This window comes from Caldanaerobius polysaccharolyticus DSM 13641, from assembly GCF_000427425.1.
GTDB classification, from domain to species: domain Bacteria; phylum Bacillota; class Thermoanaerobacteria; order Thermoanaerobacterales; family Caldanaerobiaceae; genus Caldanaerobius; species Caldanaerobius polysaccharolyticus.
This window is the reverse complement of sequence record NZ_KE386495.1, coordinates 326,554-557,239: the sequence shown is the minus strand read 5'-3', so window position 1 is coordinate 557,239 and position 230,686 is coordinate 326,554. Positions and strand designations below refer to the sequence as shown.

Below are 230,686 nucleotides of genomic sequence, written 5' to 3'. Positions count from 1 at the left end.
ACCCCTTCTGGCAGAGACATAAATGGGAAGGGCATAAGCCCCAACATACAGGTAGCTGATCCTGTGGTAAAAGAGCCATTAGACACTTCGTGGCTGGCTCCTTTTGATTACGCCCCTTTAAAGGTGGGTGATAGAAAGCTGGCTGTTTACGCTCTGGAGCAAAGGCTTAAGGTGCTGGGCTATTATAGCGGAAACATGAGCGATGAATTTACTTTAAACACCCTAAAAGCTTTAAACAGCTATCAAAAAGCAAAGGGAATAAAGGCTACCAATGTGTTGGATAAAAACACCTATGACGCTATAAATAAGGATATTGAAGCTTTGAAAAATCCGGTGTTGGTGGATAACCAGCTTCAGTATGCTGTAAAATATCTAAAATCTTTACTGAGGATTTCTAAGTAAACAGCGAAGGCAGGAGGATAGAAATGAACGGAGCAAAGTATATATTTGTGACAGGTGGAGTTGTTTCATCACTGGGTAAAGGGATAACGGCGGCATCGCTGGGGAGGCTTTTGAAGAACAGAGGGCTGAGCGTTGCCATACAGAAATTCGATCCTTATATAAATGTGGACCCGGGTACCATGAGCCCGTATCAGCACGGTGAGGTATTTGTGACTGACGATGGCGCTGAGACCGATTTGGACCTGGGACATTATGAGAGGTTTATAGATGTGAACCTGACCAAAAATAGTAATGTCACCACAGGTAAAGTCTACTGGTCTGTGATCACCAAGGAGCGAAAAGGGGATTATCTTGGTGCTACTGTTCAGGTCATACCCCATATAACAAACGAAATCATAGAGAGGATTCACAGGGTGGCTAAAGAACGCCAGGTAGATGTGGTGATAACAGAAATAGGGGGCACGGTAGGGGATATAGAGAGCCAGCCTTTTCTTGAGGCCATAAGGCAGGTGGGGCTGGAAGAAGGCGAAGACAACGTGCTCTACATCCACGTGACGCTGGTTCCCCATCTGGGTAAGGTAGGAGAGCTCAAGACCAAGCCCACGCAGCACAGTGTAAAAGAGCTCAGAGGTATAGGGATACAGCCTGACATCATCGTTTGCAGGACAGAATACCCTATGTCCGAGGATATAAAGCGCAAGATAGCCTTGTTCTGCAATGTGTCGCCAAAAGCCGTCATTCAAAACCTGGATGCTGATAACCTCTACGAGATACCCCTTATGCTGGAGAAAGAGGGGCTTGACGACATTGTGTGCAGCAAGCTACACCTCCAGTGCGGAGAGGCTGATATGACCGAGTGGCAGCAGATGGTAGAGAAAATAAAGAACCTGAAAAAAAGAGTCAGGATCGCACTGGTAGGCAAATACGTGGGCCTTCACGATGCGTATATATCGGTGGTGGAGGCGCTAAACCACGGCGGATATGCCAATGACGCCTATGTGGACATAAAGTGGATCAACTCCGAAGAGGTATCTGACAGCAACGCCGCACAGCTTTTAAGCGACGTATCAGGCATCCTCGTTCCGGGAGGTTTTGGCGATAGAGGCGTGGAAGGTAAAATCGCGGCTATAAGGTATGCCAGGGAGAACAAGGTGCCTTATCTGGGCCTTTGCCTGGGTATGCAGTGTGCCGTTATAGAAGTAGCCAGAAACGCCGCAGGGCTTAAAGGGGCTAACAGCACTGAGTTTGATCCTAATACGCCGTACCCTGTTATAGATATCATGCCTGAGCAAAAGGATATAGACGAGCTGGGAGGTACCATGAGGCTGGGATTGTACCCGTGCAAGGTAAAGGAAGGCACAAAAGCCTACCAGGCATATCAGGATGAGATCATATACGAAAGGCACAGGCACAGGTATGAGTTCAACAACCAGTTTAGAGAAAGGCTCGCCAGGGCGGGGCTGATCATATCCGGTCTATCTCCTGACGAGAGGCTTGTGGAGATGATAGAGCTGGAGGACCATCCTTGGTTTGTGGCCGTTCAGTTCCACCCTGAGTTTAAATCCCGGCCCAACAGACCCCATCCCCTGTTCAGGGAATTTATAGCTGCAGCGCTAAATAGATAACATAGTTTACAATAATATTACAGATATGTAACAATTATTGACTATGGAAAAAGTGGGTGATATAATCGTAAGCGTATGAGGGGACTCATCCCCTTCGGTACATAAAATCACACAAAAAAGGAGGAATTTTGGCATGAGGAGTTTTAAGAAAGCTCTTGCTTTCGTGTTGACCGTGGCCTTGGTGTTAAGCTCCATGATGGTATTTGCCTTTGCTGACACCAATACGTCCACATATCCAGACGTAAATGGCACGGATTATGCCACGGCAGTCAACACACTGACATCCCTGGGCATAGTCAACGGTTATCCTGGTGGCACCTTTGGCGTGGATAAAAATATAACCAGAGCTGAAGTTGCCAAGATGATCGTTGGAGCGCTAAACCTGAACAATGCAGCTAATCTTTCTAAATCCGTAAAGAAGTTTAGTGACGTTAAACCAAGCGATTGGTTTGCTGGTTATGTAAACGTGGCTGCATCAAAGGGAATCGTAAAGGGCTATGGCAATGGCAAATTTGGCCCCAACGACAATGTCACGTATGATCAAGTATTGATCATGCTGGTTAGGGCGCTGGGCTACAACGACAATGATATTGCATCAGCGAAAACTTATGCTGATCTGGTTGTTGCTTATACAGCAAAAGCTGATGAAGAAGGAATTATTGGTGACGTAGAGATAGTTAACGGTGTTCCTGCTACACGCGGTGATGTAGCTAAATTATTGTACAATGCGTTAAACAATGCAAAGATAGCGAAAACAGATAGCAATGGGAATAAAGTAGACAGTGACAATGTGTTATTAAGCAAACTGGCTTCAACTGCTACGTACACGATTTTAGCGACACCGGATGTTGATTCATCTGTATCAGCAGGAAATGTAAATACGGATAAAGGTAGTGTTGCAACAGCAATAGATTTGAATAATTATTTAGGTAAAAAAGTAGAGGTTTATGTAAGCAATAATTCGAAAAAGATAGTTGGAGTTAAAAGTGTTGATACATCTGACAGTGATGTATTGACATTTACAGAGAGTGACAACTCTGTCGGCAATACAGTATATTACAAAGATGGTGATACACTCAAGACTGTCACGGTGGGTGATAGTACTCCTGTTGTATATAATGGTGTAAAAACCACATTTAAAGATGTGAGAACAAACCAGAAAGTATATGCAGGTGCTAATGTTACACTTATAAATAATGATGGTACAACGGGTTATGATTATATGATTGTGGACAATTCGTTTAGTTCACAAGCTGTTCGTGTGGCAAAAGATGTGACAAGTAGTGATAAGTACATTAACAATACAACTTCATTGTCTATTGATCCTTCTAAGACGATAATTGTCAAAGGAGCTGTATCAAAAGTAACAGATATCAAAGCCAATGATATTATATACTATGGCACAAGCATTGATGGTAATAAGATAACAATCCTTGTGGTAAGGAATACAGTCAGCGGTAAAGTAACAGAGGCAGGTCCTGATTTCATTGTAGTAAATGGTACGAAATATACAGTAAAAGGTATTAGTGTACCTGCTGTTAATACAGAGGGAACTTGGGTTCTAGATAAGGATAACAATATCGTATATCAGGCATCTGGTACTACTACTACAACCTATTATGCTGTGGCGTTGTTATCGGATTTAAATAATGCGTGGGATTCTAAGATTAAATTGTTTAAATCAGATGGTACCACAGTAGTAATGAGTGCAGTATACGATAATGTATACAATGTAAGTGTAGGCTCTGGTGTTTTGGTAGACTATACTGTAAATAGCGATGGTAAGATTAATAGTATAGAAGCACCATCAGGAGTTTCATCAGTAAGTGCAACTGTATACTCGGCAAATAATAGAATAGTTATTGATGGCACTACTTATTATGTAGATAGCAACACAGTGTTATTCAACAAAAAAACTAGTGACAACTCATATAGTGTGATTAAATTATCCGACATAAAAGATGGATCGACAAATACGGTTCAGTTGGTAGCAGATGAGTACCATGTAGTAAAAGCTGCTTTGTTTACAAATGCTGATACATCGACAACTGCTGAAACTACCAAGACAGTTCTTGTAAAGACTTATGCAGCAATTGATGGTGGTGTAAGAATTTATGTCGATGAAAACGGCGTAGAAAAGACATATGATTCAACGAGATATACAACATCTGATTTCAGCAAGAATACATTCTATAAGCTGACATTTGATGCTAACAATAAAGTAATTGGTAAAGCAGTAGCAACAGCAGTATCGGGTGTAACAGTAAGTGACATAGATACGACAAATTATAAAGTGGCATTCTCAAATGGTCAGAAGCTCCTTATGGACAACAATGTAATGATTTATCAGAAGAACAGCGATGGTACTTATAGCGTTAAAGGACTAGGAGATGTGACTAAAGACGCAACAGTAGATTACTATCTGAATGATAATGGTAAGGTATGTGTAATAGTATTACATTAAAATAATTTGTAAAAAGAGCCCTCGTTAAAGAGGGCTCTTTTTAGGTGTACGCGGCATGCGCACGACCTAGACGGTGAAATTCCGTTACGGGGGTTGATTAGCACTAATCATTGCAACAAACGGAGCCGGAAGCAAGCCTGACTCCGCTTTTTAATTACTAAGCTGAGGTGTGATAAATTACTTTTTATGTTAGCGGAATAGAATCGGCGATTAATTGCCAAATATGTTCTGAAACTTAAACAAGGAGGAAAAACAATGCGATGTCATCAAAGATAATGAAGATAATATTATACATATTGTCCATTACATCCTTTTTATTTACCGCCTTACATTTCCTACCAGCGTATTCAGCGGATTCCAGGCCCAGCAATTGGGCATTAGCGGAAGTGGAGTGGTTTAAAGATAATGGTTATGCTGATAGCAGTTTTTTCAGCGATTATCAAAAGCCATTGACCCGGCAGGAGGCCGCCATGCTCTTTGTAAAAGCCTACGATTTTTTTGCACCAGGCTCATCTGCTGTTCAAACCGGTGAGGACGCTTATCCTTTTACTGATAGGTATGCGCCTGAGTATCGAGATTACATAGAAAAAGCCTATGAGCTTGGGATAATAAAAGGATATGGCGATAACACATTTGGCGCATTAAACCCTGTGACCAGGGAACAGATGTCTGTTATGATTGTGAGATTCTTAGATAAACTTGCGCCAGGGGAATTTGATTATGACAAATACTCATCTTATGTTTCTGATTTTGCTGATGATAAGGACATATCCGTCTGGGCTAAAGGACCGCTTCTCTATTTGAATCATATGGGCATAATACGGGGCGTTTCTGGTAACAGAATTGATCCTAAAGGCTATGTGACTAGAGAGCAGGCCATGGTCATTGTAAACAGGTTGATGACAAATGGTGGCATTCTGTTGGTTTTGCAATCAAATGTGGATTCAAAAGATGTCTATGTTATAAACTCGTATGATGATTTAAAAAAGGTCATTGTATCAGCTCTAATGAACGGTGTTGATAAAATATATTTAAACAGCGCTGATGGTTATAAAATAAAAAATGAGAATGTAGTAAATCTGTTCCTTCAACACGATATGTACGCGTCAAGTATCGAATACGGTTCTGTGGGGGATGTTTACTATATAAAGTTTGATTATGGCATAGGAGAAAAAGAGATAAAAGAGACAATCAGCAAGGCTCATGACATAATAAGTCAGATTGTAAAGCCCGGTATGACGGATTACGAAAAGGAACTGGCAATACACGATTACATAGTTACGCATACGCAATACGACTATGATAACTTTTTAAATAATACCGTTCCAGAAGAATCCTACACGGCGTATGGCGTTTTGGTAAAGGGCACAGGAGTGTGCCAGGGTTACGCTGCCGCCATGCATATGCTCCTCAACATGGCGGGCATCAACACGATAATCGTCACAGGTACAGCTAAAGACGGTTCCTCTACACAAAACCACGCTTGGAACATAGTAGAGGTGGGTGGTAGATACTATCACGTTGATGCCACGTGGGATGATCCTGTTACACAGGATGGGCAGGAGATATTGAGCCATCAGTATTTTAACCTGAACGACAACGAGATGTCTAAAGACCACTACTGGGACAGGAGTGTCTATCCTCAGTGCAAATAGGTGGGAAGTTTCTTATTGTATTTTCTTAGATGCTCGTTTATAATAATCTTGTATGCGAAAACGTTATAATCAACTGAGGCATAAGTGCGATTTTTGGAGATTCCAAGGGGGATTTTATGGATATAGCGAAGAGGTACTACAGACGTAACGCTTTCTTGATATTCATCGATCCTGCTCTGTTTATGAACGGCATGACTTTTTTATCTATAACCGCGGTGATACCGTACTTTTTGATAAAGCTTGGGGCGTCCAATACGCAGATAAGCATTGCCAACGTGCTGGTCAGTCTGGGCACCCTTATACCCCAGCTGTTTATCGCTAAAGTAGTGCAGGGTATGCGGTATAAGAGCGTAAATTTTACATGGGTGCTTCTAGCTCAGAGATTTATATTTGCAGCATATGTCTTTACTATTCCCTTTTTTGCCGTTAAAAATCCACGGCTGAGCATTGTAATGTTTCTGATATTTTGGGGTGTATTTAGCTTTTTTGTAGGCACCTATTCTCCTTTTTACTTCAGCATAATGACAAAGGTTATACCATATGACAAAAGGGGAAGTCTTTTGGGCAACTCTTACGCTTTTGGCAGCATAACGGCCCTTATGTCGTCGTATCTGTTAAACGTGCTCCTCAACAAGCTGAGGTTTCCTTTAAACTATACAGCGGTATTTGGATTGGGCGTGTTCATATTGATCGTGGATGCCTTACTGTTTGCCATCATAAAAGAACCTCCTGATGAACAGGTGACAAAAGGCGGCAGTATAAAAGATTTTTTCAAAGAAATACCTGTCATCTTAAAAGAGAATGGGCATTTTAGGAATTCCGTTATTGCCTACGTCTTTATAGTTATCGCCAACGTATCCCTATCCTATTACGCCGTGTACGCTACAAGGGCGTTTCATGCCAGCCCTTCGGATATAGCTGCTTTCACCGCCATCTCCCTGGGCGCCAATGTAGTGAGCAATATATTGCTGGGCCAGCTTTCTTCCAAAAAAGGCCATAGGGCAGTCCTTATGGTGTCTACGGTTCTTGGCATATGTGCATCCATAAGTGTATTGCTTATAAGGAGTTTGATCGGCATATTTGTAGCTTTTACGCTGAGCACGGTGCTCTCCAGCGGATACGCTTTATCCAGCGGTATTTTGATATCAAAATACGTTGAACAGGGCAGTATATCCACGTATGTGGCTATAAATAACACCATAACCATGTTTTTCTCTACCCTTATGTTTATGCTAAGCGGCAGGCTTATAGATGCTTTTGGTTTCACTTCGGTATTTTTGGTAAGCCTGGTAGCTGCTGTAGCTGCATTTTTACAGCTAAGGTATAAGGTGGTTGATGATTAAATTCAAGGACAGCGATATGATATTGTAGCACATAATTTGCTTTACGGGAAATACCAAACGCATGTTTGAGTATTTTATAAAATCGCTGCGGGAAGATCCATCTTCTTTAGGGGATGGGATGAAAGCAGCGTTTTTTAATTTCTGCTACAATTAAGCTATGAATATAGGGGTAAGATAAGATACTCACACTAGCTGGCCTTTGTGCTTGATTTCTTAAAAAAATTTATAGGAAATCGATAACAGATGTGAAAATTTCAAAAAAATTCAGTTGACATTTCCCAATATTGCTGTTAGAATAACTAGTAATTATTAAACACCTCGATGCATATCAATACATAAAAGCTGTGAAGGAGACGGGTATACACCTAAAAACCATAGAGAGCCGGGGGCGGTGGAAACCGGTGTTGCGGTGTATATCTTACTCACTCTGGAGCTGCATGGCTGAAATGGGAGTAGGCTATGCCGTGTGCCTGCGTTAAAAGGCAAGGTTGTAAAACCTGATGAGGCTCATGTCGCGAGGCATGGGCGGATTAGGGTGGTACCGCGAGTTAACCCTCGCCCCTATACGAGTGTATAGGGACGAGGGTTTTTTGATACACAAGGGGGTGATCTTATCAAGCATGTTTTAGCTGTTTTAGTTAACAACCATCCGGGTGTTTTGTCGCGGGTGGCTGGCCTTTTCAGCAGGAGGGGTTTTAACATTGAGAGCCTGGCGGTGGGCACCACCGAGGACCCCGATATATCTAGGATAACCATCGTTGTAGATGGCGATGACTATGTGGTCAACCAGATATCTATGCAGCTGTATAAGTTGATCGATGTTATCAAAGTTCAGGATCTGAGCCGTACGGACAATGTGGGAAGGGAACTGGTCTTATTTAAAGTCTCTTTTGATTCATCCAACAGGGATGATATCATGCATATCATTGAGATTTTCAGGGCCAAGGTTATCGATGTTTCCAGAAATTCTATGATCATAGAAGCCACAGGAGATTTAGAGAAGGTAAATGCACTGGAGGAGCTTCTGAGGCAATTTGAAATACTGGAGATTGTGAGAACAGGTCTGGTGTCATTGGAACGGGGAGATAAGGTGTTAAAAAATTACGAGGAGGAGATTAACGATGACGAAGATGTATTATGATGAGGACGCCAATCTGGATTTGCTTAAAGGCAAGAAGATAGCGGTTATAGGCTATGGCAGCCAAGGCAGGGCTCACGCATTGAATCTAAAAGACAGCAGCCTTGACGTGGTGGTTGGCCTGTACAAAGGCAGCAAATCGTGGGGAAAAGCTGAAAGCGACGGCCTTACAGTTTTGGAAACAGGGGAAGCGGCAAAGGCTGCCGATGTTATAATGATACTGATACCTGATGAGAAACAGGCTCAGATGTACAAAGAGAGCATAGAGCCTAACTTAAAGGAGGGGGATATACTGGCTTTTGCCCATGGTTTTAATATCCATTTCCATCAGATAGTTCCCCCTGAGTACGTGGACGTCATCATGGTAGCTCCAAAGGGGCCAGGGCATCTGGTGAGAAGGGTTTATGAAGAAGGCATGGGTGTGCCCGACCTCATAGCGGTGTACCAGGATTATTCGGGTAAAGCCAAGGATTACGCGCTGGCTTATGCCAAGGGCATCGGTGGAACCAGGGCAGGGGTTATAGAGACCACATTTAAAGAGGAGACCGAAACAGACCTCTTTGGCGAACAGGCGGTGCTGTGCGGCGGTATAACAGAGCTTATAAAGGCGGGCTTTGAGACTCTGGTGGAAGCCGGTTATCAGCCTGAGATCGCTTATTTTGAGTGCTTACACGAGATGAAGCTGATCGTTGACCTCATATACGAAGGCGGATTCAGCAAGATGAGGTATTCTATAAGCGACACCGCCGAGTTCGGCGATTATATGACAGGCAAGAGGATAATAACCGAAGAGACCAGAAAAGAGATGAAAGAGGTGTTGAAAGAGATCCAGAACGGCGAGTTTGCGAAGAAATGGCTTTTAGAAAACAAGGTAGGCAGACCTGTGTTTAACGCCATAAGGGAGAGGGAGAGAAATCAGCTTATAGAGAAAGTAGGCAGTGAGCTGAGGAGCATGATGTCCTGGCTGAAAAAAGATTGATATGGGGGGATTTTAGTGGGGGTCAACGACGTTATAGTATACGATACCACATTAAGGGATGGAGAGCAGACCCCAGGCGTCAGCTTAAATGCCGCTGAGAAGCTGGAGATCGCAAAACAGCTCAAAAACCTGAACGTAGACGTCATAGAGGCGGGGTTTCCTATTGCATCCCGAGGAGATTTTGAGGCGGTAAAGTTGATTGCCGCTGAGGTCAGGGGCGTGGGGGTATCAGCCCTGGCCCGGGCCTCAAAGGCAGATATCGACAGGGCCTACGAGGCGTTGAAAGGAGCTGAACATCCTAGAATACACGTGTTCATCGCTACCTCGGATATACACCTAAAGCACAAGCTTAAAATGAGCAGGGAAGAGGCGTTGAATAGAGCTGTGGATATGGTGGCGTATGCCAGGTCCAAGATCGGCGAAGTTCAGTTCTCTGCGGAAGATGCCACCAGAAGCGATTGGGATTATCTCGCAAAAGTTTATGAGAGCGTCATTGAGGCAGGGGCTACCATAATCAACATACCGGATACCGTAGGGTATACGACTCCCGGGGAATTTGCCCAGCTTATAAATTACCTAAAAACCCACGTAAGAAACATCGATAAGGCGATTATGAGCGTCCACTGCCACAATGACCTGGGCATGGCTGTGGCCAATTCCCTCACCGCTGCGTATCATGGGGTAAAGCAGATTGAAGTCACTGTAAACGGCCTGGGGGAAAGGGCCGGAAACGCGTCGCTGGAAGAGGTAGTTATGGCCTTAAATACCAGAAAGGACTACTACAAGAGAGATGTGCGCGTAAACACCCAGCAGATTTACAGGACCAGCAAGCTCGTAAGCACATTGACAGGTATAAGCGTGCAGCCCAATAAGGCGATCGTGGGTGCCAACGCCTTTGCCCATGAGGCAGGTATACACCAGCACGGCGTTTTGAGCGAGAGAAGCACCTACGAGATAATGACTCCTGAATCCATCGGCTTGAGCCACAACAACATCGTACTAGGTAAGCACTCGGGTAGACACGCCTTTGAGGCCAAGCTAAAAGAGCTGGGATATGATCTGGACGCTGACGCTATAAACAGGGCATTTGAGCGCTTTAAGGATCTCGCTGATAAGAAAAAGACCATATTGGACCAGGATATCGAAGCCATTGTGGAAAACAAGGCCATAAGTGTACCGGAGATCTATCAGCTGGAATTCGTCCAGATATCGTCGGGTACCAACGTGACGCCTACGGCTACGGTGGGCATAAGGCGAGAGGGAAATGTGATGCAGGCTGCTGATTGCGGCGATGGCCCTGTAGACGCTGTTTTTAAAGCCATAGAAAAGGCCGTGGGTCAACAGGTGGAATTGCAGGACTATTTCTTGAAATCTGTGACAGGCGGTAAAGATGCGCTGGGCGAGGTAACTGTCAAGATAGGGAAAAACGGCAAGACGTTTTTAGGCCATGGCCTGAGCATAGACGTGATAGAGGCCAGCGCCAGGGCTTTTATAAGCGCCATAAACAGGATGATGGTCGAGCTGTCTTATAGCAACGATAGTGAGGAAGGTGTGAAGTAAGCCATGGGAATGACGATGACTCAAAAAATCCTGGCAAGACATGCGGGATTGGATAAAGTGGTAGCGGGCCAGCTTGTGAAGGCTAAATTGGATATGGTGTTGGGCAATGACGTGACATCCCCTGTGGCCATCAGGGAATTTGAAAAATTAGGCATTGACAGGGTTTTTGACAGGGAGAGAATAGCGTTGGTCCCTGACCATTTTACGCCCAACAAAGATATAAAGTCAGCGGAGCAGGCCAATGTGATAAGAAAATTTGCAAAAAAATACGGCATCGTAAATTATTTTGAGGTAGGTCGCATGGGCATTGAACACGCGCTTCTGCCCGAGCAAGGTCTTGTGGGACCTGGCGATGTGGTCATAGGAGCTGATTCCCATACGTGTACCTATGGAGCCTTAGGGGCTTTTTCCACAGGAGTAGGTAGCACGGATATGGCAGCAGCTATGGCTACAGGAGAGGCGTGGTTTAAAGTGCCTCAGGCCATCAAGTTGGATTTAAAGGGCAAGCTAAACAGGTGGGTAAGCGGTAAGGACGTGATACTCTATATTATAGGCATGATAGGGGTAGATGGAGCCCTGTACATGTCCATGGAGTATACCGGTGAGGGCTTAAAGTCGTTGGCCATGGACGACAGGTTTACCATAGCCAATATGGCCATTGAAGCGGGGGCCAAAAACGGCATATTTGAGGTAGATGAGCAGACCCTGGACTACGTAAAGGGAAGGGCAAAGAGGCCCTATGAAGTGTTCAAGGCTGATGAGGATGCGGAGTACGAGAGGGTCTATGAGATAGATTTAAGCAGCATAAGGCCCCAGGTAGCTTTTCCCCATCTCCCTGAAAACGCCAAACCCATTGACCAAGCCAGAGGGATAAAGGTAGACCAGGTGGTCATAGGTTCGTGTACCAATGGCCGCATGAAGGATATGGAGGAGGCCTATCAGATACTTAAAGGCAGGAAAGTGCACCCTGATGTAAGGCTTATCATATTCCCGGCCACCCAGGAGATATACCTGGAGTGCCTGAGGCGGGGTTACATCGAGGAATTTGTGAAAGCAGGGGCTGCGGTGAGCACGCCTACCTGCGGGCCCTGTCTGGGAGGCCATATGGGTATACTGGCAAAAGGGGAAAGGGCCATTGCTACTACCAACCGAAATTTCGTTGGCAGGATGGGGCATCCAGAGAGCGAAGTCTACCTGGCCAGTCCTGCTGTGGCCGCGGCATCAGCTGTAGCCGGGCATATAGAGGATCCGGAGGTGATCTTAAATGATTAAGGGAAACGCCATAAAATACGGCGATAATGTGGATACAGACGTCATCATACCGGCCAGGTATTTAAATACATCAGATCCCTCAGAATTAGCCCAGCACTGTATGGAGGATCTGGATCCAGGTTTTAAAAATAGGGTAAAGCCTGGCGATGTGATCATAGCGGGCAAGAACTTTGGTTGCGGTTCATCCCGGGAGCATGCGCCTATAGCTATAAAAGCAGCCGGCATTTCCTGCGTCATAGCTCGCACCTTCGCCAGGATATTTTACAGAAACGCTATAAACATAGGGCTTCCTATACTGGAGTGTCCTGAGGCTGTGGACGCTATAGATGACGGCGATGTGGTAAAAGTGGACTTTAACACAGGCGTTATTTACGACGAGACCAAGGGCTTGAAGTTCCAGGCTATGCCCTTTCCGGAATTTATTCAGGAGATCATAAAGCACGACGGCCTTATAAACTACGTGAAGGCGCAGGTGAGCAAAAATGCCTAGAATAGCGGTGCTGCCGGGGGATGGGATAGGGCCTGAGGTTATAAATGAGGGGTTGAAAGTTTTAAACGCCATTGAGAGCAAGTACGGTGTGGATTTTCAAGAGGATATGTACCCCTTTGGAGGGGTTGCCATAGACAAGACAGGGGATCCTTATCCTGCTGAGACCCAGGCAGCTTGCTTAAAGAGCGATGCGGTGCTGTTAGGTGCGGTAGGAGGTCCAAAGTGGGATTCGCTGCCTGGCAGCAAAAGGCCAGAGGCCGGGCTTTTGGACTTGAGGAAGAGCATGGGGGTTTACGCCAATTTAAGGCCGGCAGTCCTGTACGGCCCTTTAAAGGATTCATCGCCACTAAAGCCCGAGATAATAGGGGATGGCCTGGATGTATTGGTGATTAGAGAGCTCACAGGGGGTATATATTTCGGGCAAAGGGGCAGGGAAATGGTTGAAGATGGCTATAGGGCTTACGATACAGAGGTTTACTCAACCCATGAGATAAAGCGCATAGCAAAAGTGGCTTTTGAGGCCGCTATGAAAAGGCGCAAAAAGGTTACCTCAGTGGATAAGGCCAATGTGCTGGAGAGCTCAAGGCTGTGGAGGGAGACGGTAGAAGAGGTGGCCAAGGATTATCCTGAAGTAACGCTGGAGCACCTCTATGTGGATAATGCCTCCATGCAGCTTATAAAAAATCCCCATCAGTTTGACGTCATCGTGACAGGCAATATGTTTGGCGATATTTTAAGCGATGAGGTCTCTATGCTCACGGGTTCTATTGGAATGCTTCCTTCAGCTAGCCTGCGTGACGACAAAGTTGGCATATATGAACCTGTCCACGGCTCTGCCCCTGACATCGCTGGTACTAGAAAGGCCAATCCCCTTGCTACCATACTGTCGGTGGCTATGATGCTCAGGTATTCTTTTGATATGGAAGATGCCGCCAGGGATATAGAAAAGGCGGTGGTATCGGTGCTGGAGAAAGGGTACAGGACATCGGATATAATGCAAGAGGGTATGACCCTCGTGAGTACGGTAGAGATGGGAGATCTGGTGGTCAAGGAAATAAGGGGGTAAATACATGAGAAGATTGAGCGACAGTGTGAAGAGGGGCGTGGAAAAGGCCCCTCACAGATCCCTTTTGTACGCCTTGGGGCTTACAGATGAGGAAATACAACGGCCGTTTATAGGGGTTATAAGCTCTAAGAGCGAGATAATACCAGGCCACCTACACCTGGATAAAATAGCCGAAGCGGTAAAGGCAGGTGTCAGGATGGCAGGGGGCGTTCCTTTTGAGATAAACACCATAGGGGTATGCGATGGGATAGCGATGAACCATCAGGGCATGAAGTATTCCCTGGCCAGCAGGGAGCTCATAGCAGATAGCGTGGAAGTGGTGGCGAGAGCCCATGCCTTTGACGGCATCGTGTTAATACCCAATTGCGATAAAATCGTGCCGGGTATGCTCATGGCTGCTGCCAGGTTGAATATACCGGCTATTTTGGTCAGCGGCGGTCCCATGTTGGCGGGGAGATTCCGAGGGCAAGACTCAGATCTCAGCAAAGTGTTTGAGGCCGTAGGTGCCGTTTCAGCAGGAAAGATGGGAGAAGATGAGTTGCGGGAGTTGGAACAAAGCGCCTGCCCTGGTTGTGGTTCCTGCTCGGGGATGTATACGGCGAACACCATGAACTGCCTTACCGAGGCTTTAGGCATGGGCTTGCCCGGCAATGGCACAATTCCCGCGGTGTATGCTGAGAGGATAAGGCTGGCTAAAGCCGCAGGGGTGCGCATAATAGACCTGGTAGAAAAAGATATAAGGCCCAGGGACATCATGACGCGCAATGCTTTTATAAACGCATTTGCTGTGGATATGGCCCTGGGAGGGTCTACCAATACGGTATTGCACCTTACCGCCATAGCCCGCGAAGCCGGCGTGGATATAAGCCTTAAAGATATTGATAAAATAAGCAATACGGTGCCCAACCTGTGCAAATTGAGCCCAGCAGGTCCCTATCACATTCAAGACCTCCACGAAGCCGGTGGCATACAGGCCGTGATGGCAGAACTTAACAAAAAAGGCTATATAGATACATCCGGTTTTACTGTTACGGGAAAGACAGTAGGTGAAAACATAGAAAATGCATCCGTCAAAAATTACGATGTCATAAGGCCGGTGGATGAACCTTATAGCAGTACAGGAGGGCTTGCCGTGCTCACGGGGAATCTGGCACCCGATGGGGCTGTAGTTAAGGCTTCGGCGGTTTCACCTGAAATGATGGTGCACGAAGGACCTGCGAGGGTGTTTGATTCGGAGGAGGAAGCTATTAAAGCCATATTGGGGGGCAAGATCAATAAAGGTGACGTGGTGATTATAAGGTATGAAGGACCCAAGGGAGGGCCTGGCATGAGGGAGATGCTGAGTCCTACATCAGCGCTGGCGGGAATGGGCCTTGACAAAGATGTGGCGCTTATTACCGATGGGCGATTTTCGGGAGCGACGAGAGGGGCATCCATAGGCCATGTTTCGCCAGAAGCAGCAGAGGGAGGGCCTATCGCCGTGGTCAGAGATGGGGACATCATCTCCATAGATATACCTAAGCGCAAGCTGGAAGTAAAGGTATCTGAATCGGAAATCTATGAAAGGTTCAGGAACTGGATAAGAAAAGAAGCGGAAATAAAGAGCGGGTATTTAAGCCGATACGCGGAAATGGTGACATCTGCCAGTACAGGAGCTGTGTTTAGACAAGGGGGAATGTGAATGAAGTTGCAAGGGGCAGAGATTGTCATAAAATGCCTGAAGGATTTAGGCGTTGACGTGATATTCGGCTATCCTGGAGGAGCGATTTTGCCTATATACGATGCCCTTTATGATTCAGATATAAAGCACGTGCTCGTCGCCCATGAGCAGATGGCGGCTCATATGGCTGATGGTTACGCCAGAGTGACGGGGAAACCCGGTGTGTGTTTTGCCACATCAGGCCCCGGCGCTACCAACCTGGTGACAGGTATAGCCAACGCCTACATGGACTCTGTGCCTATTATAGCCATAACGGGGCAGGTGGGGAGAAACCTCATAGGCAAGGACTCCTTTCAGGAAGTGGATATAGCCGGTATTACAATGCCTGTCACAAAGCACAGCTACATTGTAAAAGACCCGGAAAAGCTGGCGTACATCATCTATGAGGCCTTTGAGATCGCCACAACAGGTAGGCCTGGACCTGTGCTCATAGACATACCAAAGGATGTCCAGTCCATGATGATAGAGTACGAGCCTGTGGATAAAAATGCGATAAATTATGACCATAAAGTAAAAAAAGGCGTAGATTATGCTATCGTGGATAGGGCTGTGCAGTTGATAAATAAAAGCGAAAGACCTGTCATATACGCTGGCGGAGGCGTCATATCCTCTGATGCGTGCGCTGAGCTTGTGGAATTTGCTGAAAAAGCTGATATCCCTGTTACCACCTCCCTTATGGGCCTTGGGGCCTTTCCGGAAGACCATCCCCTTTCCCTGGGCTTTTTAGGGATGCACGGCAGTAAATACGCCAATATGGCGGTATACTGCTCGGACCTGGTGATAGCCATTGGTGCCAGGTTTAGCGATAGGGTCGCGGGGAAGGCCACCGGATTTGCTCCTGATGCCAGGATAATTCATATAGATATCGACCCCGCTGAGATCGGAAAAAATATAAAGACAAATATAGGCATCGTCGGCGATGCCAAAGCTGTGCTAAAAGAGCTCATCAACAGGGTTAATGTCCCTTACCATAAAGAGTGGCATGAACAGCTGGCGGGCATGAAAGAAAAGTATAAATTCAAGTATAAGCGAGACGGCAGTCTGAAGCCCCAGTACGTCGTGGAGAGGATCAGCGAGCTCACCGGGGGTGATGCTATTATAGCCACAGAGGTGGGGCAGAACCAGATGTGGGCCGCCCAGTATTACAATTTCACAAAGCCCCGCACCTTTGTGACCTCGGGAGGTTTGGGCACTATGGGCTTTGGCTTGCCAGCGGCTATTGGCGCGAAAATCGGAAGGCCTGACAAAAAGGTCATCAATATCGCAGGCGACGGCAGCATACGCATGAATATCAAGTCACTGGAGACGGCGGCTTTATACCACGTGCCCGTCATAACCGTCATATTGAACAACAATGTTTTGGGCATGGTGAGGCAATGGCAGACAATACTTTACAAAAAGAGGTATTCCCAGACCGATTTAAATCCCAGCCTGGATTTTGTGAAACTGTCTCAGGCTTACGGCGTAGACGCTTTGAGGGTCACTACTCCGGAGGAGTTTGACGAGGCTATGAAAAAAGCCCTTGCGGAAGATAAACCTTTGGTTATAGAGTGTATGATAGATAAAGATGAAAAGGTCTTGCCGTTTATACCTGCAGGTGGCTCGGTAGAGGATACCATTGAAGAGTAAAAAGACCGGCTTTGAAAGCCGGCTTTTTTATCGCTTAAAAGTGCTTGCATTTTTTTTATCATGTAGTAAAATAATAGTAATGAATGAGCACAAAATGTGCACATAGAGGTGGTCTTATGAAACTGGCGAACATCGGCGACAAAGTGATCAACATAGATAAGGTTCACAGGATAGTAGACCAGATATTTGAAATGAGGTCGAGGGGGTATTCGCAGCAAGAGATTGCGTCAAAGTTTAACACCGATAGGACGTTTATATCAAGACTGGAAAGTTTAGGCGAGATCAGGCGAGGAGGCAACATAGCGGTTATTGGTTTTCCTATAGGCAATAAGCAAGAGCTGGAAGAGCTGCTGGATAAGCACGGAGTGGGTTTTAAATTGCTTTTGTCTGAAAAAGAACGATGGGATTTCGCACTGGGTATGTCAGGTCCTGAGCTGGTAAACAGGGTTATGGATTTAATAGCTGAGGTAAGGTCATACGATGTAGTTATATTTTTGGGCTCGGACAAGAGGAGTGAGATAATAGAAGGAATACTGGATAACGACGTGATCACCGTAAACATAGGGCCATCTCCTCTGACCCACGATGTCTACGTGGATCCAGCGGTAGTGGAAAAACTGTTAGATTCGATAAAGTGAGGTTGTGGTTATGAAGAGGATTGTGAGCATAAGCGTAGGTTCATCAAAGAGAAATCACAGGGCTGAGGCTGAGATACTGGGAGAAAGATTTATCATCGAGAGGATAGGTACAGATGGAGATTTTAAAAAGGCCCTTCAGATGATAAAAGACCTGGACGGTAAGGTGGATGCCTTTGGCATGGGGGGGATAGACCTTTACGTTTACGGAGGCAACAGGCGGTATATAATAAGAGACGCTGTTCCTTTTAAAAAAGCTGCTCAAAAGACGCCTATTGTGGACGGATCGGGGCTTAAAAACACGCTGGAGCGAAGGGTTATAAAGTATCTGGCACAAAAGGGGATAATAGATTTTAAGGGCAAGAAAGTTCTCATGACTTGTGCCATGGATCGCTTTGGCATGGCGCAGGCTTTTGAACAGGAAGGGGCTGACCTTACAATAGGCGATTTTATATTTTTGCTGGGTTTGCCCATACCCCTTAAATCCCTGAGGTTATTGTATGCCCTTGCAGCTGTATTAGCTCCTATAGTTGTAAAGTTGCCCTTTTCCATATTGTACCCTGTAGGCAAGGAGCAGGAAGTAGTAAAGAATAAGCACAGCAGGTATTACAAAGATGCAGAAATAATAGCCGGGGATTATCTATTTATAAAGCGGTTTATGCCTGAGGACATGAAAGGCAAGGTCATCATAACCAACACCGTGACAGCACAGGACGTGGATATGATGAGGAATAGGGGTGTTGAGCTTTTGGTCACCACCACCCCAGAGCTAAACGGCCGATCCTTTGGCACCAACGTCATGGAAGCCGTACTGGTGTGCCTGGCAGGCAAAAGACCTGAGGATATGAGACCTGAGGATTACAACGATCTGTTGGATAAGATAGGCTTCCAGCCTAGAATCGAATACCTTCAACGGCGATCTTAAAATATTTAAAAACAAAAAAGGAGGGGTTTGTTGTGCATAGGTTTGCTTTTTTGATACACCCTATCGAGTACGACGATATCTTCAGAAAGCTTAAATTCCTGCAAAAGGTGCCTAAGGGAGTAGTTAAGAGCCTCATGACAGTATTGCCTCCTGTGAAGGTGTCAAAAATAGAGGGGGTGAAAAGCCCTTATGGCAGCACTGAGGGCTATTTTGTGGCTGTACCGCTGGTATCAGACCAGATGCTGAGCTTACCTGAAGATACGGTTATGAAAAAGATAATTAAAGCGGGTAAACTGGCGGAGAAGCTGGGGGCAGAGATCGTAGGACTTGGCGCCATGACGTCTGTGGTAGGGGATGCGGGGATAACCGTGGCAAAGAACCTGAATATCGCTGTAACTACCGGTAACAGCTATACGGTAGCTACTGCTATTGAGGGGACTATAAAAGCAGCTGAGATTATGGGAAAGGATATAAAGGACTGCAACGCAGTGGTTATCGGCGCGACGGGTTCCATCGGAAAGGTGTGCGCGGAGATACTGGCAAGGCAGGTGAAAGAGCTTGCCCTTGTGGCCAGAAACAGAGAAAAGCTCAGGGATTTTGCTGAAACCCTCATGTACAAAACAGGCATATCGCCGACCATAACCTCAGATGTGGGGGAAGCGCTGCGAAATGCCGATGTGGTCATAACAGTGACCAGCGCGGTGGACACGGTAATACAACCGGAGCACTTAAAGCCAGGAGCGGTGGTCTGCGATGTGGCTAGGCCGCGGGATGTGTCTAAGGAAGTGGTGGAAAAGAGGGATGACGTGCTGGTCATAGAGGGTGGCGTGGTAGAGGTGCCAGGAGATGTGGATTTCCATTTTAATTTTGGTTTTCCGCCCAAGACCAGTTACGCCTGTATGGCTGAGACGATGATACTGGCCATGGAAGGGCGCATCGAGAACTTCTCTCTGGGAAGGGATATGACCGTAGAGCAGGTGGAAGAGATTGCGGCTTTGGCTAAAAAGCATGGGTTTAAGCTAGCAGGCTTCAGGAGCTTTGAGAGGGAAGTCCCTGTAGAGAAAATAAAGGAGATCAAGATGAACGCCAGGAGGAAAAAGCTCAATATATCCACGTATAACATGGGCAATGCGTAATTGCAAAACGGGTTATTTAAAATTTCATTTTTCATTCTTTAACTTGTACTTTTTTCGGTTAAATGGCTGGTATCTAATATTTGCATAGGGCAAATTTGCAAGACATACTGTATACATATTCAGAAAAGTTTCTTTTGTCGGAGATATTTGATATAATATAGCTAAAGTAGATAAAAGGGAAAGGGGAAAGATATGGTTACAAGGAACAGGTACGTGCTAGAGTGGGTAGAAGAGATGATGAAGCTTACAAAGCCAGATGACGTGGTGTGGATAGATGGGTCTGAAGAAGAGAGGCAAAGGCTTATAGCGCAGGCTCTGAAGACAGGCGAGTTGCACGAGCTGAATCAGGAGAAAATGCCTGGATGTTATCTGCACCGCACCGACGTCAGCGACGTAGCGAGGGTGGAGCACAGGACGTTTATATGCACCAGAAGCAAGGACGATGCCGGCCCGACCAATAACTGGATGGATCCTCAGGAGGCCTATACGAAACTAGGCAAGCTGTTTGACGGGTCTATGAGGGGAAGGACGATGTACGTCATCCCTTATGTAATGGGACCGCTAGGATCGCCTTTTAGCAAGGTGGGTGTGGAATTAACCGACAGCATATACGTGGTCCTGAACATGGGGATTATGACGAGGATGGGAGATGTGGCGTGGGAACAGCTGGGCGATTCTCCCGAATTCGTCAAAGGATTGCATTCAAAAGGGCAGTTGGACCCGGAAGAGAGGTACATATGCCATTTTCCTGAGGACAATACCATATGGAGCATAAACTCAGGATATGGTGGAAATGTGCTTTTAGGCAAAAAATGCTTTGCTTTAAGGATTGCCAGTTACATGGGCAGAAAACAGGGGTGGATGGCGGAGCACATGCTCATACTGGGGGTGGAGGACCCCAAAGGCAACGTGACCTATGTGGCTGCGGCATTCCCCAGCGCCTGCGGTAAGACCAATCTCGCTATGCTCATCCCACCGGAGTATTACGCAAGACAGGGCTATAAGGTGTGGACGGTAGGAGATGATATAGCATGGCTGAGGATCGGAGAAGACGGAAGGCTGTGGGCGGTCAACCCTGAGGCAGGATTTTTTGGCGTGGCTCCGGGGACCAGCTATAAGACCAATCCCAATGCCATGGAGACTATTAAGGCCAACACCATATTTACCAACGTGCTTTTGACCCCCGACAACACGGTTTGGTGGGAAGGCATGGGTGAACCTCCGGCTAGTGGAATAGACTGGAAAGGCAATCCTTGGACCCCTGACAGTGGAGAAAAAGGAGCCCATCCCAATGCGAGGTTTACAGCTCCTGCCAGGCAATGTCCCTCTATTTCGCCGGAGTGGGAAAATCCTAAAGGTGTGCCTATATCTGCTATTATCTTTGGAGGAAGAAGGGCGAAAGTAGCACCTCTTGTCTACCAGGCTTACGATTGGAATCACGGGGTGTACATTGGCGCTACTATGGCTTCTGAGACCACAGCGGCTGCTATTGGCAAGGTGGGAGTGGTAAGGCGCGATCCCATGGCGATGTTGCCTTTCTGTGGCTACAACATGGCGGATTACTTTGCATACTGGCTGGAAATGGGCAAGAGAGTACCCAATCCGCCCAAGATATTCAATGTCAACTGGTTCAGAACCGATGACGACGGTAATTTCCTGTGGCCAGGTTTTGGCGAAAACATGAGGGTTCTGAAATGGATAGTTGATAGGTGCAACGGCAATGGCGAAGCGGTAGAGACGCCTATTGGATATGTGCCTTCAAAGGGAGCTATAGACACTACGGAACTGGATATTTCTCAGGAAGTCATGGACGCCCTTTTGAGCATCGATAAAGAGGCTTGGGCAGAGGAAATCAAAGACCAGGAGGAATTTTTGAAGAAGTTTGATAGGCTTCCTCAGGAGATAATCGAACAAAAAGAAGCGCTTAAAAAGAGATTTGGTTTTTAAAAGGGTAACGTCACGTTACCCTTTTAATAATATAGTTGTATATCACAGGGGATAGTGCTATTATATTATTAATTATTTACATAGGATTTTTTCGCGAGGTGTGTATATGAATATTGAGACTGATTATGCGCCCATTGTGGAGGAAATAAAGAGGCTTAAAAGAGAGAGAAATGCTGTCATCCTTGCTCATAATTATCAGATCCCGGAGGTCCAGGACATAGCGGATTTGGTAGGAGACTCTTTTGCGTTAAGCCGGGCTGCCGCCAAAGCCGATTGTGATGTAATCGTATTTTGTGGTGTCCACTTTATGGCCGAAAGCGCAAAAATATTGTCACCGGATAAAACCGTATTGTTGCCGGCGAGGGACGCTGGATGTCCCCTAGCTGACTTCGTATGGCCAGAAGCCCTGGAAGAAAAGAAAAAAGAACATCCAGATGCCGCGGTGGTTTGCTATATCAACTCACCGGCGTCGGTTAAAGCGATGAGCGATATATGTTGCACCTCGTCTAACGCGGTAAAAGTAGTAGAGTCATTGGATTGCGATGAAGTGATTTTTGTGCCCGACCGGAATTTAGGAACTTATGTGGCTGACAAGGTTAAAGATAAGAAGATCATCCTATGGGATGGCTATTGTGTGACCCATCACAGGATTGCCGTTGACGACGTGGTGGAAGTCAAAAAGGCACACCCCGACGCAGAGATACTGGTGCACCCTGAAGTATCTCCTGAAATATGGCGATACGCCGATTTCATAGGCAGTACAGCTCAAATAATCGATTACGCTAAAAGATCTGACAGCAGGAAATTTATCATAGGGACGGAGATGGGAGTTTTGCACAAATTGAAAAAAGATAACCCGGACAAGACCTTTTACCTCCTCTCAAAGGGGTTGGTTTGCCCCAATATGAAAAAGACCAGGCTTGAGGATGTGCTGAATTCGCTAAAGGATATGAAATACGAGGTCACGGTAGCTGATGACATAAGGTTAAAAGCCCTAAGGGCCTTGGAAAGGATGCTGGAAGTGGGGTAAAAGGGGTGAAATCATGCGCAGATACCTTATGGATTTTAAAGCGAGTACAAGCAATGGCGCCAGGTGCGATGTTTTAATTATCGGCAGCGGAATAGCTGGCCTTTATACCGCCCTTTGTCTCCCTGAGCATTTAAAGATTGTGATTATGTGTAAAGGCTCCATTGCAGACAGCAATTCGTATCTTGCCCAGGGCGGCATTGCTGCCAGCATCGGGGATGACGATAGAGATCTTCATGTGCGGGATACCATGGTAGCAGGGGCTTTTGCCAATGACGAAAATGTGGTAAGGAGTCTTGTGGAGGAATCGGAAGGCGCTATTGAGAGCCTGATGCGCCTGGGTGTCATGTTTGATAGGGATCAGCAGGGCAATTTGTATAGGTCGCTGGAGGGAGGGCACTCGGTGCCCAGGGTTTTGCACGTGAACGGAGATGCTACGGGTAAAGGTATAATGGACGCTCTCATAGGGCAGGTGCGCGTTCGCGCCAATATACGCGTTATTGAGAACGCCTTTGTGGTGGACATCATAACCCATGAGGGCATATGCCGGGGCGTTATAGCGGTGGATAGTAAGGGTGTAAATGTCCTGTGGGCGCAGAATGTGGTCATGGCTACAGGTGGGATAGGTCAGCTGTACGCTAAAACCACTAATTGTAAGGTCCTTACAGGGGACGGCATAGCCATGGCTATAAGAGCGGGTGCGAAAACCAGGGACATGGAGTATATCCAGTTTCACCCTACGGCGTTTTATTCCGGGGAATACGGCGAAAAGCTTTTTTTAATATCCGAGGCGGTTAGAGGCGAAGGTGGTATACTTAGGAATATCCACGGGGAGAGGTTTATGGAAAAGTACGATGAGAGAATGGAGCTGGCTCCGAGGGATATAGTGTCCAGGGCTATATTTGACCAGATGAAAAGGACGGGGAGCGATTTTGTGTACCTGGATGTGACTCATCTCGGCGAAGACTTTTTAAAAAGGCGTTTTCCCTTGATCTACAACACGTGTAAGAGCATGGGTATAGATATGGCGAAGGACTACATTCCTATAACCCCTGTAGCCCATTATTTTATGGGTGGAATTGAAACGGATATGTGGGGAAGGACCGGAATAAAAAGGCTTTATGCGGTAGGAGAATGTGCGTGCACAGGGGTACACGGAGCCAACAGGCTTGCCAGCAACTCCCTTCTGGAAGGGGTGGTGTTTGGCAGAAGAGTTGCACAAGACATAAAAAACCGCAGCGATGCCTGTGCAGGCGAAAATGTGGCAGATGTGGAATTTAAAAGCTATAAGGAGTACAGGCCTTTTGATCCCTCTGCTATGAAGGGCGATCTTAGAGAGCTTATGCTGTCAAAAGTTGGTATAGTGCGAAACGAGAAGGACCTTAAAGAGGCGCTGGATTGCGTAAATGAACGTCTGGAATTTCTGGACAGGGCTGCTTTAGACACGGTGGACAAAATGGAGGTGGCCAATATGTACCTGGTAGCCAGGTTTATAATTGAAGGGGCTCTTAAAAATAAGCGGAGTGTTGGCAGCCATTATGTACAGCGATAGAGTATGAAAGTATAAAAAAAGGCGAGGTGATTTTATGCTCAATTGGCTGGTTATTGACGATTTGATACAAAATGCCCTCATCGAGGACATAGGTTTTGGCGATGTGACTACAGATTGCCTTATACCCAAAGACCAAATCTCTAAAGGCAGGTTTATAGCCAAAGAAGGAGGAGTTTTGGCAGGTATCGACGTGGCCAAGAGGGTTTTTGAGATTCTGGATCAGGATATTCATTTTAGCAAAAGCCATTATGACGGCGATCTTCTGGATAAGGGAGACGTAATAGCTGAGGTTCAAGGGCATACTGCGGCAATCTTAAAAGGGGAAAGGGTAGCCCTTAATATCCTCCAGAGGATGAGCGGGATTGCCACGAAGACTTACAGGATATGCCGCTTGGTGAGGGATTACGATGTGAAGATTGTGGATACCAGAAAGACCCTGCCTGGTTTCAGGATGCTGGATAAATACGCTGTGATGGTAGGCGGCGGACACAACCACAGGATAAACCTCTCGGATCTGGTGCTTATAAAGGATAACCATATAAAAGCGGTAGGTGGTATAAAGAAAGCTGTTATGCTGGCCAAAGAGAAGGCGCCTTTTACTGTTAAAATAGAGGTGGAGGTTGAGACGCTGGAACAGCTTGAAGAGGCCATTGAGGCTGGAGCTGATATCGTCATGCTGGACAACATGGATGTAGAGACTATGAGAAAGGCCGTTGTAATTGCGGATAAAAGGGTATTGTTGGAAGCTTCGGGCAACGTATCTGAGGACAATGTAAGAGAAGTAGCATCCACAGGCGTCGATATAATATCTATAGGCAGCTTGACCCATTCCGTAAATGCCCTGGATATAAGTTTAAAGCTTTTATAAGTTGGGATTACAAATCATCTTGACTTTTAATATCAGGTGCAGTATAATTTGCATTATAAATAAAAATATAATAAGCACTGCATAAAGCGGTGCTTATTTGTATAAAGACATAAATTTTGTAACTGTCGCATAGAGAATAAAAAAGTATTTTATGAAGAGGGGAAATGTATGGCAAAGCAGACTATTTTGACATATGAAGGCTTAAAAAAGTTAGAGGAGGAGTTAGAATACCTTAAAACAGTAAAAAGACAGGAAGTTGCTGAGAGGATAAAACAGGCGAGGGCTTTTGGAGATCTCAGCGAGAACTCAGAATACGACGAGGCAAAAAATGAACAAGCCTTTGTGGAGGGCAGGATCGCTACCTTGGAAGCCATGTTGAGAAATGCCAAAGTGATTGATGAAGACGACATAACATTGGACAAAGTGAGCATCGGATCTACGGTGAAGGTTTACGATGAAGACCTAGGTGAAGAGGTGGAGTACACCATTGTGGGTTCAGCAGAGGCTGATCCTTCTCAGATGAAGATTTCCGATGAGTCACCAGTGGGCAAAGCGCTATTAGGGCATAGCGTGGGTGAAGTGGTAAATGTAGAAGTGCCCGATGGAATAATCAAAATGAAGATTTTGGAGATCAGAAGATAACTTCGCGCACAAGAGGTTGGAGGGAAAACGTTGATGGAGCAGGATATGAACTTAAATGAATTGCAGCAGGTAAGAAGGCAAAAATTACAGCAGTTGTGTGAAACTGCTTATAACCCTTATGAGGTGTTGCGCTTCGAGAGGACCCATTACTCAACAGAAATTATAAAAAACTTCGAAGCTATGGAAGGCAAAGAAGTAGCCGTAGCGGGTAGAGTTATGTCTATCAGAGGACACGGTAAAGCCAGTTTTGCAGATTTAAAAGACCAGGAGGGTAAAATACAGATCTATTTTAGGTTAAATGATGTAGGAGAAGAGAAGTACGCTATATTTAAACTGGTAGATATAGGCGATATAATAGGCGTAAAGGGCGAAGTTTTCAAGACCCACAAAGGAGAAATCTCAGTGAAAGCCCACGACCTGGTAGTAATGGCTAAGTCTTTACAGGTTTTACCGGAAAAATGGCATGGGCTTAAAGACGTAGAGCTCAGGTACAGGCAGCGATATGTGGATTTGATAGTAAACGATGACTCCAGAAAGAACTTTATCATAAGGAGCAAGCTTATCAGCAAGATGAGGCAATATCTGGACTCAAGAGGTTTTATGGAAGTGGAAACCCCCATATTGCAGACGATACCCGGGGGTGCTGCAGCGAGGCCTTTTATAACCCATCACAATGCGCTGGATATTGATATGTACCTGAGAATTGCTACTGAGCTTTATTTAAAGAGGCTTATTATAGGTGGATTTGACAGGGTGTACGAGATAGGCAAGCAGTTCAGGAATGAAGGCATCGATATAAAGCATAATCCTGAATTTACCACCATTGAGCTTTACCAGGCCTACACCGACCTCAGAGGTATGATGGAATTGACGGAAGACATGATCAAATACCTTGCCAAGGAGGTATTGGGGACGGAACTGCTTTTGTACCAGGGCGTGGAAATAGATCTAAGTAAGCCGTGGACAAGGATGACAATGAAGGAAGCTGTCTTTAAGTATGCAGGCGTGGATTTTGATCAGGTAAAAACAGATGAAGAAGCCAGAAAAATTGCTGCGCAAAAAGGCCTTGAATTTGATGACAATGCGACCAAGGGCCAGATATTGAACTTGCTGTTTGAGGAGTTTGCAGAGGAAAATTTGATTCAGCCCACGTTTATAACTGAATACCCCATTGAAGTATCGCCTTTGGCTAAGAAGATACCTGGCAATCCTGAGTTTACAGACAGATTCGAGCTTTTTATATACAAGATGGAAATAGCTAATGCTTTTTCTGAATTAAACGACCCCTTTGATCAAAGGGAAAGGTTTGAAAAACAGGTCAAGGCTAGGGAAGCCGGAGACGAAGAAGCACACCGCATGGATGAGGATTTTCTGACGGCTATGGAGTATGGGATGCCTCCTACAGGTGGATTAGGCATTGGTATTGACAGGCTGGCAATGGTGTTCTCTGGTTCGTATTCCATAAGAGATGTGATACTATTTCCCACCATGAAGCCAAGAAATGCTGCTCAGACCAATGAAGGAAGGGAAAGTGTAGTTGACTTTCGAGAAAATGAGGAAGAAAGCTAACCCTTGACACAAAACCTAAGCCGTGATATATTATAAAAGCAACGATAAATGGATAAATCCCTTGACAAGAGGGGAAAAATTGTGGTATATTAAAAAAGCCGTCAGGGGAGAGAAAAAGCCCTTGACAGGTAAGGAGAAAAGTGATAGAATAAGAAGCTGTCAGCCGAGAGGCTAACGGACCTTGCCAATTAAACAGTGAGCGGGATACAAATGTGTTAAGTGATAGAAAAGAGTTTACAAGAGAGTTTGATCCTGGCTCAGGACGAACGCTGGCGGCGTGCCTAACACATGCAAGTCGAGCGGAGGTAGTGGAGCTTGCTCTGCTACCTTAGCGGCGGACGGGTGAGTAACACGTGAGCAACCTGCCTTTAAGACCGGGATAACACCTCGAAAGGGGTGCTAATACCGGATAACATTTACCCATCGCATGGTGGGTAAAGAAAGGGGGTAACCCGCTTAAAGAGGGGCTCGCGGCCCATCAGCTAGTTGGTGAGGTAACGGCTCACCAAGGCGACGACGGGTAGCCGGCCTGAGAGGGTGTACGGCCACACTGGGACTGAGACACGGCCCAGACTCCTACGGGAGGCAGCAGTGGGGAATCTTGCGCAATGGGGGGAACCCTGACGCAGCGACGCCGCGTGAGCGAAGAAGGCCTTCGGGTTGTAAAGCTCTGTTATGTGGGAAGGAGACGGTACCACATGAGGAAGCCCCGGCCAACTACGTGCCAGCAGCCGCGGTAATACGTAGGGGGCAAGCGTTGTCCGGAGTGACTGGGCGTAAAGGGCGCGTAGGCGGTTATACAAGTCAGGTGTAAAAGATACCGGCTCAACCGGTAGGTAGCATCTGATACTGTATAACTAGAGTACAGGAGAGGGGAGCGGAATTCCTGGTGTAGCGGTGAAATGCGTAGAGATCAGGAAGAACACCGGTGGCGAAGGCGGCTCTCTGGCCTGGGACTGACGCTGAGGCGCGAAAGCGTGGGGAGCGAACAGGATTAGATACCCTGGTAGTCCACGCTGTAAACGATGGATACTAGGTGTGGGTGAGTAAAATCATCCGTGCCGGAGCAAACGCAATAAGTATCCCGCCTGGGGAGTACGGCCGCAAGGTTGAAACTCAAAGGAATTGACGGGGGCCCGCACAAGCAGCGGAGCATGTTGTTTAATTCGAAGCAACGCGAAGAACCTTACCAGGGCTTGACATCCACAGAATCCGGTGGAAACACTGGAGTGCCCCTTATGGGGGAGCTGTGAGACAGGTGGTGCATGGTTGTCGTCAGCTCGTGTCGTGAGATGTTGGGTTAAGTCCCGCAACGAGCGCAACCCCTGCAGCTAGTTAGAGATCTAGCTGGACTGCCGTGGATGACACGGAGGAAGGTGGGGATGACGTCAAATCATCATGCCCCTTATGCCCTGGGCTACAAACGTGCTACAATGGCGAGTACAGAGGGAAGCGAGGGAGCGATCCTGAGCGAATCCGATAAAGCTCGTCACAGTTCGGATTGCAGGCTGCAACTCGCCTGCATGAAGTCGGAGTTGCTAGTAATCGCGGATCAGCATGCCGCGGTGAATGCGTTCCCGGGCCTTGTACACACCGCCCGTCACACCACGAGAGTCTACAATACCCGAAGACAGGGAAGACCTGTTGAAGGTAGGGTAGATGATTGGGGTGAAGTCGTAACAAGGTAGCCGTATCGGAAGGTGCGGCTGGATCACCTCCTTTCTAAGGAGAAATACCCGCTCACTGGTTTAATTAAATATATGGTGGCGATAGCGAAGGGGAAACACCTGTAACCATACCGAACACAGCCCGAAAGGGGTCCCCGAAAAGCGAAAGCTTTTTGGGGTACTAGTTAAGCCCTTCAGCGCCGATGGTACTGGGAGACCGGGAGAGTAGGACGCTGCCATAACTAGGACCTTGAAAATAGGATAAAGGGAGAAGGTAATGAGGTCAAGGTAATAAGGGCATGCGGGGGATGCCTAAGCACCAGGGGCCGAAGAAGGACGCGGCAAGCGGCGAAACGCTCCGGGGAGCCGCAAGCAGGCATTGATCCGGAGGTATCCGAATGGGGGAACCCGCTGAGGCAATACCTCAGCATCATATGCTGAACACATAGGCATATGAGGGGAACCGGGGGAACTGAAACATCTAAGTACCCCGAGGAGAAGAAAGAAAAAGGGGCCCCCAGCGAAGGAGACTTCGCTGGGGTGTCATATCGATTCTCTGAGTAGCGGCGAGCGAAAGGGGAAGAGCCCAAACCAGGCCGAAAGGTCTGGGGTTGAGGACCGACGTAAAGGTCAGGTAGTAAGAAGCCGAACGGGCATGGAAAGGCCGACCGAAGAGAGTGAGAGTCTCGTAGGCGCAATGAGGCCTGGCGAGTCGGGATCCAGAGTACCACAGGGCAAGAGAGGCCGGTGGGAAGCAGGGAGGACCACCTCCCAAGGCTAAATACTCCCTGGTGACTGATAGAGCAGAGTACCGTGAGGGAAAGGTGAAAAGAACCCCGGGAGGGGAGTGAAAGAGAACCTGAAACCGCATGCTTACAAGCAGCAGGAGCTAAACCACCCAACGCGAGTATCTCGCGTTGGGGACCCGGATAGTGACTGCGTACTTTTTGTAGAACGGACCGGCGAGAGACGCATTGTTGCGAGGTTAAGGAGTGAAGCTCCGGAGCCGAAGGGAAACCGAGTCTTAAGAGGGCGGAAGTAACAATGCGTAGACCCGAAACCGTGCGAGCTACCCATGGCCAGGGTGAAGCGGGAGTAAGACCCCGTGGAGGCCCGAACCACGTTGCCAATGAAAAGGCATGGGATGAGCTGTGGGTAGGGGAGAAATTCCAAGCGAGCACGGAGATAGCTGGTTCTCCCCGAAATAGCTTTAGGGCTAGCCTCAACCGGTAAGTTATGGAGGTAGAGCACTGAATGGGCTAGGGGCGTAAAAGCTACCGAACCCTATCAAACTGCGAATGCCATAACGGTAAGGTTGGGAGTGAGACTACGGGTGCTAAGATCCGTGGTCGAGAGGGAAAGAGCCCAGACCACCAGCTAAGGTCCCGAAGAGATAGCTAAGTGTAAAAGGAGGTAGTGTTACGAAGACAACCAGGATGTTGGCTTAGAAGCAGCCATACATTTAAAGAGTGCGTAATAGCTCACTGGTCGAGTGACACTGCGCCGAAAATGAACCGGGGCTAAAGCTATCCACCGAAGCTGTGGAAGGAGGACTTGGTAGGGGAGCGTACTTAACGGGTAGAAGCCGAGCTGAAAGGCGAGGTGGACTGTTAAGTAGAGAGAATGCCGGTATGAGTAGCGAGAGTAAGGAGAGAAACCTTACCGTCGGAAGCCTAAGGTATCCTGGGGAAGGCTAAACCGCCCAGGGGAAGTCGGGACCTAAGCCGAGGCGAAAGCGTAGGCGATGGGCAATCGGTGAAGAGTCCGATACCACCGAGTCTGGGAATGAAGCGGGGACGCGGCGACGGAATCTGAGCGCGCGGTTGGTAGAGCGCGTCCAAGTGGAGGCGTAGCGAAGGGAGTGAAGTACCCCTGAGCGAAGCGCTGAAGCGAAGGGGAGCCGCAAGGCGAAGCAGAGGAAGGAGCCGCCGAGAAAAGCCGCTAAATAGGACGAGGTGCCCGTACCGGAAACCGACACAGGTAGGCGAGGAGAGAATCCACAGACGAGCGGGAGAACCCTTGTTAAGGAACTCGGCAAAAAGACTCCGTAACTTAGGGAGAAGGAGTGCCGAAAGGCCGCAGAGAAGAGTCCCAAGCGACTGTTTACCAAAAACACAGGTATCTGCGAAGTCGGAAGACGAAGTATAGGTGCTGACGCCTGCCCGGTGCTGGAAGGTTAAGGGGAGGGGTGAGAGCCCCGAACTTAAGCCCCAGTAAACGGCGGCCGTAACTATAACGGTCCTAAGGTAGCGAAATTCCTTGTCGGGTAAGTTCCGACCTGCACGAAAGGCGTAACGACTTGGGAGCTGTCTCAACAAGGGGCCCGGTGAAATTGTAGTATGAGTGAAGATGCTCATTACCCGCGACAGGACAGAAAGACCCCGTGGAGCTTTACTGCAGGCTGTCACTGGACTTCGATATATACTGTACAGGATAGGTGGGAGACGGAGAGAGTAGTGCGCCAGCATTACTGGAGTCGGCGGTGGGATACCACTCTGTATATATTGAGGTTCTAACCTTAAGCCGTAGAGCCGGTTAAGGGACACTGACAGTTGGGCAGTTTGACTGGGGCGGTCGCCTCCTAAAAGGTAACGGAGGCGTCCAAAGGTTACCTCAGCGCGGATAGGAATCGCGCGTGGAGTGCAAAGGCATAAGGTAGCTTAACTGCGAGTCAGACAAGACGAGCAGGTACGAAAGTAGGGCTTAGTGATCCGGTGGTGTAGAGTGGGATAGCCATCGCGCAACGGATAAAAGCTACCCCGGGGATAACAGGCTGATCTCCCCCGAGAGTCCACATCGACGGGGAGGTTTGGCACCTCGATGTCGGCTCATCGCATCCTGGGGCTGAAGTAGGTTCCAAGGGTTGGGCTGTTCGCCCATTAAAGCGGTACGCGAGCTGGGTTCAGAACGTCGTGAGACAGTTCGGTCCCTATCCGTCGCGGGCGTAGGAAATTTGAGAGGAGCCTTTCCTAGTACGAGAGGACCGGAAAGGACGGACCGATGGTGCACCAGTTGCGGTGCCAACCGCACAGCTGGGAAGCCAAGTCCGGGAGTGATAAACGCTGAAAGCATCTAAGCGTGAAGCACGCCTCAAGATAAGATTTCCCATACCGGAAAGGTAGTAAGACCCCTCGAAGAAGACGAGGTAGATAGGCTTAAGGTGTAAGAGCAGAAATGCTTTAAGCTGGTAAGTACTAATAGGTCGAGGCCTTGACCTTATACCCACCCCCCTTTATCCTGGCAAGGTCTTGAAAATAAAAGTTAATATTCCTCAGTAGCTCAATGGTGGAGCAACCGGCTGTTAACCGGTAGGTTGTAGGTTCGAGCCCTACCTGAGGAGCTAAATATTTGGTAGTATTAAAAAGCATCTCCTTAAAATCAGGAGATGCTTTTTTTTTAGTAAAAGTCAATGTTACCCTTTTTTCTTTAATACGTCTATATATGTGGAAGGAGGTTAAAGAGTGAAAGATGATTTCTTAGATTTGTATGAAAGTTGTTTTGACGATGTATACAGGTATATATATTTTAAAGTCGGCAATAGGTGGGATGCTGATGACATCGTCAGTGACACTTTTAAAAGGGCTTATGAAAAATACAAAACTGTAAAAGTGAACTCTAAATCATGGCTTTTTACAATTGCTCGCAATGCAGTTACGGACTTTTATAGAAAAAAGAAAGATTTATTGGTAGGTGATGATATTTCCCAGTACTCTTACCCTGATATTTTTGAAAGTAAGCTCTTTAGAGAGATAGAGCTCAATTGCCTGAAGAAATCAATTTATAGGCTGTCTAAAGAAGAGATTGAGATTATAAATCTCAAATACTTTTCGGGTATGACGCACAAAGAAATATCACAGGTATTGAATAAAACTGAAGATGCTGTCAAAATGAAATCTAGCAGAATTATTCAAAAATTAAAGAATTTTGTTATTAACTGTTTGGAGGGATGAAAGTGGACGAGAAGAGAATAGAAGATGGGCTTAATAAAATAAAAGAGCAAATACCTGTAAACTATGAGTTAAAGAAGAGGCTTCGCAAAAGTTTCAAAAAGAATGGCTGGAGAAATAAGTTATTGGCTATGGTTGCAGCGGCTGCTTTGTTATTGATGATATTGTATTCTTTTGGCAATAAAAATTTTACTGATAATTTTATACAAAAAGTCAATGCGGCTGATTTGAAAATTTTGAACCAGATGTCGTTTATAAACATGGGCAAGATAAACGCCGGCAAAATCGCTGAGTACAATGGCACAATATATATTCCTTTATATGATAAAGGAATTTTTGAGTACAACAGTAAAGGCTTTAAAAAAATATCTGATAGACCTGCGGATTATGTTAGTATTTCCGCCGATGGCACAAAGCTGGTTTTTTCGTCAAACGGCAGTATTTATCTTAGAGATTTAAAAATGGGCAAGGAAAGCCAGGTGTTAAAAGGGGATGGGACGTTTACCTTTTATGAAAATCCTTCCTTGTCTCCCGACGGAAACAAAATAATTTATACGAAAAAAGTTTATGCGCCAAGAAAAACCCATGGCTTTGAGGTAAAAGAGTCTTCAATATATGCAGTGGACTTAAAAACACTAAAAGCCGTTAAATATGCCGATGGCTCTTATGGTTCCTTTATAAAGGGGAGAGATGCTATCGTATTTGAAAAGGACAACAAAATAATATACAAAGATTTAAAGGAAAACAAAGAAAAGGTTGTGGATAGTGGAAGATTTCCCGCTGTGTCCCCCGACGGCTATTATATAGCCTATGAGAAAACACAGTCAAATGCGGAAGAAATAGATGGGGTAAAAGTAGTGGAAGATGTAAGCAACATTTGGGTGACAGATGTAGAGAGTTTTGCGACTAAAAAGCAGGTTACTATGAATGTGGAAAACAAGTATATCAATAAAGAGAATATGGTAAAAGATAAAAAGGTGCAATCTATTGCTATTGAAGCGTTATATTCTTATTATGACCCCGTATGGAGCAGCAGTTCTAATAGTATATTTGTATTAAAAAACACAAATGCGGATTTTAAGGGTAATATAATGCAGCTTATGAAAATAGATTTAAGTAAAGAAAAACTCCGTGCTGAAGATGTGGTGAGAAGATATTTACAAGCGTTGATAGTAAGGGATGATGATTTTGCAAAAATACTTATGAAAAATCCCCCCTCAATGCTTACGATTTCAAATCCTCATCCGGTGGCGTACGCAATTTTAAAGTCAGGTAGCGAAGGCGAAAAAATGTATGTGGATGCAGAACTCAGTTATGCTTATACAATGGATAGCTACTACTCCGTACAGAAATCTAGATATTATTTGGAACCTGCTAACAACGGCTATATAATAAATAGTGCAAAAAGTTTAAGTACAGTAGAGTATGTAGGCAAAGACGGCGTCATGTACAAAATAGAGGATAAAAAGGATATAAAGCTATTTGATAAAAATAGCGTGCCAAAAGAATATATTCCCAACGGCAATTACAGATTTGGGCCTATAGCATTTAGCAGAACAGGTGTACTGATTTTTACAATGCAGGGAGTGAATAAACCGGAAGTAAAGCTCCTAGCTTATAATTTAAATGATAAAGAATTTAAAATGATCGACAGCGTGGATAATGGATTCTTTTATGAACTTAAAGTTGACGAAAGAGGTAAATATTTAGCGGCGAACTTTTTTGACGAGCGAACGAAAAAAAACGGAGTATATTTATACGACCTATCTACAGGTAAAAAGACCCAGATATCTTCAATGTTTAAAGGGGTAGAAATTAGTAACATCGCCGCTGTGTTCTGGAATGGAGATAAACTCATAATTGATATCACATCTAACGAAGGTCAAACGGTAAGCTATGAGTACAATCCTCTCACTGGTAAAATAAACATCCCGTAAAAAAAGATAAGCTGGCCTCATCACAGGCCAGCTTATCTTTTTTGGTTATCCGAGCTTTTTCTTTTAACTTGCTATTATGCGCTAGTAAATGATATAATTAAATGCATAAAGTGAACAAATGGAGGGAATATTGTGGCGATTAAATTTGTACCTTTAGAAGAGTTTGATAGGGTACATGCTATTGCGACGTATTGCTTTCCGTGGATGCATGATGCAAAAGATAAAATAAAGAATTATTTACAGCAGTATGTAAAGTCTGAATACATATTAGGATATTATGATGAGAGCGGTACTTTAATGGCTCAGGTCGTTGTTTTCCCTTTTGAGATCTATATCGGGGGAAAACCTTTGAAAATGGGGGGCGTAGCGTTGGTTTCCTCCATGCCTGAAGGCAGGCACGGGGGACGGGTGGGACAGCTGCTGACGGAGTGGCTAAAAGTGATGAGGGATAGAGGTCAGTATGTTTCTATGCTAGGTCCTTTTTCTTTTGAATTTTATAGAAAGTATGGTTGGGAATTGGGCTTTGAACGGGTAGTTTATACCGTCCCTATAGAGCATATAAAGGGTTTTAAGAAAATGGGAAGAGTCAGAGCTGTTACCCCAGGTGATATAGGCATATTGGATAGAATATATACAAAATATGCTTTAAATCATAATGGCTGTGCCAAAAGGGATGAGATGCTTTGGAATGAGTTCACTCTTAGCCATCCATGGAGCGATAATTATGGAAGGTACGCATATATATATCTGGATGAAAAAGGGGATGGAAAAGGCTACATCATATTTACTGTAAAAAATGGGCGAATGGATATATATGAGATGATTTATGAGGACATCGAGGCGTTAAAAGGACTTTTGGCGTTTATATACGCGCATCAGTCACAGATAGGTGAATTTTCATGGTCTACTGCAACTGATGAAAAACTGCACGTATTGCTTCCTAATCCCAGAGTAAAGAGAGAGATCCAGGCAGGAATGATGTTCAGGGTGGTGGACGTTAAGGAAGCTGTAAAGAAAAGGGGATATGCAAAAAATGCGTCAGGGAGGTTTAAAATAGAAATCGAAGACAAAAATGCACCCTGGAATCAGAAGCCTTTGGACATATGTTTGGAAAATGGATCTGTTGAAGTAGGAGAGTGCAGCGATCCACAGTTATTCTGTGACATACAGACGTTTAGCCAGATTTTTGTAGGTTTTATTACGCCTATGGAGGCATATGCTCTCGGAAAGCTGACAGGCAAAATTGAGGCCGTGGAGCAAATGGAAAAAGTATATACAAAATCTCATACCTACAATAATAATAGTTTTTAAAAACAGGTGATTGGTCATGGACATTGAGTCAATAAATGGAGTCAGGTATTTAGATAGTCTGATCAACAGGCAGAGCATTGCAAGTACCCCGATAATTGAAAACAATACAGTCATAGACTTTAGTTTTTTAATTCAGAAGTTTTTAAGCGATTTAAGCGCTATAACGGATACGCCGGAATTAAAAGCTGAGTTAAATACAGATCAAAGCCTGTGGAGCGCTATCCAGCAAATATCGAGTAGATATGGTATAGATTCCAGTCTGGTAAAAGCCGTTATAAAGCAGGAGTCAGGTTTTAATCCCAGGGCTGTTTCTAACGCTGGAGCTTTAGGTCTAATGCAGCTTATGCCTGCTACTGCTAGAGAGTTGGGCGTGAAAGATCCTATGAATCCTGTTGAGAACATAGAAGGCGGCGTAAAGTACTTGAAGATGCTTTTAGATCGCTTTAAGGATGTAAAAAAAGCGCTGGCGGCATATAATGCAGGGCCGAGTTTTGTTGAGAGAAACGGGGTGGAGAATTATCCTTCCGAAACAAAAGACTATATAAATAAAGTTCTCATGTATAAATCTCAGTTTGATAAAAAGGCGTAATGTTAAAGTCATGTTAAAAGCGATAGAAGGCATGTGCCTTTCTATCGCTTTTATTTTTATTCGTCTATTTCCTCAAATTGATCCTTGCCTACGCCGCACTCAGGGCATACCCAATCTTCAGGCAGGTCCTCAAAAGCTGTTCCGGGAGCGATACCGTTGTCGGGATCACCCACTGCCGGGTCGTATATGTAGCCGCACACTATGCATTGCCATTTTTTCATTGTCAACACTCCTTTTCTCTTAATACTGATTATATTGTAACAGAAATTATACGTTAATGCAATTGTATAAATCGCTGTGCACGCTTTTTATTATAGGACTTTCTTCGCCGACGCAACACATGTACAGGCGGTGTAAAGTGCGGGTGGCTATGGTGTATAAAAGTTTTCGATCTAAGGGACTGTCTTTGTATTTGCGTTCGCTTACGTCAGGCACGATTACCACGTCAAATTCCAGGCCTTTGGAGAGGTATGAAGGCATTATCGCGGTTTGACCTGTGTAATCGTCTTTTTCGTCGCCGATAAGCGTTAAGGTGATTTTTTCTTTCAGCAACTCGTAAAGCTCTCTGCATTCTCCTGAGGTCTTGCATATAATAGCTATGTTTTTATATCCTTTGTCTGTCGAGTCTTTGATAATCTGGCAGATAGACGATGTTATTCCCTCGATGCTAGGGGATTTGATCAGTGTGGGTTTGTCCCCTGATCGCACCATAGGAGCCAGGTCGTTGGGCAATATGCGCTTTGCAAATTCCATGATCTCTATGGTGGATCTGTAGCTCCTGTTGAGGGCGTAAAATTCGGTTGTATCAGGCCCTAAAATCTCTTTTACCTCATTCCAGTTCTGGATGCTCCTGTACGAGTATATGGCTTGGGAGAGATCTCCCAACACCGTCAACGTTCTGTCTCCTATAAGTTCTTTTATGACGTAAAACTGGAAAGGAGTAAAATCCTGGGCTTCATCGATTACCACGTGCTTTATTTCATCGCCTAGTTTTACCTGTTCTATTTTGAAGGCGATGTGGAGCAATGGCGCTAAATCATCGTAATCCAGCACGCCGTTTTCTATTAAATCCCTGGAGTTGTTTATTAGCAGATCTGCGGTTGCTTCATCGCCACAGAGCTTTAACAGTATGTCTTTGCGAAACATTCGGCGGTAAATTGATAATATATCGTGACGCCACCATCGAGTTATTTCTTCAATGTATTTCAGCAGCTGCCTTTTAATTTCCTTTATGATTTCTGTGTACCTGTCCTTTAACTCTATCTTGTTGTACTCGTAGTAGACGTCGTCTTTGTCCAGCGAGAGAAGTTTTCTTCGGTATTCAGCTTTTAAGCTGTCTATAATGAACGCGGCACTGGTTTTAAGGCGTTCTATGGCTACTATCCTCATTCTCTCTATTCGCTTTCCTATAGGCATGTGCTTAAAAGTACTTTGAAACATTTGATATAATTCGCTTTTGTCTATTACTGTGGCTGTGTAGAATTTGATGTCTTGAAATTCAAAGATATAATCCCTGAGGTAATCGATGTACTTATCAACCATGTCTTTAAACTTAAGCGAGCCTTTTATTCGGGAAGCTTGCTTGATTTCATTGCCTTTATCTTTAGAGTTGTCAGCGACGATTTTTTCAAACTGATTTTTTAACCCTATAACGGTTATATTAGCGTTTAAAAACCACCGGCAAAAGCGCACGAAAGTCATTTGCTTTATGTTTTCTTCGCCCAACGAAGGCAGTACGTCTGAGATGTATTCCAGAAAAATTTCGTTAGGCCCCAAGACCAGGATGTCGTCGCCCCGTAGTTTGTCCCTATAAGTGTAGACCAGGTAAGCGACCCTATGAAGGGCTATGCTGGTTTTTCCGCTACCTGCGACGCCCTGGATGATTAAATTTTTTTCTAGCTGCCGGCGTATAACTGTGTTTTGCTCCTTCTGTATAGTCATAACTATGTCTTTTAACCGAGCGTCGGCGTTTTTACCCAGCACCAGTTGCAGCATCTCGTCTTCTACGTTGAGCTCTGTGTCAAACATGTTTATAAGGGTTCCATTTTTTATGAGGTATTGTCTTTTCAAGGTGACATCTACAGGTATCCGCCCGCCCGGCGCTTTATAAGAAATCCTTCCTATCTTGTCCTCGTAAAACAGTGAAGCTACAGGAGAACGCCAGTCGACGATTAAAGGTTCTTGATCTTGCTCCCTGAAAAAGCTAAACTTACCTATATATATGGACTCCGCGGAGTTAAAAAGCAGGTCTTTATAATCGACCCTACCAAAATAAGGCGAGTCCTTTAGTATGTTGAGTTCTTTCAGTTTTTTTGTAATAATGGCATATAGGTCTTGGTTCAACAGGTATTCATGATTAAAGGGATTTATATTCAATGGATCTTCAGGGTTGACCCGAAATTCTTCCATTTCATTACTGGTAAGCTCTCTCAGCCTCTTTGACACGTTGATGCGCTTGTTTTTAAGTCTTTCAATTTCTTGTTGAATTAGCTGGATCACTGTTTTTAATCTGAGCTCTTCGTCCATAACGAGGCCTCCTTTACAACGTGTTATATATTATATTACTATACTTACCGCTTTTAATACAGTCTATTTTTTAAAGCCATAATATGGTATAATTATTATCAAAGGTCAGCTATTTAGTCCTTTAACAAATTCGAGAAAAGTAGTATAATATTATTAGAAAATAATTATTTTCCGTTAAACAAAGGAGGCGTCTTTATGAGGGCATTTGAGGTAAAAAAAGGCATATACTGGGTAGGGGTTATGGACAAGGACCTCTTGGTTTTCGATATAGTTTTTCCTTTGAATAGCGGTACGACTTATAATTCGTACCTTGTCAAGGGAGAGAAGATTGCTTTAATAGATACCGTAAAGGAACCTTTTTTTGACGAATTCTATGAGAAGATCACTTCTTTAGTAGATCCTGGTAAAATCGATTACATAATACTGAATCATACAGAACCCGATCATTCCGGCGCATTCCCCAGGTTGCTGGAAAGAGTTCCTGAAGCCACGGTTGTGGGCACTCGGGCTGCTATTAAATTTGCCTCAGGTATTGCTAACAGGGAATTTAAGTCCATGGTGGTAAATCAGGGCGATACCATTGACCTAGGAGGCAAGACTTTGGAGTTTATCATGGCGCCTTTTTTGCATTGGCCTGATACCATGTTTACGTATTTAAAGGAGGATAAGGTCCTGTTTACGTGTGATGCCTTTGGCGCCCATTACTGCCCGGAAGACAAAGAAGGCAGCATGTTCAACGATACCGCAGGGGAATATTTCAATGAGTTTAAATACTATTATAACAGCATAATGGCGCCGTTTAAGCCCAAAGTTCTGGAGGCGGTGGACAGGATAAAAGGGCTGGATGTGGAAATTATAGCGCCAAGCCATGGGCCTGTTTTAAGAAAAGATCCGTGGATGTATGTGGACAAGTACCGGGAGTGGAGCAGCGATTTTAGCGATCTAAAAGATGTGGTGGTGGTGTACGCTTCGGCGTATAACTATACTTCTAAAATCGCCGACGCCATCGTAGAGGGGATGCAGAGCGAAGGTGGGGTGGACATAAAGGCGTACAACATATTGTATAGCGATAAAGAAGAAGTGCTCTCTCAAATACTCAAGGCGAAAGGAGTGCTGTTTGGGTCGCCTACGATAAATGGCGATGCGGTCAAGCCGATATGGGACGTGCTGACATCTTTGAATCCCATCGTATGCAAAGGCAAATATGCAGCCGCCTTCGGGTCTTTTGGTTGGAGCGGTGAGGCCGTTCCTATGATGGAGGAGAGGTTAAAGCAGCTCAAGTTCCATGTGGTACAGCCCGGGATCAGGGTTAATTTTAAGCCATCCTCTGAGGACTTGAACAGGTGCGTGGAATTTGGAAGGCAGTTTGTCAAAGAGATCGTTAAATGAGGGGGATAATATGATCGTACACGATGTGTCTGTGCCCATTTTTATGGGAATGCACGTTTTTGCTGGCGATCCTGCGCCAGAGATTAAAAGGGTGAAATCTATAGAAGAAAATGGAGCTAACGTCTCTGTTATAAGCATGGGTACCCATACGGGCACCCATGTAGATCCGCCTTTTCACTTTGTCCAGAGTGGAAACACGGTAGATGAGCTAGACCTGTCTTTGCTGATGGGAGAAGCAAAGGTATTTGAAGTATACGGTACTCTTAAAATTCAGCCTGAGCACCTCAAAAATCTGGACATACAAAAAGGGGATATGGTGCTATTTAAAACCGATAACGCAAAGCGGTGGAAGCAGCCGCAATTTCAAAAGGAGTTTACGTCTTTAGGGCTGGAAGGGGCTCAGTACCTAGTGGAAAAAGGCGTAAAGGCAGTGGGTATCGATTACCTGTCCATTGAAGAGTACCATGGCGGAGGTCGCGTTCACAGGCTGTTGTTGGGAAATGGAGTGGTAGTGGTAGAGGGCCTTTACTTAAATGATGTAAATCCTGGAAAATATAAGTTTATATGCTTGCCTTTAAAGATAAAGGGTGGGGACGGTTCGCCTGCCAGGGCTATATTAATAGAGGAGTAGTCTATGACTACTCCTCAGGTTGTTTTTTTGCGGATGGGTACTTTGACGCCTCTATTCATACCGTGCCTGTGGGTACTTTCCAGTTGAGCTTTCTGCGACTTTGCTTCCCTGGCGAAGTGCCTGCTGTCGTAGGTGATGTTATCTGCTGCAAACTCTACTTGCTTGCCTTTGATATTGGTAAACTTGCTCAACCTTATGGCCATATCAGCACCCCTTATTTATTTTTGCTTTAAAAAAGGCGGTGTATGCGCTTGTTGTATTATGCTGCTTGAAATTGTATAATGGAATAAATCTTTTTTATAGGGGCGTGATAATCGTGAATTACATTGAACTGGATCAGGCATTGGCTTTAAGTAGGAACTCTATCAAAGAAAATTACAGTGAATACATAAATTCCAGCTTTGTGAGTATGCTGTCATTGCTAAATTTTGATAAGTACTTTGTAAAAGCTCAGGGGATGTCGGTATGGGATAGCGACGGCAACGAGTATTACGATTTTTTAGGTGGGTATGGCGCGTTAAACCTGGGACACAATCCCCCTGAGGTCATTGAGGCTATAGATAAGGTCAAGGGCATGCCCAATATCCTTCAGGCAGCTATAGCAAATCTACCCGGCGTACTGGCTTATAATTTAGCTCAGATTACGCCAGGTAATTTAAAGAGGTCGTTTTTTTGCAATAGCGGTGCTGAGGCGGTGGAAGGGGCATTGAAATTAGCTAAAATAGCCAGCGGCAAGAGCAAAATCGTATACTGTGAAGGCTCTTTCCACGGCAAATCAGCGGGGGCTTTATCTGTTACAGGCCGGGAGAAGTACCAGAAACCCTTTTTGCCTCTTGTGCCCAACTGCGAGAGCGTACCTTATGGCGATCTGAATGTACTGGAGGACAAGCTCAAAGCTAGGGATGTAGCTGCATTTATAGTAGAGCCTATACAGGGTGAGGGAGGTATAATCGTCCCACCGGAAGGGTATTTAAAAGGCGTAAGAGAACTTTGTACCAGGTACGATGCGTATATGATAGCCGATGAGGTTCAGACGGGTTTTGGCAGGACGGGTACCATGTTTGCCTGCGAAAGAGAGGAAGTGGTTCCCGATATAATGTGCGTGGCCAAATCCCTTGGTGGTGGTGTAATGCCCGTAGGAGCTTATATAACCACCGATGAGATATGGAAAAAGGCATATGGGACCATGGATAGAGCATTGCTGCACACATCTACATTTGGAGGGAATACATGGGCTATGGCTGCTGGCATCGCAGCGATAAAGTCTATAGTAGACAGGGATTTACCTACCCGGGCACAGAAGATGGGAAATTACCTGTTGGAGCGTCTGAATGCTATTAAAGAAAAGCATTCTCTGATCAAGGATGTAAGGGGCAGGGGATTGATGGTAGGTATAGAGTTTAATCAACCTGAGGGATTTATAAATAAGCTGTCAGGAGGGCTTTTAGGCAAGCTTTCTTATGAGTACCTGGGGTCTTTAGTGGCGGCGCAGCTTCAAAATGATTACCACATAATAACAGCTTATACGCTTAATAACCCCAATGTAATAAGGCTTGAGCCTCCGCTAATCGTGGAGGAAAAGCACATCGATGCGGTAGTGGATGCTATTGACGGTATACTGGAAAAAAATGGGTCATTTTTAGGTATTACGTTGAAGAGCACAAAGACCGTAATAGGCTCGTTGTTCAGGAAATAGGAGGTAAATGGTATGAAGCTTACGGAAAATGCGATTAAGGTACTTAAAACTCGTTATCTGGCCAAAGACGAGAACGGAAACATAATCGAAACCCCTGAGGAGCTATTCAGAAGGGTAGCTTCTGCTGTCGCGGGAGCTGAAAGGCTGTACGATGAGAATGCTGATGTGAAAGCGATGGAAGAAGAGTTTTACAGGTTGATGACGGATTTGGATTTTCTCCCTAATTCCCCTACGCTCATGAATGCGGGGAGACCTTTAGGGCAGTTGTCAGCTTGTTTTGTGCTCCCGGTGGGAGATTCCATGGAGGAGATATTTGATGCCGTAAAAAACGCCGCCGTCATCCACAAAAGCGGCGGAGGGACGGGCTTTAGCTTTTCCCGCATACGGCCTAAAGGTTCTGCGGTAAAGACGACGGGCGGCATAGCGTCAGGACCGGTAAGCTTTATGAGGGTATTTAACGCTGCTACTGAGGCAGTAAAACAAGGAGGCACCAGGAGAGGGGCCAATATGGGCATCTTGAGGGTAGACCATCCGGATATACTGGAGTTTATACAATGTAAAAAGGACAACAGCGAGATAACCAACTTTAATATAAGCGTGGGGATAACGGAGAAGTTTATGCAGGCGGTGATAAGAGATCAGGAGTATGAGCTGGTAGATCCCCATACCAAGAAAGTCACAAATAAATTGAGGGCAAGAGAGGTATTTGATCTCATCGTGGACATGGCCTGGAATAACGGCGAGCCTGGCATCATCTTCCTTGATAGAATCAACAGGGACAATGTGGTCCCGGAGCTGGGAGAGATAGAATCCACCAACCCATGTGGTGAACAGCCGCTTTTGCCCTATGAGAGCTGTAACCTGGGGTCTATAAACCTCGCCAATATGCTAAAGCCTTGGGAAGGCGGCTATACAGTGGATTATGATAAGCTGGAGAGAACGGTTAAGCTGGCTGTAAGATTTCTGGACAATGTGATAGATGTAAATAAATACCCCTTGCCCATCATTGAAAGCACCACCAAGGGAACTCGTAAAATCGGCCTGGGAGTCATGGGATTTGCTGATATGCTCTTGAAATTGGGCATACCCTATAATTCCCAAGAGGGAGTAGAGCTAGCTGACAATGTGATGAAATTCATCGACGAGAAATCCAAAGAGGCATCAGCGGAGCTGGCTGAACAAAGAGGGGTATTCCCTTATTACGATAAGAGCGTATACAGGGATAGAGGTATAAAGCTGAGAAATGCCACTACAACTACCATAGCTCCTACAGGCACTATAAGCATAATAGCAGGTGTGTCCAGTGGCATAGAGCCTTTGTTTGCACTGGCTTTTGTGAGAAATGTGCTGGATAACCAGCGCCTGGTGGAAGTCAATCCTACATTTAAAGAGGTGCTTTTAAAAAGGGGATTTTATTCTGAGGAGCTCATGGAGGAGGTAGTTAAAAGAGGCACATTAAAGGGCATCCAAGAGATACCTGACGATATAAAGAGGGTATTTGTGACAGCTCATGACATCGACCCTTTCTGGCATGTAAAAATGCAGGCGACGTTTCAGGAACATACTGATAATGCCGTGTCAAAAACCGTAAATTTCAGACATGATGCTACAAAAGACGATGTAAGGGAAGTTTACATGCTGGCGTATGAGCTGGGGTGTAAAGGCGTTACCATATACAGGGATGGCAGCAGGGAAAGCCAGGTTATAAACGTAGGTGCTAACAAGTCGACAAAAAAAGAAAATAGCGATAAAAAAGCGAAAATTGTGCCCAGACCACGACCTGAGATAACCATGGGCTATACGGAGAAGGTCAGGATAGGCTGCGGTAATCTTTATGTCACGGTAAATTACGACGATAAGGGAATTTGCGAGGTGTTTACCAATCTGGGACGAGCGGGGGGTTGTCCATCTCAATCCGAAGCCACCAGCAGGCTGGTGTCCATTGCGCTGCGGTCGGGTATGGATGTCAAAGAGATAGTGGGCCAGTTGAAGGGAATAAGGTGCCACTCCACTATAAGGCAGAAGGAGAGGGATAAGAACATAAAGGTGCTTTCATGTCCTGACGCCATCGCCAAGGTCATTGAAAAAGTGATGATGCTAAGAGATCATAAGCCTTTGGAAGAGGCAGATTTGGCAGATGAGATAGCCCTTGACGTGGAAGTTAGGGATGATAATAGGGATGATATAATGAGGTGCCCTGAATGCGGGGCAGCGATTGAACACGAGGAAGGCTGTGTTATATGCAGAAACTGTGGTTTTTCTAAGTGTCACTAATTTGTTTCCTTTGCTGGAGCCGGTGGGTATACCGGCTCTTTTGCATTGGGATTTTGTTGACATCTGATTTTGTGAGTGCTATACTTTTGATAAAAGTAACACGGAAGGGAATGATGGCTATAGAAGAGATCACCCGCTTTGGCGTTTCCATGGATACAAGGTTGCTGGCGCAATTTGATGAACTGATAAAGAGCAAAAACTATAGCAATAGATCAGAAGCTATAAGGGACCTTATAAGGGATTACATAGTGGAAAACCAGTGGCAGGATGAAGACGTGGAAACAGTAGGCACCATAACGCTGGTGTATAACCATGAGGTCAGGGAGCTAAGCGATAAGCTGGTGGACATCCAGCACAGCTTTCACAGAAACATCATATCCACCATGCATGTTCACCTGGATGCCCACAATTGCCTGGAGGTCATGGTTGTAAAGGGCACTGCGGCGAAAATAAGGGCGGTAGCTGACAGGCTCATAAGCACTAAAGGCGTAAAACACGGCAAGCTGACCATGACTACCACAGGACAAAATTTATAAGGGGGGCTTTTATGCACATACCTGATGGATATTTAAGCCCGCAGACCTGCGCGGCTTTAGGGGCGGCTATGATACCCGTGTGGGCAAAGGCCGGCAAAAAGGTGCGTGAAGCGTTTGAACAGAGGGATATACCTGTTATGGCCATTGGCTCTGCCTTTGCCTTTACCATCATGATGTTCAATATACCTGTTCCTGGCGGTACCACGGCCCATGCCATAGGTGCTACGTTGTTAGCTGTGGCCATGGGGCCATGGGCAGCCAGCATATCCCTCACTATCGCCCTTTTGATTCAGTCTTTGGTTTTCGGAGATGGAGGTATATTGGCCATTGGGGCCAACAGCTTTAATGTAGCTTTTTTAGCGCCTTTTGTAGGGTACGGCGTATATAGGTTGGCGCTTAAATTGAGGTGCAATAACGTGGTGGCGTCGGCTATAGGATCTTATGCAGGCATAAATGTTTCTGCGCTGGCTACGGCTGTGGAGCTGGGCATTCAGCCGCTTTTATTTCACAATGCCAATGGCGCTCCTTTGTATTTCCCCTACGGTTTGAAGCTGGCTGTGCCTGCTATTATGTTACCTCATCTCACCATAGCAGGTTTTGCGGAAGCTGTTATGACGGCGCTGGTAGTATTTTACCTGCAGAAGGTGGGAGAAGAGAGCATTTTGTACGGCGTATCTAAGAGGTTGAGAGGTGCTTAAAAATGAAAAAGCTTATTATTCCATCAATTGTGGTTTTACTTTTAACTCCTCTGGGATTGCTGGCTTCAGGCACCGCATGGGGGGAATGGGGAGTTGATGAAGTAAAAAGCAGGATTGGCTTTGTACCAGCAGGCATGAAGCGGTTTTCAGAGGTTGTAAAGGCGATTTTGCCTGGTTACAGCATACCGGGGTTTGACAGGAATTTCTTTCAGCTATCTGTGGGGTATATCTTTTCAGCAGTTGTGGGTATTGGCCTGATATTTGCAGTTTATAAAGTTCTGGAAAGGGTTATTGTAAGAAATGGGAAATTTTCTGGAGAAGACCATCGTTGATATCAAAAGTGCTTTTGAGGATATTTATTATGCGGATCTCAATGCCGCAAAAAATGGCATTATGCAGGTGATAGATCCCAGAGTAAAGCTCATTTCAATATTGGCGCTGATGGTTATTGCCAATCTGTGTAAAAACTTCTACGGCATTGGTTTGCTCTTTTTATACGTTTTACTACTGGCGGCTTTGTCCAGGATTGACTATAAAACATATCTTTTGAGGGTGTGCGTTGTTTCTTTTTTGTTTAGCGGTGTTGTGTTGATACCCTCTGTCTTCAATGTGGTATCAGGCGGCAGGCCCTTTTTATATTTAAGTAAAGAATTATATATAACACGTGAAGGCTTGATCAGCGCTCTCTTTCTTATGGTGAGGTCCTTTGTATCTCTTTCGTTAATATACCTGGTGGCGGTCACTACCAAGTGGTATGATCTTATGAAGTCGCTGCGCTTTATCGGAGTGCCGTCTGCATTTGTTGCGCCATTGGAGATGACTTACAGGTACATTTTCTTACTTCTGGAGCTGGCTTCAAACATGTTTTTGGCGAGGAAAAGTAGGACGGTAAGAAAAATAAGCGGTGCCGAAGGTAGAAAGTTTATAGCCAGCTCCACGGGATACCTCCTGTTGAGGTCATGGGAACTCAGCGGCGATGTATACGATGCCATGGTGTCAAGAGGTTATCGTGGTGAGATAAAGGCCTTAAAGGTGTTTAAAGTCAAGCCGTTGGATTATATGTGGATAGGATTAAACATTGCTTTTGCGTTTATAGTCGCTGTAAAGGGTGGTATATTTTGAAGGATGTAATTTTTAAGCTAATAGGTATTTATTATTCTTATGCAGATTCGGTTCCGGCGCTGGTTGACATTAACCTTGAGGTAGAAAGGGGCGAAAAGTTAGTCATTGTGGGAGCTAATGGCAGCGGAAAATCCACGCTTTTGAAGATAATGGACGCCTTGATCTTTCCTCAGAGGGGTGAGTTTACGGCTTTTGGTAAAGTCGTAGATGAGAGGGAGATGAGATCAAATCCTTATGAATTTCGGAAGAGAGTGGGTTTGGTGTTTCAGGATTCTGATGTGCAGCTATTTTCGCCCAGCGTATTTGACGAGGTGGCCTTTGGGCCATTGCAGTTAAGTGAAGAGCCTGAAAAGGTTAGAGATCTGGTGGAGAGCATTTTAGACGATTTTGGAATAGGGGATCTTAGAGACAGGCCTCCTCACAGGTTGAGCGGTGGCGAAAAGAAGAAAGTGGCGCTGGCGTCGGTGATGGCGCTAAATCCAGAAGTATTGCTGTTGGATGAGCCCACCAACGGCCTTGATCCCAGGTCAAGAAAGTGGCTGGTAAGGAAATTGCTGGAGTTAAACCGTAAAGGGACTACTGTAGTTACGGCGACCCACGACCTGGAGATAGCAAAGCAGCTGGCAGATAGGATGGTGGTAATGGGAGAAGGGCATCGCATAGAACGCACAGGTGCTTCAGAAGAGGTATTCGCGGATGAAAAACTCCTGCTGGAGGCAAATCTTATATAATTTTTTTACAGTAAACGCCAAAAGGCGTTTTTTTATATTGGACATATTATGTCTATTATGTATAATATAATAGAAGTATATCGCGATTCTTGAACTTTTAAAGGATTGATTTAAATGGTTAACAAATTAATGGGCAATGGGATGACCTATGTTGGCTATATATTTTTGATTTACCTTTTATTTGTAAATGGTATCAACGGGATAGACTACTGGGTCTTTGCGATTTTTATAGCATCTTTTCTTATTGTAGAGTATCTTGGCATCAGAGGCGAGAGGAACCAGGTTAGTTTAGGTTCCGCTTTCGTTATGGTTGTCTTTCTAGTGTACGGAGTTGCCCCTGCGCTGCTCATGGCTTCCTTGGGTATGTTCATATATCATTCTGTAAGCAGCAAAAATGTATTTTCCGGTTTGAGCTATGGTTCTAGAGCGGTCATAGCCTATGGATTGGCTGCCTGGGCTTTTTATCTGACAGGTGCCCAAATAGGTCCGTTTTACAGTGATCAGGTGAGAGGCATTGCGGTCTTTGTTGTTGTAAGTTATCTTGTAAGCGATGTTTTACGCTTTGCAGCCTACAGAGTATCGGGTCAATACGTCCAGTTATCTCACGTTTTTGAGAATGCATTGCTTAAAGCCTTATTTGCGGTTGTGTCGGCGGTTTGCGCTGTAATGCTAGCGTATATCTACAGAGAAATGAATTTCTTTTATAAAGCGCTGGCATTGCTGGCTGTTCTGCTTCTCGCCTATAATTTTCACATACTGTCCAGCCTTATGTACGCCAATAAAAAGTTAAAGGCGCTGTACGACATGCTGTCCATAATAAATTCCAGGCTTGATGTGAATCAGGTAGGTGAGGCCATTATCGATGCCATAAGCAACGTGGTCAATTTCAGCGGTGTTGCTATTTTTCTAGGTAAAGGTGAATCTGAACTGGAGATAGTAGCGTGGGATATGGGAGAGGTCGAGCATTGCGACACAAAAGTAGCCACAGATAAGGAGTTTGTACAGACATTGCTTCGCATCGATGAACCTGCTATCATTGACTGTTGTAACGATAAAGATTCTTTGCTATGCTCTTATTTTAATTTTAAGTCTTGTATGATAGTTCCTCTTGTTCAGAATATAAAGACAATAGGTGCTATACTTTTGTTTCACGATTACCAGAATGCCTTTTCAAAGGAAAATTTAGACATAGTAACGATGATTTCCAGGCAAGGTGCCATAGCCCTTTACAACGCCAAGCTTTACAGGGAGATGACTCAGAAGTCTATAACCGATCCCATAACTAAGCTGTACAATAGAAGGTATTTTACAGATATCATAAAAGATATCGTGGAGATATGCCAGAGAGAAGATTTGAATGTGAGCTTGATCATGATTGACATAGACTACTTTAAGCGCGTAAATGACACTTACGGGCATTTGATAGGAGATGAAGTAATAAAAGAACTGGCCAGCCGCATAAAAATGTGTACCAGGGGAGATGACATAGTGGCCAGGTATGGCGGTGAGGAGTTTGTGGTGGTATTGCCTTCTTTGGATGAGCAACAGGCTTATACCATTGCTGAGAGGATCAGGAAGGAAATAGCAGCCAGACCTTTTACCACCAGTGCTGGTGAACTGCACGTGACGGTTAGCGCTGGCATATGCGAGTACCCTGCAAAAGCTGATTCCCTTGAAAGGTTGATTGCCAATGCCGACAGGGCTCTTTATATGGCTAAGGCGAGGGGAAGAAATAAGGTGATTATATACGAAGAGATTTGATGGGCGATAAGATATACAGAAAGGAGGAAATCATAAAAAAATATAGAATATTTATAATAGCAAAACATTAAAGGGGGATTTTTATGAAGGCGTATCAATGCAGCGCCATAAGGAATGTGGCGCTGGTAGCCCACAGCGGTGCAGGTAAAACTACATTGGTGGAAGCGGCTTTATACAGTTCCAAGGCCATAGACAGGATGGGCAATGTGGAGGATGGCAATACGGTTTCTGATTGGGATCCTGAAGAGATTGTAAGAGGTATTTCCATATCTGCTTCTATCGTTCCGGTGGAGTGGAACTCTACAAAGATAAATTTAGTTGACACACCTGGGTACTTTGATTTTGTAGGGGAGATGCTGGCGCCGCTGCGGGTGGTAGAAGGGGCCGTGGTGGTGGTTTCACCTTCTGGGCCTGAAGTAGGTACTGAGATTGCCTGGAAGCACTTAAATGATGCAGGGTTGCCGGCTATGTTTTTTGTCAACAAGATGGATAAAGAAAATGCTAGTTTTTTTAAGGCTGTGGAAGGGTTAAGAGAGGTCTTTGGCAAAAAAGTCGTACCAGTGCAACTTCCTGTGGGTCAGGAAGACGATTTCAGGGGATATGTGGATTTACTGGAAGGAGCAGCGTATATCTACGATAAGGGCCAAATCAAAAGGTCAAATATACCTGAGCCTATGGCTGGTGATGTGGCTAGGTTTAGAGAAGAGCTGATAGAGGATATAGCGGAGTTAGACGAAAATCTGCTGGAGAAATTTTTCAACAATGAAGAACTCTCTTTAGGAGAATTAAAGAAAACGTTGAAAAAAGGGATGGCATCAAGAGACATATTTCCTGTGTTTTGTGGCTGTGCCTTAAAGAACATGGGCGTTTGCGCTGTTATGGATGCCATTGTGGAGTACATGCCGGCACCTGTGGACAACAGCGATGGGGCTTTTTCGGCTTTTGTCTTTAAAACCATAGCTGATCCCTACGTAGGCAAGATGTCGCTTTTTAAAGTTATGAGCGGTTTTGCGGCATCTGATTCCGGTGTATTTAATTCCACTAAAGAATCAGGTGAAAAGTTAGGGCAGATTTTTGTTTTAAGGGGCAAAAAGCAGATTCCTGTAGATAAGCTTTGCTGTGGCGATATCGGAGGTGTAGCTAAGCTGGCTGTTACGTCTACGGGAGATACCCTTTGCGATGAAAAGAAGGTCGTGGTGTATGATAGGTTGCAGTATCCTGAACCCAATATGGCCATGGCCATAGAGCCTCAGTCTGAGGGGGATGAAGAGAAGATAAGCAATGGGTTGCTGAAGTTAAATGAAGAAGACCCTACGTTTAAAGTCATCAAGAACAATGAGACAGGGCAGTTTCTCCTGTATGGGTATGGGGATGTGCACCTGGAGGTCATTGTAAAGAGGTTATTGAGCAAATTCGGCATAGGTTGCCAATTGACTGTGCCCAAGGTGGCGTATAGAGAGACCATAAAAGGGAAAGCTAAAGTAGAAGGAAAATACAAAAAGCAGACAGGGGGTCATGGGCAGTACGGTCACGTCTGGATAGAATTTGAGCCCTTGCGGGATAAAGAGTTTGAATTCCAGGAAAAGATTTTTGGAGGCGCTGTTCCCAGGCAGTATATACCGGCGGTAGAAAAAGGCTTAAGGGAGTGCATGAAAGAAGGGATACTGGCGGGTTACCCCGTGGTAAATATAAAAGCCACTTTGCTGGATGGGTCGTATCATCCTGTGGATTCATCGGAAATGGCATTTAAAGTCGCCGCGTCGTTGGCTTTTAAGAAAGGGATGCAGCAGGCCAGTCCCGTCCTGCTTGAGCCTATACTTCACGTGGAGATCTCAGTTCCCGAAGAGTATATGGGAGAAGTGATAGGCGACTTAAATAAGCGGAGGGGAAGGATACTTGGTATGCAACCCGATGGGCATTTACAGGTGGTAATGGCGGAAGTGCCCGAAGCGGAGATGTTCAGGTACGCTACTGATTTGAGGTCATTAACCCACGCAAGGGGTAGCTTTACCATGAGATTTGAAAGATACGAGGAGATGCCGCCGCAACTGGCTCAGAAGATAATAGAACAAACAAAATTGGCTAAGGAAGCGTAAAATATAGGGGGAGTATTCCCCCTAATCTTTATAGAACGATGATGACAGGGCATATCCTGCTAACAATGCCACAAGATATTGCACCTGTCCTGATAGTATGCCGTAAAACTCCAAAAATATAATAAATCAGAAAAACAGCTACTATAGAATTTATCTTTTTTATTACCACGTTGCTGATTAATAAATAAAGGTATATTAAAATAATGTAAATATATTTTGCCAACCTGTATCATCCCCCCTTTGGCTATTGTTATATAACGATTATATAACAAATTAGGACAAAAATTTAAAAAGACCCCTTGACAAAATAAATATGGTAATATATACTATAGTCGAAGGTCAAAGAAAGTCAAAGATAAAGAGGTGAGTACATGGCCAGGATAAGCGACGTCATAGAGATGTTTATAAAGAAGTTGATAGATGAGGCGCAAAACGGTATTGTAGAGATAAGAAGAAATGAGCTGGCAAGTAAATTTCAGTGTACTCCATCTCAGATAAACTATGTACTGGAGACGCGGTTTACGCCGGAGCTGGGTTATTACATCGAAAGCCGCAGAGGTGGCGGCGGTTGTATAAGAATTATTAAAATGAACATAGACGAGAAAGAATATATAAAAGACATAATAACTGAAGGTATAGGCAGCAGCATCTCTCAAGGGGATGCGTACGCTTACATCAATGCCTTGTATCGGGATGGTATTATAACGGACAGGGAACTGTTGATGATGAAGTCCGCCCTGTCGGATAGGGTTATAGGGTTGGATCGGGAATTGCGAAATGTGGTACGCGCCAGTTTGTTTAAGGCCATGCTGCTGGCGGTACTAAATAGTTAAAATTTAAGGAGGTCTTAGCCATGTTGTGCGAAAGGTGCCAGAAAAGACCTGCGACGGTTCATTTCACCCAGGTTATAAATGGGTATAAAACCGAGATGAATTTATGCGAGGAGTGCGCCAGGGAAACAGGCCAGTTGAATTTTGAGCCTTTCACTTTTCCCTTTGGTTCATTGTTTTCCTTTGATAACTTGCTTTCGGGACTTATGGATTATACGCCAGGTACTTATGTGGAACAGAATATAAAGTGCACTATTTGCGGCAATACCTATGAGGATTTTAAAAAGACCGGGCGATTGGGATGTGCCGGTTGCTATAATACCTTCAGAGACAGGCTTTTGCCTCTGGTGAGAAAAATTCACGGTTACAATCTCCACAAGGGGAAAGTACCTAAAAAGGCTGGAGTAAATTTGAGGATAGAAAGGCAGATCGAGAGGTTAAGAGAGCAATTAAATGAGGCGGTAAAAAGGGAAGCTTATGAAGAGGCGGCCAGGTTAAGAGACCAGATAAAGGAATTAGAAAAGAAGATGGGGAGGTGAAACTGTGGATAACTGGATAAATGTAGAAGGCCCTGATGGCGATGTGGTGCTGAGCAGCAGGGTAAGGTTGGCCAGAAATTTAAGCGATTATCCTTTTCCTATCGCTATGGATGACGAAGTAGCGAGCAAAATAAAGGCCCAAGTGAGGGATAGCATTTTAAAGAGCAACACCGTGTTGTGCAGGGACTTTGAGTATACAGATCTGGAAAAAACCACTCCTTTGGATAGATTGGCTCTGGTAGAACGGCATCTTATAAGCCCTGATCTGGCTAAGAATTATAAGCGGGGAGCGGTTCTTTTAAGCCGGGATGAAAAGGTCAGTATTATGGTCAACGAGGAGGATCACATACGCATTCAGGCTATATTTCCGGGGCTTCAGCTAAAGGAAGCGCTGGATCTGGCAGATAAAATTGACGACGTCATGGAAGAGAGCTTAAAGTATTCCTACGATGAGGAGCTGGGTTATCTGACATCGTGTCCCACCAATTTGGGAACAGGGCTTAGAGCATCGGTTATGCTTCACCTTCCGGCACTGGTTATGACAGACCAGATAAAAAACGTCCTAGCAAATCTCAACAAGATAGGTCTGGCAGTGCGGGGTATTTACGGCGAGGGCACTGAAGCTTTGGGCAATATATTCCAGATATCCAATCAGATTACCCTGGGACAGGATGAGTCAGAGATCGTGGAGAATATAAGCGGGGTAACCAAGAATATCATATCCAGCGAGAGATACGCAGCTGCGGAGCTGTACAGAAACAATAAAATGCGCATAGAGGATATGGTGTACAGGTCATACGGCGTATTAAAAAATGCCAGGATTTTAAGCTCTGAAGAGTGTATGAAACATCTTTCCAACGTGAGATTAGGCAAAAATCTAGGAATAATAAAAGCGGAAATACCTATTAACGAGTTTCTGGTGTACATCCAGCCAGGTAACATACAGAAGATCGAGGGAAAAGAACTCTCGCCTTTTGAAAGGGATGTGGCCAGGGCCGCTTATGTTAGAGAGAGAATGAATTAAATGATGGAGGTGTTTGATTATGGCGATGTTCGGCAGATTTACTGAGAGGGCTCAGAAGGTGCTGTATCTGGCACAGGAGGAAGCCAGGGCGTTAAATCACAACTACGTGGGAACCGAGCACCTGCTGCTGGGGCTTATAAAAGAAGGAGAGGGGATCGCTGCCCAGGCATTAAGAAACCAGGGCATAAGGCTTGAGGATATAAGGCAGAAAATAGAGAGCCTTATAGGAAGAGGAGCTATGCCTACGGAGGTTGTAGGCTACACTCCCAGGGCTAAGAGGGTCTTGGAGCTGAGCTTTGCGGAAGCTAGGAGATTAGGTGTAAATTATATCGGCACAGAGCATATACTTTTGGGCCTTATAAGAGAAGGCGACGGAGTTGCGGCCAGGGTACTGGCCGAGTCGGGAGTTGATCTCAACAAGACACGGGATGAGGTTATGAAGCTCTTAAATCAGGAGCCGACAGGCATTAAACACGCGGCCAGAAACACCAATACCCCGACCCTTAACCAGTATGGAAGGGACCTTACAGACATGGCAAGGGAAGGCAAATTGGATCCTGTAATAGGCAGGGAAAAGGAGATTGAGCGGGTTATACAGATATTGAGCAGGCGCACCAAAAACAATCCGTGCCTTATAGGGGACCCCGGGGTAGGTAAAACGGCTATCGTAGAGGGACTGGCGCAAGAGATCGTCGAGGGCAGGGTTCCTGAGATAATAAAGGACAAGCGGGTTGTCACCCTGGATCTGGCGTCGATGGTGGCAGGCTCTAAGTACAGGGGAGAGTTTGAGGATAGGATTAAGAATGTACTGGCGGAAATAACCAAGGCGGGAAATGTAATACTTTTTATAGACGAGCTGCACACGCTGATCGGGGCAGGGGCTGCGGAAGGAGCTATAGACGCATCCAATATACTAAAGCCTGCTCTGGCCAGAGGTGAAATACAGGTCATCGGCGCTACTACCCTGGACGAGTACCGAAAGTACATCGAGAGGGATTCGGCTTTAGAGAGAAGATTCCAGCCTGTGCAGGTAGCTGAGCCTACGGTGGAAGACACCATACAGATACTTAAAGGGTTAAGGGATAAGTACGAGGCGCACCATCGGGTTAAGATAACCGATGAGGCTTTGGAGGCTGCCGCAAGGCTTTCCGATAGGTATATCACAGACAGATTTTTGCCCGATAAAGCTATAGACCTCATAGACGAAGCCGCGTCAAGGGCCAGATTGCAGACATTTACTGCCCCTCCTGAGATAAAGGAGTTGGAGGAGAAGATACAGAAATTGCAGAAAGAAAAGGAAGAAGCTATAAGCACCCAGGAATTTGAAAAGGCAGCTAAGCTGAGGGATGAAGAGCAAAAGTGCAGGGAAGAACTGGATAAGATAAAAGAGCAATGGGAGCATAAAAATCTCTCCAAGGACAAGAGCGTTACAGAAGAGGATATAGCTAATATCGTCTCGCTGTGGACAGGTATTCCGGTAAAGAAACTGGCCGAAGAGGAATCTGAGAAACTGCTTCACCTGGAGGAAATCCTGCACAGAAGAGTAATTGGCCAGAATGAAGCTATTGAGGCTATATCAAGAGCTGTGAGAAGAGCGAGAGTGGGGCTTAAAGATCCCAAAAGGCCTATAGGATCTTTTATATTCCTGGGTCCTACGGGTGTAGGCAAGACAGAGCTGGCTAAAGCCCTCGCTGAGGCCATGTTTGGCGATGAAAATGCCATGATAAGGCTGGATATGTCTGAGTATATGGAAAGGCATACGGTGTCAAGGCTAATGGGTTCGCCTCCGGGGTACGTAGGGTATGAGGAAGGCGGTCAGCTCACGGAGAAGGTGAGAAGAAAGCCGTATTCAGTGGTATTGTTTGACGAGATTGAAAAAGCCCATCCCGATGTGTTTAACGTGTTGCTACAGATACTGGACGACGGCAGGCTTACCGATGCTAAAGGCAGGACGGTGGATTTCAAGAATACCATAATCATCATGACGTCCAACGTGGGAGCTGATCTTATCAAGAAACAGGCCACATTAGGGTTTACCGCATCCAGCGATGAGGCTAAAGATGCTTACGAGAAGATGAAAGACAACGTCATGGATCAACTCAAGCGCACTTTCAGGCCTGAGTTTCTCAACAGGATTGATGAGATAATAGTGTTCCATCAGCTGACTATGGACGACATAAAGAGCATAGTGGATATAATGTTGAAGGATATAAACGAGAGGCTCAAGGCCAACGACATTCAGCTGGTGTTGAGCGAAAAAGCCAAGGAGTATCTGGCTAAGGAGGGTTATGATCCTGCCTTTGGCGCCAGACCTTTGAGGAGGGCTATAGAGAGGACGATTGAAAACACCCTCTCCGAAAAGATGTTAAAAGGAGAGATAAAGCAAGGGGATAGGGTGTACGTGGACGTCAAAGACGGCAAATTGGAGATGACAAAAGAAGAGGGCGCTTTGGTTTAGGCCCTCTCTTTTGTTATAATTTATTTCGGGAAGGGGGCCTTTGACGTGGCGGATAGAACCCATTATGTATGCCAGAGTTGTGGCTATGAGGCGTTAAAGTGGATGGGCAGGTGCCCTTCTTGCGGGCAGTGGAATACCCTGCAAGAGGAAGTCATAGAAAAGAAAGCCCCTGAAAGGGTAAAAAAAAGCATTAAAGAGCCTCAACTCATAGGCGTTGTAGGCAAAGCGAAAGAGGGAGAGAGGTTCAGCACGGGTTTTGGCGAGCTGGACAGAGTGACAGGTGGAGGGATTGTGCAGGGATCTCTCATACTTATAGGAGGAGACCCTGGCATAGGCAAATCCACCCTTATGTTGCAGGTGTGTAAGAATATATCGGGGGATAAAAAGGTTTTGTACATATCTGGTGAAGAGTCGGTGCAACAGGTCAGGATGAGGGGAGAGAGGTTGGGCATAAGCGATGAGAAAATATACCTGGCGGCAGAAACCGATATATACGCGATATTGGAAATTGTGAAGGCGCTAAGGCCAGACGTCCTTATAATCGATTCCATACAGACGGTATACGACCCGGATTTATCGTCGTCGCCGGGAAGCGTAAGCCAGGTGAGGCAGATAACTTCTCATCTCATGCGCTTGGCTAAAGGGATGAACGTCACTACCATTATCGTAGGCCATGTGACGAAGGATGGCTCTATAGCCGGTCCCAGGGTCCTGGAGCACATGGTGGATACCGTCCTTTATTTTGAAGGGGAAAACAGGCTTATGTATCGCATGATAAGAGCGGTGAAAAACCGCTTTGGTTCTACCAATGAAGTGGGTATATTTGAGATGACGGGAAGCGGTATTGTAGAGGTTAAAAATCCCTCAGAAATGCTTTTGCGCGGAAGGCCTTTAGGGGTTTCAGGCTCCTGCATAACGTGTTCGGTAGAGGGGACGAGGCCTATTTTGGCAGAACTGCAAGCCCTTGTGGCTCAGACCACCTTTGGCATACCCAGGCGTATGTGCACAGGTATTGATTTTAACAGGATGCTGATGATAATAGCGGTGCTGGAGAAAAGATTTGGCATGATGCTGGGAAATCAGGATATTTACTTTAACGTGGCAGGTGGCATTAAGCTTACTGAACCTGCCTGTGACCTGGCGGTGGCGCTGGCTATTGCCTCTGGGTATAGAGATGTGTGTTTAAGCGAAGGGCTGGTGGCGGTAGGAGAAATAGGGCTTGCAGGGGAGATAAGGCCTGTGACCCAACCTGCTAAAAGGGTTATAGAGGCTAGCAGGATGGGTTTTGATGCCGTCATTATGCCCCATGAAAACTTAAGAGGGCTTGAACAGCCGGAGGGAATAAAGATATACCCCGTAAAGGACTTACAGCAGGCCTTAAGCATTGCGATCAGGTCAATGTAAAAGCACCTAGAAAGTTCAGTTTTCTGTATTCATTGAGGATAAGGTCGAACATGTTTATTTTTAAGAGATTGCATAAAGCAGCTATATAAAATATATGGTTGGTAATCTCTTTCTCTATTACTTCTCTGCAGTCGTCGCACAATTCTCCTTTAAGATGAGAGCTTACGCAATAAGGCAAATCCTCAAAATCTATGTCCTCGGGTATTTCTTGCTTATGTGCTTCTATTTTCAAGCAGCCACAAATTGTAACAGACTTAGCTAAGGCTCTGTTTATGCGTGCGTCGGTCTCTTGCAGCTTTGACATTACGTCGAGAATGCTCTTATGCCTTATAAGCACATCTCTTACGGTATTTTGAAAGTCATCGCAGATTATATCCTTCATGGTAATCACCTCAAGTTTATTATTTGATAAGCGGTTTGCTTTATTCATGGGATAATTTTGTGGGCTTGCCAATACAAGAGGTTGTGATAAAATTAAAATAAATAAAAAAATTCAAGGAGTGTTGGTGGCGATGAAAATTGACAGAGAGAAGATCCTTGATCATTTTTATTATGAATGGTGGAAATATTTGATTGCTATCTTTGCTATTTTTTTTATATGGAGTATAACTTCTAATTACCTATATCAGAGAAGCATAGCTGGTAAGAAGTTAGAAATATACTTGGTAGGGCCTTATTTAAGCGATCAGAGCGTAGACAGTATAAAGAGCCGTATGCTTAAAGATTTCCCTGAGCTGAAGGAGATAGTGCTGTCAGATATTCCTATGCAAGGACCTCAGGATGTAGCATCATGGCAGAAAGTAATGACGTATATAGGGGCGCAAACAGGGGACATTTATGTATTTGATAAGGATATATTTGAACAGTTTGCTAGCAGGGGAGCGTTTTTACCTCTTGACGATTATGTGAAAAGTGGACAGTTAAACATACCTGGCGTTGACGCCTCTAAGGGTGCCGTTATGTCGGAAATAGACAAAAAAACCCATATTTTTGGCCTCCCTATTGACAGCCTGGGAAAGCTAAAGGATATGGGATTTGATACCAAAGACAAGTATATATCCATCACGGCATTTTCAAAGAAAAAGGCTACATCAATTAAAATGGTAAAATGGATATTTCAGAACTTGCGCTGAAAGGTAAATTATAAAATGTTGGAAAACTGTTAATAATAAGAGGGAGGTGATGATATTGAAAAAGGTTGTTAGAATAGCGGTTGCCCTTTTGGGCATTTTGGGAGGTTATGAGCTTACTGCGTGGATTCTGGTAGTTACAGCGCTTAGAGACAGCATTGTAAAGGCCAATTCGCTCTGGTATCTCGGCTTTTTGTCTATAGGCGCACTTATCGGTGGGTTTGTTTTTTATTTAATAACGCCTGGCATTATTCAAGGGTGTAAACGGTTGTCAACAGGTTTTGAGAAAGTTCTTCAGAGGGCGGCCATAAACGATATAATTTTAGGAGTTGCAGGACTGATATTGGGCCTTACTATAGCAAATCTCATCAGCAGTCCTTTTGTTAGAATACCTTATGTAGGTTATATAGTGCCCGTGGTAATGAACCTCTTGTTTGCGTATATCGGCGTAGAAGTGGCGGTGAAAAAGAAAGAGGAGATATTAAATTTTGTCAGCACGTTTAGAAAGAACAGAGAAAAATCCGTAAAGGAAGATGGTCTGGCGCCAAAGTTGCTTGACACCAGTGTTATAATTGACGGGAGGATTTTTGATATATGCAAGACGGGATTTATAGAAGGGCCTATTGTAATACCCAGCTTTGTCCTAGAAGAGCTCAGACATATAGCGGATTCATCGGACACTTTAAAGAGGAACAGGGGCAGAAGGGGCCTTGACATATTGAATCGCATGCAAAAAGAGTTGAACGTAAGGGTGGACATATTTGAAAAGGACTTTGACGATGTGGTGGAAGTGGACAATAAGCTTTTAAAACTGGCTCAGATGTTAAAAGGGAAGGTTATTACCAACGATTACAATCTGAATAAAGTAGCTCAGTTTCAAGGGGTACCTGTTTTGAATATAAATGAGCTTTCCAATGCGGTAAAACCATTGGTGTTGCCGGGCGAAGACATGAGGGCATTGATCATAAGAGAGGGCAAGGAGAGCGGGCAGGGGGTTGCGTACCTTGACGACGGGACCATGATCGTCGTAGAAGGAGGTAGAAACCATATAGGCGAGAATGTCGCTATAACTGTGACCAGTGTACTGCAGACAGCGGCGGGCAGAATGATTTTTGCCCGTTTGAAATCAGACGCTCAGGAAAAAGTGATTTAATTTAAGAGACCATTGGAGGAGAGAAGAAGTTGAAGGTATGTGCGCTTATAATGGCTGCGGGCAAAAGCCGTAGGATGAATTCGGGACTAAACAAGGTATTTATGTCCGTCCAGGGTAAACCTGTTATCGTGTATTCGCTGGAAGTTATAAAAAATGCGGGCATTGACGACGTGCTTGTGGTTGTATCTGAGGAGGATCTGGAATTTTGCAGGGATAATATCCTCAAAGGATATGATGTAAGGTATGCCATAGGCGGTTCGGAGAGGCAGTATTCGGTTTACAACGGGCTTATGGCATTGAAGGGAACAGGCTGCGATATAGTGCTAATACACGACGGCGCTAGGCCTTTTATAACCGAATCTCTTGTAAAGAAGTCCATAGAGGCGGCAGTGGATTGTGGTGCGGCCGCTGTAGGGGTAAAAGTAAAGGATACCATAAAGGTAGTCAAGAATGGCTATATAGAGTGTACTCCGCCGAGAGAATGCCTTTGGGCGGTGCAGACTCCTCAGGTTTTTAAATACGAGCTGATTTTAAAGGCCCATCAGAAAGCTCAACAGGAGGGTTTTATATCTACCGACGATGCCGTTCTGGTTGAAAGGGTTGGCGCAAAGGTCAGGATGATAGAGGGGTCCTACAGCAACATAAAGATTACCACTCCTGAGGATATACATATTGCTGAGGCCCTGGCTTTAAAAAGCCTATACGACAAGAGATAACGGGCGCATGTAAATAGACAGGCGCATATAATGTATCTGAGGTGGTAGTATATATGCTGCCTGTTGTTTTTTTGCCGGGTATTTTTGGATCAGTTCCCCTTTTAGGCGGTCGTTGGAGCTTTGGACCATCTGCATTGTACTATAAGCCCGTTATACAGGCTATGAAAAAAGCGGGCGTACACGTGGAAGTAGCTTTTTACAGCTGGTGGAAGAACAATTTATACTCTGCTCAAAAGTACCTGGTACCTGCTATTAATAGGGCTCTTAAGTTCGGCGAAAGCGATAAGGTGGTCCTGCTATGCCACAGCATGGGGGGCATAGTTGCCAGGAGTTACGTCCAATCGGACTTTTATAGAAACGATGTAAAGAGGATAATAATGCTCTCTACCCCTAATGAAGGATCGGCCAACGCTTATTACCCATGGGAGGGAGGTCAGGTACCGCCTTCGCCTTACGAGGACTTTGGCAATATGCTCTATACCGGTTTTGTATGGATTATAAGCAGGATAGCGGGTAAACCTGTGACGTATGAGCTGATAAGAGAGTATGTTCCGTCGATAAAAGAGTTGCTTCCTGCATCCGCTTATGGCAGTTATCTTTTTGAATGCGGCCGATGGGGGAATATCCCTTTGTTTATACCTCAATCCGGGATGAAGGAAAGAAATGAGCACTTAAATTTTTTAAATGACAGCGTTGGAATCATAAGAAAACGAGGGATTGATGTATTCTGCTTTAATGGGAAAGGGTATTACACAAACAAGTTCATCCAGGTGGATACCGGGTTTAATGGCAAAGATGGATTGTGGGCTGATGGTAAGCCTATGGCTGAAATCAGGTCCAGCATGGGAGATGGTACAGTTCTCGTATCAAGCTCTAAATACGAATTTGACAGCATGACTCTCAGCACGTCCCATATGGGAATCCTCAAAGACGGCATACCTTACGTTTTAAAACAACTGGATGTAAGTAAATTGCCTGAAATACCATGGGATAAAGTTATGCTAAAGGATCCAGTAGCGTATATAGTCGATAAGATGTCATCCAGGAGAAAGCTACTTAAAGATTGCCACGATGTGCTAGGTAGGTTTGAATGGGGCGTCGTGGATGGCCGCGAAGAGTTTACGGTGGATATACCTGTGTCAGGACAAGACATGTGCCTTTACGCTTATAATAGCATAGGAGGGACTCAGACTGATTTAAAGCTTAGAGATTCCAAATGCAGTTTACACAAGGTCTTGATAAAGAGGCAAAAAGGGCTAAAGCCTATAATTGAAATGCTATGAGAAAAATGGTACAATAAAGGAACAGAAATGGAGGTTATTATGCGGGTTGGTATAGGTTTTGATGCCCACAGGTTTGAAAAAGGCAGGAAGCTGATACTGTGCGGTGTAGATATTCCCTATGACATGGGACTTTTGGGCCATTCCGATGCGGATTGCCCCTTGCATGCCCTCATAGACGCTATGTTCGGCGCCGCGGCTATGGGGGATATAGGTACCCATTTCCCCGATAGAGATGAGGCGTACAGGGGCATATCCAGCATGTTGCTTCTCAAAATGGCCAGCGACAGATTGAGGGAAAAGAACTTTTGCGTCAACAATTGCGATATTACGATTATAGCTCAAAAGCCAAGGCTGGCGCCTTATATCGACAGGATGAGGGCAAATATAGCTGAGGTATTAGGCATACCTTTGCTGCATGTGAGCGTAAAGGCTACTACTACAGAAGGCCTTGGCTTTACAGGTCGCCAGGAAGGTATAGCCTGTCTGGCAACAGTGAGTATAAGAGAGATGGATGAGGAGGTTAAAGGATGAGACTGACACAGCTGTTTATGCCCACATTGAGAGAGATACCTGCGGAAGCCGAGATTACCAGCCACAGGCTTATGTTGCGGGCAGGTTTAATGAGAAAACTGGCTGCAGGTGTGTACATATACCTTCCGCTGGGTTATCGAGTCCTGAAAAAAATAGAGAATATCGTGCGAGAGGAGATGGACAGGGCTGGCGCGCAGGAGGTGTTGATGCCTGCTATAATACCTTCAGAGCTTTTAAGGCAATCGGGCAGATGGGACGTGTTTGGACCTGATATGTTCAGGTTTAAAGATAGGCATGAGAGGGATTTCTGCCTGGGACCCACCCATGAAGAAGTCTTTACGTATTTGATGAAGGAGCTCACATCTTACCGCGACTTGCCCAAAATACTCTACCAGATCCAGACGAAGTACAGGGATGAGAAAAGACCTCGCTTTGGCGTTATTCGTAGCCGCGAGTTTATCATGAAAGACGCTTATAGCTTTGATGTGGATTGGGAAGGGCTTGATGCGTCTTTTAATAAAATGCATGACGCGTACTGCAGGATATTTGATAGGTGCGGCCTTAAATACAGGGCTGTACAGGCTGACTCGGGCGCTATGGGTGGCAAAGAGTCTAGCGAGTTTATGGTGATGTCGGAGATCGGGGAAGATGAGATAGCGCTGTGTGAAAAATGCGATTACGCAGCCAACGTAGAGAGGGCTCAATCCAAACCTGATGTAAAAGAGAGACAACCCGAAAAACCACTGCAGATGGTTGCCACTCCTGGTGTCAGGACGATAGAAGAATTGATAAGATTTTTTGGCACGACGCCGGACAATTTTGCTAAAACCCTTATTTACACCGTAAAAGGCGAGGTCATTGCCGTAATGGTGAGGGGGGACAGAGAGGTTAACGAAGTAAAACTGATTAACATCCTCCAGTGTACGGAAAATGACCTTAATATGGCTCAGGAGGATTTGGTGAGGAATGTGACGGGGGCTGAAGTAGGATTTGCGGGCCCCATAGGACTTAAAGCGGATAGGATCATCGTCGATGAGGAAGTAACGTATATGTCCAATTTCATAATAGGTGCCAATAGAACTGGTTATCATTACGTAAACGCCAATTACGGAAGGGATTTCAAAGGGGATTTGGTTGCAGATGTGAGAAAGGTGAGCCAGGGCGACGTATGCGTTAAATGCGGTGGCAGGCTTTCTGTTTCCAGCGGTATTGAAGTAGGGCATATTTTTAAGCTGGGTACCAAGTACAGCGAAGCTCTAGGCGCAAAATACCTCGATGAAAACGGCCAGGAACACGTTATGGTTATGGGAAGTTATGGGATAGGGATTAACAGAATAATGGCGGCGATTATAGAGCAAAATAGTGATGAAAACGGCATCATATGGCCTATGGCTGTAGCACCCTATCACGTGATAGTGGTTCCTGTAAATTCCGCTGATCCTGTCCAGGCTTCTGCTGCTGAAGATATATATAATACCCTTTGCCAGAACGGCGTGGAGGTATTGCTGGATGACAGGGACGAGAGAGCAGGGGTTAAATTTAAAGACGCAGATCTCATAGGGATTCCCATAAGGGTTACTGTAGGTAAAAAGGCCAAGGATGGGCTGGTGGAGGTAAAGATGAGAAAGACCGGTGAATCGGTAGATGTGGCTATAGGTGAGGTTTTAGGATACATAAAGGGCCAGGTTCAAAGGGAAATGTAGATAAAAGGCTTCTATTGATATGCTTTAAGAGGATGTGGTATAATTTAATCGGCGGTAAACCCGTCTCGGGGTGAGACGGGCTTTAATTTTAGCTATAAAAGGGCTATAAAAGGGGGGAATTAAGGCATGAAGTTTATAGATGAGCTTAAAGAGGACATAAAGGCCGTTTTTGAAAGAGACCCTGCGGCTAAGAGCATACTGGAAGTGATATTGTGCTATCCAGGGCTTCACGCTATAATACTTCACAGGCTGGCTCACTTTTTGTACAATAAAGGGCTGGTTATATTGCCAAGGCTTATTTCTGAATTTAGCCGGTTTATAACAGGTATTGAAATACACCCTGGAGCTAAAATAGGAAGGGGTTTGTTTATAGATCACGGTATGGGCGTGGTTATAGGGGAAACCACGGAGATAGGCGACAATTGCACCATATATCAAGGGGTGACATTAGGAGGGACAGGTAAAGACAAAGGCAAGCGGCATCCCACCATAGGGAATAACGTGGTAATAGGCGCTGGTGCTAAGGTACTGGGACCTTTTAAAGTGGGAGATAACTCCAAAATAGGGGCGGGTGCGGTGGTCTTAAAAGAGGTTCCCCCTAACTCAACGGTAGTAGGCGTGCCTGGAAAGGCCGTGAGGAAATGCGGTGTGCAGGTCAAAAAAAATGAGGTGGATCTGGAGCACAATAAATTGCCTGATCCTGTGGAGCATGAAATCGAATACTTGAGGCACAGGATTGAATTGCTGGAAAAGCGAATAAGTGAACTGGAAGGAGGAAAGCGCAGCGATGAAGCTATATAATACCATGACGGGACAAAAAGAAGAGTTTGTGCCATTAAGGCCTGGGGAGGTGACTATGTACGTCTGCGGCCCTACTGTGTATAACTATTTTCACGTGGGCAATGCCAGGGTATTTGTGGTTTTTGATGTGGTCAGAAGGTATTTGGAGTACCGCGGCTACAAGGTTACTTACGTTCAGAATTTTACAGATATAGACGATAAGATGATCAAAAGGGCCAATGAAGAGGGGACTACAGTAAAGGAGCTGGGGGATAGGTTTATTAAGGAATACTTTGACGATGCGGAGGCGCTGGGCATAAAAAGGGCCACATACCATCCCAGGGCGACGGAGAATATAGACAATATTATAGAATTTATAAAGAAGCTCATTGACAGGGGGTATGCTTACGTCGCTGGAGGCGATGTGTATTTTGACGTGAGCAAATTCGGTGATTACGGTAAATTGTCCCATAAAAACATCGACGAGCTGATATCAGGGGCGAGGATTGATGTAAACGAGTTGAAGGACGATCCGCTGGATTTTGCGCTGTGGAAAGCTCAAAAGGAAGGAGAACCTGGTTGGGAAAGCCCATGGGGAGTGGGCAGGCCAGGATGGCATATCGAGTGCTCGGTTATGGCCAATACTTTCTTGGGACAGACTATAGATATACACGCAGGAGGGCCTGATCTGGTTTTTCCCCATCACGAGAACGAAATAGCCCAGAGCGAAGCGGCCAACGGCCGACCTTTTGCCAGGTACTGGATGCATGTGGGGTTTTTAAATGTAAACAATGAAAAGATGTCCAAATCAAAAAACAACTTCTTTACGGTAAGGGAATTAAGGGAGAAGTACGATCCTGAGATCATCAGGTTTTTTATACTCACATCCCATTACAGGAGTCCTTTAAATTTCAGCCTGGAATTATTGGATCAGGCAAAAAATGGCCTTGACAGGCTGTATAACGGGCTTGAGAACATCAAGTTTTTTATGAACAGAGGGGCTGAAGGACGAGAATATACTGCTGAGGAAAGGGGCTTTACAGACAGGGTCGACGGATATAGGGACAGGTTTGTCCAGGTAATGGATGACGATTTTAATACAGCGGACGCTATAGCGGTGATATTTGAGCTAATAAGGGAATGCAATAGCTTTTTAAAAGAAGGCATCCATAAGCAAGTAGCAAAGAAGGCTTATGATGTGTTGATGGAGCTTTGCGGTGTTTTAAACATCCTCGAGGATAAAGAACAAGTGGTGGACGAAGACATCAGGAGGCTTATAGAGGAGAGGCAGAAGGCGCGAGCTGAGAGGAATTGGGCCTTGGCTGATAAAATAAGGGATCAGCTCAGGGATATGGGGATAATTTTGGAAGACACGCCTTCAGGTGTAAGATGGAAGCGCGTATGATGCCGCCTTTAGCCCTGGCCTACATAGGGGACTGCGTGTACGAGCTTTACGTAAGGGAAAAGCTCTTGTCTAGCGGGATAACAAGCGTACGTCAGCTTCACGACAAGGCTATAAGTTACGTGAACGCCAAAGGCCAGGCTGAAAGGCTTAAAAAGATAATGGACCTTCTGACAGAAGAAGAGCGTGATATTATAAAGAGGGGACGCAATGCCAAATCTGCTACAGTTCCCAAAAACGCCAATGTGCTGGATTACAGGTATGCCACAGGGCTGGAAGCCCTTATAGGGTATTTGTATTTGAGCGGAAATGTGAACAGGTTGATGTTTTTGCTGGATCGCTTGATCGGCGATGTAGATTGATGGGATGGGAGATGGATGAAGGTGGACGTAAAGCTATTGGCAATAACGCCGAATTTTTTAAAGATGATATGGGTTGCGGCGCGTACGTGTAAAAGCCATAAAACCCCTTATGAGCTTTGGTGCGAACAGCCTGATGAGGGCGATATGCTAAGGCTGGCGCGAAACATTATAAACTCAGGCCATCTCAGTGTGTTAGAGCACTGTGCCATGACCTTTGGGGTATCAGGGGTTTCTAGAGCTCTGCTGGCCCAGTATACCAGGCACAGGATAGGCGTTAGCATATCCGTGCAATCTCAAAGGGCGGTATCCGAGGCTTCTTCAAAAAATCAAGGGATATTTGAGCACGTGATACCTGATAGCATAAGAGACAGGGAAGATGCCAGAAAGGCCTTTGAAGAGGAGATAAAGCGCATACAGCAGTGCTATGATTACCTTAAAGCCATAGGCATAAAAAATGAGGACGCTAGGTTTATATTGCCCAATGCCTCTACTACAAATTTTGTCACTACATTGAACTTAAGGTCTTTGCTGGACGTGTATCAAAAGCGGGTAGTAGTGCCAGGAGCTCAGTGGGAGATTAAAGCCATGCTCAAAAAGATGGCAGCGCTGGTGGTGGAAAAAGAGCCGTGGTTAAAGGAATTTTTTAGCGATGAGGGGTAATCCATGAGTGAAGAGTTTTATATTGCGGGAAAAAACGCGGTTATGGAAGCTTTAAAGGCCGATGAGAATATTGATAAATTGTACGTGGCCAATGGGATTGGAGGCCATTTCATAGAGGAAATTTTGGCACTGGCCAGGGATAAGGGGATACCTGTGCAAAGGGTAAATAAGAAAAAGCTAGATGATATTTGCCCTGGTAAACATCAGGGGATTGTAGCAAAGGCTCCTCCCTATAAGTACAAAAGCGTAGAGGATATACTGAAAGAGGCAAGGGATAAGGGGGAAGAACCCTTTGTAATTGTGCTAGACAGCATACAGGACCCTCAGAATTTAGGATCTGTACTCAGGACTGCTGACGCCTGTGGCGTCCACGGCGTCATTATACCCAAAAACAGGGCAGTGGGTATTACCCCTGCTGTGGTCAAAGCATCGGCAGGGGCCATAGAATACGTGCCGGTGGCTAAAGTGACAAATATCGCCAGGACGCTGAATGAGTTAAAGCAGGCCGGCCTGTGGATAATAGGTGCGGATATGAATGGCCCAGTAGACTATTGCGATGCTGATCTTAAAGGGCCCATAGGTCTTGTGGTAGGCAGTGAAGGCATGGGCATGAGGCGGCTTGTGAAGGAGAGTTGCGATGTGCTGGTTAAAATACCTATGGTAGGCAGCATAAACTCACTTAACGCTTCTGTGGCGGCTGCGATATTGATGTACGAGGTCTTCAGGCAAAGAAAACATTAAAGGGTGTTACAATGGAGGAAGTTCTTTTTGTAGATGGATACAACATAATAAATGCCTGGCCTGAGCTAAAAAAATTAAGTAAGATAAGTCTGGAACTGGCGCGGCAGGAACTTATCAACAGTATGGTAGAGTACAGCGCGTATAAGGGTATAGAAGTTTTTGTCGTGTTTGATGCTTTTCACGTAAAAGACTGCGCCAGTCGCATTGAGGAAGTCAAAGGGGTTAAAGTGGTGTTTTCAAAGTATGGCGAGACAGCTGACCATTACATAGAGAAGAGCGTGGCAAAGTACGTAAAAAGCGGACGCGCGGTGAAGGTTGCCACATCGGATTGGGTGGAACAGCAGGTTATCATGGCTCAAGGGGCAATAAGGGTGTCTGCTTCTGAGCTTGTAGAAGAACTAAAGAGGTTTAAAGAGAGCGTATCTGAAAAAATTCGCAGCCGTCAGGATGACAGCAATACCCTATGGGATAATATTTCCCCCGAGGTACTGGAAAAGTTAAAAAAGATGCGAAATAGAAACTGATGTTCACTTGACTATTTTTTTATAACAAATATAATATAAAATGTGAACGTGTATTGCCTTGTCTACAATTCTAGTGGGGGCGATATTATTGAAGTCTGAAGCTCAAAATAACGACACTAACTTCTATGATAATGAGCCTGATGAAGATATAGTACTCAGGGCGCAAAAGGGCGATAAGAAGGCATTTGATAAGCTATTTAACAAATACAGCGGTATAGTAAAGGCCAAGGCAAGAGCGTATTTCCTTATTGGCGCTGAAAAAGAAGATATAATACAAGAGGGCATGATAGGTCTTTTTAAAGCGATACGCGATTACAAGTTGGACAAGCTCACCTCGTTTAGAGCTTTTGCTGAGATGTGTATAACGAGGCAGATAATAACGGCTATAAAAACGGCGACCAGGCAAAAACATTTGCCTTTAAACTCTTACGTTTCTCTTAATAAGCCGGTATACGAAGAAGAATCTGAGAGAACACTTCTTGATTTGATAGCTGGGGAAAGGGTTTGCGACCCTGAAGAATTGCTGATAAGCAGAGAGGAGTATAACGGGATAGAGAGCAAGCTCAATGAAATGTTGAGCGATCTGGAAAGCGAAGTCTTAGCGTATTATTTACAAGGCAAATCGTATCAGGAAATCGCTGTGGGAATGGATCGACACGTTAAATCCATTGACAATGCCCTACAGAGGGTAAAGAGAAAACTAGAAAAATATCTAGAAGAAAGGGCTAAGTAGAGTAATTTTAAGTATTGACATAGATGTAAAAAAGTTATATACTAATACCTGTGATGCCCATGTAGCTCAGTCGGTAGAGCGTCGCCTTGGTAAGGCGGAGGTCACCGGTTCAAGTCCGGCCGTGGGCTCCATATGTGTATTTTTGTTTTTACATAACAAGAAACGCCCGGAAGGGTTTATTTTGTTAGGTGATAGGAGGAAAGGATATGGCAAAAGCGCATTATGAGAGGACGAAACCCCATATAAACGTGGGTACGATAGGGCACGTAGACCATGGGAAGACGACGTTGACAGCGGCGATAACAGCGGTGTTAGCGACACAGGGCAAAGCGGTAAAGACAGCGTACGACGAGATAGATAAAGCGCCAGAGGAGAAGGCAAGGGGTATAACGATAAACACGGCGCACGTAGAGTACGAGACAGAGAAGAGGCATTACGCGCACGTGGACTGCCCTGGTCACGCTGACTACGTAAAGAACATGATAACAGGTGCGGCACAGATGGACGGAGCGATACTGGTAGTATCAGCGGCAGACGGTGTTATGCCGCAGACGAGGGAGCACATACTGCTGGCGAGACAGGTAGGAGTGCCGTATATAGTAGTATTCATGAACAAGTCAGACATGGTAGACGACGCGGAGTTATTAGAGATAGTGGAGATGGAAGTAAGAGACCTGTTGAACGAGTACGAGTTTCCAGGAGACGACACGCCGATAGTGACAGGATCAGCGTTAAAGGCGTTAGAGTGCGGTTGTGGGAAGAGAGAGTGCCAGTGGTGCGGGAAGATATGGGAGTTAATGGATGCAGTTGACTCGTACATTCCGACGCCGCAGAGGGAGACAGACAAACCGTTCCTGATGCCGATAGAGGACGTATTTACGATAACAGGAAGAGGTACGGTAGTAACAGGAAGGGTAGAGAGAGGTACGTTAAAAGTAGGAGAAGAGGTAGAGATAGTAGGGTTATCGCCTGAGAGGAAGAAGACGGTAGTAACAGGAGTAGAGATGTTCAGGAAGATATTAGACGAAGCGCAAGCAGGAGACAACATAGGAGTATTGTTAAGAGGCGTACAGAGGGAAGAGGTAGAGAGAGGACAGGTATTGGCGAAGCCAGGGACGATACATCCGCACACGAAGTTTACGGCGCAGGTATACGTGCTAACGAAAGAAGAGGGAGGAAGGCACACGCCATTTTTCAACGGGTACAGGCCGCAGTTTTACTTTAGGACGACGGACGTAACGGGGACGATACAGTTACCCGAGGGAGTAGAGATGGTAATGCCAGGAGACAACGTGACGATGACGGTAGAGCTGATAACGCCGATAGCGATAGAGGAAGGTTTGAGGTTTGCTATAAGGGAAGGCGGAAGAACAGTAGGAGCAGGTACGGTGTCTTCAATAATTGAGTAAAGCAACAGGGCCAGTAAGTGGCCCTGTGATTTTATATTGACAATAATTCGGTTTTGTGTTAGATTAAATAAGTAAATGTATAATAGCGGATATGACTCTGCATTGAGTATATAGCAGGCGATGCAGTAGGAGGTGTTTAAGGGTGAGAGTAAGAGTTGTATTGGAGTGTACAGAATGCCACCAGAGGAATTACAATACGACTAAAAATAAAAAGAATGATCCTGATCGATTGGAGTTAAAAAAATATTGCAGGTTTTGCAGACATCATACGGTCCACAGGGAGACCAGGTAATTTGGGATGATTTAGTATAATAATATGATTATTGGTAAAAATATTAAGGATGTGTTCGTATGGCAGGTATGACAAAGGGGATATCGAAATTTTACAGAGAAGTAAGGGCTGAGATGAAAAAGGTTACATGGCCCACCAGGGATCAGATATTTCAATATACGGTGCTTATACTGGCGTTGATTGCTGCATTGACATTGGTATTCTGGTTAGCAGATTCGGTTTTTGTCTTTTTACTGAGTAAAATATTAGGTGTATAAGGAGGTAGGACCTTTTTAAAAGGCCCTTTAAGTTATGAATGAGGAAAATAAAGCCAGGTGGTATGTTATTCATACGTATTCCGGTTACGAAAATAAAGTGAAGACTAACCTTGAAAAGACTGTTGAAAACAGGAAATTACACGATAAAATATTTGATATCGTCGTTCCTGTAGAAGAGAGTGTTGAGGTCAAAGACGGCAAGAAAAAAGTTACTCAAAAGAAGACTTTTCCGGGATATGTTTTAATAAAAATGGTGATGAACGACGATACCTGGTACGTGGTGAGGAATACCAGGGGTGTAACGGGTTTTGTAGGCCCAGGATCAAAGCCTGTGCCGCTTTCTGACGCTGAGGTAAAAGCCCTGGGAATTAAAGATAGACCCCCTGTTATAGATTTAAAGGTGAACGATAGCATAAAAGTCGTCTCGGGGCCGCTGGAGAACTTCATAGGTATTGTGCAGGAAATAGATCCAGAAAAGCGTAAAATAAAAGTTCTGGTGTCTATGTTTGGAAGAGAGACTCCGGTAGAGGTGAATTTTGATCAAGTGGAAAAAGTGTGAGAGCATAGAGAGAATAAGCTAATTAGGAGGTGTTAACATGGCCAAAAAGGTAGCTGCAATAGTTAAACTACAGATTCCAGCTGGAAAAGCTACACCAGCTCCCCCGGTCGGACCGGCTTTGGGTCAGCATGGTGTGAATATAGTGGGCTTCTGCAAAGAGTTTAATGAAAGAACCGCATCTCAAGCGGGTCTTATAATACCTGTGGTCATCACCGTATATGCTGATAGGTCTTTTAGTTTCATAACCAAGACACCGCCTGCATCGGTTTTGATTAAAAAAGCGTGTGGTATAGAATCAGGATCACCACAACCTAATAAACAGAAGGTGGCAAAGTTATCTAAGGATAAGCTAAGAGAGATTGCTGAGCTTAAAATGCAGGATTTAAATGCCAGCAGCATTGAAGCTGCTATGAAGATGATCGCGGGAACTGCGAGAAGTATGGGTGTGGAAATAGTAGATTGAGGACTTTAGTGGGAGGAAATATCCGCTATAACCACAAGGAGGGAATGGTATAATGCCTAAGAGAGGTAAGGCTTATTTGGAGAGCGCAAAGCTCATCGACAGGAGCAAGTTATACGATCCTAAGGAAGCGCTGGACCTGGTGCTAAAGACAGCAAAAGCCAAATTTGACGAGACTATAGACCTGGCAGTGCGCCTGGGTGTTGACCCGAGGCATGCTGATCAGCAGGTAAGGGGTACTGTGGTATTGCCCCATGGCACTGGAAAGACGAAAAGAGTTCTGGTGTTTGCTAAAGGCGATAAGGCAAAAGAGGCTGAAGAAGCGGGAGCTGACTACGTAGGAGCAGAAGATTTGATCGAAAAGATACAAAATGAGAATTGGTTAGATTTTGACGTGGTAGTTGCTACACCTGATATGATGGGAGCAGTAGGTAGGTTAGGTAGAATACTGGGGCCTAAGGGTTTGATGCCCAACCCTAAAGCTGGTACAGTTACTTTTGAAGTGGGTAAAGCAGTAAAAGAGATAAAAGCAGGTAAGATTGAATACAGGGTTGATAAGACCTCCATTATCCATGTCCCCATTGGAAAAAAGTCTTTTGGCGTAGAGAAGCTGGCAGATAACTTTGTCGCTATTATAGATGCTATAGAGAAAGCAAGGCCTGCTGCGGTAAAAGGGCAGTATATAAAGAGCATTGTCCTTTCGTCTACAATGGGCCCTGGGGTAAAGGTCAATCCCGCAAGGGCTAAGGCGATATGATGTTGACAGGGTATATGTATTGTGTTAAAATACCTTTGTTTGGGACAACTCAATAAAGGCGACCGTAGACTGCAGGTGACTGAGTTCATAATGAGATTTTTAAAATCTCGCCTGCTGAGGTTTGAGAGGATGATTGATAAAGGCCTCACCATGTCTACGGGAGGCCTTTAATTATTGAGAGCCGTACGGGAGGAGGTGTTTTATTGCTAAGCAGAGAGGAAAAAGCTCGTATGGTAGAGGAGCTTAAAGAGAGATTGTCCAGTGCCCAGGCAGCTATATTGGTGGATTATAAAGGGATAAACGTAGAAGATGATACTAAGCTGAGAAGGGAATTAAGGCAGGCGGGGGTAGAGTATAAAGTTGTTAAAAATACCTTGCTGAGCAGAGCTGCAAAAGAGGCGGGATATGACGCACTATTACAGTATCTGGAAGGTCCTACGGCTGTTGCTTGGGGAATTGAAGATCCTGTAGCGCCTGCTAGGGTTTTGTACAATTACGCCAAGGATCATGAGAATTTTAAATTTAAAGTAGGGATATTGCAGGGCACCATTATTGGCGTGGATGATATAGTAAACCTGGCAAAATTGCCGTCCAAACAAGAATTGATAGCAAAAGCTTTAGGCTCTATGAATGCACCAATAACCAATTTTGTTGGGGTTCTTAGCGCCACTTTGCGAAATTTTGTTTATGTGCTAAATGCCATTAAAGAAAAGAAATCCGCGTAAAAATCAATAGGAGGTAGAGTTTATGAGCAAAGAAGAAATCTTAGAGGCAATAAAAGGTATGACAGTTCTGGAGTTGTCAGAACTGGTTAAAGCATTGGAAGAGGAGTTTGGCGTTAGCGCTGCGGCTCCTGTGGCTGTTGCTGCAGCTCCTGCAGCTGGAGCTGGTGCAGCTCCCGCGGCTGAGGAGAAGACAGAATTTGATGTAATATTGAAGGATGTAGGAAGCGAGAAAATAAAAGTTATAAAAGTCGTAAGGGAAATCACAGGCTTAGGATTAAAAGAAGCCAAGGACTTGGTAGACTCAGCTCCCAAGCCGATAAAAGAAGGCGCCAGCAAAGAGGAAGCCGAGCAGATAAAAGCGAAACTCGCCGAAGTTGGCGCAACAGTAGAGTTGAAGTAAGATTTGAGCTGAACATAGGTATAAAGAGGTATATCCTTAAGGGTATGCCTCTTTAATTATTTTGAACACATTAAAGTTGACGCTGTTGACATATGTACATAGTTATGATAAAATATTTAAATGCATTCGTATAAGATAATTTAAAAAGTATAATTTTTGTGAATATTTGTTAGCTGTTTCGGAAAAAATACATAATATAGATTTACGTCCTATCTGCGTAACATAAATTTCCTTTTAAGTTATAAGAGGTGATATTTTCATGGTAAAGGTGCATCCTGTAAAGATGGGCAGCAAGGAGCGTATGAGTTTTTCAAAAATCGACGAAGTTATAGACATGCCTAACCTCATCGAAGTGCAGAAAAATTCTTATAAGTGGTTTTTAGAAGAGGGGCTTAGAGAGGTTTTAAGGGATATATCCCCTATTGAGAGCTTTTCGGGCAATCTGATTTTGGAATTTGTCGATTATTCTCTTGACGAAACCCCTAAGTACACGGTGGAAGAGGCAAAGGAAAGGGATACTACTTATTCCACGGCCATGAGGGTGAAAGTGCGCCTTACTAACAAGGAGACAGGTGAAATAAATGAACAGGAGATTTTCATGGGCGATTTTCCTCTCATGACCGAAAACGGTACATTCATTATAAACGGCGCAGAAAGGGTTATAGTGACGCAGCTGGTGAGATCCCCTGGAGCGTACTACGATGTGACCATTGATAAGACAGGGAAAAAATTGTATTCTGCTACATTGATTCCTAATAGAGGCGCATGGCTGGAGTATGAGACAGACTCTAACGACGTGATTTCTGTCAGGATAGATAGGACGAGAAAAATGCCCATTACTGTGTTAATAAGGGCTTTAGGCTTTGGGACAGACCAGCAGATACTGGATTTGTTTGGCGAAGACGAGAGATTAAAGTCTACCATGGACAAGGATGGCACAAAGAATCAGGAAGAAGCGCTTTTGGAGATATACAAGAGGCTGAGACCTGGAGAGCCGCCCACGGTAGACAGTGCCAGGTCCCTTTTAAACTCCCTTTATTTTGACCCTAGAAGATATGATCTGGCCAAAGTGGGAAGGTATAAGTTTAATAAAAAACTATCCCTGGCGAGCCGCATTGCAGGTTATAGGTCAGCGAGGAAAATCGTTGATCCTCTAGACGGACAGGTAATTGTGGACGAAAATGAGGTCATTTCTAGAGAGAAAGCTAACTTTATCCAGGACATAGGCATTAACGAAGTGGAGATAAAGGTAGAAGATAAGGTAGTTAAGGTTATAGGCAACAACACCGTGGACATCAACACGTACAGGATACCTATAGACAAGAGCAAATTGAATTTAAAGGAAAGGGTATATCTGCCTGTGCTGCTGGATATCCTGGCGACTAACGACACTGAGGAAGAGATTATAGCCGAGATAAACAACAGGATATCAGAGCTTATACCCAAGTATATAACCGTTGATGATATAATCGCGTCCATAAGCTACCACTTGGGGCTGTTTGAGGGCATAGGCAATGTGGACGATATCGACCATTTAGGCAATAGAAGGCTTAGGGCTGTAGGTGAGTTGTTGCAAAACCAATTCAGGATAGGTATGGCCAGGATGGAAAGGGTTATAAGGGAGAGGATGACCATACAGGATATGGATGTGGTCACACCCAGTACCCTGATCAACACAAGGCCGGTAGTGGCTGCCATAAAAGAATTCTTTGGAAGCAGCCAGCTTTCACAGTTTATGGATCAGACCAACCCCCTTTCAGAGTTGACTCATAAGAGGAGGTTGAGCGCTTTAGGGCCTGGCGGGTTGAGCCGCGATAGAGCTGGCTTTGAAGTAAGAGATGTTCATCATTCCCACTACAGCAGGATGTGCCCTATAGAGACGCCCGAAGGACCTAACATAGGATTAATCGGCGCATTGGCTACATACGCCAGAATAAATGAGTACGGTTTCATAGAGGCTCCTTATAGGAAGGTGGACAAGGAAAAAGGCATTGTCACCAACGAAATAGTGTATATGACAGCGGATGTGGAGGATGAGTGTATAATAGCGCAGGCCAATGAGCCCCTGGACGAAGAAGGGCATTTTATCAACGAGAGGGTAACGGCGAGGTCCAAAGAGGACGTTATAGTTGTGCCCAGCTCTAAAGTAGACTACATGGACGTATCTCCTAAACAAATCGTGTCTGTAGCTACTGCTATGATTCCATTTTTGGAAAACGACGATGCTAACAGGGCTCTGATGGGAGCAAATATGCAGAGGCAGGCCGTACCTCTGTTGGTGACGGAAGCACCTATAGTGGGAACAGGCATGGAGTATAAGGCTGCAGTGGACTCAGGCGCTGTGGTTATCGCTAAAAACAGCGGTGTTGTAACTAGGGTTACTGCTGATGAGATAGTTATTAAGCGCGATGACGGTGGTACAGATAGGTATAAGCTGCAAAAGTTTAAACGGTCTAATCAGGGCACGTGCATAAATCAGAGGCCGATAGTGAGAAAACATCAAAGAGTGGTAAAGGGCGACGTTATAGCCGATGGTCCCTCTACCGATCACGGCGAGATATCCCTGGGCAGAAATATACTGGTGGGATTTATGCCGTGGGAAGGCTATAATTACGAGGACGCCATACTGATAAGCGAGAAGTTGGTAAAAGAGGACATACTTACTTCCATCCATATAGAGGAATACGAGATTGAGGCAAGGGACACCAAGTTAGGCCCTGAAGAGATCACCAGAGATATACCTAATGTGAGTGAGGATGCACTGAAAAACCTCGACGAAAGGGGCATTGTGAGGATAGGAGCTGAGGTTAACGCCGGCGATATATTAGTAGGCAAGGTTACGCCCAAAGGGGAGACGGAGCTCACAGCGGAAGAAAGGCTTTTGAGGGCGATTTTTGGCGAGAAGGCCAGAGAGGTTAGGGACAATTCCCTGCACGTACCCCACGGTGAATCAGGTATAGTGGTTGACGTTAAGATATTCACCCGTGCTAACAACGATGAGTTACCACCTGGTGTAAACGAGCTGGTAAGGGTGTACGTAGCTCAGAAGAGGAAGATATCCGTAGGAGATAAGATGGCCGGTAGGCATGGTAATAAAGGTGTTATATCCAGGATATTGCCTGAAGAAGACATGCCCTTTTTGCCCGATGGTACGCCTCTTGAGATCGTCTTGAATCCTCTGGGAGTACCTTCCCGTATGAATATCGGTCAGGTGCTGGAAGTGCATCTGGGCCTCGCAGCAAAGGCCAAGGGCTGGTATGTGGCGACACCTGTTTTTGACGGTGCTTCAGAGGAAGAGATACAGGAGCTGTTGAGCGAGACGGGATATACCCCTGACGGCAAGATACAGCTGCGCGATGGCAGAACCGGAGAGTACTTTGACAACAAAGTGACTGTGGGCTATATGTACATGTTAAAATTGCATCATCTCGTCGACGATAAAATGCACGCAAGGTCTACAGGTCCTTATTCCCTGGTCACTCAACAGCCGTTGGGAGGTAAGGCTCAGTTTGGAGGGCAGCGGTTTGGCGAGATGGAGGTATGGGCTCTGGAGGCCTATGGCGCTGCTCATACGCTGCAGGAGATTTTAACGGTAAAGTCGGATGACACCATAGGTAGGGTAAAAACCTATGAGGCCATTGTAAAAGGCGAGAATATACCAGAACCTGGCATACCGGAATCTTTCAAGGTGCTGATAAAAGAGTTCCAGAGCCTGGCTTTGGATGTGAAGGTGTTAACAGAGAACAACCAGGAGATATCCCTTAAAGAGTTTGAAGAGGATGATGAAGACGTCGAGGATATCAACATCAATATAGAAGAGCTAGGCGATATGTCCAAGCAGGAATACGAAGAAGGCGGGGAGGAAGAGGAAGAAAGCGAAAGCAGCGAAGGTGATGATTTTGACTTTGACGCCATGGATATCGACGAATTGGAAATCCCCGATGGCGACCTGGGCGATAGCTATTTAGACGACGATTTTCATGGAACTATTTAGTGCAATAAAGAGGTTTAAGAAGGGAGAGAAACTCCTTGATGGATATTTTACAAAATTTTGATGCAATAAGGATAGGGCTTGCTTCACCTGAAAAGATAAGGGAATGGTCAAGAGGTGAAGTCAAAAAGCCTGAGACCATAAATTACAGGACGCTAAAGCCCGAAAAAGACGGATTGTTTTGCGAGAGAATATTTGGGCCCACCAAGGACTGGGAATGCCATTGTGGCAAGTATAAGAGAATAAGGTACAAGGGAGTAGTATGCGATCGGTGTGGAGTAGAAGTTACCAGGTCCAAGGTGCGAAGAGAGCGCATGGGGCACATTGAACTGGCTGCCCCTGTGTCGCACATCTGGTATTTTAAAGGAATACCCAGTAGAATGGGACTGATACTGGATATGTCGCCTAGGGCTCTGGAAAAAGTACTGTATTTTGCGGCATACGTAGTAATCGACCCAGGAGATACTCCTCTTATGAAGAAACAGGTTCTCACCGAAAAAGAGTACAGGGAGAACCTGGATAAATACGGTCATAGGTTTAGAGCGGGTATGGGCGCTGAAGCTATAAAAGAACTGCTTCAGGAGATAGACCTTGACGCCCTTTCAAAGGAGCTGAGAAATGAGCTTAAAAACAGCACAGGGCAAAAGCGCATAAGGATTTTGCGCAGGTTGGAGGTCGTAGAGGCTTTTAGAAAGTCAGGCAACAGACCTGAATGGATGATACTGGACGTAATCCCTGTTATACCGCCGGATTTAAGGCCTATGGTTCAATTGGACGGCGGCCGATTTGCCACGTCGGATTTAAACGACCTGTACCGCAGGGTGATAAACAGAAACAACAGGTTAAAGAGGCTTTTGGACCTGGGTGCACCTGAGATCATCGTGAGAAATGAGAAGCGGATGCTGCAGGAGGCCGTGGACGCCCTTATAGATAATGGAAGACGGGGCAGGCCAGTAACAGGGCCTGGAAACAGGCCGTTAAAGTCCCTATCAGATATGCTCAAGGGTAAACAGGGACGGTTCAGGCAGAATCTGTTGGGCAAACGCGTGGATTATTCAGGGCGTTCGGTTATTGTGGTAGGGCCTGAGCTTAAGCTGTATCAGTGTGGATTGCCTAAAGAGATGGCTTTGGAGCTCTTTAAGCCCTTTGTGATGAAGAAAATAGTGGATAAAGGCCTTGCCCACAATATAAAAAGCGCCAAGAGGATGGTTGAGAAAGTAAGGCCAGAGGTGTGGGATATACTGGAGGAGGTCATAAAGGATCACCCTGTCTTGCTCAACAGAGCTCCTACCCTTCACAGATTGGGAATACAGGCATTTCAGCCAGTCCTGGTAGAAGGAAGGGCTATAAAGCTACATCCTTTGGTTTGTACTGCTTATAACGCTGACTTTGACGGAGACCAGATGGCAGTACACGTGCCCCTTTCAGTAGAAGCCCAGGCTGAGTCCAGATTTTTGATGCTGGCAGCAACCAATATACTCAAGCCTCAAGACGGCAAGCCCGTGATGGTTCCTACCCAGGATATGGTGTTAGGGTGTTATTACCTCACAGGAGATAGGGACGGCGAAAAAGGCGAAGGAAAGGTGTTCTCATCGGTTGATGAGGTTTTAATGGCGTATCAGTTGGGCGAAATAGGTATACATGCTAAGATCAAAGTAAGAGTAAAAAAAGAGATAGATGGCCAGATCAGGTACGGTATAATCGATGCAACGCCGGGAAAGCTGATTTTTAACGAAGCCATCCCCCAGGACTTAGGGTTTGTGGATAGGAGCAAACCTGGAAACGAGTTTAAGCTTGAGATAGACTTTTTGGTAGATAAGAAAATGCTGGGGGTTATCCTTGATCGGTGCTATAGAAAATATGGTCCTACCAAGACCGCTGAAGTACTTGACAAGATAAAGGCATTGGGTTATAAATACTCTACAAAAGGGGCGATAACCGTCAGCGTTTCAGATATAGAGATACCTGAGGAAAAACCCAAGATTTTGGAACAAGCGGAAAAGGAGATAGAGAGGATAGAAAAGCTCTTCAGGAGAGGTTTGATATCTGATGAAGAGCGATACGAAAGGGTCATCGATACGTGGAATAGAGCGACAGAAGAGGTAACGGAAGCGCTGATGAACCACCTGGATAGGTTTAATCCTATATTTATGATGGCTCATTCAGGTGCGAGAGGAAGCAAGAACCAGATAAGGCAGTTAGCTGGCATGAGGGGCCTCATGGGTAATCCCTCGGGTAGGATTATAGAGTTGCCCATCAGGTCTAATTTCAGAGAAGGGCTTACATCACTGGAGTTCTTTATCTCAACCCATGGAGCTAGAAAAGGATTAGCGGATACGGCGTTGAGAACAGCTGACTCCGGTTACCTCACCAGGAGGTTGGTAGATGTAAGCCAGGATGTGATAGTGAGGGAAGAGGACTGCGGTACCGATGAAGGCATTTACGTTTCAGCGTTTAAAGACGGCAACGAGGTAATTGAGAAGCTCGAGGATAGAATAATAGGAAGAACGGCAGCAGAAGATGTAGTACATCCTGCTACAGGCGAGATCATCGTGGCTAAAAACCAGGAGATAAAGGAAGATGCGGCAAAGAAGATAATCGATGCTGGCATCCAACGGGTGAAGATAAGATCGGTTCTCACATGCAAATCCCGATTAGGAATATGCGCTAAATGCTATGGAAGGGATCTGGCTACAGGCAATCCCGTCAACATAGGGGAAGCTGTAGGCATAATAGCAGCCCAGGCTATAGGAGAGCCTGGTACACAGCTCACCATGAGGACGTTCCATACAGGTGGCGTTGCCGGTGCCGATATCACCCAGGGTCTTCCCAGGGTTGAAGAGCTTTTTGAAGCCCGAAAGCCAAAGGGATTGGCGATTATATCTGAGATCCCTGGAGTAGTGAAGGTCAATGAGACCAAGAAAAAGCGGGAAGTAGTGGTAACCAACAATGAGATACCTGATTCCAGAACCTATTTGATCCCCTATGGAGCTAAGCTGAAGGTGACCGATGGACAGATAGTAGAAGCCGGTGACGAATTAACCGAGGGTTCTGTAAATCCCCACGACATCCTGCGCATAAAAGGAGTAGAAGCGGTTCAAACCTATTTGCTGCAAGAAGTTCAGAGGGTTTACAGGTTACAGGGCGTGGAGATAAACGATAAGCACATAGAGATAATAATAAGGCAGATGCTCAAAAAGGTAAAAATAGAAGATGAAGGCGACACAGATTTCCTGCCTGGCAGCCTTGTGGACATAAACGAGTTTAATGACGAAAACAAGAGAGTTGAGGAAAAAGGCGGTCGAAAGGCAGTGGCAAAGCCTACAATACTGGGTATCACTAAAGCGGCGTTGGCTACAGATTCTTTCCTGTCGTCTGCTTCGTTCCAGGAGACGACCAGGGTGCTCACCGATGCGGCTATAAAGGCTAAATTAGATCCTCTCATCGGTCTTAAAGAAAATGTGATTATAGGAAAGCTGATACCGGCAGGTACCGGCTTATCCAGGTACAGAAACATCAATATCAAGACCAACAATGATGTTGACATGTGATAATGTAGATGATAGAATATAAAAGTGTGTAAATTATGAGGGAGGATATATGAAAATGCCTGATCGGCCACTTCGGTTGTTAAAGAGTGAAAAAAAGGCAATAGGTGCAAAGCAGACGAGAAAGGCAATTGAAGCAGGCCTTGCTAAAGAGGTGTATATTGCTAAAGACGCTGAACACCATGTGGTGGAAAGGATAATTGAGCTGTGCAGGGAAAAGGCGATAAATATCGTGTATATAGATACCATGGATGAATTAGGTGAACTATGCGGTATAGATGTAGGGGCAGCATCTATTGCTGTATTGGAGTAACAAAAATTACCCCACATTGGGGTAATTTTTGTTGACATTTGGAAGGAGGTGTAAGGATGCCAACACTCAATCAGCTTGTGAGAAAGGCGAGAAAAAAAGTCGCTGAAAAATCTGCATCACCGGCACTTCAGGGCAATCCTCAGAAGAGAGGCGTGTGTACAGTGGTAAAGACTGTAACGCCCAAAAAGCCTAACTCTGCGCTCAGGAAGGTGGCAAGGGTAAGGCTTACCCATGGAGTAGAGGTTACGGCTTATATTCCAGGTATCGGCCATAACCTACAGGAGCACTCGGTTGTATTGGTCAGAGGTGGTAGGGTTAAAGATCTGCCTGGTATAAGGTATAAGATTATAAGAGGGGCACTGGATGCTGCAGGTGTTGCTAACAGGTTCCAGGGAAGATCAAAGTACGGTGCGAAAAAACCTAAAAAGTAAAGGAGGGAGATGAATGCCGCGAAAAGGTTATAAAAGGCGCTATACCACGATGCCCGACCCCGTCTACGGCAGCTATAAAGTGGCGAAGCTCATAAACAAAACCATGTACGATGGCAAGAAGAGCCTGGCTCAGAAAATCGTATATGGAGCATTCGATATAATAAGGGAAAAAACAGGAAGAGATCCTGTGGAGGTTTTTGAAGAGGCGCTGAACAATGTAATGCCTGTTCTTGAAGTGAGGCCCAGAAGGGTGGGCGGTGCCACATACCAGGTGCCGATGGAGGTAAGGCCAGAGAGAAGGCAGTCCTTGGGCATAAGATGGCTGGTGGAATACGCGCGGGAGAGAAAAGGCAGAAACATGAAGGAGAAATTGGCTGCAGAGATTTTAGATGCGCTGAACAATACAGGGGGCAGCGTCAAGAAAAAAGAGGACACCCACAAAATGGCGGAAGCGAATAAGGCATTTGCACACTACAGGTGGTAGCATATTGTGCGGAAAGGAGGATTACTGTGCCTAGAGAATTTCCATTGGAGAAAGTCCGCAACATCGGTATAATGGCTCATATTGATGCCGGCAAGACCACTACTACTGAGAGGATACTGTTTTACACAGGAAAGGTGCACAAAATAGGTGAAGTCCATGAAGGCAATGCCACCATGGACTGGATGGAGCAGGAGCAGGAGAGAGGTATAACCATTACGTCGGCTGCTACTACATGCCAGTGGAGAGGGCACAAGATCAACATCATAGATACGCCCGGCCACGTGGACTTTACTGTGGAAGTAGAAAGGTCCTTGAGGGTATTGGATGGCGCTGTTGCCGTTTTTTGCGCTAAAGGCGGTGTAGAACCCCAGTCTGAGACCGTATGGAGACAGGCGGATAAATATCATGTACCCAGGATAGCTTTTGTCAATAAAATGGATATAATGGGTGCTAATTTCTACAGCGTGGTGGATCAGATCAAGAAGAAATTAAATGCTACGCCTGTGGTCATGCAATTGCCCATAGGCAAGGAAGACACCTTTAAGGGAATAGTGGATCTGGTAAAGATGGAAGCGCTGATCTACGAAGATGACCTGGGAACTGTTATAGAGGAGCAGCCTATTCCCGATGACATGAAAGAGCTGGCCGAAGAATACAGGGTAAAGCTGGTGGAAGCCGCTGCTGAACAGGATGAAGAGCTGATGATGAAGTACCTGGAAGGGGAAGAGCTTACCAGGGAAGAGATCATAGCAGCTATAAGAAAAGGCACTATAAATGTGGAGATCGTCCCTGTTTTGTGCGGTTCTGCTTACAGGAATAAGGGCGTTCAGCCCCTGCTGGACGCGGTAGTGGATTTCCTGCCTTCGCCTGTGGATATTCCACCTGTTAAAGGGATGTCGCCTGATAGCGATGAAGAGATTGAGCGCAAGGCTAGCGATGATGAGGCATTTTCTGCTTTGGCCTTTAAGGTAATGGCCGATCCTTTTGTAGGTAAGTTGGTATTTATAAGGATTTACTCTGGCGTGTTGAGATCGGGGACATACGTGTACAATTCGACAAAAGGGAAGAGAGAGCGTATCGGCAGAATACTGCAGATGCACGCCAATCATAGAACAGAGATGCCTGAGATGTACACAGGAGATATAGGAGCTGCAGTGGGACTCAAAGACACTACCACAGGTGATACGCTGTGCGATGAAGCGCATCCCATTGTACTTGAATCCATGGAATTCCCTGAGCCCGTCATACATGTTGCCATTGAACCAAAGACGAAAGATGCGCAGGAGAAGATGGCGATTGCTTTACAGAAATTATCAGAAGAAGATCCTACATTTAAGACGTATACCGATCAGGAGACAGGCCAAACCATCATTGCGGGCATGGGCGAATTGCATTTGGAGATAATTGTAGACAGGTTGCAGAGGGAATTCAAAGTGGAGTGCAATGTAGGAAAGCCGCAGGTGGCTTATAAGGAGACCATAAGAAAACCTGTCAAGGTAGAAGGCAAGTTCATAAGGCAGTCCGGTGGGCATGGTCAGTACGGACACGTCTGGCTGGAATTGACGCCTAGAGAGCGAGGACAGGGATACGAATTTGTCAACAAGATCGTTGGCGGCGTTATTCCAAAAGAGTACATCCCCGCAGTAGACGCAGGTGTCCAGGAGGCTATGCAGAGCGGTATACTGGGCGGATACGAAGTAGTGGACGTGGGCGTGACGCTATACGATGGTTCATACCACGAAGTAGACTCATCGGATATGGCTTTCAAGATAGCCGCTTCTATGGCATTTAAAGACGGAATGAAAAAAGCCGATCCAGTGCTTCTGGAGCCTGTCATGAAAGTGGAAGTTGTAGTGCCTGAAGAGTATATGGGCGATATAATGGGAGATATTAATTCCAGGAGAGGAAGAATTGAGGGCATGGAACCTAGGGGTGGTGCCCAGGTTATAAGAGCTTATGTGCCGTTAGCCGAGATGTTTGGGTACGCTACGGATTTGAGGTCCAAGACCCAAGGGCGCGGTACGTATACCATGCAATTTGATCACTATGAAGAAGTTCCCAAGAATATTGCGGATCAAATATTAAAAGACAGATAAGGAGGAAAGGATATGGCAAAAGCGCATTATGAGAGGACGAAACCCCATATAAACGTGGGTACGATAGGGCACGTAGACCATGGGAAGACGACGTTGACAGCGGCGATAACAGCGGTGTTAGCGACACAGGGCAAAGCGGTAAAGACAGCGTACGACGAGATAGATAAAGCGCCAGAGGAGAAGGCAAGGGGTATAACGATAAACACGGCGCACGTAGAGTACGAGACAGAGAAGAGGCATTACGCGCACGTGGACTGCCCTGGTCACGCTGACTACGTAAAGAACATGATAACAGGTGCGGCACAGATGGACGGAGCGATACTGGTAGTATCAGCGGCAGACGGTGTTATGCCGCAGACGAGGGAGCACATACTGCTGGCGAGACAGGTAGGAGTGCCGTATATAGTAGTATTCATGAACAAGTCAGACATGGTAGACGACGCGGAGTTATTAGAGATAGTGGAGATGGAAGTAAGAGACCTGTTGAACGAGTACGAGTTTCCAGGAGACGACACGCCGATAGTGACAGGATCAGCGTTAAAGGCGTTAGAGTGCGGTTGTGGGAAGAGAGAGTGCCAGTGGTGCGGGAGATATGGGGAGTTAATGGATGCAGTTGACTCGTACATTCCGACGCCGCAGAGGGAGACAGACAAACCGTTCCTGATGCCGATAGAGGACGTATTTACGATAACAGGAAGAGGTACGGTAGTAACAGGAAGGGTAGAGAGAGGTACGTTAAAAGTAGGAGAAGAGGTAGAGATAGTAGGGTTATCGCCTGAGAGGAAGAAGACGGTAGTAACAGGAGTAGAGATGTTCAGGAAGATATTAGACGAAGCGCAAGCAGGAGACAACATAGGAGTATTGTTAAGAGGCGTACAGAGGGAAGAGGTAGAGAGAGGACAGGTATTGGCGAAGCCAGGGACGATACATCCGCACACGAAGTTTACGGCGCAGGTATACGTGCTAACGAAAGAAGAGGGAGGAAGGCACACGCCATTTTTCAACGGGTACAGGCCGCAGTTTTACTTTAGGACGACGGACGTAACGGGGACGATACAGTTACCCGAGGGAGTAGAGATGGTAATGCCAGGAGACAACGTGACGATGACGGTAGAGCTGATAACGCCGATAGCGATAGAGGAAGGTTTGAGGTTTGCTATAAGGGAAGGCGGAAGAACAGTAGGAGCAGGTACGGTGTCTTCAATAATTGAGTAACTCAATGTGTACAAATTTAGACCTACCCCATTGGGTAGGTTTAAATTTGAAACACCCGGTAATGTGTATATAGGAGGAGGGAAATTATGGCCAAGCAAAATATAAGGATAAAGTTAAAGGCTTTTGATCACGCCATTTTGGATCAGTCGGCTAAGAGGATTATAGAAACAGCCAAGCGGACTGGAGCAGATGTATCGGGTCCCATACCTCTGCCAACTGAGAGAGAGGTAATCACCATATTGAGAGCACCGCATAAGTACAAAGATTCAAGGGAGCAGTTTGAGATAAGAACTCATAAGAGGCTTATAGATATATTAAATCCCACTCCCAAGACGGTGGATTCCCTTATGAGATTGGATCTCCCGGCAGGTGTTGATATAGAAATAAAGCTGTAATAGGAGGTGTTAGGATTGAAAAAGGCGATTCTCGGTCGAAAAATAGGTATGACCCAAGTATTTAGAGAGGATGGCACTGTAGTCCCCGTTACAGTAGTGGAGGCGGGTCCTTGCGTTGTTGTGCAAAAAAAGACAGTGGATAAAGATGGCTATGAGGCAATTCAGGTAGGATTTATGGATGTAAAAGAGAGCAAGTTAAATAAGCCTTTGATAGGCCATTTCAAAAAGGCAAATGTACCTTATAAAAGGTATTTGAGGGAGTTTAGAATAGAAAATGCACCGTACAACGTAGGCGATGAGATAAAAGTAGATACATTTTCGGAAGGTGAGAGGGTAGACGTCACTGGCATTTCTAAAGGTAAAGGATTTGCAGGTACAATAAAAAGGTGGAATGCCAGAAGGGGTCCTATGTCCCATGGTTCCAAGCACCATAGGAAAGTAGGATCGCTGGGCGCATCTACATTTCCTGCGAGGGTATTGAAAGGCCATCATCTGCCAGGCCGTATGGGCAACGAGAGGGTAACAGTTCAAAACCTGGAAGTGGTTAAAGTTGACCCGGAGAAAAATCTCATGTTGATAAAAGGTTCGGTACCTGGCAATAAAGGATCTCTTTTGATAATAAAAGACACTGTAAAAGTTAACAAATAGCGAAAGGAGGCTTATAAATGCCGAGGGTTCCGGTTTATAACGTAAATGCTGAGCAGGTAGGTGAAATAGATTTAAGCGACGACATATTTGGTGTAGAGATAAATGTCCCTGTTATGCATCAGGCTGTGGTCAATTATCTAGCGAATCAAAGGCAGGGCACCCATTCTACCAAGACCAGAGGCGAAGTAAGAGGTGGCGGGAAGAAGCCCTGGAGGCAGAAAGGCACAGGACGGGCCCGACAGGGTAGCATAAGAGCTCCTCAATGGATCAAGGGTGGTGTTGTTTTTGGCCCTAAACCCAGGGATTACAGCTATAGGTTGCCGAAAAAAGTAAAAAGGTTGGCATTAAAATCAGCGCTGTCGTCAAAGGTAAAGGACAATGAAATTATAGTGCTGGACGAATTAAAGCTGCAGCAGCCAAAGACCAAAGAGATCGTCAAACTTTTGAAAAACTTTAACGTGGACAAAAAGGCTTTGATAGTTTTGCCTGATAAAGACGAGATCGTAGAGAGGTCAGCAAGGAATATACCTGGTGTAGAGACGATGGTAGCCAACAACCTCAACACTTATCAGGTATTAAGACACAATAAATTCATCGTGACAAAAGATGCGGTGCGCAAGATCGAGGAGGTGTTTGCGTGATGGCAACCCCTTATGATATCATAATAAGGCCGATTATTACAGAAAAGTCCATGAAGCTCATGGAAGAAAAGAAGTATACCTTTGAGGTAGCGAAAGATGCCAATAAAATAGAGATTAAGAAGGCTGTGGAGCAGCTGTTTGGCGTAAAAGTGGATAAAGTATATACGATGAACATAAAAGGGAAGAAAAAAAGGGTAGGAAGATTTGAAGGCAAAACGCCAGACTGGAAAAAAGCGATCGTAAAGCTAAAACCCGATAGCAAGACCATAGAGTTCTTTGAAAATGTGTAATGGACGGGGCAGACGATAATTTAAGGAGGGATATTAGATGGGAATAAAAAAGTATAAACCTACGTCCCCTGGCAGGCGTTTCATGACTGTTTCTACGTTTGAAGAGGTTACCAAAACAGAGCCAGAGAAGTCTCTCACCGTCAGCCTTAAGAAAAAGGCCGGGAGAAACGTATATGGCAGGATTACAGTAAGGCATAGGGGCGGTGGTCACAAGAGGCTATACAGGATAATAGACTTTAAAAGGGATAAAGACGGAATTCCTGCAAAAGTCGCCTCTATAGAATACGATCCCAATAGAACGGCGTATATAGCGCTTTTAAATTATGCGGACGGAGAAAAGAGGTATATAATAGCCCCTTACGGACTTCAGGTAGGCGATACGGTTATGTCAGGAGAAAATGCAGAAATAAAGATAGGCAATGCCCTTCCGCTCAGGAATATACCCGTAGGTACCATAGTCCACAACGTAGAATTAGTTCCAGGTAAGGGCGGTCAGATGGTAAGGGCTGCAGGAGCGGCGGCTCAAGTAATCGCAAAAGAGGGAGATTATGCTCAGCTGAGGTTGCCTTCTTCTGAGGTTCGCATGGTGAGGCTGGACTGCAAGGCGACTATAGGTCAGGTATCCAATCTGGACCATGAGAATATCTCGTTGGGAAAAGCAGGGCGCAGCAGGTGGTTAGGTATAAGGCCTACTGTTAGAGGATCGGCCATGAATCCAGTGGATCATCCCCATGGCGGTGGAGAAGGCAAGGCGCCTATTGGAAGGCCGTCACCTGTTACTCCTTGGGGCAAGCCTACATTGGGTTACAAGACCAGGAAGAAAAACAAGCAATCAGATAAGTACATCGTGCGCAGAAGAAAGAAATAGCAAAAGGAGGGAATTAAATGAGCAGGTCGCTGAAAAAAGGGCCTTACGTAGACCAGAAGTTGCTTAAAAAGATTATAGCTATGAACGAAAAGCGCGAAAAGTCTATAATAAAAACATGGTCCAGGAGCTCGACGATCGTCCCCGAAATGGTAGGCCATACTATTGCGGTACATGACGGCAGAAAGCATGTTCCTGTTTATATAACAGAGGAAATGGTGGGGCATAAGTTAGGAGAGTTTGCGCCTACCAGAAAATTTGGAGGCCATGCTGGAACCGAGAAGACTACGTCGGTAAAATGAGTTCAAAGAAATTTATACAGGGGAGGTATATGCAGTGGAAGCCAGAGCAACAGCCAAATATCTGAGGTTGTCGCCGTTAAAAGCTCGCCTTGTGGTCGACATGATACGAGGCAAAGGCGTTAGAGAAGCTATGGCTATATTGAATTACACGCCTAATAAGGCCGCGTATTATCTGCGAAAGGTCTTGAAATCCGCAGTAGCAAATGCTGAAAACAACTTTAATATGAACGCGGATAATCTATATATATCCGAAGTTTACGCCAACCCAGGTCCTATAATAAAAAGGTATAAGCCGAGGGCAAGGGGAAGGGCTGATGTTATGAGAAGAAGGACTAGTCACATTACCGTTGTAGTTAAAGAGAGGTAAAAGGAGGGATAAAATGGGACAAAAGGTAAATCCAAATGGCTTGAGGCTGGGAATAATAAGGGATTGGGAATCAAGGTGGTTTTCCAACGACAAAGACTTTGCTGATAATCTGCTAGAGGACGCAAGATTGCGAAAGCATATAAAGACAAAGTTGTACGATTCAGGCATAGCGCGTATTGAAATAGAGAGAGCTGCCAATAGGACGAGGATAAATATACACACGGCAAAGCCTGGAATGGTTATAGGTAAAGGCGGAGCGGGTATAGAAGAGCTCAAAAATGAGCTGGAGAAGATGACAGGGAAAAATATAGTCATCAACATTATAGAAGTAAAAAAACCTGAGCTCAGCGCTCAATTGGTGGCAGAAAACATAGCGTCACAATTGGAAAGGCGTATAAGCTTTAGAAGGGCAATGAAACAGGCCATGATGAGGACTATGAGGGCAGGAGCTAAAGGAATAAGGACGGCATGTTCCGGCAGGCTGGGTGGAGCTGAAATCGCCAGAACAGAGCATTACCATGAAGGCGTGGTACCTCTTCAGACGTTAAGGGCTGATATAGATTACGGGTTTGCTGAGGCTCATACCACCTACGGTAAGATAGGTGTGAAAGTGTGGATAAACAGAGGCGAGATTCTTCCCAATAAAGGCGATAAAAGAGAGGAAGGAGTGAACTCCAATGTTGATGCCGAAAAGGACAAAGTTCAGAAAGATGCAAAAAGGCAGGATTAAGGGCAATGCAACAAGGGGCAATACCATCACCTATGGGGATTATGGCATTCAAGCGCTGGAACCAGGGTGGATAACAGCGAACCAGATTGAAGCGTGCAGGGTGGCCATAACCAGGTTTGTAAAAAGGGGAGGCAAGGTTTGGATAAAGATCTTTCCCGACAAGCCCATAACTAAAAAGCCTGCTGAGACGCGAATGGGTTCAGGTAAGGGCAATCCGGAATTCTGGGTAGCAGTAGTAAAGCCAGGTAGGGTGCTTTTCGAAATAGGCGGCGTACCTGAAGAGACAGCCAAAGAGGCGTTGCGTCTTGCTATGTATAAGCTTCCTATAAAGACGAAGTTCATAAAGCGAGAAGAAGTGGGTGGTGAGGCCAATGAAAGCTAGGGAATTAAGGGAATTAACCGATGAAGAATTGGAGAGAAAGATGGCTGAACTCAAGGAAGAGCTGTTTAACCTGAGATTTCAGATGGTGACAGGACAACTGGATAACCCTATGAGGATAAAGTTGATAAGAAAAGACATTGCTCGGATTAAGACCATATTGCGAGAAAGGGAATTAAAGTTAAAGGCTATGTAGAAAGGAGGAAAGTGGTATGGAGCGCAATGCTAGAAAAGTCAGGATTGGAACGGTAGTCAGCAATAAGATGGATAAGACTATAGTGGTTGCAGTAGAAGATCTGGTGAAACACCCCCTTTACGGCAAGAGAATAAAGCGCACGAAAAAGTTCAAAGCTCATGATGAGCATAATCAGTGCGCCATAGGGGACAAAGTGAAGATCATGGAAACGAGGCCGTTGAGCAAAGAAAAGAGATGGAGGCTTGTGGAAATTATAGAACGGGCAAAATAATTTGAAAGGAGGATTACGATGATTCAACCACAGACAAGGCTAAACGTGGCGGATAATACCGGAGCGAAAGAATTGATGTGTATCCACGTGATGGGTGGCTTCCATAAAAAATACGCCAATATTGGGGATATAATAGTTTGTTCTGTTAAAGATGCAACACCAGGAGGCGTTGTAAAAAAGGGCGATGTGGTTAAAGCTGTAGTGGTCAGGACCAAAAGAGGTATAAGGAGAAAGGACGGCTCTTATATAAGGTTTGACGACAATGCCGCTGTAATAATAAGAGACGATAAACAGCCAAGGGGTACTCGAATTTTTGGACCTGTGGCTAGGGAGCTCAGAGAGAAGGATTTTGGAAGAATTATATCGTTAGCACCGGAAGTTCTTTAATGGAGGTGATGATTGTGCACGTCAAAAAGGGAGATATGGTGGTAGTTATATCCGGCGATGACAAAGGCAAAAAAGGCAAGATACTCAAGGCTTTCCCCAAAACAGGTAAAGTGCTGGTAGAAGGGGTAAATATTGTAACAAAACACCAGAAACCCAGGCCGGGCGTTCAACAAGCTGGAATTATCCACGAAGAAGCGCCAATAGACAGTTCCAACGTAATGCTTTATTGCCCTAACTGCAATAGAGGCGTAAGATATAAAAGAGAGATATTATCAAACGGTGAAAAAGTCAGGGTATGTAAAATATGCAATGAAGCGTTGGACAAATGAAAGCGAAAGGAGGCATTGAAAATTGTCGAGGTTGTACGAGCACTATAAAAACGTGGTTGTACCGGCAATGATGAAAAAGTTTAATTACAAAAACGTGATGCAGGTACCTAAATTAGAGAAAATTGTAGTCAATACAGGCGTAAGCGATGCCAAGGAAAATCCCAAGTCATTAGAGGCAGCTGTTAACGATTTGACCGCAATTACAGGTCAAAAGCCGTTGATCACCAGGGCGAGAAAATCTATCGCTTCATTTAAGATAAGGGCAGGCATGCCCATAGGCGCAAAGGTCACGCTAAGAGGCGAGAGGATGTACGAATTTGCAGATAAGTTGTTCAACATAAACCTCCCAAGGGTTCGCGATTTTAGAGGCGTTTCACCCAATTCTTTTGACGGAAGAGGGAATTATACCTTGGGTATAAGAGAGCAGCTCATCTTTCCTGAAGTGGATTACGATAAAATCGACAAAATAAGAGGTATGGATATCGTGTTTGTGACTACCGCTAAGACCGATGAAGAAGCCAGGGCCTTATTGGAATTATTGGGAATGCCATTTGCGAAGTAAAGGAGGTAAAGAGTTTGGCGCGTAAAGCATTGATTGTAAAGCAAAAGAGAAAGCCAAAGTTTTCTACAAGGGCGTATAATAGGTGCAAGATATGTGGAAGACCCCATGCTTACCTTAGAAAGTTTGGCGTTTGCAGGATTTGCTTTAGAGAAATGGCTTATAGAGGCGAAATACCAGGCGTTAAAAAAGCCAGCTGGTAAAGGTAGAAAGGAGGCATATTATGGTAGTTACTGATCCGATTGCAGATATGCTTACACGTATAAGAAATGCCAATATCGCAAGGCATGAAACGGTCGACATCCCATATTCAAATTTAAAGATGAAATTGGCTAGCATAATGTTAGAAGAGGGATACATCAAAAATTTAGAAATAATAGAAGAAGACGGTCATAAAAATATAAGGATATGGTTAAAGTACGGGCCAAATAAAGAGAGAGTGATTTCCGGTCTTAAGAGGATTAGCAAGCCTGGTCTGCGGGTGTACGCCAGACACGATCAGCTTCCAAGGGTCCTGGGTGGCCTGGGTACAGCGATTATATCTACATCCAAAGGCATATTGACTGACAAGCAGGCGAGAAAAGAAGGAGTTGGAGGAGAGGTAATCTGTTATATCTGGTGAGGGAGGTGTGCTTATGTCTAGAATCGGAAGATTGCCTGTGGAAATACCTCAAGGCACTGATGTGAAAGTAGATGGAAACGTGGTAATAGTAAAAGGGCCAAAAGGAGAATTAAAAAGGGAATTCCATAAAGATATGAAGATAGTGGTAGAAGACGGAAAAATTTTTGTAAAAAGGCCCAGCGATGAGAAGGAGCATAAGGCTCTGCATGGACTTACCAGAGCTTTGATCAAAAATATGGTGGAAGGCGTCAATAAAGGCTTTGAAAAGACCTTGGAGATCCAAGGCGTAGGCTATAGGGTGCAAAAACAGGGCAAAAAGTTGGTGCTGTTCTTGGGTTTTTCCCATCCTGTTGAAGTAGAGGAAGTGCCCGGTATAGAATATGTCGTGGATGGGAATAAGATAACCGTTAAAGGTGCGGATAAAGAGCTGGTAGGACAGGTTGCGGCCAAGATAAGGTCACTCAAAAAACCTGATCCTTATTTGGGGAAGGGAATTAAGTACGCTGATGAAGTTCTAAAGCTTAAGGAAGGTAAAGCAGGTAAGAAGTGATGAAAGGAGTGAGATTATGATAATAAAAGTGGATAGAAATGAGGCCAGAAAGAAGCGCCATTTGCGGATTAGGAAAAAAATCAGCGGAACTCCTGACAGACCCCGCCTGTGCGTTTATAAAAGTTTGAAACACATTTATGCCCAGCTCATCGATGATACCCAGGGGAAAACGCTGGTGTACGTGTCCACGTTGGCTCCTGAATTGAGAGGCAAGGTCAAGGGGTGTAATATAAATTCGGCTAAAGCCGTGGGCGAGCTTTTAGCCAAAAAGGCATTGGAAAAAGGCATAAAAAAGGTCGTATTTGATAGAAGTGGTTATGTGTACCACGGTAAAGTAAAGGAACTGGCTGATGCGGCTAGAAGCGCAGGTCTTGAATTTTAAAGTAAGGAGGGGATTTTGTGCGAGTAGATGCCAGCAAGATAGATAACCTTGAAGAAAGAGTTGTATCCATAAATAGGGTATCAAAGGTGGTACAGGGCGGTAAAAACTTTAGGTTCAGCGTTGTGGTGGTAGTAGGCGATAAAAAAGGCCACGTAGGTATCGGAAAAGGCAAGGCAGCTGAGATACCAGACGCTATACGCAAAGCCATAGAATCTGCCAAAAAAAATTTAATACAGGTTCCCATTGTCAATGATACAATACCTCATGAAACAATAGGCCATTTTGGAGCAGGAGAGGTTATAATGAAGCCTGCCAGAGAGGGTACTGGCGTTATAGCAGGGGGACCCTTGAGGCCGTTATTTGAGGTCGCGGGTATAAAGAACATAAGGACGAAGTCTGTGGGTTCCAACAACGTAAGAAATATGTTAAATGCTGCTTTTGAAGGGCTTAAGTCCCTTAAGACGGCTGAGCAAGTAGCGAGGTTAAGGGGTAAGTCAGTAGAAGAAATACTGGGTTGAGGTGATGATTATGGCCAAGTTAAAGATAACTTTGGTTAGAAGCACGATAGGTAGACCTGATGATCAGATAGACACCGTAAAGGCGTTGGGATTGCGCAAATTGCACAGCACGGTTATCAAAGAAGATACCCCTGTAATCAGAGGCATGGTAAATAAGGTTAAACACCTGGTTGAGGTGGAAGAAATAGCGTAGGAGGTGTTGAAGAGTGCAATTACACGAGTTGAGGCCAGCGGAGGGTTCTAAGAAGAGACCTAAAAGGGTGGGCAGAGGTATCGGCTCAGGACATGGCAAGACATCGACCAGGGGACATAAAGGGCAGAATGCCAGGAGCGGTGGCGGCGTAAGACCCGGCTTTGAAGGAGGTCAGATGCCTCTTCATAGGAGGTTGCCCAAGAGAGGATTTGTCAATATCTTTGCAAAAGAGTACGCTGTTGTAAACGTCAACACCCTAAACGATAAATTCAACGACGGAGATCTGGTTACGCCTGACGTTTTGTTGGAAAAAAGGATAATAAAAGACATTAAAGACGGGGTTAAAATACTGGGCGACGGTGAATTGACAAAAAACTTGACAGTAAAGGCTCATAAGTTTTCACAAAATGCCATCAGAAAAATCCAGGAAGCTGGGGGAAAGGTAGAGGTGATTTAGTTGCTGTCCACCTTAATTAACTCCTGGAAATTACCTGACTTGAGAAAGCGCATGTTGTACACGCTGTTGATGCTATTGATATTTAGGGCAGGGTCTCATATCCCCATCCCTAATATCGATACGAGTATCATAAAAAATTACCTGAGAAGTGGACAATTGTTAGGCTTTTTTGATATAATATCAGGTGGTGCATTCAGGGATTTTACAATATTTGCCATGAGCATTATCCCTTACGTCAACTCTTCGATCATACTTCAGCTCTTGACGATAGCGATTCCAAGGCTTGAGCAGTTAGCCAAGGAAGGAGAAGAGGGGCGTAGAAAGATTGCACAGTACACCAGATACGGGACAGTGTTGCTGGCGCTGATACAGGCAATAGGTTTGACGTTTAGTTTGAGAGGTGCTGTCATAAATCCCAGTTTTATCAATATGGCGATTATAGTTTTGACGCTTACATCCGGCACAGCATTTCTCATGTGGCTAGGAGAGCAGATTACTGATAAGGGGATTGGCAACGGTATTTCTCTTATAATTTTTGCTGGGATAATCGCGAGAATACCCAGCATGCTTGCGACCACTTTTAAATATGTGGGCGGAGGCACCACCAGTTTAATGGGTGGAATTGGTTTCTGGATCGCTATACTGCTGTTAATCATATCTGTGGTGGGTATGCAAGAGGCGCAGAGGCGTATACCTGTACAGTACGCTAAGAGAACTGTAGGTCGAAGAGTCTACGGAGGTCAGTCCACGCATATACCTATGAGATTGCTTCAAGCAGGCGTTATACCTATAATATTTGGAATGTCTATAGTAGGATTTCCTTTACAGATCGCTGCGTTTTTACCCAACACGGCATTTGCTGCCTTTGTAAACAAGTACTTCAACTGGAATACGGTAGCGTATAACTTGATCGATTTTATATTGATTATATTGTTCACGTATTTCTATACAGCGATAATTTTTAACCCTGTGGAAATCGCCGACAACATGAAGCAGTACGGTGGTTTTATACCCGGCATAAGACCTGGTAAGCCGACATCAGATTATTTAACCAAGATATTGAATAGAATAACATTTGTGGGCGGGGTTTTCCTGGCCTTGATTACAGTTATCCCCATATTGATAATGAGCGCTACAGGTTTAAACATCGCCTTTGGTGGCACAGCGATTCTCATAGCTGTAGGCGTGGCCATCGATACTATCAAGCAGCTGGAGGGTCAGCTATTAATGCGCCATTACCAGGGATTTTTGAAGTGAGGTGAAAATATGAATGTCATATTGATGGGCCCACCGGGTGCTGGCAAAGGTACTCATGCGGCGAAAATAGTTGAAAAATACCATATACCTCATATTTCAACAGGCGATATATTTCGCGAAAACCTCAAAAACGGAACAGAGCTGGGTAATAAGGCAAAAGAGTACATGGACAAAGGGCAGTTGGTACCCGATGAAATAGTGGTGGAGATCGTAAAGGATCGTCTGGGAAAGCCTGACTGTGAGAAAGGTTTTTTGCTGGATGGTTTTCCTAGAACCGTCAAGCAAGCGGATGCGTTAGAGGACTTTCTTAAAAACGCTGGCAAAAAAATCGACGCTGTGATTAACATGGTCGCAGATAGGGAAACATTAATAAATAGGGTTATTTATAGGAGGGTTTGCCCTGAGTGCGGTGCTGTTTATCATTTGATAAATATCCCGCCAAAAGAAGAGGGCAAATGCGACGTATGCGGAGCCAATCTGGTACAGAGAAAAGATGATACCAGGGAAACTATTGAAAAGAGGTTAGATGTATATCAGGAGCAGACCCGACCATTAATAGATTATTACAGCAAAAAAGGGCTGTTGCACGAGGTAGACGGTAGTAAACCTATAGACGAAGCTTTTGCAGATATCTGCCGCATACTGGGGAGCATTGACGGTAAATGATTATAATTAAATCAAACCGGGAGATTCAAGCGATGAGAGCCGCTGGGAGGATTGTAGCTGAGTGCCTTCAGTTGATTGAAGAAAAAATCAGGCCCGGGATGAAGACGGCAGAACTAGATGAAATAGCCGAAAACTATATCAAGCGAAGAGGAGCACTTCCTTCTTTTAAAGGCTACAATGGCTTTCCTGCTAACATATGCGTGTCTATTAATGATGAGGTAGTGCACGGAATTCCTGGTGAGAGAAAGTTGCAGGAAGGCGATATTGTAAGTGTGGACATCGGGGTATTTTATAACGGCTACCATGGGGACGCAGCTCGTACATTTCCTGTAGGTGATGTTTCTGAATCCGCGATGAGGTTGATTGAGGTGACAAAAGACAGCTTTTTTAAAGGCATTGAGTACGCCAATACCAATTACAGGTTGTACGATATATCTCACGCTATACAAGAATACGTAGAATCTCACGGTTATTCGGTGGTTAGGGAGTATGTGGGACACGGTATAGGGCGGAATATGCATGAAGACCCTCAGGTGCCTAACTTTGGGATGCCAGGCAGAGGAGTAAAGCTCAGAGAGGGGATGACGCTGGCTATTGAGCCCATGGTCAACGAAGGGACTTATGAAGTGCGCACTCTTGATAACCAATGGACTGTGGTGACAGTAGATGGAAGGTTATCTGCTCATTATGAGAATACGATAGCTATAACGGCTGATGGACCTGTTATATTGACTGTTTTGGCAGGTGAATTGGATGGATAGCAGCGGTGATTTAAGTCCTGGCCAGATAGTTATATCTAAAATGGGCAGGGATAGCGGCAGATATTTTGTGGTGATCGCCGTAGAGGGCGGTTATGCGTATATCGCCGATGGAGAATTGCGGAAAATAGACAAACCCAAGAAAAAAAATATAAAACACCTTTTGCGCACAAACGAGTACGATGACGCTATTAGAGATAAGATATTGGGCGGTAAAAAGATATCCAATGCTGATTTAAGAAAGGCTTTGGAAAAATTCAAAAAGGCGTGAGTAATGGGGAGGTAGTTTCCTTGCCTAAAGAAGATGTCATTGAGGTTGAGGGCACGGTTGTAGAGGCATTGCCTAATGCGATGTTTCAGGTAGAGCTGGAAAATGGCTATAGGGTTTTAGCCCATATATCGGGAAAGTTGAGGATGAACTTTATAAAAATTCTTCCGGGTGACAGGGTAACGGTAGAATTGACCCCATACGATCTTACAAGAGGAAGGATCGTGTGGAGAGGAAAAAAAGAAAAGGAGTGATTTCATGAAGGTAAGGCCGTCTGTAAAGCCAATTTGCGAGAAATGCAAGGTCATAAGGAGAAAGGGACGCGTCATGGTGATTTGCCAGAATCCCAAGCATAAACAGAGACAGGGTTGAAAGGAGGTACGTATATGGCGAGGATTGCAGGTATAGATTTGCCCAGGGACAAGAGGATCGAGATAGGGTTGACTTATATATACGGTATAGGCAGACCCACGTCTAAAAAAATCCTGGAAAAAGCCGGGATTAATCCTGATACCCGCGTTCGGGACTTGACAGACGATGAGGAAAGGAAATTAAGGGAAATAATCGAAAATGAGTACAAAGTCGAAGGCGACCTAAGAAGAGAAGTGGCCACAAATATAAAACGGCTTATAGATATCGGATGTTATAGAGGTATCCGCCACCGCAAAGGGCTGCCTGTTCGAGGGCAGAGGACCAGGACTAATGCCAGGACGAGAAAGGGTCCCAAGAGAACTGTGGCTAAGAAAAAGAAGTAAGATAAGAGGAGGGAAGTAAATGGCTAAAAATGTGAAAAGGGCTAGGAGAAGGCGCGACAGAAAAAATGTAGAAAAGGGTATCGCTCATATTCACTCTACGTTTAACAACACCATCGTGACCCTGACGGACATGGCGGGAAATGCTGTTTCATGGGCTAGCGCTGGAACGGTGGGATTTAAGGGTTCAAGGAAGTCCACGCCTTTTGCTGCTCAGATGGCTGCTGAGGCTGCAGCAAAAGCCGCCATGGATCTGGGGATGAGGAACGTGGAAGTTTACGTAAAGGGTCCTGGAGCTGGCAGAGAGGCTGCTATAAGAGCGTTGCAGGCCGCAGGGCTTGAAGTAAATGCCATAAAAGATGTCACACCTATTCCCCATAATGGTTGCAGGCCGCCTAAAAGAAGAAGATTGTAAGGAGGTGCTGAAATGGCGAGATATATTCAGCCTGTATGCAGAAGGTGCAGAAGAGAAGGAATGAAGTTGTTCTTAAAAGGCGATAAGTGCTATACCGATAAGTGCCCAGTATCAAGGCGCACGTATGCTCCGGGACAGCATGGCCAGAACAGAAAGAAGCTTTCAAACTATGGCCTTCAGTTGAGAGAAAAGCAAAAGGTCAAGAGCATATACGGTGTCTTAGAGGCACAGTTTAGAAGGTACTTTGAAGAAGCAGAAAGGCGCAAAGGCATAACAGGTGAAAACCTGCTCCAAATGCTAGAGAGGCGCTTAGATAACGTGGTATATAGACTGGGGTTTGCGGCATCGAGGGCACAGGCCAGGCAGATAGTCAAGCATGGCCATATATTGGTAAACGGTAAAAAAGTGGACATACCATCTTATGAAGTAAAAGTGGGAGATGTGGTGTCTGTAAAAGAAAAGAGCCGTCAGATGCAAGTAATAAAGGACAACTTGGAGGCCAATAGAAATGTGCCTGATTGGCTGCAATTGAACAAAGATAACTTTGAAGGCACTGTAGTAGCACTGCCCAAGAGAGAACACATTGACATTCCTATTGAAGAGCATTATATTGTAGAGCTTTACTCTAAATGATGTGAAATAGCAGTTACCCTCGGTTTTAGACATGGGAGAACATGGATTAGGAGGGTTTCATAAATGATAGAAATAGAAAAACCAAAAATCGAATGCGTTAACAGGAACCCGGAAGGCACCTATGGCATGTTTAGCATTGAACCGCTGGAGAGGGGATATGGTATAACACTGGGCAATTCTCTCAGGAGAGTGCTACTTTCCTCACTTCCCGGTACGGCCGTAACCTCAATTAAAATCGATGGCGTTTTACACGAGTTTTCTACGATTCCAGGTGTTGTAGAAGACGTGACAGAGATAATACTCAACATAAAGCAGCTGGCTTTAAGATTGCATTCGTCAGACGACAAGCCAATAGTCGCGTATATAGACAAGGAAGGAGAAGGAGAAGTTGTCGCGGATGATATAAAAACCGATGCTGATTTAGAGATAATTTATCCGGATATGCACATAGCTACGTTGGAGAAAGACGCTAAACTTCATATGGAATTGACAATAGCCAATGGAAGGGGTTATGTCACAGCTGAAAGGAACAAACAACCTGATCAACCTATAGGGATCATCCCGGTAGATTCCATATTTACCCCTGTGAAAAAAGTCAACTATAACGTTGAAAATGCGCGAGTAGGTCAGATAACAGATTATGATAAATTGATTTTAGAAGTTTGGACCAATGGGAGCATTAAGCCAGATGAGGCTATAAGCCTCGCTTCCAAAATACTCATAGAACACCTAAATCTCTTTGTCACCATGTCCGAGCATATAAATAACATGGAAATAATGGTTGAAAAAGAAGACCGCGACGACAATCACCTTATTGACATGCCCATCGAAGAGCTGGATCTGTCCGTAAGGTCTTATAACTGCCTCAAGCGAGCGGGTATAAACACCGTGGGCGAGCTGACGCAAAAGACCGAAGAAGAGATGATGAAAGTTCGAAACCTGGGAAAGAAGTCATTAGAGGAAGTGCAGAAAAAATTGGAAGCATTGGGCCTCAGATTAAAACCTAGCGAGGAGGGATGACAGGATGTATCACAGAAAACTGAGACGTCCTACCGATCAGCGTATGGCGATGTTAAGAAATCTCACCACGAGCCTTTTAAAAAATGGAAGAATAGTGACTACAGAGGCCAGGGCGAAAGAGACCAGGAAGTTTGCTGAAAAGATGATAACATTAGGGAAAAGAGGAGATCTCCATGCCAGAAGGCAGGCCCTTGCTTTTATATACGATGAGACTGTTGTCAAAAACCTCTTTGATGAGATAGCTCCGAAGTACGCTGACAGGCAAGGGGGATATACTAGGATAATAAAGTTAGGGCCCAGGCGCGGTGACGGAGCGCCTATGGCGATAATCGAGTTGGTATGAGCAAATAGGGATTAAGTATCGCTTAATCCCTATTTACATTTTAAGCAGATATATACTATAATAAATTATAAATTTGGTTTTATATAAGCTGATAATATTGAGCGTAAGAGGTGTAATGGTTGAATATAATATCTGCCAGAAATGTGGTATACAGCTATAAAACAAGAGGAGATAGCGGCAATGACGGGCAGCCTGAAAACGATGCGGCTTTGTGCGGCGTAAATATAGATATAAAACAGGGAGAACACGTTGCCATAATAGGGCATAATGGCTCGGGTAAATCCACGTTGGCAAAGCATTTCAATGCGCTTTTGATACCCTCTTCCGGTACTGTATTGGTGGATGGCATAGACACCAGAGATGGCCGTATGCTCTGGAATGTCAGGCAGATAGCGGGAATGGTATTTCAAAACCCTGATAACCAGCTGGTGGCTTCAGTGGTAGAGGAGGACGTGGCATTTGGGCCGGAAAACCTGGGCGTACCGCCGGAGGAGATCAGGAAACGGGTAGATGAAGCGCTGAAAGCCGTGGGGATGTGGGAACACGCAAAAAAGGCTCCACACCTCCTTTCAGGGGGACAAAAGCAAAGGGTTGCCATAGCTGGAATAATAGCCATGAGGCCTAAATGCATCATATTAGACGAGCCCACGGCCATGCTGGATCCGGTGGGGAGACAAGAGGTCATGAAGACCGTGAAAAAGCTTAACAAAGAAGAGGGTATAACCGTCATAAATATAACTCATTTTATGGATGAGGCTGTGGCTTCTGATAGGGTGTTTGTAATGGACCATGGAAAAATAGTCATGCATGGTACCCCAAGGGAAGTCTTTAAAAACGTAGAAGAGCTAAAGAAGCTGGGATTGGATGTGCCTCAGGTAACCGAGTTGGCTTATTTGCTAAAAAAAGAAGGCTACGAAATACCTGTAGATGTATTATCTGTGGAAGAAATGGTGGAGTTGATATGCCGATTGAGATAAAAAATTTAACCTATGTTTATAACAAGGGAACGCCTTTTGAATCTGTGGCCCTTGATGGCGTAAGCATTACTATCCAAGACGGTGAATTTATCGCTATTATAGGGCATACCGGTTCGGGCAAATCCACCCTTATACAACAGATGAATGGACTTTTAAAGCCCACTTCTGGCCAGATACTGGTAGATGGGGTGGATATAACATCTAAAAACGTAGATGTAAAAAAGATCAGGCAGCAGGTAGGATTGGTTTTTCAATACCCTGAACACCAGCTATTTGAAGAGACGGTGTACAAGGATATAGCTTTTGGTCCTGTTAATATGGGCCTTGATGAAAAAGAAGTGGAAAAAAGGGTAAAGTATGCCATGTCGCTAGTAGAGCTAGACTATGATGCCTTAAAGGATAAGTCGCCCTTTGAGCTATCAGGAGGTCAGAAGCGCAGAGTAGCCATTGCGGGCGTGCTGGCGATGAAGCCCAAGGTATTGATTTTAGATGAACCCACGGCGGGGTTGGATCCCAAAGGCAGAGAAGAGATATTAGGCAATATAAGGCGATTGCACCATAAAGAAAAGATGACGATTGTGTTGGTTTCTCACAGCATGGAAGACGTTGCTGAATACGCTGACAGAATAATAGTCATGAATAGGGGAAAAGTAGCTATGATAGGGAAACCCTCTGAGGTTTTTGCTAGGTCAGAAGAGCTCAAGGGAATGGGCCTTGGCGTTCCCCAGGTTACGCAGCTTATGAAAGAGCTGAAGTCAAGGGGCTTTAATGTAAATGAGCACGTGTATACGGTAAGCGATGCGAAAGCAGAACTTATAAAAATCATAAGGAGTAGGGGCTATGGCCATTAAGGATATAACTATAGGTCAGTTTATTCCGGGAGAGACCCCTGTTCACAGGATGGATCCCAGGGTTAAGATATTGTTGTCCTTGGTCTTTATTGTGGTTTTGTTTATGGTTAAAAATTACACGGGTTATATATACGTAGTGCTTTACATAGCCTTGGCTGTTTATATATCTAAGGTGAAATTGAGTTATATATTCAAGGGATTAAAACCCATTATGGCTATATTGCTTATAACCATGGCCATAAATATGTTTTTGACACCAGGTCGCGTCATATGGTCTTACGGTTCTTTAAAGCTGACAGCAGAGGGATTGCACCTGGCTGTATTTATGAGCATAAGGTTGCTGTTCCTCATAGTGGGTACATCGCTGCTGACATTAACCACGTCTCCTATTATGTTGACTGATGGTATTGAGCTTCTGATGTCGCCTTTTAAGCGGATAGGTGTGCCTGCTCATGAGCTGGCCATGATGATGACCATTGCTTTGAGGTTCATTCCTACGCTGTTGGATGAAACCGACAAGATTATGAAAGCTCAGATGGCCAGAGGCGCTGACTTTGAGAGCGGGAACATCGTAAAACGGGCAAAGGCCATGGTACCCTTATTGGTACCTTTGTTTATAAATGCCTTCAGGAGAGCCGATGAGCTAGCTATGGCGATGGAGGCCAGGTGCTACAGAGGCGGGGAGAACAGGACCAGGATGAGGCAACTGCGCGTAGGCAAAGTAGATTGGGGAGCGGTTGCCGTTACGTGCATCATGATAATTTTAGTGGTGCTAGACAGGTATGGGGTCGGAGTATGAGTAACATAAAGCTCATCGTTGAGTATGATGGGACACACTATCACGGCTGGCAGTACCAGCTAAACGCTAAAACCGTGCAAGGGGAAATGCTTAAAGCTATAAAAAAGATAACAGGTGAAGATGTGAACTTAATCGGTGCTGGCAGGACAGATGCTGGTGTCCATGCCATAGGGCAGGTAGCTAATTTTAAGTCAAATTCGTCAGTGCCTATTAGTCGCCTGCCTTATGCTTTAAACAGCGTGTTGCCTGATGACATCGTTGTAAAAGCGGCGGAAAAAGTAGACGACAGTTTTCACGCCAGAAAAAGCGCGATAGGCAAGGAGTATAGGTACTATATACTCAACAGTGAGCTGCCCTCAGCGCTGTTGAAAAACCGCGTATACCATTATAAATACCGGTTGGACCTGGATGCGATGAAGAGGGGCGCAGAGCTTTTTATAGGTACCCATGATTTTTCAGCTTTTAAAGCGGCGGGCAGCAATGTGGAGTCGTCTGTGAGGACGATCAAGCGCTTGGATTTAAATCGGATTGATGAGTTAATTGAGCTGGTTATCCAAGCAGATGGCTTTTTGTACAATATGGTGAGGATAATAACGGGAACATTGATATGGGTGGGCAATGGCAAGTTGATGTGGAGCGACGTTAGAGATGTGATAAATTCAAGGGACAGAAGCAAAGCAGGCCCTACAGTTCCACCCTATGGCCTGTATCTTTATAAGGTTTTTTATTGACATGGATGCTATAATATATTATACTAAAACTTAGTGTAAAATTAGCCCCGGTTTATTTTACGTTTTCTGTGAGGAGGTAAAAGAGTTGAAGACATATCTGGCGAAACCCGGTGAGATAGAAAAGAAATGGTATGTAGTAGACGCCAAGGATAAAGTATTGGGAAGACTAGCCAGTAGGATTGCTATTATTCTCATGGGCAAACATAAGCCTGTATATACTCCTAATGTGGATACAGGGGATTACGTAATAGTGGTTAACGCTGATAAAATAGTTTTAACAGGCAATAAGTTAAAAGACAAGGTGTACGCACGCCATACAGGATACCCTGGTGGTTTTAAGACTACCAGCTATGAGGTGTTGATGAAGAAAAATCCTGAAAAGGCGTTGTACTTGGCGGTTAAGAGGATGCTTCCTAAAAACAGATTGGCAAACAAGATGATAAAGAAGCTGAAGATTTACAGAGGACCAGAACATACCCATCAGGCGCAGAGGCCTGAACCGCTTGATCTCTAATGGAAGGAGGAAAAATATTGGCTCTTACTTATTACGGTGTAGGCAGGAGAAAAACATCTGTGGCGAGGGTAAGGATGTACCCTGGCACAGGTAATATAATAGTTAATGGTAGACCTCTGGAAGAGTATTTTACTATTCCTACTCAAAGGTATATTGTAAAACAACCTTTAACGGTCACAAATTTAGCTGATAAGTTTGACGTCAGTGCAAAAGTCATCGGCGGTGGACTTACCGGCCAGGCCGATGCCATAAGATTGGGTATTGCTAGGTCTTTGCTTATGGCAGATGAGACATTAAAGCCTTTGCTCAAAAAGTACAAGCTTTTGACAAGGGATCCGAGAATGAAGGAGAGGAAAAAGTACGGCCTCAAAAAGGCGAGGAAGGCACCACAATTTTCAAAGAGGTAAATGTATTTTGCGTATTTACAGGAGGGTGTTTGTATGCACTCTCTTTTTTATTTTTGTGGACAAGTCATGCAGATAATGTTATAATGCTATAGATAACTTTAAATTAGCCCTGTGAGGCTAAAAAGGAGGAAAAAGATGTGGGTAAAAAAATTTACGACATCAAAGATGTACCACCGGTAAAAGAAATCGTGCCATTGTCGTTGCAGCACGTTTTCGCTATGTTCGGTGCGACGGTGCTGGTTCCTTTGCTGACTGGTCTGGATCCTTCTGTAACTCTCTTTACATCAGGTATTGGCACCATAATATTTCTCCTTATTACAAGGGGATACGTGCCAGCGTATCTGGGGTCTTCTTTCGCGTTTATCACACCTATTATTGCAGCTACAAAAGAGTTTGGAATAAGGGGCGCCTATTCAGGCATGATAGCTGCAGGGATCATGTACGTATTGGTCTATATAATTATAAGCATTACAGGCGTTGATTGGATAGATAGGCTGTTGCCCCCTGTAGTGGTAGGGCCTGTGGTTATGATAATAGGTTTGAGCCTGGCACCTGTGGCTGTTCAAGAGGCTCAGGAGAACTTGCTGGTAGCTGCTGTTACCGCTGTATTCATAATCCTGTTCGCTATGTTTGGCAGGGGATTTATAAAGATAATACCAATTCTTTTGGGGACGATTGGCGGGTATATATTTGCCATTATTATAGGCGCAGTAAACTTTAAGCCAGTAAAAGAAGCAGCATGGATAGCAATTCCAAAGTTCAACTTTTTAGTAGGCCATAGCCCTGAGCTGATGTGGGGAGCGGTTTCGCTGATTGCGCCGCTAGCTATCGTATCTATGGTAGAGGACTTGGGTCATGTGCTGGTAATAGGCAATATTGTGGAAAGAGACCTCATCAAAAAGCCTGGTTTACACAACGTATTTTTAGGCAATGGTCTGGCTACGGCCATAGCGGCTTTCTTTGGGGGACCTCCCAGTACCACTTACGGAGAAAATATAGGAGTGCTGGCTATTACGCGGGTGTACAGTTCTGTGGTTATAGGTGGCGCTGCTGTAATCGCTGTTTTGCTCAGCTTTGTGCAAAAAATAGGAGCGGCAATAGAGGTCATTCCCAAACCGGTGATGGGCGGCATTACCATAATACTGTTTGGCATGATTGCTGCTGCCGGTTTGAGAACCCTTATTGACAATAAAGTTGATTTTTCCGACACCAGGAATTTGCTCATAGCATCTATTATATTCACTTTGGGTGTAGGCGGAATCAAGATTCAAATAGGCAATCTGCTTTTTAGTGGCGTAGGGCCTGCTACTATAGTGGGTATTTTGTTAAATCTGCTGTTGCCAAAAGGCAAAAAAGAAGTTGAAAGAGGTGGAAAGGCGTATCCTTCCCTGGAGATATCTTATCCGGAAGAAAAAGAGGAATAAAAAAATGCCGATGCGCATCGGCATTTTTTTATTCCTCTTTTATAGCTTCCACTGGGCAATCACTCAAGGCCTGACGTGCCAGTTCCTCTAAATCTTCAGGAACTTCGTCTACGATCACGTGGGCCATCCCATCTTCGTTCCAGTCGTAGACCTCAGGGCATGTATCGATGCATGCGCCACACCCTATGCATAGATCTTGATCTACTGTTACTTTCATTATAACCCTCCTCAGTTATTGTAGCTAAAAAGCTATTTAAAACTTTTGAAAGTATTATATGTTATATACACTCTTTTGTCAAGATATGGTGTTTACAAAAAAAACAAGTGGGGTTAACAGGACTCGAACCTGTGACCTCTACGATGTGAGCGTAGCGCTCTAACCAGCTGAGCTATAACCCCGATCCTCACAAAAATTATTATAACACATTAATGGAATATGTCAATACAAATTTAGCTATACTAAACATCAGAAATGGAGGGGAAGTTCAATGTATAGGAAAAGAGTTAAAGAGATATACGCAGACGACGAGGATCTAGATGGCCTATACAAAGGTGATCGCCAGATTGAACAGGATACGGTGTACGATGAATGCGACGTGCAAAGCGATCAAAACGATAGCGACGATAAAAAGATAGTCGCGGTTAGAAAGATGTGGCAGCTCAATAGAATAGAGAGAAAACAAAAGAGAGCGTAACTGCTCTCTTTTAATTTGTGATAAAATTATGTGGGTGGTTATATGGATAAAGAGAAAATAAGCCGAGATGTGAGAGAGTATGCTTTGGAATTAGGCTTTGATGCGGTGGGCTTTACCACTGCAGAGGATTTTGACCCAAAGATTTTATTGGAGCGGAAGGATAAAGGTTACCTTTCGGGTTTTGAAGAAAAGGATGTAGAAAAAAGGGTTTCGCCTCGATTGATTCTTAGTTCGGCTAAAAGTATCATTGCCCTGGGTTTAAGCTATAATACACCATACATCTCTGAAAACAAAAAGGGGTATGCTTTTATTTCAAGGTGTGCTTACGGCATCGACTACCATCAGGTCATGGAACACATGATGTTACAGCTTGTTGAATATATTCAAAAGCGATATAATGTAAGAAGCGTATATATGGTTGATACAGGCCCCCTTGTAGACAGGATGGTCGCCCACAGGGCGGGGATAGGATGGTACGGCAAAAATTGCAGTATCATAAACGGCCAATACGGCTCCTGGATGTTTTTGGGAGAAATTATAACCGAATTAGAATTAATCCCTGATGTACCGCTAAAGAGCAAGTGCGGTAGTTGTGAGCTGTGTATAAAAGCATGTCCTACAAAGGCGTTGGTCCAGCCGTATGTCCTCAATGCATCAAAATGCCTTTCGTATAATACAATGAAAAAAGGTATATTGCCTGATGAAATAAAGGAAAAAATGGGGATGAGAGTGTACGGCTGTGATACCTGTCAGGAGGTTTGTCCGTTGAACAAAGGAGCCAAGTATTCCAGGGGTGATTGGTTTATCCCAAGGCCTCCTATGCCATTGATACCGTTAGAGGACATCGTTAAAATGGATAATAAAAGGTTTAAAGAGATATTTAAGCCCACAGCCGCATCGTGGAGGGGGAAGGCTGTCCTGCAGCGCAATGGGTTGATAGCCATGGGTAACACGGGTGATGCCAGGTATATAAAGGAGCTGGAGCCTTTTCTCGACGATCCTAGACCGGCTATAAAAGATGCTGCTAGGTGGGCGTTACAAAAGTTAAGGAGTAGATGCTATGGATAAGAAGACCGCTGAATCGATTATAGGGATTTTAGAAAAAGCATATCCTGATGCAAGACCTGGGCTTAATTTTAACAGCCCGTTTCAGCTTTTAATTGCGACCATATTGTCGGCCCAGTGCACGGATAAGCGCGTAAATATGGTAACATCAAGGCTTTTTAAGAAGTACGTGTCTCCTGAGGACTTTGCTAATGCTGATATAAAGGAACTACAGGAAGAGATAAAAGAGTGTGGATTGTACAGGTCTAAAAGCAAGAATATTATCGAGGCGTGCAAAAAGATCGTGCAAGAATACGGAGGAAATGTGCCTCAGAGCAGGGAAGAATTGGTGAAATTGCCGGGCGTGGGCCGTAAGACAGCCAACGTGGTTTTGAGCAATGCCTTTGGTGTAAGCGCCATAGGGGTGGACACCCATGTGTTTAGGGTAGCCAACCGGTTGGGGCTGGCCTCTTCAAAGGATGTGTACGGAACGGAAAGAGACCTTATGGATATACTTCCTGAGAGGGTATGGGGTAAAGCTCATCATTTGTTGATATACCATGGCAGAAAGGTATGCAAAGCGAGAAAACCCCTGTGTGACAGCTGTCTTTTAAACGGTTACTGTGAATACCATAACAAAGCGAAGGGATGATATGAGCGATGGTGTCGGAGGTTAAGACCACCGGGAAGAAAATATTTATGGGCTTTATAATGGCATTATTGATTTTATTCCTCATGGGAGCAGCTTTTGGAGGAACTTATGCCTATCTGCTTTTAAGCCAGAAGACCATAGCGAAAAACGTCTACGTAGACAATATCAACTTAGGTGGATTGACAAAAGAAGCTGCTCTGGCAAAGCTAAAAGAGCAGTACGATGGGGTGCTGAAAAAGAGCTTGACGCTGCTATGGGACAGGGGTGAGAAAATTGTAAGCTATTCCGATTTGGGAGTTTCATACAATTACGGAGAAGTGATTGATAGGGCCTACGCTGTGGGTAAGGATAAGAATATTATGAAAGCGCTCAAAGAGATATACGATGCCAGCAAGTACGGCGTTAGGCTACAACTACAGATGAATATAGATACAAAAAAAATCGACGATATTCTCACCGCTATTGCTAAGGAAGTAAACGTACCCGCTGAAGACGCGAAGTTGATATTCAATAAAGGAACTTTTACGGTTATACCAGATAAGAAAGGCAAAAAGCTGGATGTAGCGGCATCCAAGGAGGAGATTTTAAAAAGTATAAAGGCTGGAGGTCAATTGGTGAGGTTAAAGGTCGATGAAATTATGCCAAAATATACGGCGGAATTTTTCAGCAGAGTAAACACCAAGATAGCGTCGTTTTCTACCAAATTTAACCCTGCGGATGCCAATAGAACGGATAACATAAAAGTGGCAGCAAAGGCTTTAAATGGCACGTTGTTGATGCCTGATGAAGAATTTTCTCTCAATAAGACCCTTGGTCCCAGAATCATTTCCAACGGCTATAAAAGCGCGCCGGTTATAGTAAATGGCAAACTGGTAGATGACGTGGGAGGCGGCGTATGCCAGATTGCCACCACCCTCTATAACGCGGTGTTGAGGGCAAACCTCGCTGTTACCAGCAGAATTCACCATCAGTTTCCCGTTTCTTATGTACCGCCAGGGCTTGATGCTACTATTGCGGGAGATTGGTTTGACTTCAGGTTTAAGAATACATCAAAATACCCTGTGTATATTTCTTCCTATGTCTCAGGTAACAGATTTAACGTGGACATTTACGGTGATAATTATTTAAACGGCATGACCTTTGAATTTAAATCTGATGTAATAAAGGTCAATAAGGCGAAGACTATATACGTGGACGACAACAAATTGCCTTACGGTAAGGAGGAAATAGAGAGGCCCGCTCATGATGGCGTGGTGGTAGATGTATACAAGTACACTTACAGGTATGGAAAGCTTATAAGTAAAGAGAAATTATACAGGGATACCTATGAAACGGTGGATGCCATTGTGAGAAGAGGAATAAATAAAAAAGCGCAAGATGAAAACAACGCCACTACTGCGCCCACTTCCCAACATTGACAAATGTCATCGGGTTATGTTAATATTAAAAAAAATTTAATAAAAAACCTCATGGTTTTCTACAAGAAATTAAAAGGGAAAACGGTGAAAATCCGTTACAGCCCCCGCTACTGTGAGCGATGATGAAATCGGCAATTGACCACTGGGCAAACCGGGAAGGTGCCGAGAGTAAGATGATTCGCAAGTCAGGAGACCTGCCATGAGGTTCACGCATAGCCTTCGGAGGGAAGGAGTGATGCGCATTTAAAGGCGTACGCGTTTTAAAGTTTTACGCTCAAAGTGCGTCTTATAGTAGATTTTTGCGTATAACCCATCCGTCCTGGATGGGTTTAATTTTTTTTGGAGGTGTGTTAGATGTTTAAAAAAGGGCTTTTATGGTTGCTGGTGCTGGTACTGGTTATAATGGGGTCTATTTCATGCGCAGGGAATTCCACAAAGACGGCGGTTATTAAGGCTCGCCCAAAGGCGTCTGGGCAGCGGGTGCAGCATACGGTCTACCCTTTAAAGGTCACCGACTTTACGGGCAGAGAAGTGGAAATAGCTAAAAAGCCTGAAAAAGTAGTATCTTTGGCCCCTAGTAATACCGAAATACTCTTTGCAATAGATGCAGGCGATGAGATAGTGGGAGTTACTGATTTTGACGATTATCCCCCTGAGGCCAAAAATATAGATAAAGTCGGTGGATTTAAGGGAGCCAATGTGGAAGCAATAGCCAGCAAAAAGCCTGATGTGGTGTTGGCGGGGACAACTGTCACAAAAGACGAGGTTCAAAAAATTCAATCATTGGGTATACCTGTGGTCATAACCGAAGCCCAGAGTTTTAACCAGATTTACGATTCCATCAGCCTTATAGGTAAGATTGTGGATAAAAATGAGCAAGCGAGTAAATTGGTCGCCCAGATGAAGAGCAAAGTTTCGGAGATATCGGATAAGGTTAAAAATAGCGATAAAGTCAGGGCGTATTATGCGGTTCAATTTGGCCAGCAAAACTGGACAGCGGGCAAAGGCACATTTATCGATGAGATAATCGCTATGGCTGGAGGCATTAATGTGGTTTCGGATGTCAAGGGATGGGCTCAGTACAGCATGGAAAAATTGGTTAAGGATAATCCCCAGGTGTTGCTCACTTCATCTCATGCCGGCAATGTAAAAGACCTTAGCAATATGCAAGGGTATAAAGACCTGGATGCAGTTAAAAATGGCAAAATAATTGTCATCGACGACAACATCATATTGCGGCCGGGTCCCAGGATAGTTCAAGGGCTTGAAACGGTGGCGAAGGCTTTGCACCCCGATGCGTTTAAACAATAGTATGAAAAGGGCGTTAATATACTTTTTGCTCGTGTTGGTGCTATTGCTATCAGTAGCTGCTTCCACCTGCATAGGTACTGTCAGGATCCCTTTGCCGCGCTTGTTTAAAATATTTATGACAATAAGTGAACCTGGTCTTTACAGGACAGACCGGCTGATAATTTTGTCGCTAAGGTTTCCCAGGGCTGTAGAAGCGGCTATGGTAGGGATGGCGCTGGCGACAGTGGGAGCTTGTTTTCAGGGCCTGCTTAAAAATCCTATGGCAGATCCTTATGTCCTTGGCATATCTTCGGGGGCTGCTGTGGGGGCCACCGTAGCCATTGTAGCAGGGTTAGGGCTTATTGCAACTAATATCCTGGCGTTTTTAATGGCCATACTGACGGTTTTTGCGGTGTACATTATGGCGAAAAAGGGGTCCAGGATTGATATGACGGCGATGTTGCTGGCTGGAATTGCAATAAGTGCCTTTCTCTCCTCTGTGATTTCGTTTTTGATGCTTTTAAACCACCAGGAGATGTCCAGGATTGTCTTCTGGACCATGGGCGGCTTTAGCTACGTGACGTGGCAGCAAATTGTTGTATCCGCTGCGGTTATATTACCTTCCAGCATTGTGATGTACTTTTATTCGTGGGACTTAAACGCCTTGCTTACAGGGGAAGAATCGGCTTATCACCTGGGGGTAAATGTGGAAAAGACCAAAAGGGTTTTGCTGATGTTGGGGTCCATCATAACGGCGGCGGCTGTGTCGGTAAGCGGTATAATAGGATTTGTAGGTCTTATCGTTCCCCACACGGTAAGGCTTATTACAGGTCCTGACCACAGGTTTTTGATACCCTGTAGCGCCATTTCAGGGGGGATTTTTTTGATATGGGCGGATACGCTGTCGCGGCTGGTTTTGTCGCCTGCTGAAGTGCCCGTAGGTATTATAACCTCGGCGGTAGGAGGGCCGTTTTTTCTCTATCTCCTCGTTAAAAACAGGAGGACGCAGTGATGTTGAAATTGGTTGATGTCCATTTTTCTTATGATAAAAGAGAGGTTTTAAAAGGCATCCACTTGGATGTAGGAGAAGGCAGCTTTATCGGTTTGATAGGTCCCAATGGTTCGGGCAAGAGTACCCTTTTGAAGTCTATATCAGGTTATCTAAAGCCCTCAAAGGGCAAGGTCTTGCTAAACGGCATAGACATAAGCGCCATGGATATAAAGGCCAGGGCCAGGCACATAGGGTATGTGCCGCAAGACACATCAATAGACTTTGATTTTACCTGTGAAGACATAGTGAGGATGGGGCGTATGCCATATCATAAGTGGTTTGGAAAGGAGACAGAAGAGGACAGGAAAGCTGTAGAGCACGCCATGCGTGTGACCAACACGTGGCATATGAAGGACGTGCCTATAACTCATTTGAGCGGCGGAGAAAGGCAGAGGGTGCTGATAGCCAGAGCGATCTGTCAACAGCCGGAGGTTTTGCTTCTAGACGAACCTGTATCCCATTTGGATATAAAATATCAGTATGATATAATGGATATGGTATCGCGATTGAGCCGTTGTGGTATGACCGTGATAGCGGTGCTTCACGATCTTAGTTTAGCGTCCCAATATTGTCGCGATATAGCGTTGATTTGCGATGGGATGGTGATAGCGTCGGGTAGCCCGCAGGAGGTCATAACCGCTGAGAATATAAAAAAGGCCTATCGGGCAGATGTGCTTATTATGCCAAACCCTGTTAACGGTATGCCCGTGGTAGTGCCTTCACAGAGTAAAGAAGGGAGCTTAAGTGATACAGGTAGTCATCGCATACGTTATGAATCTGATTTTAGGCGATCCCCCGGGATGGCCCCATCCTGTAAAGGTTATAAGCGATTTCGTATCCCGCATGGAATGTAGTTTAAAAGCGAGGTACAAAGATCCCAGGGGTGAAAAGAAAGCGGGTATAATCCTTTGTACGGCGGTAGTGTTTTTGACGTTTGCCGTCGCATATGCTCTGATGTTTGTGGCATCGGTCTTGGGGCGATACGCTGTAATGGCAGTGAACATTATTCTTATGTATACGGCGTTTGATGCCAGAGGACTTGACGTAAAGATGAGCAAAGTGCATAGATCGTTGAAAATAGGGGATGTGGCTTGCGCCAGAAAAGCTTTATCGCCGATGGTGAGCAATGCAGAACACCTGGACCAGGATGACATTTCCAAGGTTGCAGTAAAGGTGATAATAGAGAACATAAACGACAGGATAGTTGCGCCTCTTATGTACGCTGTTATAGGAGGTGCGCCTCTGGCTTTAGTCTATAGAGCTGTCAGCGTGTTGAACGCTATGTTGGATGTTAAAGAGGACGGACATGCCCATCTGGGTTGGGCTTCTGCAAAGTTAAACGGCATTTTAAACTTTATTCCAGCCAGGATAACAAAGCTGGCGACGCTGGCGGCAGCTGAGATATTGCGGTACGATAATGAGACAAAGGCCGTTGAAGCGGATGGTATAATAGGCGCCATAAAGGTAATGTATGCCTCGTCGGTGATATCCTTGCTTTTTTTCTTGCTCGTGAAATTTTTGCTGACGGCATGAGGCAGATAATGGAGGTATAAAATGGGACGGCTTATAATGATTACAGGCGGTGCCAGATCTGGCAAAAGCACTTTTGCAGAAAAGCTGGCGGCAAAGGCCAGCAGCGTGCTATACGTCGCTACATCCATCCCTTTTGACGATGAGATGAAGGATAGGGTCAAAAAACACAGGGAAAGAAGACCTGCTCACTGGAACACCTATGAGGGCTATAAAGGTTTAAAGAAGGTAATTGCAGAGGCTGATAAAGAAGTGGTGCTGCTGGACTGTATGACAGTTATGATCGCCAATTTGCTTATGGACGAAGGCGGTGACTGGGATAAGATACCTTTAAGCTCCGTAGATGAAATAGAGAGGGGTATAGAGCAGGAGGTTGTGGGTATTGTGGAGGGCGCCAGAGACTCAAAAGCGATGGTCATTGTGGTCTCCAACGAGGTAGGTATGGGTTTGGTGCCTGAATACAGGTTGGGACGGGTTTTTAGGGACATAGCAGGAAGGATGAACCAGCTGGTAGCCGCAGATGCGGACGAAGTTTATTTGATGGTGTCCGGTATACCTGTTAAAATAAAATAGAGGTGTAGTGGATGATATTAATAGATGAAGTAAAGCGCTTTGTACTTATGGTGCAATTTATGACCAGGATTCCTGTACCTGTTAATATCCACGCAGGAGAGGGGGATTTTGGTAAAGGCAGCAGGTATTTTCCGGTAATAGGCCTTATCCTGGGGTTGCTAGTGTATGCGGTCTATTACGGTAGTTTGCGGGAGTTGCCCGAGGAAATATCGGTGTTGATAGCCATAGCGGCCTCTTACGCCTTGACAGGCTGTATGCACATAGATGGGCTGGCTGATACATTTGATGGCTTGTTTAGCGCCAGGAGCAGGGATAAGGTGTTGGATATAATGAAAGACAGCCGCATTGGCACTAATGGGGTTTTGGCTGTGTTATTTGTGGTGCTATTTAAGGCGCTTTTTTTAATGGAAATGGATCCTCTGTTCGTGCCCACAGCCCTTATAATAGCGCATGTTATGGGGAGGTGGGCGATGGTTCCCGCCATGGCTTTTTCCAGGTCGGCAAGGGATGGCAAGGGGCTGGGCGGTTTGTTTATAGGCAGGGTGAAAGCTCTGGATGTGGCAGTTGCTGCGGCCTTTACATTGGTTTTTGGCTATTTTTTCAGCGGTTTTTCTTATGCGCACGTAATATGGATAGCTGTTATTTCGGCTTTAAGCGGGCTTTCCATAACAGGTTATATTCACTGGAGGATCGGTGGTATGACGGGAGATACCGTTGGAAGCATCGGTGAAATAACAGAGTTGATATCCTATGCATATGTATTTATGGCGACGAGGTAAGCGGTATGCGGGTATATCTTATAAGGCATGGAGAAACAGACGCTAACCAAAAGGGTATATACGCTGGCTGGAGCGAGGCTGAGTTGACACCAAAAGGCATGGAGCAGACAGATAGGATCGTGGATTTTTTAAAAGAAGTCGGCATTGATGGCGTGTACGCCAGCCCTAGCAAGAGGTGTATGCATGTTGCCATGGCCTTTATGGGTACGGTGCCTGTTAAGGCTCTGGAGGAGTTACGAGAACAAAACTTTGGGGTATTTGAAGGCTTGATGTGGCACCAAGCAAAAAGACAATATCCCATGGAGTGGGAAAGGTGGTGCCGTGATCCTGAGTACCGGATACCTGGTGGAGAGAGCTTTTCGGAGTTTTACAGTAGGGTCATAAAAGGGTTTGAGGGGATTGTAGCAGGTGGTGCTCAAAGCGTCGCTGTAATAACCCATGGCGGCCCTATAAAGGCTATATTGTCTTATATAGTTTGCGGCGATCAAGGGGCTTTTTGGAGGTTTAAGGTAGATAATGGCAGCGTTTCTATGATAAACATTGCAGGAGATGGTTATGCAGTGATTGAAAAAGTGAATTGTACTTTTGCGGTGGGGAAATGGCTATGAGTTTAGAGGATTTAAAGGTGATAGGCGTGGATCAAAACACGCCTATAAGCATAAGGGAAAAACTGGCGCTTAAAAAGGATGAGCTGATAGGCGCCCTCAAGCAGGTTGTGGAACTGGAGGGCGTGGAGGAAGCTGTTATACTTTCCACGTGCAACAGGACTGAGGTATATACTTATTCCAGAGGGGCCGATGGAGATACACTGGGTTTTTTGTGCCGGTATTCTGGGTTAGCCCTTGATCAGATAAAAGAGTATGGGTACTGCTACCGAGGACGAGATGGTGTAAAACACCTCTTTGAAGTGGCATGTGGTTTAAGATCCATGGTGGTAGGTGAAGAACAGATTCTAGGACAGGTTAAAGAGGCGTATGAAAAATCTATGGAAGCAGGTACTGCCCACAAAGTGTTGAGCAGGATGTTTTTGGATGCAATTTCTCTAGGGAAAAAAGTCAGAGCGACCACAGGTATAGCAGATATTCCTTTATCTGTAAGTTATATAGCGGTTAAGTTCATTGAACAAGCCTTTAACGGCAGAATCTCTGATAAAAAGGTATTTGTCATAGGCACAGGAGAGATGGGGAGGATCGTCATAAAAAACCTGATTGCAAAAGGCGTTGAGAGGATTTACGTTACAAATAGGACCCATAAGAGGACGGTGGATCTTAAAAAAGAGTTTCCACAGCTTACGACGGTGAATTATGAGTTTAAGTACAGCGCTATGGCCGACTGCGATGTAATCATAAGCGCTACTGATGCCCCCCATTATACGGTCAATTACGATAAGTTCAAAGGTGTATACAGAGGTCATAAAGTCTGCATGGTAGATATAGCTCTTCCCCGGGATATAGACCCCAGGGTTGCGGAGCTGCCAGGGGTGAGCCTGTATACCCTTGATGATCTTAAAAGGGTTTCTTATGAGAACGGTTTGAAAAGGCGCGATTTAATAGACGATATAGAAAAGATGGTGGAGGAGGCAGCAGGAGAATACGTAAAGTGGTTAGCCCAGCAAAAGCTGGTTCCCATGATAAAAGAGGTAAATGAATACGCAGGAGAGGTCTGCCTCTTGGAATTCCAAAGGTTGAAAAACAAAGTCGTATTAACGGAGAGAGAAATGGAGCAGGTCAGGATTGCCCTGCACAGGGTTGCCTCTAAAATGGTAAATAGGTTTATACAGTATATCAAGGAGCACGGTGATGGGGGATGAGGATAAGGATTGGGAGCAGGGCCAGCAAGTTGGCGTTGCTCCAGGCTCAAATAGTTGTAGAGAGTTTGAAATCTATAGATAAAAACATTGATTTTGAAGTCGTAAAGATTTCAACCAGTGGTGATAGGTGGACAAATAGGCCGTTAAGCGAAGCGGGGGGAAAGGGCTTATTTGTCAAAGAGATAGAAAAGGCGCTATTGGAGAGGGATATAGATATAGCGGTGCACAGCATGAAAGACGTACCCGGTGTGCTGCCAGAAGGCCTCTTTATAGCTGCTGTATTAGAGCGAGAAGACCCCAGGGATGTACTGGTGTGCAACAGGCGTTTTTTTCCGGTGCCTCTATTTGCACAGGAGGGATTGAAAGGGCTTGGTAGAGGGGCTAAAATCGGCACGAGCAGTTTGAGAAGAGCAGTTCAGCTAAAAGATATGGACGATAGCGTTGAGGTAGTGCCTTTACGGGGAAATGTGGATAGCCGTTTAAGAAAAATGGAAGAGTTGGGCCTTGATGGTATTATCGTGGCAGCAGCGGGATTAAAGAGGCTAGGTATGGGGGACAGGATAGACTGGTATATACCTGTAGATGTGATGGTGCCGGCTGTGGGGCAAGGCGCTTTGGCGGTTGAGATGAGGGAAAAAGACCCGTTATATGAAGTGGTAAAACACCTAAATCACAGGGAAACGGAAATGTGCGTAAGGGCTGAAAGGGCTTTTATGATGGAGTTAGGCGGCAATTGCAGTGTTGCAATAGGGGCCTATGCCACGGTATCCAGTGGCAAAATGGTGCTTTTAGGCATGTCTCAGCAAAGCGGCAAGGTAAAAAAGGAAGAAATGCGAGGGGAAATATTTGAGCCGGAATCCCTTGGTAAAAAATTAGCCAAGCGCTTGACAGGTCAAACGTGAGCTTTATGAGAAAAGAGGGATAGGATGGGCAAGGTGTTTTTAGTGGGCGCAGGGCCTGGTGATCCTGAACTCATAACTAAGAAAGCTGAGAGGGTTTTAAAGAAGGCTGACGCGGTGGTGTATGACAGGCTTGTAAACCGCGAGATTCTGTCGCTGGCAAAGGTCGGGGCAGAGATGATCGACGTGGGCAAGATACCAGGTTGCCATAGTGTGCCGCAGGAGGAAATAAACAGGCTTCTGGTACAAAAGGCTAGGCAATATGAGGTAGTCGTGAGGTTGAAAGGAGGAGATCCTTTTGTCTTTGGAAGGGGAGGCGAGGAAGCGCTTTTTTTGCGCCAGCATGGAGTGCCTTTTGAGATAGTACCTGGTATAACCTCTGCGGTGGCAGTGCCGGCTTATGCGGGAATACCCGTCACGCACAGGGATTTGAGCTCATCGGTGCACATCGTAACAGGTCATGAAAGATGCGATAGGGATAAAAGCGTGCTGGATTTTAAAGCATTGGCGGGTCTAGAAGGGACATTGGTATTTCTCATGGGGATAAAGAACATAGAGCACATAGTGAAGGAGTTGGCGAAGAACGGCAAAAAGGAAGAAACACCTGTCGCGGTTATATCCCGTGGCACAACTCCTCATCAGACCACAGTTGTGGGCACATTGAAAGACATATGCCGTAAGGTAAAAGAAAGCGGCATTGGCAATCCCGCTGTCATCGTCATAGGTGACGTGGTATATATGAGGGATCAAATTGGCTGGCATGAAACAGATGGCAAAAAGAGAATACTTCTGACCAGAGCGCCTGAACAATCGGCTGAATTGATAGAAAGCCTGAGAGATTGTGGCTATCAGGTGATTTCGTGTCCTACTGTAAAGATTGAACCGGTTTACGGCGCTTTTGAAGCATTTTCCCGGCGCATTGAAGAATACGACTATCTGGTTTTCTCCAGCGTCAATTCGGTTAAGGTCTTGGATGAAGCCATGTTTCTCTGGAGATTTGATGTGAGGAAGTTAAAAGGCAAGAAAATTGCTGCTGTAGGTGCAGCTACCGCTAAGGCTTTAGAGAAAATCCATATTTGCGCCGACATTGTGCCAGGGGATTTTACCTCTGATGCCTTGGCGGAAATGATGGCAGCGGAGGTAAAGGGTAAGCGCGTCGCGGTGCTTACGTCGGACATAGGGGGAGAAAAGCTTATAGAGAAACTGAGGCAGCACGGAGGTTATGTGGATAAGGTGCCTTTGTACCACAACGTGCCTAATTACGAGATTAAGGATTACCTGATAGAGCAATTGATTAGAGGGCTTGATTTAGCTATATTTACCAGCCCATCTACCTTTAATTACTTAATAGAAATCGCCGGCGATAGCGCAAACCTGTTGAGGGATGTTAGGATAATGGCTATAGGGCCGGTGACAAGTCAGGCTATACTGGAAAAGGGATATAAGGTGGATTTGATGCCCCAAAGGCACGATACTGAGGGCATTATAGCTTTAATAAAAAGGGATGGTTAAATGTTGAGGATTTAGAGCAACCTGGGAAGATGTATAAACGGCCTGTTTTGAGATGGTCTGAAAGTGGTTGTCAGGCGGTCATGCCGCCTACCACGTTCAGATCCTGTGCTGCTCTTTCAAAAGTGTCCATGTCAAATTTGTCGTGAAAGCTCATTGGTTATCTCTCTTCTTTAAAATTTAATTTGTTAAGTACACATTATGCAACTTTTACTAATTTAATAATGGTATTTATATATTAAATTGGTTTTATTAATATAATTTATTAATGTGATTAATTTATATAGGCAAAATGTTTTCACATACGTCAAAATCGCTTATAGTCACCATCCTAGATGTGCTTAAGTGATCACCATAGAAAAATAGAGATAACGTAAGAAAACACGAGAAATATTTAAAAAAGATAAAAAAAGCAGCGAATATTCGTCAAATTTGATGAAATTTGAGTTTTGAAAATGTTTTCGCACTAAGCTAGAATAATAGTAGATGATTTATTAAAAATTTGAATAAAGTTGTAAAACGTTTGTCGCAAAAATAAAGGGGGTGTTGCTTATCTGAAAATAGCTTTTCTGTATAGTGTTCCTAATGGTTTTTAAAATTAATTTTAGGGGAGGAAAATTCAGGTATGCGCAAGAAAGTGTGGGGAATTGCGCTGTCGCTTTTGTTAGCGATAAGCCTTTTGGCAGGATGCTCAGGCGGTAATAAACAGGCTTCATCTTCTGGTAAGTCTCAAAAGGGCGAACGTGTCACATTGACTATGTGGTACTGGAACAGGTCTGTGGAAGACAAATTGATAAAAGATGTGAGCAAGGTATACCCCAATATTACGATAAACGCTACCAAAATCGGTGGCGATTACAACGCGAAGCTGAAGACTACGATGGCAGCGGGCTCGGGCATGCCTGATATCGTCTGTATAAACACCAACGTAGCTGATTATTATCAGTACAAAGACAAGTTTGTAAACTTGCTTGCCCCACCTTATAACGCCGGTGATCTCAAGGATCAGTATTTCGAATGGAAGTGGCAGATGGGAGTCACTCCAGATCAAAAGACAATGATAGCTTTTCCTATGGATACAGGTCCTACTGCGCTATTCTACAGAGAAGATCTATTCCAGAAGGCGGGTTTACCTACCGATCCTCAACAGGTAGCCAATACTATAAAGACGTGGAAGGATTACTTTGATGCAGCTCAAAAACTTAAAAATATAGGCGTATATGCCTTTGACAATATAGGCGACAATGTATTTATAAATGCAACTCAGCAGAAGACCACGCTGTTTTTAGATACCAACAACAACTTTGTAGGAGATAGGCAGGAGATAAAAGACATATTTGACATGGCAGTACAAGCCCGTAAATTGGGTTACAGCGCTAATGTAGCTCGTTATACTACAGACTGGAATGCCGCTATGAATACGGGTAAGGTAGCTTCCTTTGTAGGAGCTGTGTGGATGAAACAGATTCTGGAGGATGCTGCACCTGATACATCGGGTAAATGGCGTATAGCTCCGGCTCCAGGTGGCCCTGGCAATAGCGGTGGATCTTTTATAGCCATTTCTGCGTCTAGCAAGCACCCCCAGGAAGCATGGCAGGCGATTAAGTGGATGATGTCTGCTGAAAACCAGAAGAGGCAGCTTAAGACCATGAACCTCTTCCCCTCAGCAAAAGCTGTTTTTGACGATGAGAGCGTATTCGTAAAGGAGCCGTTTTTTGGAGGGCAGGAGACCAACAGGGTCTTTGCAGATGCTGCGAAGAACATCCCTGTATTCTATTACGGGCCTAATACAGAGGGTATAAGAGGGCTCTACACAGAGCAGTTGAAATTGGTAGAATCGCAGAATAAAGCTGCGGATAAGGCATGGCAGGATGCGCTGAAAAATATAAAGAAACAGTATTTCTCGGGTAGATAACGGCATAGGCTGGATTTGTTCGGCAGGTAAAACTTTTGTCAATTAAGGAATAAGGTTTTATCTGCCGAAATAAATAAGATGTAGGGGGTTGAGGAAAGGTGGATAGCTTAACGGCAATAGAGCGATCTAAGAAGAAGTTTCCTTTAAAGTCGAGAGGTACGTGGCACGAAATCTGGAAAAACAGGTTTATATATCTTTATATATCTCCTTTTTATATATTATTCCTGGTTTTTGGGGCGTTCCCGATTATTTATTCATTTATCCTCTCTTTCAATAAGTGGGACGGAATTGGGCAGATGCAATATGTAGGCCTGAGCCAGTACAGAGCTTTGCTGCAAGACCATGATTTTTGGCAGTCCATAGCCAATACCTTTATAATCTGGGTGGAATCTACCATACCTATGCTCTTTTTCGCGTTGGTTATTGCGTTTCTCCTCAATGCCAAAGACCTCGCTGGAAGGGAAGCGTATAAGACTTTTTATTTTCTTCCCAATGTGACATCTATTGTGGCGGTGGCGATAATATTTGGGCAGATTTTCGGAAATTACGGAATAATTAATTTCATATTGACGAAGTTGGGTTTACAACCCATACAGTGGAGGGACGTTCCCCATTGGGTTCAGGTGGCCATATCTTCCATGGTTTTCTGGAGATGGGTAGGCTATAACGCTATAATATATCTAGCTGGATTACAGCGCATTCCCACAGACCTATACGAGGCAGCAACTGTAGATGGTGCTACAAAGATACAGATATTCTTTAAGATTGTAATTCCCTTGCTCAACCCTATAATATTGTTTACGGTTATAACATCTACTATAGGTGGATTGCAGCTGTTTACTGAGCCTCAGGTTTTTGTGGGAAACAGTGGAGGGCCCAATGGAGGTGGCATGACCATAGTGCTTTACCTTTATAACGAAGCCTTTGTGAGAAATCTGTACGGGTACGCTTCAGCGGTAGCATGGGCATTGGCTATTATAATATTTGCTTTTTCAGCTGTAAACTGGTTTGCCACAAAGCAACTACAATAACGGCGCAAGGGGAGGGTATCAATGAATAAGTATAAAGGTCTGGCAATGATAAAAAAAGCCATTTTGCACTTTTGCTTGATAATAGGGGCTTTAGCCTCTCTGTTCCCTTTCTACTGGTTAGTCGTAATGTCCACCCGCACTACTTCTGATGTATACAGATTTCCACCGGTGCTAATACCCGGCAATAAATTTATCGAAAATTTCCAGAGGGTATTGGAAAATATAAATTTCTGGGGCTCTTTTTTAAACAGTGTGTACGTTTCGGTAGTCACTACGTTGGGAGTGGTTTTCTTCTGTTCCCTGGCGGGTTTCTTCTTTGCTAAATTTGATTTTCCCGGTAAAACGGGATTGTTTATGGGACTGTTAGCTACCATGATGATCCCAGGGCAATTAGGAGTCATTCCCAGGTTTATAATGATGCAGAAGTTTGGATGGGTTAATTCCTTTAACGCACTTATAGTACCCAGTTTGGCCAGCGCTTTTGGGATATTCTGGATGAAACAGTATGGTGAAGAGACTATACCCGATGAACTTATCTCCGCGGCTACCATAGATGGATGCGGGGAGTTTGGGTTGTACTGGCATGTGGGTCTTCCACTGTTAAGGCCTGCTCTGGCATTTTTGGGCATATTTACTTTTATGGGTGCGTGGAACGATTACATGTGGCCTTTAATAGTCATAAGCGATCCCAATAAGAGCGTTATACAGGTGGCGCTGTCTCAGTTAAATGGTATTTACAATACAGATATGGCTATGGTAATGGCTGCGACGGTCATGGCTGTATTGCCATTGGTGGTGTTGTTTATAGTTTTCAGCAGGCAGTTTATATCTGATATAGCTGCCGGTGCTATTAAAGGTTAAATTTAAATTGAGGGAGGTTCTGCCATCATGTCTGAAGGACAAAGAACACCACATCTGTGGGAGGATTTAGATACCCTGGCGATAAATAGGGAGCCTGCCCACTCAACGCTAATACCCTATGCTGATGTGGAATCAGCGCTGAGGTCTGAAAGAGGTCTTTCGCCGTATTTTAAGTTGCTCAGCGGCAACTGGAAATTTCACTACGCTCCATCGCCTGCAGAGGCTCCAGAGGGCTTCGAGCAGGAGTCGTATAGCGTGGAACAATGGGATACCATACCGGTTCCTAGCAACTGGCAAATACTAGGATACGGCAGACCCAATTACACCAATGTAGCTTATCCTTTTCCTGTAGATCCGCCCTTTGTGCCTGATGACAACCCTGTGGGCTCGTATAAAAGGAGTTTCGTCATCCCTGAGAGCTGGAAAGGCAGACAGGTGTTCTTGGTGTTTGAAGGGGTGGATTCTGCGTTTGTGGTGTGGATAAACGGCAAAATGGTGGGTTATAGCAAGGGAAGCCATCTTCCTTCGGAATTTAACATCACGCCTTTTATCCAGCTTGGAGAAAATACCATTGCTGTTCGCGTATACCAGTGGTCTGATGGCAGTTATCTGGAGGACCAGGATAAATGGCGTTTGAGCGGCATATTCAGGGACGTATACCTGTTTGCAACGCCTTGTGTGCACGTCAGAGATGTACACGTGAGGACTGATCTGGATCAGCAGTATGTCAATGCTACGTTGAGCGCAAAGATTAATATTAAAAATTATGGTGAGGAAAACCAGGACGGTTACCGCGTAGAAATATCGCTGTTGGACGATAGCGGCGAGGTGGTTGCAGAAAAATCCTGCGATGAGACGTTGTCTTTGAGCCCTGGGCAAGAAAAAGAGCTTAATGTGGCTCTTGAGGTATTAAACCCCAGGAAGTGGACCGCGGAAACTCCTAATGTTTACACGCTTTTGGTGATTTTAAAGGGCGATAATGGGACAGTTCAGGAAGTGGAGAGCTTCAATGTGGGATTCCGCAAAATAGAGATTAAAGAAGGCAGGTTGCTTTTAAACGGCGTTCCTATAAAACTCAAAGGAGTTAATAGGCATGATATCCACCCTGATCTCGGGTATTCGGTTACCATAGAGTCTATGATTCAAGACATAACCCTTATGAAGCAATACAATATAAACGCCGTCAGGACCTCTCATTACCCCAATGATCCTCGCTGGCTGGATCTATGTGACAGATACGGGCTTTATGTGATCGATGAAACGGATCTGGAAACCCATGGTTTTGCATTTACGGGGAATGTAAGCCAGTTGGCGTGTGATCCAGCGTGGAAAGAAGCTTTTATAGACCGCGCCCGCCGAATGGTGTACAGGGATAAAAACCATCCTTCTGTCATCATGTGGTCGCTGGGCAATGAATCAGGGTATGGTCCCAATCACGATGCCATGGCTGAATGGATAAGGACAGTGGATGACACGAGGCCAATCCATTATGAAGGTGCTTTTGATTCTCCGGTTATGGACGTCGTAAGCGTCATGTATCCTAAGCTGGATTACCTCATAGAACAGGGAGAAAAGACCGACGATCCTCGCCCGTTCTTTATGTGCGAATACGCCCATGCCATGGGAAACGGACCGGGTAACCTCAAGGAATACTGGGATGCTATATACAAATACCCGCGGTTGTTGGGCGGATGCGTATGGGAGTGGGTTGACCATGGGATCCGGCAGAGAACGGAATCTGGAGAAGAATGGTTTGCCTATGGAGGGGATTTTGGAGATAAGCCTAATGATGGCAATTTCTGCATAGACGGTCTTATGTTCCCGGATCGAAAGCCGTATCCTGGCGTTATAGAGCTGAAGAAAGCCATTGAACCGGTACAGGTTTTACCTGTAGACCTCATGAAGGGTCAGGTGAAGATTGTAAACCGTTACGACTTCTTGTCCCTTGAGCATATAGAGGGAAGCTGGGCGCTCATGGGGGACGATGAACTGATACAACAGGGGACGCTGCCTGTGCTGGATGTACCGCCGGCTCAGGAAAGGGTTATAACCATTCCCTATGCTCTTCCTAAACCCAAACCTAGCGTTGAATACTGGCTCAATATAAGCTTTAATTTAAAAGAAGCTACCATGTGGGCGCCAAAAGGGCATCAGGTGGGATGGAGCCAATTTAAGATTCCATTGGCAGTGCCAGAGGTTCCGGCTGTTAAGATATCATCCATGCCACCGCTTAAATTACGCGAAACGGATAAAGAACTGGAAGTGACAGGAGAAGAATTTGAGCTGGTATTTGATAAGCACAGAGGCACGATATCGTCTCTGAAGTACCACGGTATACCTATGGTGAGCAAAGGGCCAAAGGTAAATGTGTGGAGGGCACCCACGGATAACGACGTGCATCAGGCTAAAAAATGGGTGGAGGCGGGACTTGACAAGCTGGTGCCCAGGATAGAGGAGATTCAGCTGACATCTCAATCCCGCGTTGTGCAGGTACGCGTGCAATCTGTATTGGGTTCGTATATTGTGGCGCCGGCTTTTCGAGCTGTGGTTACGTACACCATATATGGCAGCGGAGACGTAATAATATCCACAGACCTTAAACCGCTGAAAGAGCTGCCGTATTTGCCTCGTATAGGCCTTCAGATGAGAATGCCTGGTCAATTTGACAGGTTTGCATGGTATGGCCGTGGGCCTCATGAGAATTATATCGACCGTAAAGAAAGTGCTATTGTGGGCGTTTACGAGGGAACAGTAGAGGACCAGTATGTGCCTTATGTAAGGCCTCAGGAATTCGGGAACAAATGCGATGTCAGATGGGCTGCAGTAACGGACATAAGGGGATATGGGTTGCTGGTAGTGGGTATGCCCACATTGAACGTCAGTGTACAGCAATTTTCCACAGAAGATCTGACCGAGGCGAAGCACACCTATGAGCTCAAGCGCCTTGGTGAAACCGTGTTGAACATGGATTACCAGCAGGGAGGTCTGGGCAGCAACAGCTGTGGGCCTGAACCGTTGCCTCAATACCAACTGAAAGCTGCAGACACCAGCTTTAGTGTGCGCGTAAAGCCTTTTACCAGGTCTATCTGGACCCCCATGTCTTTGAGCAAGCAGATACCTGAGATATTGTGATGCGGTATAACGCGTATCAAAACCCCTGTTTTTCTAGCAGGGGTTTTGATATTTTTATGTGTGAGAATGATAAAGGAAGGAAAAACGAGGAAGAATGAGAAAGATTCAGAAAAAAAAAAAAACGGAGAATTTTCGGCGAATTTAGCTGAATTTAGTCAAATTTGGACTTTGAAAATGTTTCTACAGTGAGGTAATATAAAGTAAAAGACTTAATAAAGTTTTTTTATAAAGATGCTGTTAGTAGAAGGCGGAGAGGAGGGATGGATTTGGAGAGGACAGCTGTACAAGGCAATGAGATAGTTAACGCAGTTAAGAGAAAAAGAGTGAATCTAAAAGTTTTAAAAGAACAGAAGTATTTATTATTTATGTCGTTACCGTTTGTGGTATGGGTAATCATTTTTAGGTACATACCTCTGTGGGGCTGGACGATGGCGTTTCAAGATTATAGACCGGGAAAGCCTTTCTTTGAGCAAAATTGGGTTGGATTCAAGCAGTTTATAACATTGTTTACAGAGTCGACTTTTTATCAGGTACTGCGGAATACTCTTGCCATGAGCCTTTTGGGTTTAATCTTTGGCTTTGTTGTTCCTATAATGTTTGCTTTATTGCTTAATGAATTGAGGAATATAAAATTCAAGAGAACAGTTCAGACAATTTCTTACCTGCCGCATTTCGTATCCTGGGTTATAGTGGCCAGTATTGTCACTACAATGCTTTCACCATCAGGAACAATAAATACTCTTCTTACAAAATGGGGAATTGTTAAAGCGCCTGTGGGCTTTCTTACAGAGCCGTCGTTGTTCTGGGTTATAGTTACAGTAGCAGATATATGGAAGGAAACCGGTTGGAACGCTATTATTTATTTGGCGGCTATTACCGGCATTGACCCTGAATTATATGAAGCCGCTAGAGTGGATGGCGCTAATAGGTTGCAACAGATGTGGCATGTCACTTTACCTGGTATACGCCCCACGATCATGGTGCTTCTGATTATGAGCATAGGTTCCCTTATAAATATAGGTTTTGAGAAACAGTTTTTGCTGGGCAATTCCCTGGTAAAAGATTATGCATACGTACTGGATTGGTATGCACTGGATTATGGTATAGGATTGTTCAGGTATTCTTATGGTACTGCTATCGGCATGTTTAAATCTGTAGTGAGTATAATACTGTTATTTATAGCCAATTCGGTAGCAAAAAGAATAGATGAAAACAGTATCATATAACAATGTTCATATAACAATGCGTTATATAGAATAGGAGGAAGATTAATTATGAAAGCTAAAAAAGGAGCTGATGTGATTTTTGATATTGTGTTATACAGTATTATGATATTGGTGGTAATTGTTACATTGTATCCGTTTTTAAACGTGCTTGCAATCTCTTTTAATGATTCTTTGGATACAGTTAAAGGCAATGCATTTATCATTCCCAGGAAATTTACATTGAATAACTACAGGGAAATTTTTAGATATTCTAATTTGGGCCATGCATTTTTTGTGTCTGTAGCCAGGACTGTCGTCGGGACTTTAACTGGAGTTATATCCAGTTGCATGCTGGCTTATACGTTGAGCAGAGAAGATTTTGTATTTCGCAAATCTATTACCGCGTTGTTTATAATCACCATGTATGTTTCAGGAGGGTTGATCCCTGATTACCTGTTGATAAGAAATTTACATCTTATCGACAGTTTTTGGGTGTACATCATTCCAGGGCTTATCAGTCCGTTTAACGTTATTGTTATCAGGTCTTTTATTGACGGTATTCCGAAATCGTTACAGGAATCCGCTCGTCTGGATGGGGCAAACGATTTTGTGATTTTTTATAAAATCGTTATGCCATTGTGTGTTCCGGTCATCGCTACAATCGCTTTGTTCATTGCTGTAGGGCAATGGAATTCGTGGTTTGATACCTATCTATATGCCAGTAATGATCCCAACCTGAGCACCCTGCAATATGAATTGGTTAAGATACTCGATAATACCAATGCGACCACTGCGCAAACAGCCAGCATTCTCAATCGAAATAGCAGCAGTGCACTGGTTAATGCTGTATCACCTGAGTCCATTCGTATGGCTATAACGATAATTGCCACTGTGCCAATACTGCTGGTATACCCCTTTGTGCAAAAATATTTTATTACAGGTTTGACGCTTGGAGCTGTTAAAAGTTGAATTGTTTATAAAGGCGCCTCATATACGGGAGGTACCTTAAAAATAAAAATTTGAGGAGGTATTGTAATGAAAAAATTTAAGGCCCTTAGCGTTTTGCTGGTGTTGGCATTGCTCATGACTTTTTTAACAGCGGGATGTAAAAAAAGTGAGATTAAATCTACCTCGACCACGTCAAAGCAGACCTCTGACAAGAGCCCAATAACCTTTACATTTTTTAATGCTGATGGGAGCTTTAGCGATGATTTCAAAAACCCTGTAGCTAAGGAGATCACCAAGCGTACTGGAGTAACGCTGAAAATTGATTATCCTGTTGGGCAAACTGGCGAACAGAGAATTTCTCTTATGATTGCCAGCGGCAAATATCCGGATCTCATTTATGCAAAAGGCGATACGCCTAAACTTATTGAAGCTGGCGCGTTGATTCCATTAGATGACTTAATAGAAAAATACGGTCCTAACATAAAGAAGCTTTACGGTCCATATCTAAACAGATTGAAATACAGCAAGGATGACCCTCATATCTATACCCTTGGCGCTTATGGCGTAGGTTCGGCGATATGGCAGCCCAGCCCTACATTTTACATTCAGCTGGCTGTATTGAAGGAGCTAGGCTACCCAAAGCTTACAACATTACAGGATTTTGAAGATGCGATTAAAAAATACAAAGAGAAACATCCTACGATAGACGGGCAGCCGACAATTGGACTGTCATTGCTTGCTGATGATTGGAGATGGTTAATCAGCGTGGGTAATCCTTCTGGTTTTGCTTTGGGGTATCCGGATGATGGACAGTGGGCTGTAAATCAGCAAACATATGAGGCAACTTACAAATTCCTCCTGCCGGGGATGAAAGATTACTATAAGTGGTTAAACCATATGTGGGCAGAGGGATTGATAGATCGGGAGTCTTTTACGCAAAAGTATGACCAGTATAAAGCCAAGATCGCTTCAGGTAGAGTTTTGGGTCTGGCTGATGCTGAGTGGGACTTTGGCGAAGCGGAGACTGCTTTGCTGCGCGATGGTAAGCCCGAGAGGACCTATGCACCTCTTCCCATTGTCCTCAATTCCAGTATTAAGCATCCTGGTATGAGGGATCCTGGTTATTCTGGAGGCTGGGGAATAGGTATTACGACTTCATGTAAGGATCCTGTAAGGGCTATAAAGTTCCTGGACTGGATGGCTTCTGATGAGGCGCAGATCCTCAACAACTGGGGCATAGAAGGCGTGAATTACAAAATAGCAGACGGTAAAAGGGTAATCCCTGAAGAGGAATGGCAAAAGAGGAACACTGATCCGAACTATTCCAAAAAGACAGGAGTAGGGTTGTATGTGTATCCTTTCCCGCAGAGAGGAGATGGGGTTAAAGATCCTACAGGGCAGTACTATACGGTAAATTCAGAGGAAACCATAATCAAGAACTATAATTCTGCGGAAAAAGAGGCTTTAGCTGCCTATGGAGTGAAGATGTGGAGGGATTTATTTCCACCTACCAGCGATTTTAAGGTATCACCTTATGGTGTAGCCTACCAGATACCCATTCCTAACAGCAGTGACCTAACGGTTATACAAAAAAAGGCTGATGACTATTGCCAGAAGGCTATCCCTCAAGCGATTATGACAGATCCCTCAAAGTTTGATGCGGCATGGGATAAGATTCAAAAGGACCTCAAAGCTATGGGGATAGAAAAAGCCAATCAGGAGATGACAAAACTTATTAAGGAAAGAATAGAATTATGGAATAGTAAATAATAAAATGTGGGTGCGGCTAATGATGCCGTGCCCAAAATTGTGTAGGGGGTTGATAGCGTGGACTTTCCCTTTAGAGATCCGGGCTTACCGCTGGATGTAAGAGTGAATGACCTTATATCGAGGTTGACATTAGATGAGAAAATACACCTTATTCCCACCCGTCAAGCTGCTATTGAGCGACTGGGGATTAAGGAGTACCATGTTGGAGGAGAGGCTGCCCATGGCCTCGTATCCAGGTCAGGTGCCGCGACGGTTTTTCCCCAACCTATAGGGTTGGCTTGCACATGGGACCCTGAGTTGATGCGGCAAATAGGTTCTGCCATGGGGGATGAGGCAAGGGTATATTATAAAAGGGATGGAGAAAAGGGTGGATTGACTTTATGGGCTCCGACTATAGATATGGCGAGAGATCCCAGGTGGGGCAGAACCGAAGAGGCTTATGGAGAAGATCCGTATTTAACCGGTAAGATGTCTGCTGCATTTGTGAAAGGATTACAGGGCGATCACCCATTTTATTTAAAGGCTGTTGCTACGCCTAAGCATTTTTATGGTAACAACAATGAAAAAAATCGTCTATGGAGTTCCTCGAGTATTGATCCGAGAAACAAAAAGGAATATTACTTAAAAGCATTTAAACCTGCATTTGTAGAAGGCGGGGCGTATTCGCTGATGACGGCGTATAACGCTGTAAATGGAACGCCTTGTATTGTTAATCCTGAGGTACAAAAAATCGTAAAAGAGGAATGGGGATGTAAAGGCTTTATCGTCTGTGATGGCGGAGACATGAGCCAGACTGTTGAATACCATAACTACTATAAAACCCATGCTGAAACTGTCGCCAATGCAATAAAAAACGGCGTGGATGTCATGACGGATGATCCTGAGCTGGTTGTAAAATCTATAAAAGAAGCATTGGAAAGAGGGCTTTTGTCTGAGGAAGATCTCGATAAAGCGTTGAGGAATATTTTAAGGGTAAGGTTTAAGTTAGGACAGTTTGATCTAAAGGATATCAATCCTTATGCCAGTATTCCCGAATCCGTGCTCTGTAGCAGAGAGCATGCAGCCTTGTCATTGAAGGCAGCCCGTGAAGCGATTGTATTGCTAAAAAATGAAAATAATACACTTCCTTTAAGTAAGGATAAAATCCGTAAAGTTGCGGTTATAGGTCCCCTGGGGGACGTGGTATACAGGGATTGGTATACCGGTATACATCCGTACAGGATAACGCCATTGCAGGGGATAAAAAATAAATTACCGGACCGAACTGTGGTGTATGTGGACGGAAGTGATAAAATAACACTTTTATCGTTGACAAACCACAGGTATATATCTGTAGATAAAGAACGCGGTTTATTGATAGCCAATAAAACAGAGGCCGGAGAAAGGGAAACTTTTACTCTAACTGATTGGGGTTGGGGGAGCTTTACTTTAAAATCCCATGCTAATGGTAAATACGTGACTACAGACGATAAGGATATAATGGCATCCGCTGAGGATATCTGGGGCTGGTATGTCAGGGAAATCTTTAATTTCAATCTAGAAGATGATGGCAGCTATACGTTAAGAACGTGGAACGGCCGATATGTAGCTGTGTCTGATGAAGATAATCGCCTTAGAGTAAGTGAGAAGGCTGAAGTGGCATATGATGCAAAATTTAAAGTGAATGTTGTAATGAACGGAATTGATAAAGCAGTAGCTGCAGCCAAAGAGTCAGATGTAGCCATTGTATTTGTGGGCAATCACCCGCTGATAAATGGCAAGGAGGAAATCGATAGACCTGATATTACATTAGCTCCTGCTCAGGAAAATCTAGTAAAGGCTGTGTACAATGCCAATCCTAATACAGTGTTGGTCATCGTAGGTAGTTACCCTATGGCGGTTAATTGGGCGAATAACCATATCCCGGCGATTTTATATACAGCTCATGGGTCTCAGGAATTAGGAAACGCTATTGCAGATGTATTATTTGGCGATTACAGCCCGGCAGGAAGATTAAATATGACTTGGTATCGTTCTATAGACCAACTGCCGGATATTATGGACTACGACATCATTAAAGGCAAAAGGACTTATATGTATTTTGATGGAGAGCCCTTGTATCCATTTGGGCACGGTTTGACTTATACCGACTTTCGTTATAGCGATTTAAAACTTAACCCGGATCATGTTGGTGCAGAGGGGAAGGTTACCGTAAGTGTTAAAGTGGAAAACATCGGATCTGTAGCCAGCGATGAAGTGGTTCAAATGTATGTAAGCGCCGTTGCTTCCAGGGTAAAAAGGCCAATTAAAGAATTAAAAGGTTTTAAGAGGATACACCTGCTGCCGGGGCAAAGCCAGGTCGTTAGGTTTTTATTGCCCGTTTCTGATCTGGCTTTCTGGGATGTAACAAGAGATAAATTCTGTGTGGAATCAGGTTGTTACAAAATAATGGTTGGAAGATCCTCAGCGGATATCAAGCTGTGGGGTACTCTTGTTGTAGATGGAGAAACAATACCTCATAGAGATCTGACAAAGATAACCAGGGCGGAAAACTATGACGATTATTTTGGCATTCTATTGGATGAATGCAAAGAAGGTGGAACCTGTATAAGCCATATAGATGACGGGGATTGGATCATGTTTGATGATGTAGACTTCGGGAGCGGGGTATCGTGTTTTGAAGTAAGGGTGTCCAGCGATACGGAGGGTGGCGTCATTGGATTAAGACTTGACGATGTTGATGGAACTGTTGTAGGAATTTGCGCTGTGCCTGGCACGGGAAACGGACAATCATGGACAACAGTTAAATGCCCCGTAACAGGTGCTAAAGGAATACATAGGGTTTATCTTAAATTTACAGGTAAATTTAAGATAAGCTGGTTTAGGTTTATGCGGTAGGCCATGAATATAACGCATTGACAACTGTTGCTAGCGAGATTTATAATGAGTCCACAACCAAAGCCACAGGGCATTTGGTCGCGGACTTAATTTTTTAAAGGGGGGTTTTTGTGTGAAAAATATTAGGACCATGACCATGGTAGCGGTGCTTATAGCCCTTGGTGCTGTGGGGGCAACCGTTAAGATTTTTAACACCGTAGCTTTAGATTCTCTACCAGGGTATTTTGCAGCCCTTTACCTTGGAGGATGGTACGGAGCTATTGTAATAAGCGTTGGGCATATGCTGACGGCGATTACCTCGGGTTTTCCCCTGGGCCTTTTAAATCACCTGTATATCGCTGCCCAGATGGCGGTTTACGCTTACTTATACAGAGTTGCGTACAAAAAGGCCAAAGCCTATGGCGCTGTGATAATGGGTACAATTTTAAATGGCCCTGTAGCGTCTGTCCTTATGGTACCTGTGATGGGTTGGGGGTTTTTTGCCACATGGGTGTTGCCCATCACTCTGGGTTCATTGATCAATACCTTTTTAGCGGTACTGGTGTACGAGGTGATGCAGAAAAAGGGGCTGACCCGTGCATGATACGGAGGTACAGGGATGCGCTTATAATGGATGGGGGAGATGAGGTATTTGTAGTCACGTGCGATAGCCTTGGAAGTATAGGCCGTAAGCCTTTGGATGCGTTAAAAGTAGATGAGGAAATAGTAGGAAGATATACTCTAAGAGTGGCATTGGCTGAAGCACTATGCCTGGGGGCGTGGCCTTTGGTGGTCTGCGATACCCTGTGCAATGAGATGTTTCCTACAGGTAGAAAGATTATAGAAGGCATAAAGAAAGAGCTTGAAGAAAGCGGATTTTACAACATACCCTTGACAGGGAGCACAGAGGAAAATTTTGAGACCATGATGACGGGAATAGGGATAACGGTTATAAGCAAGGCGAAAAAAACCTCGCTAAAAGTGGACAAGGTCCGCTCAGGTATGAGTATAGCTTTGGTGGGGTATCCTCGAGTGGGTCAGGAAGTAATGGATTGTTCTGATGTTTTGTCTTTAAGAGATTATATAGCTCTGGGGAGATCAAAGGAAGTGAAAGAAGTTGTACCGGTAGGGTCCAGGGGTATAGCTTACGAGGTATCGGTTATTGAGGGTATATCAAGTTGTAAGTTTTTAGGGCATTTTCCCTCCTATATTGACGCTGCCAAGTCAGGAGGGCCCTCTACCTGCGCCATCGTGGTATACGAAAGACAGGATGACGAAAAGGTGAGGAGCCTGTGCGATAAACCCTTTACTCCGTTAGGCATCGTAAGGTGATAATGGACTACAGTTAAGAAAGTTATTGTGATATAATCGAGGTAGTAGATACGCTTTTACGTTAAACATTTTGTGTAAAAGGGAAGTGTAGATATGCAAATATACAAGAGGCCCAGGAGGTTAAGGTATAATTCCCGGATAAGGGACATGGTGAGAGAAACGCGCATTAATGTCGATTCTCTTATGTACCCTGTTTTTGTGGTGCACGGCAGAAACATCAGGCAGGAGATTAAAGCGATGCCAGGAGTATGCCGTTTCTCCATTGACGAGTTGTTGAAGGAATTGAGAGAGGTTGTGGACCTTGGGATTCCGTCTATTATGGTATTTGGAATACCCGACCGCAAAGACGATTTAGCCAGTGAGGCTTACGACCAAAATGGTATCGTTCAGCAGGCTGTAAAGGCTATTAAGGATAGTTATCCCCAATTGGTAGTCACCACTGATGTGTGCCTATGCGAATACACAGCCTCCGGTCATTGCGGGCTGGTGAAAGACGGGAGGATCGTCAATGATCCTTCTGTGGAGCTCATAGCCAAGACCGCACTATCCCATGCTGTGGCTGGAGCTGATGTGGTGGCGCCTTCTGATATGATGGACAGCAGGGTGGGCGCTATACGCAGGCTATTAGATGACAGCGGATATGAGCATATACCTATAATGGCCTACAGCGCCAAATACGCATCGGCGTATTACGGGCCGTTCAGGGAGGCGGCGGATTCTGCACCTAAATTTGGTGATAGGAGTTCGTATCAGATGGACCCTGCTAATGGCCGCGAGGCCTTGAGAGAGATTGCCTTGGATATTGAAGAGGGAGCGGATATCGTCATGGTAAAGCCTGCTATGGCATATCTGGACGTAATTGCAAAGGCCAGAGAGGCTTTTAACTGCCCAATAGCGGCGTACAATGTCAGCGGTGAGTACGCCATGGTAAAAGCTGCTGCTTTAAACGGTTGGATAGATGAAAAGGCCGCGGTGATGGAGATGATTACAGCTATACGCAGGGCCGGCGCTGATATAATAATAACGTATTTCGCAAAGGATGTGGCCAGATGGCTTACTACCCTGTGATGCTGGATATTGCGGACAAAAAATGCCTTGTAGTGGGAGGAGGGGCTGTGGCCGAGCGCAAGGTAAAGGACCTGGTAGGGGTAGGGGCCAGGGTTACCGTCATAAGCCCTGAAATAACACAAGGCATCGCAATGTTGCACAGAGATGGCTTTGTAGACGTGGTGATGCGGCGATACCGCAGTGGAGATGTGGATGGGTACAGCCTGGTTATAGCTGCTACAGGTGATAAGGTCGTAAACCAGCAGGTGTATAAAGAGGCTAGGGACAAAGGCGTGCTGATAAACACGGTGGATCAAAGGGAGATGTCCACTTTTATATCGCCAGCGGTATTGAGAAAAGGCGATATAGTAATAGCTATCTCCACATCAGGCAAGAGCCCTCTTTTGGCTAAAGAGCTCAAAAAATTTCTGGATGAAATCATATCCGAGGAAGTGGCAGAAGGGGTAAAAGAGCTGGGGGATGTGAGGGAAAAGGCAAAAAGGCAATTTGATACGCTGGAAGCCAGGACAGGTTATTACAGAGAGGTGTTAAAGAAGCATTTAAAGAGGTGGTTGTATGAATAGGCCCATTTCCGACGCTTTATTTGAGAGGGCAAAAAGGGTGATGCCTGGTGGGGTAAACAGCCCTGTCAGGGCGTTTAAATCGGTGGGCGTAAACCCTCCTTTTATAGCCAAGGGATACAAGAGCCATATATGGGATGTGGACGGCAATGAATACGTGGATTATGTAGGGTCATGGGGGCCTTTGATTTTGGGCCATGCCCATCCAGCTGTGGTTGAGGCGATAAAAAAACAGGTAGAGCTGGGTACCAGTTATGGGGCCGCTACCGAGCTTGAGGTAAAGATGGCTGAGCTCATATGTGAACTGGTGCCTTCAGTAGATGTCGTAAGGATGGTCAACTCGGGCACGGAAGCGACCATGAGCGCTCTCAGGCTGGCCAGGGGTTATACGGGGAGGGACAAAATAGTCAAATTCGCCGGTTGTTACCACGGTCATTGCGACAGCTTGCTTATAAAAGCTGGTTCGGGGGCTACTACCTTTGGAATTCCTGACAGCAAAGGAGTACCTGAGGACGTGGCCAGGGATACGGTAGTGTGCAGGTATAACGATGTGGAAATGCTTGAAGCGGTTTTTGATGAGTTTGGCCACGAAATCGCAGGTGTGATAGTAGAACCGGTGGCCGGAAACATGGGCACGGTTGTGCCCAAACAGGGGTTTCTTAAAGCGTTGAGGGATTTGACGTTTAAGTACGGTGCGCTGTTGATATTTGACGAGGTCATGACAGGCTTTAGGGTTTCGCTTCATTGCGCCCAGGGCCTTTACGGCATCGACCCTGATATAACCACCTTCGGCAAAGTGATAGGAGGGGGATTACCTGTGGGGGCTTACGGCGGGAAAGAGGAGATTATGAGGCTTGTATCCCCTGATGGGCCTGTGTACCAGGCGGGTACGCTGTCGGGCAATCCCCTTGCTATGGCGGCTGGTTATGCAACGCTGACCGTGCTTAAAGAAAACCCCGAGATTTACGAGAGGTTGGAGCAATCTGCTGAATATTTAAAAAGGCGATTTGTGGACATCGGCAGCCAAAGCGGAGTAGATATAAAAGTCAACAACGTCGGTTCCATGATGACGGTGTTTTTTAACGATGAGGATGTGGTGGATTACGAAACAGCGTTGAATTCCAGGACAGATATATACGCTGTGTATTTTAGGGAGATGCTGAACCAGGGGATATACATGCCTCCATCGCAATTTGAGACCTTTTTCATCAGCGCTGAGCATACCAGGGAGGATTTGGACAGGACGGTGGAAGCGTTTAAAAAGGCGATGCAGTCTGTAAAATCGGTTTTATAAAGGTTCATGGGCTTGATTAGTGTATTGCGCTGGTATAAAATATACTCAGAAATATGGAATGAGGGGAAATCGGGTTGTTATATGATCTCATAAACTATTTTTTGGTGTTGACGGTTTTGAATGTATTAATACCTACTTTTTTTGCCAGATTGCTTCATTATAACGTCCTTTGGAAGGGGAGAGCCGAGGGCAAGTACGTGGTGTTGACTTTTGACGACGGTCCCGATCCCCTGTATACGGAAAGGGTGCTGGATATACTAGACAAATACCAGGTTAAAGCCTGCTTTTTTCTCGTAGGTGAGAAAGTTTTAAAGTACCCTGAGGTAGCCAGGCATATAGTAGAAAAAGGTCACGAGATTGGCGTTCACGCTTTTCGACACAATTTAAGGTTTATATTAAATCCATTAGTTACCAGGGCAGAGCTTATCAAAGCTTACAATGCCATAAAAGAAATCACAGGAGTTTCTCCCTCTTATGCCAGACCGCCATGGGGCTGTTTTAATCCTTTTTTTTACAGGGAATGTAAAAAGCTTGGCTTCAAAGTGGTCTTATGGACGTTTATGAGCTGGGATTGGGGGAAGACTACCGCGGAGTACATAGTAGAAAAGGTTTTGTCCAGGGTGAAAGAGCGCTGTATACTGATATTTCACGACAGCGGTGATACCCCCGGCGCCTATAGCAGCGCTCCTGAGGTGATGATAAAGGCCCTGGATATGATTTTAAACAGGCTGAAAAGTGATGGCTATAGCGTAAAATCCCTCAACGAGGTGTGTTAACTGTGAAGAGCTTTTTTTTAAGAGTGTGGATGGGGTGGGAGAGGCTATTTGAGAAAATTTTCGGCATTGTGTATATAAGCGACGATAATATATTTAGAGTGGCTTTGAGGGTATACCGAGGTAAAGCTATCCAGCTCTCCGATGGGACTGTTCTCAGAGGCGGTGATAAATACATTGAATTGCATTTTAATAATCAACTGGCGATGAGCGTTTTAAAAGATGTAAATCCCATGGCTATGCTGAATTGGGCAAGATCCAGTTTGATAGGATTGGCACGGTTTATAAAAGAGGGACCCTACGCTAAGGCTGATGTCATTATGGGTCTTACGATCTTCAGTTTAAAAAGCATTGAGCGCTTCGGATTTGAGATTATGGAGTTAAATCGCGTGGAAAGGCGTATAGTGTCTTTGTACGAGAGGTTTCTGTAACTGTATTCCACGGCAGGGCAAAAGGGAAAAAAGCAGGTGATAAAATGAGAAGGATGACGGCCAGGAGGGTTGTCATATCGCGTAAAAGATTGCTAGAGTTATACGGAGATGTGAGGTAAAATAAATGGGTTATTTAAAGAGAAAAAATTATGTGTACATTATGATGACCATCCTTATAAGTTTTTTTGCCCTTTATGTCATTTTTAAAATTACCAATGAAAATAGCCTGGTGTATATAAAGAGTCTTGATGCAAAATATATCTTGCTCATTCTAATTATAATTTTTTCCAGTATATTTATTGATACCATGCGCATATCGGATTTGGTAAATGCTATGGGCGAAAATCTATCGTTCCGGTATCTGATAAAATTTAATCTCTCTATGTTTTTTATTACGGCTATAACCCCTTTTGGTTCAGGCTCTTTGCCTCTGGCCATATACCTTTTTAATAAAAAGAAGATTGCGCCCAACAAAGGGCTCATGATTTTTACTGCCAAGTTGCTTTTTTCAGGTGTATTTTTTGGAACGGTTCCTCCGATTTTGCTGATTTTTTTTAGAAGGCAGATTCAAATATCGGGATACATGCTGTATTTTGGCCTGCTGGCCAGCGGCATATCTACCTTTTTGTTGGTGGTGATGCTGTATATTATACTTAAACCTGATATTGTTATTGCTGCGATAAGGTGGTTTGGAAATTTGCGCCTGTCCAGGAGGTATAATTTAAGCAGGTATTGTGAAATAGCTGTAAGCGAGACCATAGAGTATAACAGGCGCTTTAAAGAGCTTTTCTCGGCGTACAATAATTTCAGGTTGTTGGCAGGGCAGTTAATCTATTCCCTTATATTCTGGCTGCTCTTTTACAGCATAGCGCCGGTGATCTTGATGGCTCTTAAGGTGCCTTTTAACTGGCTGGCGGTTGTAGCCAGGCAGTTTATATTTTACGACCTGCTTTCCTATAATTTCATACCCAGTGGAGCAGGGGTAATGGAGGTTGGCTTTGCCGTTATTTTTGCCAATGAGATTCCCAAAGCGATGTTGGGCGTATTTATAGGCTTGTGGAGGTTTTTTACATATCACGTTTACCTTATTGTTTCCTCTATAGGCTTTTCTCTAGCGTTAAAAGAAAAAGTATAGGTGATTGGTATGTCGTTAAACAAAAGGCGGTTATTATGGTTGCTGATGATTGCTCTGGCCTTATGGCTGGCAATTACCGTACGCCTGGGGTGGATACAGATAGTGGAAGGCCCGCGCTATAAGGCTATGGCCGTGGCGCAGAACACCATAGATGCGTCTGTTGTACCCGTGAGGGGAGAAATAAAGGATAGAAACGGCAACACCCTGGCTGTCAATGTGTCTACAGGAGACGTGTATGCGGAGTTGAATATAATCAACGATAAGAAGATGGGCAAAAATTACCCTCGAGAGGTTGCCCGCAGGCTTTCTGGTATTTTAGGAATGAAACAGGAAGATATATTAAAGCAGATAACCCGGAAAGATGTAATAGAAGTGCTTCTGAAGAGGAAGGTTTCCGAGGATGTGGTCAATAAGATAAAATCGGAAGGCATACAGGGCATAAGAGTTGTGAGCGGCATGGGGAGAAATTATCCGTACGATAATTTTCTCTCTCAGGTGATAGGCTTTACTGGCGTGGACAATCAGGGTTTAAACGGCATTGAGGCAATGTTTGACAGGTATTTATACGGTATACCCGGGAGAATCGTGGCCCAGGTGGATGCTGCAGGCAGAATACTTGACAATGGCACTCAGAAGTACTATCAGGCTTCAAAGGGCGATGATGTGATATTGACTATCGATGAGGTCATTCAGCATTTTGCTGAATCGGCTGTAGAAAAGGCTTATGCAGAGAACCGTCCTGACAGCGTTACGGTTATTGTCATAGACCCTAAAACAGGGGAAATCCTGGCGTTAGCGAGCAAGCCGGATTACAACCCCAATAAGCCTTTTGAGGTTTCCCAAAAGTTGTGGAACTCTCCCGCTGTTTCTATGGTATACGAACCGGGGTCTGTTTTTAAGACTATAACTGCGGCTGCTGCGCTGGATTCTGCTACCGTGAGTTTGAGCGATAATTTTTATTGCAATGGATACCTGAACGTGGCTGGAAGAAGGATAAACTGCTGGAAACCCCATGGCGCCGAGACTTTTGTGCAGGGCCTGCAGAATTCGTGTAATGTGGTTTTTATGGAGGTAGGTGCAAAATTGGGGGAAGATACCCTTTATAAATACATAAGGGCTTTTGGCTTTGGGCAATCTACAGGGATTCAATTGCCTGGAGAAGAACAGGGCATCATGATCCCCCAGAATAAGGTCGGACCTGTGGAGCTGGCAACTATATCCTTTGGCCAGGGTATATCTGTAACCCCTATCCAGATGATTTACGGTTTTTCAGCGGTAATAAACGGCGGCAATTTAATGAAACCCCTTATTGTGAAAAAAATCGTGTCCAGTGAAGGAAAGACTGTCAGGGAATACAAACCGCAAATAGTGAGACAGGTTATATCAAAGCGTACCTCCGATACCATGCGCAATGTATTGGAAAATGTGGTTTTAGAGGGTACGGGCAAAAACGCGTTTATACCTGGGTATAAAGTAGGGGGAAAGACGGGGACAACACAAGGCTACACAAAAGGCCACTATGTAGCCTCTTTTGCAGGCTTTGCTCCGGCTGATGATCCTAAGATCGCTGTGCTGGTGGTCATAGATCAGCCTAAAGGGGGAGCTCATATGGGCGGGGAGATAGCGGCTCCGGTGGCAAAAGACATTATATCCAATACCCTCAGGTACCTGGGGATTAAACCTGTCTACGACAGCGCTGATGCGGCCAGCGGCTTGTTGACGATGCCTGATTTAACCAATCTGACATATAAAGACGCTGTGTCCAGGCTTTCAGAGCTAAAAATTAATTATAAAGTTGTAGGAGAAGGCACCAGGGTTGCAGCCCAAGATCCCGCACCTGGGACCAGCATAGACAGTGGAGATATCGTTACGCTGGTAGTGAAATAAGCTTCGCTTATAGAAGTAGCTGCGCTAGCCTTTCATCTTTTAAATTTTTATGATAATATGTAATTAACAATTTATAATAGGAGAAAATTAAATTAACATGATAATTTAAAGGAAGGAGATTTAATGTGAAAAATATTATTCCAGAAATTTATGTGGAAAATTGCAAAGAAGCTATTGAGTATTACAAAGATGTTTTTGGCGGAGAGGCCAAGAATGTTCAGCTTGCTGATGGTATGGAAATGTTTAAAGGTTATGAAGGGAAAATTATACATGCGGAAAATCACATAAACCAAAATTGTGTAATTTATCTTGTAGATAAATTTGATGATAAAACTCAAGCTAACAGCATTAATTTAGTGCTTGAGATGGATAGCGAGGATGAAATTAGAAGATTGTATAATAGACTATCTCAAGATGGAACTGTCAAATTTGAGCTTCAAAAAACATTTTGGGGAGCCTATCATGCAATTATAACTGACAAATTCGGTGTCACGTGGGCTTTAAACTATAGCCTAAAATAAAATTGCAAAGCTTGACAATTTGTATGTATGTGTGATAGTATTTGTATAAAAGTTAATACGCCTTGTAGATAGTCCTTCAGGGCAGGGTGAAATTCCCGACCGGCGGTATGCAGCGAAGGGTGCTGCGAGCCCGCGAGCCACGCAGGTGGCAGATCTGGTGAGAGGCCAGAGCCGACAGTAAAGTCTGGATGGGAGAAGGAAAAAGTGTGACCGAGAACAAAGCCCTGGAAAATTCCAGGGCTTTAAATTTTAATTTTTGGAGGTGTAATCTTGGAAAAGGTAACAGCAGTTAGAAAGAAAACTCTTATTTTAACGCGGGTTTCGGTTTTGTCCGTCATAGCCTTTTTGCTAATGTACGTGGAGGTGGCGCTGCCTTTTTTTCCTGAATTTCTTAAAATAGACATAAGCAATGTGCCGGTCCTCATAGGTACTTTTGCCATGGGGCCATGGATAGGTGTGATGATTATGCTGGTTAAAAACCTGTTGCACCTGGTCTTTAAAGGAGCCACCATGGGTATAGGCGAACTGGCGGATTTCATTATCGGCAGCTCTTTTATGTTGACGGCGGGCTATGTGTACAAGTATAGAAAGAGCCTTTCAGGAGCATTGTTGGGTATGGTGCTGGGTACCGTGGTTATGGCCGTAGTGGGGAGCCTGATGAATTACTTCGTTTTATTGCCGCTGTACCAGATCGCATTAGGATTTCCTGTTAAAGCTGTCGTAGCTATGGGGACGAAGGTTAATAAACATATAGTGGACTTAAAGTCGTTAGTGGTGCTGAGCATACTGCCTTTTAATTTGCTTAAGGGCAGTATAACATCCCTTATTACCCTTTTGCTTTACAAGAGAGTATCTCCTATTCTTCGCAGCTGACCTGCAGGATTTTACCCTCCTCCGTCGAATATATCTATGGCAAGGGAGGGATAAATCTGAAAAAGATTGAAGCGATAATTCGACCCAGTAAATTAAATGAGATAAAGGAAGCCTTGAGGGAGTATGGCATAAGAGGTATGACCGTATCCAATGTAATGGGATGCGGGCTTCAAAAGGGCTTCACAGAAGTGTACCGAGGAACTCAGCTGGTCATAAACTTACTTCCCAAGGTGAAATTAGAGGTGGTTGTAAAGGATACAGAGGTGGACGATGTGGTCCAGATCATATCAAAGATATCTAGGACCGGCAGCGTAGGCGATGGCAAGATATTTATATACGACGTGCAGCAGGCTATAAGGATAAGGACAGGAGAAACGGGGGAAGATGCTATATAGATTGGCGGCAAAATGCCGCTTTTTTCTTGTATTTACATATCGATTAATATAAAATTATTCTTGAGGTGTTTACGTTGAAGCTGACTTATTTGAGTAAAGGATTAGAAGATACGTATGGCTTTGGCTATAGATTGAGTAATGCCTTAAGCAAAGGAGATATTGTGTGTTTAACAGGTCAATTGGGTGCGGGGAAAACCTCTATGGTAAAGGGCATCGCTAAGGGTTTGGGAGTAGAGGAGGATGTAACCAGCCCTACTTTTACCATTGTAAATGAGTATTACGGGAGGCTACCACTTTACCATTTTGATGTCTACAGGATTTCAATGCCTGAGGAGATGTACGAAATAGGGTTTGAGGAGTACATTTACGGAGAGGGCGTATGCGTTATAGAGTGGGCCGATTTGATTAAAGACATTATACCGCAGGGCTCTATATGGATTGACATAAGGTATTTAGAAGAGGATGAGAGAACTATAGAGATCGTGGCACCTGAGGAAAAACTGGCGTATATAATAGAGGAGATGGACAGATGAAAGTACTGGCGATAGATACATCCACTGCGTTGGCTTCTGTAGCACTTACAGAAGGGGATAAAGTGTTGGCAGAGTGTTCTGTTAGCAATATAAAGACCCATTCCAAGGTATTGATGCCTATGATATCTAAGTTGTTTGATTGGGCTTGTTTAAAGCCTGAAGACGTTGACGTGATCGGTATTTCTATTGGCCCAGGTTCTTTTACAGGCGTGAGAATTGGGCTTGCTACTGCCAAAGGTATGGCTATATCCTTGAAAAAACCTGTTGTAGGGGTACCAACGTTGGATGGGCTAGCTCAAAATACCCCATTTTTCGATGGCTTAGTATGCCCAATTCTGGATGCCAGGGAGCATCAGGTAAATAATGCCCTGTACAGGTTTGAAGAGGGGTATTTGAGAAGACTTACAGAATATAGGGCAATTGCCGTGGATGAATTGATAGATGAGTTAAAAAACTACAAAGAGAGAATTGTAATTTCTGGAGATGGGGTATTTTTGTATCGAGAGCAGTTTGCAAAAGCATTGGCGAAAAGAATCGTGATTGCGCCGGTTAACGCTTTAATGCCAAGAGCCAGCTCTATTGCTTATTTAGCTGCTTTAAGAGCTAAAGAAGGTGCGGCCTTAGACAGTACCAGGGTCATACCTATATATTTGAAAAAGTCCTATGCTGAAAGGGTCAGGGAGGACAATAATGGAAGGAAAATTAAATAATAGCGAGGACATTGTGATCGAAAAAATGGGAGAAGAACACTTAGACGCTGTTATGGAAATTGAGAGACAGGCTTTTACCGTACCGTGGTCAAGGGAGTCTTTTGAGATGGAGATTACTCGAAACAGGTGCGCCTACTACATTGTAGCGCTGCTGGGGGAGAAGGTCGTGGGGTACGGGGGGATGTGGCTAGTGGTGGATGAAGCCCACATCACCAATATCGCGGTTCACAAGGATTACCGGGGCATGGGAGTGGGCAAAAGAATCGTGGAGAGTCTTATAGAGGAAGCTAAAAGGAGAAAGCTGGAGGCTATGACCCTGGAGGTGAGACAATCCAATTACGTAGCAAGGCACCTTTACGAAAAATACGGCTTTGTTCCTTTTGGCAGGCGGAAAGGTTATTACTCAGATAACAACGAAGACGCTATCATAATGTGGAAATACTTATGATATATAAAAAAGGCTACTGGACATTTCCAGTAGCCACATCTATGTGTTCTAATCTATGTTGAGATAATTGTAAATCACCATAATCCCTTGAGACCTGGTGAGGTTATCGGCGGGATATATATAGCCGTTAGAGCCCCTCATTATGTTTAAGCCATAAGCGATTGCCATATACCCTCTGAGGTCAGGCTTTACCTTGTCGGCGTCTTTAAAAGGCAATGAGAAAATTCCCTTTATATCAGCTACTTTGTTAAATCCGAGAGCCCTTATGATGTATTTGGCTGCATCCTGTCTCTGAACATCTGATTCTGGCGATATCTCTTCATCTTTTATAATGCCTCTATTTACCAGGTAGTTGTACATGCTGTCTAGGGATTTTTGATCATTTAAGTTGTAATCTATATAGGGATTTAAAGATCTGGCAAGGAGGTACAGGAATTCTTTTTGCTTTATAGTGGCGTCTGGCATGAATTTATCGCCGGGCAGTGCTATACCGTATTCTGCCAGTACTTTTATGGCCTTTTCAGCGTAGCTGCCCTTTATATCAGAGTATTCGGTTGTCTTTGTCTCTGCGATGGCATCTCCATTGTATCCGAGAAGTGCTCCGGTGTTGGCATCAATATTTACGGCTTTGCCAGGGGTGGTAGCATAGACCAGTATCGCCTGGGTTTTTTGATCTTGAGACAGGGTAATGTACTCCAATTGCAAACCTATTTTGCTAAACAGCACCTCGTAAGCCTTGTCTAAAGTTATTACATTATCCACAGAGGGTAACTGGCCATTGTACCAGCTGCAGCTATATGAGATTATTTCTCCATCAGAGGCATCTACTGTGACGCTAAAGCCATTTCCGATAAAATAAGCTCCATTTGCCTTTCGAGTAAAGTTAAAATAGTATTGCCTGGGTTTTTGGTCTTCCGACAAAGGTTTGACCACAGGCGGATTTGTTTCTATGTACTCTACCTGCTGGGATTTTTCCGGTTGAATGTCTTTAAGAAAATCCTTGGCTATCTGTAACGCCTGTTCTTGGTTGTATTTAACTGGTGCTTTTTCATTGTCAGGAGTGTATCTGTTGAAGTAGGTGATTTCTCCTGTCTTGGCATCTATCCCTACGTTTACATAGTAGGGCTCATCGTTTACTGTCTTAGAGAAATTCAATTCCCAGATATATTGAGTCTGGTCGGTCCAATTTTTGTAAAGATTTATGCTGTTGAGCTTATAGTCGCTGCTCAGCTTCACGAATTTGTTTGCCCTTGCCAGTTCTTCGGCTTTTTGCTCTGATATGATTTCTGACATTTCCTTTATCGCGTCTTTCTCTACAGGGGTAAGCTCGGGTGTGCTGCCGCTATCCATGGCATTTATTGTTTTCCTGCCCATTTCATCCATGATACCGTAGTAATAACTGGCTGATACGATTTGACCAGATTTTGCGTCAATGGCTTTGTTATCTGCCAGGGTGGTGTACGCCAGATATATCTTTGGCGTGTCGCCTTCGTATTTAAATTTGTATACCAGATTAAGGGATATTTTTTCTCTGTAGATCTTCTGCGCTTCATCAATGCTGATTATGCCGGCTTTATCCGGGAAAACCAGGTCAAAATTCCAGTTGCGGTAATAGCTTTTTACTTCCCCTGTGTTCTTGTCTACTGATATGTTTACGTAATTTGCAGGGAACGGGATACCGTTTACCGTCCTCACAAAGTACAACTGATAATCAGATATGCCAACAGGAATAGGTATGTAGCTGTCGGTGTACAGTAGATCCTTTGAGATATCAGGGGCGACTTTGGCGATGAACTTTTTAGCCGCATCCACCGCATCATTTTTGCTTATTTTAGGTAGTCTGTTCTGGGAGTTCTCATCATAGGGTTTGTAGCGATTGTAGTTGAGGATGTTGCCGTTGGAGTCTATGGTCACTAATATACTCCCCAGTTTGTTTTTACTGTCGCTCCAGTTGAGCGTGTACGTCTTTACCCCGTTGTATATGGAAAGGTTGGAAGAAAATCTGTCGTAACTTTCGCTTATGTCAAACAGCGATTTGGCTTTTGTGATGGCATTTTCCAGTTCTTTGTCGTACTGAGCAAATCCCTGCACGGGTACCAAAATGGTGAGCAACGTGGTCAATACCATCAGAAGAGCAAACTTTTTTTTCATAAAAATCCCTCCTTTTATATAAATTTTACACTAGTTCAATGTAATTGTAAATATTTTTATATTGTCCTTGACAGATGAAAAAGTATGTGCTATTTTAAAATTAACCAAAACGTTTTGGTAAAGGTGGATATGTTATGGCGGTAACAATAAAAGATATAGCAAAATATGCAGGTGTGTCGGTGACTACTGTTTCAAGAGCTTTAAATGGATATCCTGATGTAAACGAGCAGACTAGGGAGAGAATAAAAAAGATAGCACAAGAACTTAATTATTCACCAAACGCTATTGCAAGAGGTCTTGTAATGAACAAGACCCATACGGTTGGATTGGTGGTATCAGAACTAATAAAGCCTGGAGTGTATCATCCGTTTTTCCTTGAGATTTTAGCTGGGATAAAGGCAGGATTGCGCAAAGACAGATATGATCTTATACTTTTTACTGTTGACTTTGCGACGCAGGATGTTACTTCGTATGAGGAACTTTGCAACAGTAGAAAAGTTGATGGTGCAATTGTAGAAGGATTAAAGTTAAGCGATCCGTATATTGAAGAAATAAAGAAGACAAATATTCCGACGGTGCTCATAGATATTCCTATATTGACTGATAAGGTGGGATATGTGAGCTCAGATAACGTACAGGCAGCTTTTGAAGCTACCAGTTATCTTATAAAGCTGGGCCATAAAAACATAGGTTTTATAAACGGCCATAGTGATGCTGCAGTAAGCTTTGAAAGGCTTGAGGGTTATAAGAGAGCGCTTCAAAAAAATAATGTACAGTATAAGGAAGAATATGTTATCTTTGAAGATTTTACGCAAGAAGGCGGATATAATTCTTTTAGAAAGTTGATATTTGAAAATCCTGAAATAACCGCTGTTTTTCACGCTTCTGATTTAATGGCGATTGGTTCAATAAAAGCTGCACAGGATTTGGGCATGAAAGTCCCTGATGATATTTCTATTGTGGGTTTTGATGATATAGAACTTGCGTCATTGATAGATCCTGGTTTGACTACGATACGACAGGAAAAGTTTAAGTTGGGATATATGGCAGCAAGACACCTTCTTTCTATTATAAGAGGCGAAAAACCGGAGCATATTGTTGTTCCACATAAACTTATTATTAGACAATCTGCTAAGAAAGTATAATTAAAAACATATTTAGCATATTTATTTTTTAGCAAAATCCAAAACGTTTTGATATCTGTACACTTATCTGGTGGGAGGCATATAAATGGCAAGATATACGTTGTCAGATGATATAAGTAATCTAATAAGCGATGAAAAATGGCTTATATTTCAGGATAAATATGATAATTACTTAAATCAAAAATATGAAACTATTTTTACTCTTACAAATGGATATATGGGGGTAAGAGGTACTTTAGAAGAGGGATCTAACGATGAACGTCCCGGCATCTTCATTGCAGGTATTTTTGACAAGTCAGAGGCTCAGGTAAGGGAAATAGTAAATGTGCAAAATTGGCTTGGAATTAAGATATATGCAGAAGGGAATTATCTAGATCTTGATAAATGCCACATTTTAGATTTTAAAAGAATTCTTGACATGAAACGCGGAATTTTGTTTAAGAGCATACTATTAAAAGATGGTGTAGGTAGAGTCACAAGCGTTGAAGGGTATAGATTTTTAAGCAGATGTAATGTACACCGTGCAGGGATTAAGCTGTATATAACTCCTGTAAATTATAGTGGGGTATTATCAGTTGAAAATATTATCGATGGCACAGTGGTAAATTCAAAAGAAAATCCTAAAGAAAGAACAAAGCACTTGAGGCTCATAGAAAATGCTAAGCTGGATGAGGGTGGTTGCTATCTTGAAACTGCGACTAGAGATGATGATACGCGTATTGGAGTTGGCTCAATTGTCAGGATTTACGACTACGCCAACAAAGACAATGTTGTAAGATTCAGGAGATTTTCTTACCTTGGAGAAAAGAGCGTTGAGTACCTTGAATTTGAAGCTTCTGAAAATAATCCTGTTGAAGTAGACAAATTCGTAATAACCTACACATCAAGAGACGTAAGTAAGGACAAGTTAAAAGAAGTTGTGACAAGAGAACTTTATGATTTTGCCTCAGAAGGCATGGATAAGGAGCTTCTAAGGCATACTGCGGTATATGAAAGACTCTGGGATGTTGCCGACATCAACATAGAAGGGGATGAAGATGCTGATAAGGCATTAAGGTTTAACATTTTTCATTTAATGAGTTCTGTCAATGCAAATGATCCTATGGTGAGCATCGCTGCTAAAGCCCTTCATGGAGAAGGTTATAAAGGTCATGTGTTTTGGGATACAGAGATATTTATGCTGCCGTTTTTCATATATACATATCCTCAAGCAGCAAGAACACTTTTAATGTACAGGTATAATATGCTTGATGCAGCGAGGGAAAATGCATTATTGAACGGTTTTAAAGGCGCGCAGTATCCCTGGGAATCTGCAGATACTGGTAAAGAAGAGACACCTAAATGGGGAGTTGATTACCTAGGAAATCAGGTAAGGATCTGGACTGGAGATATTGAGCACCATATAACAGCTGATATAGCCTTCGCAGTTTATGAATATTATAGAGTGACAGATGACATAGATTTCATGCTAAATTATGGAGCTGAGATAATTTTTGAAACTGCAAGATTCTGGACTTCAAGGTGTGAGTACAATGAACAGTTTGATAGATATGAGATAAATAATGTAATTGGCCCTGATGAATTTCATGAGCATGTTGATAATAATTTTTACACAAATTATTTAGCCAGGTGGAATATAAACAAAGGCCTTGAATTAATTGACTTTTTGAAAGAAAAATATCCATCAAATTACAAAACCATATCATCAAAAATATGTTTGACAGATAAAGAAATAGAGAATTGGAAAGAAGTAATGTCTAAAATATATATACCCTTTGATAGAGAAAGAAAATTGATAGAACAGTTTGAAGGTTACTTTGAAAAAAAGGATTACGTGATTGATAAATTTGATGAAAATAATATGCCTATATGGCCTGAGGGAGTTGATTTAGCAAGGTTAGGTGACACACAACTTGTCAAACAAGCGGATGTAGTAATGCTTATGGTTTTACTGGGAGAAGAATTTGATGAGGAAATTAAGAGAATCAATTACGAGTATTATAAGAAAAGGACTATGCACAAATCTTCTTTAGGTCCGAGCATGTATGCTATTATGGGTTTAAAAGTAGGTGACTATAAAGACGCGTACGGTTCTTTTATGAGGAGTGCAAATGTCGATCTTGAAGATAATCAAGGAAATACCAAAGAGGGGCTCCATGCTGCATCTGCCGGCGGGACATGGCAGGTAGCCGTATACGGCTTTGCCGGAATGTACATTGATAAAGATGGATTGTTGAGTTTCACTCCATGGCTGCCAGAAAAATGGAAAAAACTATCATATAAAATATACTGGAAAGGTAACTTATTGCAAATTATTATTACAAAAGATAATGTTACGGTAAAAATGCTTGAAGGTAAAGATGAAGAATTGAAAGTAAAAATTAATGGTGAATTAATTAGTATTAAATAGATTATTCCATTAGGAGGTATAAAATGGCTAAATACAATGGGGTAATATTTGACTTAGACGGTGTTATTACAGATACTGCAAGGTATCATTATTTGGCATGGAAAAAACTTGCTGATGAATTGGGTATATATTTTGATGAAGCTATTAATGAGAGGTTAAAGGGTGTAAGCCGAATTGAATCACTTGAAATAATATTAGAAAAAAGCGATAAGAAATATTCTGATGAAGAAAAAAAATATCTAGCGAATAAAAAGAACGAATACTACAAAGAAATGATAAAAAATATTACACCCAATGATTTGTTGGTTGGGGTCGAGGCGTTTATCCAAGAACTTAAAATGCGAAATATAAAAACTGCAATTGCTTCTGTAAGCAAAAATGCATTTACTGTAATTGATAATTTGGGGATAAGAGATAAATTTGATTATATAGTTGACGCAAACGAAATAAAAAATGGTAAGCCTGATCCGGAAATATTTCTTAACGCAGCAAAAAACATCGGTGTTCCTCCTGAAAAATGTATAGGGATAGAAGACTCTGGTGCTGGAATTACGGCGATAAAAAGAGCGGGTATGTTTGCTGTAGGTGTCGGAAATCCTGAAACGGTCAAAGAGGCTGATCTTGTTTTGAAAGATTTAAGTAATGCCGATGAAATTTTGAAGTTACTTTAAAACTATTGCATTAAAAAAATAATCTGTTATAATATAAATGTAAGCGGTTTCAGTTAATAGGGGAATGATAGAAATGGCAACAATAGACGATGTGGCAAGACTGGCAGGTGTATCGATCGCAACGGTATCAAGGGTTTTTAATAATAGCCCTCTGGCAAGCGATAGTGCGAGGGAAAAAGTGCTAAAGGCTGCTAAGGAATTGGGGTATGAACCAAGCATGCTCGCACGGAGCTTGGCTATGAAAAAGACAAATACAATAGGGCTAATTGTGCCTGATATATCAAACCCTTTTTATGCAGAAGTAGTAAGAGGCATAGAAGATATTTGCAATATTTACAATTACAATATAACCTTATGCAATGCAGATAATAAAAGAGATAAAGAATTACAGTATATAGAGATGTTAAAAAACAGATGGGTTGACGGAATAATATTTCACTGTGATTATTTTTCAGAAGAGCACTATGAAATATTTAGTAGTAGAAACATAAAGGTGGTTCTTGCTGGAAGAACAACAACATTTGATGTCCCTTATGTAGCTATAGATAATAAAAAGGCCGCTTATGATGCTACAAAATACCTTATATCAACTGGCCATAAAAAAATTGGTATCATTCACGGCCCGTTAAATGGCATGAAAGAGACGGTAGATAGCGTTGATAGACTTATAGGGTATAAAAATGCTATGATTGATGCAGGACTTAAAATTTATGATGAGCTTATAAAAGAAGCTAATTTTAAAGCAAAAGGTGGATATAAAGCTGCATTGGAAATGCTTAAAGGAGATATTAAACCGGATGCAATCTTTGCCATAAGCGATGTAATGGCAATGGGTGCCATTAATGCTATTTTTGATTTTGGCCTTAAATGCCCTGATGATATTTCGGTTGTAGGTTTTGATAATATCGATCTTTCAGAGGTAATGCGGCCGGCACTTACGACTATCGCTCAGCCTATGTACGATATGGGTGTTGTGGCAGCCAGGATGCTTATAAAGATAATAGACAATGAACAAATTTCAAATAAACAGGTAATTTTAGAACATAAGTTGATTGTAAGGGATTCTTGTAAAATATTGAAATAGGGACGAAAATTTTTTCAGTTAATTGTAAGCGGTTATATTTGTAATCTGGCTGAAAAAATGGTATTTGGTGTAACTAATGGCTTGACTGTAAGCGGTTACAGTATGAGGTTTTCATAAGGATTACTCCTTTTGGAGGAAATCCTTTTGAAAATAACCTAAAACATTGATAAAAGGGGGTGGCTGGTTTAAAGTAAAAAATTGATGCTTTAAAAAGCGCATATATTTAAAACTATATAACAAGGAGAGGTTTGTATGAAAAAAGTATTAACTCTAATTTTTGTAGTGGTATTGGCTTTTTCTGCGCTGGCAGGATGTTCTTCGAACAAGAACAGCAATGCAGCTTCTAATGGAAAGGTTACAATTACACTAATGCAGAGCAAAGCTGAAATTCAGACAGACTTGCAAAAGATCATTGACGATTATAATAAATCGCAAGATAAAGTAGAAGTTAAACTTTTAGGCACATCAGGAGACAATTTTAGTACGGTTTTGCAATCCCAGTTTTCAGCGAACCCATCTAAAGCGCCGACCATATTTACTATGGCAGGACCGGATACAGCGAAGTTCCAACCTTATATGGCTGAGATAAAAGATTCTAAGGCGGCAGCTATTTTAGCTGATGGTGTAAAAGAGGACGTAACTGTAGATGGAAAATTATATGGCTTACCTTCTGCGGTTGAGGGATACGGGATTGTATATAATAAGCAAATGTTTAAAGAAGCAAATATTGATCCTGCTTCTATAACGAGCATTGATGCATTGGTAGATGCTTGTAAAAAACTCGCTTCGATAAAGGGCGTTGTACATCCAATTGCTTTTGGCAAAGAAACATATTTTTCTTTTATACATCCATTTAATTATGCATTTGCCGTTGACTCAAATTACAAAAGCGATATTGAAAAGCTTAACAAAGGCCAGATTACTATGAAAGATATTCCTAGTGTAGTACAATGGGTGAAAGAGTTGGATAAATTAAAACCATATACAAATAAGGCTTTAGATTCTTATGACGACCAGGTTGCTGGCTTTGTTAACGGCAAATTTGCCATGATTTTTCAGGGAGACTGGGTACAGCCTGTACTTGATCAGCATAAGCCTAATTTCGACTATGGCATGATCCCGTATCCCACAAACGGCAATTCGAAACTTGCTGTTGGCACAGCAACTGCATGGCGCATAAATAAATATGCCACAAAGGATCAACAGAAAGCAGCTATCGAATTTTTGGATTGGCTTATAACAAGTGACAAAGGTCAAGATTATTCAGCGAATACTTTGAAATTTATCCCAGCATACAAGGGTGTGAAAGCACCTTCATTCCCGCTGGCTGCTGATGTGGTATCTTATGTCAACAGTGGGAAGACCGTTCCATGGGTTTATAACAATTATTTTCCCAATGGCATTGATGTCGACGGATCTAAGGAGATACAGAAATACTATGCTGGAATTATTAATAGCAATCAGTTTTTAGATGAGCTTACCAAGGTTTGGGTAAACGATGCCCAATAATTTTTAAGTAAAAGGGAACATACCTCGGTTTTTTAAGGTATGTTCCCATGTGCAATATATATCAATGCTAGGGAGTGATCCTATGAAGAAAATGAATAGTAAATTGGCATTTTGGTTATTCCTTATTCCATCATTGTTTATTTTTATAAATGTTGTGATAATTCCTTTTATACTAGGTATTATATATTCATTTACAAATTGGGGCGGATTTACACTTGCAGGTGCTCGTTTTGTCGCGTTTGAAAATTACGCAAATGCTTTTAAGGATGCGAATTTTATTAGGGCCTTTACCCTGACGATAAAATATGCGGTGATTATGGTTGTGCTTGTAAATGTCATTGGCTTTTCACTGGCACTTCTTGTGACAAGAAAGATGAGAACAAGAAATGTTTTAAGGTCGATATTTTTTATGCCTAACCTGATAGGTGGATTGATTTTAGGATTTATTTGGCAGTTTATTTTTTCAAAGCTATTTGAACAAATTGGCACGGCTCTGCATATGACTAATATTTTTTTTAACTGGCTCAATAATCCAACGACTGCATTTTGGAGTATTGTGATTGTGTCCACATGGCAAATGGCTGGTTATGTTATGATAATATACATTGCAGGCATTGAAAGCATACCTGATGAAGTTATGGAAGCTGCACGGATAGATGGAGCAGGTCCTTTTAGGACACTTTTTAACATTATTCTTCCGCTTACTGTGCCTTCCTTTACTATAAGTTTATTTATAACTCTTTCTAATTCATTTAAGCAGTATGATACCAATCTTTCTTTGACAAATGGAGGTCCATACGGTACAACAGAGCTTTTGACCATGAATATTGTCCAGACAGCATATAAACACAATGAGTATGCTTTAGCACAGGCGAAAGCCGTGGTGTTTTTCCTTGTGATTATGATCATTACTCTTGTACAGGTATATATCACTAAGAAGCGGGAGGTTGAAATGTAATGAAAAGCCTTATAAAAAGAATTAATATCCTTGAGATATTTGGATGGATACTTACACTGACAGTGATATTTCCTGTTTATATTATGTTAGTAAACTCATTTAAGGATAGAAGAGAAATATTTACGAATGAATTGAGCCTGCCTTCAAAGCTCGATTTTACTTTTTACTTACAGGCTATTCAAAAGATGGATTTTTTTAATGCCTTTAAAAATTCCCTTATTATCACCATATGCAGTGTTATCTTGATAATCATTTTATCATCTATGGCTGCATGGGTTCTTGTGCGCGACAAATCTGCGATATCCAATATTATATTTTATACATTTGTTGCCACCATATTGATACCTTTCCAGTCTGTAATGATACCTCTTGTACAGTATTTAAACAAATGGCAGTTGTTTGGGGGCAACTTTTCACTTATTAACACGCGTTATGGCCTCATTTTTATGAACATAGGATTTGGCCTTAGCATGTCCATATTCCTTTTTCACGGATTTATCAAAAATGTGCCCGTAGAAATGGAAGAGGCTGCTACAATAGATGGTTGTAATAAATTACAACTATTTTGGAGAATAGTTTTTCCCAACCTAAAGCCAATTATTATTACTGTTGCTATCCTTAACATTATATCACTGTGGAATGATTACTTACTTCCTTCGCTGGTATTACAGAGTCCTGAGTTAAGGACTATTCCGTTGTCCACCTTTTTCTTCTTTGGAGAGTTTACTATAGAATGGAATTTGGCTTTAGCAGGTCTTGTGGTAACGATTATCCCGGTTATTATTTTCTATCTTTTTGCTCAAAAGTATATCATAAAGGGAGTAATTGCTGGTGCTATTAAATAAACAATGAGTTGGTAGTTAGAAAAATTCTAAGGAAGGTGGCTTATATGAATAATGCAATATATCCTTTTGAGGAGTGGAAGATTAGAGAAACTAAATTTGATATTGAGACAAATTATCGCGACGAAACAATATTTTCGTTAGCAAATGGCTATGTAGGCATGAGAGGTACTTTTGAGGAGGGATACACAGGCCCCGAGGGCACATCTTTTAACGCTACGTATATCAATGGGTTTTATGAAGTATATGATATTGAGTATCCCGAAGGGGGATATGGTTTTGCAAAGACAGGCCAGATAATGTTAAATGTCGCAGATAGCAAAATAATAAAATTATTTATTGATGGAGAACAATTTGATTTATTGAAAGGTAAGATTCATAGTTATGAACGGATACTTGATATGAAAAAGGGAATTGTTGAAAGGCGTGTAAAATGGGAATCGCCCAAAGGAAAAGTCGTTGAAATTGATATAAAAAGAGTTATTTCATTTAAAAGAGAGCATTTAGCGGCTATATCGTTTTCGGTTAAACCTGTTAATTTTGATGGCAATATAAGATTTATTTCACAGATAAATGGCAATGTTTCAAACATGGGCAAGAGTGACGATGTAAGGGTAGGTTCAAATTTAAAAAATAAGGCGTTGAGAACAATTAAAAAAGATGTCAAAGGGTTAAGTGGCTGGATAATACAGAAGACGCAAAAAAGTAATTTCTCATATATATGCGCAATTGATCATGCTTTAAACTTTGCAGAAGAGTATTGTGTAGCAAATAAACAGGAAGGAGATATGGTAGAAGTAGACATAAAATTTAATGGTAGGCGCGGTAATGTATATACATTAAATAAATTTATATCCTACTACACGACAAGAGAACTAGATGAAAGTCAGCTGATTAAATTTGCAATAGATGAGGTTAATAATGCTAAGAACTGTGGATTTGAACAGATTGAAAAGGAACAGAATGAATTTCTCGATTTGTTCTGGAAAGATGCAGATGTTGTTATAGAAGGCGATGAGGCTCTTCAGCAGGGGATACGCTTTAATGAGTTTCATCTTCTTCAATCTGTGGGCAGAAACGGAAAAACAAACATTGCAGCAAAGGGTCTGACAGGAGAGGGTTACGAAGGTCATTATTTTTGGGATTCGGACGTTTATATTTTGCCTTTTTTTCTTTATACAAAACCTGAAATAGCAAAGTCTTTGCTTATGTATAGATATAATTTATTGGATGCAGCGAGAAATAGAGCCAAAGAACTCGGTTATAAAGGTGCTCTATACCCATGGAGGACGATTGATGGCCCTGAATGCTCAGCGTATTTCCCTGCAGGCACTGCTCAGTATCATATAAACGCAGATATAATATTGGCCCTTAAGCGTTACGTTGAAGCCACTAACGATCAAGATTTTCTTTATGAATATGGGGCTGAAATGCTTTTTGAAACAGCGCGATTGTGGGCGGATCTAGGCTCATATATTCCTCTTAAGGGCAATAAATTTTGCCTGAATTGCGTTACAGGTCCTGACGAATATACAGCTTTGGTAAACAATAATGCATATACAAATTACATGGCTAAAATGAATCTGGAGTATGCTGTTAATATTGCAGAAAAAATGAGGCAGGAAGAACCTGAGAGGTATATGAGACTTGCAGAAAAAATAGGACTAAAAGACGATGAAATTGCGGCATGGAAAAGGGCAGCGGATAATATGTATCTCCCGTACTCTAAAGAACTTGATATTATACCGCAAGATGATAGCTTTCTGTATAAAGAAAGGATAACCGTTGACCAGATACCGAAAAATCAACTTCCTCTATTGCTCCATTGGCATTATTTGAATATATACAGATATCAAATATGCAAGCAGCCTGATGTCTTGCTGCTGATGTTTTTGCAGAGAGAAAAATTTACGATCCACGAGGTTAAGAGGAATTACGATTATTATGAACCTATAACCACGCACGACTCATCGCTGTCGCCAGCGATATTCAGCATACTTGCCAATGAGATAGGATACAGGGATAAAGCATATGAGTATTTTATGAAAACAGCTCGAATGGACCTTGATGATTACAATGATAATGTACGTGATGGTATTCATACAGCATGTATGGCTGGTGCATGGAGCGCAGTTGTCAACGGCTTTGGCGGTATGAGGGTTTATACAGACGGACTTCATTTCTGCCCCAAGCTGCCTGATAAGTGGAAATCTTTATCGTTTAATGTAAAATATAAAGGGAGAAAAATCAATGTTAAACTAAGCAAAGATAGCGTATTGTTTACTTTAGTAGATGGAGATTCGATAGAAATATATTGCTTTGATGAGCGAATCGTTCTTACTGAAGGAGAAGCGGTTATGAGGGACATAAAATAGACATATAATCCTCTATGTTTTAATTCCAAAATGTATAAATATGAAAGAAACAGAGACGTTTCAAGAAAGCAAAGGTGCTTCAGAAGCACCTTTTTTTGCAAATAATGTAGGCGAATCCGGTTGCGGTAAAAGCACGGTAGGGCGGACAATCATTCAATCATTCGGCTTTACGATAAAACGGATGGGGAAATATTATATGATTCTATTCCCATTTATGAGCTCAACAAAAGTGAGTTAAGGCGCCTAAGGCCGAAGATGCAATTGGTCTTGCCCTTTGTGGCCTATTTTTTATGTGCGTATTATTTGACTGTAAAAATAAAATGGCATATAATTATAATGTAAACAAATGGTAATTGAGGTGAAACAATTGGAGGCAAAAGAATTAGTAGTGTTGGGCATAGAATCCTCGTGCGATGAAACCGCATCTGCCGTTGTGGTAAATGGCAGGTATGTTAGATCCAACGTAATATCATCTCAGGTAAATGTACACCAGCAGTTTGGAGGTGTTGTCCCTGAGATCGCGTCGAGAAAGCATATCGAGGTGATAGATAGCGTTATATTGAAGGCGTTGGAGGATGCGAAGACGGATTTTGACGGGATAGACCTCATAGGGGTGACGTACGGCCCCGGGTTAATAGGTTCTCTTCTTGTAGGCCTGTCAGAGGCTAAGGCCATTTCTTATGCAAAAGGTATTCCCTTTGTAGGGGTGAATCATATAGAGGGGCATATCGCAGCTAATTACCTGGGCAATTCTGATCTTTGCCCGCCATACGTGTGTCTGGTGGCCTCAGGTGGGCATAGCCACATAGTGCTGGTAAAAGATTATACGGAATTTGAGGTGATGGGTAAAACTACCGATGATGCAGCAGGAGAGGCTTTTGATAAGGTAGCCAGGGTGCTGGGCCTAGGGTATCCTGGAGGACCTGCTGTGGATAAATTAGCCAAAGAAGGATCAGCTACCATAGACTTCCCTATGGCTTTTATGCAAAAGGGGAACTACGATTTCAGCTTTAGCGGCATAAAGACGGCGGTTATCAATTACCTGAAAAAACACCCTGATGCCCCTCTGGCGGATGTGGCCGCGAGTTTTCAAAAGGCTGTGGTAGACGTGCTGGCGTTTAAGCTCTTTGAAGCAGCGAAAGATGCGGGGATCAAGACGATAGCTATAGCAGGAGGTGTGGCATCCAACAGCGGTTTGAGGAAAAAGGTGAAAGAGATGGCTGAGGAATACGGCGTTAGGGTGTATAGCCCTCCGCCTGTTTTTTGCACGGATAATGCTGCCATGATCGCTGCGGCTGCTTATTACAGGTATATTGGCGGTTATGTGTCTGACCTTGATTTAAATGCCGTAGCCAATCTGTCTCTGTGAATACTTTGACAGTGGATATTGTGGATAAATATCAGCGCATGAGGTAAAAAAGGGCTTGTCTTGTGGATAACCTGTGGATATTGTGGATTGTTTGTAAAATTTAATGAATTCAAAAAGGGGTGCATATTGTGAAAAGGATGTTATTTAGAAAAAATAAGATATCTGAAGAGCTGGTGAAAAAAATAAGGGAAGCGGCGGCAGGGTTTGATGTGGTGGTGGCACCTGATATGGAAGCCGCTTTAAAGGTGGTTAAAGGCGTGGAGGTGATGGCTGGAGAGGTGGAAGACGAGCTTATAAAGGCTGGCGATAATCTAAAATGGGTTCACGTGTGGAGCGCCGGTGTTGATAATTACGACCTTCACTACATGAAAGACAAAGGTATAATCCTCACCAACTCCAGCGGTGTGCACAGCGTGCAAATACCTGAGTACATACTGGGTGTAATGCTGGAATTGGTTAAAGGATTGCACGTTTTCAGGAATCAGCAAAGTAAAAAGCTGTGGAAAAAAAGGCGTCCTGACGAGCTATACAAAAAGACATTAGGCGTGTTGGGCATTGGGGATATAGGCAGGAGGACGGCTGAGTTAGGCAAGGCAATGGGCATGCGGGTTTTAGGTTACAGAAGGTCAGGAAAGCCTGAGGAGTGCGTGGATGTGATGTATTCAGAAGGGCAGCTAGATGATATGTTGCCTCTTTGCGATTTTGTAGTAAATACGCTACCTCTTACTGATAGCACATACCATCTAATAGGCGCGGCGCAGTTTGACGCCATGAAGGACGGCGCTTATTTTATAAACATAGGCAGGGGAAAGGTGGTGGATGAAAGCGCCTTGATCCAGGCACTAAAAAGTGGAAAATTAAAGGGAGCGGCTCTGGACGTATTTGAGGAAGAGCCGTTGCCACAGGATAGCCCTCTGTGGGATATGGAGAACGTCATTATAACGCCACACATTTCGGGTTTATCACCCAATTACGACGAGAGGGCGGTGGGAATTCTGATAGAGAATATCCGGCGCTACGTCAAGGGCCAGCCGCTGATAAATCAGGTATCCTATGAGAGAGGGTACTGAGGTCATTGAAGCAGAAATGCCCACTGTTCGTATAGGTTATCCAGTTGTTTTTTTAGGGAATTGTATTCTCTGTTTATATCAGCTGCTTTGGTGGGATCTTTGTATATGTCTGGATTGCATAGCAACTTTTCATATTCTGCGATTTTCTTTTCTGTGTCGATTATATTTTGCTCTAGCTCGGATAGCTGGCGCTTATGCTGAGCGGCGAGCTGTTTTTTTTCTCTCTCCTTTTTTCTCTCGTTTCTCTCCTGGGTTTTGCTTTTTTGGCTTTTAAGAGGTTGTGTACCTATATTTTCCTTCTTCTTTTTTTCGATATAATAATCGTAATTACCTAAATAATTTACGACTCCTTCAGGAGTCAGCTCTAAAATCCTGGTAGCTATTTTATTAACAAAGTATCTATCGTGGGATATAGCCAGTATGGTGCCTTGGTAATTTTTCAGTGCATCCTCCAATGCCTCTTTTGAATTTATATCCAAGTGGTTAGTAGGCTCATCCAGCAAAAGAAAATTGGCGTTTTTAAGCATTAATTTGGCCATACAAAGGCGGGCTTTTTCTCCACCGCTTAAATCCTTGACCTTTTTGAAAACATCGTCGTTCTTAAAGAGAAAACACCCTAATATGCTCCTTACTTCTGTTTGCGTCATGCGAGGGTATTCATCCCAAAGCTCGTCCAGAACAGATTTATCAGGGTGGAGGCTGGACAGCTCTTGATCGTAATACCCAATGCGCACATTGTTGCCGTACTGTATTGTTCCACTGTCGGAGGGAATTACGCCACATATTATTTTGAATACAGTGGATTTTCCTGAGCCATTGGGCCCTATTATGGCCACCCTTTCTTGTTTTTGGATGCTAAAAGAAACCCCTTTAAAAATCTGCCTATCAAAGGATTTAGAGAGATTTTCCACCTTTAAAACGTCGTTGGATGACTCTACATCTATGTCGAAGAAAAAATAAGGCTGAGGATCTTCGCCTTCGGGCTTCTCTACAAGTTCCATCCTGTCCAGCATTTTTTGCTTGCTTTGGGCCATCTTAACGCTTTTTTCCGTGCCACGGGCTTTTTGCACGGCTATTATTTCTTTTATTCTGGCGATTTCCCGTTGTTGTTGTTTATACCTTTTTTCAGCTATTTCTTTTTGCAATTGGCTTTGTTGTACGTAATACGAGTAATTTCCGTTGTATTCACTTAATTTTCCATTTTTTATATAAAAGGTCCGGTTTGTAGTTTTATCTAAAAAGTACCTGTCGTGGGATACGATCATAACACAGCCTTTATAATCTCTTAAAAAATCCTCCAGCCATTCACAGGAATCCAGGTCAAGGTGGTTTGTAGGTTCATCCAGAAGCAATATGTCGGGTTTTTTTAACAATAGCTTGCCCAAGGCTATCCTGGTCTTTTCACCGCCGCTTAGGGCGCTTATAGGCATTTCATAGCTTTCCTTTCCAAAGCCCAGCCCGGCCAGGACCCCCTTTATTCTGCTTTCGAATTCAAATCCCCCGGATTTTTCAAATCTGTCCCTCATGGCAGCGTACTCATCCAACAACTGTTGCAATCTATCGCCATCATCGCAAGATGAAATTTCGCGTTCCTTTTGGTGTATCTCCTTTTCCAGTTGCATCAGGTCGTCAAATACGCTCAATAGCTCGTAGTAAACTGTATTGGGAGAATCAAAAACGCCGTTTTGATCCAGGTAACCCACTTTTGTATCCACGCCGTATATTTTGACTTCCCCTTCATCAGGAGAAAGCAGTCCTGCCAGTATTTTAAGCAGAGTGGACTTACCTGCGCCATTTACGCCTACGATACCTATTTTGTCATCGGAATTTACGTTAAAATTTATGTCCTTTAATACCGTGTCTATTCCGTAAGATTTGGTGATATTTTTAGCACTGAGAATTAGCATCATGTAAACCTCCCAGTGCTATTTTAACACAATTAAAAGTTCCTTTCCAGCAATTCACACAGGTTGGCCATTTCTATGGCTGCTACAGCGGCCTCAAATCCTTTGTTGCCTGATTTTGTTCCTGCTCTGGAGATGGCTTGATCTATAGTATCTGTTGTTAACACGCCGAATATCACAGGTATACCTGTATCAAGGGATATTTTTGCTATTCCTTTTGAAACCTCTGCAGCCACGTAATCAAAGTGAGGGGTTTCTCCTCTTATGACAGCGCCTAGGCATATAATGGCGTCATATTTCTTGCTTTGGGCCATCTTTTTTGCTATTAATGGTATTTCAAAAGATCCAGGTGTCCAAACTATTTGGATGTCAGATTCATTTACTCCATGCCTTGTCAATGCATCTATTGCACCTGATAACAGTTTACTGGTTATAAACTCGTTGAACCTGCTTATAACTATGCCAAATTTTTTACCACTACCTACCAGTTTTCCTTCGTACACATTGGTCATATTTTATGCTCCTCCTTTGAAGTTATAGCTTAATATGTGTCCCATTTTAAGCTTTTTGGTTTTAAGGTAATATTCGTTGTGCTCATTGGGGCAAATCTCTATGGGAACCCTCTCTACGATTTCAAGGCCATATCCGGTAAGACCGGACAACTTCTTTGGGTTGTTAGTGAGGATCCTCAATTTTTTTAACCCCAGGTCCTTTAGGATTTGCGCCCCTATACCGTATTCTCTCAAGTCCTCGGGGAATCCCAGGCGTATGTTGGCCTCTACAGTGTCATAGCCTTTGTCTTGCAGGTGATATGCCTTTATTTTGTTAAGCAGTCCAATACCTCTGCCTTCCTGTCTTAGATAAAGGAGCACCCCGCCTTTTTGCCCAATGATCTCCATGGCTTTATGCAGTTGATCGCCGCAATCGCACCTCAATGACCCAAGTACGTCTCCTGTAAGGCATTCGGAGTGTACCCTTACCAAAGTAGGCTCAGGGCCTATAGGTTCCTTTACAAGAGCTATGTGTTGCTTACCGTTGATTGCCTCTTCATAACCGATTATTTTAAAATCCCCGTATCTGGTGGGCAATTGCGCTTCTGCTATCCTTTTTACTAAATTTTCTGTTTTGCGCCTGTACCTGATTAATTCTTCAATAGATACTATTGACAGGTGATGCTTTGTGGCAAATTCTATCAAATCAGGTAAGCGGGCCATTTTTCCATCGTCTTTCATTATCTCGCATATAACTCCTGCTGGTTTTAACCCAGCTATTCTAGCTAGATCAACTGCTGCTTCGGTATGACCTGCTCGTACCAGGACTCCACCTTCCTTTGCCATAAGCGGGAATACGTGACCTGGTCTCGTAAAATCATCAGGTTTTGAATTGTCATCAATTAATTTTTGTATTGTCAATGACCTTTCGTAGGCTGATATACCTGTAGTCGTGCCTTTATAATCTACCGAAACAGTAAAGGCTGTTTCCTTTGCGTCGGTGTTCGGGCTTACCATGGGCGGGATATCTAGTTCCTTTAACCTTTTAGCAGTCATAGGTACGCAAATCAACCCACGCCCGTATTTGGCCATAAAATTAATGTGTTCTGCCTTTACTTTTTCGGCTGCCATCAATAGATCTCCTTCGTTTTCTCTACTTTCATCGTCAACTACGATGAGCATCTGTCCCTCTTTGATTTTTTCTATAGCTTCTTCTATAGAGATAAACATGTAATCACCTCTGATCTGATAAGAATCCGCAATCTTTAAGGATTTCATAAGTATCTTTAAAAGCAGTAAGTCTTTCTAAATATTTGGCCAATATGTCCGTCTCTATATTTACCTTATCGCCTATTTTCTTAAAAGAAAGGGTGGTTTCCTTTAAGGTATGTGGTATTGTAGAAATCGTAAAGTAAGACGCGCCAGCCTCAACTACGGTTAGGCTTATTCCGTCAACGGCTACAGAACCTTTGCGTGCAATGTATTTCAATAATTGATTTTCTAAAGTAATCTTAAATATAACGGCATTTGATTTGTTTATCTTATTTACAATAGTGCCAATGCCATCAACGTGACCCGTGACGATATGTCCGCCGAGTTTCTTTGTTAGAGAAAGAGCTCTTTCTAGATTGACGCGATCGCCCTTTTTTATAAACGACAGTGTGGTCGTATTATACGTCTCGGGCATTATATCGGCAGTAAAACCGTCATTCGTTTTTTGGGTTACGGTTAGACATACGCCATTTACAGCTATGCTGTCACCTATGCTAGTGGAATCTAAAACCTTGTTACACGTGATTGAAATTTTTGCATTTTGCCCTGATGATATTTCTTTTACTACGCCTATTTCTTCGATTATACCTGTAAACAAAATATCCCCCCTTTGCCTTTCTATATGATGCCGCAGATGGCTTTTTAAAAATAACCTTCTAACAAGATGTCGGTATCTACTGTAGTAACGGTGATGTTTTTTAACCTAAGGCATTGGTTTATGGTTTCAAATCCATTGCCTTCTACAGGTGTTTTTGCTCCTACACCGCCTATTATCATCGGGGATATAAAAAACATTACTTTGTCCACAATGCCATCTTTAACTGCTGACCAATTTAGGGTACCACCGCCTTCTAAGAGGACGCTGTCAATTTCCATTTGTCCCAGGTATTCCATGACCTTTTTAAGGGGGACATGGGTTGATTTTGCTTTTAATACAATGACATCAGCGTATTTTTTTAGCTCACTTAATTTATTTTTATCTATCAAATCGGTGGTAAATATAATGGTGTTAACGCCGGATTTTAAAACATTAGAGTTTAAGGGCGTTCTGCCGTAACTATCGATTATTATTTTCATAGGGTCTTTTAATCCTTCGATCCTGGTGGTAAGGAGTGGATCGTCTTTTATAACCGTGTTTACACCTACCATTATTGATGCTACCTTGCCACGTATCCTTCGAACGTATTCTCTGGATGTTTCTGATGTAATCCATTTTGAGTCTCCTGTAAATGTAGCGATTTTACCGTCTATGCTCATTGCGGCTTTCATAATTACAAAAGGCATCTTTGTCGTTATATACTTTATAAATATTTCGTTTAATTTTATGGCTTCTTTTTCTAGAATCCCTACATTTACTTCTATACCAGCATCCTGTAGCATTTTTATGCCGCGACCGGATACTCTTGGATTGGGGTCTTTCATGCCCACGTAAACCTCTTTGATACCTGCTTTGATTATAGCTTCGCTGCAGGGCGGTGTCCTGCCGTAATGGCTGCAAGGCTCCAGGTTTACGTACAATGTGCTGCCTGTAACGTCATGGCCTTTTTTGCGGGCGTCTTCCAAGGCGTTTATCTCAGCATGGGGACCTCCGATTTTTTGATGATAGCCTTCGCCTATGATCTTGCCGTCTTTTACTATAACAGCTCCAACTAACGGATTGGGATTTGTCAAGCCCCAGCCTTTTGCAGCCAGTTTTAATGCCTGTTCCATATAATGCTCAGGGTTGTGCAATTTATCACCTCCTGATGTAGGCAACGCATTAAAAAAGCCCTGAAGTAATAATACTTCAGGGCATGCACTTTTCTTAGGTATTAGACATTAATCCTTCTCCCATCCAGACTTTACTGTCGGCTCTGGCCTCTCACCAGATCTACCACAGGTGTGGCTTGCGGGCTCGCAGCGCTTATTGCTGCATACCGCCGGTCGGGAATTTCACCCTGCCCCGAAGGATGAATTATATTTTTTCTTTATATTATATCGCGTTATTTTCAAATGTCAATCAATATTGACTTATTGATCTGGAAAATATATAATGAAATGGAGTATAATTGAGAGGTGACGATATGGCGAAAGATACGAAAGTTTCTATGGCTATAATAAGGCGATTACCCCGATACCATAGGTATTTAGGAGAGCTTTTAAACAACGGTGTTACCAGGATATCTTCGCAGGAATTAAGCAAAAAAATGGGTGTTACGGCTTCTCAAATAAGGCAGGATCTCAATAGTTTTGGCGGTTTTGGTCAGCAAGGCTATGGGTATAATGTTAAAGATCTGTACGATGCGATAACCATGATATTAGGGCTTGAGAAAACGTATGATTCCATTATAGTAGGAGCGGGAAATCTGGGACAGGCAATAGCCAATTATACCAATTTCCAGATCTGGGGGTTTAGGCTGAAGGCCTTGTTTGATGTAAATCCTAAACTTATAGGTCTAAAGATCCGGGATGTGGAAGTGCTGGATGTGGACCTTATGGAAGATTTCGTGAGCAAGAACCCTATAGATATAGCTATTTTGACTATACCCAAAGAGAGGGCTCAGGAAATTGCGGACAGGTTGATAGCTGTGGGGGTTAAAGCGTTCTGGAATTTTTCTGCGGTGGATATAAATGTCCCTGACGATGTAATCGTTGAAAGCGTTCATTTAAGCGACAGTTTGTTTACCATATCTTACAGGTTAAACGAGGACGAGTTGTTTAAAAAACTGAAAAACAAATGATGTAAGAGCTTATGTGATACATGAGCTCTTATATTTTTTAAAAAATGAAGGATTTTTTTGATTTATGTTGAATATATAATATTAAACAGGCATAAAGCAACAATTATTTGGGATTAGTTAGGGGGATTAAAGATGAAAAAAAAGCTGGGTTTTGCTATTGTGGGGTGTGGAGTTATATCTAAAACCCACGCCAGATGTATAAGCGAGTTGCCTGACGCTCAACTGGTGGCTGTAGCTGATATAATCGAAGAAAGGGCTAAAAAGCTTGCCCAGGAGTACAATTGCGATTATTATACCGACTATCACCAGCTGTTGAAAAGGGAAGATGTGGACGTAGTAAACGTAACCACACCCAGTGGTTTGCACGCCATGGTAGGGATTGACGCTGCCAGCGCGGGCAAGCATGTCATAGTGGAAAAGCCCATAGATGTGACGCTGGAAAAAGCTGATGCTCTTATAAAAGCTTGCCGTGAAGCTGGAGTTAAGCTGTGCACCATATCCCAGCACCGCTTTGACGACGATATCGTGGTACTTAAAAAAGCAGTGGATGAGGGCAAGTTGGGCCAGTTGAACTTCGGCGGTTCTCATACCAAGTGGTACAGGAGCCAGGAGTATTATGACAGCGGCGATTGGAGAGGTACGTGGGAATTGGACGGCGGAGGGGCGTTGATGAATCAGTCTATACACTACGTGGACCTTTTGCAGCACATCATGGGACCCGTGGAGGAAGTTTACGCTTATTGCGCTACCAGAGCTCACGTGAGGATAGAGGTGGAGGACGAGGCCATAGCGGCGGTAAAATTTAAAAACGGAGCCATAGGGGTTATTGAAGGCAACACAGCGGCATACCCTGGCTTTTGCACGCGATTGGACATATATGGAACCGAAGGAAGCGTTATTGTGGAAAATGACAGGGTTAAGGAGTGGAAACTCAAAAGTGGTGAGGCAAAACCGGAGACGGCTGATGTCAAAGAGAAATTGATTGTGGGCACCAGCTCAGCTGATATATGGCATAGCTCCCATAAAAAAGAGATCCAGGACATGATTGATGCTATACACGAGGGCAGGGATCCTAAGGTCACAGGGGAAGAGGGGAGAAAACCCCTTGAAATCATCCTGGCTATATACGAGTCGGCGAGAAGGCATGAACCCGTAAAGCTTCCGTTAAAATGAGGGTAAAAGGGGGAGTGCTTATGGCGCGGTTTGTGTTGTCTGCATTTGCCGATGAGATCAGCAAGGACCTGGGTGTGCAGATGGACGTGCTGGACGCTCACGGCGTAAAGTATATAGAATTTAGATCTGCTGATAAGCCTGTGCTGGATTACACGAAACAAGAGCTGGAAGGCATAAAGGAAAGGCTGGACAGCAGAGGATTTAAGGTATCTGCAGTGGGCTCGCCTATCGGCAAGGTGGACATATCGGTGGACTTTGATAAGTACCTGGATAAATTTAAATGGTGCATGGAAGTGGCTCATATATTGGGTACCAGATATATAAGGATGTTTTCCTTTTATCCTCCCAAAGGGAAAGCGGATGAGTACGAGAGCATGGTGGTGGACAGGATAGGCAAAATGGCTGACATGGCCAGGGCGGAGGACCTGGTGCTCCTCCATGAAAACGAGAAAGATATATACGGCGATACGGCTGATAGGTGTTTGAAGATTTTAAAGGGCGTAAACAGCCCTAACCTTTGGGCTACCTTTGATCCTGCCAATTTTGTTCAGTGCGGCGTAGTGCCTTATCCTGATGCCTATGAACTTTTAAAAGACTATATTAAGTACGTACACATAAAGGATGCTAAATTTGATGGAGGTGTGGTGACGCCTGTAGGGCAGGGCGATGGGCGCGTAGAGGAGCTGCTCAAAAGCCTGTATGAAGGCGGATTTGAAGGCTTTTTGTCCATAGAACCCCATTTGAACAACAGCTTGCCGGGCGGTGGCCCTGAGCTTTTTGGCGTAGCTTATAAAGCCCTTAAAGATGTATTGGATAGAATAATGTAAAAATACACGGAGGAGGTTTTTAAGGTGGAAAAGTGGAATGTTTACGTTACCAGGATGTTGCCCCCTGCTGCGATGGAATTTTTAGAGCAGCACTTTAACGTCGAAGTTAATCCTGAGGATAGGCCTCTTACCAGGGAAGAGATACTGGAAAAGGTGAAGGGCAGGGATGCCGTACTGACCCAGCTGGTGGATAAAGTGGATGCCGAGTTGCTGGATGCTGCTAAAGGGGTTAAGATAATTGCTAACTACGCTGTGGGCTACGACAATATAGATGTGGATGCGGCTACACAGCGAGGCGTCATGATTTCAAATACCCCTGATGTGTTGACTGATGCCACAGCTGAGCTGGCATGGGCATTGCTGTTTGCTGCTGCCCGCAGGATTGTGGAAGCGGATAAATACTTTAGAGCGGGCAAGTATAAAAGCTGGAGCCCTATGCTGTTGTTAGGACAGGGTGTATCGGGGAAGACCTTAGGCGTTATAGGTGCTGGCAGGATAGGCACTGCATTTGCCGTGAAGGCTAAGGGATTTAACATGAGGATATTGTACGCTGATGAAAAACCCAACCCCCGATTTGAAGAGCAAACAGGCGGTCAGTATGTGGATAAGGAGACTTTGTTGAGAGAATCGGATTTCGTGTCCATCCATTGCCCGCTGTTGCCGTCTACAAGGCATCTTATAGGGGATAAGGAGTTTGATTTGATGAAGAAGACGGCTGTTTTGATAAATACAGCGAGAGGTCCTATCGTAGACGAAAAGGCGTTGGTCAGGGCGCTTAAAGAGGGAAAGATATTTGCTGCAGGGCTGGACGTATATGAGAACGAGCCGGCAGCAGAACCGGAATTATATGAGATGGACAATGTGGTGCTACTGCCCCACATCGGAAGCGCTACGACCAAGTCTAGGGAGGATATGGGCATACTCGCTGCCAGCAACATACTGGATGCTTATGAGGGCAGGGTGCCAAGGACTTTGGTGAACAGAGAAGTTTTAAATAAACTGGGAAAGTAGGGATCTGATTGATAGCTGCGAGCAGAAAGAGAGAAATAAAAAGGATCATATTAGAAAAAAAGTACGTAAAGGTAAATGAGCTAAGCCGCTTGTTTAACGTATCTGAGGAGACTATAAGAAGGGATTTAGAAGCTCTGGAAAACGAGGGAATACTGGAGCGAAACTACGGTGGCGCTGTGCTTGTGGAAAGCGCCACTGTGCCACCTCTTTCCATAAGGGCGACGGAAAACCTGGAAGAGAAAAAGCTTGTAGCCGAAAAGGCTGTGGAGTTTATAAAAGAAGGGAGCATTGTGCTGCTGGATGCAGGTACTACTACTTTTCAAATAGCCAGAAAGCTTGATAACAAAAAGATGACAGTTATCACCAATGATATAAACATAGCCTACGAACTTAAAGAAAAAAGCGCCATAAACGTCTTCGTGACAGGAGGTAAATTATCAGGAGAGGCCATGGCTTTGTACGGTCCTGAAACCCAGAAGAGCATTGAAAGTTACAATGTGGATGTGGCGTTTATAGCCACCAGCGGAATAACCCTCACAAAGGGCTTTACCACGTCTGATATTTACGGCGCGGAAGTGAAAAAATCGATGATACGGGCGGCCAGAGAAAAAATAGTGGTGGCAGATTCCAGCAAGATAGGTAAAAATGCGTTGATTACTTTTGCGTCTTTTTCAGATGTGGACTGCTTGATACTGGCAGGTAATGCCGATGAGGAAGTCCTTCGCAGGTTGGAGGATATGGTTAAGGTTGTAATCTGTTAAAGGTGGTAGTGGCGATATGTCTATCTTTCTTGCAAGAGTTAAGATGCTGAGGGATTTGTTAAAGGAGTGCAGCGTGGAAGGCATCCTCGTTACCCAGCAGGTCAATTTTTCGTGGCTTACAGGAGGCAGAGCTTATATAAACGGCAACAGCGAAGGGTCTGTTGCCCCGATTCTCATAACCAAAGACCGCGTTTTTCTCATAGCTAATAATATCGAAGCTCAAAGGCTGAAAGAAGAAGAGATCGGCGATGAGATAGAGGTAATTGAATACGGCTGGCATGAGGTTAACGGGCAGAATAGGTGCATATATAGCGCGCTGGGAAATGGCAAGTTCATAACTGATGTGCAGCTTAAAAAGGAAATATCCTTGCTTAGGTACACGCTGTGCGAGGAAGATGTAGAAAGGTACAAGGTGATTGGCAGACTGGTAGGTCAGGCGGTGGAGGAGACTTGTCGGGAGATATTGCCGGGGATGAGCGAGTGGGAGATAAGCGGGGTGTTGTGTAAAAAGTGCCTTGATAGAGGGCTGGAGCCTTTTGTGCACCTGGTAGGGACGGACTGGCGCGCGGAAAAATACCGCCATCCGTTGCCCACGGATAAGAGATTGGACAAGTACGCCCTTGTAGCGGTGAATGCCATGAAGTTCGGCTTATGGGTATCCGCTACAAGGCTTGTTTGCTTTGGACAGGTACCTGATGAGATAAGGAAAAGGTTTGAAGCTGTTGTAAGAGTAGACGCGTGTTTTATAGCCAATACCAGGCCGGGCAACACCGTGGGTCAGGTATTCAAAAAGGCCATAAAGGCGTACCAAGAGACGGGTTTTGAGGGGCAATGGAAATGCCACCATCAAGGAGGGCTTACTGGTTATAGTTCCCGGGAATATAAAGCCACTCCTGATATGGATATTGTAATAGGTGCAAACCAAGCGTTTGCATGGAATCCTTCCATAAGCGGGACCAAGTCAGAAGATACCATACTGGTTCGTGAAGGGGAAAACGAAATTATCACCCAGACGGGGGAGTATCCCTTGATAGAAGTAGAGTATGAAGGGCAGAGGGTTTTAAGGCCGGATATACTGGTGAGGTAAAAAGGCGGATCTTGGAAAGGTGGTGGGGATGTTGAAGGCCATATTGACGCTGGATATAGGTACTACTGCGTGCAAGGCCATCGTATTTGACCTGGAGGGCAGAATACTTGCGGAACAGGGTAAGGAGTACCCTATATATCAGGAAAAGCCTACATGGGCGCAGCAGGACCCCGATGATTGGTGGGGTGCGGCTGTAAGCACGGTTAAGGGCTGCATTGCATCGCTTGAGGACATGCCGGAGATAATAGCAATAGGGCTTTCCTCCCAGCGCGAAACGGTGGTGCCCATTGACAGGGAGGGAAATAAGCTGGATGATGCCATATTGTGGATGGATAGGCGGGCAAAGGGCCAGGCTGAGGAATTGGTGGATCATTACGGCAGGGAAAACCTCCACAGGATGACAGGGATGATCCCTGATTCTACTTTTACTGCTACAAAGCTTTTATGGTACAAAGAAAACAGGCCCGAGATCATCCAGAAGGCCTATAAATTCCTGCAGCCCAAAGAGTATATAGCCTATAAACTGACGGGGGAGTGCGCCACCGATTACTCCCTGGCGTCCAGGACCATGATGCTGGATGTAAAGAACAGGTGCTGGATTAAAGACATATTTGACTACATAGGCGTAAAAGAAGAGCAGTTTCCACCGATAAAGTATTCCGACGAAGTGGTGGGGTACGTAAAGGACGACGTGGCGCCATTGATGGGGATCAGGTCAGGAATCCCGGTGGTGGTGGGAGGCGGTGACAGGCAGTGTGAAGCGCTGGGAGCAGGGATTTTTGGAAACCGGGCCATGGAGTCTACAGGTACTACTACCAATGTGTCTATGGGGACCGATGTCTTGGTAGACCAGGTAGATGAAAGGGTTATAATATCCTGCCACGTTTTGAGAGGTCATTGGCTTATAGAGCAGGGGATGACCACGTCTGGCACTATAAACAGGTGGTTTAGGGACAACTTCTGCGCCATGGAGACGTCTGTAGCCGGTGAGATCGGGGAAAGGGATTACGCGCTTATCGACAGAGAACTGGCCATGAGTTCCCCGGGGGCTGGTGGTTTAGTGCTTTTACCTTTTTTTATGGGGGCTAAATCCACCAGGTGGAATGCCAGTGCACGAGGAGCTTTGCTGGGGCTTACCCTCAATACCAAAAAGAGAGACATAGGCAGGGCTATACTGGAAGGTGTGGCTTATGAGATAAGGGCATGCCTGGATATATTGCAGTCTATGGGGCTATCTGTAGACGAGATCGTGGCTATGGGGGGCGGCGCGAAAGGCGCTTTGTGGAACCAGATAAAGGCTGACGTATGCGGAAGGCCCATAAAAGTCCCAGCAGTAACCGATGCGGCGTCATTGGGTGCGATGATACTGGCCGGCACCGGCGTTGGGGTGTTTGGCGATGCGAAAGCTTGCTCTAAGAGGCTCAACGGCATTGTAAAAGAGTATTTGCCTGACGGGGGCAATTACAGGCTTTATTCTAAACTGTACGGTATTTACAACGAAATTTACAAAGCCCTTGAGCCAATTTACGATAAACTGGCTGAAATATGATTAAGGAGGTAGATCAGGGTGAATGAAAGCATGTATAAGTACATGAAGGTGGGGATAATTCACTTTATGGCGTTTCCTGACACCATGAAAGGAGAAGGACCTGTCTTTGAGACATTGCAGAAAATACTGGAGGACGAGTTCTTTAACGCCGTAGAGGTCTCATGGGTTAAGGATGATTCTGTGAGAGATAAGGTCAAAAATCGATTGGAGGCGGCCCATGTTACTGTGGCTTACGGCGCACAACCTCGGTTGTTGACCACGGGCTTTGACCTCAACTCTTTTGACGAAAGTCTGAGGAGAAAAGCTGTGGACACCATAAAAGAAGGGGTGGACGAAGCCTATTACCTGGGTGCGCAGGGTATAGCGTTTTTAAGCGGGAAATACCCTGGCGAAGAAAACAAACAAAAGGCTATGGAGTTGCTCTGTGAGTCTATACAGGAGATTTGCGATTACGCTAAATCCAAAGGAGATATGCTGGTAGAGTTGGAGGTGTTTGACAGAGACGTAGAGAAAAAATCCCTTATTGGTCCCACTGCTGATGCGGTACAGCTTGCTGAAATGGTGAAGAAGAAATGCGATAATTTTGGGCTGGTGGTGGATTTGAGTCACTTGCCGCTGCTAAATGAAACCCCTGAGCAGGCTCTCATACCTGTAAAAGATCATCTGACCCATGTCCATATAGGCAATTGCGTTGTGAAAGATAAAGACCACGTGGCTTACGGTGACGCTCATCCCAGGTTCGGTATAAAGGGAGGAGAAAACGATGTGCCGCAGCTTGTGCAATTCCTCAGGGTACTCTTTGATATAGGCTTTTTAAATGACACCAATCCTCCTATAGTAAGCTTTGAGGTAAAACCTCTTCCCAATGAGTCACCGGAAGTGGTTATAGCCAATGCCAAGAGGACGTTATTAGAGGCATGGGCGAGATTATAAAATAAAGGGGAGGAGAGTTTTTATGTCAAAGATAGCCGCACAACTTTATACCCTCAGGGATTACACCAAGACCCCTGAGGACATAAAGGTTACCATGCACAAAGTGAGTCAGCTGGGATACAAAGCCGTTCAGCTTTCAGCCCTTGGCCCTATAGATCCGGTAAAGTTAAAGGAAATCGCGGATGAGGAAGGACTTTATATATGCGCAACCCACGATTCTTTTGAGCGATTAAGGGATAAGACGCAGGATGTAATAGAAGAGCATAAGCTCTGGAATTGCAAATACGTGGGAGTAGGCAGCATGCCACCTGAGTACAGGAAAGAAGGAAAAGACGGATTTAAGAGGTTTGCAAAAGAAGCCTCAGAGGTAGCCAGAAGGTTGGCTGAGGCCGGCTTTGTATTCGTATATCATAACCACAGCTTTGAGTTTCAAAAATTTGATGGCAAAACAGGGCTTGAAATACTGTACGAAGAAAGTGATCCTCAGGTATTTTTCAGCGAAATAGATACCTATTGGGTGCAGCACGGAGGGGGAGATCCTGCTGATTGGATAAGGAGGCTAAAGGGGAGGGCGCCGGTGGTTCACTTTAAGGACATGGTTATGGGCAAAGATGGGCAGATGATGGCAGAAGTAGGAGAAGGCAACTTAAACTGGCCGGCCATAATTGAGGCGTGTGATTACGCCGGTGTAGAATGGCTTATAGTAGAGCAGGATATATGCCAGAGAGATCCCTTTGAAAGCCTTGGCATAAGCCTTAAAAACCTTAAAGCGATGGGATGCGTTTAATCTAAAATATTGTTGTTGCAACCGCCCAACAGTTGTGATATGATTAAGATCGAGCATACGAGAAGAATCTGCCTTGTCTTGTATGCTTGTGTATAACGTTTAACAGGGAGGTTTCTCTAATGGGTTCGGACAAAAAGGTTAGGGTAGGGATTATAGGAGTAGGTGGCATAGCCAATGGTAAGCATATGCCCAATCTCGCTAAGATTGAAAACGTTGAAATGGTTGCCTTTTGTGATCTGATCAGGGAGAGGGCAGAAGAAGGAGCCAGAAAGTACGGTACCCATGACGCAGAAGTGTTTACAGATTACAGGGATCTTCTTAAGGTGAAAGATATCGACGTGGTGCATGTGTGCACTACCAACGACGCCCATTCTTACATCACTGTAGATGCATTGGAAGCGGGTAAGCACGTGATGTGCGAAAAGCCCATGGCCATAAACTCGGAAGAAGCCAAAAAGATGGTAGACGCCGCAAAACGCACAGGTAAAAAATTGACTATAGGTTATCAAAACCGTTTTAGGCCTGATTCGCAGTACTTAAAGCAGCTCTGTGACAACGGGGAATTGGGAGAGATTTATTTCGCAAAGGCTTTAGCTGTAAGGCGCCGCGCTGTTCCTACCTGGGGTAGCTTTTTAGACGAAGAGAAACAAGGCGGTGGACCGCTGATTGACATAGGGACGCATGCCCTTGACCTCACATTGTGGATGATGAACAATTACGAGCCTGAAATGGTGGTAGGTACTACATATCACAAGTTGGGGAGCAGGAAAAACGCTGCTAACGCGTGGGGTCCCTGGGATCCTGATAAGTTTACTGTAGAGGATTCTGCCTTTGGATTCGTAAAGATGAAAAATGGGGCGACGATTATTCTGGAAGCCAGCTGGGCTTTGAATACCCTTCAAATAGGTGAAGCTATGACTGTATTATGCGGGACAGAAGCTGGCGCTGATATGCTGGATGGGCTCAGGATCAATGGAGAGAAGTACAGCAGGCTGTACACCACCAAGCCCGAGTTAGAAACAGGTGGCGTTGCCTATTTTGAAGGCAACAGCTCCGATCCGGGAGAAGTGGAAGCAAGGCAATGGATCGACGCTGTAGTCAACGACAAAGAGCCTGTAGTCAAGCCAGAAGAGGCTTATGTGGTAAGCCAGATACTCGAAGCCATTTACAAGTCAGCCAAGAGCGGTCAACCGGTGTATTTTAAGTGAAATTAAAAACATCTACATCTTCGCGATGTAGATGTTTTTAATTATAAGACTGATAGCTTTAATTGATTTTCTTCTAGCTCTGGAAACCACAACTTTATTTCCCTTTGAGCGTTTTCATAGCTGTCCGAGCCGTGAACTATGTTATGTGCTGTGGATGTAGCAAAATCACCCCTTATGGTGCCTGGGAGCGCTTCTTCGATATGGGTGGGACCGTTTATCATTCGAACCATTTTAATAGCATTTTCACCTTCTAAGATCATGACCATCATCGGGCCTGATGTGATATAATCTATCAGTTCATTGAAAAAAGATCTCGATTTGAGCTCACTGTAGTGCTGTTCAGCGGTTTCTCTATCTGCCTGTATCAGTTTTGCCGCAACTATGCGCAATCCTTTTTGTTCGTATCTTTTTATTATCTCACCTACAAGGCCTCGCCTGACGCCATCTGGTTTGATCATTGCGAAGGTTTTTTCTACATTGCTTTTTTTCATTCAATCACCTCAATAATTATTATTGGAGACACGTATTATATATAATTCACTTTAATATAAATGATATTTTCACATTTATATATTAATCATAATTTATTTAAAAGTCAATTATTAGTTTTAAAATTTACCTGACGTATCTTTTAGCCCAGGTTAAACATGGTGTTGCACCTGGGGTGTTTTTTATGATATTATGTACTTAATCTATAAACACATGTACTCATATTATAAACATCCAGGAGGTATGCTTATGATCAATATAGGGATATTGGGCCTTGGAACTGTAGGCTCCGGTGTTATAAAGATTTTTCAAGAAAATAATGAACTTATAAAGAAAAGAACAGGCGAAGAAGTGAGTATTAAAAAAGTGCTGGTAAGAGATCCTTCAAAGAGCAGGGCTGTAAAAGTAGACAATAAATTGCTTACCACAGACCCTGGTGAAATACTGGATGACCCGGATATAGATATAGTGGTGGAAGTGATAGGGGGAATAGATCCGACCCTGGATTACGTGTTGAGGGCTATTGAAAACAAAAAGCACGTGGTGACGGCCAACAAAGAGATGATGGCCAAAGAAGGATGGCGAATTTTGAGCCTGGCTAAAAGCCGAGGGGTGGATGTGTACTATGAGGCCAGCGTTGCGGGAGGTATACCTATTATAAGGCCTATGAAAGAATCTTTGACCGCCAACAGGATTGATGAAATAATAGGTATAATAAATGGTACCACCAATTACATACTCACCAAAATGGCCCATGAAGGCAGAGAATACGCTGACGTCCTCAAGGAGGCCCAGCAGTTGGGTTATGCAGAGGCTGATCCCACGTCCGATGTGGAGGGATATGATGCCAGGTATAAATTGGCTATATTGGCTACACTGGCTTTTGGGGCTAGGATAGATGTTATGGATATTTACACGGAGGGCATTACGAAAATAAGCAAAATCGATATAAAATATGCCGATGAGCTGGGTTACGCCATAAAATTGCTGGCCATAGGAAGGCAAAGGTCTGATGGCCTGGAGCTCAGGGTTCACCCTGCGCTTATAAATAAAAGCCATCCGCTGGCACAAGTTAATGACGTTTTTAACGGTATTTTCATAAAGGGAAATGCCATAGGGGAGATAATGCTGTACGGGAGAGGAGCCGGACAGATGCCCACGGCCAGCGCTGTGGTCGCTGATATTATAGATATCATAAGAAATATAAAAACAGGCACTGTAAACAGAGTCGAAAGCCAGTACGATGAAAGTATACCTGTAATCGATATGAATTGTATTGTGAGCAAGTACTATATACGGATAAGGGTTAAAGATAGGCCAGGTGTTATGGCGTCAATTGCCAAGGCCTTTGGAGACCATGGGGTTAGCCTCCAGTCTATTATACAGAAAGATGTAAAAGGGGAGGAGGCAGAAATCGTATTGCTCACCCATGATATAATGGAGAAGTGTGTAAGCGATGCACTGGTAGAGGTCAGGCTTTTACCGGCTGTGGTAAAGGTGGAAAACATTATAAGGGAAATTAGATAGGAGAGATGGAGGAAGATATGAATAAGTTGCAGGACAAATTGCACAAAGGCGAATTCGTCATTACAGCGGAAGTAGAATCTCCAAAAGGACCGGATTTTGGGGATGAGCTGGAGAAGATAAAAAAGCTTCGTGGATACGTGGATGCGGTAAATATATGCGACAATCCCATGGCTAATTTGCGCATGAGCCCTATAGCCTTATCCCATATAATACACGAGCAGCTGGGCATAGACACTATCTTTCACCTGACGTGCAGGGACAGGAACCTCCTGGGGCTTCAATCAGAGCTTTTGGGCGCATGGGCCCTGGGCATTACCAATATATTGACCCTTACCGGTGATGATCCTAAAAGGGGCGATAACCCTTCGTCTACAGGTGTTTACGACTGTGATTCCATAGGTCTTGCCAAGATAGCCTGCAGTCTAAACAATGGGTTTGACATAAGCGGCAACGAATTAAACGCTAAAACGGGTTTTTTGATTGGAGGCGTTTTAAATCCTTTAAACCCTGATATAGATCTGGAAATAGACAAGATGAAGAGGAAAATCGATGCAGGTGTTGCATTTTTCCAGACACAGCCTGTTTACGATGTGGACGCCTACAGAAGATTTATAGATAAGGTGGGCAATCTAGGCGTTAAAATAATAATGGGTATAATGCCTTTAAAATCCTATAAGATGGCAGTTCACTTTAACGAAAAAGTACCTGGGGTGAAAATACCTGAAAACATTTTGAGCCAGTTAAAGGCTGATCCAACCTGTGGCGTGAAAATAGCTGTGGAAATTGCCACAAAAGCCAGGGATTTTGCCGATGGAATTCACGTGATGCCGTTAGGTCGTTTAAGCGCGGTGATAGAGATAGCGAGAGAATTGGGGCGAGGGGGTAGATAATTTGAAATTTAAAGATTTGATGCGTAGCGGCATAGTGTACCTAGACGGAGCTATGGGGACTATGCTTATGAACATGGGTTTTAAAGAAGGATGCCCTGAACTTTTGAATGTGCAGAACCCTGATGTGGTTAAGGAAATACATGAGGAATATATTTTGGCAGGGGCTCAGATCATAGAGACCAATACCTTTGGCGGCAACAGGGTTAAGTTGGGAGAATGGGGGCTTGAAGATAGGCTTGCGGAGCTCAACGCCGCAGGGGTAAAACTGGCCAGGGAAGCGGCTGAGAAATACCCAGGGGTATTGGTGGCTGCTTCCGTAGGGCCCACGGGCAAGCTGGTTCAACCTGTGGGGGATTTTTCCTTTGATGAGGCGTACAACGCTTTTTATGAGCAGATAAAAATATTGTCTGATGCTGGTGCTGATATTATATTGATTGAAACCATGTCTGTTTTAAATGAGGCGAGGGCGGCGGTGCTGGCCGCGAAGGAGGCGACCGACAAGCCTGTATTGTGCTCTATGACCTTTGATCAAATGGGCCGCACCCTTTCCGGTACCGATGTAGAGACAGCCGCCGTGGTTTTGTCCTCTTTAGGGGTTGACGGGGTTGGTATAAATTGTTCCCTTGGCCCTCGGGAGATGGTACCGTTGGTGGAAAACATGGTAAAGGCCAGCAGAGTGCCTGTTTTTGTCCAACCCAATGCGGGATTGCCCGTGGTAGATGGTGAGCGCCTGGTGTACCCCGTAGGTCCTGAAGAGTACGCCAGCGCCTGCAGGTTGTTTGCCAGGGCGGGGGTGTCGCTGATAGGAGGGTGTTGCGGTACCACGCCAGCCCATATAAAGAAGATGGTCCAATCTGGACTTGACATGGCAGAAGTGGAAAAGAGGAATGACATAACGGCGCTGGCATCTGCTGTTAAAACCGTGTGGTTAAGCGAAAAATCGCCGTTGATGATAATAGGTGAAAGGATAAATCCTACCGGAAGGAAAGAACTGGCAAAAGCCTTAAAGGATGGCGACATATACCCAGCGATTCAGGAAGGGCTGGATCAGGTCAAAGCGGGAGCTAACGTGCTGGATGTGAACGTGGGGGTTCCCGGCATCGATGAGATTAAGACCATGGTGGATGTGGTATTGGAATTGCAGGCGATGGTACGGGTACCTCTTTGCATCGATTCCTCCAATCCCGAGGCTATTGAAGGCGCTTTAAGGTATTACCAGGGAAAAGCACTGGTCAATTCTGTAAATGGGCAAGAGGAGAGCATAAAGACAATACTTCCTTTGGTAAAAAAGTATGGTGCTGCTGTCATAGGGCTAACCATGGATGAACAGGGCATACCGGCAAAAGCGGAAGGGCGCTTTAGAATAGCTAAAAAGATAGTAGATAAGGCGTTGAAATACGGTATATCTCTTGAGGACATATTTATTGATTGTATCACGCTGACTGCCAGTTCCAATCAGGACTCTGTGATGGAGACGATAAAGGCAATAAAGCTTGTCAAAGAGAACCTGGGAGTTAAGACGGTATTGGGAGTAAGCAACGTGTCCTTCGGTCTTCCTGACAGAAAAAAACTCAACGGCGCTTTTCTGGCTATGGCTATAGGGGCTGGATTGGATGCTGTTATAATAAATCCCTCTGTGGAAGAGTACAGGCATGTGATAAAGGCATCGGAAGTCTTATCGGGCAGAGACGAAGGAGCCGAGCGATATATTTTAGCATACGGCGGTAAAAGTAAAAGGCAAAAAGACGACGCGAGCGCAAAAGGTGAAGCAATTTCAGACGAGAGCTTATACCAGAGTATATTGGAAGGGAATAAAGCCCAGGCGATAGAAGCGGTAAAGGCGGAACTTGTGACGAAGCATCCTTTAGAGGTAATCGATAAAATAATAGTTCCTGCTTTAAATGAAGTGGGAGATAGATATGAGTCAGGGCAGTACTTTTTGCCCCAGCTCATAAAATCTGCTGGCGCTGTCCAGGGAGCCTTTGACGTCATTAAAGAAAAGTTCCCCTCAGCTAACGAATCAAAGGGGAAAATCGTCCTTGCCACTGTAAAAGGCGATATTCACGATATTGGCAAGAATATTGTCAGAGCTCTTTTGGAGAATTATGGGTACGAGGTTATAGATTTGGGTAAAGATGTGTCACCTGAGGATGTATTGAAAGCTGTAGTACAAAGCGGTGCTGGGCTTGTGGGATTAAGTGCCCTTATGACCACATCGTTAAAGGCCATGGAAGTTACGGTAAAGCTGATAAAAGAAAAAACCCAATGCAAGGTAATGGTAGGCGGCGCTGTAGTGACACAGGATTATGCATGCAGCATAGGTGCTGACTTTTACGGAAAAGACGCTATGGAGGCAGTTAAAATCGCTGAAAAAGTGTTCTGATCTTGTACAAATTCACGAATAATTGTATAATATAATTCAGACGAAAGAAAAGAGAGGGATATCATGTCTGATGCTGTAAAAGTCGCAAAAGCTGCAGGTGTAATAATGATACTGGCTTTTCTCAGCAAAATTCTGGGCTTTGGCAGAGAGACGGTTCTGGCGGCAAAATTTGGCGCCAGCTCCGCTTCTGATGCTTATGTTATGGCTACCACAATACCGCTGGTGGTATTTCAGCTGATAGGCAGTTCTATAGGTACTACTTTTATTCCTGTCTTTACCGAGTATGTGACAAGAGAAGGCAGAGAAAAGGCTTATGACCTCACCAATAATATAATAAATATAATATTGGTGGTCAGCTTCATCGTATCCATCGGTGGAATAGTGTTGTCACCTGCTCTTGTAAAGCTGATCGCTCCTGGTTACGTCGGAGAGCGATATTATCTCACTGTGGCGTTGACGAGAATCATGTTTCCCATGATCGTATTCATTGGGCTTGCCAATGTGGCCACAGGGGTACTTCAAGCTCAAAATCGCTTTACAATGCCAGCTTTTATAGGGATCCCGTATAACATTGTCATTATAATTGCTTTGGTGGCATTTACCAAAGATTTTGGCATATATGCTGTAGCTTTTGCTACAGTCATAGCGACTTTATTACAGCTCCTGGTGCAGATCCCAGACATGTATAAATTGGGCTATCGGTACAGGTTTGTCTTAAACTTCAAACACCCAGGGGTATTTAAGGTACTTATCCTCGTTTTGCCTGTCTTAATAGGTTCTGCGGTAAATCAGATCAACGTTGTTGTAGACAAGATTTTTGCATCAGGATTGCAAGAAGGTGCTGTGGCGTCTTTAAACTACGCAAACAGACTTAATGGGTTTGTCATGGGTATCTTCGGAACGGCCATTTCTACGGTTATCTACCCTACCCTTTCAAAGCACATCTCTTTAAATGATTATGACAGTTACAAAAAGTCTTTTAAAAAGGCCGTAAATGCCATATTTATGGTTATGATACCTATAACAGCTATTACTATGCTGTTGAGGGTACCAATTATAAACATTGTGTATAAAAGAGGAGCGTTTGACGAAAAGGCTGCTTATATGACGGGATTAGCGCTGCTGTATTATGCCGTGGGTATGACAGCTTTTTCTGTAAGAGACGTTATCAATAGAGCTTTTTACTCCTTGCAGGATACTAAAACTCCTATGATATACGGTGTATACGCTGTTTTAATCAACATAGTATCTAACTTGTTTCTGGTCAGGATAATGGGTGTAGGAGGGCTTGCACTGTCTACCTCTCTGGCGGCTATACTTACTTCTATTTTACTTTTCTTTGCTTTAAGGAAAAAGTTAAACGGCATCGGGATAACAGATATGCTTGTAACTACAGGCAAGATATTTGCATCTACCGCGCTTATGGCTGTGACCATATACTTTTTTAATGATTGGCTGGCAGCAAAGCTTTCTTTTGAAGGCGTTTTGAAATGGGGTATTTCTTTTGCAGGTTCATCAATTTTGGGCTTAGCAGTGTACGCTTTCTTCCTTGTGGCCTTTAGGGTGGAAGAAGTGAAATTGGCCGGGGACGTAGCTACAAGGGCCTTTAGCAGGTACAGGTTGTCTAAAAATCGATAGTGGAGGAAAAGCGTTATGAAAATAGTGCGTTTTTGTCATGAGGGACTGGAGCATACAGGTTTTGTAGAGAGCGATGTGGTATACGAGGGGGATGCCGATGGAGGCTTAAAAACCTATAGACTGGGCGATGTAAAGCTGCTTTCTCCTGTTAAGCCCTCTAAGGCTGTGTGCGTAGGGCTGAATTACAAAGACCACGCTCAAGAGATGGGGGAGGCCCCGGAGCCTGTTTTATTTATAAAGCCTTCTACTGCTGTGATCGGGCCTTGCCAGTGGATAGTAAAGCCAACTTGTTGCGAGAGGCTGGACTATGAAGGGGAACTGGCGGTGGTAATAAAGGACGATATAAAAAATGTTACGGAGCAAGAGGCAAAGAAACACATCCTGGGTTACACCTGTGCCCTGGATATGACTGCCCGTGACCTGCAGCATAAGGATGGTCAATGGACAAGGGCTAAGTCTTTTGACACCTTTTTGCCCATTGGGCCATGGATTGAAACAGATGTGGACCCTGCTGCCGGATTGGAACTTAAGCTGTACGTCAATGGTGAACTTAAGCAAAGCGGTAATACTAAAGATATGATCTTCGGAGTGGACAAACTGGTAAGCTTTATATCCTCTGTGATGACGCTAAAGGGAGGGGATGTTATACTCACAGGAACGCCCGCAGGTGTTGGCCCTGTAAAGCCCGGCGATACCATAAGATTTGTTATTGAAGGCATAGGCGAACTGGAGAACTATGTAAAGTAAGCAGAACACGAGGTGGTAACGGTGAAGAAAGGCTGTTCTTTTATTGGCAATGGTATAACGGCAGCTGCCATATCTGAGAGGTTGAGCGTGGACTGGCTTTGTGTCCCTTCCTTGAGCAAATTTCCCTTGTTCGCATCTACTATAGATTCAAAAGCGGGTGGCAATATTACGCTGGAGGTAGGGGAAGAATACACACCGGTATATCAGCGGTATCTAAACCCATATAATATACTGGAGACGGGCTGCAAGACGTCGAAGTTAAAGGTGGTATCCATTGATTCCATGGTTGACAATAAAAGGGCACTGATACGGGATGTGGATATTGAAAACATATCCGGGAGTTTAACTGTTTTTATTCCCAAGGTGAAGGTAAATCCTACCATGATCAGCGGCCATAGCGTCGTGGTTAAAAATTTAAACAATTTAATTGTGGTCTCTGATGAAAAGCTGTGCTTTATTATAGGTACCTCTAAGCCTATTAAAGAAATAGCGTTAAAACCAGGACAGGTTTATAAAGTCAGGATTATTGTGGCTTTTGGCGAAAGTTACGTGGAGTCCCAGTGCAATTTTTGGGATGTCATGGATTTTGATGTATCTGAAAATTTAAGAGCAAGGGATAATTCTGCGGTGCTGATAAATCCTGAAGAAATCATACCTACATGTTACGCGATGAAATAAAAAGCTTATATTTAATTAAATAAGGGGGAGTATAAATAATGGATTTGAAGGAATTTAAAGACCCTGGTGCCATGTACAGAAATGCGCCATTCTGGAGCTGGAATGACAGGCTGGACAGGGACGAACTTAGGAGACAGATAAGAGAGATGGCGGACAAAGGCTGGGGCGGATACTTTATGCATTCCCGCGTTGGCCTTGTGACAGGTTATCTATCCAGGGAATGGATGGATATGGTAAAGACCTGTGCTGAGGAGGCTAAGGCCACCGGCACGTATGCGTGGCTGTATGACGAAGACAAGTGGCCCTCGGGATTTGCAGGGGGCGAAGTCCCCGAAGCAGATGAAAAGTATAGGAGCCGCGCTTTGGTTTTAGTAAAGCCTGAGGAAGTTACAGAAAATGATACCCCTGTCGTTCAAGTGAAGTGGGATGGAGAGGAGTACGTCATATGCAAAAGAGTATCGCCTCTGGGAGATGTGTGGTTTAACGGCGCGTGCTACGTGGACCTTATGAACCCTGAGACGGTAAAAGCATTTATAAATAGCACCCACGAAAGGTATAAAGAGGCTGTAGGGATGTACTTTGGAAAGGAAATACCGGGGATATTCACCGATGAGCCCTGTTATCTTAGAGAAAGAGATTACCTTTGTCCGGCGGTGCCGTGGTCTGATTGCCTTCCGGAATACTTTAAAAGACTAAAAGGCTATTCCATTGAGGATCACCTGAAAGAGTTGTTCTTTGACGTAGGGGATTACAAAAAGGTGCGCTTTGACTTTTACGATGCTGCGACGAGGCTTTTTGTAGACAGTTGGACTAAACAGTATTACCGCTGGTGTGAACAAAACAACCTCAAGATGACGGGGCATTTTATGGCAGAAGATAGCCTCATATCCCAGACGCAGTGGATAGGCGCAGCCATGCCCCATTACCAGTTCATGCACTGGCCCGGAATTGATAAACTGGGCAGGCATGTACAGCAGCTGGTGACGGTAAAGCAGGTGACATCAGCGGTAGACCAGTTAGATAAAGAGAGGGCCTTTTGCGAGGTATTTGGCTGTGTGGGACAGCAGGTGAGCTTTTATCACCGCAAATGGATAGCTGACTGGCAGGCTGTGCTGGGCATAAGCTTTGTAAATTCCCATCTATCCCTTTATTCCATGAGGGGTGAGAGAAAGAGGGACTATCCAGCAAACCTTTTTTATCAGCAACCATGGTGGGATTGCGAGCGCCCGTTTGCTGATTACATAGGCAGGGTAAACTACGCTGTTTCTCAGGGCAAAAGGGATGTGGATATACTGGTAGTGCACCCTATAGCCAGCGTGTGGAGCGAGTACTCTCCTCTTCATAAAAAGCACGGATTCCCCGTGGAGAACAACGTGTACGACAAACCCTTTGAGATGTTGTCAAAGAAGCTGATGGCCTTAAAACTGGACTTTCACTACGGCGACGAAATAATCATGGAAAACAGCGCAAAGGTAGAGAGAGGCAAGCTTATAATAGGGAAACACGAGTATTCCACTGTGCTGGTACCGCCATCGCTTACGCTGAGATCCACTACATTAGCTTTGCTAAAAGAGTTTGTAAAGCAAGCTGGGCCTGATAGGCTTATATTTATAAAGCCGGTGCCGGAGAGGATCGATGGGATATCCGGTGACATGAACTTGCCACGAGAGGTTATATGCGTTGATTCCGTAGATGAGGCGCTGGAGATAGTCGACAGGTATTACAGCGAAAGAATCAGGATTACAGACAAAAGGACAGAGGCCAACGCGGATAAAGTCTATTGCCATAGCCGCACCGCGTCTGAAGGTAAGCTGGTATTTATAGTCAATACCGATGAAGAGAGAGAAGTGGACGCTTTAATATCTTTGCCTGGAGAAGAGATGCCGTATCTTCTAGACCTTATGAGCGGTGATGTGTACTCCATACCTTCCAAGGTTAAAAGCGGTAGAAGAGAGGTGGATGTGAAGTTATATCCAGCGGGCAGCATGTTGCTTTTTTATCCGTTATCAGAGATGAAGGCGCCAACGGTACCACCTTTTTTAGATAGCGGTGTAGCTTTTAAATTTGACAAGGCACAGCAAAGCACCATAGACAGGTGGGATGTAGAGGTCTTAGAGCAAAATGTATTGCCGTTAAATGACGTGACTTTGTATTTAAACGGCGAAAAAGTGCTACAAGACCAACCGGTAGCCAAGGCATGGCATCGGTACTTTTACGCAGCCCCTGACGGCACGCCGTTTAGAGCGGAGTACAAATTTGAGGTATTAAACGTACCTTGTGGAGATGTATTTGCGGCGATTGAAATGGCAGAAAATCTAGATAAAATCACCATCAATGGGGTTGAAGTAAAGCCACTAAAAAAGCCAGGGGAGATGGGATCATTAGATCCCCAAAAGAGCTGGAAAGATGTCAATTTCACAAAGGTCCCATTAAAAGGCTATATTCACAGAGGGTTAAACGTGCTGGCGCTGGAGGGCAAGAAGGACAACAACATATCAGGTCCTGGATGCCATGTGAGGGTAAAAGACTTTGAACACCATATGCCTACAGAGGTAGAGACGGTGTACGTAGTTGGGAACTTTGCCGTTGTGGATTTTGACAGGAGGAGCTTTGCCATAGATAGTGAGGTGGGCGAGCCAGATTCCAGGGATTTAACGGCATCGGGGTATCCCTTTTACGCGGGCAAGGTTCAGTTTAGTTCTAGCTTTGAATACAGGGAAAAAGGGCAGAGGGTTTATTTAGAGCTAAGCGATGTAAATGCAGCGTGCGTAAAGTTATACGTAAATGGCCAGTATGCCGGCATTAAATACTGGAGGCCCTATGCATTTGATGTAACCGAGTTTTTAAGAGAGGGAAGAAACGAGATCAAAGTGGTAGCTGCCACCACACTGTTTAACCTCATGGGGCCCCACAGGATCGCCGGGATATTAGAAGAAGAATGGGTAAGCCCGCGCACCTTTGTGGATTTTAGCAGATTTACGGAAACATATTCACTATTGCCTTTTGGCATAGGAAAGGCACGGGCTTTTTTGATCTCGTGATATAGGTTTAAAATATACGAGGGGTGTGTATGAAAAAAGGACAGGAACTAGTATTGGATGTAGTTGATGTAGAATACCCTGGATACGGCGTAGGATATGTGGAAGGCTTTAAAGTAAAAGTAAAAGGCGCTGTAAAAGGCCAAAGGGTAAGGGCTGCAGTAAATAGGATAAAAGGTAAAACCGTTGAAGCGCGCGCTGTGAGCGTTATACAAAGGTCACCATATGAGCGAGAGGGTATATGTCCGGCTTTTGGGTCATGCGGTGGATGCATGTATTTAAACGTAAGCTATCAAGAACAGCTTAAAATAAAAGAAGATATGGTAAAAAAGCTTCTGGATGGTGCGGGCATAAAGCAATTTGATTTCCTGGGAATAAAGGAAAGCCCTAGAGAAAACGGGTACAGGAACAAGATGGAATTTACTTTTGGCAGAGATGCTGAAGGACAGCTGACGCTGGGCATGCACAAAAGGGCAAGGTTTTATGAAGTAGTGCCTTTAAACGAATGCATGTTGGTAGACCAAGACTATGTCGAGATATTAAAATGCGCCCTGGAGTATGGCCGTGATAATCACCTGCCTTATTATGATTCCCGTACCCACAGCGGTTATATGCGTCATCTGGTAGTGAGAAAGGCTTTAAAAACGGGGGAGATACTCGTAAACCTGGTCACGACGACTCAACTGAGCGCAGATTTAAGTGAATTTGCTGACAGGGTAAAAAAGCTGCGCCTAAATGGCAATGTAGTTGGCATTTTGCATACGTACAACGACAAGTTATCAGATGCTGTTATATGCGAAAAGCTTGAAGTTTTGTGCGGCAGGGATTATATCGTAGAGGAGTTGCTTGGCCTTAAGTTTAAGATAAGCCCATTTTCTTTTTTCCAGACCAACACGTATGGAGCAGAGGCGCTGTATAGCATAGTAAAGGATTTGGCAGGGGATCTGTCTGGTAAGGTGGTTTTTGATCTGTACTGCGGTACAGGGACTATTGGCATTGTTATGGCACCGTGGGCTAGAAAGGTAATAGGTGTGGAAATAGTAAATGAGGCTGTGGAAGCTGCCTATGAAAACGCCCGCTTAAATGGCCTTGACAACTGTGTGTTTTACGCAGCGGATGTAGCTGAGGCTTTGACGCGAATCCAAGACAGTCCTGATATAGTGGTGGTGGACCCACCTAGATCTGGTGTTAGCCCTAAGGCTATAGATGACATATGCGGATTCAGCCCTGAGAAGATCGTATACGTGTCTTGCAACCCCGAGAGCATGGTCAGGGATTTGAGAATTTTAGAGGAGAAAGGATATAAAGTAAAAAAGGTAAAATGCATGGACATGTTTCCCCATACTCCTCATGTGGAATGCGTAACATTGATGTCAAGGGTGTAAGCCTTGAACTTACTGGGTTTGCAGGATTATACTTATCTTGTCTACTCGACGTATAGTTTTAAATGCGTCCGCGGGAACATATCGATGGATAGAAAAAGAACCGAAAAATGAAGTAGGGTCGAGTTGATAGAATAGATAACGTCATAGAGTTGTGGAGATAGGATAGATGTAAAAATTGGTGATATTGAATTTAATATATTGAGCTGACCGCTGATCAGGAGATGAATTCTCTTGATTGGCGGTTTCGTTTTATTAATAGCTCATAAAAAATCAATTTATTGAGAATGATGTTATCATTTAGAGTGAGCAAAAAGAAACTTGACAAAGTTAGTATCTTGCAATACAATATACCTGTATATTGCATTGCAAGATACTAAATGGGAGGTTTTATTATGATTCCTTCACAAATGTTAAAAGGTGTGTTAGAAGGATGCATTTTAGAGATAATCCGAAAACAAGAGACTTATGCATATGAAATCTCGAAACAGTTAGAGCGATATGGATTTGGAGAGATATCTGAAGGAACAATATATCCTATTATTTTGCGCCTACAGAAAAGTGAACTTGTGAAAGCTACTTTACAAGACTCTAATAGCGGACCGAAGCGCAAATATTATCATTTAACTGAGAAGGGGGTTATTAGTCTAAGTGAATTTAAAGTTAACTGGCAAGAACTAGATCATGCGGTTAATCAATTATTTATGGGAGGAAAAGAACATGAATAAATTAGCAAAGGAATTATTAAAGAAAAATAATAATAGGGAAAAAGCGATATTTGATGAAAACAAAGAAATTTATACAAATATGATTGTCTACTTACGGGGTTCTGATTTATCAGAGTACAATCAAGAAGTTGTAAGAGGAGATATTATTGAACTAATTATTGATGGTCAGCAACGAGGCGATAATATTAAAAAAGTCATGGGAGGCAGATATAAGGAAATCTGTGATCAGATTATCGAAGCTATGCCTAAGAAGACAAAAAAAGATAAGGTGATGGATTTTTTAGATATGTCTCTTCATGCACTATGGGTTTTAGGTGTTATTTCTTTAGCTAAAAACTTTATAATTAGCTTAATTTCAAATAAAGCTGGGTTTGAGTTTATCTTAACCGTTGGGGATATTATAAATGGACTTGCAATTATCCTTATAGCAAATGTGATTGTATTGTATATTACTAAAACAGCATTTGGTGCAAAGAAAGAAAAAAAAGTAGTTTCTTTTTTAAAAGCGTGGTTTATTGCTGCAGCTGTTTTGGTAGCTATGATATTGAGTAATGTATACTTTAGAACCATTGCAGTGAATATTTCTTTATGGTTAGCAGCAATAACTGTCATATTGATTTTTGTTATTTGGAAAATTATAAGTGAAAGAGCGTAAATGAGATTTTCTTAATTTGATTTTGCTAAGTCGACGCGTTCCCGTCTACCGTAAGTGCAAAATTTGCGATAGATATGTTTCCGAGAACGGACATATCTCAAATGACATTTATTCTGTCCTCTCGTGCCACGTGGAGAGTGTGGCTTTACTCCAAAGATAAGGACCTCCAAATCCACATACAAGATGGAAATGGAGGTCCTTTTTCATTCTCCTATTATTTTTACCAGTACGCGCTTTTTTCTTTTTCCATCAAATTCACCATAAAAAATTTGCTCCCATGGGCCAAAATCCAGTTTGCCGTTGGTAATTGCTACCACCACTTCTCTGCCCATTATCGTGCGCTTTAAGTGAGCATCGGCGTTGTCTTCAAATACATTATGGTGGTACTGCTCATAGGGTTTTTCAGGGGCTAATTTTTCCAAAAAATTCTCAAAATCCTGATGGAGTCCACTTTCATCGTCATTTATGAATACACTGGACGTTATGTGCATAGCGTTGCACAACAACAGTCCTTCTTTGATTCCACTTTCTCTTACACATTCTTCAATCATGGGCGTGATATTTATAAATTCTCTTCGCTTTTTTGTTTCAAACCATAATTCTTTTCTATAGCTTTTCATTTCCGCACCCTTGACGGCCTTCCCTCCCTCTTGGACATGCATTATCTATTTTATACTATTTATTATACCACTGTCAATTTCCCGGGGAATATGGAGAAATATGTCACAAGGCGTTTCCTATTAGTGGCTTAGCAGTTCGCTTATAGTGACGAGTTTGTAGCCTTTGCTGTGTAAATACTGCAGTATATAAGGCAAAGCCTTAAGGGTATTTTTGCGCCCTTCGTGCATTAAAATAATAGAACCGCTGTGGGCGTTTTTTGCTATGCGGTTTGCAATAGTCCAGTAGTCCGGGTTTTCCCAATCTCTAGGGTCTACATTCCAGTATATTATGCGAAGGCCAAAGTCTTGGCATGCGATTTTTAAGCTGTCGCTGACAGATCCGTAAGGTGGCCTAAACAGGGTAACCTTTTGACCTGTTATTTTGTGAATTAAAAGCGAAGAACGCCATAACTCCCTTTTTATTTCTTCCTGTGACATCTTGGCCATATCTCCATGGCTATAGGAATGAGTGCCGATTTCGAACCCGTTGTCGGCTATCAGTTTGACGAGGCCAGGATTTTTTTCGACATTTTCACCGGTTAAAAAGAACGTGGCTTTAGCGTTGTATTGTTTTAATATTTCAATGTATTTTGCGGTATAGGCGTAGCTGGGCCCATCGTCAAAAGTGATGGCGATGTTGTTTTCACTATTTGGGTGCGAACCTAATAATTTAGGTATTTGCTGTAACCTTGGCCCAAACATTAGCTCTCTTAACTTTGCCTCATCATCGGGTGTTGCGCTCTTTTCCTTAGGTATTTCCACTTTTTTCAGAGGGATTGCTTTTTCCTCCTCTTTGACATTGTTTATTACCGGCATATTGCTTGGATTTTGAGAAATCCTCTGAGAGGATGAGGTGATGCCTAAGGTAAATAGCAACAATAGAATTACGGTGATTTTCTTTATCATTGTAACACTCTCCAGTAGTTTGCCTTTCTGATGAGATTATATCAAAACAGCCTGCTAAATGAGTTAAGGCAATATTATTATTGTGTTACAAATGTATTAAATAGCTGTTATTATGGTATTTTTCAGCCCATAGTGATATAATAAGTTAGCGTTGTAATTCCACTAGGGGTGCTCGCAAGAGCTGAGAGAAAGGTGCGTCCTTAATGCTAATAGAGATGTGGTTAAATTGATAGATATATGATAAAATTGTAGTGATAGGAGGGATCGCCATGGAGGTTAAAGTGGAGAGTTTTCAATTAGACCATAGAACTGTCAAAGCTCCGTATGTGAGAAAAGCCGGGCGGTTGGTGGGACCTAAAGGCGATGTGATAGCTAAATACGATATAAGGCTTGTTCAGCCCAATATGGATGCAATACCCACAGGGGGGCTTCATACCCTGGAGCATTTGTTTGCTGTTTATTTCAGGGATTACATGGAAGGTATAATAGATATATCGCCTATGGGTTGTCGTACAGGATTTTATATGATCAAATTCGGCGATACGCCGGAAAAGGAAATTGAAGGTGTGTTGAAAAAGGTCCTGGAAAGGATTATAAACACAAAGGAAGAAGAAGTACCAGCTACCAACGAAGTTCAGTGCGGCAATTACAGAGATCACTCTTTATTTACCGCTAAAGAATACGCCAAAGAAGTGCTTGAAAAGTTGCAATAAAAAGTTTATACTTTAATGAGACAATTGAATATAAAAGCTACTCTTATCGAGAGCGGTGGAGGGACTGGCCCGATGAAACCCGGCAGCCGGCACATAAGTGCGTCTGGTGCCAAATCCTGCAGGGAAACCTGAGAGATGAGAGGATAGCTTTGCAAGAAAAAGCTCTCTTCATCATCGAAGGGAGCTTTTTTAAATAATAAATTCTTTCAGGAGGTTTTGCGATGAGGATTGGAGTGGGGCTTTTAGGTTTTGGCACGGTGGGTTCAGGGGTATACAGGCTTGTTGAACTGAGAAAGCAAAACATGAGAGATAAAATGGGATGTGATGTATTTGTAAAAAAAGTACTGATAAGAGATCCTAAGAAAACAAGAGCCGTGCCATTAAACGACAGTTTATTTACCACAATAGCCGATGATATTCTCTCGGATGATGGTGTAAATTTAGTAGTAGAAGCTATTGGTGGCGTTTACCCTGCGAGAGAATACGTGGAGAAGGCTATAAAGAGCGGGAAGGATGTAGTAACAGCCAACAAAGAATTAATAGCAAAACATGGTAGAGAGCTTTTGCAATTGGCCAAGTCCTATGGGGTGGATTTAAGGTATGAAGCTACAGTGGCGGGAGCTATACCGGTGATACGTCAGGTAAGGCGTTTTAAAATCACCGACGAGATTGATTACATAGGAGGTATATTAAATGGCACGTGCAACTATATACTTACGCAGATGGAACTCAATAAATGGGATTATGGTACAGCCCTTAAAGAAGCCCAGCGCTTAGGATATGCCGAAAGCGATCCATCTTATGATGTACAGGGTTACGATTCGCTGTTTAAACTTATGATACTCATAAGGGAGGTGTTTGACATTGATATGGATGTAAAAGACATAGAGGTAGAAGGTATAGCCGGTATTTCTAAGAAAGATGTAGAAAAGGCCAAAGCAAGAGGTCAAAGGATTAAACTCTATGCGTGGGCTAAAAAGAATGGCGATGAAATAAATGCAGGCGTTAAGCCGGAGTTTTTTCCTGTTAACAGCCTTTTTGGACAGGTAAACGGGGTAGAAAATGCTGTAGTGATAAAAGGGGATGGTTTTGGACAGCAGTTTTTTGTAGGATATGGAGCCGGACAGATGCCCACAGGTGACGCAGTGCTTTCTGATATAGTGGATATTTTGGGCAAGTACGAGCGTACTGCAAAGGGATAAATGTTGCAATCCCTTTATTTTTTTTGTAATATATATGTAAAAGATCAGACAACGTTTACTGCAAAGGGGGTAATCCATATTGTAAATATAAAAACTATAGCTAAAGAGGCAGGGGTCTCGGTTTCTACGGTTTCTAAGGTGATAAATGGATACGAAGACATAAGCGAACAAACCCGGGAAAAAGTTATGGAGGTAATAAAACGTTTTAATTACCAGCCCAATCAGATTGCCCGGGTATTGTGTACCAAAAAGTCCTGGCTTATCGGATTGCTTTACGATGTCTGGAGGGATTATGAGAACGAATTTTTTAATGAAATAATAATGAGCTTTAAGCGTACTGTGGAAGAGCAAGGGTATAATATACTCTTTTTAAATGTGTACAAGATTAAAAAGGAAAACATATCTTATGTCAGTTATTGTGAACAGTACAGCTTAAATGGGATTTTGGTAATTGGGTTTAAGGATGACGATCCGTATATAAAAGAGCTTATCGTCAGGGAAATACCTTGTATAGGCATAGATATTCCTATAAGTGGGAAAAAGTGCGGCTATGTAACCTCTGACAATTACGGTGGCGTTATAAAGGCAGTGGATTACCTGGTACAACTGGGACATAAAAAGATCGGCTTAATAAACGGCGCTGCGGATATATACCCTGCAAAGGAACGTTATAAGGGCTTTATGTACGCTATGAAAAAGCATAATATAAGCGTTGTAAACGACTGGATCGAAGAGGGGGATTTTAGCAGGGAAAGCGGATATACAGCGATGAACGAGATTTTTAAAAAAGGCAGTTTGCCTACTGCCATGGTGGTCACCGGCGATGAGATGGCGTTTGGCGCTATAAGCGCTATTAACGAGCACGGTATGAAAGTTCCTGATGACATTTCAGTAGTGGGATTTGACGATATAAGGTCTGCTAAGATATTTACGCCATCGCTTACCACTGTAAGGCAAGACAAAGCGATGATGGGTAAAGCAGCTGCCTGGTCATTAATAAACATGATAAACGATAAGTCCTTTAAAGCGCCGGTCACTATTATACCCACACAATTGGTTGTACGCGAGAGCACCAGGGAGTTTATAGCTAGTTCATGAAACTTGACATAAAAAGGTTTTTTGAATTTTAAGGAGAAATATATATGTAGTAGTTTTTGAGCAGTATTTGCTGATAAAGAGGGGAAAGCGATGAAGAAAAACATGTTAGTGGTAGACGATCAAAAAGCCCTGTGCTTTATCATAAAAGAGTTGTTTAAAGAAAAATACAATATAGAAGTAGCTCACGATGAGGACGGGTTAAAAGACGCCTTAAAGAGGACCAATCCAGATATAGGGATTTTTGATTTTTATATAGGCGAAAACGACGGACTGGAGCTGTTAAAGTGGGTTAAAAGCCAATACCCTGATATGGAGTGTATCCTCATGACAGCGTATGACATATGGGATATCAAAGATAAGGTGCCTCCTTTTGTAAGCGTATTGAAAAAGCCTTTTGACGTGGATGATCTGAGAAACATGATAGAATAGTTGCGGGCAATAAAGGAATTTTACAGCAGATGTAGAATATATAAACTAAAAGCATTACGGTTTGGGAGGGGAAAAATGCCCGTATTGGTACCTGTCATAACAATAGGATATAAGTGTGGCGTCTGTGGCAGGCTTAACGTCAACAAGGTAAATCTTTTTGATGTATCTCCAGAGAGGGTAGTAAAGCTGAAATGCGATTGCGAAAACAGCCGTATAATTATAGCTAGGAAAGAGAAAAATTGTATTTTTAGAGTATCGTGTTTTGACTGCGGTTGTATCCATAGTTATTCTTTTGCTATTGGTGACCTGTTTAAATTAAAAAGCGTAGTATGCCCTTATTCCAAAGAGAATTTATTTTATGTTGGCAGCCAGGAATCGGTGGTAAAAATGCTGGAGAAGCTTGAAAGCGATTTAAATATAATAGCAGAGGAAATGGGGCTTAAAAGCCAGTTTGTCAACCAGGATATAATGATACAAATCTTAGATAAGATACACGATTACGCCCATAAAGGCAATATTCAGTGCTCGTGCGGTAATCCTGATTTGTTTTTGAGGTTGATGAGCAATGCCGTTTTATTGACATGTGAGAAGTGTTGTGATAGTATTACAATCAATGCAAGGAATATTGAAGATCTTCTTGCATTGGATGAAAAAGGATATGTACAGCTCATATCCAGAAAAACTCAAAGGACTAAGTGAAGTGGAGGTTCAATATGTTAGTTTCAGGTAAAGAGATACTTCAAAAGGCAAATGAAGGCGGCTATGCGGTAGGAGCATTTAATACCAGCAACCTGGAGATAACTCAGGCAATAATCCAGGCAGCTGAAGAGGAAAAAGCACCTGTTATAATACAGGTGAGCATGAGTGCGATTAAATACGCGGGAATAGAGAACATTGCGGCGATAGTGACAACTGCTGCAAAAAATGCTCGGGTCCCTGTGGCCTTACACCTGGACCACGGTACGGATTTTGACGTGGTTATGCAGTGCCTAAGGCACGGGTGGACTTCTGTCATGTTTGATGGGTCTAAGTACCCCTTTGAAGAAAATGTAGCCATAACGAGAAATATAGTGAACATCGCCCATCCTATGGGGGTGTCTGTAGAGGCGGAGCTGGGAAAGATCGGAGGTACCGAGGATCACATAACAGTTGATGAAAGGGAAGCTACGATGACAGACCCCGATGAGGCGGTGCGCTTTGTGGAACAGACAGGAGTGGATTACCTCGCTATTGCCATAGGGACGGCTCACGGGGTTTATAAAGGGGAGCCCAAGCTGGATTTTGACAGATTGAAAAAGATAAAATCCTTATTGAATATGCCTATTGTATTACATGGCGCTTCGGGGGTTCCGGAAGAATCTATTGTTAAAGCGGTTGAGTTGGGTGTCAATAAGATCAACATAGACACCGATTTAAGGCAGGCATTTAATTCCTCGCTTAGAAGGTATTTAAACGAGAATCCTGATCAATATGATCCCAGAAAAATACTGGCGGTTCCCAGGGAAGCGATGAAGAATGTCGTGGCGCAGAAGATAAGGATGTTTGGGAGCGCCGGAAAGGCCTGATGTAAGAGGTTTAAAGGATGACATGAAGTCATCCTTTAACTTATGCTGATATATTTGATAATTAAAAAACTAACGTTGACTTTTTACAGGTAGCGAATAAAATATATAGGTAGGAAAATTAAGATTTAGTCATATTGTATACAGTACACAAATCAAGCGAAAGGCAGGTGCGACAGTATGCGTGCAGCTTTGGCTGTAAACATTTTGTTACCGTTTGCTATAGCATTTGTAATATACTTTATAAGAAATACAAAGGTGAGAAATGCATTTATCTTTACCACCGCGGGACTTGTAATTGCGAGCTCTGTGTATTTGTGGTTCCATAAGCCTATTGTGGTGTCATCAGGTTCAATTATGGGGATGCCATGGGATAAGGTGATTGAGGTTTTAGACCTCTTGCTGGGGTTATATATACTTTACCTATCTATATCGCTTAAAAAGTGGTATCTGGTGATTTTATCTCTCGCTCAGGTCATTCCGATGTTTGTATTTGAGCGGCTGGCAGGAACAAGCGTAGAGGTTAAAAACGCCCTCTACATCGACAATTTGTCCATGGTCTTGAACTTAATCGTGTCCATAATAGGAACGCTGATATGGATTTTCTCCACGGGTTATATGCCGGAGGACGAGGAGCATAAGAAGGTGCATCCTTCCAGGCAGCACAGGTTTTTCTTTGTGTTAATCCTGTTTATAGGTGCCATGAACGCACTGGTGTTGTCCAATAGCCTTATGTGGGTGTATTTTTTCTGGGAAATAACCACATTGAGCTCGTTCCTGTTAATAGGGCATGATAGAACGCAGGAAGCTATGAATTCGGCTATAAGAGCTTTGACTTTGAACAGCATCGGTGGTGTGGCTTTTGTAGCAGCTATTATAATCGCTTATTACGAGTACGGCACCCTTGATATACAGAAGATAATCGCGATTAAACCTGCAGGTCTGTTGCTGGAGCCTGTGGTGTTGTTGTGTATAGCTGCCTTTACTAAATCAGCACAGGTTCCCTTTCAGAGCTGGCTTTTAGGTGCTATGGTAGCTCCTACCCCTGTGTCAGCACTACTTCACTCCAGTACCATGGTTAAAGCAGGCGTTTATCTTGTGCTGCGGTTAGCCCCTGCGTTTAGAGGCACGTGGGTGAGCGATGTGATAGCTGTATTTGGGGCGTTTACCTTTTTGGTCACATCTCTTTTGGCAATCGGTCAGTCCAATGCAAAGCGTATTCTGGCCTATTCTACCATAGCCAACCTGGGGCTTATAATAGCGGCTGCGGGAATAAATACACCTGCGGCTATAGCTGCTGGTATACTCCTCATAATATTCCATGCCATATCAAAGGGCCTTTTGTTCCTGTGCGTAGGTACCATTGAGCACCATATAGGGAGCAGGGACATAGAGGATATGAGAGGGCTTTTTACCAGGATGCCGTATACCGCTATGGTTACAGTGGTAGGCTTGATAACCATGCTTTTGCCGCCTTTTGGCGTTTTGCTGAGTAAGTGGCTGGTTATTGAGACCGCATCTAGCAATCCGCTGTTGGTACTGTTGATAGCGATGGGCAGCGCTTTAACTGTAATGTACTACACCCGATGGATAGGGATTTTGATTGTGGACACGGCCTGCCAGGACAGGGTACAAAGGGAGAGAGTAGCGCCGGCTATAATGGCTCCTATAAGCGCGTTGGCCCTGGGAGCTGTGCTGGTGAGCTTGCTTGTGACCCAGGTATTTAATGCCATGGTAGCACCAGAGGTCATATCCTATTACAAATCCTTGGGGATAAAAGCATCTCATGGTATATTGTCTATGTCGATAGGGGCATTTACGCTGTTTCCTGTATTTCTGGCCATGGCTGTGGCTTTGGTGTTGGGTTTGGTTTTTCTCAGGAGGACTCAGGTCAATGCGACGCCTTACATGTGCGGTGAGACATTAAAGGATTACAAAGATATTAAGGTGAATGACCGTTTAGAAAAAGTGGATGACGTGATAGTTAAAAACTACTACTTTGCCCATATAGTGTCGGAGCGCAAATGGGCGGTCTGGATTAACATCGTAGCTGTGGTATTGATTTTAATGCTATTTGGGGTGATGTTATTGTGATATTTATAAAGTACATTCTGGCACTGGTGGTGTTGCCTATAATAGGCGGTTTGATAACGGGCGTGGATAGAAAGCTTACAGCAAGGCTTCAGGGCCGATATGGGCCGCCGATTCTCCAACCTTTTTACGATTTCTTAAAGCTTGTGGGAAAGCAGAGGCAACTGGTAAATGGCTTTCAGGCGTTGAGCGCCTGTATATATTTTACATCCTCGGCGTTGAGCCTTTTGCTCTTTGTGCTAAAGCAGGATCTCTTGATGATTGTTTTTGTGATGTCCATAGGTGCGGTATTTTTGGTCATCGGGGCGCTTTCAGTTAAGTCGCCTTATAGCCAGGTGGGTAGTCAGAGGGAACTTTTACAGATGCTGGCGTATGAACCCCTTTTGATATTGGTCATCGTAGGCATGTACCTGGTAACGGGGAGCTTTAATATAAGCGTTATATCCAGTTATCCATTACCTCTTATAGTTAAATTGCCACTGATTTTTCTGGTTATGAGCATTGTTCTGGGCATCAAACTGCGCAAGTCGCCTTTTGATATATCGGCGTCAGAACACGCCCATCAGGAGATAGTGAGAGGGGTGCTGACGGATTATTCCGGCTTGTACCTGGCGTTGGTTGAAGCAGCCCACTGGTATGACCTGATGCTGCTTCTAGGAATAATAATGCTGTTTTTTGCAAACAACTGGATATTGGGAGCCGCTGTAGCTTTGGCGTATGTGCTCTTTGAGATATTTATTGACAACGTAACGGCGAGGTTGACTATAAGGTGGATGATTCAATTTACGTGGATAGTTGGCTTGATACTGGCTGTTGCCAACATCACGTGGCTGTATTTTGTGAAATAAAGGTGGTGTTGAGTGTATGGACTTGATGGATAAAGCCAGAAAGCTATCGCCGTGGTTGATCCACTACGACTGTGGCAGCTGCAATGGCTGTGATATAGAGTTGCTGGCGTGCCTTACTCCATTATACGATGTGGAGAGGTTTGGTATAGTAAATGTAGGAAATCCCAAACAAGCCGATATATTGGTGGTAACGGGGACGGTAAATCAGCAAAACAAGCATGTGCTTAAAAATATCTACGATCAGATGCCTGATCCTAAAGTGGTGGTGGCGATAGGGGTGTGCGCGTGTACCGGTGGCATTTTCAGGGATTGTTACAATGTGTTGGGGGGAATCGATAAAATAATCCCTGTAGATGTTTATATCCCTGGTTGTCCCGCGCGGCCTGAGCAGATTTTGGACGGCATTAAAATGGCTATAGACAAACTGGCTGAAAAGAGAGACAATATGAGAAGAAGCGATAAGGATCCTGTGTGAAAGGATGTGAACGCTGTGATAGAGGCAAAGGAAGTAACCGTTGACAGTTTAATAGATGAGGTAAGGCGTTATCACGACGCCGGATACAGGTTTGTGACTACTACGTGTGTGGATATGGGCGATGTATTTCAGATCTACTACCACTTTGACAAAGACCTGAAGCTGGAGAATCTTAAACTGACGGTGGATAAAAACACAAGGGTTCCCAGCATATCTTCTATCTACTACTGCAGCATTTTGCCAGAAAACGAGATGCAGGATATGTTTGGGGTGAAATTTGAGGGCTTGGCAGTGGATTACGGTGGGAAATTTATGCTGGGTGAAGATTCGCCGTTGACACCCCAGGCCCATATTGAGGTTGTGAGAAAAACTTCCAGTGGCGCATCGGAAAACGCGAAAATGGCTGATGCTCTGAATAAAGAAGCAAATATAGGGAAGGACGATTTGCTCTCAGAGGGAGGCGAAAAAAATGGGCGATAGGAGCATTATTCCTTTTGGGCCCCAACATCCCGTGTTGCCCGAGCCAATACACCTGAGATTGGTGGTAGAAGATGAAAAAGTGGTAGAAGCCCTGCCTGCAGTGGGTTACGTCCACAGGGGATTAGAGAAACTGGTGGACATAAAGAGCACTGATCAGATGGTATATGTGGTGGAACGCATATGCGGTATATGCAGCTGTATGCATGCCCTCGCTTATTGCCAGGGCATAGAGGAGCTTATGGGCGTGGAGGTGCCCGAGAGGGCCAGGTATCTGCGGGTGGTATGGGCGGAATTACACCGCATGCACAGCCATCTTTTGTGGCTGGGGCTGCTGGCTGATGCCTTTGGATATGAAAGTCTTTTTATGCAGACCTGGAGGATTAGAGAGAAAATAATGGATTTGCTGGACAGGACCGCTGGCAACAGAGTTATAATATCAGTAAACGTAGTAGGTGGAGTTAAACGGGATATCGACGAAGAATTGAAGAAATGGGTCTTGGAAAACCTGAACGACATCGAAAATGAGCTAAGAGAGGTATTTAATATAATGAAAGACGACTACACCGTAAAGAAGAGGACGGTGGGCGTAGGCGTTATAAGCGCTGAAGAGGCCTATGAGCTAGGGCTTGTGGGGCCCATGCTAAGGGCCAGCGGTGTCAGCCAGGATGTGAGAATGACGGGTTATGCAGCCTATAAAGACCTGGATTTTAGCCCTGTGGTAGAAAAAGGCGGAGACAGTTACGCTAGGATGATGGTGAGGATGAGAGAGCTGTTTCAATCTATTGATCTCATAAGGAAGGCTCTTGAAAAAATGCCCCAAGGTGAGATAAGCGTAAAAGTAAAAGGAAATCCCGAAGGAGAAGTAATATCCCGCGTGGAGCAGTCCAGGGGAGAGGTGCTTTATTATATAAAGGCCAACGGCAGCAAAAACCTTGAAAGGCTAAGGGTGAGGACGCCGACTTTTGCCAATGTAGCGGCTCTTTTAAAGATCGTACCGGGATCTCAGCTGGCGGATGTACCTGTGTTGGTGCTTACCATAGATCCGTGTATAAGCTGTACCGAAAGATAGGAGGCATTTGCTTATGTTGAAGATGGGCATAAGGTTGTTTAAGAACCTCTTTTCAGGACCTGCCACAAGGCTTAAAAAAAGAGAACCTTATGAAAAACAAAGGGGTCATATAGATATAGATATAGAAAAGTGCATATTTTGTGGAAGGTGTTTTAGGGAATGCCCTTCAGGATGTATAAAAGTGGATAGGAAAGCTGCTACGTGGGAAATAAATCCCTTTGAGTGCATAATATGCGGTGCGTGCGTTGACGTATGTCCTACCAAAGCGTTGTTTATGCATAAAGAGTACAGGGATCCGGCGTACAGAAAGGAATTAAAGGATTACAAAGGAAAACTGCCTGTTAAGCCTACAAAAGGGACAAAATCCGATGGAGAACAGGGAAAATCTGAAAAACAGTCCACCGAGAAAAAGGATTCAGATAGTGAAAAAAATGAGGTGGCATGATGCACGAGCTTTCAGTTACCCAGGCCCTTGTGGATATGGTGGTGGCTGAGGCGAAAAGAGCAGGGGCCTCTTCGGTGAAAAGGATAAGCATTGTAGTAGGTGAATTGACGGGAATTGTCGAAGACAGCGTTGAGTTCTATTTTGAGCTTATAAGCCCAGGTACGTTAGCTGAAGGGGCTAGCCTCTCTTTTAAGCGCGTGCCGGCGGAGTTTTACTGTGATAAGTGCGGCCGCGTGTACAATAGAAGCGGCTTTTCTTTTAGATGTCCCCATTGTGGCAATTCTGGTGTTATCCTGAAAAAAGGTAACGAGCTTTATATAGAAAATATAGAGGTGGAATTTGATGGAGATAAAGGTTTTAAAGAATATACTTGATGCCAATGACAGGATTGCTGGCGAAATCCGCGCTTTGTTCAAGGAAAAGGGAATTACCGCCGTAAACATCATAGGCTCACCAGGTTGTGGAAAAACCAGCTTGATTTTAAAGACCATTGAGAGGTTAAAGGGCAAACTGAATATCCAGGTAATTGAGGGGGATATCCAATCGTCTATTGATGCCGAGAAGATAAGTGCTGCTGGCTCCACGGCTGTGCAAATAAATACCGGTGGAGCTTGCCACCTGGATGCCAATATGATTAAGATGTCATTAAATGAAATGGATTTAAAAAAAGGGATTCTTTTTATAGAAAATGTGGGCAATCTGGTTTGTCCCGCTGAATTTGAAATAGGTGAGGACCATAAGGTAGCAGTTATAAGCGTGCCTGAAGGGCACGATAAGCCTTACAAGTATCCCCTCATATTTTCTAAAGCCAGTGCTGTAGTCCTCACAAAAGCCGATTTGTTACCCTATGTAGACTTCGATATGGAGTTTTTCAAAGAGGGGTTGAAGGCGTTGAATCCTGATTACAATCTTTTTGTCCTCAGCGCGAAGACAGAAGAGGGCCTGGACCAGTGGATTGATTGGCTTGAGCACATCGGCGAAGGAAAGGGGGAAGCCTGAAAGGCGGAGGACATGTGCCTTGGTGTTCCTGCAAAGATTATAGAGGTTGAAGGGGATAAGGCTCTGGTGGAATTTGGAGGAGCCAGCAGAAAAGTCTCCATAGCGATGTTACCTGATGCAAAAGTAGGCGATTACGTCATCGTTCACGCGGGATACGCTATAAGCAAGGTTGATGAGAAGGAAGCGCTGGAGGAGCTTGAGCTGTGGAGAGAAGTAATGGGTTTGTAAAGGGCTGATTGGATGAAAAAGATCAACGTGGAATTTATACGCCAAATAAGGCGTAAAATTGAGCAATTAAATCCTGGTATACCTATAGTATTTATGGAAGTATGCGGCACTCACACCATGTCTATTGCCCGGGCAGGTATCAGGCAGATGTTACCTGATAACATAAGGATGATATCAGGGCCTGGTTGTCCTGTGTGCGTGACGTCGGCGAGGGACATCGATTATGCCATATCCTTTGCCAGTTTGCCCGATGTTATCCTGACAACTTTCGGCGACATGGTAAGGGTACCTGGCAGTCAAACCAGTTTGTCGCAGATGAGAGCCCGGGGCTGCGACGTAAGAGTTGTTTATTCGGTATATGACGCGCTGGATATGGCGTTGGAAAACCCATCTAAGCAGGTGGTATTTGAAGGGGTGGGCTTTGAGACTACTGCTCCCTCTGTGGCTGACGCAATAATGAGGGCTAAGAAAGAGAACATAAAGAATTTTTCGGTCTTGTCACTTCACAAGACCGTGCCTGAAGCTTTGAAAGCCCTTCTGAACCTGGGAGAGGTAAAGATAGACGGTTTTTTGCTGCCAGGCCATGTAAGCGCCATTATAGGGGTGAAACCATATGAGTTTTTACCTGCGCAGTACGGCGTAGGTGGCGTTATATCGGGATTTCAGCCAGAAGATATATTGTTGAGTATTGCTGCCATGCTCAAACAGCTAAAAGATGGTCCTAAAATACAAAACCAGTATAGCCGCGTGGTCAGGGAGGAAGGAAATGTAGAAGCGCTAAAAGCCATGGAGGAGGTTTTTGAGCCCTGCGATGCCCGCTGGAGGGGGATAGGGGTTATAAGAGGTTCAGGTCTTATTATAAAGCCGGAGTATGCCGAATTTGATGCCACTAAGAGATTTGATTTAAAGGTGCCTGACTCTGAGGAACCAGCAGGGTGCAGGTGTGGCGATGTGTTAAGGGGTGTAATAGAACCTGAACAATGTCCTCTTTTTGCCAGGAGATGTACTCCTGACACCCCTGTAGGTCCGTGCATGGTGTCATCGGAGGGCAGCTGTGGTATATGGTATTCTGAAAGGTCTCATAAGAGAGTGGATGAAATATGAGGAAAAAGATTTACGTATACGGTATTGTTCAAGGGGTGGGTTTTCGCCCCTTTATTTATAACCTTTCAAAAAAACTGGGTATCAGGGGTTATATAAAAAATACATCTTATGGGGTGTACATTGACGCTCAGGGAAGCCCCGAAGCGCTGGAAGAATTATTGGACGAGATAAAGCGCAATCCTCCTTTACTCTCTGTAATACAATCTGTTAAAGTGGTGGAATTACGCGAAAAGGATTATAGTGATTTTAAAATAGTGCAAAGCCAAGATGATGGAGGCTTTTTGCCTGTTTCGCCAGATATGGGGATTTGCGATGAATGCTTGGCGGAGCTTTTTGACAGAGGCAATAGAAGATACCGATATCCTTTTATCAATTGTACCAATTGCGGGCCCAGGTATTCTATTATAAAGGATATTCCTTACGATAGGCCAATGACCACAATGGCGAGATTCGCCATGTGTCCGGATTGCCAGCGGGAATACAACAACCCTTCTGATAGGAGGTTTCACGCCCAGCCCAATGCGTGTGCTGTTTGTGGCCCTCGTGTGTCGTGGGTGGATTGCAACGGCCAAGATTTCCTTTTATTCGGTGAGGATGCTGTAAAAAAGGCTGTGAATTTTTTAAAAAAGGGCCGCATTGTGGCTATAAAAGGTGTTGGAGGCTTTAACCTGGCGGTAGATGCCACTGATGAAGAGGCCGTAAAGCGGTTAAGGGAGAGAAAGCACAGGTATGAAAAGCCTCTGGCTGTTATGGCAGCTGATGTAAATGCGGTCAGGTCCTTTGCGGAGGTTTCACCTGCGGAGGAGAAGCTGTTGGCCTCTCAGAGGAGGCCCATAGTTTTGCTAAAAAAGAGGCCCGGGACGACTTGCATTGCCCCGTCAGTAGCTCCTGGTGTTGACACGATAGGGGTTATGCTCCCGCCTGCCCCTCTACATTACCTCATAGCTTGTGATTTTGGCAGGCCGCTGGTTATGACCAGCGGCAATCTCTCTGAGGAGCCAATTGCAAAGGACAACGATGAGGCCTTAGAGAGGCTAAAAGGCATTGCCGATGGGCTCCTGATACATGACAGGGATATTTTTGCTCGCATCGACGATTCTGTTGCCATGGTGGTAGACGGGGAGGAGGTTTTAATAAGGAGGGCCCGGGGGTATGCCCCGCAGCCTATTTTGTACCAAGCTTGGTTAAATAAATCACAAAAACCACCCAAGAGTTTGCAGGTTATAGCGGTTGGGCCTCATGACAAAGTGACGGTATGCCTGGCAAGGGATGGCTATTTCTTTGTGAGCCAGCATATAGGAGATATGGAAAGTATCAAGACTTTTGAATACTTTCAGGAGACCATAGAGAGGTACAAAAAACTGTTCAGGATAAAACCTGAGATTATCGCATACGATATGCACCCTGACTATATTACCACTCAATACGCCGAGGCTGCAAAGGATTTGAAAAAGATAGCCGTGCAGCACCATCACGCCCATATCGTGTCATGCATGGTGGACAGTGGCCTTTCAGGAAAGGTAATAGGTGTTGCATATGACGGTACAGGGTATGGGGACGACGGCAGGCTGTGGGGCGGAGAGATAATGATAGCTGATCTTGGCGGCTACAGCAGGTATTACCATTTAAAGTACATTCCCCTTATAGGAGGAGCCAGCGCTATAAAGAAAATTTACAAAACAGGGCTGGCGTATATGTTTGAATCGGGGTCAGATTTCAAGCTTTTTGAGCAAAGCATTGACCAGAAAGAGCTTTGCCTGCTTAAAGCCCAGTGGGAAAAGAGGATCAATGCGCCAGAAGTATCAAGTATGGGCAGGTTGTTTGATGCCGTTGCTGCGGTATTGGGAATAAGGCATTATGTAAGCTACGAAGGTCAGGCGGCTGCTCAGCTAGAATCACTTATAGACGAGAAGGCTTCTGGTTATTACGAATACAGCATAGAAAGCGATCCTCTGGGCCAGGGAAAAGGCGTTATTAATCCTGTGAACACAGTCGTGTCGGCGTACAGGGATCTGGAAGCGGGAGAGCCGCTAGGCGCCATTGCCCTTAGGTTTCACAATTCCATTGTCAGGTTTACAGTGGACGCCGTGGAAAGGGTGGGACGCCTTACTGGCGTGCTCGACGTCGTTCTCACAGGAGGAGTATTTCAAAACCGATACTTGCTCAGTAATATTAAAAGCCAATTAAAAAGCAAGGGTTTCAACGTCTACGTTCACAGCAAAGTGCCCTGCAATGACGGAGGTATTTCATTGGGACAGGCAGCTATAGCTTATTTCAAAGGTTTATCGAAATAGCCATTTTGTATTAAATTTGCGGTGAAAAATTGGTTAAAATTTTTACAAAAAATATTTTTGAAAGGTACAATTTATGTTATAATAAAAGAGGTGTAAAAATGGGAAGGATAGAATTAAAGCATGGTGGCGGTGGCAGGTCTTCGCAGGATATTTTAAAGTTGTTTTTAAAGTATTTTGATAACGACATTTTAAGGGGTTTGGAAGATGCGTCTATTCTAAACGCAAATGGGGAAATTGCATTTACTACAGATTCCTTTGTAGTAAAACCCCTGTTTTTCCCTGGTGGAGATATTGGCAAATTGTCTATATGCGGAACTGTTAATGACCTTTCTTCAAGAGGTGCAATTCCTGAATATATTTCTACGTCATTTATAATTGAAGAAGGATTTGAAATTGAGGATCTGGAAAAGATAGTTAAGTCCATGGCTGAAACGGCTAAAGAAGTGGGGGTAAAAATAGTTACAGGTGATACTAAAGTCGTTGAGAGAGGAAAGGCCGATGGCTTATACATCAATACGTCTGGAATAGGCGTGGTTAAAATAAAGGGAATTTCAGCTCATAATGTCAAGCCTGGCGATAAGGTTATTGTGACAGGGACTCTAGGCGAGCACGGCATATCGGTGCTGGCAAAGCGAGAAGGGCTTAACCTGAATGTGGACGTGGTAAGCGATTGTGCTCCTTTGAACAGGGTAGTAGAAAAGCTATTTCCGTTGGGAAGCGAGATACACGCCATGAGAGATCCCACGAGAGGTGGGTTGGCAGCAGTTTTAAACGAAATTGCTGTATCCAGTCATGTGGATATAAGGATTTACGAAAGCGAAATACCCGTAAAAGAAGAGGTGGTAAACGCTTGCGAGATATTAGGACTGGACGTGCTGACTCTGGCTAATGAGGGAAAACTCGTTATATTTGCGTCTCCGACAGTGGCGGATGATGTGGTGGCCATTTTAAAATCAGACCCCTTGTTCGGAGATTGCAATATAATAGGCGAAGTCTACCAGGGAAAGGGCATTGTCACGATGAAAACCGTGTACGGCACAGAGAGATTCGTAGATATGCCTGCAGGAGAAATTTTACCGAGGATATGTTAATATACCGGAAAATATGGCAATAATATTCATGAAATAATGGAGGTGTTTTATTTGCAAATACCAAATTTGGATGAAATGGGTATATTTGAGCTAAGAGATTTTGCAAAAAGCATGGGTCTAAAAGGTTTTACAAAGTACAGAAAAAAAGAACTGATCGATTTTATTAAAAGCCATCTGGAAAGCGTGAAAGGCTCAGAGGAAGATCGCAAGGAGGAAGAGGAAAAAGAGCAGGCGTTACAACAGCCGGATCAACCTGATATCCAGGAAAACAAGCCTGTTGAAGACCAAAAGGAAGAGGAGATGGCAATTCCTAAGTTAGAAGATGAAATGGAAGAAGAACTGGATACAGGGGTTGAAGAGAGGGTAATAGATGAAGATGAGTTAAAAAAGAAGCGGTTTAAAAGCATCAGCGAGGAAAAGCAGGAAGTCCTTTCGGTTATAGATAAAAAGGATATCGATGAGGAAAACAAAAAAGAAATCAAGAGGATTGTAACACAACTGGAAGATGAGACTATTCTCAACATGATTGAAACCCAAGGGGAAGCTATCGGAGAAGGCGTACTGGACATAATGCCCGACGGCTACGGGTTTTTAAGAGCTGAGAATTACGTTCAGGGAGATAAAGACATCTACATTTCCCAATCTCAAATTCGCCGTTTTGGCTTAAAAGTAGGGGATTGGGTAAAAGGAATCATAAGGCTGCCTAAGGAGAATGAAAAGTACGGCGCGGTAATATACGTTCAGTCGGTAAACGGAGACAGGCCTGATGCCATAAGAAATAGAATTCCCTTTGAAAATCTAACGCCTATTTTCCCTAAAAAAAGGCTAAAACTGGAGACGTCACCTATCGATTTGTCCACCAGGCTGGTGGATCTCATTGCCCCTATTGGAAAAGGGCAAAGGGGTCTCATTGTGGCTCCTCCTAAAGCGGGCAAAACAACTCTTTTGAAAAAAATAGCTAATAGCATATCGATAAATCATCCTGAAGTGCACCTGATAGTTTTATTAATTGACGAGAGACCTGAAGAGGTCACTGATATGCAGAGGTCTATTAACGGTGAAGTGGTGTATTCCACCTTTGATGAGCTTCCGGAGCATCACACAGAGGTTGCTGAGATGGTACTGGAGAGGGCCAAGAGGATGGTGGAGCAAAAAAAGGATGTGGTGATATTGCTGGATAGCATCACGAGGCTGGCCAGAGCGTATAACCTTACTACTCCGCCTTCTGGTAGAACACTCTCAGGGGGACTGGATCCCGCTGCATTGCATCCGCCTAAGAGGTTTTTCGGCGCCGCGCGAAACATCGAAGAAGGAGGCAGTTTGACGATACTGGCTACTGCTCTCATTGAAACAGGTAGCAGAATGGATGACGTCATATTTGAAGAATTTAAAGGCACAGGCAATATGGAGCTTCACCTGGATAGAAAGCTTTCAGAGCGAAGGATATTCCCTGCTATTGATATATACAAATCAGGTACCAGGCGGGAAGAGCTGCTTCTTTCCAGCCGCGAGTTAGAAGCCACGTGGCTTATAAGGAAAGCCATGGCTACGACGCCGCCGGCGGAGATTATGGAGCTCCTCATAAACAGGCTCATGAAGACAAAGGACAACAGCGAATTTATAGAGGGGATTAAAAGCGCCATTGTTTGACAGGTTGGCGCGATTGACGAGAGGGCTAAAATCAATTATAATAAGAGAGTGTCATTTGAGATTATTAATCCATGGCAAGGTCTATGGGAGAGAGGTGAGGTAGATGAAAAAAGGTATACATCCAACGTATTACCATGATGCCATTGTCAAGTGCGCGTGTGGAAATACGTTTGTTACCGGATCTACAAAAAAGGAGATCCACGTGGAGATCTGTTCAAAGTGCCATCCTTTCTTTACAGGGCAGCAGAAATTTGTAGATACCGGTGGCCGTGTGGAGCGGTTTACAAAGAAATACGGTTGGGGCGAAAAAAAATAAAAGGGAAGCTAGTCGTTCCCTTTTATTTTTTTGCAGTTATGCTATAATGAAGGAGAATGGGGTGATGTGATTTGGGCAGGAAATTTGATTACGGCGGCCAGGCGGTCATAGAAGGCGTTATGATGAGGGGCAAAAATGGGTATGCCGTGGCTGTCAGAAAACAGGATGGCAGCATAAGTATTTTTAAACAGCCGTCTTTGCCTATTACTAAAAGGGCCCCTATTTTAAATGTGCCTTTTTTGAGGGGTACTTTCGTTTTATTTGATTCTCTTTACGTCGGCATTAAAGCGCTGATGTACTCGGCTGATGTGGTTGAGGAAAATAATGATGGACCGAAAGAAAAATCTTTAAAAGATTCGATTATGATGATGGCATCGTTGTTCCTGTCAATGGTCTTTGCCGTGCTTTTGTTTTTTATATTGCCCACTTATGTGAGCTCGTTTTTAAAGGTTATTGTCCCATCGTCTGCAGGTTTAAATGTAATGGAAGGCGTTTTACGAGTTGTAATATTCCTTATTTATCTTTCGCTAATCTCCATGATGAGAGACATCCAGAGGGTATTTCAGTACCATGGAGCTGAGCACAAGGTCATACATTGCCTGGAACACGGTGAAGAGCTGACTGTGGAAAATGCCAGAAAGTACTCTACATTGCATCCCAGGTGTGGTACTAATTTTTTGTTTGTGGTAATGATAGTGAGTATAATCGTCTTTTCGGTTTTCCAATGGCCTTCTCTCCAGGCGAGGATCGTGCTCAGGATAGTTTTGCTGCCTGTAGTAGCAGGTATTTCTTACGAATTTATCAAGCTGGCTGGCAGAAGCGATAACAGGATTGTAAAATGGCTGACGGCGCTAGGACTTTACTTGCAGAAGTTTACCACGAGGGAACCCGATGACTCCCAGCTTGAAGTAGCTATTTGTTCTCTAAAGGGTGTTTTGGATGAGGGAAAGACAGTGGAATGTCCGTGATGCTATTCTATGGGGAGCCAAGTCACTGAAAAAAGCCGGTGTCCAGACGTCTCGCCTGGATGCCGAGCTTATTATGTCTTACGCATTAAAATGCGAAAGATCCCACCTTATAGCAGCGCGGGATAGAACGCTGAGCCCGGATGAAATTGAAAGCTATGCGCAGCTTATAAAAAAACGGATAAAGGGGATTCCCGTCGCTTACATAACAGGCGTAAAAGAGTTTATGGGTATGGATTTTGCCGTTAACCCCAGCGTGTTGATACCGAGGCCTGACACAGAGGTACTGGTAGAGTCTGTAATAGATGAAATCAAGAAGATAAAGGCTCCCTGGGTGCTGGATATAGGCACAGGCTGTGGTTGTATCGGTATAAGCATTGCGCGCTTTGTCCCTGACAGCGTTGTTTGCGCAGTGGATGTATCAGCGCCAGCATTGGAAATTGCTGCGTTTAATGCTAGAAAACTTAGCGTCGATGCAAGGGTGTTTTTTTATTTAGGGGACCTGTATAGCGCTTTGCCAAAGGAATTTGCCCATAAATTTGATGCTATTGTATCCAATCCCCCTTATATCCCATCCCGTAGTATAAAGGATTTGCCTTTAGACGTAAGGAGCGAACCGGTATTGGCGCTGGATGGAGGGGAGGATGGGCTTGATTTCTACAGGAGAATAATCTCAGGAGCTCCTTTGTACCTTAAAAAAGAGGGGATATTAGCCTTTGAAGTGGGATATAATCAAGCCCGAGAGGTAGCATCCATGATGTCTTGGTATTCGGTGTACACGGTAAAGGATTTGTCGGGCATTGAAAGAGTAGTTGTTGGGAGGCGAGTGCGCTAATGAGGCTTATGTGGGAGATGTTTCTGGCCTTTTTTAAAATTGGGGCGTTTACCTTGGGCGGGGGATACGCTATGGTACCTCTTATGAAAAAGGAGATCACTGAAAAGCGCAAATGGCTTAACGACGAGGAATTTTTGGACATATTAGCAGTGGCCCAATCTGCCCCTGGACCTATTTCAATAAACACGTCCATATACGTGGGATACAAGTTGGGCGGGTACATAGGTTCTATCATAGCTACCTTGGGGTCCTCCCTTCCTTCTTTTATTACCATTTTGCTGGTGGCCATGTTTTTTAGGTCTGTGAAAAGTAACCCTCTAATAGAGGCCATATTTAAAGGTATAAGACCTGCTGTGGCGGCTATGATAGCTGCCTCTGTGGTAACCCTGCTTAAATCCACTAAAATTAGAGGTGCTTCGCTGCTTGTCACGATACTGGCGGCTGTAGCAGTTGCTTTTTTGAACCTGCATCCTATCCTCGTCATAATTTTGTCCGCTTTGGGTGGGATATCGGCAATGGTGATTTTAGGAGGAGAAGAGCATGGCGATACTGATTAAATTGTTGCTTTCCTTCATAAAGATAGGGGCATTTAGCTTTGGAGGAGGATATGCTGTTCTGGCTGTTATGCAGAAAGAGATAGTGAGCGTAAACCATTGGATTTCCGGTAAAGAATTTATTGATGTGGTAGCCATATCTCAAATAACACCAGGGCCTATAGCTATAAATTCTGCTACATACGTAGGATACGCTTTAAAGGGTATTTTAGGCTCGGCACTGGCCACTGTAGGGGTGATCTTGCCTTCGTTTATAATCATTTTAATCATAGCCAGATATTTTACGCGGTTTTCTTATAAACCTGCAGTACAGTGGATGTTTAAAGGGATAAGGCCTGCCAGTATAGGGCTTATAGCAGCTGCAGCGCTATCGATGGCCAGGGGTGCTTTTACAGATGTGTACAGCTGGCTTATATTCTTGCTGGCTTTTGTGCTGACGTACAGAGATTTTGACCCTATTTTGCTTACGCTGATATGTGGGCTATTGGGCGTTATACTTTATTATACACCTCTTCATGGCTTATTGGGGCTGTAAGCATCACATATGGGTTTTTTATAACATATATTGTAGTAAGCGATTTTCATGGGGAGGTATATAAATGGATAATATAGAGAAAGACCCTTTGGCGAATATGTCCAGTGGCAATGCGCCTAAAAACTGGTATGACCCCGGGTTGTATCCTTACTATCCTTACCATGGTACAATGCCGGGAACGATGCCTTGTCCTGATATGGGGCCATGGTATATGCCTGGCATGATGCCTTGGCCTTGGATGCCAGGTATGCCTTATTCAGGTATGCCAGCCCATCCGATGGATGAGGAGCTGATAGAGATGAGGTATATTGTTGCACTTTTGATGTTGCACATCGATATGTGCATGAGGCACATGCATACGTACCATGGGATTTATTCAAATTATTAAGATAGTATTAAAAACAGAGAGGGTAACCTCTCTATTTTTTACAATCAGCGTATATTTTGGTATAATTATCGCATAATATTATAATAGCATATTTTTAAATGATACACAATTTGACACAAATTTTTTTTTAGGTTAAAATATAGGGCAATGAAAGGAGGGGATGAGGTGGTAGTGAAAAAGAGGTGGTACCTCTTTGTAACTGCTATAGCTATTGCATTGGTTTGGATGCCTTTTTTATTTAGAGCGCGTGTCAGGGAAAATAGCGGATGGAAAAAGCTATTGTTTAAAAATGCTGTTGTATATAATATCCCCCGAAATCAGCTGGCCAGGATAAATCAAAGGCTTTTTGGCAACCCTGACTTACAGCTTAAGTGGGTAAACATACAGATTGGTAACAAAAAAATAAAGACATCAACTGATAAAAAATTTGTGGCAGACATAATAAAACAGGCTGGGATAAAGATTGGGAATAAGGATGAAGTCAAACCCTCTTTATGGGAAATCGTTAAATCAGGTGAAACCATAAGGATATACAGGGTTGATGAACGCATTGTTACTGAGGTAAAAGATGTTCCTTTTGATGTGAAAAAGAGTTATACGACTAGGTTGGAAGTAGGTAAATCAAAGGTTATTCAGGAAGGGCAACAGGGCAAAAAACAATTAAAGTACAAGGTGATATTGAAGGACGGTAAAGAAATAGCTCGTACTTTGCTGGAAGAAAAAGTGATTAAAGCTCCCATAAGCAAAGTGATAGCTGTGGGCACTATAGGGATGATTACAACTTCCAGAGGTGAGACGATTAGGTACTCAAGGGTTATGACCATGGAAGCTACAGCGTACAGTTGCAGTTATAGCGATACAGGTAAATCCCCAGGAGATAGAGGCTATGGTATAACGGCTTTAGGGATAAAGGCAAGGCCTGGGGTTGCGGCGGTAGATCCTTCTGTTATACCTTTGGGGACCAGGTTGTACGTCGAAGGATATGGCTATGCGTTAGCTGCCGACACAGGGAGCGCTATAGTAGGTAATAAAATAGACCTATATTTTACTGAGCCTGAAAAGGCACAACGCTATGGTCGCCGGCTGGTAAAGGTGTATATCCTGAAATAATGGCTTCTGGAGGCGGTTGACATGTTAAAAGAAGTGATTGTAGTAGAGGGAAGAGATGATTTAAGCGCTGTTAAAAGAGCAGTGGATACAGATGTTATTGTTACCGGAGGCTTCAGGCTGAGTAAAGAGACAATTCAGCTGATACGGACAGCTCAAAAAAAAAGAGGGGTAATCGTATTGACAGACCCCGATCACGCCGGCGAGATGATCAGGAAAAAGATATCGTCGCTGGTAAAAGGCGTAAGACATGCCTTTATACCCAGAGACGAAGCGACTTTAAATGGCGACATAGGGGTAGAAAATGCCTCACCTGAGAGCATTATTAAGGCGCTAGAAAGAGCGAGGGTTCGGAGGGTAGATAGGAAGGAAGTATTTACAATGGAAGATATGATAGACGCAGGGCTTGTAGGTAATCATTGTGCTGCTGTGAGGCGGGCAAAGGTCGGATGCATTTTGGGCATAGGTTATGCCAACGCCAGCCAATTTTTAAAGAGGTTAAATATGTACGACATATCAAGAGAAGAATTTATGAAGGCATTGGACCACATTAATTGAGAGGTGCGCTATGGCGAAAATAAAGCCACAAAAGAGATTAGGACAAAACTTTCTCATAGATGATGCTATCGCTAACGCTATTGTGAGAGAAGCTGATGTAAAAGGTCGGGATGTCCTGGAGATTGGACCGGGAACTGGTGCTCTCACTTTTAAGCTTGCTGACGTTGCAAAAAGGTTGGTAGCTGTAGAATTAGACCGTCGATTGTACAACCGATTAAAAGAGCGGATGGAACAAAGGGAAAATGTGGTGTTGGTTTGGGGAAACATAATGAATGTCAATCTAGATGATTTTTTTGAAGGGCAGTTTGCGGTGGTAGCCAATCTACCTTACTATATCACCACGCCTATAATCATGCGCCTAATGGAATTTCGGGCTAAAATCGACAAGGTAGTAGTCATGGTCCAAAAAGAAGTAGGCAGGAGAATCGTAGCGGTGCCGGGAAGTAAAGATTATGGCGCGCTTTCCATCGCTGTTCAATACAACGCCATTCCCGAGTTGGTACTGGAGGTTCCCAGGGAATGCTTTAAGCCCCAACCAGCGGTGGACTCTGTGGTGGTGAGAATGCGCATGAGAGAAAAGCCCCTTGTGGATGTAAATGAAGAGAATTTTTTTAAGGTGGTCAGAGCCGCTTTTTCCAGCAGGAGAAAGACGCTATTAAACGCCTTGTACGGAAATATCGCAGGCGACAAAAATGTATTGCGAAAGGTTATTGTGGAGTGCGGTATAGATCCAGGGGCAAGAGCAGAAACCCTCAGCCTGTATCAGTTTGCCTGTCTGTCTAACAAGCTTGAACAGCTCCTGTTCTAAAAGTATAAGGTATGCCATATATATTTAGCAAGGACCAGCATACCTTATATTGTGAGGAGGGAGCAGGTATGCTTTTTAAGAGATTTTTTGTGGTTTTAAAGCCGGATGATAGGGCGTATTGTGTAGACGGGGGAGAAGCTGACGGTTTTTTTAAGTTTGAGAGGTTTGGCAATAGGGGTAGGGTTACCATATACGTGACAGGCCTGAGACAGCCGGTGGATTTTTCATATAGAGGAATGCTTGTGGGCTTTAAAGATAATATTCCTTCTGTGATCGATATGGGCGATTTAAAAGTGGACGATATGGGCAGGTGCATTTCTCAGTGGATTTTTGATCCCGATGACATTGAAGGAAAAGGGATTGGGCTGAACGACTTAAAGGTGTGTGCCATTGCGGTGGATAGACTGGGCGGTGGATTGATAACGCCGCTGGTGGGCATCATGGACGATAGCTACAGGAACTGGAAAGAAATGATTGCCACTGAGGAATCAGAGCTTTCACAGCCAGAACAAGAAAATCCGGAGGTAGAGGATTCACCGCCAAAGCCTTTAGAAGATACACAAGAGGCAGAGGAAACCGTAGAAAAAGAGACTATGGAAGAAGAAACTTTAGAGGAAAAGGAGATAGAAGAAAAGACGATAGAGGAAAAGGCTGAGGAAGATGAGGCGCAAGAAAGCGATAAAGACGAAAAAGAAAAGGGCGAAGGAGATCATCACGCTGATACAGGAGAGGCTAAAAATATAGCGGAGTCTCTGGAATTAAAGGATACTGGAGCTCCTGAGGAAAGCCAGTATATACGAAGTTTAAAAGAGTACATAAGCAATATAATATCCCATTTACAGGAGGTACAGCCCTTCGAAGAGAGTTTGGATGGTTATAGATGGTGGAAGGTGGAAAATGGCTACGCTTTTGATAAGGATCACTACTTGATGGGATTAGCTTTCCAAGACAATAAAGTAAAATACATAGTTTACGCTATGCCGGGCAAATTTAACGCCTTTGATCAACCTTATGGAGGCCTTACGGGGTTTGTCTGCTGGAGACCTGCAAAAGGCCAGCGGATGGAGTACGACGCAGATGGGTACTGGTTGATGCACATTGACGCGCTGACAGGACAGATAGCGGTACCGCTTAAGCCTACCCCGCCTCCTTTGTTTAGGGATTACGATTGATCTGGTCTTCTCCAGGTCTTTTTTGTTGTCTTTAAAAGTAAATGGTAGTAAAATAATAAGCGGTGATGTCGTATGGAGATTAATGTAGTAGGGTTGGGCCCTGGAAACGAAAGTTTTATTACGAAGCAAACGGAAGAGGTTTTGAAGTGGTCGGACGAAATTTACTTGAGGACTAAAAGGCACCCTTCTGCGGAGTGGTTGGACAAAAACGGGTTTAAGTACGAGACCTTCGATTTTTTGTACGACAGCAGTGATTCCTTTGAGCAAGTGTACATAAAAATTGCTGATTTTCTCATAGAGAAGGTACTGAGTGGTAAAAAAGTGGCTTACGCTGTTCCAGGGCATCCCCTTATAGCTGAGAAATCTGTAGAGCACTTGATGAATTTAGCACAGAAAAAAGGTATAAACGTATGTATACATTCTGCTGTTAGCTTTATAGATGCTGTTATTACAGCTGTAAAGTACGATCCTGTAAACGGCTTGAAGATTATCGATGGTCTCTCTTTGGGGTCGCAGATGCCTGACCGCTCTTGCGGTAATATAATAACACAGGTGTACGATGCGTTGGTGGCTTCAGACATCAAATTAAAACTTATGAAGGTGTATGATCCTGAACAGGACATCATGTTCGTCAGGTCGGCGGGGATACCTAAACAGGAGTCGGTAAGGAGAATTAAATTGTTCCAACTGGATATGCAAAAAGACATTGATCACCTGACGTGCATTTACATACCTCCTGCTTCTTCATCGCCCTATGATTTTAGAGACCTTGTGGGTATAATGGAGAGGTTAAGGGGTGAAGGCGGGTGTCCATGGGACAGGGAACAGACCCATGAGAGTTTAAAACAATACCTCATTGAAGAATGCTATGAGGTTATAGAAGCTATCAACAAAAAAGACCCTGGTAAGCTTCAGGAGGAGCTGGGAGACGTATTGTTTCAGGTGGTCTTTCATTCTAGGATAGCTGAAGAAGAGGGGTTATTTGACATCGGCGATGTTATAAATGGCGTATGCAGCAAAATGATCCTGAGACATCCCCACATCTTTTCTGGCGTGAAAGTCAGCGGTACCGATGAAGTTTTAAGCAATTGGGATGAAATAAAAAAAGGGGAAAAAGGGTATACTTCAACTACTCAGATATTGAAAGATATACCTAAGGAGCTGCCGGCGCTTATGAGAAGCTATAAAGTGCAACACAAGGCGGCTAAAGTAGGTTTTGATTGGGATAAGGTAGAAGATGCGATGGACAAGCTCTATGAGGAGATAAACGAGTTAAAGGAGGTATATAAATCAGGAGACAGGGAAAAAATTGTAGAAGAAATGGGCGATGTGCTGTTTGCGTGTGTAAATGTGTCTAGGTTTTTAAAAGTAGAACCAGAACAGGCTCTCACTGGCACTATAGAAAAGTTTATAAGCAGGTTTAGCTATATAGAAAAGAAAGCGGCAGAGAAGGGAAAATCTGTACAGGACATGAGTTTATCGGAGATGGATGCTCTATGGAACGAAGCAAAATCGCATAATTTGCAAGAGGATGATCAAAAATAGCTTTAAAAAGCAGGATTTTGCGATTTTTTGCAGAATATATTAATGCAAGAAACTATTTATAAAATACGAAATAGGGAGGTTTTAAGGTGAATAAGGCAGATGTAGTTTCAAGCATTGCAGAAAAAAGCGAGCTTACTAAAAAAGACGCTGAGAAAGCATTGGATGCTTTTATAGAGACGGTTATTGAAGCCCTGGAAAAGGGAGACAAAATACAGCTGGTGGGCTTTGGGACCTTTGAGGTCAGAGAAAGAGCTGAGCGCAAGGGTATAAATCCCCAGACAAAAGAGGAGATTATGATACCTGCTTCAAAGGCTCCCGTGTTTAAAGCTGGTAAATTGCTCAAAGAAAGAGTTAAATAAAAATCGGGTCGCGCGACCTGATTTTTTTATTAGATTTATGGGATGCGGTGGTGGCGTATGAGGTTAGATAAATACCTTAAGGTTTCGAGGTTGATAAAGCGCAGGACAGTGGCAAAAGAGGCCTGCGATGAAGGGCGCGTTTTGGTAAATGGAAAAGTAGCGAAGGCCGGAACGGATGTGCAAGTGGGAGATGTGATTGAATTGCAACTGGGCACCAGGACGGTTAAAGTAATGGTAACCCAGGTACAGGAGCATGTGCTAAAAGAAAATGCTGGTGAGATGTATAAGATGTTGTAGAGTCATAACTTCTTCCGCCCTGCATATATTATACTAGACAGGGTAAGAAGGTGATTAGGCATGGATGCGCCTCACAATGTATTCATAGAAGGACGCCAGAAAGCTAAAATAAGCGGGGTTGTGGAAGTTATGAGCTTTAACGACGACAGCGTCAACCTCTCTACAAACCTGGGAGGATTAGCTATAAAAGGCAAGGATTTGCATATAAACAAGCTAAACCTGGACGAAGGGGAGCTTGTGATTGAAGGCACCATAATAAGCCTAAATTATACCAATAAAGAGAATATTAAAGGCCAGAGCAGAGGTTTATTGAGCAAAATGTTTAGGTAACACCTTACCTCCTTGTTTTTAAAAGGGGGTTTTTCTATTAGATGAAGGTGTTGGAGTGGTATTATGGAAGGAAGCATAGCGAATCAGATATTGGTTTTTTTAATATGCATGTATGGCGGCATTTTTTTAGGCCTTTTTTACGACATCTACAGGGTATTCCGAAGGGTGTTTAAGCCTAAAAAAAGGGCGACGTACATAGAAGATGCCCTTTTCTGGGTGATCTGTTCGCTGTTTGTGTTTTCGGTGATATTTCTCGCCAATTACGCTGAGCTCAGGTTTTACACTTTTCTGGGCTTTATAACCGGTTTTTATATTTACATGAGGCTTTTTAGCTATATCTTTTTAAGAATTTCCGTTAAGATGCTTAGGGCTTTAAAGCGCGGTGCGATGGTTTTTTTTAGGATTGTGTCATATCCTTTTATGTCAGCGTACAATGGGGCAGTAGGTGGGATAATCTGGGTTAAAAATTTGTTAAATTTCAGAAAAAAATAGAGGGTTTTAAGCCTGATTGTCGAATATCTCTATTAAAAAAGATTTCGGTATAGAGAGGGTTGTTTCAGGTGAAGTGGAATAAGGGCAAACTGGTGATTTATGGTGTCATAGCCTATACATTGATCACTTTTGTTCAACAACAGATCACTATAAATAGGCTTAACCGAGAGCATCAGGATATGTACAACAAGATCGAAATGGCAAAAAAAGAAAATAAGAGGCTTCAAAAGGAGATAAGGTATTCAAAAACGATAGATTTTATAAAAAAGATAGCCAGCGATGAACTGGGCCTTGTTAAAAAAGGGCAGACCGTGTATATAGACATAAACAATAAGTGAGCATCTTGTTATAATTTACAGTTTGTATTATAATATTAATAATATAAATCTATAAAGGAGGAATCTTTTATTTATGCCAATTGAAGTAGGCAAAGTGGTTGACGGGACGGTGCTTAACATAACAAGCTTCGGAGCATTTGTCCAGTTACCAGAAGGCAAAACAGGGCTGGTACACATATCAGAAGTCGCAGATAGATACGTAAAAGACGTTAGAGATTATTTAAAAGAAAAGGATAAGGTTAAGGTCAAAATTCTATCTATCGGTCCTGATGGCAAAATAAGCTTGTCGATTAAAAAAGCAAACGCAGAATTAAAAAAATCGTCCAGACCACAGGAAATAGAATGGAATCGCGACAGGTCGAGCAATATGTCCTTTGAAGACAGGTTAGCCAAGTTTTTAAGGGATAGCGATGAGCGGCAACAGCAGCTCAAGAAAAACCAGGATTCCAGGAGGAGATCTGGCGGAGGATATAGAGGTAGATTTAATAAAATGGTAGAAAGATAATGATGTTTGTTTATATAGAGGTGGCAGATGAGGTTTGGTTGTATTGATATAGGGACCAATTCTGTGAGGCTGCTAATAGCAGATAATGGCAAAAACGGATTGATTAGGATATATAAAGGCATAAATACGACGAGATTGGGTACTGGTGTGGATCACACCGGTACCTTAAATATAGATGCCATACGCAGGACTGTTGATGCTGTGGTGGATTTTAAAAAAATAGCCATGTCTTATGGTTGCGATAAAATAATAGCTATAGCAACCAGTGCTGTAAGGGACGCAGCAAATAGAGATGTGCTATTTCAGGAAATGTGGGACAAAGCAGGTATTGAAGTTGAGGTGATATCAGGAGAAAGGGAAGCTGAGCTGGCTTATAAAGGAGTGCAAGCTGGCGTAAAAGTAGAAAAAGCCGGAGTATCCCTTTTGATTGTTGATATTGGCGGCGGTAGCACGGAGTTTACCTGGGGAAAAAGCGGACAGATAAAATACAGGCACAGCGTCAATATAGGGGCTGTAAGGTTGACTGAGCGATATGGCGTGGTTTCCGCTGCGAAAAGAGAAGACGTAAAAGATTTATTTCAAGACATCGAGTCCAACCTTTGCCCTCTGTCGTCGTCTTTAAAAGAATTGATTGACGTCAAAGGAGTTATGGCTGTAGGAGTAGGTGGCACTGTGACGTCACTGGCAGCAGTAGACCAGAAACTGGAGGTTTATGATCCCCAGAAAATTCACGGTTATACCTTGACATATGATAAAGTATGTAGTATACTCGATTTGCTGTTGAAGATGAAGGAAGAAGAGAGAAGGCATATAAAGGGGTTATATGCTAAGAGGGCAGATATAATCGTGGCAGGTACTGCAATACTATTCAAAGTGATGGAGCTGTTGGGATTGAGCCAGCTTATAGTTAGCGAATGGGATAACCTAGAAGGTCTAATAGTTGAAAATATGTCTTGACAAAGTATGTAGAAGGATATATAATATATATCGTCGTTGAGGTTTGCCGGAGTGGCGGAACTGGCAGACGCACAGGACTTAAAATCCTGCGGGTCCTAAAAGACTCGTACCGGTTCGATTCCGGTCTCCGGCATGAAGGAGATAAAACACCGCGGGGTGGAGCAGTCAGGTAGCTCGTCGGGCTCATAACCCGAAGGTCGTAGGTTCAAATCCTACCCCCGCAATTAAAAGAGGAATAATTAAAGAACAAGGCGGCGTAGCTCAGCTGGCTAGAGCATGCGGTTCATACCCGCAGTGTCGGTGGTTCGACTCCACTCGCCGCTATTGACCATTCACAAACTGTATTATCTACTGCAATTTTAAATTTGGCTTCAACACGGTCTTTAAAGACCGTTATTTTATTTATGTATGTAGACAAAATCTGTTTTATTTTTCGGAGGTCACCCGCTACGAACACCCCTTTATCCTTGTTCAGGTACTCTCTTATCATTTCTTCCGTTATTATGCTTATATCTGGTTTCATATCAAGTTCTTTTATTCTTATTTCAATTTCGCTTTTTTGATTTTCAAGTTCGGTCAATTTTGCGTCAAGGCTTGGATGAAAATGGCCAGCTGCAATAGTATCCACTATAGCGTTAATGCTTTTTATAATTTCTTCATACCTTCTGGCAAGTATTTTGCGTTCATCCTCTCTTTCAGCCACAATATTTTTGTTCTCATTATTCAGCTTCTTTGCCAGTACAGGCAACACGTCATCATTGAATATCTTTTTTTGTAGCTGATCTAATATGTATGCTTCCAGTTTATCCTTACTTATGTCTTTATTACTGCACTGTTTAGACCGGTCTTTGACATTACAACGATAGTATCTATATTTAGACCTTCCCAGATTTCCAGTCATAGCAGCACCGCATTCGCCGCAATATACCAAGCCAGTCAGTAAATACACAGTTTTTGCGTTGTGAGTCCCTTGTGTCTTTTTAGTGTTTTTCATTTTTTGTTGCACCTCCTCAAAAGTTTTTTTGTCTATTATAGCCGGGATCGCATTTTCGATGATGATTACATCGTCTTTGGTTATGTTATGATTATTTTTTGTACCCTTGTTAAATATATAGGTGCCAATATACTTTTGGTTCTTGAGTATAGCATTTAAGGTATTTTTTGAAAAATTCCCGCCTTTTTTGGTTTTGTAGCCACGCAAATTCAACTCATCTATGATATGCCGATAACCATAATCATCTCTATACATTTGAAATATAAGCCTGACGGCTTCGGCTTCCTTTTCATTAATAACGTAATGGCCGTCTTTTATATCGTATCCTAAAGGAGGGATACCTCCATTAAATCGTGCTTTATATGCATTTTCCTTCAAACCTTTCATAACCTCCCTTGCAAGGTTTTTTGAGTAGTATTCAGCCATGCCTTCGAGAACTGACTCGAGTATAATAGATTCTGGCGAATCGTCAAGCGGTTCAAGCACAGATATGAGCTTTACGCCATTCTTTTTAAGTTGGCGTTTATAAAATGCGCTATCATATCGGTTACGAGCAAAGCGGTCCAATTTATGTACAATAACAGCTTGGAATAAACCCAATTCGCTATCCTTGACCATTTGTAAAAATTGCGGTCTGTCGTCTGTGGTTGCTGTTTTTGCTTCATCTGCGTATATTTTTATGATTTCTATATTATTCCTATCAGCATATTCCTTAATAGCACGAATTTGTGCTTCAATACTTTCTTCTCTTTGATTGTCACTCGAATATCTACAATATGCCACTGCTTTCATTACCCTACCCTCCCTAAGTGGTTTAATTTAAACGGTCTTATACACAATATTTATAATTTCCTCTGCAACTTTATCTGCTTCCATTTCTATGTATTCGTATTGCATATCTAAACCTATGTAGTAGCTTTGCTTGGGGATATCGTTCAGTATGTGCTTCAGTTCGTGGATAAATACCTTACATTGTGTCTTGTATCCAATGTTGCCGTTTAAGATTAAATGGTAATTCCCGAATCTGCTAACATATGTAAAACCGTAAACATCTGTATCTAAATTTGCGATAGATACCCGTATATCATATGCCGCCATCAATTCATGGAAAGGTATATCTTCATTCATCAATGCTTGCATAAGAGGCTTGTCTAAAATTTCAATAGCCATATCGAAGTTCCCCCTTTTTACATAGTTGCGGATTCTTCGTCCTCTATGGCTTTAATTATGCGAATTACTTGCCTTATGGTCTTTGGAGATAACTTTCTGGTTTGCTTAAAAAGTAATTGAAGGTCTGGGCGCTCTTTGAGTTCATTCCAAAATGCCAAAAGTTCTGGATCGTCTTTGACTGCATCTGTAATTTCATCAGCCCTGGTACGTATATCAGTTTTTCCGAGAATGTAATCAACGCTTACATTAAATATTTCAGATAATTTTTGTAAAGTTGTAGTATCGGGATCTCTTCTATTTATTTCCCAAGATGATAAAGCGGCTCTCGTAACGCCTATTTTTTTTGCTAGTTCTTCTTGAGTCAAACCAAGTTCTGTTCTTAATTCTTTTATTCTTTTTCCTAATGTGTCCATAAGAAACACCTCCATGAATATAATAACCAATATTGCGTCAATACGCAACATTAGCGACGATATGACTCATATAAGTAAAAATTTTATAAAAAAATACTTGACAGCGTCGAAATGACGCATTATAATTATAAGTGTCAGAACGGCGCAAGAGAGGTGTAAAAATATGAGACAGTATACTTTAAGAAAAAAATTAAAAGAAGCAAGAATACAAGCAGGGTTAACTCCAAAAGAATTGGCACAGATTGTTGGTATTCATAGAGCTTCTTATGTAAATATTGAGCTTGGCAAAAGAAATCCTTCTTTAGAATTGGCTGCTAAAATTGCAGCTGTGTTAAATAAAAGCATCGAAGATATTTTTTTACCTATCGATGTGTCAAATAGTCACAATGAAAAGCAATCTGAACAATCCGCATAGGAGGTGAGAAAGATGAAGGATAAGGATATCAGAAAGATAGATAAAAAAATATTGAGTGATTATATAGCGCCTATAGTAGTTAGTATAATAACCACCCTAATAATGCTTAAGTTGCTTGGGAGATTTTAAAATAACCACTCAACAAGCAAAGTAGTAGACAAAGATACAATTATAGGGACAATGATACTTCTAATGATAAATGTTTTAATTTCAATCCATTCGATATTTCTGTAATTTAATCCTTTATGAAGTAATTTTAAGAAAGTAACTTCTTGTTCGATATTATAGCTAAAATCTAGGTAGCCTAAATCTTTTAAGCATTCGAGAGTAGATATTAATTTAATTTGATTATAACCTTTAGGCATGTTGTTAGAAATTAGTTTGTGGTCATCCACTATCCCGTATTTGTCTGCTACATGGTTAAGCATATTCAAAATTCTTTTAGAGTTTTTGTCAAGCATTATCACTACCTCCTTTTAAGAAGATTTTACCATGTATGAGGGAAGAAACCAAGAATCCGCATGAAGGAGGCGAGATGGAAGAATGAGGCTTATAGAGAAAGTTGACAAAGTAAAGCTAGTACAAGACATCGACGAATTAAACACATTTATAAAAGAGGACTGGATACTGTTGCTAGCAATACCCAGCCCCGATGGTACAAATTTTATTCTAGGTCATTTAAAATCAGACAATGCTTCTTTCATAAGTTCATCATAAGATTCGCCCGATATTTTTTCTAAAGCTCTTCGCTGGGTAGGATATCCAAGTATGAAATGTACTTTTTGTATATTGGTAAATTTCTCATCATAACAGGTTTTAAATGTTTCTATAAGTACCCATCCATTTTCTAAAAGCTTATTTACTTCATTAATGGTGATATTTATAGAATCATTGGTATGATCAGGCGGACATATGTGTTTAAGTTCGCAGTATTCGGTTAGATCCACAATATCACCTCCTCTCCAAGAATATTTTACCACTTGGAGAGAGGGGAAAAACAAGAACGGTAGGTAAGGACAATAGAAAGGGGGCCTTACAAATGCGGGTGGCAACAGTGAAGGTAACGTTTGATAGAGAAACAGGGGAAAAGCTGGAGGAAGAAGTAGTAGATGTGTCGGAAGTAGATGAAGACGAATATTATCGCCCGATTGCGGAGTTTCTGTATAAAAAGCTGAAGGAGGCAAAAGTGATATGAGTCCACAGGTGCAGGCATATTGCTTCAGAAGTATTATCCGGTATTTCAATGGTGATTGGGATTTGTTCCTACAATACGTAAAGAAGGCAAAGGAAATATACGACAAAGAGAATCATTTGTGGGTTTGTATAGGCGATTTGTTAAAGGAAAGGGGAACAAAAGAATGTTCAAGATAGCAGAATTCAAGGGCGACATGCAAGGATTCAAAAGGTATGTTGATTCACTGATAACAACAACAGAGGTTTTATCAAGAGAAAACATCGAGTTTGAAATGGCGTCAGCGCTCCAAGAGATATTTAACCTTCAAATAGAACAAAAAGTGGCATGGCATGAAGTTGAGGAGGCAAAGAAGATATACGAAAAGAAGTTACACGAGGCGCAACGTATTGATGCTGAAATCATAAAGTTGCGTGAATATCTTACATCATTGGCGAATGATTACGCAAAGAAAAAGAGTATAGCATAGCATGAGGGTGAGAGAATGAAGGCTATGCTCGTTAATGACCACATAGAAGTTGTAAATTGTTTTGATGTCAAGGAAGCAATTAAAGCCATTCCGGGTAGGCGATGGGATCCTAAGAAAAAAGTCTGGATATTGCCAGCAACACTCGAAGCAATAGACCATCTCAAATATATTCCGGGGAACGTCGATATTAGCATCAAAAATAAATACGAGGAATTAAAACGACTGCGAGAAAAAACAACAAATATAAAATTCGCAGAAGAAGTTAAGCCTATTGAGCCAATGCCTATTAAACTCAAACCCTTTCAGCACCAAATCAAAGCTTATAACTTAGCAGGGTTAATTTTAGGGGTGTTTAACGATGATTGTTAAATGTTCATACTGTGGGGAGGAAATTAACAAAACTCCCTCACGAATCAAAAACAGCAAAAACCATTTTTGTTGTAAAGAACATCACAATTTATTTATGAAAAAAAGGATAAAAACAACCTGTGCTTGGTGCAACAAAGAAATTGAGGTTACTCCAAGCCAAAAAAGAGAACGTAATTTCTGCTGCAAGGAGCATTGCTTAAAATGGTTTGGACAATGGACCAAGGAAAATATAAACGTTAAAGGACATAGCAAAGGACACAAAGCACCTCATTTAACTGAATATAACAGGAAATATAATCCTATGAACAGAAGTGAAGGATGGACATACGAAAAACGGAAAGTAAAAAGGGATGTTCTTTTAGGCACTGGTCAAGGTAAAACTTATAGAAAATATTTTGGCAGACACGAACACAGAGTAGCAGCAGAAAAGAAGCTAGGGAGAAAGCTATTACCAGAAGAAGTAGTCCATCATATCAATGGTAATAAATTAGATAATAGGCTCGAAAATTTAATGATTTTCCCTAATCAAGCGGCACATGCAAAATGGCATGCTGAGCATGACAAACCATGGGAAAAACGAAAGGCTGGTGATGTAATATGACAGCTCGTAACGGCGGCGGATGTGCAATCCTTGCCGAAATGGGCTGCGGTTGAGCAAATCACTTATAGCCGTAGCAGTAGCAGCAAGAGCATATTTAAATAATAAGGTTAAAAAACTTCTTATCGTCGCACCTACCTCAGTTTGTCCAGTGTGGCCCAAAGAATTTGAAGCGGCGGCGATACCATATGAAATCAAAGTGCTTGAGGGACCCATTGAAAAACGCATAGAAATACTCGACAGTTTTAAATCTGAGGGCCTCTGGATTGCAGTAATAAACTATGAGGCTACATGGCGCATGATAGATGCACTTCTCGCTTGGAAGCCAGATATGGTCATCGCAGATGAAAGCCAACGCATCAAAAATCCAACTGCCCAGCAATCAAAAGCAATGCACAAGCTAGGGAAGGTTGCAAAATACAAACTCATCCTTTCGGGTACCCCGGTCCAAAACACGCCTTTGGACTTTTTCTCGCAGTACAAATTCCTCGACGACTCGATATTTGGGACAAGCTATTACGCATTTAGAGCAAGATATGCCATTATGGGCGGTTACGGAGGACATCAGGTAATAGGATATAACCGCTTGGATGAACTCATACAAAAAGCACACTCAATAGCATTCAGAGTAACAAAAGAAGAAGCATTGGATCTGCCGGAGCAAGTAGATGAATTTAGATACTGTGAATTAGAGCCAAAAGCAAAGCGCATCTATGAAGAAATCAAGAAGGATAGCTATACAGAGCTTGAAAATGGCGAGATCACAGTTAGAAATGTGTTAACAAGACTTCTGAGATTACAGCAAATAACCGGAGGCTATGTCAACACAGATGATGGAATACAAAAACAAGTTTCAAAGGCGAAATTAGAAACACTCAAAGAAATTGTTGAAGATATAGTTGAGACCGGCA

Annotated in this window: 238 protein-coding genes, 6 tRNA genes, 3 rRNA genes, 4 riboswitches and 2 other annotated features (1 of these 253 cut by a window edge); of the genes, 227 read left to right on the top strand and 20 right to left on the bottom strand. The window is 43.8% G+C overall.

All coding sequences use genetic code 11. From position 1 onward, the window contains the following. The 30 genes from CALPO_RS0109165 to CALPO_RS13690 form a co-directional block, all read left to right on the top strand. A protein-coding gene (locus CALPO_RS0109165; protein ID WP_026487040.1) for a S41 family peptidase crosses the window boundary here: on the top strand, nucleotides 1-402 show its 3' end. 1,008 nt of this gene lie to the left of the window's left edge; only the last 402 of its 1,410 coding nucleotides appear in the window; its start codon lies off the left edge, out of view; its stop codon occupies nucleotides 400-402. Between the two features lie 23 nt (nucleotides 403-425). Beyond that, nucleotides 426-2,027, top strand: a complete 1,602-nt coding sequence (locus CALPO_RS0109160; protein ID WP_026487039.1) for a CTP synthase — start codon at nucleotides 426-428, stop codon at nucleotides 2,025-2,027. Nucleotides 2,028-2,160: 133 nt separating this feature from the next. Next, complete coding sequence (locus CALPO_RS0109155; protein WP_026487038.1) at nucleotides 2,161-4,491, top strand: S-layer homology domain-containing protein; 2,331 nt, start codon at nucleotides 2,161-2,163, stop codon at nucleotides 4,489-4,491. A 260-nt stretch (nucleotides 4,492-4,751) separates the two neighbouring features. Then, nucleotides 4,752-6,146 carry an S-layer homology domain-containing protein gene (locus CALPO_RS14250; RefSeq protein ID WP_051585944.1) on the top strand — a complete coding sequence of 465 codons (1,395 nt, stop codon included), beginning with the start codon at nucleotides 4,752-4,754 and terminating at the stop codon, nucleotides 6,144-6,146. 116 nt (nucleotides 6,147-6,262) lie between these two features. Beyond that, the gene (locus CALPO_RS0109145) at nucleotides 6,263-7,489 is read left to right on the top strand and encodes an MFS transporter (RefSeq protein ID WP_026487037.1); all 1,227 of its coding nucleotides are present in this window, start codon (nucleotides 6,263-6,265) and stop codon (nucleotides 7,487-7,489) included. A 335-nt stretch (nucleotides 7,490-7,824) separates the two neighbouring features. Continuing rightward, nucleotides 7,825-8,055 (top strand) — a binding site (T-box leader). Nucleotides 8,056-8,102: 47 nt separating this feature from the next. Further along, nucleotides 8,103-8,630 carry an acetolactate synthase small subunit gene (ilvN, locus tag CALPO_RS0109140; RefSeq protein ID WP_026487036.1) on the top strand — a complete coding sequence of 176 codons (528 nt, stop codon included), beginning with the start codon at nucleotides 8,103-8,105 and terminating at the stop codon, nucleotides 8,628-8,630. Then, a complete protein-coding gene (ilvC, locus tag CALPO_RS0109135; protein ID WP_026487035.1) occupies nucleotides 8,611-9,606 on the top strand; it encodes a ketol-acid reductoisomerase in 996 nt (331 codons plus the stop codon). The genes ilvN and ilvC overlap by 20 nt, the downstream gene beginning before the upstream one ends. Before the next feature lie 15 nt (nucleotides 9,607-9,621). After that, on the top strand, nucleotides 9,622-11,166 hold the full coding sequence (locus tag CALPO_RS0109130; RefSeq protein ID WP_026487034.1) for a 2-isopropylmalate synthase: 1,545 nt from the start codon (nucleotides 9,622-9,624) through the stop codon (nucleotides 11,164-11,166). A 3-nt stretch (nucleotides 11,167-11,169) separates the two neighbouring features. Beyond that, nucleotides 11,170-12,438 (top strand): 3-isopropylmalate dehydratase large subunit, encoded by a 1,269-nt coding sequence (gene leuC / locus CALPO_RS0109125; RefSeq protein WP_026487033.1) that lies wholly within the window; start codon nucleotides 11,170-11,172, stop codon nucleotides 12,436-12,438. Further along, nucleotides 12,434-12,928, top strand: a complete 495-nt coding sequence (leuD, locus tag CALPO_RS0109120) for a 3-isopropylmalate dehydratase small subunit (protein ID WP_026487032.1) — start codon at nucleotides 12,434-12,436, stop codon at nucleotides 12,926-12,928. The genes leuC and leuD overlap by 5 nt, the downstream gene beginning before the upstream one ends. Next, nucleotides 12,921-13,994 carry a 3-isopropylmalate dehydrogenase gene (gene leuB, locus CALPO_RS0109115; RefSeq protein ID WP_026487031.1) on the top strand — a complete coding sequence of 358 codons (1,074 nt, stop codon included), beginning with the start codon at nucleotides 12,921-12,923 and terminating at the stop codon, nucleotides 13,992-13,994. The genes leuD and leuB overlap by 8 nt, the downstream gene beginning before the upstream one ends. A 4-nt stretch (nucleotides 13,995-13,998) precedes the next feature. Next, a complete protein-coding gene (gene ilvD / locus CALPO_RS0109110) occupies nucleotides 13,999-15,675 on the top strand; it encodes a dihydroxy-acid dehydratase (protein WP_026487030.1) in 1,677 nt (558 codons plus the stop codon). Continuing rightward, nucleotides 15,676-17,343, top strand: coding sequence for a biosynthetic-type acetolactate synthase large subunit (gene ilvB, locus CALPO_RS0109105; protein ID WP_026487029.1), 1,668 nt, complete (start codon nucleotides 15,676-15,678; stop codon nucleotides 17,341-17,343). 116 nt (nucleotides 17,344-17,459) lie between these two features. Next, entirely contained in the window at nucleotides 17,460-17,981 is a 522-nt protein-coding gene (locus CALPO_RS0109100; RefSeq protein ID WP_026487028.1) for a helix-turn-helix domain-containing protein, read from the top strand. A 10-nt stretch (nucleotides 17,982-17,991) separates the two neighbouring features. Further along, nucleotides 17,992-18,903, top strand: coding sequence for a hypothetical protein (locus tag CALPO_RS0109095; RefSeq protein WP_026487027.1), 912 nt, complete (start codon nucleotides 17,992-17,994; stop codon nucleotides 18,901-18,903). Nucleotides 18,904-18,935: 32 nt separating this feature from the next. Beyond that, complete coding sequence (locus CALPO_RS0109090) at nucleotides 18,936-20,039, top strand: NAD(P)H-binding protein (RefSeq protein ID WP_026487026.1); 1,104 nt, start codon at nucleotides 18,936-18,938, stop codon at nucleotides 20,037-20,039. Nucleotides 20,040-20,231: 192 nt separating this feature from the next. Further along, entirely contained in the window at nucleotides 20,232-21,986 is a 1,755-nt protein-coding gene (locus CALPO_RS0109085) for a phosphoenolpyruvate carboxykinase (GTP) (protein WP_026487025.1), read from the top strand. 106 nt (nucleotides 21,987-22,092) lie between these two features. Then, nucleotides 22,093-23,016 carry a quinolinate synthase NadA gene (gene nadA, locus CALPO_RS0109080; protein WP_035172510.1) on the top strand — a complete coding sequence of 308 codons (924 nt, stop codon included), beginning with the start codon at nucleotides 22,093-22,095 and terminating at the stop codon, nucleotides 23,014-23,016. A 13-nt stretch (nucleotides 23,017-23,029) separates the two neighbouring features. Next, a complete protein-coding gene (nadB, locus tag CALPO_RS0109075) occupies nucleotides 23,030-24,565 on the top strand; it encodes an L-aspartate oxidase (protein ID WP_026487023.1) in 1,536 nt (511 codons plus the stop codon). 34 nt (nucleotides 24,566-24,599) lie between these two features. Then, complete coding sequence (gene nadC, locus CALPO_RS0109070) at nucleotides 24,600-25,433, top strand: carboxylating nicotinate-nucleotide diphosphorylase (RefSeq protein ID WP_026487022.1); 834 nt, start codon at nucleotides 24,600-24,602, stop codon at nucleotides 25,431-25,433. A gap of 168 nt (nucleotides 25,434-25,601) precedes the next feature. After that, complete coding sequence (greA, locus tag CALPO_RS0109065) at nucleotides 25,602-26,075, top strand: transcription elongation factor GreA (protein WP_026487021.1); 474 nt, start codon at nucleotides 25,602-25,604, stop codon at nucleotides 26,073-26,075. A 33-nt stretch (nucleotides 26,076-26,108) separates the two neighbouring features. Next, nucleotides 26,109-27,644, top strand: a complete 1,536-nt coding sequence (lysS, locus tag CALPO_RS13695; RefSeq protein WP_084295242.1) for a lysine--tRNA ligase — start codon at nucleotides 26,109-26,111, stop codon at nucleotides 27,642-27,644. A gap of 234 nt (nucleotides 27,645-27,878) precedes the next feature. After that, nucleotides 27,879-29,366 (top strand): 16S ribosomal RNA (locus CALPO_RS0109050). Nucleotides 29,367-29,403: 37 nt separating this feature from the next. After that, nucleotides 29,404-29,553, top strand: a 5S ribosomal RNA gene (rrf, locus tag CALPO_RS14245). A gap of 39 nt (nucleotides 29,554-29,592) precedes the next feature. Continuing rightward, nucleotides 29,593-32,529, top strand: a 23S ribosomal RNA gene (locus tag CALPO_RS0109045). The 16S, 23S and 5S rRNA genes sit together here with 1 tRNA gene alongside, the layout of an rRNA operon. A 50-nt stretch (nucleotides 32,530-32,579) precedes the next feature. Beyond that, nucleotides 32,580-32,651 (top strand) — tRNA-Asn (locus CALPO_RS0109040). A gap of 121 nt (nucleotides 32,652-32,772) precedes the next feature. Then, on the top strand, nucleotides 32,773-33,261 hold the full coding sequence (locus CALPO_RS0109030; RefSeq protein WP_026487020.1) for an RNA polymerase sigma factor: 489 nt from the start codon (nucleotides 32,773-32,775) through the stop codon (nucleotides 33,259-33,261). Nucleotides 33,262-33,263: 2 nt separating this feature from the next. Beyond that, nucleotides 33,264-35,195, top strand: coding sequence for a PD40 domain-containing protein (locus CALPO_RS0109025; RefSeq protein ID WP_026487019.1), 1,932 nt, complete (start codon nucleotides 33,264-33,266; stop codon nucleotides 35,193-35,195). Between the two features lie 132 nt (nucleotides 35,196-35,327). After that, on the top strand, nucleotides 35,328-36,506 hold the full coding sequence (locus CALPO_RS0109020) for a GNAT family N-acetyltransferase (RefSeq protein WP_026487018.1): 1,179 nt from the start codon (nucleotides 35,328-35,330) through the stop codon (nucleotides 36,504-36,506). A 16-nt stretch (nucleotides 36,507-36,522) separates the two neighbouring features. Beyond that, nucleotides 36,523-37,095: a lytic transglycosylase domain-containing protein gene (locus tag CALPO_RS13690; RefSeq protein WP_051585943.1), complete on the top strand. Its 573-nt coding sequence runs from the start codon at nucleotides 36,523-36,525 to the stop codon at nucleotides 37,093-37,095. 56 nt (nucleotides 37,096-37,151) lie between these two features. On the opposite strand, the gene rd is transcribed toward CALPO_RS13690, so the two are convergent. Together rd and helD are read right to left on the bottom strand one after the other, a co-directional pair. Beyond that, a complete protein-coding gene (rd, locus tag CALPO_RS14470) occupies nucleotides 37,152-37,316 on the bottom strand; it encodes a rubredoxin (protein WP_084295241.1) in 165 nt (54 codons plus the stop codon). Between the two features lie 46 nt (nucleotides 37,317-37,362). After that, nucleotides 37,363-39,621 (bottom strand): RNA polymerase recycling motor HelD, encoded by a 2,259-nt coding sequence (gene helD / locus CALPO_RS0109005; RefSeq protein WP_026487017.1) that lies wholly within the window; start codon nucleotides 39,619-39,621, stop codon nucleotides 37,363-37,365. Between the two features lie 195 nt (nucleotides 39,622-39,816). Here helD and CALPO_RS0109000 point away from each other — a divergent pair, with 195 nt between their 5' ends. Further along, a complete protein-coding gene (locus CALPO_RS0109000; RefSeq protein WP_026487016.1) occupies nucleotides 39,817-41,010 on the top strand; it encodes an FprA family A-type flavoprotein in 1,194 nt (397 codons plus the stop codon). A 10-nt stretch (nucleotides 41,011-41,020) separates the two neighbouring features. Further along, on the top strand, nucleotides 41,021-41,641 hold the full coding sequence (locus CALPO_RS0108995) for a cyclase family protein (protein ID WP_026487015.1): 621 nt from the start codon (nucleotides 41,021-41,023) through the stop codon (nucleotides 41,639-41,641). Nucleotides 41,642-41,655: 14 nt separating this feature from the next. Here the strand turns inward: CALPO_RS0108995 and CALPO_RS0108990 are convergent, their stop codons facing one another. After that, the gene (locus tag CALPO_RS0108990; protein WP_026487014.1) at nucleotides 41,656-41,844 is read right to left on the bottom strand and encodes a hypothetical protein; all 189 of its coding nucleotides are present in this window, start codon (nucleotides 41,842-41,844) and stop codon (nucleotides 41,656-41,658) included. A gap of 110 nt (nucleotides 41,845-41,954) precedes the next feature. Here CALPO_RS0108990 and CALPO_RS0108985 point away from each other — a divergent pair, with 110 nt between their 5' ends. The 14 genes from CALPO_RS0108985 to radA all read left to right on the top strand — a co-directional run bounded on the left by CALPO_RS0108985 (nucleotide 41,955) and on the right by radA (nucleotide 58,810). Next, nucleotides 41,955-43,337, top strand: coding sequence for an aspartate aminotransferase family protein (locus tag CALPO_RS0108985; protein WP_456059079.1), 1,383 nt, complete (start codon nucleotides 41,955-41,957; stop codon nucleotides 43,335-43,337). A 12-nt stretch (nucleotides 43,338-43,349) separates the two neighbouring features. After that, entirely contained in the window at nucleotides 43,350-45,611 is a 2,262-nt protein-coding gene (locus CALPO_RS0108980) for a vitamin B12-dependent ribonucleotide reductase (protein WP_026487012.1), read from the top strand. 110 nt (nucleotides 45,612-45,721) lie between these two features. Further along, nucleotides 45,722-46,147: a nickel-responsive transcriptional regulator NikR gene (nikR, locus tag CALPO_RS0108975; RefSeq protein WP_026487011.1), complete on the top strand. Its 426-nt coding sequence runs from the start codon at nucleotides 45,722-45,724 to the stop codon at nucleotides 46,145-46,147. Between the two features lie 11 nt (nucleotides 46,148-46,158). Beyond that, complete coding sequence (gene cbiM / locus CALPO_RS0108970) at nucleotides 46,159-46,845, top strand: cobalt transporter CbiM (protein ID WP_026487010.1); 687 nt, start codon at nucleotides 46,159-46,161, stop codon at nucleotides 46,843-46,845. A gap of 2 nt (nucleotides 46,846-46,847) precedes the next feature. Next, nucleotides 46,848-47,177: a PDGLE domain-containing protein gene (locus tag CALPO_RS0108965; RefSeq protein WP_026487009.1), complete on the top strand. Its 330-nt coding sequence runs from the start codon at nucleotides 46,848-46,850 to the stop codon at nucleotides 47,175-47,177. Then, nucleotides 47,146-47,967: a cobalt ECF transporter T component CbiQ gene (cbiQ, locus tag CALPO_RS0108960; RefSeq protein ID WP_026487008.1), complete on the top strand. Its 822-nt coding sequence runs from the start codon at nucleotides 47,146-47,148 to the stop codon at nucleotides 47,965-47,967. Before CALPO_RS0108965 ends, cbiQ begins: the two co-directional genes overlap by 32 nt. Beyond that, complete coding sequence (locus tag CALPO_RS0108955) at nucleotides 47,964-48,698, top strand: energy-coupling factor ABC transporter ATP-binding protein (RefSeq protein ID WP_035172507.1); 735 nt, start codon at nucleotides 47,964-47,966, stop codon at nucleotides 48,696-48,698. Before cbiQ ends, CALPO_RS0108955 begins: the two co-directional genes overlap by 4 nt. A gap of 114 nt (nucleotides 48,699-48,812) precedes the next feature. Continuing rightward, nucleotides 48,813-50,459, top strand: a complete 1,647-nt coding sequence (locus CALPO_RS14240; protein ID WP_051585942.1) for a sensor domain-containing diguanylate cyclase — start codon at nucleotides 48,813-48,815, stop codon at nucleotides 50,457-50,459. An 83-nt stretch (nucleotides 50,460-50,542) separates the two neighbouring features. Further along, nucleotides 50,543-52,555: an elongation factor G gene (gene fusA / locus CALPO_RS0108945; protein WP_026487006.1), complete on the top strand. Its 2,013-nt coding sequence runs from the start codon at nucleotides 50,543-50,545 to the stop codon at nucleotides 52,553-52,555. Nucleotides 52,556-52,926: 371 nt separating this feature from the next. Then, a complete protein-coding gene (locus CALPO_RS0108935; RefSeq protein ID WP_026487004.1) occupies nucleotides 52,927-53,388 on the top strand; it encodes a CtsR family transcriptional regulator in 462 nt (153 codons plus the stop codon). A gap of 20 nt (nucleotides 53,389-53,408) precedes the next feature. Next, the gene (locus CALPO_RS0108930) at nucleotides 53,409-53,924 is read left to right on the top strand and encodes a UvrB/UvrC motif-containing protein (protein ID WP_026487003.1); all 516 of its coding nucleotides are present in this window, start codon (nucleotides 53,409-53,411) and stop codon (nucleotides 53,922-53,924) included. 4 nt (nucleotides 53,925-53,928) lie between these two features. After that, complete coding sequence (locus CALPO_RS0108925) at nucleotides 53,929-54,948, top strand: protein arginine kinase (protein ID WP_026487002.1); 1,020 nt, start codon at nucleotides 53,929-53,931, stop codon at nucleotides 54,946-54,948. A gap of 19 nt (nucleotides 54,949-54,967) precedes the next feature. After that, on the top strand, nucleotides 54,968-57,406 hold the full coding sequence (locus tag CALPO_RS0108920) for an ATP-dependent Clp protease ATP-binding subunit (protein WP_026487001.1): 2,439 nt from the start codon (nucleotides 54,968-54,970) through the stop codon (nucleotides 57,404-57,406). A 45-nt stretch (nucleotides 57,407-57,451) separates the two neighbouring features. Further along, nucleotides 57,452-58,810 carry a DNA repair protein RadA gene (gene radA / locus CALPO_RS0108915; protein WP_026487000.1) on the top strand — a complete coding sequence of 453 codons (1,359 nt, stop codon included), beginning with the start codon at nucleotides 57,452-57,454 and terminating at the stop codon, nucleotides 58,808-58,810. Here the strand turns inward: radA and CALPO_RS0108910 are convergent. Next, nucleotides 58,797-59,192 carry a hypothetical protein gene (locus CALPO_RS0108910; protein WP_026486999.1) on the bottom strand — a complete coding sequence of 132 codons (396 nt, stop codon included), beginning with the start codon at nucleotides 59,190-59,192 and terminating at the stop codon, nucleotides 58,797-58,799. The two genes, radA and CALPO_RS0108910, sit on opposite strands and share 14 nt — an antisense overlap. A gap of 130 nt (nucleotides 59,193-59,322) precedes the next feature. On the opposite strand from CALPO_RS0108910, the gene CALPO_RS0108905 reads away from it, so the two are divergent. From CALPO_RS0108905 to CALPO_RS0108565, 68 genes are all read left to right on the top strand, one after another. Then, a complete protein-coding gene (locus CALPO_RS0108905; protein ID WP_026486998.1) occupies nucleotides 59,323-59,943 on the top strand; it encodes a hypothetical protein in 621 nt (206 codons plus the stop codon). A gap of 49 nt (nucleotides 59,944-59,992) precedes the next feature. Then, the gene (locus CALPO_RS0108900) at nucleotides 59,993-61,093 is read left to right on the top strand and encodes a PIN/TRAM domain-containing protein (RefSeq protein ID WP_245589933.1); all 1,101 of its coding nucleotides are present in this window, start codon (nucleotides 59,993-59,995) and stop codon (nucleotides 61,091-61,093) included. Nucleotides 61,094-61,122: 29 nt separating this feature from the next. Continuing rightward, complete coding sequence (gene ispD / locus CALPO_RS0108895) at nucleotides 61,123-61,809, top strand: 2-C-methyl-D-erythritol 4-phosphate cytidylyltransferase (protein ID WP_026486996.1); 687 nt, start codon at nucleotides 61,123-61,125, stop codon at nucleotides 61,807-61,809. A 53-nt stretch (nucleotides 61,810-61,862) separates the two neighbouring features. Next, nucleotides 61,863-63,092 carry an esterase/lipase family protein gene (locus tag CALPO_RS13680; protein WP_051585941.1) on the top strand — a complete coding sequence of 410 codons (1,230 nt, stop codon included), beginning with the start codon at nucleotides 61,863-61,865 and terminating at the stop codon, nucleotides 63,090-63,092. A gap of 39 nt (nucleotides 63,093-63,131) precedes the next feature. Further along, complete coding sequence (gene ispF / locus CALPO_RS0108885; protein WP_026486995.1) at nucleotides 63,132-63,623, top strand: 2-C-methyl-D-erythritol 2,4-cyclodiphosphate synthase; 492 nt, start codon at nucleotides 63,132-63,134, stop codon at nucleotides 63,621-63,623. Further along, entirely contained in the window at nucleotides 63,620-65,326 is a 1,707-nt protein-coding gene (locus tag CALPO_RS0108880) for a proline--tRNA ligase (RefSeq protein ID WP_026486994.1), read from the top strand. Before ispF ends, CALPO_RS0108880 begins: the two co-directional genes overlap by 4 nt. Before the next feature lie 126 nt (nucleotides 65,327-65,452). After that, complete coding sequence (cysE, locus tag CALPO_RS0108875) at nucleotides 65,453-66,127, top strand: serine O-acetyltransferase (protein WP_026486993.1); 675 nt, start codon at nucleotides 65,453-65,455, stop codon at nucleotides 66,125-66,127. Beyond that, nucleotides 66,114-67,511 carry a cysteine--tRNA ligase gene (gene cysS / locus CALPO_RS0108870; RefSeq protein WP_026486992.1) on the top strand — a complete coding sequence of 466 codons (1,398 nt, stop codon included), beginning with the start codon at nucleotides 66,114-66,116 and terminating at the stop codon, nucleotides 67,509-67,511. Before cysE ends, cysS begins: the two co-directional genes overlap by 14 nt. Continuing rightward, entirely contained in the window at nucleotides 67,508-67,870 is a 363-nt protein-coding gene (locus CALPO_RS13675; RefSeq protein WP_218915180.1) for a Mini-ribonuclease 3, read from the top strand. Before cysS ends, CALPO_RS13675 begins: the two co-directional genes overlap by 4 nt. A gap of 15 nt (nucleotides 67,871-67,885) precedes the next feature. Next, a complete protein-coding gene (thyX, locus tag CALPO_RS0108860) occupies nucleotides 67,886-68,530 on the top strand; it encodes an FAD-dependent thymidylate synthase (protein ID WP_218915179.1) in 645 nt (214 codons plus the stop codon). 3 nt (nucleotides 68,531-68,533) lie between these two features. Continuing rightward, the gene (gene rlmB / locus CALPO_RS0108855; protein WP_026486990.1) at nucleotides 68,534-69,271 is read left to right on the top strand and encodes a 23S rRNA (guanosine(2251)-2'-O)-methyltransferase RlmB; all 738 of its coding nucleotides are present in this window, start codon (nucleotides 68,534-68,536) and stop codon (nucleotides 69,269-69,271) included. Between the two features lie 11 nt (nucleotides 69,272-69,282). Then, the gene (locus CALPO_RS0108850) at nucleotides 69,283-69,795 is read left to right on the top strand and encodes an NYN domain-containing protein (protein WP_026486989.1); all 513 of its coding nucleotides are present in this window, start codon (nucleotides 69,283-69,285) and stop codon (nucleotides 69,793-69,795) included. 88 nt (nucleotides 69,796-69,883) lie between these two features. Beyond that, nucleotides 69,884-70,528, top strand: a complete 645-nt coding sequence (gene sigH, locus CALPO_RS0108845) for an RNA polymerase sporulation sigma factor SigH (protein ID WP_026486988.1) — start codon at nucleotides 69,884-69,886, stop codon at nucleotides 70,526-70,528. Nucleotides 70,529-70,583: 55 nt separating this feature from the next. Then, nucleotides 70,584-70,659: transfer RNA gene (locus CALPO_RS0108840), tRNA-Thr, on the top strand. Between the two features lie 75 nt (nucleotides 70,660-70,734). Continuing rightward, nucleotides 70,735-71,937, top strand: a complete 1,203-nt coding sequence (gene tuf, locus CALPO_RS0108835) for an elongation factor Tu (protein ID WP_026486987.1) — start codon at nucleotides 70,735-70,737, stop codon at nucleotides 71,935-71,937. A gap of 142 nt (nucleotides 71,938-72,079) precedes the next feature. After that, nucleotides 72,080-72,229, top strand: a complete 150-nt coding sequence (gene rpmG / locus CALPO_RS0108830; protein ID WP_026486986.1) for a 50S ribosomal protein L33 — start codon at nucleotides 72,080-72,082, stop codon at nucleotides 72,227-72,229. A 59-nt stretch (nucleotides 72,230-72,288) separates the two neighbouring features. Next, nucleotides 72,289-72,486 carry a preprotein translocase subunit SecE gene (gene secE, locus CALPO_RS0108825; protein WP_026486985.1) on the top strand — a complete coding sequence of 66 codons (198 nt, stop codon included), beginning with the start codon at nucleotides 72,289-72,291 and terminating at the stop codon, nucleotides 72,484-72,486. Nucleotides 72,487-72,520: 34 nt separating this feature from the next. Next, on the top strand, nucleotides 72,521-73,045 hold the full coding sequence (nusG, locus tag CALPO_RS0108820; protein ID WP_026486984.1) for a transcription termination/antitermination protein NusG: 525 nt from the start codon (nucleotides 72,521-72,523) through the stop codon (nucleotides 73,043-73,045). A 37-nt stretch (nucleotides 73,046-73,082) separates the two neighbouring features. Continuing rightward, nucleotides 73,083-73,508, top strand: coding sequence for a 50S ribosomal protein L11 (gene rplK / locus CALPO_RS0108815; protein WP_026486983.1), 426 nt, complete (start codon nucleotides 73,083-73,085; stop codon nucleotides 73,506-73,508). Nucleotides 73,509-73,560: 52 nt separating this feature from the next. After that, complete coding sequence (rplA, locus tag CALPO_RS0108810; RefSeq protein WP_026486982.1) at nucleotides 73,561-74,262, top strand: 50S ribosomal protein L1; 702 nt, start codon at nucleotides 73,561-73,563, stop codon at nucleotides 74,260-74,262. Nucleotides 74,263-74,306: 44 nt separating this feature from the next. Then, nucleotides 74,307-74,443, top strand: a sequence feature (ribosomal protein L10 leader region). Nucleotides 74,444-74,465: 22 nt separating this feature from the next. Further along, complete coding sequence (gene rplJ, locus CALPO_RS0108800; RefSeq protein ID WP_026486981.1) at nucleotides 74,466-74,987, top strand: 50S ribosomal protein L10; 522 nt, start codon at nucleotides 74,466-74,468, stop codon at nucleotides 74,985-74,987. Between the two features lie 22 nt (nucleotides 74,988-75,009). Continuing rightward, the gene (rplL, locus tag CALPO_RS0108795; protein ID WP_026486980.1) at nucleotides 75,010-75,387 is read left to right on the top strand and encodes a 50S ribosomal protein L7/L12; all 378 of its coding nucleotides are present in this window, start codon (nucleotides 75,010-75,012) and stop codon (nucleotides 75,385-75,387) included. 259 nt (nucleotides 75,388-75,646) lie between these two features. Beyond that, entirely contained in the window at nucleotides 75,647-79,381 is a 3,735-nt protein-coding gene (gene rpoB / locus CALPO_RS0108790; protein ID WP_035172500.1) for a DNA-directed RNA polymerase subunit beta, read from the top strand. 38 nt (nucleotides 79,382-79,419) lie between these two features. Further along, nucleotides 79,420-82,929, top strand: coding sequence for a DNA-directed RNA polymerase subunit beta' (gene rpoC / locus CALPO_RS0108785; RefSeq protein ID WP_026486978.1), 3,510 nt, complete (start codon nucleotides 79,420-79,422; stop codon nucleotides 82,927-82,929). A 55-nt stretch (nucleotides 82,930-82,984) separates the two neighbouring features. After that, entirely contained in the window at nucleotides 82,985-83,239 is a 255-nt protein-coding gene (locus CALPO_RS0108780; RefSeq protein WP_035172746.1) for a ribosomal L7Ae/L30e/S12e/Gadd45 family protein, read from the top strand. Between the two features lie 56 nt (nucleotides 83,240-83,295). Next, a complete protein-coding gene (rpsL, locus tag CALPO_RS0108775) occupies nucleotides 83,296-83,670 on the top strand; it encodes a 30S ribosomal protein S12 (protein WP_026486976.1) in 375 nt (124 codons plus the stop codon). A 13-nt stretch (nucleotides 83,671-83,683) separates the two neighbouring features. Beyond that, nucleotides 83,684-84,154 (top strand): 30S ribosomal protein S7, encoded by a 471-nt coding sequence (rpsG, locus tag CALPO_RS0108770; RefSeq protein WP_026486975.1) that lies wholly within the window; start codon nucleotides 83,684-83,686, stop codon nucleotides 84,152-84,154. A 26-nt stretch (nucleotides 84,155-84,180) separates the two neighbouring features. Then, the gene (fusA, locus tag CALPO_RS0108765) at nucleotides 84,181-86,250 is read left to right on the top strand and encodes an elongation factor G (protein WP_026486974.1); all 2,070 of its coding nucleotides are present in this window, start codon (nucleotides 84,181-84,183) and stop codon (nucleotides 86,248-86,250) included. A 12-nt stretch (nucleotides 86,251-86,262) separates the two neighbouring features. Then, a complete protein-coding gene (tuf, locus tag CALPO_RS0108760) occupies nucleotides 86,263-87,465 on the top strand; it encodes an elongation factor Tu (RefSeq protein WP_026486973.1) in 1,203 nt (400 codons plus the stop codon). An 86-nt stretch (nucleotides 87,466-87,551) separates the two neighbouring features. Next, the gene (gene rpsJ / locus CALPO_RS0108755; RefSeq protein ID WP_026486972.1) at nucleotides 87,552-87,860 is read left to right on the top strand and encodes a 30S ribosomal protein S10; all 309 of its coding nucleotides are present in this window, start codon (nucleotides 87,552-87,554) and stop codon (nucleotides 87,858-87,860) included. Between the two features lie 15 nt (nucleotides 87,861-87,875). After that, nucleotides 87,876-88,508: a 50S ribosomal protein L3 gene (gene rplC, locus CALPO_RS0108750; protein ID WP_026486971.1), complete on the top strand. Its 633-nt coding sequence runs from the start codon at nucleotides 87,876-87,878 to the stop codon at nucleotides 88,506-88,508. A gap of 17 nt (nucleotides 88,509-88,525) precedes the next feature. Next, on the top strand, nucleotides 88,526-89,149 hold the full coding sequence (gene rplD / locus CALPO_RS0108745) for a 50S ribosomal protein L4 (RefSeq protein ID WP_026486970.1): 624 nt from the start codon (nucleotides 88,526-88,528) through the stop codon (nucleotides 89,147-89,149). Further along, nucleotides 89,149-89,439: a 50S ribosomal protein L23 gene (rplW, locus tag CALPO_RS0108740; RefSeq protein WP_026486969.1), complete on the top strand. Its 291-nt coding sequence runs from the start codon at nucleotides 89,149-89,151 to the stop codon at nucleotides 89,437-89,439. The genes rplD and rplW overlap by 1 nt, the downstream gene beginning before the upstream one ends. Nucleotides 89,440-89,476: 37 nt before the next feature. Continuing rightward, nucleotides 89,477-90,307, top strand: coding sequence for a 50S ribosomal protein L2 (rplB, locus tag CALPO_RS0108735; protein ID WP_026486968.1), 831 nt, complete (start codon nucleotides 89,477-89,479; stop codon nucleotides 90,305-90,307). A gap of 17 nt (nucleotides 90,308-90,324) precedes the next feature. Next, nucleotides 90,325-90,606, top strand: coding sequence for a 30S ribosomal protein S19 (gene rpsS, locus CALPO_RS0108730; protein WP_026486967.1), 282 nt, complete (start codon nucleotides 90,325-90,327; stop codon nucleotides 90,604-90,606). 34 nt (nucleotides 90,607-90,640) lie between these two features. Further along, complete coding sequence (gene rplV / locus CALPO_RS0108725; protein ID WP_026486966.1) at nucleotides 90,641-90,973, top strand: 50S ribosomal protein L22; 333 nt, start codon at nucleotides 90,641-90,643, stop codon at nucleotides 90,971-90,973. Nucleotides 90,974-90,986: 13 nt separating this feature from the next. Then, the gene (rpsC, locus tag CALPO_RS0108720) at nucleotides 90,987-91,703 is read left to right on the top strand and encodes a 30S ribosomal protein S3 (protein ID WP_026486965.1); all 717 of its coding nucleotides are present in this window, start codon (nucleotides 90,987-90,989) and stop codon (nucleotides 91,701-91,703) included. Beyond that, nucleotides 91,651-92,085 carry a 50S ribosomal protein L16 gene (rplP, locus tag CALPO_RS0108715; protein WP_026486964.1) on the top strand — a complete coding sequence of 145 codons (435 nt, stop codon included), beginning with the start codon at nucleotides 91,651-91,653 and terminating at the stop codon, nucleotides 92,083-92,085. Before rpsC ends, rplP begins: the two co-directional genes overlap by 53 nt. Next, nucleotides 92,075-92,278 carry a 50S ribosomal protein L29 gene (gene rpmC, locus CALPO_RS0108710; RefSeq protein ID WP_026486963.1) on the top strand — a complete coding sequence of 68 codons (204 nt, stop codon included), beginning with the start codon at nucleotides 92,075-92,077 and terminating at the stop codon, nucleotides 92,276-92,278. Before rplP ends, rpmC begins: the two co-directional genes overlap by 11 nt. Before the next feature lie 16 nt (nucleotides 92,279-92,294). Further along, the gene (gene rpsQ / locus CALPO_RS0108705) at nucleotides 92,295-92,549 is read left to right on the top strand and encodes a 30S ribosomal protein S17 (RefSeq protein WP_026486962.1); all 255 of its coding nucleotides are present in this window, start codon (nucleotides 92,295-92,297) and stop codon (nucleotides 92,547-92,549) included. Nucleotides 92,550-92,567: 18 nt separating this feature from the next. Then, nucleotides 92,568-92,936, top strand: a complete 369-nt coding sequence (gene rplN, locus CALPO_RS0108700; RefSeq protein WP_026486961.1) for a 50S ribosomal protein L14 — start codon at nucleotides 92,568-92,570, stop codon at nucleotides 92,934-92,936. Continuing rightward, entirely contained in the window at nucleotides 92,936-93,265 is a 330-nt protein-coding gene (rplX, locus tag CALPO_RS0108695; protein ID WP_026486960.1) for a 50S ribosomal protein L24, read from the top strand. Before rplN ends, rplX begins: the two co-directional genes overlap by 1 nt. A 22-nt stretch (nucleotides 93,266-93,287) precedes the next feature. After that, a complete protein-coding gene (gene rplE / locus CALPO_RS0108690) occupies nucleotides 93,288-93,827 on the top strand; it encodes a 50S ribosomal protein L5 (RefSeq protein ID WP_026486959.1) in 540 nt (179 codons plus the stop codon). A gap of 14 nt (nucleotides 93,828-93,841) precedes the next feature. Next, nucleotides 93,842-94,027, top strand: a complete 186-nt coding sequence (locus CALPO_RS14465; protein ID WP_026486958.1) for a type Z 30S ribosomal protein S14 — start codon at nucleotides 93,842-93,844, stop codon at nucleotides 94,025-94,027. A 20-nt stretch (nucleotides 94,028-94,047) separates the two neighbouring features. Beyond that, nucleotides 94,048-94,446, top strand: coding sequence for a 30S ribosomal protein S8 (rpsH, locus tag CALPO_RS0108680; protein WP_026486957.1), 399 nt, complete (start codon nucleotides 94,048-94,050; stop codon nucleotides 94,444-94,446). 13 nt (nucleotides 94,447-94,459) lie between these two features. Further along, a complete protein-coding gene (gene rplF, locus CALPO_RS0108675) occupies nucleotides 94,460-94,996 on the top strand; it encodes a 50S ribosomal protein L6 (protein WP_026486956.1) in 537 nt (178 codons plus the stop codon). 16 nt (nucleotides 94,997-95,012) lie between these two features. Next, nucleotides 95,013-95,378, top strand: a complete 366-nt coding sequence (gene rplR / locus CALPO_RS0108670) for a 50S ribosomal protein L18 (RefSeq protein WP_026486955.1) — start codon at nucleotides 95,013-95,015, stop codon at nucleotides 95,376-95,378. 17 nt (nucleotides 95,379-95,395) lie between these two features. After that, nucleotides 95,396-95,896: a 30S ribosomal protein S5 gene (gene rpsE, locus CALPO_RS0108665; RefSeq protein ID WP_026486954.1), complete on the top strand. Its 501-nt coding sequence runs from the start codon at nucleotides 95,396-95,398 to the stop codon at nucleotides 95,894-95,896. 10 nt (nucleotides 95,897-95,906) lie between these two features. After that, entirely contained in the window at nucleotides 95,907-96,089 is a 183-nt protein-coding gene (rpmD, locus tag CALPO_RS0108660; RefSeq protein WP_026486953.1) for a 50S ribosomal protein L30, read from the top strand. Nucleotides 96,090-96,102: 13 nt separating this feature from the next. Next, entirely contained in the window at nucleotides 96,103-96,546 is a 444-nt protein-coding gene (rplO, locus tag CALPO_RS0108655; RefSeq protein WP_026486952.1) for a 50S ribosomal protein L15, read from the top strand. Further along, the gene (secY, locus tag CALPO_RS0108650) at nucleotides 96,547-97,803 is read left to right on the top strand and encodes a preprotein translocase subunit SecY (protein WP_026486951.1); all 1,257 of its coding nucleotides are present in this window, start codon (nucleotides 96,547-96,549) and stop codon (nucleotides 97,801-97,803) included. It abuts the gene before it with no gap. 9 nt (nucleotides 97,804-97,812) lie between these two features. Continuing rightward, nucleotides 97,813-98,469 carry an adenylate kinase gene (locus CALPO_RS0108645; protein WP_026486950.1) on the top strand — a complete coding sequence of 219 codons (657 nt, stop codon included), beginning with the start codon at nucleotides 97,813-97,815 and terminating at the stop codon, nucleotides 98,467-98,469. Further along, nucleotides 98,466-99,230, top strand: a complete 765-nt coding sequence (gene map / locus CALPO_RS0108640) for a type I methionyl aminopeptidase (RefSeq protein ID WP_026486949.1) — start codon at nucleotides 98,466-98,468, stop codon at nucleotides 99,228-99,230. Before CALPO_RS0108645 ends, map begins: the two co-directional genes overlap by 4 nt. Then, on the top strand, nucleotides 99,223-99,498 hold the full coding sequence (locus CALPO_RS0108635; protein ID WP_026486948.1) for a KOW domain-containing RNA-binding protein: 276 nt from the start codon (nucleotides 99,223-99,225) through the stop codon (nucleotides 99,496-99,498). Before map ends, CALPO_RS0108635 begins: the two co-directional genes overlap by 8 nt. 20 nt (nucleotides 99,499-99,518) lie before the next feature. Beyond that, nucleotides 99,519-99,749, top strand: a complete 231-nt coding sequence (gene infA / locus CALPO_RS0108630; RefSeq protein ID WP_026486947.1) for a translation initiation factor IF-1 — start codon at nucleotides 99,519-99,521, stop codon at nucleotides 99,747-99,749. A gap of 4 nt (nucleotides 99,750-99,753) precedes the next feature. Then, nucleotides 99,754-99,867 (top strand): 50S ribosomal protein L36, encoded by a 114-nt coding sequence (gene rpmJ, locus CALPO_RS0108625; protein WP_026486946.1) that lies wholly within the window; start codon nucleotides 99,754-99,756, stop codon nucleotides 99,865-99,867. 14 nt (nucleotides 99,868-99,881) lie between these two features. After that, the gene (rpsM, locus tag CALPO_RS0108620; RefSeq protein ID WP_026486945.1) at nucleotides 99,882-100,250 is read left to right on the top strand and encodes a 30S ribosomal protein S13; all 369 of its coding nucleotides are present in this window, start codon (nucleotides 99,882-99,884) and stop codon (nucleotides 100,248-100,250) included. A 19-nt stretch (nucleotides 100,251-100,269) separates the two neighbouring features. Next, entirely contained in the window at nucleotides 100,270-100,662 is a 393-nt protein-coding gene (gene rpsK / locus CALPO_RS0108615; RefSeq protein ID WP_026486944.1) for a 30S ribosomal protein S11, read from the top strand. A 12-nt stretch (nucleotides 100,663-100,674) separates the two neighbouring features. Further along, nucleotides 100,675-101,295 (top strand): 30S ribosomal protein S4, encoded by a 621-nt coding sequence (gene rpsD, locus CALPO_RS0108610; protein ID WP_026486943.1) that lies wholly within the window; start codon nucleotides 100,675-100,677, stop codon nucleotides 101,293-101,295. A gap of 63 nt (nucleotides 101,296-101,358) precedes the next feature. Then, nucleotides 101,359-102,315, top strand: coding sequence for a DNA-directed RNA polymerase subunit alpha (locus tag CALPO_RS0108605; protein WP_026486942.1), 957 nt, complete (start codon nucleotides 101,359-101,361; stop codon nucleotides 102,313-102,315). Between the two features lie 4 nt (nucleotides 102,316-102,319). Further along, entirely contained in the window at nucleotides 102,320-102,658 is a 339-nt protein-coding gene (gene rplQ / locus CALPO_RS0108600; RefSeq protein WP_026486941.1) for a 50S ribosomal protein L17, read from the top strand. Between the two features lie 119 nt (nucleotides 102,659-102,777). Next, nucleotides 102,778-103,635: an energy-coupling factor transporter ATPase gene (locus CALPO_RS0108595; protein ID WP_026486940.1), complete on the top strand. Its 858-nt coding sequence runs from the start codon at nucleotides 102,778-102,780 to the stop codon at nucleotides 103,633-103,635. Continuing rightward, nucleotides 103,620-104,486, top strand: a complete 867-nt coding sequence (locus CALPO_RS0108590; protein ID WP_026486939.1) for an energy-coupling factor transporter ATPase — start codon at nucleotides 103,620-103,622, stop codon at nucleotides 104,484-104,486. Before CALPO_RS0108595 ends, CALPO_RS0108590 begins: the two co-directional genes overlap by 16 nt. Then, on the top strand, nucleotides 104,476-105,285 hold the full coding sequence (locus tag CALPO_RS0108585; protein WP_026486938.1) for an energy-coupling factor transporter transmembrane component T family protein: 810 nt from the start codon (nucleotides 104,476-104,478) through the stop codon (nucleotides 105,283-105,285). Before CALPO_RS0108590 ends, CALPO_RS0108585 begins: the two co-directional genes overlap by 11 nt. Then, the gene (gene truA / locus CALPO_RS0108580; protein ID WP_026486937.1) at nucleotides 105,282-106,016 is read left to right on the top strand and encodes a tRNA pseudouridine(38-40) synthase TruA; all 735 of its coding nucleotides are present in this window, start codon (nucleotides 105,282-105,284) and stop codon (nucleotides 106,014-106,016) included. Before CALPO_RS0108585 ends, truA begins: the two co-directional genes overlap by 4 nt. Before the next feature lie 85 nt (nucleotides 106,017-106,101). Continuing rightward, on the top strand, nucleotides 106,102-106,530 hold the full coding sequence (gene rplM, locus CALPO_RS0108575; protein WP_026486936.1) for a 50S ribosomal protein L13: 429 nt from the start codon (nucleotides 106,102-106,104) through the stop codon (nucleotides 106,528-106,530). Then, nucleotides 106,530-106,937, top strand: a complete 408-nt coding sequence (gene rpsI / locus CALPO_RS0108570) for a 30S ribosomal protein S9 (RefSeq protein WP_035172493.1) — start codon at nucleotides 106,530-106,532, stop codon at nucleotides 106,935-106,937. Before rplM ends, rpsI begins: the two co-directional genes overlap by 1 nt. Before the next feature lie 137 nt (nucleotides 106,938-107,074). Next, nucleotides 107,075-108,361, top strand: a complete 1,287-nt coding sequence (locus CALPO_RS0108565; protein WP_026486934.1) for a uracil-xanthine permease family protein — start codon at nucleotides 107,075-107,077, stop codon at nucleotides 108,359-108,361. 28 nt (nucleotides 108,362-108,389) lie between these two features. Here the strand turns inward: CALPO_RS0108565 and CALPO_RS0108560 are convergent, their stop codons facing one another. Together CALPO_RS0108560 and CALPO_RS0108555 are read right to left on the bottom strand one after the other, a co-directional pair. After that, the gene (locus CALPO_RS0108560; RefSeq protein ID WP_026486933.1) at nucleotides 108,390-108,578 is read right to left on the bottom strand and encodes a ferredoxin; all 189 of its coding nucleotides are present in this window, start codon (nucleotides 108,576-108,578) and stop codon (nucleotides 108,390-108,392) included. 108 nt (nucleotides 108,579-108,686) lie between these two features. Further along, a tRNA-Val gene (locus CALPO_RS0108555) sits at nucleotides 108,687-108,760 on the bottom strand. Nucleotides 108,761-108,849: 89 nt separating this feature from the next. On the opposite strand from CALPO_RS0108555, the gene CALPO_RS0108550 reads away from it, so the two are divergent. From CALPO_RS0108550 to rimI, 37 genes are all read left to right on the top strand, one after another. Then, the gene (locus tag CALPO_RS0108550; RefSeq protein WP_026486932.1) at nucleotides 108,850-109,056 is read left to right on the top strand and encodes a hypothetical protein; all 207 of its coding nucleotides are present in this window, start codon (nucleotides 108,850-108,852) and stop codon (nucleotides 109,054-109,056) included. A gap of 42 nt (nucleotides 109,057-109,098) precedes the next feature. After that, the gene (queG, locus tag CALPO_RS13670) at nucleotides 109,099-110,124 is read left to right on the top strand and encodes a tRNA epoxyqueuosine(34) reductase QueG (RefSeq protein ID WP_051585939.1); all 1,026 of its coding nucleotides are present in this window, start codon (nucleotides 109,099-109,101) and stop codon (nucleotides 110,122-110,124) included. Continuing rightward, entirely contained in the window at nucleotides 110,117-110,752 is a 636-nt protein-coding gene (gene nth, locus CALPO_RS0108540) for an endonuclease III (RefSeq protein ID WP_026486931.1), read from the top strand. Before queG ends, nth begins: the two co-directional genes overlap by 8 nt. An 8-nt stretch (nucleotides 110,753-110,760) precedes the next feature. Then, nucleotides 110,761-112,170, top strand: a complete 1,410-nt coding sequence (locus CALPO_RS0108535; protein WP_051585938.1) for a VanW family protein — start codon at nucleotides 110,761-110,763, stop codon at nucleotides 112,168-112,170. Between the two features lie 35 nt (nucleotides 112,171-112,205). Next, nucleotides 112,206-112,386, top strand: a riboswitch (cobalamin riboswitch). A gap of 138 nt (nucleotides 112,387-112,524) precedes the next feature. Beyond that, nucleotides 112,525-113,481, top strand: a complete 957-nt coding sequence (locus CALPO_RS0108530; RefSeq protein WP_026486929.1) for an ABC transporter substrate-binding protein — start codon at nucleotides 112,525-112,527, stop codon at nucleotides 113,479-113,481. After that, nucleotides 113,465-114,472: a FecCD family ABC transporter permease gene (locus tag CALPO_RS0108525; protein WP_051585937.1), complete on the top strand. Its 1,008-nt coding sequence runs from the start codon at nucleotides 113,465-113,467 to the stop codon at nucleotides 114,470-114,472. The genes CALPO_RS0108530 and CALPO_RS0108525 overlap by 17 nt, the downstream gene beginning before the upstream one ends. Continuing rightward, a complete protein-coding gene (locus tag CALPO_RS13665) occupies nucleotides 114,472-115,365 on the top strand; it encodes an ABC transporter ATP-binding protein (RefSeq protein WP_084295240.1) in 894 nt (297 codons plus the stop codon). Before CALPO_RS0108525 ends, CALPO_RS13665 begins: the two co-directional genes overlap by 1 nt. Next, nucleotides 115,256-116,044 carry a CobD/CbiB family cobalamin biosynthesis protein gene (locus tag CALPO_RS13660; protein ID WP_156940168.1) on the top strand — a complete coding sequence of 263 codons (789 nt, stop codon included), beginning with the start codon at nucleotides 115,256-115,258 and terminating at the stop codon, nucleotides 116,042-116,044. Before CALPO_RS13665 ends, CALPO_RS13660 begins: the two co-directional genes overlap by 110 nt. Nucleotides 116,045-116,065: 21 nt before the next feature. Continuing rightward, a complete protein-coding gene (gene cobU / locus CALPO_RS0108510) occupies nucleotides 116,066-116,614 on the top strand; it encodes a bifunctional adenosylcobinamide kinase/adenosylcobinamide-phosphate guanylyltransferase (protein ID WP_026486927.1) in 549 nt (182 codons plus the stop codon). A gap of 11 nt (nucleotides 116,615-116,625) precedes the next feature. Continuing rightward, nucleotides 116,626-117,393 carry an adenosylcobinamide-GDP ribazoletransferase gene (gene cobS / locus CALPO_RS0108505; protein WP_084295238.1) on the top strand — a complete coding sequence of 256 codons (768 nt, stop codon included), beginning with the start codon at nucleotides 116,626-116,628 and terminating at the stop codon, nucleotides 117,391-117,393. 5 nt (nucleotides 117,394-117,398) lie between these two features. Continuing rightward, nucleotides 117,399-118,001 carry a histidine phosphatase family protein gene (locus CALPO_RS0108500; RefSeq protein ID WP_026486925.1) on the top strand — a complete coding sequence of 201 codons (603 nt, stop codon included), beginning with the start codon at nucleotides 117,399-117,401 and terminating at the stop codon, nucleotides 117,999-118,001. Further along, nucleotides 117,998-119,203, top strand: coding sequence for a glutamyl-tRNA reductase (hemA, locus tag CALPO_RS0108495; RefSeq protein ID WP_026486924.1), 1,206 nt, complete (start codon nucleotides 117,998-118,000; stop codon nucleotides 119,201-119,203). Before CALPO_RS0108500 ends, hemA begins: the two co-directional genes overlap by 4 nt. Further along, entirely contained in the window at nucleotides 119,200-120,105 is a 906-nt protein-coding gene (hemC, locus tag CALPO_RS0108490; RefSeq protein ID WP_026486923.1) for a hydroxymethylbilane synthase, read from the top strand. Before hemA ends, hemC begins: the two co-directional genes overlap by 4 nt. Nucleotides 120,106-120,129: 24 nt before the next feature. Next, a complete protein-coding gene (cobA, locus tag CALPO_RS0108485) occupies nucleotides 120,130-121,614 on the top strand; it encodes a uroporphyrinogen-III C-methyltransferase (protein ID WP_026486922.1) in 1,485 nt (494 codons plus the stop codon). Nucleotides 121,615-122,236: 622 nt separating this feature from the next. Then, complete coding sequence (locus CALPO_RS0108475; RefSeq protein WP_026486921.1) at nucleotides 122,237-123,526, top strand: ABC transporter substrate-binding protein; 1,290 nt, start codon at nucleotides 122,237-122,239, stop codon at nucleotides 123,524-123,526. Nucleotides 123,527-123,624: 98 nt separating this feature from the next. Beyond that, on the top strand, nucleotides 123,625-124,557 hold the full coding sequence (locus CALPO_RS0108470; RefSeq protein ID WP_218915178.1) for a carbohydrate ABC transporter permease: 933 nt from the start codon (nucleotides 123,625-123,627) through the stop codon (nucleotides 124,555-124,557). A 21-nt stretch (nucleotides 124,558-124,578) separates the two neighbouring features. After that, the gene (locus CALPO_RS0108465) at nucleotides 124,579-125,418 is read left to right on the top strand and encodes a carbohydrate ABC transporter permease (RefSeq protein WP_218915177.1); all 840 of its coding nucleotides are present in this window, start codon (nucleotides 124,579-124,581) and stop codon (nucleotides 125,416-125,418) included. A 27-nt stretch (nucleotides 125,419-125,445) separates the two neighbouring features. Next, entirely contained in the window at nucleotides 125,446-128,550 is a 3,105-nt protein-coding gene (locus tag CALPO_RS0108460; protein WP_026486918.1) for a glycoside hydrolase family 2 TIM barrel-domain containing protein, read from the top strand. Nucleotides 128,551-128,816: 266 nt separating this feature from the next. Continuing rightward, entirely contained in the window at nucleotides 128,817-129,776 is a 960-nt protein-coding gene (locus CALPO_RS0108450) for an ABC transporter permease (protein ID WP_035172491.1), read from the top strand. 48 nt (nucleotides 129,777-129,824) lie between these two features. Beyond that, nucleotides 129,825-130,724, top strand: coding sequence for a carbohydrate ABC transporter permease (locus CALPO_RS0108445; protein ID WP_026486916.1), 900 nt, complete (start codon nucleotides 129,825-129,827; stop codon nucleotides 130,722-130,724). A gap of 66 nt (nucleotides 130,725-130,790) precedes the next feature. Further along, nucleotides 130,791-132,473 carry an ABC transporter substrate-binding protein gene (locus CALPO_RS0108440; RefSeq protein WP_026486915.1) on the top strand — a complete coding sequence of 561 codons (1,683 nt, stop codon included), beginning with the start codon at nucleotides 130,791-130,793 and terminating at the stop codon, nucleotides 132,471-132,473. A gap of 57 nt (nucleotides 132,474-132,530) precedes the next feature. Beyond that, nucleotides 132,531-135,350 carry a glycoside hydrolase family 3 C-terminal domain-containing protein gene (locus CALPO_RS0108435; RefSeq protein ID WP_026486914.1) on the top strand — a complete coding sequence of 940 codons (2,820 nt, stop codon included), beginning with the start codon at nucleotides 132,531-132,533 and terminating at the stop codon, nucleotides 135,348-135,350. Between the two features lie 130 nt (nucleotides 135,351-135,480). Next, entirely contained in the window at nucleotides 135,481-135,933 is a 453-nt protein-coding gene (locus tag CALPO_RS0108430; protein ID WP_051586002.1) for an ECF transporter S component, read from the top strand. Then, complete coding sequence (locus tag CALPO_RS0108425) at nucleotides 135,930-136,661, top strand: hypothetical protein (protein WP_026486912.1); 732 nt, start codon at nucleotides 135,930-135,932, stop codon at nucleotides 136,659-136,661. Before CALPO_RS0108430 ends, CALPO_RS0108425 begins: the two co-directional genes overlap by 4 nt. A 93-nt stretch (nucleotides 136,662-136,754) precedes the next feature. Next, entirely contained in the window at nucleotides 136,755-137,729 is a 975-nt protein-coding gene (hemB, locus tag CALPO_RS0108420; protein ID WP_026486911.1) for a porphobilinogen synthase, read from the top strand. Beyond that, complete coding sequence (locus CALPO_RS0108415; protein ID WP_026486910.1) at nucleotides 137,711-138,292, top strand: precorrin-2 dehydrogenase/sirohydrochlorin ferrochelatase family protein; 582 nt, start codon at nucleotides 137,711-137,713, stop codon at nucleotides 138,290-138,292. Before hemB ends, CALPO_RS0108415 begins: the two co-directional genes overlap by 19 nt. Beyond that, complete coding sequence (gene hemL / locus CALPO_RS0108410) at nucleotides 138,285-139,583, top strand: glutamate-1-semialdehyde 2,1-aminomutase (protein ID WP_026486909.1); 1,299 nt, start codon at nucleotides 138,285-138,287, stop codon at nucleotides 139,581-139,583. Before CALPO_RS0108415 ends, hemL begins: the two co-directional genes overlap by 8 nt. A gap of 74 nt (nucleotides 139,584-139,657) precedes the next feature. Next, a complete protein-coding gene (locus CALPO_RS13655) occupies nucleotides 139,658-140,359 on the top strand; it encodes a polysaccharide deacetylase family protein (RefSeq protein WP_051585934.1) in 702 nt (233 codons plus the stop codon). Nucleotides 140,360-140,361: 2 nt separating this feature from the next. Continuing rightward, nucleotides 140,362-140,787, top strand: a complete 426-nt coding sequence (locus CALPO_RS0108400; protein WP_026486908.1) for a YkoP family protein — start codon at nucleotides 140,362-140,364, stop codon at nucleotides 140,785-140,787. A gap of 124 nt (nucleotides 140,788-140,911) precedes the next feature. Continuing rightward, a complete protein-coding gene (locus tag CALPO_RS0108395) occupies nucleotides 140,912-141,922 on the top strand; it encodes a lysylphosphatidylglycerol synthase transmembrane domain-containing protein (protein WP_026486907.1) in 1,011 nt (336 codons plus the stop codon). A gap of 9 nt (nucleotides 141,923-141,931) precedes the next feature. Next, complete coding sequence (locus CALPO_RS13650) at nucleotides 141,932-143,809, top strand: penicillin-binding transpeptidase domain-containing protein (RefSeq protein WP_051585933.1); 1,878 nt, start codon at nucleotides 141,932-141,934, stop codon at nucleotides 143,807-143,809. Nucleotides 143,810-143,934: 125 nt separating this feature from the next. Then, nucleotides 143,935-144,330, top strand: coding sequence for a VOC family protein (locus CALPO_RS0108385; RefSeq protein WP_026486906.1), 396 nt, complete (start codon nucleotides 143,935-143,937; stop codon nucleotides 144,328-144,330). 68 nt (nucleotides 144,331-144,398) lie between these two features. Continuing rightward, a riboswitch (FMN riboswitch) is annotated at nucleotides 144,399-144,534 on the top strand. Between the two features lie 66 nt (nucleotides 144,535-144,600). Further along, nucleotides 144,601-145,203: an ECF transporter S component gene (locus CALPO_RS0108380; RefSeq protein ID WP_051585932.1), complete on the top strand. Its 603-nt coding sequence runs from the start codon at nucleotides 144,601-144,603 to the stop codon at nucleotides 145,201-145,203. Nucleotides 145,204-145,259: 56 nt separating this feature from the next. Then, nucleotides 145,260-145,598: a P-II family nitrogen regulator gene (locus CALPO_RS0108375; RefSeq protein ID WP_026486904.1), complete on the top strand. Its 339-nt coding sequence runs from the start codon at nucleotides 145,260-145,262 to the stop codon at nucleotides 145,596-145,598. A 74-nt stretch (nucleotides 145,599-145,672) separates the two neighbouring features. Beyond that, nucleotides 145,673-146,131 (top strand): tRNA (adenosine(37)-N6)-threonylcarbamoyltransferase complex ATPase subunit type 1 TsaE, encoded by a 459-nt coding sequence (gene tsaE, locus CALPO_RS0108370; RefSeq protein ID WP_026486903.1) that lies wholly within the window; start codon nucleotides 145,673-145,675, stop codon nucleotides 146,129-146,131. Further along, nucleotides 146,128-146,841, top strand: a complete 714-nt coding sequence (tsaB, locus tag CALPO_RS0108365) for a tRNA (adenosine(37)-N6)-threonylcarbamoyltransferase complex dimerization subunit type 1 TsaB (protein WP_026486902.1) — start codon at nucleotides 146,128-146,130, stop codon at nucleotides 146,839-146,841. Before tsaE ends, tsaB begins: the two co-directional genes overlap by 4 nt. After that, on the top strand, nucleotides 146,822-147,289 hold the full coding sequence (gene rimI / locus CALPO_RS0108360; RefSeq protein WP_026486901.1) for a ribosomal protein S18-alanine N-acetyltransferase: 468 nt from the start codon (nucleotides 146,822-146,824) through the stop codon (nucleotides 147,287-147,289). The genes tsaB and rimI overlap by 20 nt, the downstream gene beginning before the upstream one ends. 48 nt (nucleotides 147,290-147,337) lie before the next feature. Here rimI and CALPO_RS0108355 read toward each other — a convergent pair whose 3' ends face one another. Continuing rightward, nucleotides 147,338-149,440 carry a YcdB/YcdC domain-containing protein gene (locus CALPO_RS0108355; protein ID WP_026486900.1) on the bottom strand — a complete coding sequence of 701 codons (2,103 nt, stop codon included), beginning with the start codon at nucleotides 149,438-149,440 and terminating at the stop codon, nucleotides 147,338-147,340. 134 nt (nucleotides 149,441-149,574) lie between these two features. On the opposite strand from CALPO_RS0108355, the gene CALPO_RS0108350 reads away from it, so the two are divergent. The 10 genes from CALPO_RS0108350 (at nucleotide 149,575) to CALPO_RS0108305 (ending at nucleotide 162,873) form a co-directional block, all read left to right on the top strand. After that, nucleotides 149,575-150,585 (top strand): LacI family DNA-binding transcriptional regulator, encoded by a 1,011-nt coding sequence (locus CALPO_RS0108350; protein WP_026486899.1) that lies wholly within the window; start codon nucleotides 149,575-149,577, stop codon nucleotides 150,583-150,585. Nucleotides 150,586-150,670: 85 nt separating this feature from the next. Then, nucleotides 150,671-152,995 (top strand): glycoside hydrolase family 65 protein, encoded by a 2,325-nt coding sequence (locus tag CALPO_RS0108345; RefSeq protein WP_026486898.1) that lies wholly within the window; start codon nucleotides 150,671-150,673, stop codon nucleotides 152,993-152,995. A gap of 23 nt (nucleotides 152,996-153,018) precedes the next feature. Next, nucleotides 153,019-153,666 (top strand): beta-phosphoglucomutase, encoded by a 648-nt coding sequence (gene pgmB, locus CALPO_RS0108340; RefSeq protein WP_026486897.1) that lies wholly within the window; start codon nucleotides 153,019-153,021, stop codon nucleotides 153,664-153,666. Nucleotides 153,667-153,739: 73 nt separating this feature from the next. Continuing rightward, nucleotides 153,740-154,750 (top strand): LacI family DNA-binding transcriptional regulator, encoded by a 1,011-nt coding sequence (locus CALPO_RS0108335; protein WP_026486896.1) that lies wholly within the window; start codon nucleotides 153,740-153,742, stop codon nucleotides 154,748-154,750. A 252-nt stretch (nucleotides 154,751-155,002) separates the two neighbouring features. After that, nucleotides 155,003-156,259: an ABC transporter substrate-binding protein gene (locus CALPO_RS0108330; RefSeq protein ID WP_026486895.1), complete on the top strand. Its 1,257-nt coding sequence runs from the start codon at nucleotides 155,003-155,005 to the stop codon at nucleotides 156,257-156,259. An 82-nt stretch (nucleotides 156,260-156,341) separates the two neighbouring features. Further along, entirely contained in the window at nucleotides 156,342-157,217 is an 876-nt protein-coding gene (locus tag CALPO_RS0108325) for a carbohydrate ABC transporter permease (RefSeq protein ID WP_026486894.1), read from the top strand. Further along, nucleotides 157,217-158,062: a carbohydrate ABC transporter permease gene (locus CALPO_RS0108320; protein ID WP_026486893.1), complete on the top strand. Its 846-nt coding sequence runs from the start codon at nucleotides 157,217-157,219 to the stop codon at nucleotides 158,060-158,062. Before CALPO_RS0108325 ends, CALPO_RS0108320 begins: the two co-directional genes overlap by 1 nt. Before the next feature lie 44 nt (nucleotides 158,063-158,106). Then, nucleotides 158,107-160,434, top strand: a complete 2,328-nt coding sequence (locus tag CALPO_RS0108315) for a glycoside hydrolase family 65 protein (protein WP_026486892.1) — start codon at nucleotides 158,107-158,109, stop codon at nucleotides 160,432-160,434. A 346-nt stretch (nucleotides 160,435-160,780) separates the two neighbouring features. After that, nucleotides 160,781-161,803, top strand: coding sequence for a tRNA (adenosine(37)-N6)-threonylcarbamoyltransferase complex transferase subunit TsaD (gene tsaD, locus CALPO_RS0108310; protein ID WP_035172489.1), 1,023 nt, complete (start codon nucleotides 160,781-160,783; stop codon nucleotides 161,801-161,803). A 137-nt stretch (nucleotides 161,804-161,940) separates the two neighbouring features. After that, on the top strand, nucleotides 161,941-162,873 hold the full coding sequence (locus CALPO_RS0108305) for a D-2-hydroxyacid dehydrogenase (RefSeq protein WP_035172732.1): 933 nt from the start codon (nucleotides 161,941-161,943) through the stop codon (nucleotides 162,871-162,873). A 2-nt stretch (nucleotides 162,874-162,875) separates the two neighbouring features. Here CALPO_RS0108305 and CALPO_RS0108300 read toward each other — a convergent pair whose 3' ends face one another. The 5 genes from CALPO_RS0108300 to ribD are packed head-to-tail and all read right to left on the bottom strand — an operon-like array spanning nucleotide 162,876 to nucleotide 168,271. Next, nucleotides 162,876-164,780, bottom strand: a complete 1,905-nt coding sequence (locus tag CALPO_RS0108300) for an ABC-F family ATP-binding cassette domain-containing protein (protein ID WP_026486889.1) — start codon at nucleotides 164,778-164,780, stop codon at nucleotides 162,876-162,878. Between the two features lie 32 nt (nucleotides 164,781-164,812). After that, a complete protein-coding gene (gene ribH, locus CALPO_RS0108295) occupies nucleotides 164,813-165,289 on the bottom strand; it encodes a 6,7-dimethyl-8-ribityllumazine synthase (protein WP_026486888.1) in 477 nt (158 codons plus the stop codon). Between the two features lie 3 nt (nucleotides 165,290-165,292). Beyond that, nucleotides 165,293-166,498 (bottom strand): bifunctional 3,4-dihydroxy-2-butanone-4-phosphate synthase/GTP cyclohydrolase II, encoded by a 1,206-nt coding sequence (locus CALPO_RS0108290; protein ID WP_026486887.1) that lies wholly within the window; start codon nucleotides 166,496-166,498, stop codon nucleotides 165,293-165,295. A gap of 4 nt (nucleotides 166,499-166,502) precedes the next feature. After that, on the bottom strand, nucleotides 166,503-167,138 hold the full coding sequence (locus tag CALPO_RS0108285; RefSeq protein WP_026486886.1) for a riboflavin synthase: 636 nt from the start codon (nucleotides 167,136-167,138) through the stop codon (nucleotides 166,503-166,505). A 44-nt stretch (nucleotides 167,139-167,182) separates the two neighbouring features. Further along, nucleotides 167,183-168,271, bottom strand: coding sequence for a bifunctional diaminohydroxyphosphoribosylaminopyrimidine deaminase/5-amino-6-(5-phosphoribosylamino)uracil reductase RibD (ribD, locus tag CALPO_RS0108280; protein WP_245589932.1), 1,089 nt, complete (start codon nucleotides 168,269-168,271; stop codon nucleotides 167,183-167,185). Nucleotides 168,272-168,358: 87 nt separating this feature from the next. Next, nucleotides 168,359-168,494: riboswitch (FMN riboswitch) on the bottom strand. 109 nt (nucleotides 168,495-168,603) lie between these two features. Here ribD and CALPO_RS0108275 point away from each other — a divergent pair. From CALPO_RS0108275 to CALPO_RS0108230, 10 genes are all read left to right on the top strand, one after another. Next, complete coding sequence (locus CALPO_RS0108275; protein ID WP_026486884.1) at nucleotides 168,604-169,260, top strand: redox-sensing transcriptional repressor Rex; 657 nt, start codon at nucleotides 168,604-168,606, stop codon at nucleotides 169,258-169,260. 132 nt (nucleotides 169,261-169,392) lie between these two features. Continuing rightward, complete coding sequence (locus CALPO_RS0108270; RefSeq protein ID WP_035172488.1) at nucleotides 169,393-170,433, top strand: Gfo/Idh/MocA family protein; 1,041 nt, start codon at nucleotides 169,393-169,395, stop codon at nucleotides 170,431-170,433. A 20-nt stretch (nucleotides 170,434-170,453) separates the two neighbouring features. Then, entirely contained in the window at nucleotides 170,454-171,260 is an 807-nt protein-coding gene (locus CALPO_RS0108265; protein ID WP_026486882.1) for a sugar phosphate isomerase/epimerase family protein, read from the top strand. Between the two features lie 54 nt (nucleotides 171,261-171,314). Then, a complete protein-coding gene (locus CALPO_RS0108260) occupies nucleotides 171,315-172,271 on the top strand; it encodes a 2-hydroxyacid dehydrogenase (protein WP_035172731.1) in 957 nt (318 codons plus the stop codon). Nucleotides 172,272-172,279: 8 nt separating this feature from the next. After that, nucleotides 172,280-173,032, top strand: a complete 753-nt coding sequence (locus tag CALPO_RS0108255; RefSeq protein ID WP_026486880.1) for a DeoR/GlpR family DNA-binding transcription regulator — start codon at nucleotides 172,280-172,282, stop codon at nucleotides 173,030-173,032. Nucleotides 173,033-173,048: 16 nt separating this feature from the next. Further along, complete coding sequence (locus CALPO_RS0108250; RefSeq protein ID WP_026486879.1) at nucleotides 173,049-174,119, top strand: M24 family metallopeptidase; 1,071 nt, start codon at nucleotides 173,049-173,051, stop codon at nucleotides 174,117-174,119. Nucleotides 174,120-174,147: 28 nt separating this feature from the next. Beyond that, nucleotides 174,148-175,668, top strand: coding sequence for a xylulokinase (xylB, locus tag CALPO_RS0108245; RefSeq protein WP_035172487.1), 1,521 nt, complete (start codon nucleotides 174,148-174,150; stop codon nucleotides 175,666-175,668). An 18-nt stretch (nucleotides 175,669-175,686) separates the two neighbouring features. Continuing rightward, nucleotides 175,687-176,601, top strand: a complete 915-nt coding sequence (locus CALPO_RS0108240) for a sugar phosphate isomerase/epimerase family protein (RefSeq protein ID WP_026486877.1) — start codon at nucleotides 175,687-175,689, stop codon at nucleotides 176,599-176,601. Nucleotides 176,602-176,623: 22 nt separating this feature from the next. Continuing rightward, a complete protein-coding gene (locus tag CALPO_RS0108235; protein WP_035172485.1) occupies nucleotides 176,624-177,388 on the top strand; it encodes a sugar phosphate isomerase/epimerase family protein in 765 nt (254 codons plus the stop codon). 119 nt (nucleotides 177,389-177,507) lie between these two features. Beyond that, nucleotides 177,508-178,596, top strand: coding sequence for a Gfo/Idh/MocA family protein (locus CALPO_RS0108230; RefSeq protein ID WP_026486875.1), 1,089 nt, complete (start codon nucleotides 177,508-177,510; stop codon nucleotides 178,594-178,596). Nucleotides 178,597-178,637: 41 nt separating this feature from the next. On the opposite strand, the gene ndk is transcribed toward CALPO_RS0108230, so the two are convergent. Then, nucleotides 178,638-179,087 (bottom strand): nucleoside-diphosphate kinase, encoded by a 450-nt coding sequence (gene ndk / locus CALPO_RS0108225; protein WP_026486874.1) that lies wholly within the window; start codon nucleotides 179,085-179,087, stop codon nucleotides 178,638-178,640. Nucleotides 179,088-179,337: 250 nt separating this feature from the next. Between ndk and CALPO_RS0108220 the strand changes: the two genes are divergently transcribed. From CALPO_RS0108220 to CALPO_RS0108175, 10 genes are all read left to right on the top strand, one after another. After that, nucleotides 179,338-180,612, top strand: coding sequence for a homoserine dehydrogenase (locus CALPO_RS0108220; RefSeq protein WP_218915193.1), 1,275 nt, complete (start codon nucleotides 179,338-179,340; stop codon nucleotides 180,610-180,612). 17 nt (nucleotides 180,613-180,629) lie between these two features. Beyond that, nucleotides 180,630-181,502, top strand: coding sequence for a methylenetetrahydrofolate reductase (locus CALPO_RS0108215; RefSeq protein ID WP_245589931.1), 873 nt, complete (start codon nucleotides 180,630-180,632; stop codon nucleotides 181,500-181,502). A 1-nt stretch (nucleotide 181,503) separates the two neighbouring features. Next, nucleotides 181,504-183,885, top strand: coding sequence for a homocysteine S-methyltransferase family protein (locus CALPO_RS0108210; protein WP_245589930.1), 2,382 nt, complete (start codon nucleotides 181,504-181,506; stop codon nucleotides 183,883-183,885). A 63-nt stretch (nucleotides 183,886-183,948) separates the two neighbouring features. After that, nucleotides 183,949-185,523, top strand: a complete 1,575-nt coding sequence (murJ, locus tag CALPO_RS0108205) for a murein biosynthesis integral membrane protein MurJ (protein WP_026486870.1) — start codon at nucleotides 183,949-183,951, stop codon at nucleotides 185,521-185,523. Between the two features lie 15 nt (nucleotides 185,524-185,538). Next, nucleotides 185,539-186,270: a fumarylacetoacetate hydrolase family protein gene (locus CALPO_RS0108200; protein ID WP_026486869.1), complete on the top strand. Its 732-nt coding sequence runs from the start codon at nucleotides 185,539-185,541 to the stop codon at nucleotides 186,268-186,270. Between the two features lie 21 nt (nucleotides 186,271-186,291). Then, nucleotides 186,292-186,948 (top strand): trehalase-like domain-containing protein, encoded by a 657-nt coding sequence (locus tag CALPO_RS0108195; protein ID WP_026486868.1) that lies wholly within the window; start codon nucleotides 186,292-186,294, stop codon nucleotides 186,946-186,948. 38 nt (nucleotides 186,949-186,986) lie between these two features. Further along, nucleotides 186,987-189,989 (top strand): glycosyl hydrolase family 2 protein, encoded by a 3,003-nt coding sequence (locus CALPO_RS0108190; RefSeq protein WP_026486867.1) that lies wholly within the window; start codon nucleotides 186,987-186,989, stop codon nucleotides 189,987-189,989. Nucleotides 189,990-190,018: 29 nt separating this feature from the next. After that, nucleotides 190,019-191,371 carry a 23S rRNA (uracil(1939)-C(5))-methyltransferase RlmD gene (rlmD, locus tag CALPO_RS0108185; RefSeq protein ID WP_026486866.1) on the top strand — a complete coding sequence of 451 codons (1,353 nt, stop codon included), beginning with the start codon at nucleotides 190,019-190,021 and terminating at the stop codon, nucleotides 191,369-191,371. Between the two features lie 392 nt (nucleotides 191,372-191,763). After that, nucleotides 191,764-192,096, top strand: a complete 333-nt coding sequence (locus CALPO_RS0108180; RefSeq protein ID WP_013297369.1) for a PadR family transcriptional regulator — start codon at nucleotides 191,764-191,766, stop codon at nucleotides 192,094-192,096. Further along, the gene (locus CALPO_RS0108175) at nucleotides 192,089-192,751 is read left to right on the top strand and encodes a DUF1129 domain-containing protein (RefSeq protein WP_026486865.1); all 663 of its coding nucleotides are present in this window, start codon (nucleotides 192,089-192,091) and stop codon (nucleotides 192,749-192,751) included. Before CALPO_RS0108180 ends, CALPO_RS0108175 begins: the two co-directional genes overlap by 8 nt. 203 nt (nucleotides 192,752-192,954) lie before the next feature. On the opposite strand, the gene CALPO_RS0108170 is transcribed toward CALPO_RS0108175, so the two are convergent. Next, a complete protein-coding gene (locus CALPO_RS0108170; RefSeq protein ID WP_026486864.1) occupies nucleotides 192,955-193,371 on the bottom strand; it encodes a secondary thiamine-phosphate synthase enzyme YjbQ in 417 nt (138 codons plus the stop codon). Between the two features lie 120 nt (nucleotides 193,372-193,491). Then, nucleotides 193,492-194,316 (bottom strand): polysaccharide deacetylase family protein, encoded by an 825-nt coding sequence (locus tag CALPO_RS13645; protein WP_051585930.1) that lies wholly within the window; start codon nucleotides 194,314-194,316, stop codon nucleotides 193,492-193,494. 269 nt (nucleotides 194,317-194,585) lie between these two features. Between CALPO_RS13645 and CALPO_RS0108160 the strand changes: the two genes are divergently transcribed. The 40 genes from CALPO_RS0108160 to CALPO_RS0107965 all read left to right on the top strand — a co-directional run bounded on the left by CALPO_RS0108160 (nucleotide 194,586) and on the right by CALPO_RS0107965 (nucleotide 224,479). Beyond that, a complete protein-coding gene (locus tag CALPO_RS0108160) occupies nucleotides 194,586-195,029 on the top strand; it encodes an S-ribosylhomocysteine lyase (RefSeq protein WP_026486863.1) in 444 nt (147 codons plus the stop codon). 40 nt (nucleotides 195,030-195,069) lie between these two features. Continuing rightward, a riboswitch (SAM riboswitch) is annotated at nucleotides 195,070-195,171 on the top strand. 79 nt (nucleotides 195,172-195,250) lie between these two features. After that, complete coding sequence (locus tag CALPO_RS13640) at nucleotides 195,251-196,231, top strand: homoserine dehydrogenase (protein WP_035172725.1); 981 nt, start codon at nucleotides 195,251-195,253, stop codon at nucleotides 196,229-196,231. A 3-nt stretch (nucleotides 196,232-196,234) separates the two neighbouring features. Continuing rightward, a complete protein-coding gene (locus CALPO_RS0108150; RefSeq protein WP_169736190.1) occupies nucleotides 196,235-197,329 on the top strand; it encodes a LacI family DNA-binding transcriptional regulator in 1,095 nt (364 codons plus the stop codon). Nucleotides 197,330-197,419: 90 nt separating this feature from the next. Continuing rightward, a complete protein-coding gene (locus CALPO_RS0108145; RefSeq protein ID WP_026486861.1) occupies nucleotides 197,420-197,758 on the top strand; it encodes a response regulator in 339 nt (112 codons plus the stop codon). Nucleotides 197,759-197,833: 75 nt separating this feature from the next. Beyond that, on the top strand, nucleotides 197,834-198,457 hold the full coding sequence (locus CALPO_RS0108140) for a hypothetical protein (RefSeq protein ID WP_026486860.1): 624 nt from the start codon (nucleotides 197,834-197,836) through the stop codon (nucleotides 198,455-198,457). Between the two features lie 14 nt (nucleotides 198,458-198,471). Further along, nucleotides 198,472-199,323 carry a class II fructose-1,6-bisphosphate aldolase gene (locus CALPO_RS0108135; protein WP_026486859.1) on the top strand — a complete coding sequence of 284 codons (852 nt, stop codon included), beginning with the start codon at nucleotides 198,472-198,474 and terminating at the stop codon, nucleotides 199,321-199,323. A gap of 177 nt (nucleotides 199,324-199,500) precedes the next feature. After that, nucleotides 199,501-201,414, top strand: a complete 1,914-nt coding sequence (locus tag CALPO_RS0108130; protein ID WP_026486858.1) for an NADH-quinone oxidoreductase subunit 5 family protein — start codon at nucleotides 199,501-199,503, stop codon at nucleotides 201,412-201,414. Then, entirely contained in the window at nucleotides 201,411-202,259 is an 849-nt protein-coding gene (locus tag CALPO_RS0108125) for a respiratory chain complex I subunit 1 family protein (RefSeq protein ID WP_245589929.1), read from the top strand. The genes CALPO_RS0108130 and CALPO_RS0108125 overlap by 4 nt, the downstream gene beginning before the upstream one ends. A gap of 16 nt (nucleotides 202,260-202,275) precedes the next feature. Beyond that, entirely contained in the window at nucleotides 202,276-202,734 is a 459-nt protein-coding gene (locus CALPO_RS0108120) for an NADH-quinone oxidoreductase subunit B family protein (RefSeq protein ID WP_026486856.1), read from the top strand. 15 nt (nucleotides 202,735-202,749) lie between these two features. Then, nucleotides 202,750-203,214 (top strand): NADH-quinone oxidoreductase subunit C, encoded by a 465-nt coding sequence (locus CALPO_RS13635; RefSeq protein ID WP_084295237.1) that lies wholly within the window; start codon nucleotides 202,750-202,752, stop codon nucleotides 203,212-203,214. Continuing rightward, nucleotides 203,204-204,283, top strand: coding sequence for a hydrogenase large subunit (locus CALPO_RS0108110; protein ID WP_026486855.1), 1,080 nt, complete (start codon nucleotides 203,204-203,206; stop codon nucleotides 204,281-204,283). Before CALPO_RS13635 ends, CALPO_RS0108110 begins: the two co-directional genes overlap by 11 nt. 13 nt (nucleotides 204,284-204,296) lie before the next feature. Beyond that, the gene (locus CALPO_RS13630) at nucleotides 204,297-204,728 is read left to right on the top strand and encodes an NADH-quinone oxidoreductase subunit I (protein ID WP_084295236.1); all 432 of its coding nucleotides are present in this window, start codon (nucleotides 204,297-204,299) and stop codon (nucleotides 204,726-204,728) included. Then, complete coding sequence (gene hypA, locus CALPO_RS0108100) at nucleotides 204,728-205,102, top strand: hydrogenase maturation nickel metallochaperone HypA (RefSeq protein WP_026486854.1); 375 nt, start codon at nucleotides 204,728-204,730, stop codon at nucleotides 205,100-205,102. Before CALPO_RS13630 ends, hypA begins: the two co-directional genes overlap by 1 nt. Next, the gene (hypB, locus tag CALPO_RS0108095) at nucleotides 205,071-205,727 is read left to right on the top strand and encodes a hydrogenase nickel incorporation protein HypB (RefSeq protein ID WP_026486853.1); all 657 of its coding nucleotides are present in this window, start codon (nucleotides 205,071-205,073) and stop codon (nucleotides 205,725-205,727) included. Before hypA ends, hypB begins: the two co-directional genes overlap by 32 nt. Nucleotides 205,728-205,739: 12 nt before the next feature. After that, nucleotides 205,740-205,955 carry a HypC/HybG/HupF family hydrogenase formation chaperone gene (locus CALPO_RS0108090; RefSeq protein WP_026486852.1) on the top strand — a complete coding sequence of 72 codons (216 nt, stop codon included), beginning with the start codon at nucleotides 205,740-205,742 and terminating at the stop codon, nucleotides 205,953-205,955. Nucleotides 205,956-205,967: 12 nt separating this feature from the next. After that, nucleotides 205,968-207,059, top strand: coding sequence for a hydrogenase formation protein HypD (hypD, locus tag CALPO_RS13625; RefSeq protein ID WP_051585928.1), 1,092 nt, complete (start codon nucleotides 205,968-205,970; stop codon nucleotides 207,057-207,059). Next, entirely contained in the window at nucleotides 207,056-209,353 is a 2,298-nt protein-coding gene (gene hypF / locus CALPO_RS0108080; RefSeq protein ID WP_026486851.1) for a carbamoyltransferase HypF, read from the top strand. Before hypD ends, hypF begins: the two co-directional genes overlap by 4 nt. Nucleotides 209,354-209,451: 98 nt before the next feature. Then, nucleotides 209,452-210,444 (top strand): hydrogenase expression/formation protein HypE, encoded by a 993-nt coding sequence (gene hypE / locus CALPO_RS0108075; RefSeq protein WP_026486850.1) that lies wholly within the window; start codon nucleotides 209,452-209,454, stop codon nucleotides 210,442-210,444. 36 nt (nucleotides 210,445-210,480) lie between these two features. Next, nucleotides 210,481-212,094, top strand: coding sequence for a transcription termination factor Rho (gene rho / locus CALPO_RS0108070; RefSeq protein ID WP_051585927.1), 1,614 nt, complete (start codon nucleotides 210,481-210,483; stop codon nucleotides 212,092-212,094). Between the two features lie 103 nt (nucleotides 212,095-212,197). Next, nucleotides 212,198-212,410 (top strand): 50S ribosomal protein L31, encoded by a 213-nt coding sequence (gene rpmE / locus CALPO_RS0108065; RefSeq protein ID WP_026486848.1) that lies wholly within the window; start codon nucleotides 212,198-212,200, stop codon nucleotides 212,408-212,410. 119 nt (nucleotides 212,411-212,529) lie between these two features. Further along, complete coding sequence (locus CALPO_RS0108060; protein ID WP_051586001.1) at nucleotides 212,530-213,378, top strand: DUF1385 domain-containing protein; 849 nt, start codon at nucleotides 212,530-212,532, stop codon at nucleotides 213,376-213,378. After that, nucleotides 213,350-214,210, top strand: coding sequence for a peptide chain release factor N(5)-glutamine methyltransferase (gene prmC, locus CALPO_RS0108055; RefSeq protein WP_035172481.1), 861 nt, complete (start codon nucleotides 213,350-213,352; stop codon nucleotides 214,208-214,210). Before CALPO_RS0108060 ends, prmC begins: the two co-directional genes overlap by 29 nt. Beyond that, entirely contained in the window at nucleotides 214,210-214,767 is a 558-nt protein-coding gene (locus CALPO_RS0108050; RefSeq protein WP_026486845.1) for a chromate transporter, read from the top strand. Before prmC ends, CALPO_RS0108050 begins: the two co-directional genes overlap by 1 nt. Beyond that, nucleotides 214,751-215,299: a chromate transporter gene (locus CALPO_RS0108045; protein WP_035172479.1), complete on the top strand. Its 549-nt coding sequence runs from the start codon at nucleotides 214,751-214,753 to the stop codon at nucleotides 215,297-215,299. Before CALPO_RS0108050 ends, CALPO_RS0108045 begins: the two co-directional genes overlap by 17 nt. Before the next feature lie 64 nt (nucleotides 215,300-215,363). Further along, nucleotides 215,364-215,687, top strand: coding sequence for a hypothetical protein (locus tag CALPO_RS0108040; protein WP_026486843.1), 324 nt, complete (start codon nucleotides 215,364-215,366; stop codon nucleotides 215,685-215,687). Between the two features lie 165 nt (nucleotides 215,688-215,852). Beyond that, nucleotides 215,853-216,797 carry a 3D domain-containing protein gene (locus CALPO_RS13620; protein ID WP_051585926.1) on the top strand — a complete coding sequence of 315 codons (945 nt, stop codon included), beginning with the start codon at nucleotides 215,853-215,855 and terminating at the stop codon, nucleotides 216,795-216,797. Between the two features lie 21 nt (nucleotides 216,798-216,818). Continuing rightward, a complete protein-coding gene (rnmV, locus tag CALPO_RS0108030) occupies nucleotides 216,819-217,352 on the top strand; it encodes a ribonuclease M5 (RefSeq protein WP_026486842.1) in 534 nt (177 codons plus the stop codon). A 10-nt stretch (nucleotides 217,353-217,362) separates the two neighbouring features. Continuing rightward, a complete protein-coding gene (gene rsmA / locus CALPO_RS0108025) occupies nucleotides 217,363-218,160 on the top strand; it encodes a 16S rRNA (adenine(1518)-N(6)/adenine(1519)-N(6))-dimethyltransferase RsmA (RefSeq protein ID WP_051585925.1) in 798 nt (265 codons plus the stop codon). Nucleotides 218,161-218,228: 68 nt separating this feature from the next. Next, entirely contained in the window at nucleotides 218,229-219,332 is a 1,104-nt protein-coding gene (locus CALPO_RS14235; RefSeq protein WP_051585924.1) for a hypothetical protein, read from the top strand. A gap of 72 nt (nucleotides 219,333-219,404) precedes the next feature. Next, on the top strand, nucleotides 219,405-220,877 hold the full coding sequence (yabN, locus tag CALPO_RS0108015) for a bifunctional methyltransferase/pyrophosphohydrolase YabN (RefSeq protein ID WP_026486840.1): 1,473 nt from the start codon (nucleotides 219,405-219,407) through the stop codon (nucleotides 220,875-220,877). Between the two features lie 86 nt (nucleotides 220,878-220,963). Further along, nucleotides 220,964-221,236: an HU family DNA-binding protein gene (locus CALPO_RS0108010; protein ID WP_026486839.1), complete on the top strand. Its 273-nt coding sequence runs from the start codon at nucleotides 220,964-220,966 to the stop codon at nucleotides 221,234-221,236. Between the two features lie 57 nt (nucleotides 221,237-221,293). Beyond that, entirely contained in the window at nucleotides 221,294-221,533 is a 240-nt protein-coding gene (locus CALPO_RS0108005) for an RNA-binding S4 domain-containing protein (protein ID WP_026486838.1), read from the top strand. Nucleotides 221,534-221,593: 60 nt separating this feature from the next. Further along, the gene (yabP, locus tag CALPO_RS0108000) at nucleotides 221,594-221,863 is read left to right on the top strand and encodes a sporulation protein YabP (protein WP_026486837.1); all 270 of its coding nucleotides are present in this window, start codon (nucleotides 221,594-221,596) and stop codon (nucleotides 221,861-221,863) included. Between the two features lie 63 nt (nucleotides 221,864-221,926). Then, nucleotides 221,927-222,355, top strand: coding sequence for a spore cortex biosynthesis protein YabQ (gene yabQ, locus CALPO_RS13610; RefSeq protein ID WP_051585923.1), 429 nt, complete (start codon nucleotides 221,927-221,929; stop codon nucleotides 222,353-222,355). Nucleotides 222,356-222,423: 68 nt separating this feature from the next. Continuing rightward, entirely contained in the window at nucleotides 222,424-222,693 is a 270-nt protein-coding gene (locus CALPO_RS13605) for an FtsB family cell division protein (RefSeq protein WP_051585922.1), read from the top strand. Nucleotides 222,694-222,766: 73 nt separating this feature from the next. Further along, nucleotides 222,767-223,198: a S1 domain-containing RNA-binding protein gene (locus tag CALPO_RS0107985; protein WP_026486836.1), complete on the top strand. Its 432-nt coding sequence runs from the start codon at nucleotides 222,767-222,769 to the stop codon at nucleotides 223,196-223,198. Nucleotides 223,199-223,225: 27 nt separating this feature from the next. After that, nucleotides 223,226-224,155: a Ppx/GppA phosphatase family protein gene (locus CALPO_RS0107980; protein WP_026486835.1), complete on the top strand. Its 930-nt coding sequence runs from the start codon at nucleotides 223,226-223,228 to the stop codon at nucleotides 224,153-224,155. Nucleotides 224,156-224,200: 45 nt separating this feature from the next. Then, nucleotides 224,201-224,288 (top strand) — tRNA-Leu (locus CALPO_RS0107975). A 17-nt stretch (nucleotides 224,289-224,305) separates the two neighbouring features. After that, a tRNA-Met gene (locus CALPO_RS0107970) sits at nucleotides 224,306-224,379 on the top strand. Nucleotides 224,380-224,405: 26 nt separating this feature from the next. Continuing rightward, a tRNA-Met gene (locus CALPO_RS0107965) sits at nucleotides 224,406-224,479 on the top strand. Here the strand turns inward: CALPO_RS0107965 and CALPO_RS14455 are convergent. From CALPO_RS14455 to CALPO_RS0107955, 3 genes are read right to left on the bottom strand one after another with little or no spacing between them, the layout of a single operon-like run. Then, a complete protein-coding gene (locus CALPO_RS14455) occupies nucleotides 224,439-225,941 on the bottom strand; it encodes a recombinase family protein (protein WP_084295298.1) in 1,503 nt (500 codons plus the stop codon). The genes CALPO_RS0107965 and CALPO_RS14455 overlap by 41 nt on opposite strands. A 27-nt stretch (nucleotides 225,942-225,968) precedes the next feature. Further along, entirely contained in the window at nucleotides 225,969-226,319 is a 351-nt protein-coding gene (locus tag CALPO_RS0107960; protein ID WP_026486834.1) for a hypothetical protein, read from the bottom strand. A gap of 17 nt (nucleotides 226,320-226,336) precedes the next feature. Then, the gene (locus CALPO_RS0107955; protein WP_156940166.1) at nucleotides 226,337-226,732 is read right to left on the bottom strand and encodes a helix-turn-helix domain-containing protein; all 396 of its coding nucleotides are present in this window, start codon (nucleotides 226,730-226,732) and stop codon (nucleotides 226,337-226,339) included. A gap of 163 nt (nucleotides 226,733-226,895) precedes the next feature. Here CALPO_RS0107955 and CALPO_RS0107950 point away from each other — a divergent pair, with 163 nt between their 5' ends. Then, nucleotides 226,896-227,147: a helix-turn-helix transcriptional regulator gene (locus CALPO_RS0107950; RefSeq protein ID WP_026486832.1), complete on the top strand. Its 252-nt coding sequence runs from the start codon at nucleotides 226,896-226,898 to the stop codon at nucleotides 227,145-227,147. Between the two features lie 125 nt (nucleotides 227,148-227,272). Here CALPO_RS0107950 and CALPO_RS0107940 read toward each other — a convergent pair whose 3' ends face one another. Then, complete coding sequence (locus tag CALPO_RS0107940) at nucleotides 227,273-227,608, bottom strand: hypothetical protein (protein WP_026486831.1); 336 nt, start codon at nucleotides 227,606-227,608, stop codon at nucleotides 227,273-227,275. 213 nt (nucleotides 227,609-227,821) lie between these two features. After that, the gene (locus CALPO_RS0107935) at nucleotides 227,822-228,094 is read right to left on the bottom strand and encodes a hypothetical protein (RefSeq protein ID WP_026486830.1); all 273 of its coding nucleotides are present in this window, start codon (nucleotides 228,092-228,094) and stop codon (nucleotides 227,822-227,824) included. Nucleotides 228,095-228,186: 92 nt separating this feature from the next. Between CALPO_RS0107935 and CALPO_RS14765 the strand changes: the two genes are divergently transcribed. The 5 genes from CALPO_RS14765 to CALPO_RS13600 all read left to right on the top strand — a co-directional run. Next, nucleotides 228,187-228,342: a hypothetical protein gene (locus CALPO_RS14765; RefSeq protein ID WP_169736189.1), complete on the top strand. Its 156-nt coding sequence runs from the start codon at nucleotides 228,187-228,189 to the stop codon at nucleotides 228,340-228,342. A gap of 163 nt (nucleotides 228,343-228,505) precedes the next feature. Next, nucleotides 228,506-228,808 (top strand): hypothetical protein, encoded by a 303-nt coding sequence (locus CALPO_RS0107920; RefSeq protein ID WP_026486828.1) that lies wholly within the window; start codon nucleotides 228,506-228,508, stop codon nucleotides 228,806-228,808. Nucleotides 228,809-228,823: 15 nt separating this feature from the next. Then, the gene (locus CALPO_RS0107915) at nucleotides 228,824-229,177 is read left to right on the top strand and encodes a hypothetical protein (RefSeq protein ID WP_026486827.1); all 354 of its coding nucleotides are present in this window, start codon (nucleotides 228,824-228,826) and stop codon (nucleotides 229,175-229,177) included. Further along, nucleotides 229,167-229,778 (top strand): HNH endonuclease signature motif containing protein, encoded by a 612-nt coding sequence (locus CALPO_RS14845; protein ID WP_051585921.1) that lies wholly within the window; start codon nucleotides 229,167-229,169, stop codon nucleotides 229,776-229,778. The genes CALPO_RS0107915 and CALPO_RS14845 overlap by 11 nt, the downstream gene beginning before the upstream one ends. A gap of 49 nt (nucleotides 229,779-229,827) precedes the next feature. Beyond that, nucleotides 229,828-230,686, top strand: an 859-nt coding sequence (locus CALPO_RS13600) for a DEAD/DEAH box helicase (RefSeq protein ID WP_218915176.1), incomplete at its 3' end; no start/stop codon positions are given.

Excerpts from the sequence above, each read along its gene's own strand:
- yabN (WP_026486840.1), top strand. The coding sequence starts at position 219,405 with ATGGAGATTAATGTAGTAGGGTTGGGCCCTGGAAACGAAAGTTTTATT.
- CALPO_RS0108395 (WP_026486907.1), top strand. The coding sequence starts at position 140,912 with ATGGGTTATTTAAAGAGAAAAAATTATGTGTACATTATGATGACCATC.
- tsaB (WP_026486902.1), top strand. The coding sequence starts at position 146,128 with ATGAAAGTACTGGCGATAGATACATCCACTGCGTTGGCTTCTGTAGCA.
- rplA (WP_026486982.1), top strand. The coding sequence starts at position 73,561 with ATGCCTAAGAGAGGTAAGGCTTATTTGGAGAGCGCAAAGCTCATCGAC.
- CALPO_RS0108140 (WP_026486860.1), top strand. The coding sequence starts at position 197,834 with ATGCCCGTATTGGTACCTGTCATAACAATAGGATATAAGTGTGGCGTC.
- CALPO_RS0108995 (WP_026487015.1), top strand. The coding sequence starts at position 41,021 with ATGATCGTACACGATGTGTCTGTGCCCATTTTTATGGGAATGCACGTT.
- CALPO_RS0108345 (WP_026486898.1), top strand. The coding sequence starts at position 150,671 with ATGGCAAGATATACGTTGTCAGATGATATAAGTAATCTAATAAGCGAT.
- rplN (WP_026486961.1), top strand. The coding sequence starts at position 92,568 with ATGATTCAACCACAGACAAGGCTAAACGTGGCGGATAATACCGGAGCG.
- cbiM (WP_026487010.1), top strand. The coding sequence starts at position 46,159 with ATGCACATACCTGATGGATATTTAAGCCCGCAGACCTGCGCGGCTTTA.
- pgmB (WP_026486897.1), top strand. The coding sequence starts at position 153,019 with ATGGCTAAATACAATGGGGTAATATTTGACTTAGACGGTGTTATTACA.
- CALPO_RS0108535 (WP_051585938.1), top strand. The coding sequence starts at position 110,761 with ATGGTGTCGGAGGTTAAGACCACCGGGAAGAAAATATTTATGGGCTTT.
- CALPO_RS0108130 (WP_026486858.1), top strand. The coding sequence starts at position 199,501 with ATGCGTGCAGCTTTGGCTGTAAACATTTTGTTACCGTTTGCTATAGCA.
- CALPO_RS0108315 (WP_026486892.1), top strand. The coding sequence starts at position 158,107 with ATGAATAATGCAATATATCCTTTTGAGGAGTGGAAGATTAGAGAAACT.
- rplQ (WP_026486941.1), top strand. The coding sequence starts at position 102,320 with ATGTATCACAGAAAACTGAGACGTCCTACCGATCAGCGTATGGCGATG.
- CALPO_RS0108060 (WP_051586001.1), top strand. The coding sequence starts at position 212,530 with ATGATGAGGGGCAAAAATGGGTATGCCGTGGCTGTCAGAAAACAGGAT.
- rpsC (WP_026486965.1), top strand. The coding sequence starts at position 90,987 with ATGGGACAAAAGGTAAATCCAAATGGCTTGAGGCTGGGAATAATAAGG.
- CALPO_RS13675 (WP_218915180.1), top strand. The coding sequence starts at position 67,508 with ATGATGCCGCCTTTAGCCCTGGCCTACATAGGGGACTGCGTGTACGAG.
- rpsD (WP_026486943.1), top strand. The coding sequence starts at position 100,675 with ATGGCGAGATATATTCAGCCTGTATGCAGAAGGTGCAGAAGAGAAGGA.
- rplB (WP_026486968.1), top strand. The coding sequence starts at position 89,477 with ATGGGAATAAAAAAGTATAAACCTACGTCCCCTGGCAGGCGTTTCATG.
- CALPO_RS0108040 (WP_026486843.1), top strand. The coding sequence starts at position 215,364 with ATGGATAATATAGAGAAAGACCCTTTGGCGAATATGTCCAGTGGCAAT.
- rpsI (WP_035172493.1), top strand. The coding sequence starts at position 106,530 with ATGGAAGGAGGAAAAATATTGGCTCTTACTTATTACGGTGTAGGCAGG.
- CALPO_RS13690 (WP_051585943.1), top strand. The coding sequence starts at position 36,523 with ATGGACATTGAGTCAATAAATGGAGTCAGGTATTTAGATAGTCTGATC.
- nadB (WP_026487023.1), top strand. The coding sequence starts at position 23,030 with ATGCGCAGATACCTTATGGATTTTAAAGCGAGTACAAGCAATGGCGCC.
- CALPO_RS0108930 (WP_026487003.1), top strand. The coding sequence starts at position 53,409 with ATGTTGTGCGAAAGGTGCCAGAAAAGACCTGCGACGGTTCATTTCACC.
- xylB (WP_035172487.1), top strand. The coding sequence starts at position 174,148 with ATGTTGAAGGCCATATTGACGCTGGATATAGGTACTACTGCGTGCAAG.
- rplL (WP_026486980.1), top strand. The coding sequence starts at position 75,010 with ATGAGCAAAGAAGAAATCTTAGAGGCAATAAAAGGTATGACAGTTCTG.
- nadA (WP_035172510.1), top strand. The coding sequence starts at position 22,093 with ATGAATATTGAGACTGATTATGCGCCCATTGTGGAGGAAATAAAGAGG.
- rpmC (WP_026486963.1), top strand. The coding sequence starts at position 92,075 with ATGAAAGCTAGGGAATTAAGGGAATTAACCGATGAAGAATTGGAGAGA.
- fusA (WP_026487006.1), top strand. The coding sequence starts at position 50,543 with ATGAAGGCGTATCAATGCAGCGCCATAAGGAATGTGGCGCTGGTAGCC.
- rpsQ (WP_026486962.1), top strand. The coding sequence starts at position 92,295 with ATGGAGCGCAATGCTAGAAAAGTCAGGATTGGAACGGTAGTCAGCAAT.
- rpsS (WP_026486967.1), top strand. The coding sequence starts at position 90,325 with ATGAGCAGGTCGCTGAAAAAAGGGCCTTACGTAGACCAGAAGTTGCTT.
- ilvD (WP_026487030.1), top strand. The coding sequence starts at position 13,999 with ATGAGAAGATTGAGCGACAGTGTGAAGAGGGGCGTGGAAAAGGCCCCT.
- rpmD (WP_026486953.1), top strand. The coding sequence starts at position 95,907 with ATGGCCAAGTTAAAGATAACTTTGGTTAGAAGCACGATAGGTAGACCT.
- CALPO_RS13680 (WP_051585941.1), top strand. The coding sequence starts at position 61,863 with ATGCTGCCTGTTGTTTTTTTGCCGGGTATTTTTGGATCAGTTCCCCTT.
- rpsK (WP_026486944.1), top strand. The coding sequence starts at position 100,270 with ATGGCTAAAAATGTGAAAAGGGCTAGGAGAAGGCGCGACAGAAAAAAT.
- CALPO_RS0108355 (WP_026486900.1), bottom strand. The coding sequence starts at position 149,440 with ATGAAAAAAAAGTTTGCTCTTCTGATGGTATTGACCACGTTGCTCACC.
- CALPO_RS0107940 (WP_026486831.1), bottom strand. The coding sequence starts at position 227,608 with ATGCTTGACAAAAACTCTAAAAGAATTTTGAATATGCTTAACCATGTA.
- thyX (WP_218915179.1), top strand. The coding sequence starts at position 67,886 with ATGAAGGTGGACGTAAAGCTATTGGCAATAACGCCGAATTTTTTAAAG.
- CALPO_RS13665 (WP_084295240.1), top strand. The coding sequence starts at position 114,472 with ATGTTGAAATTGGTTGATGTCCATTTTTCTTATGATAAAAGAGAGGTT.
- CALPO_RS0107950 (WP_026486832.1), top strand. The coding sequence starts at position 226,896 with ATGAGACAGTATACTTTAAGAAAAAAATTAAAAGAAGCAAGAATACAA.
- CALPO_RS0108525 (WP_051585937.1), top strand. The coding sequence starts at position 113,465 with ATGCGTTTAAACAATAGTATGAAAAGGGCGTTAATATACTTTTTGCTC.
- CALPO_RS0107985 (WP_026486836.1), top strand. The coding sequence starts at position 222,767 with ATGCCAATTGAAGTAGGCAAAGTGGTTGACGGGACGGTGCTTAACATA.
- prmC (WP_035172481.1), top strand. The coding sequence starts at position 213,350 with ATGAGGGAAAGACAGTGGAATGTCCGTGATGCTATTCTATGGGGAGCC.
- hypE (WP_026486850.1), top strand. The coding sequence starts at position 209,452 with ATGGGAAGGATAGAATTAAAGCATGGTGGCGGTGGCAGGTCTTCGCAG.
- CALPO_RS13645 (WP_051585930.1), bottom strand. The coding sequence starts at position 194,316 with ATGATAAAGAAAATCACCGTAATTCTATTGTTGCTATTTACCTTAGGC.
- CALPO_RS0108120 (WP_026486856.1), top strand. The coding sequence starts at position 202,276 with ATGGACTTGATGGATAAAGCCAGAAAGCTATCGCCGTGGTTGATCCAC.
- map (WP_026486949.1), top strand. The coding sequence starts at position 98,466 with ATGATTATAATTAAATCAAACCGGGAGATTCAAGCGATGAGAGCCGCT.
- CALPO_RS14765 (WP_169736189.1), top strand. The coding sequence starts at position 228,187 with ATGCGGGTGGCAACAGTGAAGGTAACGTTTGATAGAGAAACAGGGGAA.
- CALPO_RS0108270 (WP_035172488.1), top strand. The coding sequence starts at position 169,393 with ATGAAAAAAAAGCTGGGTTTTGCTATTGTGGGGTGTGGAGTTATATCT.
- rpmE (WP_026486848.1), top strand. The coding sequence starts at position 212,198 with ATGAAAAAAGGTATACATCCAACGTATTACCATGATGCCATTGTCAAG.
- CALPO_RS0108990 (WP_026487014.1), bottom strand. The coding sequence starts at position 41,844 with ATGGCCATAAGGTTGAGCAAGTTTACCAATATCAAAGGCAAGCAAGTA.
- CALPO_RS0108265 (WP_026486882.1), top strand. The coding sequence starts at position 170,454 with ATGGCGCGGTTTGTGTTGTCTGCATTTGCCGATGAGATCAGCAAGGAC.
- CALPO_RS0108350 (WP_026486899.1), top strand. The coding sequence starts at position 149,575 with ATGGCGGTAACAATAAAAGATATAGCAAAATATGCAGGTGTGTCGGTG.
- hemB (WP_026486911.1), top strand. The coding sequence starts at position 136,755 with ATGCAAATATACAAGAGGCCCAGGAGGTTAAGGTATAATTCCCGGATA.
- CALPO_RS0108005 (WP_026486838.1), top strand. The coding sequence starts at position 221,294 with ATGAGGTTAGATAAATACCTTAAGGTTTCGAGGTTGATAAAGCGCAGG.
- CALPO_RS0108590 (WP_026486939.1), top strand. The coding sequence starts at position 103,620 with ATGCCGATTGAGATAAAAAATTTAACCTATGTTTATAACAAGGGAACG.
- CALPO_RS0108250 (WP_026486879.1), top strand. The coding sequence starts at position 173,049 with ATGTCTATCTTTCTTGCAAGAGTTAAGATGCTGAGGGATTTGTTAAAG.
- CALPO_RS0108550 (WP_026486932.1), top strand. The coding sequence starts at position 108,850 with ATGTATAGGAAAAGAGTTAAAGAGATATACGCAGACGACGAGGATCTA.
- CALPO_RS0108200 (WP_026486869.1), top strand. The coding sequence starts at position 185,539 with ATGAAAATAGTGCGTTTTTGTCATGAGGGACTGGAGCATACAGGTTTT.
- CALPO_RS0108560 (WP_026486933.1), bottom strand. The coding sequence starts at position 108,578 with ATGAAAGTAACAGTAGATCAAGATCTATGCATAGGGTGTGGCGCATGC.
- CALPO_RS0107960 (WP_026486834.1), bottom strand. The coding sequence starts at position 226,319 with ATGGCTATTGAAATTTTAGACAAGCCTCTTATGCAAGCATTGATGAAT.
- CALPO_RS0107955 (WP_156940166.1), bottom strand. The coding sequence starts at position 226,732 with ATGGACACATTAGGAAAAAGAATAAAAGAATTAAGAACAGAACTTGGT.
- leuC (WP_026487033.1), top strand. The coding sequence starts at position 11,170 with ATGGGAATGACGATGACTCAAAAAATCCTGGCAAGACATGCGGGATTG.
- CALPO_RS13630 (WP_084295236.1), top strand. The coding sequence starts at position 204,297 with ATGTTGAAGATGGGCATAAGGTTGTTTAAGAACCTCTTTTCAGGACCT.
- cysE (WP_026486993.1), top strand. The coding sequence starts at position 65,453 with ATGAAGTTTATAGATGAGCTTAAAGAGGACATAAAGGCCGTTTTTGAA.
- CALPO_RS0108880 (WP_026486994.1), top strand. The coding sequence starts at position 63,620 with ATGAGACTGACACAGCTGTTTATGCCCACATTGAGAGAGATACCTGCG.
- CALPO_RS0108425 (WP_026486912.1), top strand. The coding sequence starts at position 135,930 with ATGATACGGAGGTACAGGGATGCGCTTATAATGGATGGGGGAGATGAG.
- rplR (WP_026486955.1), top strand. The coding sequence starts at position 95,013 with ATGATAATAAAAGTGGATAGAAATGAGGCCAGAAAGAAGCGCCATTTG.
- rpsH (WP_026486957.1), top strand. The coding sequence starts at position 94,048 with ATGGTAGTTACTGATCCGATTGCAGATATGCTTACACGTATAAGAAAT.
- ilvB (WP_026487029.1), top strand. The coding sequence starts at position 15,676 with ATGAAGTTGCAAGGGGCAGAGATTGTCATAAAATGCCTGAAGGATTTA.
- rpsM (WP_026486945.1), top strand. The coding sequence starts at position 99,882 with ATGGCGAGGATTGCAGGTATAGATTTGCCCAGGGACAAGAGGATCGAG.
- tuf (WP_026486987.1), top strand. The coding sequence starts at position 70,735 with ATGGCAAAAGCGCATTATGAGAGGACGAAACCCCATATAAACGTGGGT.
- CALPO_RS0108530 (WP_026486929.1), top strand. The coding sequence starts at position 112,525 with ATGTTTAAAAAAGGGCTTTTATGGTTGCTGGTGCTGGTACTGGTTATA.
- CALPO_RS0109155 (WP_026487038.1), top strand. The coding sequence starts at position 2,161 with ATGAGGAGTTTTAAGAAAGCTCTTGCTTTCGTGTTGACCGTGGCCTTG.
- rplP (WP_026486964.1), top strand. The coding sequence starts at position 91,651 with ATGTTGATGCCGAAAAGGACAAAGTTCAGAAAGATGCAAAAAGGCAGG.
- CALPO_RS0108275 (WP_026486884.1), top strand. The coding sequence starts at position 168,604 with ATGGCGAAAGATACGAAAGTTTCTATGGCTATAATAAGGCGATTACCC.
- CALPO_RS13650 (WP_051585933.1), top strand. The coding sequence starts at position 141,932 with ATGTCGTTAAACAAAAGGCGGTTATTATGGTTGCTGATGATTGCTCTG.
- rlmD (WP_026486866.1), top strand. The coding sequence starts at position 190,019 with ATGAAAAAAGGACAGGAACTAGTATTGGATGTAGTTGATGTAGAATAC.
- CALPO_RS0108445 (WP_026486916.1), top strand. The coding sequence starts at position 129,825 with ATGAAAGCTAAAAAAGGAGCTGATGTGATTTTTGATATTGTGTTATAC.
- CALPO_RS14845 (WP_051585921.1), top strand. The coding sequence starts at position 229,167 with ATGATTGTTAAATGTTCATACTGTGGGGAGGAAATTAACAAAACTCCC.
- CALPO_RS0108290 (WP_026486887.1), bottom strand. The coding sequence starts at position 166,498 with ATGTTTATCTCTATAGAAGAAGCTATAGAAAAAATCAAAGAGGGACAG.
- CALPO_RS0108910 (WP_026486999.1), bottom strand. The coding sequence starts at position 59,192 with ATGAAGGATATAATCTGCGATGACTTTCAAAATACCGTAAGAGATGTG.
- queG (WP_051585939.1), top strand. The coding sequence starts at position 109,099 with ATGGATAAAGAGAAAATAAGCCGAGATGTGAGAGAGTATGCTTTGGAA.
- CALPO_RS0107980 (WP_026486835.1), top strand. The coding sequence starts at position 223,226 with ATGAGGTTTGGTTGTATTGATATAGGGACCAATTCTGTGAGGCTGCTA.
- CALPO_RS0108440 (WP_026486915.1), top strand. The coding sequence starts at position 130,791 with ATGAAAAAATTTAAGGCCCTTAGCGTTTTGCTGGTGTTGGCATTGCTC.
- ribH (WP_026486888.1), bottom strand. The coding sequence starts at position 165,289 with ATGACCAATGTGTACGAAGGAAAACTGGTAGGTAGTGGTAAAAAATTT.
- hemC (WP_026486923.1), top strand. The coding sequence starts at position 119,200 with ATGAGGATAAGGATTGGGAGCAGGGCCAGCAAGTTGGCGTTGCTCCAG.
- CALPO_RS0108145 (WP_026486861.1), top strand. The coding sequence starts at position 197,420 with ATGAAGAAAAACATGTTAGTGGTAGACGATCAAAAAGCCCTGTGCTTT.
- cysS (WP_026486992.1), top strand. The coding sequence starts at position 66,114 with ATGAAGCTATATAATACCATGACGGGACAAAAAGAAGAGTTTGTGCCA.
- yabQ (WP_051585923.1), top strand. The coding sequence starts at position 221,927 with ATGGAAGGAAGCATAGCGAATCAGATATTGGTTTTTTTAATATGCATG.
- greA (WP_026487021.1), top strand. The coding sequence starts at position 25,602 with ATGGCAAAGCAGACTATTTTGACATATGAAGGCTTAAAAAAGTTAGAG.
- CALPO_RS0107920 (WP_026486828.1), top strand. The coding sequence starts at position 228,506 with ATGTTCAAGATAGCAGAATTCAAGGGCGACATGCAAGGATTCAAAAGG.
- rlmB (WP_026486990.1), top strand. The coding sequence starts at position 68,534 with ATGAGTGAAGAGTTTTATATTGCGGGAAAAAACGCGGTTATGGAAGCT.
- CALPO_RS0108320 (WP_026486893.1), top strand. The coding sequence starts at position 157,217 with ATGAAAAGCCTTATAAAAAGAATTAATATCCTTGAGATATTTGGATGG.
- rpmJ (WP_026486946.1), top strand. The coding sequence starts at position 99,754 with ATGAAGGTAAGGCCGTCTGTAAAGCCAATTTGCGAGAAATGCAAGGTC.
- CALPO_RS0108090 (WP_026486852.1), top strand. The coding sequence starts at position 205,740 with ATGTGCCTTGGTGTTCCTGCAAAGATTATAGAGGTTGAAGGGGATAAG.
- CALPO_RS0108135 (WP_026486859.1), top strand. The coding sequence starts at position 198,472 with ATGTTAGTTTCAGGTAAAGAGATACTTCAAAAGGCAAATGAAGGCGGC.
- CALPO_RS0109160 (WP_026487039.1), top strand. The coding sequence starts at position 426 with ATGAACGGAGCAAAGTATATATTTGTGACAGGTGGAGTTGTTTCATCA.
- CALPO_RS0108305 (WP_035172732.1), top strand. The coding sequence starts at position 161,941 with ATGTTATTTAGAAAAAATAAGATATCTGAAGAGCTGGTGAAAAAAATA.
- hemA (WP_026486924.1), top strand. The coding sequence starts at position 117,998 with ATGAGTTTAGAGGATTTAAAGGTGATAGGCGTGGATCAAAACACGCCT.
- CALPO_RS0108430 (WP_051586002.1), top strand. The coding sequence starts at position 135,481 with ATGACCATGGTAGCGGTGCTTATAGCCCTTGGTGCTGTGGGGGCAACC.
- CALPO_RS0108460 (WP_026486918.1), top strand. The coding sequence starts at position 125,446 with ATGTCTGAAGGACAAAGAACACCACATCTGTGGGAGGATTTAGATACC.
- CALPO_RS0108190 (WP_026486867.1), top strand. The coding sequence starts at position 186,987 with ATGGATTTGAAGGAATTTAAAGACCCTGGTGCCATGTACAGAAATGCG.
- CALPO_RS0108635 (WP_026486948.1), top strand. The coding sequence starts at position 99,223 with ATGGATAGCAGCGGTGATTTAAGTCCTGGCCAGATAGTTATATCTAAA.
- rho (WP_051585927.1), top strand. The coding sequence starts at position 210,481 with ATGGAGGTGTTTTATTTGCAAATACCAAATTTGGATGAAATGGGTATA.
- ndk (WP_026486874.1), bottom strand. The coding sequence starts at position 179,087 with ATGAAAAAAAGCAATGTAGAAAAAACCTTCGCAATGATCAAACCAGAT.
- CALPO_RS0108335 (WP_026486896.1), top strand. The coding sequence starts at position 153,740 with ATGGCAACAATAGACGATGTGGCAAGACTGGCAGGTGTATCGATCGCA.
- rd (WP_084295241.1), bottom strand. The coding sequence starts at position 37,316 with ATGAAAAAATGGCAATGCATAGTGTGCGGCTACATATACGACCCGGCA.
- CALPO_RS0108050 (WP_026486845.1), top strand. The coding sequence starts at position 214,210 with ATGAGGCTTATGTGGGAGATGTTTCTGGCCTTTTTTAAAATTGGGGCG.
- CALPO_RS0109085 (WP_026487025.1), top strand. The coding sequence starts at position 20,232 with ATGGTTACAAGGAACAGGTACGTGCTAGAGTGGGTAGAAGAGATGATG.
- rplD (WP_026486970.1), top strand. The coding sequence starts at position 88,526 with ATGCCGAGGGTTCCGGTTTATAACGTAAATGCTGAGCAGGTAGGTGAA.
- hypF (WP_026486851.1), top strand. The coding sequence starts at position 207,056 with ATGAGGAAAAAGATTTACGTATACGGTATTGTTCAAGGGGTGGGTTTT.
- CALPO_RS0108645 (WP_026486950.1), top strand. The coding sequence starts at position 97,813 with ATGAATGTCATATTGATGGGCCCACCGGGTGCTGGCAAAGGTACTCAT.
- CALPO_RS0108045 (WP_035172479.1), top strand. The coding sequence starts at position 214,751 with ATGGCGATACTGATTAAATTGTTGCTTTCCTTCATAAAGATAGGGGCA.
- nth (WP_026486931.1), top strand. The coding sequence starts at position 110,117 with ATGGATAAGAAGACCGCTGAATCGATTATAGGGATTTTAGAAAAAGCA.
- CALPO_RS14250 (WP_051585944.1), top strand. The coding sequence starts at position 4,752 with ATGTCATCAAAGATAATGAAGATAATATTATACATATTGTCCATTACA.
- CALPO_RS0108500 (WP_026486925.1), top strand. The coding sequence starts at position 117,399 with ATGCGGGTATATCTTATAAGGCATGGAGAAACAGACGCTAACCAAAAG.
- CALPO_RS14455 (WP_084295298.1), bottom strand. The coding sequence starts at position 225,941 with ATGAAAGCAGTGGCATATTGTAGATATTCGAGTGACAATCAAAGAGAA.
- rsmA (WP_051585925.1), top strand. The coding sequence starts at position 217,363 with ATGGCGAAAATAAAGCCACAAAAGAGATTAGGACAAAACTTTCTCATA.
- CALPO_RS0108230 (WP_026486875.1), top strand. The coding sequence starts at position 177,508 with ATGGGTTCGGACAAAAAGGTTAGGGTAGGGATTATAGGAGTAGGTGGC.
- CALPO_RS0108980 (WP_026487012.1), top strand. The coding sequence starts at position 43,350 with ATGAAGCTTACGGAAAATGCGATTAAGGTACTTAAAACTCGTTATCTG.
- ispF (WP_026486995.1), top strand. The coding sequence starts at position 63,132 with ATGCGGGTTGGTATAGGTTTTGATGCCCACAGGTTTGAAAAAGGCAGG.
- leuB (WP_026487031.1), top strand. The coding sequence starts at position 12,921 with ATGCCTAGAATAGCGGTGCTGCCGGGGGATGGGATAGGGCCTGAGGTT.
- tuf (WP_026486973.1), top strand. The coding sequence starts at position 86,263 with ATGGCAAAAGCGCATTATGAGAGGACGAAACCCCATATAAACGTGGGT.
- yabP (WP_026486837.1), top strand. The coding sequence starts at position 221,594 with ATGGATGCGCCTCACAATGTATTCATAGAAGGACGCCAGAAAGCTAAA.
- rimI (WP_026486901.1), top strand. The coding sequence starts at position 146,822 with ATGGAAGGAAAATTAAATAATAGCGAGGACATTGTGATCGAAAAAATG.
- CALPO_RS0109000 (WP_026487016.1), top strand. The coding sequence starts at position 39,817 with ATGAGGGCATTTGAGGTAAAAAAAGGCATATACTGGGTAGGGGTTATG.
- nadC (WP_026487022.1), top strand. The coding sequence starts at position 24,600 with ATGCTCAATTGGCTGGTTATTGACGATTTGATACAAAATGCCCTCATC.
- rplX (WP_026486960.1), top strand. The coding sequence starts at position 92,936 with ATGGAGGTGATGATTGTGCACGTCAAAAAGGGAGATATGGTGGTAGTT.
- cobU (WP_026486927.1), top strand. The coding sequence starts at position 116,066 with ATGGGACGGCTTATAATGATTACAGGCGGTGCCAGATCTGGCAAAAGC.
- CALPO_RS0108110 (WP_026486855.1), top strand. The coding sequence starts at position 203,204 with ATGGGCGATAGGAGCATTATTCCTTTTGGGCCCCAACATCCCGTGTTG.
- helD (WP_026487017.1), bottom strand. The coding sequence starts at position 39,621 with ATGGACGAAGAGCTCAGATTAAAAACAGTGATCCAGCTAATTCAACAA.
- CALPO_RS0108465 (WP_218915177.1), top strand. The coding sequence starts at position 124,579 with ATGAATAAGTATAAAGGTCTGGCAATGATAAAAAAAGCCATTTTGCAC.
- CALPO_RS0108175 (WP_026486865.1), top strand. The coding sequence starts at position 192,089 with ATGAATAAATTAGCAAAGGAATTATTAAAGAAAAATAATAATAGGGAA.
- CALPO_RS0108415 (WP_026486910.1), top strand. The coding sequence starts at position 137,711 with ATGGCTTACTACCCTGTGATGCTGGATATTGCGGACAAAAAATGCCTT.
- rplF (WP_026486956.1), top strand. The coding sequence starts at position 94,460 with ATGTCTAGAATCGGAAGATTGCCTGTGGAAATACCTCAAGGCACTGAT.
- CALPO_RS0108920 (WP_026487001.1), top strand. The coding sequence starts at position 54,968 with ATGGCGATGTTCGGCAGATTTACTGAGAGGGCTCAGAAGGTGCTGTAT.
- CALPO_RS0109100 (WP_026487028.1), top strand. The coding sequence starts at position 17,460 with ATGAAACTGGCGAACATCGGCGACAAAGTGATCAACATAGATAAGGTT.
- murJ (WP_026486870.1), top strand. The coding sequence starts at position 183,949 with ATGTCTGATGCTGTAAAAGTCGCAAAAGCTGCAGGTGTAATAATGATA.
- CALPO_RS0108235 (WP_035172485.1), top strand. The coding sequence starts at position 176,624 with ATGTCAAAGATAGCCGCACAACTTTATACCCTCAGGGATTACACCAAG.
- cobA (WP_026486922.1), top strand. The coding sequence starts at position 120,130 with ATGGGCAAGGTGTTTTTAGTGGGCGCAGGGCCTGGTGATCCTGAACTC.
- tsaD (WP_035172489.1), top strand. The coding sequence starts at position 160,781 with ATGGTAATTGAGGTGAAACAATTGGAGGCAAAAGAATTAGTAGTGTTG.
- rpsL (WP_026486976.1), top strand. The coding sequence starts at position 83,296 with ATGCCAACACTCAATCAGCTTGTGAGAAAGGCGAGAAAAAAAGTCGCT.
- CALPO_RS0107915 (WP_026486827.1), top strand. The coding sequence starts at position 228,824 with ATGAAGGCTATGCTCGTTAATGACCACATAGAAGTTGTAAATTGTTTT.
- hypD (WP_051585928.1), top strand. The coding sequence starts at position 205,968 with ATGAAAAAGATCAACGTGGAATTTATACGCCAAATAAGGCGTAAAATT.
- CALPO_RS0108585 (WP_026486938.1), top strand. The coding sequence starts at position 104,476 with ATGGCCATTAAGGATATAACTATAGGTCAGTTTATTCCGGGAGAGACC.
- CALPO_RS0108780 (WP_035172746.1), top strand. The coding sequence starts at position 82,985 with ATGCCTGATCGGCCACTTCGGTTGTTAAAGAGTGAAAAAAAGGCAATA.
- CALPO_RS0108300 (WP_026486889.1), bottom strand. The coding sequence starts at position 164,780 with ATGCTAATTCTCAGTGCTAAAAATATCACCAAATCTTACGGAATAGAC.
- CALPO_RS0108605 (WP_026486942.1), top strand. The coding sequence starts at position 101,359 with ATGATAGAAATAGAAAAACCAAAAATCGAATGCGTTAACAGGAACCCG.
- rplK (WP_026486983.1), top strand. The coding sequence starts at position 73,083 with ATGGCCAAAAAGGTAGCTGCAATAGTTAAACTACAGATTCCAGCTGGA.
- CALPO_RS0109095 (WP_026487027.1), top strand. The coding sequence starts at position 17,992 with ATGAAGAGGATTGTGAGCATAAGCGTAGGTTCATCAAAGAGAAATCAC.
- ilvC (WP_026487035.1), top strand. The coding sequence starts at position 8,611 with ATGACGAAGATGTATTATGATGAGGACGCCAATCTGGATTTGCTTAAA.
- rpoB (WP_035172500.1), top strand. The coding sequence starts at position 75,647 with ATGGTAAAGGTGCATCCTGTAAAGATGGGCAGCAAGGAGCGTATGAGT.
- CALPO_RS14240 (WP_051585942.1), top strand. The coding sequence starts at position 48,813 with ATGGTTAACAAATTAATGGGCAATGGGATGACCTATGTTGGCTATATA.
- CALPO_RS0108965 (WP_026487009.1), top strand. The coding sequence starts at position 46,848 with ATGAAAAAGCTTATTATTCCATCAATTGTGGTTTTACTTTTAACTCCT.
- CALPO_RS0108475 (WP_026486921.1), top strand. The coding sequence starts at position 122,237 with ATGCGCAAGAAAGTGTGGGGAATTGCGCTGTCGCTTTTGTTAGCGATA.
- rpsG (WP_026486975.1), top strand. The coding sequence starts at position 83,684 with ATGCCGCGAAAAGGTTATAAAAGGCGCTATACCACGATGCCCGACCCC.
- CALPO_RS0108850 (WP_026486989.1), top strand. The coding sequence starts at position 69,283 with ATGGAGGAAGTTCTTTTTGTAGATGGATACAACATAATAAATGCCTGG.
- CALPO_RS0108900 (WP_245589933.1), top strand. The coding sequence starts at position 59,993 with ATGATATTGAAAAAGGTTGTTAGAATAGCGGTTGCCCTTTTGGGCATT.
- nusG (WP_026486984.1), top strand. The coding sequence starts at position 72,521 with ATGAATGAGGAAAATAAAGCCAGGTGGTATGTTATTCATACGTATTCC.
- truA (WP_026486937.1), top strand. The coding sequence starts at position 105,282 with ATGAGTAACATAAAGCTCATCGTTGAGTATGATGGGACACACTATCAC.
- hemL (WP_026486909.1), top strand. The coding sequence starts at position 138,285 with ATGAATAGGCCCATTTCCGACGCTTTATTTGAGAGGGCAAAAAGGGTG.
- lysS (WP_084295242.1), top strand. The coding sequence starts at position 26,109 with ATGGAGCAGGATATGAACTTAAATGAATTGCAGCAGGTAAGAAGGCAA.
- CALPO_RS14235 (WP_051585924.1), top strand. The coding sequence starts at position 218,229 with ATGCTTTTTAAGAGATTTTTTGTGGTTTTAAAGCCGGATGATAGGGCG.
- CALPO_RS0108325 (WP_026486894.1), top strand. The coding sequence starts at position 156,342 with ATGAAGAAAATGAATAGTAAATTGGCATTTTGGTTATTCCTTATTCCA.
- CALPO_RS0108180 (WP_013297369.1), top strand. The coding sequence starts at position 191,764 with ATGATTCCTTCACAAATGTTAAAAGGTGTGTTAGAAGGATGCATTTTA.
- secE (WP_026486985.1), top strand. The coding sequence starts at position 72,289 with ATGGCAGGTATGACAAAGGGGATATCGAAATTTTACAGAGAAGTAAGG.
- rnmV (WP_026486842.1), top strand. The coding sequence starts at position 216,819 with ATGTTAAAAGAAGTGATTGTAGTAGAGGGAAGAGATGATTTAAGCGCT.
- CALPO_RS0108215 (WP_245589931.1), top strand. The coding sequence starts at position 180,630 with ATGAATAAGTTGCAGGACAAATTGCACAAAGGCGAATTCGTCATTACA.
- cobS (WP_084295238.1), top strand. The coding sequence starts at position 116,626 with ATGATATTAATAGATGAAGTAAAGCGCTTTGTACTTATGGTGCAATTT.
- nikR (WP_026487011.1), top strand. The coding sequence starts at position 45,722 with ATGATGGCTATAGAAGAGATCACCCGCTTTGGCGTTTCCATGGATACA.
- hypA (WP_026486854.1), top strand. The coding sequence starts at position 204,728 with ATGCACGAGCTTTCAGTTACCCAGGCCCTTGTGGATATGGTGGTGGCT.
- CALPO_RS0108905 (WP_026486998.1), top strand. The coding sequence starts at position 59,323 with ATGAAAATTGACAGAGAGAAGATCCTTGATCATTTTTATTATGAATGG.
- CALPO_RS0108160 (WP_026486863.1), top strand. The coding sequence starts at position 194,586 with ATGGAGGTTAAAGTGGAGAGTTTTCAATTAGACCATAGAACTGTCAAA.
- CALPO_RS13640 (WP_035172725.1), top strand. The coding sequence starts at position 195,251 with ATGAGGATTGGAGTGGGGCTTTTAGGTTTTGGCACGGTGGGTTCAGGG.
- CALPO_RS0108170 (WP_026486864.1), bottom strand. The coding sequence starts at position 193,371 with ATGAAAAGCTATAGAAAAGAATTATGGTTTGAAACAAAAAAGCGAAGA.
- rpoC (WP_026486978.1), top strand. The coding sequence starts at position 79,420 with ATGGATATTTTACAAAATTTTGATGCAATAAGGATAGGGCTTGCTTCA.
- CALPO_RS0108330 (WP_026486895.1), top strand. The coding sequence starts at position 155,003 with ATGAAAAAAGTATTAACTCTAATTTTTGTAGTGGTATTGGCTTTTTCT.
- CALPO_RS0109145 (WP_026487037.1), top strand. The coding sequence starts at position 6,263 with ATGGATATAGCGAAGAGGTACTACAGACGTAACGCTTTCTTGATATTC.
- hypB (WP_026486853.1), top strand. The coding sequence starts at position 205,071 with ATGGAGATAAAGGTTTTAAAGAATATACTTGATGCCAATGACAGGATT.
- rpsJ (WP_026486972.1), top strand. The coding sequence starts at position 87,552 with ATGGCCAAGCAAAATATAAGGATAAAGTTAAAGGCTTTTGATCACGCC.
- CALPO_RS0108260 (WP_035172731.1), top strand. The coding sequence starts at position 171,315 with ATGTTGCCCCCTGCTGCGATGGAATTTTTAGAGCAGCACTTTAACGTC.
- cbiQ (WP_026487008.1), top strand. The coding sequence starts at position 47,146 with ATGGGAAATTTTCTGGAGAAGACCATCGTTGATATCAAAAGTGCTTTT.
- rplW (WP_026486969.1), top strand. The coding sequence starts at position 89,149 with ATGGCAACCCCTTATGATATCATAATAAGGCCGATTATTACAGAAAAG.
- CALPO_RS0108935 (WP_026487004.1), top strand. The coding sequence starts at position 52,927 with ATGGCCAGGATAAGCGACGTCATAGAGATGTTTATAAAGAAGTTGATA.